Origin of the sequence: Sphingomonas sp. A2-49 (assembly GCF_025548555.1) — a bacterium.
In the GTDB taxonomy this organism is placed as follows: Bacteria; Pseudomonadota; Alphaproteobacteria; order Sphingomonadales; family Sphingomonadaceae; genus Sphingomonas.
In genome coordinates, this window is record NZ_JAJLPA010000001.1 from 57,672 (window position 1) to 282,788 (window position 225,117).

At 69.1% G+C, this 225,117-nt stretch carries 212 protein-coding genes and 6 tRNA genes (2 of these 218 running past the window's edge); 115 read left to right on the forward strand and 103 right to left on the reverse strand.

What is annotated here, in order from left to right; translation table 11 throughout:
• The 5 genes in view from LPN01_RS00250 to LPN01_RS00270 are tightly spaced (at most 41 nt apart) and all read left to right on the forward strand, a layout consistent with a single transcriptional unit that may run on beyond the window.
• On the forward strand, window positions 1-139 hold the 3' portion of the coding sequence (locus LPN01_RS00250; RefSeq protein ID WP_262826358.1) for a Zn-dependent alcohol dehydrogenase. It extends 944 nt beyond the left edge of the window; only the last 139 of its 1,083 coding nucleotides appear in the window; its start codon lies beyond the left edge, outside the window; its stop codon occupies window positions 137-139.
• Window positions 136-1,179: a phosphotransferase family protein gene (locus LPN01_RS00255; protein ID WP_262826359.1), complete on the forward strand. Its 1,044-nt coding sequence runs from the start codon at window positions 136-138 to the stop codon at window positions 1,177-1,179. The genes LPN01_RS00250 and LPN01_RS00255 overlap by 4 nt, the downstream gene beginning before the upstream one ends.
• Window positions 1,180-1,220: 41 nt before the next feature.
• Entirely contained in the window at window positions 1,221-1,985 is a 765-nt protein-coding gene (locus LPN01_RS00260; protein ID WP_262826360.1) for an SDR family oxidoreductase, read from the forward strand.
• The gene (locus LPN01_RS00265; protein ID WP_262826361.1) at window positions 1,985-2,785 is read left to right on the forward strand and encodes an SDR family NAD(P)-dependent oxidoreductase; all 801 of its coding nucleotides are present in this window, start codon (window positions 1,985-1,987) and stop codon (window positions 2,783-2,785) included. Before LPN01_RS00260 ends, LPN01_RS00265 begins: the two co-directional genes overlap by 1 nt.
• A gap of 41 nt (window positions 2,786-2,826) precedes the next feature.
• On the forward strand, window positions 2,827-3,948 hold the full coding sequence (locus LPN01_RS00270) for an energy transducer TonB (RefSeq protein WP_262826362.1): 1,122 nt from the start codon (window positions 2,827-2,829) through the stop codon (window positions 3,946-3,948).
• A gap of 3 nt (window positions 3,949-3,951) precedes the next feature.
• Here the strand turns inward: LPN01_RS00270 and LPN01_RS00275 are convergent, their stop codons facing one another.
• The 5 genes from LPN01_RS00275 to LPN01_RS00295 all read right to left on the reverse strand — a co-directional run bounded on the left by LPN01_RS00275 (window position 3,952) and on the right by LPN01_RS00295 (window position 10,590).
• Window positions 3,952-4,803, reverse strand: coding sequence for an acyl-CoA thioesterase (locus tag LPN01_RS00275; RefSeq protein ID WP_262827026.1), 852 nt, complete (start codon window positions 4,801-4,803; stop codon window positions 3,952-3,954).
• A gap of 32 nt (window positions 4,804-4,835) precedes the next feature.
• Complete coding sequence (locus LPN01_RS00280) at window positions 4,836-5,960, reverse strand: acyl-CoA dehydrogenase family protein (protein WP_262826363.1); 1,125 nt, start codon at window positions 5,958-5,960, stop codon at window positions 4,836-4,838.
• 136 nt (window positions 5,961-6,096) lie between these two features.
• Entirely contained in the window at window positions 6,097-7,281 is a 1,185-nt protein-coding gene (locus LPN01_RS00285; RefSeq protein WP_262826364.1) for an acyl-CoA dehydrogenase family protein, read from the reverse strand.
• A gap of 40 nt (window positions 7,282-7,321) precedes the next feature.
• The gene (locus tag LPN01_RS00290; RefSeq protein ID WP_262826365.1) at window positions 7,322-9,334 is read right to left on the reverse strand and encodes a 3-hydroxyacyl-CoA dehydrogenase NAD-binding domain-containing protein; all 2,013 of its coding nucleotides are present in this window, start codon (window positions 9,332-9,334) and stop codon (window positions 7,322-7,324) included.
• Window positions 9,335-9,357: 23 nt separating this feature from the next.
• On the reverse strand, window positions 9,358-10,590 hold the full coding sequence (locus LPN01_RS00295) for a serine hydrolase domain-containing protein (RefSeq protein WP_262826366.1): 1,233 nt from the start codon (window positions 10,588-10,590) through the stop codon (window positions 9,358-9,360).
• Between the two features lie 169 nt (window positions 10,591-10,759).
• On the opposite strand from LPN01_RS00295, the gene LPN01_RS00300 reads away from it, so the two are divergent.
• The 4 genes from LPN01_RS00300 (at window position 10,760) to LPN01_RS00315 (ending at window position 14,103) form a co-directional block, all read left to right on the forward strand.
• Window positions 10,760-12,484 carry a class I adenylate-forming enzyme family protein gene (locus LPN01_RS00300; RefSeq protein ID WP_262827027.1) on the forward strand — a complete coding sequence of 575 codons (1,725 nt, stop codon included), beginning with the start codon at window positions 10,760-10,762 and terminating at the stop codon, window positions 12,482-12,484.
• A gap of 70 nt (window positions 12,485-12,554) precedes the next feature.
• Entirely contained in the window at window positions 12,555-13,808 is a 1,254-nt protein-coding gene (locus LPN01_RS00305) for an AI-2E family transporter (RefSeq protein ID WP_262826367.1), read from the forward strand.
• Between the two features lie 52 nt (window positions 13,809-13,860).
• A tRNA-Asp gene (locus LPN01_RS00310) sits at window positions 13,861-13,937 on the forward strand.
• Between the two features lie 89 nt (window positions 13,938-14,026).
• Window positions 14,027-14,103, forward strand: a tRNA-Asp gene (locus LPN01_RS00315).
• 37 nt (window positions 14,104-14,140) lie between these two features.
• On the opposite strand, the gene LPN01_RS00320 is transcribed toward LPN01_RS00315, so the two are convergent.
• The 4 genes from LPN01_RS00320 to LPN01_RS00335 form a co-directional block, all read right to left on the reverse strand.
• On the reverse strand, window positions 14,141-14,347 hold the full coding sequence (locus LPN01_RS00320; RefSeq protein ID WP_262826368.1) for a DUF2842 domain-containing protein: 207 nt from the start codon (window positions 14,345-14,347) through the stop codon (window positions 14,141-14,143).
• Window positions 14,344-14,880, reverse strand: coding sequence for a 5-formyltetrahydrofolate cyclo-ligase (locus LPN01_RS00325; protein WP_262826369.1), 537 nt, complete (start codon window positions 14,878-14,880; stop codon window positions 14,344-14,346). Before LPN01_RS00325 ends, LPN01_RS00320 begins: the two co-directional genes overlap by 4 nt.
• A 259-nt stretch (window positions 14,881-15,139) precedes the next feature.
• A complete protein-coding gene (locus LPN01_RS00330; protein WP_262826370.1) occupies window positions 15,140-15,448 on the reverse strand; it encodes a cell division protein ZapA in 309 nt (102 codons plus the stop codon).
• Window positions 15,448-15,630, reverse strand: coding sequence for a hypothetical protein (locus tag LPN01_RS00335; protein WP_262826371.1), 183 nt, complete (start codon window positions 15,628-15,630; stop codon window positions 15,448-15,450). Before LPN01_RS00335 ends, LPN01_RS00330 begins: the two co-directional genes overlap by 1 nt.
• Before the next feature lie 173 nt (window positions 15,631-15,803).
• On the opposite strand from LPN01_RS00335, the gene gap reads away from it, so the two are divergent.
• From gap to LPN01_RS00350, 3 genes are read left to right on the forward strand one after another with little or no spacing between them, the layout of a single operon-like run.
• On the forward strand, window positions 15,804-16,814 hold the full coding sequence (gap, locus tag LPN01_RS00340; protein ID WP_262826372.1) for a type I glyceraldehyde-3-phosphate dehydrogenase: 1,011 nt from the start codon (window positions 15,804-15,806) through the stop codon (window positions 16,812-16,814).
• Window positions 16,815-16,816: 2 nt separating this feature from the next.
• Complete coding sequence (locus tag LPN01_RS00345) at window positions 16,817-17,275, forward strand: MOSC domain-containing protein (RefSeq protein ID WP_262826373.1); 459 nt, start codon at window positions 16,817-16,819, stop codon at window positions 17,273-17,275.
• Window positions 17,276-17,302: 27 nt separating this feature from the next.
• Window positions 17,303-18,493, forward strand: a complete 1,191-nt coding sequence (locus tag LPN01_RS00350; protein ID WP_262826374.1) for a phosphoglycerate kinase — start codon at window positions 17,303-17,305, stop codon at window positions 18,491-18,493.
• Window positions 18,494-18,511: 18 nt separating this feature from the next.
• Here the strand turns inward: LPN01_RS00350 and LPN01_RS00355 are convergent, their stop codons facing one another.
• Window positions 18,512-19,012: a TlpA family protein disulfide reductase gene (locus tag LPN01_RS00355; protein WP_262826375.1), complete on the reverse strand. Its 501-nt coding sequence runs from the start codon at window positions 19,010-19,012 to the stop codon at window positions 18,512-18,514.
• A 120-nt stretch (window positions 19,013-19,132) separates the two neighbouring features.
• On the opposite strand from LPN01_RS00355, the gene LPN01_RS00360 reads away from it, so the two are divergent.
• The 30 genes from LPN01_RS00360 (at window position 19,133) to LPN01_RS00505 (ending at window position 44,758) form a co-directional block, all read left to right on the forward strand.
• Window positions 19,133-19,357 (forward strand): ribbon-helix-helix domain-containing protein, encoded by a 225-nt coding sequence (locus tag LPN01_RS00360; protein WP_262826376.1) that lies wholly within the window; start codon window positions 19,133-19,135, stop codon window positions 19,355-19,357.
• Window positions 19,348-19,674: a type II toxin-antitoxin system PemK/MazF family toxin gene (locus tag LPN01_RS00365; RefSeq protein WP_262826377.1), complete on the forward strand. Its 327-nt coding sequence runs from the start codon at window positions 19,348-19,350 to the stop codon at window positions 19,672-19,674. Before LPN01_RS00360 ends, LPN01_RS00365 begins: the two co-directional genes overlap by 10 nt.
• Before the next feature lie 28 nt (window positions 19,675-19,702).
• Window positions 19,703-20,623, forward strand: a complete 921-nt coding sequence (locus LPN01_RS00370; RefSeq protein WP_262826378.1) for a class I fructose-bisphosphate aldolase — start codon at window positions 19,703-19,705, stop codon at window positions 20,621-20,623.
• A gap of 29 nt (window positions 20,624-20,652) precedes the next feature.
• Complete coding sequence (locus LPN01_RS00375) at window positions 20,653-21,156, forward strand: hypothetical protein (protein ID WP_262826379.1); 504 nt, start codon at window positions 20,653-20,655, stop codon at window positions 21,154-21,156.
• Window positions 21,153-21,836 carry a thiamine phosphate synthase gene (gene thiE / locus LPN01_RS00380; RefSeq protein WP_262826380.1) on the forward strand — a complete coding sequence of 228 codons (684 nt, stop codon included), beginning with the start codon at window positions 21,153-21,155 and terminating at the stop codon, window positions 21,834-21,836. Before LPN01_RS00375 ends, thiE begins: the two co-directional genes overlap by 4 nt.
• Window positions 21,837-21,920: 84 nt before the next feature.
• Window positions 21,921-22,925 (forward strand): L,D-transpeptidase, encoded by a 1,005-nt coding sequence (locus LPN01_RS00385; RefSeq protein WP_262826381.1) that lies wholly within the window; start codon window positions 21,921-21,923, stop codon window positions 22,923-22,925.
• Window positions 22,926-23,040: 115 nt separating this feature from the next.
• Window positions 23,041-23,625 carry a M23 family metallopeptidase gene (locus LPN01_RS00390; RefSeq protein ID WP_262826382.1) on the forward strand — a complete coding sequence of 195 codons (585 nt, stop codon included), beginning with the start codon at window positions 23,041-23,043 and terminating at the stop codon, window positions 23,623-23,625.
• A 62-nt stretch (window positions 23,626-23,687) separates the two neighbouring features.
• Window positions 23,688-24,251, forward strand: a complete 564-nt coding sequence (efp, locus tag LPN01_RS00395) for an elongation factor P (protein ID WP_262826383.1) — start codon at window positions 23,688-23,690, stop codon at window positions 24,249-24,251.
• A 130-nt stretch (window positions 24,252-24,381) separates the two neighbouring features.
• Entirely contained in the window at window positions 24,382-25,194 is an 813-nt protein-coding gene (locus LPN01_RS00400) for an inositol monophosphatase family protein (protein WP_262826384.1), read from the forward strand.
• A 169-nt stretch (window positions 25,195-25,363) separates the two neighbouring features.
• Complete coding sequence (gene ndhC / locus LPN01_RS00405) at window positions 25,364-25,738, forward strand: NADH-quinone oxidoreductase subunit A (RefSeq protein ID WP_262826385.1); 375 nt, start codon at window positions 25,364-25,366, stop codon at window positions 25,736-25,738.
• 5 nt (window positions 25,739-25,743) lie between these two features.
• The gene (locus tag LPN01_RS00410; RefSeq protein ID WP_262826386.1) at window positions 25,744-26,295 is read left to right on the forward strand and encodes a NuoB/complex I 20 kDa subunit family protein; all 552 of its coding nucleotides are present in this window, start codon (window positions 25,744-25,746) and stop codon (window positions 26,293-26,295) included.
• Window positions 26,292-27,146: an NADH-quinone oxidoreductase subunit C gene (locus LPN01_RS00415; protein WP_262826387.1), complete on the forward strand. Its 855-nt coding sequence runs from the start codon at window positions 26,292-26,294 to the stop codon at window positions 27,144-27,146. The genes LPN01_RS00410 and LPN01_RS00415 overlap by 4 nt, the downstream gene beginning before the upstream one ends.
• A 20-nt stretch (window positions 27,147-27,166) precedes the next feature.
• The gene (locus tag LPN01_RS00420; RefSeq protein ID WP_410482782.1) at window positions 27,167-28,378 is read left to right on the forward strand and encodes an NADH-quinone oxidoreductase subunit D; all 1,212 of its coding nucleotides are present in this window, start codon (window positions 27,167-27,169) and stop codon (window positions 28,376-28,378) included.
• A gap of 192 nt (window positions 28,379-28,570) precedes the next feature.
• Window positions 28,571-29,239: a complex I 24 kDa subunit family protein gene (locus tag LPN01_RS00425; RefSeq protein WP_262826389.1), complete on the forward strand. Its 669-nt coding sequence runs from the start codon at window positions 28,571-28,573 to the stop codon at window positions 29,237-29,239.
• Window positions 29,239-30,543: an NADH-quinone oxidoreductase subunit NuoF gene (nuoF, locus tag LPN01_RS00430; RefSeq protein WP_262826390.1), complete on the forward strand. Its 1,305-nt coding sequence runs from the start codon at window positions 29,239-29,241 to the stop codon at window positions 30,541-30,543. Before LPN01_RS00425 ends, nuoF begins: the two co-directional genes overlap by 1 nt.
• Before the next feature lie 11 nt (window positions 30,544-30,554).
• Window positions 30,555-31,250, forward strand: coding sequence for a hypothetical protein (locus LPN01_RS00435; RefSeq protein ID WP_262826391.1), 696 nt, complete (start codon window positions 30,555-30,557; stop codon window positions 31,248-31,250).
• Entirely contained in the window at window positions 31,250-33,250 is a 2,001-nt protein-coding gene (gene nuoG, locus LPN01_RS00440) for an NADH-quinone oxidoreductase subunit NuoG (protein WP_262826392.1), read from the forward strand. Before LPN01_RS00435 ends, nuoG begins: the two co-directional genes overlap by 1 nt.
• Before the next feature lie 26 nt (window positions 33,251-33,276).
• Entirely contained in the window at window positions 33,277-34,302 is a 1,026-nt protein-coding gene (nuoH, locus tag LPN01_RS00445) for an NADH-quinone oxidoreductase subunit NuoH (RefSeq protein ID WP_262827028.1), read from the forward strand.
• A complete protein-coding gene (locus LPN01_RS00450) occupies window positions 34,299-34,430 on the forward strand; it encodes a hypothetical protein (protein ID WP_262826393.1) in 132 nt (43 codons plus the stop codon). The genes nuoH and LPN01_RS00450 overlap by 4 nt, the downstream gene beginning before the upstream one ends.
• On the forward strand, window positions 34,427-34,912 hold the full coding sequence (nuoI, locus tag LPN01_RS00455) for an NADH-quinone oxidoreductase subunit NuoI (RefSeq protein WP_262826394.1): 486 nt from the start codon (window positions 34,427-34,429) through the stop codon (window positions 34,910-34,912). Before LPN01_RS00450 ends, nuoI begins: the two co-directional genes overlap by 4 nt.
• Window positions 34,913-34,955: 43 nt before the next feature.
• A complete protein-coding gene (locus LPN01_RS00460; protein WP_262826395.1) occupies window positions 34,956-35,567 on the forward strand; it encodes an NADH-quinone oxidoreductase subunit J in 612 nt (203 codons plus the stop codon).
• A complete protein-coding gene (nuoK, locus tag LPN01_RS00465; protein ID WP_163959071.1) occupies window positions 35,564-35,869 on the forward strand; it encodes an NADH-quinone oxidoreductase subunit NuoK in 306 nt (101 codons plus the stop codon). Before LPN01_RS00460 ends, nuoK begins: the two co-directional genes overlap by 4 nt.
• A 7-nt stretch (window positions 35,870-35,876) precedes the next feature.
• Complete coding sequence (gene nuoL / locus LPN01_RS00470) at window positions 35,877-38,018, forward strand: NADH-quinone oxidoreductase subunit L (RefSeq protein ID WP_262826396.1); 2,142 nt, start codon at window positions 35,877-35,879, stop codon at window positions 38,016-38,018.
• Complete coding sequence (locus tag LPN01_RS00475; protein ID WP_262826397.1) at window positions 38,015-39,547, forward strand: NADH-quinone oxidoreductase subunit M; 1,533 nt, start codon at window positions 38,015-38,017, stop codon at window positions 39,545-39,547. Before nuoL ends, LPN01_RS00475 begins: the two co-directional genes overlap by 4 nt.
• On the forward strand, window positions 39,547-41,001 hold the full coding sequence (nuoN, locus tag LPN01_RS00480) for an NADH-quinone oxidoreductase subunit NuoN (protein ID WP_262826398.1): 1,455 nt from the start codon (window positions 39,547-39,549) through the stop codon (window positions 40,999-41,001). Before LPN01_RS00475 ends, nuoN begins: the two co-directional genes overlap by 1 nt.
• Window positions 41,002-41,042: 41 nt before the next feature.
• Window positions 41,043-41,702 carry a biotin--[acetyl-CoA-carboxylase] ligase gene (locus LPN01_RS00485; RefSeq protein ID WP_262827029.1) on the forward strand — a complete coding sequence of 220 codons (660 nt, stop codon included), beginning with the start codon at window positions 41,043-41,045 and terminating at the stop codon, window positions 41,700-41,702.
• Between the two features lie 10 nt (window positions 41,703-41,712).
• A complete protein-coding gene (locus LPN01_RS00490; RefSeq protein ID WP_262827030.1) occupies window positions 41,713-42,537 on the forward strand; it encodes a type III pantothenate kinase in 825 nt (274 codons plus the stop codon).
• 9 nt (window positions 42,538-42,546) lie between these two features.
• A complete protein-coding gene (locus tag LPN01_RS00495) occupies window positions 42,547-44,187 on the forward strand; it encodes a ribonuclease J (RefSeq protein ID WP_262826399.1) in 1,641 nt (546 codons plus the stop codon).
• Window positions 44,188-44,194: 7 nt separating this feature from the next.
• Window positions 44,195-44,479, forward strand: a complete 285-nt coding sequence (locus LPN01_RS00500; protein WP_262826400.1) for a DUF1467 family protein — start codon at window positions 44,195-44,197, stop codon at window positions 44,477-44,479.
• A gap of 120 nt (window positions 44,480-44,599) precedes the next feature.
• Window positions 44,600-44,758, forward strand: a complete 159-nt coding sequence (locus LPN01_RS00505) for a hypothetical protein (protein WP_262826401.1) — start codon at window positions 44,600-44,602, stop codon at window positions 44,756-44,758.
• A gap of 5 nt (window positions 44,759-44,763) precedes the next feature.
• On the opposite strand, the gene LPN01_RS00510 is transcribed toward LPN01_RS00505, so the two are convergent.
• Window positions 44,764-47,067 carry a hypothetical protein gene (locus LPN01_RS00510; RefSeq protein ID WP_262826402.1) on the reverse strand — a complete coding sequence of 768 codons (2,304 nt, stop codon included), beginning with the start codon at window positions 47,065-47,067 and terminating at the stop codon, window positions 44,764-44,766.
• A 111-nt stretch (window positions 47,068-47,178) separates the two neighbouring features.
• Between LPN01_RS00510 and LPN01_RS00515 the strand changes: the two genes are divergently transcribed.
• The 4 genes from LPN01_RS00515 to LPN01_RS00530 are packed head-to-tail and all read left to right on the forward strand — an operon-like array spanning window position 47,179 to window position 51,166.
• On the forward strand, window positions 47,179-47,469 hold the full coding sequence (locus LPN01_RS00515; protein WP_262826403.1) for an Hpt domain-containing protein: 291 nt from the start codon (window positions 47,179-47,181) through the stop codon (window positions 47,467-47,469).
• A 60-nt stretch (window positions 47,470-47,529) separates the two neighbouring features.
• Complete coding sequence (locus tag LPN01_RS00520; RefSeq protein ID WP_262826404.1) at window positions 47,530-48,711, forward strand: hypothetical protein; 1,182 nt, start codon at window positions 47,530-47,532, stop codon at window positions 48,709-48,711.
• Between the two features lie 35 nt (window positions 48,712-48,746).
• A complete protein-coding gene (locus LPN01_RS00525) occupies window positions 48,747-49,829 on the forward strand; it encodes a hypothetical protein (protein ID WP_262826405.1) in 1,083 nt (360 codons plus the stop codon).
• On the forward strand, window positions 49,826-51,166 hold the full coding sequence (locus LPN01_RS00530) for a sensor histidine kinase (RefSeq protein WP_262826406.1): 1,341 nt from the start codon (window positions 49,826-49,828) through the stop codon (window positions 51,164-51,166). Before LPN01_RS00525 ends, LPN01_RS00530 begins: the two co-directional genes overlap by 4 nt.
• Window positions 51,167-51,172: 6 nt before the next feature.
• Here the strand turns inward: LPN01_RS00530 and LPN01_RS00535 are convergent, their stop codons facing one another.
• The 4 genes from LPN01_RS00535 to LPN01_RS00550 form a co-directional block, all read right to left on the reverse strand.
• On the reverse strand, window positions 51,173-51,376 hold the full coding sequence (locus tag LPN01_RS00535) for a hypothetical protein (protein WP_262826407.1): 204 nt from the start codon (window positions 51,374-51,376) through the stop codon (window positions 51,173-51,175).
• A complete protein-coding gene (locus LPN01_RS00540) occupies window positions 51,376-52,659 on the reverse strand; it encodes a citrate synthase (RefSeq protein ID WP_262826408.1) in 1,284 nt (427 codons plus the stop codon). Before LPN01_RS00540 ends, LPN01_RS00535 begins: the two co-directional genes overlap by 1 nt.
• 16 nt (window positions 52,660-52,675) lie before the next feature.
• Entirely contained in the window at window positions 52,676-54,106 is a 1,431-nt protein-coding gene (gltX, locus tag LPN01_RS00545) for a glutamate--tRNA ligase (protein ID WP_410482769.1), read from the reverse strand.
• Between the two features lie 76 nt (window positions 54,107-54,182).
• Window positions 54,183-54,335, reverse strand: a complete 153-nt coding sequence (locus LPN01_RS00550) for a hypothetical protein (RefSeq protein WP_262826410.1) — start codon at window positions 54,333-54,335, stop codon at window positions 54,183-54,185.
• Here LPN01_RS00550 and LPN01_RS00555 point away from each other — a divergent pair.
• A complete protein-coding gene (locus LPN01_RS00555) occupies window positions 54,307-56,358 on the forward strand; it encodes a ComEC/Rec2 family competence protein (protein ID WP_410482783.1) in 2,052 nt (683 codons plus the stop codon). The two genes, LPN01_RS00550 and LPN01_RS00555, sit on opposite strands and share 29 nt — an antisense overlap.
• A gap of 870 nt (window positions 56,359-57,228) precedes the next feature.
• Window positions 57,229-58,089, forward strand: coding sequence for a subclass B3 metallo-beta-lactamase (gene bla / locus LPN01_RS00560; protein ID WP_262826411.1), 861 nt, complete (start codon window positions 57,229-57,231; stop codon window positions 58,087-58,089).
• Here the strand turns inward: bla and lexA are convergent.
• The 6 genes from lexA to LPN01_RS00590 are packed head-to-tail and all read right to left on the reverse strand — an operon-like array spanning window position 58,080 to window position 62,822.
• Window positions 58,080-58,760, reverse strand: coding sequence for a transcriptional repressor LexA (gene lexA, locus LPN01_RS00565; protein WP_262826412.1), 681 nt, complete (start codon window positions 58,758-58,760; stop codon window positions 58,080-58,082). The genes bla and lexA overlap by 10 nt on opposite strands.
• Window positions 58,761-58,818: 58 nt before the next feature.
• Window positions 58,819-60,000 carry a gephyrin-like molybdotransferase Glp gene (glp, locus tag LPN01_RS00570; RefSeq protein WP_262826413.1) on the reverse strand — a complete coding sequence of 394 codons (1,182 nt, stop codon included), beginning with the start codon at window positions 59,998-60,000 and terminating at the stop codon, window positions 58,819-58,821.
• Window positions 59,997-60,464, reverse strand: coding sequence for a cyclic pyranopterin monophosphate synthase MoaC (gene moaC, locus LPN01_RS00575; RefSeq protein WP_262826414.1), 468 nt, complete (start codon window positions 60,462-60,464; stop codon window positions 59,997-59,999). Before moaC ends, glp begins: the two co-directional genes overlap by 4 nt.
• Window positions 60,461-61,249 carry an indole-3-glycerol phosphate synthase TrpC gene (trpC, locus tag LPN01_RS00580; RefSeq protein ID WP_262826415.1) on the reverse strand — a complete coding sequence of 263 codons (789 nt, stop codon included), beginning with the start codon at window positions 61,247-61,249 and terminating at the stop codon, window positions 60,461-60,463. The genes moaC and trpC overlap by 4 nt, the downstream gene beginning before the upstream one ends.
• Entirely contained in the window at window positions 61,246-62,241 is a 996-nt protein-coding gene (gene trpD, locus LPN01_RS00585) for an anthranilate phosphoribosyltransferase (RefSeq protein ID WP_262826416.1), read from the reverse strand. The genes trpC and trpD overlap by 4 nt, the downstream gene beginning before the upstream one ends.
• Window positions 62,238-62,822: an anthranilate synthase component II gene (locus tag LPN01_RS00590; RefSeq protein ID WP_262826417.1), complete on the reverse strand. Its 585-nt coding sequence runs from the start codon at window positions 62,820-62,822 to the stop codon at window positions 62,238-62,240. Before LPN01_RS00590 ends, trpD begins: the two co-directional genes overlap by 4 nt.
• A 152-nt stretch (window positions 62,823-62,974) precedes the next feature.
• Here LPN01_RS00590 and LPN01_RS00595 point away from each other — a divergent pair, with 152 nt between their 5' ends.
• Window positions 62,975-63,421 carry a hypothetical protein gene (locus LPN01_RS00595; RefSeq protein ID WP_262826418.1) on the forward strand — a complete coding sequence of 149 codons (447 nt, stop codon included), beginning with the start codon at window positions 62,975-62,977 and terminating at the stop codon, window positions 63,419-63,421.
• Between the two features lie 37 nt (window positions 63,422-63,458).
• Here LPN01_RS00595 and LPN01_RS00600 read toward each other — a convergent pair whose 3' ends face one another.
• Window positions 63,459-64,955: an anthranilate synthase component I family protein gene (locus LPN01_RS00600; RefSeq protein WP_262826419.1), complete on the reverse strand. Its 1,497-nt coding sequence runs from the start codon at window positions 64,953-64,955 to the stop codon at window positions 63,459-63,461.
• A gap of 29 nt (window positions 64,956-64,984) precedes the next feature.
• Window positions 64,985-66,922 carry a peptidylprolyl isomerase gene (locus LPN01_RS00605; protein ID WP_262826420.1) on the reverse strand — a complete coding sequence of 646 codons (1,938 nt, stop codon included), beginning with the start codon at window positions 66,920-66,922 and terminating at the stop codon, window positions 64,985-64,987.
• Between the two features lie 110 nt (window positions 66,923-67,032).
• Between LPN01_RS00605 and tpiA the strand changes: the two genes are divergently transcribed.
• Entirely contained in the window at window positions 67,033-67,779 is a 747-nt protein-coding gene (gene tpiA / locus LPN01_RS00610; RefSeq protein WP_262826421.1) for a triose-phosphate isomerase, read from the forward strand.
• A 41-nt stretch (window positions 67,780-67,820) separates the two neighbouring features.
• Window positions 67,821-68,564, forward strand: coding sequence for an energy transducer TonB (locus tag LPN01_RS00615; RefSeq protein ID WP_262826422.1), 744 nt, complete (start codon window positions 67,821-67,823; stop codon window positions 68,562-68,564).
• 11 nt (window positions 68,565-68,575) lie between these two features.
• On the opposite strand, the gene LPN01_RS00620 is transcribed toward LPN01_RS00615, so the two are convergent.
• Genes LPN01_RS00620 through rimO form a run of 4 tightly spaced genes read right to left on the reverse strand, consistent with a single transcriptional unit; the run spans window position 68,576 to window position 73,905 of the window.
• Window positions 68,576-69,937 (reverse strand): leucyl aminopeptidase family protein, encoded by a 1,362-nt coding sequence (locus tag LPN01_RS00620; protein WP_262826423.1) that lies wholly within the window; start codon window positions 69,935-69,937, stop codon window positions 68,576-68,578.
• Between the two features lies 1 nt (window position 69,938).
• Window positions 69,939-71,339, reverse strand: a complete 1,401-nt coding sequence (locus tag LPN01_RS00625; protein ID WP_262826424.1) for a serine hydrolase domain-containing protein — start codon at window positions 71,337-71,339, stop codon at window positions 69,939-69,941.
• A gap of 48 nt (window positions 71,340-71,387) precedes the next feature.
• Entirely contained in the window at window positions 71,388-72,545 is a 1,158-nt protein-coding gene (locus tag LPN01_RS00630; protein WP_262826425.1) for an AAA family ATPase, read from the reverse strand.
• Window positions 72,546-72,579: 34 nt separating this feature from the next.
• Window positions 72,580-73,905 carry a 30S ribosomal protein S12 methylthiotransferase RimO gene (gene rimO / locus LPN01_RS00635; protein WP_262826426.1) on the reverse strand — a complete coding sequence of 442 codons (1,326 nt, stop codon included), beginning with the start codon at window positions 73,903-73,905 and terminating at the stop codon, window positions 72,580-72,582.
• A gap of 156 nt (window positions 73,906-74,061) precedes the next feature.
• On the opposite strand from rimO, the gene LPN01_RS00640 reads away from it, so the two are divergent.
• Window positions 74,062-75,147 carry an anhydro-N-acetylmuramic acid kinase gene (locus tag LPN01_RS00640; protein WP_262826427.1) on the forward strand — a complete coding sequence of 362 codons (1,086 nt, stop codon included), beginning with the start codon at window positions 74,062-74,064 and terminating at the stop codon, window positions 75,145-75,147.
• On the opposite strand, the gene LPN01_RS00645 is transcribed toward LPN01_RS00640, so the two are convergent.
• The 4 genes from LPN01_RS00645 to LPN01_RS00660 form a co-directional block, all read right to left on the reverse strand.
• Window positions 75,134-75,409, reverse strand: coding sequence for a hypothetical protein (locus LPN01_RS00645; RefSeq protein WP_262826428.1), 276 nt, complete (start codon window positions 75,407-75,409; stop codon window positions 75,134-75,136). The two genes, LPN01_RS00640 and LPN01_RS00645, sit on opposite strands and share 14 nt — an antisense overlap.
• Before the next feature lie 49 nt (window positions 75,410-75,458).
• A complete protein-coding gene (locus LPN01_RS00650) occupies window positions 75,459-76,637 on the reverse strand; it encodes a vWA domain-containing protein (protein ID WP_262826429.1) in 1,179 nt (392 codons plus the stop codon).
• A 95-nt stretch (window positions 76,638-76,732) separates the two neighbouring features.
• Entirely contained in the window at window positions 76,733-78,643 is a 1,911-nt protein-coding gene (locus tag LPN01_RS00655) for a CocE/NonD family hydrolase (RefSeq protein WP_262826430.1), read from the reverse strand.
• Window positions 78,644-78,717: 74 nt separating this feature from the next.
• The gene (locus LPN01_RS00660) at window positions 78,718-79,281 is read right to left on the reverse strand and encodes a CHAP domain-containing protein (RefSeq protein WP_262826431.1); all 564 of its coding nucleotides are present in this window, start codon (window positions 79,279-79,281) and stop codon (window positions 78,718-78,720) included.
• Between the two features lie 198 nt (window positions 79,282-79,479).
• Between LPN01_RS00660 and LPN01_RS00665 the strand changes: the two genes are divergently transcribed.
• Window positions 79,480-79,626 (forward strand): lmo0937 family membrane protein, encoded by a 147-nt coding sequence (locus LPN01_RS00665; RefSeq protein ID WP_262826432.1) that lies wholly within the window; start codon window positions 79,480-79,482, stop codon window positions 79,624-79,626.
• 37 nt (window positions 79,627-79,663) lie between these two features.
• On the opposite strand, the gene LPN01_RS00670 is transcribed toward LPN01_RS00665, so the two are convergent.
• From LPN01_RS00670 to ligA, 4 genes are all read right to left on the reverse strand, one after another.
• The gene (locus tag LPN01_RS00670) at window positions 79,664-80,470 is read right to left on the reverse strand and encodes a LytR/AlgR family response regulator transcription factor (RefSeq protein WP_262826433.1); all 807 of its coding nucleotides are present in this window, start codon (window positions 80,468-80,470) and stop codon (window positions 79,664-79,666) included.
• Window positions 80,467-81,579 carry a sensor histidine kinase gene (locus LPN01_RS00675; protein ID WP_262826434.1) on the reverse strand — a complete coding sequence of 371 codons (1,113 nt, stop codon included), beginning with the start codon at window positions 81,577-81,579 and terminating at the stop codon, window positions 80,467-80,469. The genes LPN01_RS00670 and LPN01_RS00675 overlap by 4 nt, the downstream gene beginning before the upstream one ends.
• Window positions 81,580-81,685: 106 nt before the next feature.
• Complete coding sequence (locus LPN01_RS00680) at window positions 81,686-85,024, reverse strand: TonB-dependent receptor (RefSeq protein WP_262826435.1); 3,339 nt, start codon at window positions 85,022-85,024, stop codon at window positions 81,686-81,688.
• 216 nt (window positions 85,025-85,240) lie between these two features.
• On the reverse strand, window positions 85,241-87,364 hold the full coding sequence (gene ligA, locus LPN01_RS00685) for an NAD-dependent DNA ligase LigA (protein ID WP_262826436.1): 2,124 nt from the start codon (window positions 87,362-87,364) through the stop codon (window positions 85,241-85,243).
• A gap of 157 nt (window positions 87,365-87,521) precedes the next feature.
• Here ligA and LPN01_RS00690 point away from each other — a divergent pair, with 157 nt between their 5' ends.
• Window positions 87,522-88,496, forward strand: coding sequence for an SDR family oxidoreductase (locus LPN01_RS00690; RefSeq protein ID WP_262826437.1), 975 nt, complete (start codon window positions 87,522-87,524; stop codon window positions 88,494-88,496).
• Between the two features lie 6 nt (window positions 88,497-88,502).
• Here LPN01_RS00690 and recN read toward each other — a convergent pair whose 3' ends face one another.
• Together recN and bamD are read right to left on the reverse strand one after the other, a co-directional pair.
• Window positions 88,503-90,161: a DNA repair protein RecN gene (recN, locus tag LPN01_RS00695; protein WP_262827032.1), complete on the reverse strand. Its 1,659-nt coding sequence runs from the start codon at window positions 90,159-90,161 to the stop codon at window positions 88,503-88,505.
• 77 nt (window positions 90,162-90,238) lie between these two features.
• Window positions 90,239-91,207, reverse strand: a complete 969-nt coding sequence (bamD, locus tag LPN01_RS00700; RefSeq protein WP_262826438.1) for an outer membrane protein assembly factor BamD — start codon at window positions 91,205-91,207, stop codon at window positions 90,239-90,241.
• Window positions 91,208-91,298: 91 nt separating this feature from the next.
• On the opposite strand from bamD, the gene LPN01_RS00705 reads away from it, so the two are divergent.
• On the forward strand, window positions 91,299-92,126 hold the full coding sequence (locus LPN01_RS00705) for a class I mannose-6-phosphate isomerase (RefSeq protein ID WP_262826439.1): 828 nt from the start codon (window positions 91,299-91,301) through the stop codon (window positions 92,124-92,126).
• 43 nt (window positions 92,127-92,169) lie between these two features.
• The gene (locus tag LPN01_RS00710) at window positions 92,170-93,375 is read left to right on the forward strand and encodes a glycosyltransferase (RefSeq protein WP_262826440.1); all 1,206 of its coding nucleotides are present in this window, start codon (window positions 92,170-92,172) and stop codon (window positions 93,373-93,375) included.
• Here the strand turns inward: LPN01_RS00710 and LPN01_RS00715 are convergent.
• The 4 genes from LPN01_RS00715 to yajC are packed head-to-tail and all read right to left on the reverse strand — an operon-like array spanning window position 93,357 to window position 96,665.
• The gene (locus LPN01_RS00715) at window positions 93,357-93,725 is read right to left on the reverse strand and encodes an Mth938-like domain-containing protein (protein WP_262826441.1); all 369 of its coding nucleotides are present in this window, start codon (window positions 93,723-93,725) and stop codon (window positions 93,357-93,359) included. The genes LPN01_RS00710 and LPN01_RS00715 overlap by 19 nt on opposite strands.
• 10 nt (window positions 93,726-93,735) lie before the next feature.
• Window positions 93,736-94,710, reverse strand: coding sequence for a protein translocase subunit SecF (secF, locus tag LPN01_RS00720; RefSeq protein ID WP_262826442.1), 975 nt, complete (start codon window positions 94,708-94,710; stop codon window positions 93,736-93,738).
• A gap of 15 nt (window positions 94,711-94,725) precedes the next feature.
• On the reverse strand, window positions 94,726-96,327 hold the full coding sequence (gene secD / locus LPN01_RS00725; RefSeq protein ID WP_262826443.1) for a protein translocase subunit SecD: 1,602 nt from the start codon (window positions 96,325-96,327) through the stop codon (window positions 94,726-94,728).
• Complete coding sequence (gene yajC, locus LPN01_RS00730) at window positions 96,327-96,665, reverse strand: preprotein translocase subunit YajC (protein WP_262826444.1); 339 nt, start codon at window positions 96,663-96,665, stop codon at window positions 96,327-96,329. The genes secD and yajC overlap by 1 nt, the downstream gene beginning before the upstream one ends.
• Window positions 96,666-96,880: 215 nt before the next feature.
• Here yajC and LPN01_RS00735 point away from each other — a divergent pair.
• From LPN01_RS00735 to LPN01_RS00745, 3 genes are all read left to right on the forward strand, one after another.
• A tRNA-Pro gene (locus LPN01_RS00735) sits at window positions 96,881-96,957 on the forward strand.
• A gap of 148 nt (window positions 96,958-97,105) precedes the next feature.
• Window positions 97,106-98,158 carry an SMP-30/gluconolactonase/LRE family protein gene (locus LPN01_RS00740; protein ID WP_262826445.1) on the forward strand — a complete coding sequence of 351 codons (1,053 nt, stop codon included), beginning with the start codon at window positions 97,106-97,108 and terminating at the stop codon, window positions 98,156-98,158.
• An 89-nt stretch (window positions 98,159-98,247) separates the two neighbouring features.
• Window positions 98,248-99,279 (forward strand): spore coat protein U domain-containing protein, encoded by a 1,032-nt coding sequence (locus tag LPN01_RS00745; RefSeq protein WP_262826446.1) that lies wholly within the window; start codon window positions 98,248-98,250, stop codon window positions 99,277-99,279.
• Here the strand turns inward: LPN01_RS00745 and LPN01_RS00750 are convergent.
• Genes LPN01_RS00750 through LPN01_RS00760 form a run of 3 tightly spaced genes read right to left on the reverse strand, consistent with a single transcriptional unit; the run spans window position 99,276 to window position 103,496 of the window.
• Window positions 99,276-100,730 carry an efflux transporter outer membrane subunit gene (locus LPN01_RS00750; RefSeq protein WP_262827033.1) on the reverse strand — a complete coding sequence of 485 codons (1,455 nt, stop codon included), beginning with the start codon at window positions 100,728-100,730 and terminating at the stop codon, window positions 99,276-99,278. The two genes, LPN01_RS00745 and LPN01_RS00750, sit on opposite strands and share 4 nt — an antisense overlap.
• A gap of 7 nt (window positions 100,731-100,737) precedes the next feature.
• Window positions 100,738-102,321, reverse strand: coding sequence for an MDR family MFS transporter (locus LPN01_RS00755; protein WP_262826447.1), 1,584 nt, complete (start codon window positions 102,319-102,321; stop codon window positions 100,738-100,740).
• Window positions 102,318-103,496, reverse strand: coding sequence for an HlyD family secretion protein (locus LPN01_RS00760; protein WP_262826448.1), 1,179 nt, complete (start codon window positions 103,494-103,496; stop codon window positions 102,318-102,320). The genes LPN01_RS00755 and LPN01_RS00760 overlap by 4 nt, the downstream gene beginning before the upstream one ends.
• Window positions 103,497-103,581: 85 nt before the next feature.
• Here LPN01_RS00760 and LPN01_RS00765 point away from each other — a divergent pair, with 85 nt between their 5' ends.
• Window positions 103,582-104,025: a MarR family winged helix-turn-helix transcriptional regulator gene (locus tag LPN01_RS00765; RefSeq protein ID WP_262826449.1), complete on the forward strand. Its 444-nt coding sequence runs from the start codon at window positions 103,582-103,584 to the stop codon at window positions 104,023-104,025.
• 90 nt (window positions 104,026-104,115) lie between these two features.
• On the opposite strand, the gene LPN01_RS00770 is transcribed toward LPN01_RS00765, so the two are convergent.
• From LPN01_RS00770 to LPN01_RS00795, 6 genes are all read right to left on the reverse strand, one after another.
• Window positions 104,116-104,292, reverse strand: a complete 177-nt coding sequence (locus LPN01_RS00770) for a hypothetical protein (protein WP_262826450.1) — start codon at window positions 104,290-104,292, stop codon at window positions 104,116-104,118.
• A gap of 20 nt (window positions 104,293-104,312) precedes the next feature.
• A complete protein-coding gene (locus LPN01_RS00775) occupies window positions 104,313-104,504 on the reverse strand; it encodes a YbdD/YjiX family protein (RefSeq protein WP_262826451.1) in 192 nt (63 codons plus the stop codon).
• Complete coding sequence (locus LPN01_RS00780; RefSeq protein WP_262826452.1) at window positions 104,501-106,558, reverse strand: carbon starvation CstA family protein; 2,058 nt, start codon at window positions 106,556-106,558, stop codon at window positions 104,501-104,503. Before LPN01_RS00780 ends, LPN01_RS00775 begins: the two co-directional genes overlap by 4 nt.
• A 73-nt stretch (window positions 106,559-106,631) precedes the next feature.
• Complete coding sequence (gene acs / locus LPN01_RS00785) at window positions 106,632-108,569, reverse strand: acetate--CoA ligase (RefSeq protein WP_262826453.1); 1,938 nt, start codon at window positions 108,567-108,569, stop codon at window positions 106,632-106,634.
• Window positions 108,570-108,666: 97 nt separating this feature from the next.
• On the reverse strand, window positions 108,667-109,494 hold the full coding sequence (locus LPN01_RS00790; protein ID WP_262826454.1) for an alpha/beta fold hydrolase: 828 nt from the start codon (window positions 109,492-109,494) through the stop codon (window positions 108,667-108,669).
• A gap of 171 nt (window positions 109,495-109,665) precedes the next feature.
• On the reverse strand, window positions 109,666-111,090 hold the full coding sequence (locus tag LPN01_RS00795; protein ID WP_262826455.1) for an MFS transporter: 1,425 nt from the start codon (window positions 111,088-111,090) through the stop codon (window positions 109,666-109,668).
• Between the two features lie 56 nt (window positions 111,091-111,146).
• On the opposite strand from LPN01_RS00795, the gene LPN01_RS00800 reads away from it, so the two are divergent.
• Window positions 111,147-113,297, forward strand: coding sequence for a prolyl oligopeptidase family serine peptidase (locus LPN01_RS00800; protein ID WP_262826456.1), 2,151 nt, complete (start codon window positions 111,147-111,149; stop codon window positions 113,295-113,297).
• A gap of 38 nt (window positions 113,298-113,335) precedes the next feature.
• Here the strand turns inward: LPN01_RS00800 and LPN01_RS00805 are convergent.
• Window positions 113,336-113,425 (reverse strand) — tRNA-Ser (locus LPN01_RS00805).
• A gap of 111 nt (window positions 113,426-113,536) precedes the next feature.
• Here LPN01_RS00805 and LPN01_RS00810 point away from each other — a divergent pair.
• The 8 genes from LPN01_RS00810 to mazG all read left to right on the forward strand — a co-directional run bounded on the left by LPN01_RS00810 (window position 113,537) and on the right by mazG (window position 121,363).
• Window positions 113,537-114,565, forward strand: coding sequence for a lytic transglycosylase domain-containing protein (locus tag LPN01_RS00810; RefSeq protein ID WP_262826457.1), 1,029 nt, complete (start codon window positions 113,537-113,539; stop codon window positions 114,563-114,565).
• A gap of 85 nt (window positions 114,566-114,650) precedes the next feature.
• Window positions 114,651-115,817 carry a D-alanyl-D-alanine carboxypeptidase family protein gene (locus tag LPN01_RS00815; RefSeq protein ID WP_262826458.1) on the forward strand — a complete coding sequence of 389 codons (1,167 nt, stop codon included), beginning with the start codon at window positions 114,651-114,653 and terminating at the stop codon, window positions 115,815-115,817.
• A gap of 25 nt (window positions 115,818-115,842) precedes the next feature.
• Window positions 115,843-116,817 carry an AAA family ATPase gene (locus LPN01_RS00820; RefSeq protein ID WP_262826459.1) on the forward strand — a complete coding sequence of 325 codons (975 nt, stop codon included), beginning with the start codon at window positions 115,843-115,845 and terminating at the stop codon, window positions 116,815-116,817.
• 60 nt (window positions 116,818-116,877) lie between these two features.
• Entirely contained in the window at window positions 116,878-118,437 is a 1,560-nt protein-coding gene (gene metG, locus LPN01_RS00825; protein ID WP_262826460.1) for a methionine--tRNA ligase, read from the forward strand.
• Window positions 118,437-119,213: a TatD family hydrolase gene (locus LPN01_RS00830; protein ID WP_262826462.1), complete on the forward strand. Its 777-nt coding sequence runs from the start codon at window positions 118,437-118,439 to the stop codon at window positions 119,211-119,213. The genes metG and LPN01_RS00830 overlap by 1 nt, the downstream gene beginning before the upstream one ends.
• Complete coding sequence (locus LPN01_RS00835; protein WP_262826463.1) at window positions 119,210-119,974, forward strand: MBL fold metallo-hydrolase; 765 nt, start codon at window positions 119,210-119,212, stop codon at window positions 119,972-119,974. The genes LPN01_RS00830 and LPN01_RS00835 overlap by 4 nt, the downstream gene beginning before the upstream one ends.
• Window positions 119,971-120,588 carry a TIGR02281 family clan AA aspartic protease gene (locus tag LPN01_RS00840; RefSeq protein WP_262826464.1) on the forward strand — a complete coding sequence of 206 codons (618 nt, stop codon included), beginning with the start codon at window positions 119,971-119,973 and terminating at the stop codon, window positions 120,586-120,588. Before LPN01_RS00835 ends, LPN01_RS00840 begins: the two co-directional genes overlap by 4 nt.
• 46 nt (window positions 120,589-120,634) lie before the next feature.
• Window positions 120,635-121,363 carry a nucleoside triphosphate pyrophosphohydrolase gene (gene mazG, locus LPN01_RS00845; protein ID WP_262826465.1) on the forward strand — a complete coding sequence of 243 codons (729 nt, stop codon included), beginning with the start codon at window positions 120,635-120,637 and terminating at the stop codon, window positions 121,361-121,363.
• Window positions 121,364-121,369: 6 nt separating this feature from the next.
• Here the strand turns inward: mazG and hflX are convergent, their stop codons facing one another.
• From hflX to dusB, 7 genes are all read right to left on the reverse strand, one after another.
• Window positions 121,370-122,656, reverse strand: coding sequence for a GTPase HflX (gene hflX, locus LPN01_RS00850; protein ID WP_262826466.1), 1,287 nt, complete (start codon window positions 122,654-122,656; stop codon window positions 121,370-121,372).
• Between the two features lie 3 nt (window positions 122,657-122,659).
• Window positions 122,660-123,145 carry an RNA chaperone Hfq gene (hfq, locus tag LPN01_RS00855; RefSeq protein ID WP_262826467.1) on the reverse strand — a complete coding sequence of 162 codons (486 nt, stop codon included), beginning with the start codon at window positions 123,143-123,145 and terminating at the stop codon, window positions 122,660-122,662.
• A gap of 122 nt (window positions 123,146-123,267) precedes the next feature.
• Complete coding sequence (locus tag LPN01_RS00860) at window positions 123,268-124,644, reverse strand: sigma-54-dependent transcriptional regulator (RefSeq protein ID WP_262826468.1); 1,377 nt, start codon at window positions 124,642-124,644, stop codon at window positions 123,268-123,270.
• Between the two features lie 3 nt (window positions 124,645-124,647).
• Window positions 124,648-126,858 carry an ATP-binding protein gene (locus LPN01_RS00865; RefSeq protein WP_262826469.1) on the reverse strand — a complete coding sequence of 737 codons (2,211 nt, stop codon included), beginning with the start codon at window positions 126,856-126,858 and terminating at the stop codon, window positions 124,648-124,650.
• 144 nt (window positions 126,859-127,002) lie between these two features.
• Entirely contained in the window at window positions 127,003-128,418 is a 1,416-nt protein-coding gene (gene ntrC / locus LPN01_RS00870; RefSeq protein WP_262826470.1) for a nitrogen regulation protein NR(I), read from the reverse strand.
• Window positions 128,415-129,461, reverse strand: a complete 1,047-nt coding sequence (locus LPN01_RS00875) for a two-component system sensor histidine kinase NtrB (RefSeq protein WP_262826471.1) — start codon at window positions 129,459-129,461, stop codon at window positions 128,415-128,417. Before LPN01_RS00875 ends, ntrC begins: the two co-directional genes overlap by 4 nt.
• A gap of 7 nt (window positions 129,462-129,468) precedes the next feature.
• Entirely contained in the window at window positions 129,469-130,482 is a 1,014-nt protein-coding gene (dusB, locus tag LPN01_RS00880) for a tRNA dihydrouridine synthase DusB (RefSeq protein WP_262826472.1), read from the reverse strand.
• 81 nt (window positions 130,483-130,563) lie between these two features.
• Between dusB and LPN01_RS00885 the strand changes: the two genes are divergently transcribed.
• Genes LPN01_RS00885 through LPN01_RS00895 form a run of 3 tightly spaced genes read left to right on the forward strand, consistent with a single transcriptional unit; the run spans window position 130,564 to window position 132,703 of the window.
• A complete protein-coding gene (locus tag LPN01_RS00885; protein WP_262826473.1) occupies window positions 130,564-131,688 on the forward strand; it encodes a bifunctional 2-C-methyl-D-erythritol 4-phosphate cytidylyltransferase/2-C-methyl-D-erythritol 2,4-cyclodiphosphate synthase in 1,125 nt (374 codons plus the stop codon).
• Window positions 131,685-132,203: a hypothetical protein gene (locus LPN01_RS00890; RefSeq protein WP_262826474.1), complete on the forward strand. Its 519-nt coding sequence runs from the start codon at window positions 131,685-131,687 to the stop codon at window positions 132,201-132,203. Before LPN01_RS00885 ends, LPN01_RS00890 begins: the two co-directional genes overlap by 4 nt.
• Window positions 132,203-132,703 (forward strand): CinA family protein, encoded by a 501-nt coding sequence (locus LPN01_RS00895; protein WP_262826475.1) that lies wholly within the window; start codon window positions 132,203-132,205, stop codon window positions 132,701-132,703. Before LPN01_RS00890 ends, LPN01_RS00895 begins: the two co-directional genes overlap by 1 nt.
• Here LPN01_RS00895 and LPN01_RS00900 read toward each other — a convergent pair.
• Both LPN01_RS00900 and lipA read right to left on the reverse strand, forming a co-directional pair.
• Entirely contained in the window at window positions 132,664-133,122 is a 459-nt protein-coding gene (locus LPN01_RS00900) for a type II toxin-antitoxin system RatA family toxin (RefSeq protein ID WP_262826476.1), read from the reverse strand. The genes LPN01_RS00895 and LPN01_RS00900 overlap by 40 nt on opposite strands.
• On the reverse strand, window positions 133,115-134,074 hold the full coding sequence (gene lipA, locus LPN01_RS00905; RefSeq protein ID WP_262826477.1) for a lipoyl synthase: 960 nt from the start codon (window positions 134,072-134,074) through the stop codon (window positions 133,115-133,117). Before lipA ends, LPN01_RS00900 begins: the two co-directional genes overlap by 8 nt.
• Before the next feature lie 168 nt (window positions 134,075-134,242).
• Here lipA and LPN01_RS00910 point away from each other — a divergent pair, with 168 nt between their 5' ends.
• Window positions 134,243-134,872, forward strand: coding sequence for a carbonic anhydrase (locus tag LPN01_RS00910; protein ID WP_262826478.1), 630 nt, complete (start codon window positions 134,243-134,245; stop codon window positions 134,870-134,872).
• Window positions 134,873-134,909: 37 nt separating this feature from the next.
• Here LPN01_RS00910 and LPN01_RS00915 read toward each other — a convergent pair whose 3' ends face one another.
• From LPN01_RS00915 to LPN01_RS00930, 4 genes are all read right to left on the reverse strand, one after another.
• A complete protein-coding gene (locus tag LPN01_RS00915; protein WP_262826479.1) occupies window positions 134,910-135,431 on the reverse strand; it encodes a GNAT family N-acetyltransferase in 522 nt (173 codons plus the stop codon).
• Complete coding sequence (ndk, locus tag LPN01_RS00920) at window positions 135,431-135,853, reverse strand: nucleoside-diphosphate kinase (RefSeq protein ID WP_262827034.1); 423 nt, start codon at window positions 135,851-135,853, stop codon at window positions 135,431-135,433. The genes LPN01_RS00915 and ndk overlap by 1 nt, the downstream gene beginning before the upstream one ends.
• Before the next feature lie 89 nt (window positions 135,854-135,942).
• Entirely contained in the window at window positions 135,943-136,383 is a 441-nt protein-coding gene (locus LPN01_RS00925) for a DNA polymerase III subunit chi (protein ID WP_262826480.1), read from the reverse strand.
• Between the two features lie 61 nt (window positions 136,384-136,444).
• On the reverse strand, window positions 136,445-137,917 hold the full coding sequence (locus LPN01_RS00930; protein WP_262826481.1) for a leucyl aminopeptidase: 1,473 nt from the start codon (window positions 137,915-137,917) through the stop codon (window positions 136,445-136,447).
• 154 nt (window positions 137,918-138,071) lie between these two features.
• Here LPN01_RS00930 and LPN01_RS00935 point away from each other — a divergent pair, with 154 nt between their 5' ends.
• The 4 genes from LPN01_RS00935 to rsmA all read left to right on the forward strand — a co-directional run bounded on the left by LPN01_RS00935 (window position 138,072) and on the right by rsmA (window position 143,612).
• Entirely contained in the window at window positions 138,072-140,324 is a 2,253-nt protein-coding gene (locus LPN01_RS00935) for an LPS-assembly protein LptD (protein WP_410482770.1), read from the forward strand.
• An 84-nt stretch (window positions 140,325-140,408) separates the two neighbouring features.
• A complete protein-coding gene (locus LPN01_RS00940; protein WP_262826483.1) occupies window positions 140,409-141,770 on the forward strand; it encodes a peptidylprolyl isomerase in 1,362 nt (453 codons plus the stop codon).
• Between the two features lies 1 nt (window position 141,771).
• Complete coding sequence (gene pdxA, locus LPN01_RS00945) at window positions 141,772-142,779, forward strand: 4-hydroxythreonine-4-phosphate dehydrogenase PdxA (protein ID WP_262826484.1); 1,008 nt, start codon at window positions 141,772-141,774, stop codon at window positions 142,777-142,779.
• Window positions 142,776-143,612, forward strand: a complete 837-nt coding sequence (gene rsmA / locus LPN01_RS00950; protein WP_262826485.1) for a 16S rRNA (adenine(1518)-N(6)/adenine(1519)-N(6))-dimethyltransferase RsmA — start codon at window positions 142,776-142,778, stop codon at window positions 143,610-143,612. The genes pdxA and rsmA overlap by 4 nt, the downstream gene beginning before the upstream one ends.
• 6 nt (window positions 143,613-143,618) lie before the next feature.
• Here rsmA and LPN01_RS00955 read toward each other — a convergent pair whose 3' ends face one another.
• From LPN01_RS00955 to guaB, 3 genes are all read right to left on the reverse strand, one after another.
• Window positions 143,619-144,119, reverse strand: coding sequence for a tetratricopeptide repeat protein (locus LPN01_RS00955; RefSeq protein ID WP_262826486.1), 501 nt, complete (start codon window positions 144,117-144,119; stop codon window positions 143,619-143,621).
• Window positions 144,120-144,150: 31 nt separating this feature from the next.
• A complete protein-coding gene (locus tag LPN01_RS00960; RefSeq protein WP_262826487.1) occupies window positions 144,151-145,323 on the reverse strand; it encodes an RsmB/NOP family class I SAM-dependent RNA methyltransferase in 1,173 nt (390 codons plus the stop codon).
• A 63-nt stretch (window positions 145,324-145,386) separates the two neighbouring features.
• Window positions 145,387-146,844 (reverse strand): IMP dehydrogenase, encoded by a 1,458-nt coding sequence (gene guaB / locus LPN01_RS00965; RefSeq protein WP_262826488.1) that lies wholly within the window; start codon window positions 146,842-146,844, stop codon window positions 145,387-145,389.
• Between the two features lie 140 nt (window positions 146,845-146,984).
• Between guaB and LPN01_RS00970 the strand changes: the two genes are divergently transcribed.
• The 3 genes from LPN01_RS00970 to LPN01_RS00980 are packed head-to-tail and all read left to right on the forward strand — an operon-like array spanning window position 146,985 to window position 148,904.
• Entirely contained in the window at window positions 146,985-147,956 is a 972-nt protein-coding gene (locus tag LPN01_RS00970) for an SPFH domain-containing protein (protein WP_262826489.1), read from the forward strand.
• Window positions 147,953-148,402, forward strand: a complete 450-nt coding sequence (locus LPN01_RS00975; RefSeq protein WP_262826490.1) for an NfeD family protein — start codon at window positions 147,953-147,955, stop codon at window positions 148,400-148,402. The genes LPN01_RS00970 and LPN01_RS00975 overlap by 4 nt, the downstream gene beginning before the upstream one ends.
• A 49-nt stretch (window positions 148,403-148,451) precedes the next feature.
• Window positions 148,452-148,904, forward strand: coding sequence for an acyl-CoA thioesterase (locus LPN01_RS00980; protein ID WP_410482771.1), 453 nt, complete (start codon window positions 148,452-148,454; stop codon window positions 148,902-148,904).
• Between the two features lie 338 nt (window positions 148,905-149,242).
• On the opposite strand, the gene LPN01_RS00985 is transcribed toward LPN01_RS00980, so the two are convergent.
• Window positions 149,243-150,865 carry a phosphoenolpyruvate carboxykinase gene (locus LPN01_RS00985; protein WP_262826491.1) on the reverse strand — a complete coding sequence of 541 codons (1,623 nt, stop codon included), beginning with the start codon at window positions 150,863-150,865 and terminating at the stop codon, window positions 149,243-149,245.
• A 196-nt stretch (window positions 150,866-151,061) separates the two neighbouring features.
• Between LPN01_RS00985 and LPN01_RS00990 the strand changes: the two genes are divergently transcribed.
• From LPN01_RS00990 to LPN01_RS01020, 7 genes are read left to right on the forward strand one after another with little or no spacing between them, the layout of a single operon-like run.
• Window positions 151,062-151,769 (forward strand): response regulator transcription factor, encoded by a 708-nt coding sequence (locus LPN01_RS00990; RefSeq protein WP_262826492.1) that lies wholly within the window; start codon window positions 151,062-151,064, stop codon window positions 151,767-151,769.
• Window positions 151,738-153,312, forward strand: coding sequence for a sensor histidine kinase (locus LPN01_RS00995; protein WP_262826493.1), 1,575 nt, complete (start codon window positions 151,738-151,740; stop codon window positions 153,310-153,312). Before LPN01_RS00990 ends, LPN01_RS00995 begins: the two co-directional genes overlap by 32 nt.
• Window positions 153,313-153,325: 13 nt before the next feature.
• Complete coding sequence (locus tag LPN01_RS01000) at window positions 153,326-153,760, forward strand: HPr kinase/phosphorylase (protein ID WP_262826494.1); 435 nt, start codon at window positions 153,326-153,328, stop codon at window positions 153,758-153,760.
• A complete protein-coding gene (gene rapZ, locus LPN01_RS01005; RefSeq protein WP_262826495.1) occupies window positions 153,757-154,665 on the forward strand; it encodes an RNase adapter RapZ in 909 nt (302 codons plus the stop codon). Before LPN01_RS01000 ends, rapZ begins: the two co-directional genes overlap by 4 nt.
• A 14-nt stretch (window positions 154,666-154,679) precedes the next feature.
• Window positions 154,680-155,087: a PTS sugar transporter subunit IIA gene (locus tag LPN01_RS01010; RefSeq protein ID WP_262827036.1), complete on the forward strand. Its 408-nt coding sequence runs from the start codon at window positions 154,680-154,682 to the stop codon at window positions 155,085-155,087.
• Entirely contained in the window at window positions 155,084-155,368 is a 285-nt protein-coding gene (locus LPN01_RS01015; RefSeq protein WP_262826496.1) for an HPr family phosphocarrier protein, read from the forward strand. The genes LPN01_RS01010 and LPN01_RS01015 overlap by 4 nt, the downstream gene beginning before the upstream one ends.
• Before the next feature lie 54 nt (window positions 155,369-155,422).
• Window positions 155,423-156,226, forward strand: coding sequence for a TrmH family RNA methyltransferase (locus tag LPN01_RS01020; RefSeq protein WP_262826497.1), 804 nt, complete (start codon window positions 155,423-155,425; stop codon window positions 156,224-156,226).
• Between the two features lie 386 nt (window positions 156,227-156,612).
• Here LPN01_RS01020 and LPN01_RS01025 read toward each other — a convergent pair whose 3' ends face one another.
• The 3 genes from LPN01_RS01025 to recR all read right to left on the reverse strand — a co-directional run bounded on the left by LPN01_RS01025 (window position 156,613) and on the right by recR (window position 159,310).
• A complete protein-coding gene (locus LPN01_RS01025; protein ID WP_262826498.1) occupies window positions 156,613-158,055 on the reverse strand; it encodes a DNA recombination protein RmuC in 1,443 nt (480 codons plus the stop codon).
• Between the two features lie 78 nt (window positions 158,056-158,133).
• Window positions 158,134-158,655, reverse strand: coding sequence for a peptide deformylase (gene def, locus LPN01_RS01030; RefSeq protein ID WP_262826499.1), 522 nt, complete (start codon window positions 158,653-158,655; stop codon window positions 158,134-158,136).
• 58 nt (window positions 158,656-158,713) lie between these two features.
• Complete coding sequence (gene recR / locus LPN01_RS01035) at window positions 158,714-159,310, reverse strand: recombination mediator RecR (protein ID WP_262826500.1); 597 nt, start codon at window positions 159,308-159,310, stop codon at window positions 158,714-158,716.
• 54 nt (window positions 159,311-159,364) lie between these two features.
• Between recR and fmt the strand changes: the two genes are divergently transcribed.
• Window positions 159,365-160,276, forward strand: coding sequence for a methionyl-tRNA formyltransferase (fmt, locus tag LPN01_RS01040; protein WP_262826501.1), 912 nt, complete (start codon window positions 159,365-159,367; stop codon window positions 160,274-160,276).
• The gene (gene truA / locus LPN01_RS01045; RefSeq protein ID WP_262826502.1) at window positions 160,273-161,010 is read left to right on the forward strand and encodes a tRNA pseudouridine(38-40) synthase TruA; all 738 of its coding nucleotides are present in this window, start codon (window positions 160,273-160,275) and stop codon (window positions 161,008-161,010) included. Before fmt ends, truA begins: the two co-directional genes overlap by 4 nt.
• A 109-nt stretch (window positions 161,011-161,119) precedes the next feature.
• On the opposite strand, the gene LPN01_RS01050 is transcribed toward truA, so the two are convergent.
• From LPN01_RS01050 to dapA, 14 genes are all read right to left on the reverse strand, one after another.
• A complete protein-coding gene (locus LPN01_RS01050; protein ID WP_262826503.1) occupies window positions 161,120-162,307 on the reverse strand; it encodes a class I SAM-dependent RNA methyltransferase in 1,188 nt (395 codons plus the stop codon).
• Window positions 162,304-163,689: an NAD(P)H-hydrate dehydratase gene (locus tag LPN01_RS01055; protein WP_262826504.1), complete on the reverse strand. Its 1,386-nt coding sequence runs from the start codon at window positions 163,687-163,689 to the stop codon at window positions 162,304-162,306. Before LPN01_RS01055 ends, LPN01_RS01050 begins: the two co-directional genes overlap by 4 nt.
• The gene (locus LPN01_RS01060) at window positions 163,686-164,018 is read right to left on the reverse strand and encodes a hypothetical protein (RefSeq protein ID WP_262826505.1); all 333 of its coding nucleotides are present in this window, start codon (window positions 164,016-164,018) and stop codon (window positions 163,686-163,688) included. The genes LPN01_RS01055 and LPN01_RS01060 overlap by 4 nt, the downstream gene beginning before the upstream one ends.
• A gap of 22 nt (window positions 164,019-164,040) precedes the next feature.
• Window positions 164,041-165,759 carry a dihydroxy-acid dehydratase gene (gene ilvD / locus LPN01_RS01065; RefSeq protein WP_262826506.1) on the reverse strand — a complete coding sequence of 573 codons (1,719 nt, stop codon included), beginning with the start codon at window positions 165,757-165,759 and terminating at the stop codon, window positions 164,041-164,043.
• Window positions 165,760-165,802: 43 nt separating this feature from the next.
• The gene (locus LPN01_RS01070; protein WP_262826507.1) at window positions 165,803-166,717 is read right to left on the reverse strand and encodes a glycosidase; all 915 of its coding nucleotides are present in this window, start codon (window positions 166,715-166,717) and stop codon (window positions 165,803-165,805) included.
• 10 nt (window positions 166,718-166,727) lie between these two features.
• Complete coding sequence (locus LPN01_RS01075) at window positions 166,728-167,495, reverse strand: SDR family NAD(P)-dependent oxidoreductase (protein ID WP_262826508.1); 768 nt, start codon at window positions 167,493-167,495, stop codon at window positions 166,728-166,730.
• A gap of 129 nt (window positions 167,496-167,624) precedes the next feature.
• Entirely contained in the window at window positions 167,625-167,780 is a 156-nt protein-coding gene (locus tag LPN01_RS01080; RefSeq protein WP_262826509.1) for a hypothetical protein, read from the reverse strand.
• A 58-nt stretch (window positions 167,781-167,838) separates the two neighbouring features.
• Window positions 167,839-168,189: a response regulator gene (locus LPN01_RS01085; RefSeq protein ID WP_262826510.1), complete on the reverse strand. Its 351-nt coding sequence runs from the start codon at window positions 168,187-168,189 to the stop codon at window positions 167,839-167,841.
• A 55-nt stretch (window positions 168,190-168,244) separates the two neighbouring features.
• On the reverse strand, window positions 168,245-170,629 hold the full coding sequence (locus LPN01_RS01090) for a PAS domain-containing sensor histidine kinase (RefSeq protein WP_262826511.1): 2,385 nt from the start codon (window positions 170,627-170,629) through the stop codon (window positions 168,245-168,247).
• 83 nt (window positions 170,630-170,712) lie between these two features.
• On the reverse strand, window positions 170,713-172,743 hold the full coding sequence (locus tag LPN01_RS01095; protein WP_262826512.1) for a M13 family metallopeptidase: 2,031 nt from the start codon (window positions 172,741-172,743) through the stop codon (window positions 170,713-170,715).
• A 162-nt stretch (window positions 172,744-172,905) separates the two neighbouring features.
• On the reverse strand, window positions 172,906-174,969 hold the full coding sequence (locus tag LPN01_RS01100) for a M13 family metallopeptidase (protein WP_262826513.1): 2,064 nt from the start codon (window positions 174,967-174,969) through the stop codon (window positions 172,906-172,908).
• 79 nt (window positions 174,970-175,048) lie between these two features.
• Complete coding sequence (locus LPN01_RS01105) at window positions 175,049-175,603, reverse strand: DUF2062 domain-containing protein (protein ID WP_262826514.1); 555 nt, start codon at window positions 175,601-175,603, stop codon at window positions 175,049-175,051.
• Window positions 175,604-175,615: 12 nt separating this feature from the next.
• Window positions 175,616-176,098 (reverse strand): SsrA-binding protein SmpB, encoded by a 483-nt coding sequence (smpB, locus tag LPN01_RS01110; RefSeq protein WP_262826515.1) that lies wholly within the window; start codon window positions 176,096-176,098, stop codon window positions 175,616-175,618.
• A gap of 57 nt (window positions 176,099-176,155) precedes the next feature.
• A complete protein-coding gene (dapA, locus tag LPN01_RS01115; RefSeq protein WP_262826516.1) occupies window positions 176,156-177,040 on the reverse strand; it encodes a 4-hydroxy-tetrahydrodipicolinate synthase in 885 nt (294 codons plus the stop codon).
• Between the two features lie 78 nt (window positions 177,041-177,118).
• Here dapA and LPN01_RS01120 point away from each other — a divergent pair, with 78 nt between their 5' ends.
• From LPN01_RS01120 to LPN01_RS01130, 3 genes are read left to right on the forward strand one after another with little or no spacing between them, the layout of a single operon-like run.
• The gene (locus LPN01_RS01120; protein WP_262826517.1) at window positions 177,119-179,146 is read left to right on the forward strand and encodes a lytic transglycosylase domain-containing protein; all 2,028 of its coding nucleotides are present in this window, start codon (window positions 177,119-177,121) and stop codon (window positions 179,144-179,146) included.
• 8 nt (window positions 179,147-179,154) lie between these two features.
• Window positions 179,155-179,640, forward strand: coding sequence for a transcription elongation factor GreB (gene greB, locus LPN01_RS01125; protein ID WP_262826518.1), 486 nt, complete (start codon window positions 179,155-179,157; stop codon window positions 179,638-179,640).
• A gap of 58 nt (window positions 179,641-179,698) precedes the next feature.
• A complete protein-coding gene (locus tag LPN01_RS01130) occupies window positions 179,699-180,523 on the forward strand; it encodes an NYN domain-containing protein (protein ID WP_262826519.1) in 825 nt (274 codons plus the stop codon).
• Between the two features lie 7 nt (window positions 180,524-180,530).
• Here the strand turns inward: LPN01_RS01130 and LPN01_RS01135 are convergent, their stop codons facing one another.
• Window positions 180,531-181,712, reverse strand: a complete 1,182-nt coding sequence (locus LPN01_RS01135) for a sensor histidine kinase (RefSeq protein ID WP_262826520.1) — start codon at window positions 181,710-181,712, stop codon at window positions 180,531-180,533.
• A gap of 215 nt (window positions 181,713-181,927) precedes the next feature.
• Here LPN01_RS01135 and LPN01_RS01140 point away from each other — a divergent pair, with 215 nt between their 5' ends.
• Window positions 181,928-182,833 carry a hypothetical protein gene (locus tag LPN01_RS01140; protein WP_262826521.1) on the forward strand — a complete coding sequence of 302 codons (906 nt, stop codon included), beginning with the start codon at window positions 181,928-181,930 and terminating at the stop codon, window positions 182,831-182,833.
• Between the two features lie 3 nt (window positions 182,834-182,836).
• Here the strand turns inward: LPN01_RS01140 and ettA are convergent, their stop codons facing one another.
• Window positions 182,837-184,516, reverse strand: a complete 1,680-nt coding sequence (ettA, locus tag LPN01_RS01145) for an energy-dependent translational throttle protein EttA (protein ID WP_262826522.1) — start codon at window positions 184,514-184,516, stop codon at window positions 182,837-182,839.
• 150 nt (window positions 184,517-184,666) lie between these two features.
• Here ettA and LPN01_RS01150 point away from each other — a divergent pair, with 150 nt between their 5' ends.
• From LPN01_RS01150 to LPN01_RS01165, 4 genes are all read left to right on the forward strand, one after another.
• Window positions 184,667-186,076: a M28 family peptidase gene (locus tag LPN01_RS01150; RefSeq protein WP_262826523.1), complete on the forward strand. Its 1,410-nt coding sequence runs from the start codon at window positions 184,667-184,669 to the stop codon at window positions 186,074-186,076.
• 132 nt (window positions 186,077-186,208) lie between these two features.
• A complete protein-coding gene (locus LPN01_RS01155; protein WP_262826524.1) occupies window positions 186,209-186,472 on the forward strand; it encodes a hypothetical protein in 264 nt (87 codons plus the stop codon).
• 140 nt (window positions 186,473-186,612) lie between these two features.
• A tRNA-Ile gene (locus LPN01_RS01160) sits at window positions 186,613-186,688 on the forward strand.
• Between the two features lie 111 nt (window positions 186,689-186,799).
• Window positions 186,800-186,876, forward strand: a tRNA-Pro gene (locus tag LPN01_RS01165).
• 13 nt (window positions 186,877-186,889) lie between these two features.
• Here the strand turns inward: LPN01_RS01165 and LPN01_RS01170 are convergent.
• Window positions 186,890-187,861: a polysaccharide deacetylase family protein gene (locus LPN01_RS01170; protein ID WP_262826525.1), complete on the reverse strand. Its 972-nt coding sequence runs from the start codon at window positions 187,859-187,861 to the stop codon at window positions 186,890-186,892.
• 32 nt (window positions 187,862-187,893) lie between these two features.
• Window positions 187,894-189,621: a histidine kinase dimerization/phospho-acceptor domain-containing protein gene (locus tag LPN01_RS01175; RefSeq protein WP_316746448.1), complete on the reverse strand. Its 1,728-nt coding sequence runs from the start codon at window positions 189,619-189,621 to the stop codon at window positions 187,894-187,896.
• Window positions 189,622-189,816: 195 nt separating this feature from the next.
• Here LPN01_RS01175 and LPN01_RS01180 point away from each other — a divergent pair, with 195 nt between their 5' ends.
• Window positions 189,817-190,284, forward strand: a complete 468-nt coding sequence (locus tag LPN01_RS01180) for an Lrp/AsnC family transcriptional regulator (RefSeq protein WP_262826527.1) — start codon at window positions 189,817-189,819, stop codon at window positions 190,282-190,284.
• Between the two features lie 81 nt (window positions 190,285-190,365).
• Here the strand turns inward: LPN01_RS01180 and LPN01_RS01185 are convergent, their stop codons facing one another.
• On the reverse strand, window positions 190,366-191,676 hold the full coding sequence (locus tag LPN01_RS01185) for a tetratricopeptide repeat protein (protein WP_262826528.1): 1,311 nt from the start codon (window positions 191,674-191,676) through the stop codon (window positions 190,366-190,368).
• 175 nt (window positions 191,677-191,851) lie between these two features.
• On the opposite strand from LPN01_RS01185, the gene yaaA reads away from it, so the two are divergent.
• From yaaA to LPN01_RS01215, 6 genes are all read left to right on the forward strand, one after another.
• Window positions 191,852-192,592, forward strand: a complete 741-nt coding sequence (gene yaaA, locus LPN01_RS01190; protein WP_262826529.1) for a peroxide stress protein YaaA — start codon at window positions 191,852-191,854, stop codon at window positions 192,590-192,592.
• On the forward strand, window positions 192,589-193,278 hold the full coding sequence (locus LPN01_RS01195; RefSeq protein WP_262826530.1) for an SDR family oxidoreductase: 690 nt from the start codon (window positions 192,589-192,591) through the stop codon (window positions 193,276-193,278). Before yaaA ends, LPN01_RS01195 begins: the two co-directional genes overlap by 4 nt.
• A gap of 112 nt (window positions 193,279-193,390) precedes the next feature.
• Window positions 193,391-193,681 (forward strand): hypothetical protein, encoded by a 291-nt coding sequence (locus LPN01_RS01200; protein ID WP_262826531.1) that lies wholly within the window; start codon window positions 193,391-193,393, stop codon window positions 193,679-193,681.
• Between the two features lie 121 nt (window positions 193,682-193,802).
• Entirely contained in the window at window positions 193,803-196,601 is a 2,799-nt protein-coding gene (gene gyrA, locus LPN01_RS01205) for a DNA gyrase subunit A (RefSeq protein WP_262826532.1), read from the forward strand.
• Complete coding sequence (locus tag LPN01_RS01210; protein WP_262826533.1) at window positions 196,598-196,951, forward strand: DUF952 domain-containing protein; 354 nt, start codon at window positions 196,598-196,600, stop codon at window positions 196,949-196,951. The genes gyrA and LPN01_RS01210 overlap by 4 nt, the downstream gene beginning before the upstream one ends.
• A gap of 97 nt (window positions 196,952-197,048) precedes the next feature.
• Entirely contained in the window at window positions 197,049-197,609 is a 561-nt protein-coding gene (locus LPN01_RS01215; protein WP_262826534.1) for a hypothetical protein, read from the forward strand.
• A 442-nt stretch (window positions 197,610-198,051) separates the two neighbouring features.
• Here the strand turns inward: LPN01_RS01215 and alaS are convergent, their stop codons facing one another.
• From alaS to LPN01_RS01230, 3 genes are read right to left on the reverse strand one after another with little or no spacing between them, the layout of a single operon-like run.
• Window positions 198,052-200,712 carry an alanine--tRNA ligase gene (gene alaS / locus LPN01_RS01220; RefSeq protein ID WP_262826535.1) on the reverse strand — a complete coding sequence of 887 codons (2,661 nt, stop codon included), beginning with the start codon at window positions 200,710-200,712 and terminating at the stop codon, window positions 198,052-198,054.
• Window positions 200,713-200,724: 12 nt separating this feature from the next.
• On the reverse strand, window positions 200,725-201,426 hold the full coding sequence (locus LPN01_RS01225) for a phytanoyl-CoA dioxygenase family protein (RefSeq protein ID WP_262826536.1): 702 nt from the start codon (window positions 201,424-201,426) through the stop codon (window positions 200,725-200,727).
• Window positions 201,423-202,682 (reverse strand): M24 family metallopeptidase, encoded by a 1,260-nt coding sequence (locus LPN01_RS01230; protein WP_262826537.1) that lies wholly within the window; start codon window positions 202,680-202,682, stop codon window positions 201,423-201,425. Before LPN01_RS01230 ends, LPN01_RS01225 begins: the two co-directional genes overlap by 4 nt.
• Before the next feature lie 71 nt (window positions 202,683-202,753).
• Here LPN01_RS01230 and LPN01_RS01235 point away from each other — a divergent pair, with 71 nt between their 5' ends.
• Window positions 202,754-204,046 (forward strand): dicarboxylate/amino acid:cation symporter, encoded by a 1,293-nt coding sequence (locus LPN01_RS01235; RefSeq protein WP_262826538.1) that lies wholly within the window; start codon window positions 202,754-202,756, stop codon window positions 204,044-204,046.
• Window positions 204,047-204,062: 16 nt separating this feature from the next.
• On the opposite strand, the gene LPN01_RS01240 is transcribed toward LPN01_RS01235, so the two are convergent.
• From LPN01_RS01240 to LPN01_RS01265, 6 genes are all read right to left on the reverse strand, one after another.
• Window positions 204,063-204,698, reverse strand: coding sequence for a glutathione S-transferase family protein (locus LPN01_RS01240; RefSeq protein WP_262826539.1), 636 nt, complete (start codon window positions 204,696-204,698; stop codon window positions 204,063-204,065).
• On the reverse strand, window positions 204,695-205,534 hold the full coding sequence (locus LPN01_RS01245) for a class I SAM-dependent methyltransferase (RefSeq protein ID WP_262826540.1): 840 nt from the start codon (window positions 205,532-205,534) through the stop codon (window positions 204,695-204,697). The genes LPN01_RS01240 and LPN01_RS01245 overlap by 4 nt, the downstream gene beginning before the upstream one ends.
• A 196-nt stretch (window positions 205,535-205,730) precedes the next feature.
• Entirely contained in the window at window positions 205,731-206,804 is a 1,074-nt protein-coding gene (recA, locus tag LPN01_RS01250) for a recombinase RecA (RefSeq protein WP_316746455.1), read from the reverse strand.
• A 108-nt stretch (window positions 206,805-206,912) separates the two neighbouring features.
• Window positions 206,913-207,746: a 4-(cytidine 5'-diphospho)-2-C-methyl-D-erythritol kinase gene (locus LPN01_RS01255; RefSeq protein ID WP_262826541.1), complete on the reverse strand. Its 834-nt coding sequence runs from the start codon at window positions 207,744-207,746 to the stop codon at window positions 206,913-206,915.
• On the reverse strand, window positions 207,743-209,353 hold the full coding sequence (locus LPN01_RS01260; protein WP_262826542.1) for a hypothetical protein: 1,611 nt from the start codon (window positions 209,351-209,353) through the stop codon (window positions 207,743-207,745). The genes LPN01_RS01255 and LPN01_RS01260 overlap by 4 nt, the downstream gene beginning before the upstream one ends.
• Window positions 209,354-209,363: 10 nt before the next feature.
• Entirely contained in the window at window positions 209,364-210,998 is a 1,635-nt protein-coding gene (locus LPN01_RS01265) for an electron transfer flavoprotein-ubiquinone oxidoreductase (RefSeq protein WP_262827038.1), read from the reverse strand.
• Between the two features lie 163 nt (window positions 210,999-211,161).
• On the opposite strand from LPN01_RS01265, the gene LPN01_RS01270 reads away from it, so the two are divergent.
• Both LPN01_RS01270 and LPN01_RS01275 read left to right on the forward strand, forming a co-directional pair.
• Window positions 211,162-211,908 (forward strand): uracil-DNA glycosylase, encoded by a 747-nt coding sequence (locus LPN01_RS01270; protein WP_262826543.1) that lies wholly within the window; start codon window positions 211,162-211,164, stop codon window positions 211,906-211,908.
• A 17-nt stretch (window positions 211,909-211,925) separates the two neighbouring features.
• Window positions 211,926-213,776 carry a lytic transglycosylase domain-containing protein gene (locus LPN01_RS01275; RefSeq protein WP_410482784.1) on the forward strand — a complete coding sequence of 617 codons (1,851 nt, stop codon included), beginning with the start codon at window positions 211,926-211,928 and terminating at the stop codon, window positions 213,774-213,776.
• Window positions 213,777-213,881: 105 nt separating this feature from the next.
• Here the strand turns inward: LPN01_RS01275 and LPN01_RS01280 are convergent, their stop codons facing one another.
• Window positions 213,882-214,208: a hypothetical protein gene (locus LPN01_RS01280; RefSeq protein ID WP_262826545.1), complete on the reverse strand. Its 327-nt coding sequence runs from the start codon at window positions 214,206-214,208 to the stop codon at window positions 213,882-213,884.
• Between the two features lie 174 nt (window positions 214,209-214,382).
• On the opposite strand from LPN01_RS01280, the gene LPN01_RS01285 reads away from it, so the two are divergent.
• Both LPN01_RS01285 and LPN01_RS01290 read left to right on the forward strand, forming a co-directional pair.
• Window positions 214,383-215,975 carry a long-chain fatty acid--CoA ligase gene (locus tag LPN01_RS01285; protein WP_262826546.1) on the forward strand — a complete coding sequence of 531 codons (1,593 nt, stop codon included), beginning with the start codon at window positions 214,383-214,385 and terminating at the stop codon, window positions 215,973-215,975.
• A 72-nt stretch (window positions 215,976-216,047) separates the two neighbouring features.
• On the forward strand, window positions 216,048-217,826 hold the full coding sequence (locus tag LPN01_RS01290; protein WP_262826547.1) for a cation:proton antiporter: 1,779 nt from the start codon (window positions 216,048-216,050) through the stop codon (window positions 217,824-217,826).
• Here LPN01_RS01290 and LPN01_RS01295 read toward each other — a convergent pair.
• Window positions 217,823-218,257: a DUF488 family protein gene (locus LPN01_RS01295; protein ID WP_262827039.1), complete on the reverse strand. Its 435-nt coding sequence runs from the start codon at window positions 218,255-218,257 to the stop codon at window positions 217,823-217,825. The genes LPN01_RS01290 and LPN01_RS01295 overlap by 4 nt on opposite strands.
• A gap of 67 nt (window positions 218,258-218,324) precedes the next feature.
• Here LPN01_RS01295 and trmFO point away from each other — a divergent pair, with 67 nt between their 5' ends.
• The gene (trmFO, locus tag LPN01_RS01300) at window positions 218,325-219,689 is read left to right on the forward strand and encodes a methylenetetrahydrofolate--tRNA-(uracil(54)-C(5))-methyltransferase (FADH(2)-oxidizing) TrmFO (protein WP_262826548.1); all 1,365 of its coding nucleotides are present in this window, start codon (window positions 218,325-218,327) and stop codon (window positions 219,687-219,689) included.
• On the opposite strand, the gene LPN01_RS01305 is transcribed toward trmFO, so the two are convergent.
• Together LPN01_RS01305 and LPN01_RS01310 are read right to left on the reverse strand one after the other, a co-directional pair.
• Window positions 219,625-220,086 (reverse strand): EF-hand domain-containing protein, encoded by a 462-nt coding sequence (locus LPN01_RS01305; RefSeq protein ID WP_262826549.1) that lies wholly within the window; start codon window positions 220,084-220,086, stop codon window positions 219,625-219,627. The two genes, trmFO and LPN01_RS01305, sit on opposite strands and share 65 nt — an antisense overlap.
• Before the next feature lie 56 nt (window positions 220,087-220,142).
• Window positions 220,143-220,802: a squalene/phytoene synthase family protein gene (locus tag LPN01_RS01310; RefSeq protein WP_262826550.1), complete on the reverse strand. Its 660-nt coding sequence runs from the start codon at window positions 220,800-220,802 to the stop codon at window positions 220,143-220,145.
• 131 nt (window positions 220,803-220,933) lie between these two features.
• Between LPN01_RS01310 and LPN01_RS01315 the strand changes: the two genes are divergently transcribed.
• The 5 genes from LPN01_RS01315 to LPN01_RS01335 form a co-directional block, all read left to right on the forward strand.
• Window positions 220,934-222,877, forward strand: a complete 1,944-nt coding sequence (locus tag LPN01_RS01315; protein ID WP_262826551.1) for a TadE/TadG family type IV pilus assembly protein — start codon at window positions 220,934-220,936, stop codon at window positions 222,875-222,877.
• Complete coding sequence (locus tag LPN01_RS01320) at window positions 222,874-223,494, forward strand: TadE/TadG family type IV pilus assembly protein (protein WP_262826552.1); 621 nt, start codon at window positions 222,874-222,876, stop codon at window positions 223,492-223,494. The genes LPN01_RS01315 and LPN01_RS01320 overlap by 4 nt, the downstream gene beginning before the upstream one ends.
• Window positions 223,494-224,216: a TadE/TadG family type IV pilus assembly protein gene (locus LPN01_RS01325; protein WP_262826553.1), complete on the forward strand. Its 723-nt coding sequence runs from the start codon at window positions 223,494-223,496 to the stop codon at window positions 224,214-224,216. Before LPN01_RS01320 ends, LPN01_RS01325 begins: the two co-directional genes overlap by 1 nt.
• A gap of 108 nt (window positions 224,217-224,324) precedes the next feature.
• Window positions 224,325-224,876: a TadE/TadG family type IV pilus assembly protein gene (locus LPN01_RS01330; RefSeq protein WP_262826554.1), complete on the forward strand. Its 552-nt coding sequence runs from the start codon at window positions 224,325-224,327 to the stop codon at window positions 224,874-224,876.
• Window positions 224,873-225,117, forward strand: the start of a protein-coding gene (locus tag LPN01_RS01335) for a TadE/TadG family type IV pilus assembly protein (protein ID WP_262826555.1). It continues 289 nt past the right edge of the window; 245 of the gene's 534 nt are visible here — the first part of the coding sequence; the start codon lies at window positions 224,873-224,875; its stop codon lies beyond the right edge, outside the window. Before LPN01_RS01330 ends, LPN01_RS01335 begins: the two co-directional genes overlap by 4 nt.

Here is a 225,117-nt window from a genome sequence, read left to right on the forward strand (position 1 = left end):
GCTGGTCGATTTCTACATGCGCGGGCAGCTCGATCTCGACACGATCATCGCGGAGCGCATGCCGCTGGAACGGATCAACGACGCGTTCGACGAACTGCGCAAGGGCGATGCGACGCGCAGCGTGATTACCTTCGCATGACCGACACCATCCCCGTCACCGGCAAGGACCGCCTCGACGAGGGCGCATTGACCACGTGGATGACGGCGAACGTCGCGGGTTTCCGCGGACCGCTGACCTATGCCAAATTCGCCGGTGGCCAGTCCAACCCGACGTATCGCATCGACAGCCCGTCGGGTTCCTATGTGTTGCGGCGCAAGCCGTTCGGTCCGCTGCTGCCGTCCGCGCATGCCGTCGATCGCGAATACCGGCTGATCGCGGGGCTGCACCCGACCGGTTTCCCCGTCGCAAAACCCTATGGCCTGTGCACCGACGAGGGCGTCATCGGTGCGATGTTCTACGTCATGGGCCTCGTAGAGGGACGCAACCTTTGGGACGGGACGCTGCCCGATTATGCGCCCGCCCAGCGCACCGGCATCTACCACGCGATGGTCGATACGCTCGCCGACCTGCACAATACCTACTTCGCCGCGGCGGGCCTCGGCGAATATGGCAAGCCCGGCAATTATTTCGCGCGTCAGGTCGAACGCTGGACCCGGCAGTATCGCGCGAGCGAGACGGAGCCCATGCCGGAGGTCGAACGCCTGATCGACTTCCTGCCGCGCACCGTTCCCGAACAGACCCGCACCGCCATCGTCCATGGCGATTACCGGATCGACAACATGATCTTCGACGCGACCGAAGCGCGCGTCGTCGCCGTGCTCGACTGGGAATTGTCGACGCTGGGCGATCCGCTCGCCGATTTCAGCTATTTCCTGATGAGCTGGGTCACCGATCCGGAAGGCCGGTCGGGCGTGAAGGGGCGGACGGGCGCCGCGACCGGGATCCCGACGATCGAGGCGATGACGCAGCGCTATTGCGCCCGCACCGGGCGCGACGGCGTCCCCGACCTCGACTGGTATTTCGCCTACAATCTCTTCCGGCTGACCGGCATCGTCCAGGGGATCAAGAAGCGGATCGTGGACGGCACCGCGTCGAGCGCGCAGGCGGAACGCTCCGCGGCACAGGTCCATCGCCTCGCCGCGGCCAGCTGGCATTTCGCCGAGCGCGCAGGCGCTTAGGCCGGATACCTCTCTCCCCATCGTCACGTGATAGGAGTCCCATGTCGCTTTTCGACCTGACCGGAAAGGTCGCCATCGTCACCGGCTCCAGCCGCGGCATCGGCAAGGCCGGCGCGATCGAGCTCGCCCGCCATGGCGCCAAGGTCGTCATCAGCAGCCGCAAGCAGGACGCATGCGATGCCGTGGCGGCCGAGATCGACGCGCAGTTCGGCAGCGGCACCGCGATCGCGGTCGCGGCGAGCATCTCGTCGAAGGAGGCGCTCCAGGCGCTCGTCGACCGCACCCGCGCGCACTTCGGACGGATCGACGTGCTCGTCTGCAATGCCGCATCGAACCCCTATTACGGCCCGATGGAGGGGATCGCCGACGACCAGTTCCGTAAGATCCTCGACAACAACATCCTGTCGAACCACTGGCTGATCCAGATGGTCGTGCCGGACATGCGCGCCCGCCGCGACGGATCGATCGTCATCGTCTCGTCGATCGGGGGGCTGCGCGGATCGCCGATGATCGGCGCCTACAACGTGTCCAAGGCCGCAGACTTCCAGCTCGCGCGCAACTATGCCGTGGAATACGGCCCCGACAACGTGCGGGTGAATTGTATCGCCCCCGGCCTCATCAAGACCGATTTCGCCCGCGCGCTGTGGGACACGCCGGAGGCGGAGACGCGATCGAGCCGGCACACGCCGCTGCGCCGGCTCGGCGACCCCGTCGATATCGCCGGGACGATGGTCTATCTCGCGTCGGACGCCAGCTGCTACATGACGGGCCAGGCGATCGTCGTCGATGGCGGGGTGACGATCTGATGGCGCGCTTCACCGATCGATCGATCGTCGTCACCGGCGCGGGCAGCGGCATCGGCCGCGCCGCCGCGCTTCAGTTCGCCGCCGAGGGCGGGCGCGTCATCGTCGCCGACCTGACGGAGGGCGCCGACGACACCGCCGCCGCGATCATCGCCGCCGGCGGCATCGCGCAGGCGATCCGCATCGATGCCGGCGTCGAGGAGGACGTGGTCCGCGCAGTCGCGCTGGCGTGCGACCGGTTCGGCGGGCTCGACGTCATGTTCGCCAATGCCGGGATCTCGGGCGGCATGGCCAACATCTTCGACACCGACGTCGCGCTCATCACCGACGTGCTGCGCGTCAACCTGATCGGCCCGTTCCTCGCGATCAAGCATGCCGCGCCGCGCATCGCCGAACGGGGCAGGGGGGCGATCGTGCTGACCGCGAGCGTCGCGGGCATTCGCTCGGGCGCCGGCTCGCCCGCCTATTCCGCGTCGAAGGCCGGCGTCATCAACCTTGCCGCTGTGGCCGCGCAGCAGCTGTCCGGCAGCAACGTGCGTGTCAACGCGATCTGTCCCGGCCTGACCGAGACGGGGATGACCAAGCCCGTCTTCGACTATGCCCGCGACGCCGACAAGCTCGACCGCGTCGGTCGCCTCAACCCGCTGCGCCGCGGCGCGCAGCCCGACGAACTGGCCCGGGTCGCGCTGTTCCTCGCCTCCGACGATGCCAGCTACGTCAATGGACAGGCGATCGCGGTCGACGGCGGCCTGTCGTCGAGCCATCCCGTCACGCGGCAGGATTATGGCAAGACGGCCGTGTGAGGTGACTTGATGCGGTCACGCGGCGCGCGCAGGATGCGGCCATGCTCGTGATCGTCGCCGCCGCTCTTGCCGCCCCACAGGCCGTCCCGCCACCGATCATCGCCGTGCCGTCGGTCCCGCGCGCGCCGGTGCCGGGGCAATGGCTGCTCCACTGGACGATGAGCCCGGTGCTGTGCCGCGACAGCCGGGCGCAGCCGTCCGTGATGGCGCCCGAGCCGCGTCGTGCCGTTCTCTATTCCAACGGCAATGGTCGCGCCTCTGCGACGTTCGACTTCCGGATCGACGCCAGCGGCCGGCCGCTGTCGATCAGGCGCCGCAGCAATGCGTACCTTCAGGACAGCGAGGATCTCGCGCCTGCGCTCGCGGCGACGCGCTTCGCGCCGGGGGGAGAGCGAAAGGACTGCGTCGTCACGTTCACGCCGGATGTCAGCCCGGTTGCGGGCGCATCGCTCCACGATGTGATGGCAACGTTCATGACCCCGCGCAGCAACCCGCCGCGCAGCGTCTGGGATCGCATCCACGCCGGCGGGGATTGCGGCGATACCCGGCCGGCGCCGCTACTGCGCGGCTATCCCGATTTCAAGGCGCTGCCCGACCAACCCGGTTACGCCAGCTGGACGCTAATCGGCTTCGACCTGTCAACCGGTGGCAAGCCGCGGGCGATCCGCACGTTGGACGGCAGCGGCACCGCGCCGCTCGACCGCGCCGGCCGCGAAGCCGTGACGCGCTCGCGGTTCGAGAAGGGCGCGCATCGGGGCTGCACCTATGGCTATTTCAAGGCCGCCAGCGTCCTGCCCGCGCCGCCCGCGCCCGACGAAGACGCCTGGCGCCCCACCGCTGCGACCTGCCCGCGCGAGCATGCCTGGGATCGCCGTCCGCGGCTCGTCTATCCGGCCAGTTACACCGCGCGCAGCATCGAAGGCTGGGCGATGGTGACGTTCGACGTCGCCCCCTGGGGGCAGATCGGCAACGTCCATGCCTGGGCCGCGCAACCCACCGCGGATTTCGGCACGGCCGCCGAAATCATGCTGCGCGCCGCGACGTTCAGGCCGGGTCCGGGCTATGTCGGCTGCATCGAACGCGTGCGCTATGTCATCGGCAAGCCGGGCATGCCCAAGCCCGCCGACGATGCGCCGCCGCTGCCGCCGCCCGTCGTCGACTGACGATCAGCCGCTCGGTGCGCGGCGCCGGATCAGCCCCTCCTGCGCGACGCTCGCCACCAGACGGCCGTCGGCGGTGAAGATGCTGCCCCGGTTCATGCCGCGGGCGTGACCCGCCCACGGGCTGTCCGTCGTGTAGAGCAGCCATTCGTCCGCGCGGAACGGTTCGTGGATCCACAAAGCGTGGTCAAGGCTGGCCGTCTGCATTTCGGGCATCAGCCAGTTGACGCCGTGCGGCATCATCGATGTCGCGAGCAATGCCATGTCCGAGGCATAGGCGAGCGCCGCGCGATGCACCGCCGGATCGTCGCCGATCGGCGCGGCGACGCGGAACCAGGCCGCATTGTTCGGCGCGCGCACCTCCGGCGCGAACCAGCTGCGCGGATGGAGCGGCCGCATCTCGATCGCATTCTGGCGCCGCGTGAAGAAGTCGCGGAATTTCTCCGGCACCTGATCCGCGATCGCGAGCCGCAGTTCGCGCTCCGACTTCAGCGTTTCGGGCCCGGGCACGTCGGGCATCGCGCTCTGGTGGTGCAGCCCGTCCTCGGGCAGCTGGAACGATGCCGTCATCGTCAGGATCGGCTGGCCCTGCTGCGACGCGACGACGCGCCGGGTCGCGAAGCTGCGGCCTTCGAAATCGCGCGTCACCCGATAGACGATGGGGAAATTCTCATCCCCCGGCCGCATGAAATAGGCGTGGAGCGAATGCGCGTCCTTGCCCTCCGCCGACCGCTGCGCCGCCTGGAGCGCCTGCGCGATCACCTGTCCGCCGAACACGCGGCCGCGACCGCCCGGCTGGCGCGATCCGCGGTAGAGGTCGGTATCGATCGCCTCGACGTCGAGCAGAGTGACCAGCATCGCCGCCAGCGCCTCCGGCGTACGCTCGCCGCTCAATAGCCCGCCGCCTTCGCCAGCCGGTCGGCGTGGAAGCCCGCATCGCCGAACATCTCGGCGAGGACGCGCGCGCGCTTCATGTAGAAGCCGATGTCATATTCGTCGGTCATGCCGATGCCGCCGTGCATCTGGATCCCCTCCTGCACCGACAGCGTCGTCGCCATGCCGGTCATCGCCTTGGCCACCGACACCGCGTCGTCGGCCTCCGCACCGGTATCGAGCAATTGCTGCGCCTTCAGCACGGCGGCGCGCGCGACCTCCATCTCGGCGTACAGATGCGCGGCGCGGTGCTGGAGCGCCTGGAAACTGCCGATGGCGACGCCGAACTGCTTGCGCTCCTTCAGGTAACCGACCGTCATGTCCATCGCACCGCCACCGACGCCGAGCAATTCCGCCGAGGCGCCGGTCCGCCCGGCCCGCAGCAGGCGCGCGAGCGGATCGCGTCCCGCGTCCACCTCTCCGATCACCGCGTCGGCATCGACCTCGACACCGTCGAAGGCCAGCCGTGCGGCGAGGCTCGAATCGGCCAGCCGCTCGGGCGAGGCGGTCAGATTGGCGGCGTCCTTCGGGACGGCGAACAGCGTCACGCCCTCGGCATCGTCCGCCGCGCCGGCGGTGCGCGCGGCGACGATCAGCAGGTCGGCGACATGCCCGTGCGCGACGAACCGCTTGGCACCGGTCAGGCGAAAGCCGTTGCCGGATCGCTCCGCCCTCAGCCCGATCGTGTCGCGATGCTTGGCGCCCTCGTCGATCGCGAGCGCGGCGACGGTTTCGCCGGCGACGATGCCGGGAAACCAGCGGTCCGCCTGCGCCGATCCCTGCAACGCCGCCACCGCGGCGACCGCCGTCGTCAGGAAGGGGGAGGGGGACAGGTTGCGGCCGATCTCCTCGAGCACCACGCCCGCCTCGACATGGCCGAGGCCCAGTCCGCCCTGATCCTCCGGGATCAGCACGCCGTTGAGGCCCATTTCGGCGAACTGTTTCCACAGGTCGCGGGAAAAGCCGGTCGGGTCGTTCGCATCGCGCAGCGCGCGCAGATGCGACACGGGGGCGTGTTCGGCGATGAACGCCTTCGCGGTGTCGCGAAGCATCGTCTGTTCGTCGTTGAGATAGAGGGGCATCGATCGTCTCCAAAGCCCTCTCCCTTCTGGAGAGGGTCGGGTGAGGGCAGGGGCCGCATCGTGCCCGCGTGTCCTCACCCTTCCGCCACGCTGCGCGCGGCTCCCTCCCTCTCCCGCCGGGAGAGGGATCGACGGCTCAGGCTCCCGGCAGTTCCAGGATGCGCTTGGCGATGATGTTGAGCTGCACTTCCGACGTGCCGCCCTCGATCGAATTGGCCTTGGTGCGCAGCCACGCCCGCGGCGCGGCGCCCGCATTCGAGCGGTCGCTCTCCCATTCCAGCGCGTCGGAACCGCCCGCCGCCATCATCAGCTCGTGGCGATCCTTGTTCAGCTCGGTACCGACATATTTCATCATGCTGGGCTGCGCCGGATGCGCGCGCCCGGCCTTCAGTTCGTCGATGAAGCGTTCGGACATCGCCGCGAACGCCTTCGCCCGCACTTCGAACAGCGCAATCTGCGTCCGCAGCACCGGATCGGCGAGGCGGCCGTCGTGATCGACCCCGACCGTGGCGATCGCGCCCTCGATCAGCGGATTGCCCCCGCCACCGCCCAGGCCCATGCCCGAGATCATCTCGCGCTCGTGACCGAGGAGGTATTTGGCGACATCCCATCCCTTGTTCTCGTCGTGGATGCGATTGGCCTTGGGCACCTTCACATCGTCCATGAAGGTTTCGCAGAAGGGCGAATAGCCGCTGATGAGCAGGATCGGCTTGGTCGACACGCCGGGCGAGGCCATGTCGAACAGCACGAAGCTGATCCCGCCCTGCTTGGACGCCTTGCTCGTCCGCACGAGGCAGAAGATCCAGTCGGCCTTGTCGGCGTAGCTGGTCCAGACCTTCTGGCCGTTGACGATATAATGGTCGCCCGCATCCTCGGCACTGGCGGCGAGCCCGGCGAGGTCGGAGCCCGCGTTGGGTTCGGAATAACCCTGGCACCAGCGGATCTCGCCGCGCGCGATTCTGGGCAGATGCTCCAGCTTCTGCTCCTCGGTGCCATATTTGAGCAGGGCCGGCCCGAGCATCGATATACCGAACGAATTGAGCGGGTTACGGGCGCGAATTGCCGCCATCTCTTCGCGCAGGATCTTGGTTTCCGCCGCCGACAGGCCGCCGCCGCCATAGGCCACCGGCCAGTCCGGCACCGTCCAGCCGCGTTGCGCCATCCGGTCGAGCCACGCCTTCTGTGCCGGGCTGGACGGCGCGAAATTGCGGCCGCCCCAACAGATGTCGGCGTCGGAGCGCACCGGCTCGCGCATTTCGGGCGGGCAATTGTCCGCCAGCCAGGCGCGGGTCTCGTCGCGGAAGGTGTCGAGGTCGGTCATGCGAAGGATCCCTGATAACGGGGGCGGGTGGACGGCGCGGTCACTTGATCGAACCGCGCTTCAGGCTTTCGGCGACAGGGAAGCCGTGCTTCTCGAGCCCCGCGACGACCTTGTCGTAACCCTCTGTCTTCGCCCAGAACATCGGGCCGCCGCGATAGACGGGCCAGCCATAGCCATAGATCCATACGACATCGACGTCGGACGCGCGCTGCGCCATCCCTTCTTCGAGGATCAGCGCGCCTTCGTTGACCATGGTGTAGAGCGTCCGCTCGACGATCTCCTCGTCGGTGACGTCGTGCTGCGGCGTGCCGGTCTTCGCGCGCCATTCGTCGATGATCTCGGCGACGCGGGGGGAGGGGGTGGCGTTCCGCTTTTCGTCATAGTCGTAGAAGCCGGCCTGCTTCTTCTGACCCCAGCGGCTCTCGGCGGCGAGCGCGTCGCGGACGTTCTCGATCCGGGTGGGATCGCGATGCCAGCCGATGTCGACGCCGGCGAGGTCGGCCATCTGGAACGGCCCCATCGGCATGCCGAACGCGACGTGGACACGGTCGATCTGTTCGGGGGTCGCGCCTTCGAGCAGCAGCTTGTTCGCCTCGACCTGCCGCGGCATCAGCATGCGGTTGCCGATGAAGCCGTAGGTGACGCCGGCGACCACCGCGACCTTCCGGATCTTTTTCGCCAGGTCCATGACGGTGGCCAGCACGTCGGGCGCGGTCTTCGCACCGCGGACGACCTCGAGCAGCTTCATGACGTTGGCGGGCGAGAAGAAGTGCATCCCGACCACGTCCTGCGGCCGGCCCGTGACCGCGGCGATCGCATCGATGTCGAGGTAGGAGGTGTTGGAGGCGAGGATCGCGCCGGGTTTTGCGATCGCGTCGAGACGGGTGAAGATCTCCTTCTTCACGTCCATATTCTCGTACACCGCCTCGATGATGAGGTCGCAGTCGGCGAGCGCGTCGAAATCGAGCGTCGGGCGCAGCGCACCCATCGCCGCCTCGACCTGTTCGGGTTTCATCCGGCCCTTGGCGGCGGTCGCCTCGTAATTTTTGCGGATGACCCCGGTACCGCGGTCGAGCGCCTCCTGCTGCATCTCGACGATCGTCACCGGAACGCCGGCGGACAGGAAGTTCATCGCAATGCCCCCGCCCATCGTGCCCGCGCCGATGACGCCGACGCGGCCGATCGGGCGCCTGACGGTATCGGCGGGAACGTCGTCGATCTTGGCGGCCTGGCGTTCGGCGAAGAAGATGTGGCGCTGCGCGGCGGACTGGTTGCCCATCATCAGCTTCATGAATTCCTGCCGTTCGAAGGCGATGCCCTCGGCGAACGGCACTTCGGTCGCCTTGACGACACAGGCGATGTTCGCCGCGGGCGCGTCGAAGCCGCGGAAGCGGCGCGCGTTGTCCCTGGCGAAGGCGGCGACCGCGTCGGGATCGGGCTGCGCCTGCCGTTCCGAGGCGCGCGGGATCGGCCGGATCGCCGCCACCTCGCGCGCGAACGCGATCGCGTCCGCCGCGAGGCTGTCCTCGCCGACGATCCGGTCGATCAGGCCCGCCTGCTGCGCCGTCTTCGCCGGGATCGGATCGCCCTTGGCGGTCATCTCCAGCGCCATGCGGACGCCGGCGATGCGGGGAATTCGCTGCGTCCCGCCCGCACCGGGGAGCAGGCCCAGCTTCACCTCGGGCGTGCCGATCTTCGCCGAGGGTACCGCGACGCGATAATGACAGCCAAGCGCCACCTCGCACCCGCCGCCGAGCGCGGTGCCGTGGATCGCCGCGACGACCGGCTTGGTCGACGCCTCGATCGTGTCGACGACGGTGGGGAGGCCGGGTTCGACCATCGGCTTGCCGAATTCGGTGATGTCGGCGCCGGCGAAGAAGGTGCGCCCGTCGCAGCGGATCACCATCGCGGCGACCGAGGCGTCGGCGATCCCCTCCGCGACCGCCGCCGCCAGCCCGATCCGGACCGCGGCGCCGAGCGCGTTGACGGGCGGGTTGTCGGAGATGATGACGAGCACGTCGTCGTGGCGCTCGGTACGGATCGGCGATGTCATCGGTCGGTATCCCTCTCAATTCGTCAGTTCAGCGCGGCGTAGATCATCGTCTTCAGCTCGCGGCGGATCGGGTAGAGCCCGGACGGGCTGAGCTGGGTCATGAAGACCATGTGCAGCCGCTCGACGGGATCGATGAAGAAGGCGGTCGAGAACATACCGCCCCAATAATATTCGCCCTGCGATCCGGGGATCATCGTGCGGGCGACGTCCTGCGTCACCGCGAAGCCCAGGCCGAAACCGGTGCCGGCATTCTGCGTCTCGCTGAACAGCGACCGCGACAGGCTGGCGAGGTCCTTGCCGCCGGGCAGGTGGTTCATCGTCATCAGGTCGAGCGTCTTGCGCCCGACGATCCGCGCGCCATCCAGCGTCCCGCCATTCTCGCACATCCGGCAGAAGCGGTGATAGTCGAGCGCGGTCGACACCAGCCCGCCGCCGCCCGAAAGCAGCTTCGGCCGCCGGCTCCACGCGCTCGCCGCGCCCCGGTCGTACATCACGCGGCCCCCGGACTCCTGATGGCCCTCGACGCGGGTGTAGCAGTCGGTCAGCCGGTCGATCTTGTCCGGCGGCACCTGGAAGAAGGTGTCGTGCATGCCGAGCGGGGCGAAGATGCGCTCCGCGAAGAACGCGTCGAGCGTCTGGCCGGACACGCGCTCGACCACCGCGCCGAGCACGTCGGTCGACACCGAATAGTTCCAGCCCTCGCCCGGCGAAAACTCGAGGGGCAGCCGGCCGAGCGCCGCGACGAAGCCGTCGAGGTCCAGGTTGCCGTGCCAGCTTTCCATCTTGGACTCGCGGTAGGCGGCATCGATGTTCGAGCGATTCTGGAAGCCGTAGGTCAGTCCCGAAGTGTGGCGCAGCAGGTCGAGCATGCGCATCGGCTCGGTCGTGGGACGCGTGACGAACGGCACCCCGCCGCCGCCGCCGTTATAGACGCCGAGCCCCTTCAGTTCGGGCAGGACGTGGTGGACCGGCGTGTCGACCGCGACCTTGCCGTCCTCGACCAGCATCATGAAGGCGATCGAGGTGATCGGCTTGGTCATCGACGCGATGCGGAACAGCGAGCGGTCGTCGATGTCCGCACCGCCTTCGCGCGCGGCGCCCTGATGCGAGAAATGCGCGATCTCGCCATCCCGCGCGATCAGCAGCTGCGCGTTGGGCAGTCGGCCGGTGTCGAGGTAGCGCGCCTTCAGGAAGGCATCGATCGCCGCCAGCCGTCCCGCATCGAAGCCGTTCGCGCGTGCATGAGTGGCCGTCATCCGGTGCCATACCCCAGTTTCTAACTTATCCCTCCTATTGCCTTGAGTGGTGGCGGAATCAACAGTAACCTTTCATCGAAAGGCAGGAATCATGGCTGCCGGATAGCCGAGAGAGGACACCGACGTGGTTGCCGAGCCGATCGTAGACCTGCCGCCGTCGTGGCCGGCGATGCCGCTGTCGCAGGTGCACGCGCTGCTCACCGCGCCGGGCGCCCGGTTCGAGATGGACGAGGCGGTGATCCAGAATGTGCCGACCCGCGTCTGGAAGAACGCACCGCCATCGATGCGCGCCCTGCTGGAAGCGAGCCGTGCACACGGGGACCGGCCGTTCGTCGTCTACGAGGACGAACGGGTGGGCTATGCGGCGCACTATCGCGCCGCGGCGGCGCTGGCGGCGCACCTCGTCGGGCTCGGGGTGGGGAAGGGGGATCGCGTCGCCCTCGCGATGCGCAATTTGCCCGAATGGCCGGTGGCGTTCTTTGCCGGGGTGGCGATCGGCGCGATCATGGTGCCGCTCAACGCCTGGTGGACGGGGGCGGAGCTCGAATACGGGTTGCGCGATTCGGGGGCGAAGGTGCTCATCGTCGACGGCGAGCGTCACGCCCGGCTCGAGGGGGTGTATGCCTCGCTCCCCGATCTCGCCGACGTCATCGTCGCGCGTGCGACGACGCCCCTCGGCGACGGCGTCGCGCGGCTGGAGACGCTGATCGGCACGCCGCACGACTGGGCAACGCTGCCCGACATCGCGTTGCCCGACGCGGTCGTGGCGCCGGACGACGATGCGACGATCTTCTACACCAGCGGCACCACCGGCGCGCCGAAGGGCGCGCTGGGCACGCACCGCAACTTCATGACCAACATCCTGTCGAGCGGCTACACCGCGGCGCGCGCCTACCTGCGCCGTGGCGAGACGCCGCCCGAGCCGACGCCGCGCGTGACGCTGACGGTGATCCCGATGTTCCACGTCACCGCCTGTTCGGCGGGGATGATGGGGGCGATCGCGACCGGATCGACGATGGTGTTCCTGCGCAAATGGGACGCGACCCGCGCGCTGGAGGTGATCGAGCGCGAACGCGTCAACATGACCGGGGGCGTGCCGACGATCGCATGGCAACTGCTCGAGCATCCGGATCGCGCCAGTTACGATCTCTCGTCGCTCGACACGATCGCCTATGGCGGCGCGCCTTCGGCGCCCGAGCTGGTCCGCCGGATCTACGAGGAATTCGGCGCGCTGCCCGGCAACGGCTGGGGCATGACCGAGACGACGGCGACGGTGACGCAGCATGGCGGCGAGGATTATCTCAACCGCCCGGACAGCGCCGGTGCGCCGGTCGCGGTGGCGGACGTGGAGATTCGCGACGAGGACGGCGTCACGCCATTGCCCGTCGGGACGATCGGCGAACTGTGGGCGCGCGGACCGATGATCGTGAAGGGCTATTGGAACAAGCCGGAGGCGACGGCGGCGACCTTCCTCGACGGCTGGGTACGCACCGGTGACCTCGCCCGCATCGACGACGAGGGATTCCTGTTCATCGCCGACCGGGCGAAGGACATCGTCATCCGGGGGGGCGAGAACATCTATTCGATCGAGGTGGAGAACGTGCTGTACGCGCATCCCGCGGTCACCGATGCGGCGCTGGTCGGCATCCCCCACCGCACGCTGGGCGAGGAGCCGGCGGCGATCGTCCACCTGTGTCCCGGTTGCACCGCGAGCGAGGCGGAGTTGCAGGCCTTCGTCCGCGCGCGACTCGCCGCGTTCAAGGTTCCGGTCGCGGTGCGCTTCCTCGCCGACCCGCTGCCGCGCAATGCCAACGGCAAGATCCTGAAGAAACAGCTGAAGGCCCTGTTCGAGGATCGTGCGGCCGAAACGGCGCCGGCGACGGTCGCGCACTGATCGCCGCAATCGGCCGGCGATCGTGCAAGAAGCAGGGTGGCGGAATACGAAAATACGCTAGAGCAACGTCATGGTCGACGCCCCCGTATCCGCATCCGTTCCCGCTCCGCTGACGCCGGAGGAGCAGGTCGCGCTCGGCGCGCCGCTCTCGCCCGGCAGCCGGTCGGAGATCGGCAGGATCGCGCAGCGCCGCGACCGGCTGCTCGCCGCGCTGACGCTGATCGCGGGGATCGGGCTGACGCTCGGCACGCCGTTCGCGCTGAAGTCCGGCGCCGAATTCTTCATGCCGCTGACCGCCGCGCTGGTCATCGCGATCGCGCTGGTGCCGGTGCTGGAATGGCTGGAGCGGCGGCGCGTGCCGTCCGCGATCGCGGCGCTGTTCTGCGTGCTGGTGTTCCTCATCATCGCCAATATCGCGATCGCGGCGATCGTGGTGCCGGCGACCGACTTTTTCCAGCTGCTGCCCACCCGCATCAGCCGCATCCAGCACAACCTGTCGCCGCTGCTCGACCTCTACTCGACGCTCGAAAAGTCGGTGAACAAGATGTTTCGCCAGATCGCCTCGACGCCCGTCCGCCAGCCGCAGACCGCGGCGGTGGCGCCGCCGAGCTCGATCCTGGAGCTGGCCGCGACGTCGGCGCCGACGGTCATCGTCCAGTTCTTCTTTGGCATCCTGATCGTCTTCTTCTTCCTGTCCGGCTGGACGGGGATGCGCAAGAAGACGATCACCGGGCGGACCAGCTTCGATGGCGCGATGGCGACCGCGCGCGTGATCCAGGACGTCGTCGACGACGTCTCGGCCTATCTGGGCACGATCACGGTCATCAACCTGACGCTGGGCGCGGTGGTGGCGGGCGCGCTCTATTTCATCGGCATGCCGTCGCCGCTGATGTGGGGGGGCATCGTCGCGCTGCTGAACTACATCCCCTATTTCGGGCCGATCATCGCGATGTTCCTGCTGGCGATCGGGGGCATGATGACGTTCAACGACATCTGGGTGGCGATGCTGCCGCCGGCGGTGATGATCGGCTGCCACCTGGTCGAGGCGAATGCGATCACGCCGCTGATCGTCGGGCACCGGCTGACGATCAGCCCGCTGATGATCCTCGTCTCGATCAGCTTCTGGGGATGGGTGTGGGGGACGGCGGGGGCGCTGCTCGCAGTGCCGCTGCTCATCATCATCCAGACCGTTCTGGGCGCGGCGGGCAAGCCCGATATCGCCGGCTTCCTGTTCGAGCACGGCACGCTGGTCCAGCAGGAACGCGAGCGCCGCCGTCGCGGCGAGGACGACGGCGACGCCCCCGGCGAACCGGTGCGCGAATAGGCCGTTGACACCCCCCGGCGCCTCGCCTAGTTGGCGCGCCTCAACGCTTTCAGCGGGTGTAGCTCAGTTGGTTAGAGCGCCGGCCTGTCACGCCGGAGGTCGCGGGTTCGAGCCCCGTCACTCGCGCCATTCCCCGTCGGGGCGTGGGAAATGCTAATCGGAACGTGCGGGATTGCGCCATCGTCGGATCGACGACCGGTGCCGTCCGACCGCTTCAAGCGGGTGTAGCTCAGTTGGTTAGAGCGCCGGCCTGTCACGCCGGAGGTCGCGGGTTCGAGCCCCGTCACTCGCGCCATCCGGTCCATCGGCCGGGGCACCGATCCGGATAGGGCCTAGCGCCAGCGACCCGTCTCCATCCACAGCAGCAGCGGCCGCAGCGGCAGGATCCATACGATTCCCGTCACCAGGTAGAAGGGCAGTTGCAGCCACCACGGCCACGCCCCGACCAGCCCCGATACGCTGACGATGCCCCCGCACCAGATGAGGATCAGCGCCATGATGGCGAAGGTGCCGGCCGGCTTGCGCCAGGTAGGGGTCATGGAACGATCCAGTGCGATTCGGTGGCGATGGCGTGCAGCGGCATATCCCACGGGTCGACGGGGAGCGAATCGACCTGTTGGACCGACCAGGCGACGCCGACCCGCCACGCATGCGGATGGGCGGCGAACGCGCGGTCGTAATGGCCCGCGCCCTGGCCCAGCCGGTTGCCCGCGGCGTCGAAGCCGAGCAGCGGCGTGAGGATGACGTCGGGGCGCACCTCGACCGCGTCGTCGGCGGGCTGGCGCAGCCCGAACGGCCCGTCGACGAGCGGGCCGACCCCGTCCCACGCCAGGAACCGGATCGGTGCGGCGCGCGTGGTGACATGCGGCAGGGCGATGCGGCAGCCGGCGTTCCGGGCGGCTCGGACCAGCGGGGCGGGATCGGCCTCGCCGCCGATCGGACGGTAGCCCGCGACGATCGCGCCGGCATGCAGCCGCCCGGCGAATGCCGCCGGCACCGCAATGGGCGTGGCCGCGACGAACGCGCCACGCAGGGCACGCAGCCGGGCGCGGAGGGCAGGCTTGTCTGTCATCGCTCCGGTGGCCGGTGGGAAGCGGGTGGCGGGACCGCCGTGGCCGTGTGCCAAAGTATCCGCCGACGCCTGGTAACGTCAGGTGGGGACCATGTGCGTCGGACCAGGGTCCGGGCAGGGACAGCCCCCTTGGATGATGAATAGCCTCAGGGATAAAGTAAGGCTCGTACCGGGCAGAACCCGCCTCCGCCAATCTAGGGTGTGCCGCCTGCGCTGTCAATGGGTGATGCGCAGGGTTTCGCCGGCACCGCGCGCGCGGTCAGCGGGGTGCCGGCCCTGCGTCCAGCGCGGCCGCCAGCGCCTCCAGCCGGTCGGCGATCCGTGCCAGCGCCGGCTCGCTCACCACCGCGCCCTCCGGCGGGCGCTGCCGGATCTCGTCCAGCTCGTCCGCGAGCATCAGCGCGACGAACAGCATCGCACGCTCGCCGGGCACCCCGCCGGCGGCCCTGAGCGCGATCGGCCAGTGATCCGCCATCATCCGGCCGAGCTGATGCAGCCGCGCTTCCTCGCCATCGCGACAGGCGACGGTGTGCGGGCGCCCGCCGAGATCGATCGTGACGTTTGCCATCAGGAGGCGGCGCCGCGGGCGATCACGTCGTCGAGCGCGCTCACCGCCTCGGCCATCCGCGCCTTCAGCGCGGCATGCCGGCGGGCGAGCGCATCGCCCGCCTTCGCACGGGCATCGATAGCGGATTCGATCCGTGCGATCGCGGCGTCGATGCGATCGACGGCGGTGGGGTTGTCGGCCATGCCCCGGCAGTTAGGCGCGCCGCCGGTGAGCGACAAGGACCCAAACGCGACACCGCAAACGTCTCGCCGCACCGCACGCGCGGTTGACAGGACGGGCCGCCCCCTCGCAAAGGCTTGCCCGCCCGGCGCGGCCCCTTTTCGTCGCGCAGACATCCCATGCGAGGAGAGACCAGATGACGGTGAAGGTTGCGATCAACGGCTTCGGACGCATCGGCCGCCTGGTGGCGCGCGCGATCATCGAGCGCAATTCGACCGATCTCGAGCTGGTGGCGATCAACGACCTTGCCGATGCCAAGTCGAACGCCTGGCTGTTCAGCCGCGACAGCGTGCATGGCAAATATCCGGGCACGGTCAGCGCCGAGGGCAACGACCTCGTCATCGACGGCAAGCGCATCCGCGTCACCGCCGAGCGCGATCCCGCGAACCTGCCGCACGAGGAGCTGGGCGTCGACCTGGTGCTGGAATGCACCGGATTCTTTACCGACAACGTCGCCTGCCAGAAGCATATCGATGCGGGCGCGAAGAAGGTGCTGATCTCGGCGCCGGGCAAGGGCGTCGACCTCACCGTGGTCTACGGCGTCAACCACGACAAGCTGACCGCCGACCACACGATCGTGTCGAACGCGTCGTGCACGACCAACTGCCTGGCACCGGTCGCCAAGGTACTGAACGATTCGATCGGGATCGAACGCGGCCTGATGACGACGGTCCACGCCTATACCAACGACCAGAAGATCCTCGACCAGATCCATCCCGACCTGCGCCGGGCGCGTGCCGCTGCGATGTCGATGATCCCGACCACGACCGGCGCCGCGCGCGCGGTGGGCGAGGTTCTGCCGGAGCTGAAGGGCAAGCTGGACGGATCGGCGATCCGCGTGCCGGTGCCCGACGTCAGCCTCGTCGACCTGACCTTCCAGCCCAAGCGCGACACGACGCGCGACGAGGTCAACGCGATCCTGAAGGCGGCGGCCGAGGACGGCCCGCTGAAGGGCGTGCTGGTCTATTCGGACGAGCCGCTGGTATCGATCGACCTGATGCACACGCCGCAGTCGTCGACCGTCGACAGCCTGGAAACCGCGGTGCTCGACGGCAAGCTGGTGCGCGTCGTCAGCTGGTACGACAACGAATGGGGCTTCTCGAACCGCATGGTCGATACCGCGACCGTGATGGCGAGCTTCCTCTAGGCATGGGGGTGCTGGCCGGCATCGCCCGGCACGCCTATCCGAAGGCGCCGATGGAAGTGCTCGATGCGGTCGACGTGACCGTCGAGGGCGGCCTCCACGGCGACTTCCGCGGCGCGGTGAAGCCCGGGGGGCGCGGCCGGCGCCAGGTGACGATGATGGAGCGCGGCGACTGGGATGCCGCGATGGCCGAACTGGGCCACTCCATCCCCTGGCAGGAGCGGCGGGTGAACCTGTTGCTCGACGGCATCGACATTCCCCAGGTGCCCGGCACACGGATGCGGATCGGGGCGGTCGAGCTGGAGATCACGGTGGAGTGCGATCCGTGCAGCCGCATGGAGACGATCGCCACCGGACTGAAGGCGGCGCTCAAGACCGACTGGCGCGGCGGCGCGTGCACGCGGGTGAAGGTGGCGGGACGGATCGCGGTCGGCGATCCCGTTGCGGTCCTGCTGCCCGCCTGATCCCTTTTTCTGACGAAGGACCATGATGTGACCAAGCCCTTCAAGACGCTCGACGACATGGGAGACATCGGCGGCCGCCGCGTGCTCGTGCGCGAGGACCTGAACGTGCCGATGGCCGATGGCGCGGTCACCGACGACACGCGGTTGCGCGCGACGTTGGCGACGGTCACCGAACTGGCGGATCGTGGTGCGATCGTGCTGATCCTCGCGCATTTCGGTCGGCCAAAGGGCGTGCCCGACCCCGCCATGTCGCTGGCGATGGTGGTCCGGCCGTATGGCGCGCTGCTCGGCCGCGACGTCCGCTTCATCGACTGGGAGGGCGCGGAAGACGCGGTCGCGACGCTGCAGTCCGGCGACATCGCGGTGCTGGAGAACACCCGCTTCTTCGGCGGCGAGGAAACGAACGATCCGGCGGTAGTCGCCCGGTTCGCGGGCCTCGGCGACCTGTACGTCAACGACGCCTTTTCCGCCGCGCACCGCGCGCATGCCTCGACGGAGGGGATCGCCCGCGCGCTGCCCGCCTATGCCGGGCGTGCGATGGAAGCCGAGCTGGTCGCGCTGGAAAAGGCGCTGGGCAATCCCGAGCATCCCGTCGCCGCGGTCGTCGGCGGCGCCAAGGTGTCGTCCAAGCTCGACGTGCTCAAGCACCTCGTCACGCGTGTCGACCACCTCATCATCGGTGGCGGCATGGCCAACACCTTCCTCGCCGCGCGCGGCGTGGATGTCGGCAAGTCGCTCTGCGAGCACGAGCTGACCGGCACCGCCGACGAGATTCTCGACGCGGCGGACCGCGCGAACTGCACCGTCCACCTGCCGTACGACGTCGTGGTCGCGAAGGAATTCCGGGCCAACCCGCCGGTCCGCACCGTCAACGTCCACGAGGTCGCGGCGGACGAGATGATCCTCGACGTCGGCCCGAGCGCGGTCGAGGCGCTGGGCGACGTGCTCAAGAACTGCCGAACGCTCGTCTGGAACGGCCCGATGGGCGCGTTCGAGACGCCGCCGTTCGACGTCGCCACCGTCAGCTTGGCGCGCACCGCCGCCGCCCTGACCCAGGACGGCAGCCTGGTGTCGGTGGCCGGGGGCGGCGATACCGTCGCGGCGCTCAACCAGGCCGGGGTCGCGGATCGCTTCACCTTCGTCTCGACCGCGGGCGGTGCGTTCCTCGAATGGATGGAGGGCAAGGACCTGCCCGGCGTCGCGGCGCTGATCGGCTGACCCTGCGGCAGGCGCCGGTCAGGACGGCGGCGCCTCGCGCAGCAGCGGGATGATGTTCGCGTTGAGATCGTCGAGGTCCAGCGCCGCCGCCTTCGCGAAGCGTACGGTCCCCGCACGATCGATGATATAGTTGGTCGGCACCGCGTTGCCGATCAGCGGGTACCGGCCACGGATCCGCCGCGCCGGCGTGATCGACAGCGCGGCGAACAGCGGCTTCATCCGGAACGCTGGCAGCGAATCCTCCGTCGCCACCGCGAAGACGCGCAGGCCGTGACGCTGCGTCGCGCGGTAATAACCGTCGAGCAGCGGCAGCTCGGCGCGACAGGGCACGCACCATGTCGCCCAGAAGTTGAGCACGATCACCTGGCCGCGCAGGTCGGCCAGCCTGACCTTGCTGCCGTCGATCAGCGTGATCTCGAAGTCCGGCGCGGGCTTGCCGACGATCGATGCGGTTGGCGGCGTCGATGCCGCGGTAACGGTCAGCAGGGCCGCGGCGATCGCGGCGCGGAACAGGCGCATGTTGGTTCTCCCCCCGCGGCCGTCGAACGCCATCCGGCCTCGTCCGTCAACGATCCGCGCTTATCCGGTTGATCCGCCATGCCCGCGCGCGTATGTTAAACGCGTTAAACAGGAGCCGGCATGCTCGGAGTGCGACTCGATACCGAACTGGAAGAGCGGCTCGCCGCCGTCGCGCGCACGCAGGGTCGCAGCAAGAGCGACATCGCGCGCGAGGCGGTGCGGCGCTACGTCGACCTGCACGACGACGCCTATCGCCGCGAGGCGCGGCGCCAGTCGACGCGCGCCAGCGGACGCGACGCCGCCAGCGATACGACCTTCTGGCAGGATGGCACCGCGTGGAAGTGAAGCACGGCGGCATCGTGCTGGTCGACGGCCCGGACGGCATGGCGGCGCGGCCGTGCGTCGTGGTCCAGTCCGACCTGTTCAACGCCACCCATGCGACGATCACCGTCTGCCCGCTGACCGGCATCATGGGCGGCGAGGCGCTGTTCCGCGTCGCCATGTCGCCGCGCGAACACAATGGCCTCACCGCCGAATGCGAGGTGCAGGTGGACCGCATCACCAGCGTCGCACGCGAACGGATCGTCGCCGTGATCGGCCACGCCAGCCCGACCCGCATGGAGCAGATCGACCAGGCGCTGCGCCGCTGGCTGATGCTTTGACCCGATACGAACCCCAAGGAGCGAACCCATGACCAGCCTCACCCCCGCCGTGAAGACGATCCTCGACAAATATGAAGCGACCAGCCCCGCGGTGAAGGCGAACCTCGCCCGCATCCTGATGCAGGGCAAGCTGGGCGGTACCGGCAAGCTGGTGATACTGCCGGTCGACCAGGGCTTCGAACACGGGCCGGCACGGTCTTTCGCGGTCAATCCGCCCGCCTACGACCCGCATTACCACTACCAGATCGCGATCGACGCCGGCCTGTCGGCCTATGCCGCACCGCTGGGGCCGCTGGAAGCGGGCGCGGACACGTTCGCAGGCCAGATCCCGACGATCCTGAAGCTCAACAGCTCGAACAGCTGGGCGACGACGATCGACCAGGCGGTGACCGCCAGCGTCTCGGACGCGCTGCGCCTCGGCTGCGCGGCGATCGGATTCACCATCTATCCGGGCAGCGACGGCATCTTCGAACAGATGGAGGAAATCCGCGAGCTGAGCGAGGAAGCCAAGTCGGTCGGCATCGCCACCGTCATCTGGAGCTATCCGCGCGGCGGGAAGCTGTCGAAGGACGGCGAGCTGGCGCTCGACGTCGGCGCCTATGCCGCGCACATGGCGGCATTGCTCGGCGCGCACATCATCAAGGTGAAACTGCCGAGCGCGCATATCGAACAGGCCGAGGCGAAGAGCGCGTACGAGGGCACCGACTGGTCGAATCAGGCCGACCGCGTCCGCCACGTCGTGCAGGCGAGTTTCGCGGGTCGCCGGATCGTGGTGTTCTCGGGCGGCGCGGCCAAGGGCGCGGATGCCGTCTACCAGGACGCGCGCGACATCCTGGCGGGCGGCGGCAACGGCTCGATCATCGGTCGCAACACGTTCCAGCGCAGCCGCGAGGACGCGCTCGACATGCTCGGCAAGCTGATCGCGATCTATCGCGGCGAGGCCGCCTGACGCGAACGGGGGGAGGGATGCTACGGGCGATGACCGGCGCCATCGCTCCCCCCGCCGGCGGCGACCTCAGCTTCGGCTATCGGGACGGGGTCGCGCCGATGATGGGGATGCTCGTCGCGATCGGCGTCGTCGAACTGGCGGTGACGCATGTGCTGCTGGCCATCTGGCATCCGTGGATCGCGATCCTGCTGTCGCTCGTCACGCTGATCGGACTGGGCTGGATCGTCCGGGCGATCGTCGCGATGCCGCACCGGCCGGTGCTCCTGAACACGGACCGGCTGGTGATGCGGGTGGGGACGCTGCGCTCGGTCGAGATCCCGCTGGGGCAGATCGCCGGACTGCGCGCGTCGTGGGACGCGGCGGCGATCAAGGACAGGTCGGTCCTGAACCTTGCGCTGCTCGCTTATCCCAACGTTGTCGTCGATCTTCGCGCGCCGCTGCCGGGCCGGCGGGGGATCGTCGCCATCGCGCATCGGCTCGACGATCCGGCGGCTTTCGCTGCGGCGCTGGAGCGGCTAGGCGCTCGCGGATGACTGAAGACGATCCCCTCGGCCCGCTCGATCCCGATTTCGCGCTGCACTTCCAGCGCAACGACCGGCGGCCGCCGTGCCAGCTGTACCTCGTGTCGCCGCTCGACGTCGGCGGCGCCTTCCCGGATCGGCTCGCGCGCGCGCTCGACGCCGGGCCGGTCGCGGCATTCCAGTTCCGCGTCAAGGACATCGACCAGCATGCCGCGGCGGCGCTGGCCGAGCCGTTGCAGCGGATCTGCGCGGATCGCGAGGTCGCCTTCATCGTCAACGACAGCATCGCGCTGGCCAAGCGACTGGGGGCGGACGGCGTGCATCTGGGCCAGCAGGACGGCACCGCGCGCGAGGCGCGCGACGCGCTCGGCCCCGACACCCAGATCGGCGCGACCTGTCACGACAGCCGCCACCTCGCGATGGAGGCGGGCGAGGGGAGCGCCGACTATGTCGCGTTCGGCGCTTTCTATCCGACGTCGACGAAGCCGGTCGAGCATCGGCCCGATCCGTCGATCCTGTCGTGGTGGGCATCGATGTTCGAGATCCCGAGCGTCGCGATCGGCGGAATCACCCCCGCCAATGCGCCGCCGCTGGTGGCGGCGGGCGCCGATTTCCTCGCGACCTGCGGCGCGGTGTGGAACGGCGACGAGGCCGCGGCGGTGAAGGCGTTCGCGGACGTCCTGAAACGCTGACTGGTCGCATCCCGCTTCCGCCGACGAAACCCGATCCGTCGCCAACCGTTTGATGCGGATGCGTAACGGTGAAGGACTGGATCGATGAAGGCGCTTTTCGCAACGGCACTCCTGGCGGGCGCCGCGCTCGTCGCCCCCGCGATCGGCCAGGCGCCCGTCGCCGTGCCGACGCCGCCCGACCGCAACATCCTGCATGTCCAGGTGATCCTCGACGCGCTCGGCTTCGGTCCCGGCGTGCTCGACGGCAAGGGCGGGCAGTCGCTCACCGCCGCGCTCAAGGGGTTTCAGGAGGCCAAGGGCCTGCCGCGGACCGGCAAGCCCGATGCGGCGACGCTCCGCGCGCTCTACCCCTATCGCGCCAAGCGGCCGACCGCGCGCTTCACGCTGACCCGCGAGGCGCTCGCCGGCCCCTATTACAACCCGCTGCCCAAGGATTATGCCGAACAGGCGAAGTTGCCCAGCCTCGGCTATGCGACGCCGATGGAAAAGCTGGCGGAGATGTTCCACACGCAGCCCGCGGTGCTGATCGCGCTCAATTCGCCGACGACGCGGCTGAAGGTCGGCAACACGATCGTCGTGCCCAACGCGCTGCCCGCGTCGCGCGACTATGATGCGAAATTGCCCGACCATTGGCGCCAGACGTTGGGCATGCTCAACGTCGATGCGACCCAGCCGGTCGCCGATCACATCGTCGTCGATAAGTCTGACGGCGTGCTGCGCGTGCTCGACAAGGACGACCGGCTGATCGCGCAGTTCAGCGCCACGATGGGGTCGGAGCACGATCCGCTGCCGCTGGGGACGTGGAAGATCTACGGCGCGGACTACAACCCCAAGTTCCATTACAATCCGGCGCTGTTCTGGGACGCCAAGAAGGGCGACGACAAGGAGCTGCTGCCGCCGGGGCCCAATGGTCCGGTCGGCGTGGTCTGGCTCGACCTGTCGAAGGAGCATTATGGTATCCACGGCACGCCGCACCCCGAACTGATCGGCCGCACGGAGAGCCACGGCTGCATCCGGCTGACCAATTGGGATGTGGCCCGTCTGGCGCAGATGGTCAGGCCGGGGACCAAGGCCGTGTTCCAGGCGTGATGCCGATGCGCGACCGCCGCCCGCCATGCGTCCATGCCGCCGCCGCCCAGTGTCGCTTCTCCCGTCGGGGGCACGCCCGGCCGTATGATCGGCGGGCGGGCACGGGGGCGCGGGCATGACGCGCCTCGGCTGGGGCATTCTCGGCCTGCTGTTGCTCGTCGTCGCGGCCTTTGCGGCGATGACCAGCTTCGGAACAACCGAGCGTCGCGCGGCCCGGGTCGCCGCCGCGATCGCCGACCGGCCGGATGCGGACACGGGGGTGCTGACCGTGCCGGTCGCGGGCGTCCGCCGCGATGCCATCGCCGACAGCTGGGGCGATGCCCGCGGCGGCGGCACGCGCGGCCATCACGGCACCGACATCATGGCGCCGGGCGGCACGCCCGTCATAGCCGCCGCGGCCGGCCGGGTAGAAAAGCTGTTCCGGTCGGCGCTCGGCGGCACGACGGCCTATGTCCGGTCGCCGGACCGGCGCTGGATCTATTATTACGCACATCTGTCCGGATACGCGCCCGGCCTCACCGAGGGGCAGGCGGTTCGTGCGGGCCAGCCGATCGGCTATGTCGGCGATACCGGCGACGCCGGGCCGGGCAATTATCACCTGCATTTCGGCCTGCAACGCATGCGCCCGGAAGAACGCTGGTATCAGGGCGAGGACGTCAATCCCTTCCCCATGCTTGCCGCCCGCGCCCCCGCACGGTAAGGGCGGGCACCGGGCGCGCGCAGGCCGCGTCGCCCATTCGCTCTTTCCAGTAGGTTCAGACCATGAAGATCAGCGGCGTGGACATCCGTCCCGGCAACATCATCGAATATGAGGGCGGCATCTGGCGCGCCGTCAAGATCCAGCATACGCAGCCCGGCAAGGGCGGCGCGTACATGCAGGTCGAGATGAAGAACCTGATCGACGGTCGCAAGAACAACGTCCGCTTCCGTTCGGCCGAGACGGTCGAGCGCGTCCGCCTCGACACCAAGGATTTCCAGTTCCTGTTCCGCGACGGCGAGGCGCTGACCTTCATGGACAAGGACAATTACGAGCAGATCACGCTCGACGCCGGGATCCTGGGCGATGCCGCGGCCTTCCTTCAGGACGGCATGGACGTCGTGCTCGAACTGTACGACGAAAAGCCGATCTCGGTCGAACTGCCGAGCACGATCGAGGCGATGATCGTCGAGGCCGATGCGGTGGTGAAGGGGCAGACCGCCTCGTCGAGCTACAAGCCCGCGATCCTCGACAACGGCGTGCGCGTGATGGTGCCGCCGCATATCGGCGCGGGCACCCGGATCGTCGTCGACGTCTACGAACAGACCTACGTCCGCCGCGCGGATTGATCGTTCGAAAGCCCCTCCCCTTCAGGGGAGGGGTTGGGGTGGGGCGGTGCGGCTTTACGCAGCTCACCTCCTCCAACCCGATTCCCCACCCCAACCCCTCCCCTGAAGGGGAGGGGCTAGAAAGCCCATCATGCCCAGCCATTCCGGCCTCTTCACCGTCATCGAACGTGCCGCCCGCAAGGCCGGCACGGCGCTGCGCCGCGACTTCAACGAGGTGCAGAACCTCCAGGTCAGCCGCAAGGGACCGGCGGATTTCGTCTCGATCGCCGATCGCCGCGCGGAGCAGACGCTGTACGAGGAACTGAGCCGCGCGCGGCCCGACTGGAACTTCCTGATGGAGGAAGGCGGCGAGGTTGCGGGCGATCCGGACAAGCCGCGGTTCATCATCGATCCGCTCGATGGCACCTCGAACTTCCTCCACGGCATACCCCATTTCGCGATCTCGATCGCGGTCGAGGAGCCGACCCCGTCGGGCAAGCGCGAGATCACGACCGCGCTCGTCTATCAGCCGCTGACCGACGAAAGCTTCTGGGCGGAAAAGGGCAGGGGAGCGTGGCTCACCGACCAACGGCTGCGGGTGTCGGGCCGCCGCGACCTGTCCGAAGCGCTGATCGCGACCGGTATCCCGTTCCTGGGGCATGGCGATTTCGTCCAGTGGAGCCGCATCTTCGGTGCGATCGCGCCGGAAGTCGCGGGCATCCGCCGCTTCGGTTCGGCGGCGCTCGACCTCGCCTGGGTCGCGGCGGGCCGATACGACGGCTATTGGGAATCGGGCCTCAAGCCCTGGGACACGGCGGCGGGCATGCTGCTGGTCAAGGAAGCCGGCGGCTACGTCACCGATTTCCGCGGGGCCGACCGGGCGATGGAGCGCAACGAGTTCCTCGCCGCGAACGACGGCCTTCACGTCAAGCTGCACAAGCTGGTGGCCGGCGCGTTGCGGTAAACGCGCGGACCGACAGACCGCCGCGCCTGTGATCCGCACCCGCTTCGTGCGCGGGGCGGGCCGGCGCCGGGGCGCCAGTTGCGAGTGATTCTCATGGCCTCCCGGCCTTGCCCGCCCCTGCCGGCGGGCCTAAAGCGACCCCACACCCTTCGCACCTGCGAGAAGCCCTTTGGTCGATCTGTCGCAATACCTGCCTATCCTTCTGTTTCTGGGCGTCGCCCTGGCGCTCTCGAGCACGTTCGTATTCCTGCCGATGCTGGTTGCGCGCCTGACCGGGGCGGACAAGCCGAACGAGCAGAAGCTGTCGGAATATGAGTGCGGCTTCCCCGCATTCGAGGATCCGCGCAGCCAGTTCGACGTGCGATTCTACCTGATCGCCATCCTGTTCATCATCTTCGATCTCGAAGCCGCTTTCCTGTATCCGTGGGCGGTGTCGGTGTTCAGCATCGGCTGGACCGCGTGGATTTCGATGATGATCTTTATCGGCGAGCTTGCGCTGGGGCTCGTCTACGCGTGGAAAAAGGGAGCGTTGGATTGGGAATGACCCCCATGTCCGGACCCGTCGAACTCAATCGCTCGGCTGCCGCCACCTCGCTGGTCCCCCCCGACCAGGGGTTCTTCGACAGCCTGAACGGCGAACTGACCGACAAGGGCTTCCTCGTCACCTCGACCGAGGATCTGTTCCAATGGGCGCGCACGGGCTCGCTGTGGTGGATGACGTTCGGCCTCGCCTGCTGCGCGGTCGAGATGATCCACGTCAACATGCCGCGCTATGACCTGGAGCGGTTCGGCGCCGCGCCGCGCGCCTCCCCGCGCCAGTCCGACGTGATGATCGTCGCGGGCACCCTGTGCAACAAGATGGCGCCCGCGCTCCGCAAGGTCTACGACCAGATGTCGGAGCCGAAATACGTCATCTCGATGGGCAGCTGTGCGAACGGCGGCGGCTATTACCATTACAGCTACAGCGTCGTGCGCGGCTGCGATCGGGTCGTGCCGGTCGATATCTACGTGCCCGGTTGCCCGCCGACCGCGGAAGCGCTGTTGTACGGCATCATGCAGTTGCAGCGGAAAATCCGGCGCAGCGGGAGCATCGAACGGTGAGGGCGCCGGCTCCCGCCTATGCGGCGCACCTGAACGCCGAGACGATCGAGGCGGTCCGCGGACGGCTCGGGCCGGCGCTGATCGATGCGGTCGACCAGGTCGGCGAGGTCGCGCTCTATGTGGAGCGCGACAGCATCGTGACCGCGCTCATCGCGCTGCGCGACACGCCGGGCCTCGAATACCAGCAGCTGATGGAGATCGCGGGCGTCGACTATCCGGAGCGCCCCGAGCGCTTCGAGGTGGTCTATTGCCTGCTGTCGCTGACGCGCAACCATCGGCTGCACGTCCATGTCGCCACCGACGACGTCAAGCCGGTCCCGTCCGTGACGGGCATCTGGCCGGTCGCGGGCTGGCTGGAGCGCGAAGTGTACGACATGTACGGCGTATTGTTCACCGGTAATGCCGACCTACGCCGCATCCTGACCGATTATGGTTTCCGCGGCCATCCGCAGCGCAAGGACTTCCCGCTCTCGGGCTTCGTCGAGATGCGCTATTCGGAAGAGGCGAAGCGCGTCGTCTATCAGCCGGTGCAACTGGCGCAGGACTTCCGCAATTTCGACTTCCAGAGCCCGTGGGAGGGTGCGCAATACGTCCTTCCCGGCGATGAGAAGGCGATGGTACCGGAGGCCAAGGGCGCGCCGACGCCGTTGGCGGCAGACGCGATCGTCAGGGCCGACGCGCCGGCGAAGCCGCAGGTGGCGAGCCCGGTGAACGAGGCGAAGACGAGCGAGACGACGGCGCAGACGGGCGCGGGCGAGCCCGATCCCGGCAACCAGCCGCAGGACAAGCCCCGCGACGCGGACGTCGTACCGACCGCGGGCAGCGACAAGAGCGGAGGGCAGAACCAGTGAGCGACTATGTCGACGAGCTGATGCACGTGACCGACGCGGGCGACCCGACGACGGGCGACGTCACCATCCAGAACTACACGATCAATTTCGGCCCGCAGCATCCCGCGGCGCACGGCGTGCTGCGGCTGGTGATGGAGCTGGACGGCGAGATCATCGAACGGATCGATCCGCACGTCGGCCTGCTGCATCGCGGCACCGAAAAGCTGATCGAATACAAGACCTATGCACAGGCGATCCCGTATTTCGACCGGCTCGATTATTGCTCGCCGATGTGCATGGAACACACGTTCGTGCTGGCGATCGAGAAGCTGCTCGACATCGAGGTGCCGATCCGCGCCCAGTATCTGCGCGTGTTCTTCGCCGAGCTGACGCGCATCTCGAACCACATGCTGAACCTCGGCAGCCACGTGATGGATGTCGGCGCGATGACGCCGAACCTGTGGATGTTCGAGGTGCGCGAGGATTGCTACAACTTCCTCGAGCGCGCCACCGGCGCGCGCATGCACCACAATTACCTGCGGCCCGGCGGCGTGCATCAGGACGTGCCGCTCAAGCTGCTGACCGACATCGCGGACTGGCTCGACACGCGGCTGCCGCGCCTGTTCGAGGATGCGATCAGCCTGGTCGCGGACAACCGCATCTTCAAGCAGCGCAACGTCGACATCGCGACGGTGAGCCGCGAGGATGCGATCGCCTGGGGCTTCTCCGGGCCGATGATCCGGGCCGCCGGCATCCCCTGGGACCTGCGCAAGTCGCAGCCCTACGATGTGTACGACCGGATGGAATTCGACGTGCCCGTCGGCACGCGCGGCGATTGCTACGACCGGTTTATGGTGCGCGTCGAGGAGGTCCGCCAGTCGGCGCGGATCATGAAACAATGCCTGCGCGACATGCCGGAGGGGCCGATCGCCTCGTCCGACCGCAAGGTCGTGCCGCCCAAGCGCGCCGAAATGAAGCAGTCGATGGAAGCGCTGATCCATCACTTCAAGCTGTATACCGAGGGCTATCACGTGCCCGCGGGCGAGGTGTATGTCGCGACCGAGAGCCCCAAGGGCGAATTCGGCGTTTTCCTGGTCTCCGACGGGTCGAACAAGCCCTATCGCTGCAAGATCCGGCCGACCGCGTTCAGCCACCTTCAGGCGATGGACTTCATGAGCCGTGGCCACATGCTCGCGGATACGACCGCGATCCTTGGTGCGATGGATATCGTGTTCGGGGAGTGCGACCGGTGAGCGAGACTGCGCGAAAGTTTCTCGATCGACTTCTTATGATGTTGATTGGCGCAAACGCGGCTCTCGTACCGGTTGTCGATCACTCATTAGAAGCTCGAACGGTGTCCCATGTCGTGTTGGCACTGATGTGTGTCATGGCAATTGACTATCTGGTGCTCTCGAAGGTCACCTTTATGATGCGGTCTCGTACTCATGGCTGAAGCACCCCAGATCCCCGACGAAGCCGAGACCCGCGCCCGCTGGGGCGGCTTCGCGTGGAACGACGAGAACCAGCGCAAGGCGAACGAGATCCTCGCGCGCTACCCCAAGGGACGCGAACAGTCGGCGTCGATCCCGTTCCTCGATCTCGCCCAGCGGCAGGTCGGGGCGGAAACGGAGACGCAGGGCTGGCTGCCGGTGCCGGTGATCGAATTCGTCGCGAGGGCGATCGGCGTGCCGTACATGCGCGTGTTCGAGGTCGCGACCTTCTACACGATGTTCAACTTGGCGCCGGTCGGCCGCTATCACGTCCAGGTGTGCGGCACGACGCCGTGCATGCTGCGCGGGTCGGACGACGTGCTCGCCGCGTGCAAGAATCGCGGCCTCGTGAAGGGGGGCACGACGCCCGACGGGATGTTCACGCTGACCGAGGTCGAGTGCCTAGGCACCTGCGCCAATGCGCCGATGGTCCAGATCAACGACGACAATTACGAAGACCTCGACTACGATCGCACGGTCGCCGTGCTCGAGGCGCTGGCCAGGGGCGAAAGTCCGAAGACCGGCTCGACGATCGGTCGCCAGACGAGCTGTCCCGAAGGCGGCCCGACGACGCTGACCGCGATGGTCGACGCCAACCACGATTATCGGAGCGAGTGGGCCTGATGCTTGCCGACAAGGATCGCATCTTCACCAACGTCTACGGGTTCCAGCCGTGGAACCTGGAAGCGGCGCTGAAGCGCGGCGACTGGGACAATACCAAGGCGCTGATGGCGCTCGGCCAGGACGCGATCATCGACGTCATCAAGGCGAGCGGGTTGCGCGGTCGTGGCGGCGCGGGCTTCCCGACGGGCACGAAATGGTCGTTCATGCCCAAGGAGCCCAAGCCCGACCGGCCGAACTTCCTCGTCATCAACGCCGACGAATCCGAGCCCGGTTCGTGCAAGGACCGCGAGATCATCCGCCACGATCCGCACAAGCTGATCGAGGGCGCGCTGATCGCGGGCTATGCGATGCGCGCGCGGGCGGCCTATATTTATATCCGCGGCGAATATATCCGCGAGGCGGAGACGCTGTTCGCGGCCGTCGCCGAAGCCTATGACCGTGGCCTGATCGGCAAGAACGCGAGCGGGTCCGGCTACGACTTCGACGTCTTCGTGCATCGGGGTGCCGGCGCGTACATCTGCGGCGAAGAAACCGCGATGCTCGAAAGCCTTGAAGGCAAGAAGGGCCAGCCGCGCCTGAAGCCGCCGTTCCCGGCCGGGGCGGGGCTCTACGGTTGCCCGACGACGGTGAACAATGTCGAATCGATCGCGGTGGCACCCACCATCCTGCGGCGCGGTGCGGCGTGGTTCTCGGGCTTCGGGCGCGAGAACAACAAGGGCACGAAGCTCTACCAGATCAGCGGCCACGTGAATAAGCCGTGCGTCGTCGAGGACGCGATGGGCCTGACCTTCCGCGAGCTGATCGAAACGCATTGCGGTGGCATCCGCGGCGGCTGGGACAATCTGCTCGCGGTGATCCCGGGCGGGTCGTCGGTGCCGCTGGTACCGGCACGCGACATCATCGATGCGCCGATGGACTTCGACGGGCTGAAGGCGGTCGGCTCCGGCCTCGGCACCGCGGCGGTGATCGTGATGGACAAGTCGACCGACATCGTCCGTGCGATCAGCCGTATCTCCTACTTCTACAAGCACGAGAGCTGCGGCCAGTGCACGCCGTGTCGCGAAGGCACCGGCTGGATGTGGCGCGTGATGGAACGGCTGCGCACCGGCGATGCCGACATCGCGGAAATCGACACGCTGCATCAGGTCACCAAGCAGATCGAGGGCCACACCATCTGTGCGCTCGGGGACGCCGCGGCGTGGCCGATCCAGGGTCTCATCAGGCATTTCCGCCCCGAGCTGGAACGCCGGATCACCGAACGTAGCGGCGGCGACATGGCGCCGATGCAGGAGGCGGCGGAGTGAAGGTATCGCTCATGGTGGCGATGCTCGGTCTATCGATCGGATCGCCGGCGGTCGCGCAAAAGCAGACGGAGATGGATACGGGATCCAACATCCCCATCCCGCGTCGCGCGCGCATTGCCGAGGGGGCTGGCCTGTCCGACATCGATCGTGGCCGGATCGCAATGGCGGAATTCGCGCGGTGCACCGTGGACCGTCAATCGGCTCGCGTAACCGGTATCGCGGCGCGGCCCGCGGACAAGATCGACGGGCCTTCGCTGGCGCGGCTGGCGGATGACGAATGTCTGTCGAGTGGCGAGCTGCGGTTCAAGCCGCTGCTGCTGAGAGGGGCGTTGTTCGTCGAGCTCTATCGCCGTCGCAACGATGCACGGGCGCGGAAGGTCGCGTGGCAGATGCCGGCGGTACCGTTCGATCCCGTCGTCAAGACCGATCCGGCCGACGCGACCCTTTCGGTGCAGATGGCCTTGCTGGCCTTCGCGCAATGCGTCGTCACGCGCGACCCGGCGACGGCATCGGCGGTCGTGATGGGACCGACGGCGAGCAAGACGCAGAATGCGGCGTTTGCGGTGCTGGCGCCCAAGCTGGGATCATGCTTGTACGATGGGCAGAAGATCACGCTGAGCAAGCTCATTCTGGAAGGCGCCCTCGGTGAAGTGCTCTATCGCGGAACCGTGCCATCGGTGACGACCGCGTCGCAGGAAACGAGATAATGCCCAAGCTGAAGGTAGACGGGATCGAGGTCGAGGTGCCGCAGGGCGCGACGGTCCTCCAGGCGTGTGAAGCCGCAGGGCGCGAAATCCCGCGCTTCTGCTATCACGAGCGGCTGAGCATCGCCGGCAATTGCCGCATGTGCCTCGTCGAGGTGAAGCCGGGGCCGCCGAAGCCGCAGGCGTCCTGCGCGCTGCCCGCCGCGGACAATCAGGAAGTATTCACCACCACGCCGATGGTGAAGAACGCCCGCGAGGGCGTGATGGAATTCCTGCTCATCAACCATCCGCTCGATTGCCCGATCTGCGATCAGGGCGGCGAGTGCGACCTGCAGGACCAGTCGGTCGCCTATGGCCGCGGCCATTCGCGCTACGACGAGAACAAGCGCGCGGTGACCGAGAAGTATATGGGGCCGATCGTCAAGACGATCATGACCCGTTGCATCCAGTGCACGCGTTGCGTCCGGTTCGCCGAAGAGGTCGCCGGGGTCGAGGAGATCGGGGCGATCTATCGCGGCGAGGACATGCAGATCACCAGCTATCTCGAGCAGGCGGTGACGAGCGAGCTCAGCGGCAACGTCGTCGACCTGTGCCCGGTCGGCGCGCTGACGTCGAAGCCCTATTCCTACGAGGCGCGGCCCTGGGAATTGAAGAAGACGCTGACGATCGACGTGCAGGACGCGGTGGGGACGAACATCCGCCTCGACAGCCGCGGCCGTCAGGTGCTGCGGTGCGTGCCCCGGATCAACGAGGACGTGAACGAGGAATGGGCGCACGACAAGACGCGCCATCATGTCGACGGCCTGGTGCGTCGCCGCCTCGACCGGCCCTATGTCCGCCGCGACGGCACGCTCGTGCCGGTGAGCTGGGACGAGGCGTTCGCGGTCGTGAAGGCGAAGGTCGATGCCGCGGCATCGAACGTCGCCGCGGTGGCGGGGGACCTGGTCGACTGCGAGACGATGTATGCCGCCAAGGCGTTGCTGGGCCAGCTCGGCTCGTCGCTGCTCGAGGGGCGGCAGACGGGGATGGACTATGATACGTCCAGCCTCTCGGCGGTGAACTTCAACACGACGATCGCCGGGGTCGAACGCGCCGACGCGATCCTGCTGGTCGGCACCAACCTGCGCTGGGAAGCGCCGCTGGTGAACACGCGCGTGCGCAAGGCGATCAAGAAGGGCGCGAAGGTCTTCGCGATCGGTCCGGAGACGGAACTGACCTACAAGGTCGAGTGGCTCGGCGCCGACCTGTCGCTGATCGGTGCGCTGCCGGAGGCGGTGGCGAAGACGTTCGCCGACGCCAGGACGCCGATGGTGATCGTCGGTGGCGGTGCGTTGAAGGGCGGCCATGGCGCCGCGCTCGCCTTCGCGAAGCAATACGGCCTCGTCCGCGAGGGCTGGAACGGCTTCAACGTCGTCCATATGGCAGCGAGCCGTATGGGCGGGTTGATGCTCGGCTATGCGCAGGCGGGCGGCATCGGCGACCTTTCGGGCGCGGGCGTCACCTTCTTCCTCGGCGCGGACGAGGTGGACTATTCCCGCTTCGGCGGATTCAAGGTCTATGTCGGCCATCACGGCGATACCGGGGCGCATCATGCCGACGTGATCCTGCCGGGCGCGACCTATGCCGAGAAATCGGGGACGTGGGTTAACCTCGAAGGGCGCGTCCAGCGCGGCGAGCGCGCGGTGTTCCCGCCGGGCGACGCGCGCGAGGACTGGGCGATCTTCCGCGCATTGTCCGACGTGCTGGGCCACACGCTGCCGTTCGACAGCCTCGCCGGCCTGCGCGAGGCGATGGCGAACGATGTGCCGGCGCTCGGCAAGCCGGGGCTGGCGACGTTCGACTGGGCGCCGCCAGCGCTGGATGCGGCTGCGCAGGGCAGCCTGTCCGGCTATCCGATCAAGGATTTCTACCTGACCAACGCGATCTGCCGCGCATCGCCGACGATGCAGCGCTGCTCGGCGGAACTGGTCCATGGCGAAACGTTCGCGGAGGCGGCGGAGTGACCGGTTTCTTCAACACGACCGTCGGCATGTCCTACGACTGGGCATGGTTCGTCGCGACGATCGTCGGCATCCTCGTGATCGCCTTGCCGCTGATGCTGGCGGTGGCGATGATTATCTACGCTGATCGCAAGATCTGGGCGGCGATGGCGCTGCGCCGCGGCCCCAACGTCGTCGGTCCGTTCGGCCTGCTCCAGTCGTTCGCGGACGGACTGAAGGTGTTCCTGCAGGAAACCATCGTCCCCGCCGCGGCGAACCGGGCGCTGTTCCTGCTTGCGCCGATCATCACCTTCACGGTGGCGCTGATCGTCTGGGCGGTCGTGCCGTTCGGGGCCGGCGTGGTGCTCGCCGACATCAACGTCGGGTTGCTGTACGTGCTGGCCGCGTCGAGCCTCGGCGTCTACGGCATCATCCTGTCGGGTTGGGCGTCGAACTCCAAATACCCCTTCTATTCGGCACTGCGTGCCGCGGCGCAGATGGTCAGCTACGAAGTCGCGATCGGCTTCATCCTGATCTCGGTCGTGATGTGGGCGGGGACGTTCAACCTCAGCGGCATCGTCGCCTCGCAGGTGAGCACGCTCAATCTCCACATCAACGCCTTCGGGATCAACCCGCTGCTGTTCCCGATGGCGGTGATGTTCTTCATCTCCAGCCTGGCCGAGACGCAGCGCGCGCCGTTCGACCTGACCGAGGCGGAGAGCGAGCTCGTCGCCGGATACCAGACCGAGTACAGCTCGATGAGCTTCGCGCTCTTCTGGCTCGGCGAATATGCGAACGTGCTGCTGATGTGTGCGCTCAACGCGACGCTGTTCTGGGGCGGGTGGCTGCCGCCGGTCGACTGGGCGCCGCTCTATTACGTCCCGGGGATCATCTGGCTGTTCGCCAAGATCCTGTTTTTCTTCTTCCTGTTCAGCTGGGTGAAGGCGACCGTGCCGCGGTATCGCTACGACCAGCTGATGCGGCTGGGGTGGAAGGTGTTCCTGCCGCTGTCGCTGTTCTGGGTGTTCCTGGTGTCGAGCGTATTGATGCTGCTGCGCGTCGGCGTGCCGGCATGAGCCAGGTGTCGGACTGGATGATCGCGCGTGGCCTGCGGCCTCAGGTGATGCGGGACAAGGCGCTCGCGGGCGTCGGTATCGGATTGTTGGTCGTACTGATCGACCGGATGTTGGGATTGAGCTCTTGAGCGTCGCACAGATCATCAAGTCGTTCACCTTGTGGGAATTCGTGAAGGCGCATGCCCTCACGCTGAAGTATTTCTTCAAGCCCAAGGCGACGATCAACTACCCCTTCGAGCGCAATCCGATCTCGCCGCGGTTCCGCGGCGAACATGCGCTGCGTCGCTATCCGAACGGCGAGGAACGCTGCATCGCGTGCAAGCTGTGCGAGGCGGTATGTCCGGCGCAGGCGATCACGATCGAGGCCGAGCCGCGCGACGACGGCAGCCGCCGCACGACGCGCTACGACATCGACATGACCAAGTGCATCTATTGCGGCCTGTGTCAGGAAGCGTGCCCGGTCGATGCGATCGTCGAGGGGCCGAATTACGAATTCTCGACCGAGACGCGCGAGGAACTGATCTACGACAAGGCCAAGCTGCTCGACAACGGCGACCGCTGGGAAAGCGCGATCGCGGCGAACCTTGCCGCCGACGCGCCGTATCGTTAATGCGCGCCGCACTCGATTCCGGGCTCAGGGGGCCGACCAACTCGTGATCCAGGCCATAGCCTTCTACCTCTTCGCGATCGTCGTGATCGGATCGGCCGCGATGACGATCTCGTCGCGCAACCCGGTCCATTCGGTGATGTGGCTGATCCTCGCCTTCTTCAACGCCGCGGGCCTGATGGTGCTCGTCGGTGCCGAATTCATCGCGATGCTGCTCGTCATCGTCTATGTCGGTGCGGTCGCGGTGCTGTTCCTGTTCGTCGTCATGATGCTGGACATCGAGGTCGCGCAGCTGCGCGCCGGGGTCGCGCGCTATGCGGCGCTGGGGCTGGCGCTGGCGGTGGCGCTCGCCGCCGAGATCCTGATCGGCATCGGTGCGTGGAGCGCGGGCGGCCTGAAGGTCGGCCAGCGCATCGCGCCGGTCGACACGGCGGTGCCGAACATCCAGGCGATGGGGCAGCTGCTCTACACGCGCTATCTGTTCGTGTTCGAGGCGGCGGGCTTCGTCCTGCTCGTCGCGATGATCGGCGCGATCGTGCTGACGCATCGTCAGCGGGGCGGCGTCCGCGGCCAGAACATCGGCCGACAGAACGCGCGCCGTCCGCAGGATGCGACGCGCAACGTCCAGCCGCCGATCGGGCAGGGGGTCCAGCTGTGATTGGGTTGACGCATTATCTGGTCGTGGCGGCGATCCTGTTCACGATGGGCGTGCTGGGCATCTTCCTCAACCGCAAGAACCTGATCGTCATCCTGATGGCGATCGAACTGATCCTGCTCGCGGTGAACCTCAACCTCGTCGCGTTCTCGGCCTATCTGCACGATCTGGTCGGACAGATCTTCGCGATGTTCGTGCTGACCGTCGCGGCGGGCGAGGCGGCGATCGGGCTTGCCATCCTTGTGATCTATTTCCGTGGCCGCGGCACGATCGCGGTCGATGACGTCAACCGGATGAAGGGGTGATCGTTCGGTGACTTCGATTGTACTCATCGTATTCCTGCCGCTGCTTGCCGCGATCGTCGCGGGGCTCGGCAACAGGGCGCTCGGCACGGTGCCGGCGAAGGTCATCACGACCGGCGCGCTGTTCGCCTCGTGCCTGCTGTCCTGGCCGGTGTTCCTCGGCTTCCTCGCCGGCACCAGCGAGGCACACGTCCAGCCGGTGCTGACGTGGATCGTCAGCGGCAACATGGCGGTCGACTGGTCGCTCCGCGTCGACCAGCTGACCGCGATCATGCTGGTCGTCATCACCAGCGTGTCGGCGCTCGTCCACCTCTATAGCTGGGGCTATATGAGCGAGGATCCGGACCAGCCGCGCTTCTTCGCCTATTTGTCGCTGTTCACCTTCGCGATGCTGATGCTGGTCACCGCGGACACGCTGGTGCAGATGTTCTTCGGCTGGGAGGGGGTCGGCCTCGCATCCTACCTGCTGATCGGATTCTGGTTCCGCAAGCCGTCCGCCAATGCCGCCGCGATCAAGGCGTTCGTCGTCAACCGCGTCGGCGACCTGGGCTTCATGCTGGGTATCTTCGGCACCTTCCTCGTATTCGGAACGGTTTCGATCCCGGCGATCCTCGCGGCTGCGCCGGGCATGGCGGGCTCGACGATCGGCTTCCTCGGCATGCGTGCCGACACGATGACGGTGCTGTGCCTGCTCCTGTTCGTCGGCGCGATGGGCAAGTCGGCGCAGCTCGGCCTGCACACCTGGCTTCCCGACGCGATGGAGGGCCCGACCCCGGTGTCGGCGCTGATCCATGCCGCGACGATGGTCACCGCGGGCGTCTTCATGGTGTGCCGCCTGTCGCCGATGTTCGAGACGTCGCCGGCCGCGCTGCACGTCGTCATGTTCGTCGGCGCCGCGACCTGCCTGTTCGCGGCGACGGTCGGGATGGTGCAGACCGACATCAAGCGCGTCATCGCCTATTCGACCTGTTCGCAGCTCGGCTACATGTTCTTCGCGGCGGGCGTCGGCGCCTATGGCGCGGCGATGTTCCACCTGTTCACGCACGCCTTCTTCAAGGCGCTGCTGTTCCTGGGTGCGGGTTCGGTGATCCATGCGATGCACCACGAACAGGACATGCGCTATTACGGCGGCCTGCGCAAAAGCATTCCGGTCACATTCTGGGGCATGATGATGGGGACGCTGGCGATCACCGGTGTCGGCCTGCCGGCGGTGTTCGGCAACCCGCTCGGCATCGGTTTCGCGGGCTTCCATTCGAAGGACGCAATCATCGAGGCGGGCTGGGCCGCGGGCGAGCCCGGCGTCTGGTTCGTCGGCGTGCTCGTCGCGCTCATCACCAGCTTCTATTCGTGGCGGCTGATGTTCCTGACCTTCTGGGGCAAGCCGCGCTGGGCGGCATCGGAGCATATCCAGCACGCGCTGCATGACGCCCATGGTCACGATCATGCCCATGGCCATGATGATGCCCATGCGCACGCCCACGACGCGCATCACGCCGACGAGGCACACGCCACCCCGGCGCAGGCCGAGGACAGCGGCGTCCATCCGTCGACGCACGGTGCGGGGCAGCACGACCTGCCCGCAGGCACGGGCGGCTATCACCCGCACGAGAGCCCGTGGCCGATGCTGGTGCCGCTGGTGCTGCTGTCGATCGGCGCGATCGCCGCCGGGTTCGTCTTCCACGGCTATTTCATCGAGCCTAGCGCGGGCGAGACGTTCTGGAAGGGCGACATCGCGTTCCGCGAACACCTGATGCACGCGATGCATGAGGTGCCGGTGCCGATCAAGCTGTCGGCGACGATCGCCATGCTGCTCGGCCTGTTCACCGCCTGGTACGCCTATATCAAGGCGCCGGCCTTCCCGACGGCGGTCGCGGACCAGTTCCGCATCCTGTACCGCTTCCTCGTCCACAAATATTATTTCGACGAGCTCTATCACCTGCTGTTCGTCCGTCCCGCCTTCGCCATCGGCCGCCTGCTGTGGCATCGCGGCGACGAGCAGACGATCGACCGGTTCGGGCCGAACGGCTCGGCCTGGGTGGTGCAGCTCTCCAGCCGCGTCGCGGGCCGGCTCCAGAACGGATATGTCTATACCTATGCCTTCGTCATGCTGATCGGTCTGACCGCCGTCGTCACCTGGGCGATCGCACAGTGAGCGGGTTGCCCATCCTTTCGATCATGCTGCTGATCCCCGCGCTCGCGGCGATCGCCTGCCTCTTCCTGCCCGCAGCCACCGCCCGTGCGGTGGCGCTGGGCGCGACGTTGGTCGACTTCGTGCTGGGGGCATTGCTCTGGGCGAACTACGACATCGGCGGCGCGCAGTGGCAGTTCGTCGAGCACGGGCCGCGGCTCGGCTTCTTCGCCTGGGATCTCGGCATCGACGGCTTCGCGCTGATGCTCATCATGCTCAGCGTGTTCCTGATGCCGATCTGCATCGGCGCGAGCTGGCGCGCGATCGAGAAGCGCGTGCCGGAATATATGGCGGCGTTCCTGCTGACCGAAACGCTGATGATCGGCACTTTCGCGGCGCAGGATCTGTTCCTGTTCTACCTCTTCTTCGAGGCCGGCCTGATCCCGATGTATCTCATCATCGGCATCTGGGGCGGGGCGAACCGCATCTACGCGTCGTACAAGTTCTTCCTCTACACGCTGCTCGGCTCGCTGCTGATGCTCGTCGCGATGCTGTACATGGCGCAGGTGGCGGGCACGTCGAGCATTCCCGCGCTCCAGGCGTTCGACTTCCCGGCGCATGTGCAGACGTGGCTGTGGCTCGCCTTCTTCGCCTCGTTCGCCGTCAAGATGCCGATGTGGCCCGTCCATACGTGGCTGCCCGATGCGCACGTCCAGGCGCCGACCGCGGGATCGGTGATCCTGGCGGGCGTGCTGCTCAAGCTGGGCGGATACGGCTTTCTGCGGTTCAGCCTGCCCATGTTCCCGGAGGCGAGCGGGCAGCTGACGTGGCTGATCTTCGGCCTGTCCGCGGTCGCGGTCATCTACACCTCGCTTGTCGCGCTGGTGCAGTCGGACATGAAGAAGCTGATCGCCTATTCGTCCGTCGCACACATGGCGATCGTGACGATCGGCCTGTTCGCCTTCAACCCGCAGGGGATCGAGGGCGCGATGATGATGATGCTGAGCCATGGGCTGGTGTCGGGCGCATTGTTCCTGTGCGTCGGCGTGATCTACGACCGGTTGCACACGCGCGAGATCAGCCGTTACGGCGGGCTGGCGATCAACATGCCGCGCTACGCCCTGTTCTTCCTGTTCTTCACCATGGCGTCGATCGGCCTGCCCGGGACGAGCGGCTTCGTCGCCGAATTCCTGGCGCTGATGGGCACCTATCAGGTGTCGACGTGGATCGCGCTGCTCTGCACGACCAGCATCATCCTCGGCGCGGCATACATGCTGTACCTCTACCGGCGCGTGGTGTTCGGCGAGATCAGGTCGGACGACGTCCGCGCGATGGAGGACCTGTCGCATCGCGAGCTGTGGCTGCTCGCGCCGATCGCCGCGGTCGCGCTGTGGATGGGCGTCTATCCCGAAAGCTTCATGGCGCCGATGCGCAAGGACGTCGTGACGCTGCTCGCCCGCATCGATCGTGCGACACCGGCCTCCGATTCCCGGCCGACCGCCGGCAAGCCCCTTCCAGCGGCCCATGCCGCCGCCCACGGAACCGCTCACTGATGGACTACGCCGCCAACATCGCCATGACCCTGCCCGAGGTGATCCTGGGCGCAGGGGCGATCATCCTGATGCTCGTTGCCGCCTGGGGCGGCTCGGCGTCGACCCGTCTCGTGTCGTGGACCGCGGTCGCGATCCTGGGCGGGGCGTGCCTGTCGCTGCTGGGGCCCGCGGGCCACGGCGGCCCCGCCTTCGACGGCCTGTATCGCGCCGACGCGTTCGCGGCGTTCGCCAAGGTGCTGATCTTCATCGCCTCCGCGGTCGCGATCGTGCTGGCGCCGGACTTCTTCGCGCGCACCGCGGGCGACGACCTGCGTCCCGAATATCCCGTGCTGATCCTCCTCTCCGCGGCGGGTATGGGCATGATGGTGTCGGCGAGCGACATGCTGACGCTGTACGTCGGGCTCGAGCTGCAAAGCCTGTCGGCCTATGTCCTCGCCAGCTTCATGCGGCGCGACACGCGATCGGCGGAAGCGGGCCTCAAATATTTCGTGCTCGGCGCGCTGGCGAGCGGCATCCTGCTCTACGGGATCAGCCTGGTCTACGGTTTCTCGGGCACGACGCTGTTCGGCTGGATCGCCGCCGCCTATGCGGAGGGTCATTCGCTCGGGCTCTTGTTCGGGCTTGTCTTCGTCTTCGCGGGCATCGCGTTCAAGATTTCGGCGGTGCCGTTCCACATGTGGACGCCCGACGTCTACGAAGGCGCGCCGACGCCGGTCACCGCCTTCTTCGCCTCGGCGCCCAAGGTCGCGGCGATGGGCCTCGCGGTCCGGGTCGCGGTCGAGGCGATGGGGCCGGCGACGGACCAGTGGCGCCAGATCGTGATCTTCGCCGCGCTCGCCTCGATCCTGCTCGGCGCGGTCGCGGCGATCGGCCAGACCAACATCAAGCGGCTGCTCGCCTATTCGTCGATCAACAACGTGGGCTTCGCGCTCGTCGGCCTCGCCGCGGGCACGCCCGAGGGCGTGTCGGGCGTGCTGATCTATATGACGATCTATATCGCCATGACGCTGGGGTCGTTCCTCGTCGTCCTCCAGATGCGCGACGCCGATGGGCAGCCGGTCGAGGATATCGCCGCGCTGTCGGGCATGTCGCGGACGCGGCCGGGCCTTGCCTGGGCGATGCTGTTCTTCATGTTCTCGCTCGCGGGCATTCCGCCGCTGCTCGGCTTCTATGCGAAGTTCGCGGTGTTCAAGGCGGCGGTCGCGGCGGGCCTGTTCCCGCTGGCGGCGGTCGGCCTCGCGGCCTCGACGATCGGCGCCTATTATTACCTGCGCGTCGTCAAGACGATGTTCTTCGACGAGCCGGCACCGGCGTTCCCGAAGACCGGCAGCCCGGTCGAGGGCGGGCTGATCGCGCTGACCGCCGCATTCGTGTCGCCGCTGGGCTATCTCGCCATCCCGCTGATCGGTGGCTGGGCAATGGCCGCGGCGCGCGCGCTGTTCCCCGCGATGTGACGATCCGGACGGTCGACACGACGGACTCGACCAACGGCGACGTGCTCGCGCTCGCCCGGCAGGGTGAGGCGGAAGGCCTGTGGCTGATGGCACGCCAGCAGTCCGCCGGACGCGGCCGGCAGGGGCGGGCGTGGATCTCGCCGCCCGGCAACCTCTACGCCAGCACGCTCGTGCGGCTGCGGGCGAGCGACCCCGGCGCGGCGACGCTGGCGCTTGTCGCGGCGGTCGCGCTGCACGGCGCGATCGCGACCTTCGTGCCGGCGCCCGGCGTAACCATCAAATGGCCCAACGACCTGCTGATCGACGGGGCCAAGGTCTCGGGCATCCTGCTCGAACGCAGCGGCGATGCCGTGGTGGTCGGCATCGGCGTCAACCTGGCGCATCACCCGGCACTGCCCGACCGGGACACGACCAGCCTCGCCGCGCAGCGCGCGTCCGTGGCGCCGGAGGTGTTCCTCGACGTCCTGGCGGAGGGCTTCGCGCGCTGGCTGGCGCGATGGCGGGGCGAGGGGTTCGCGGTGGTCCGGCGGGCGTGGCTCGCCGCGGCGCACCCGGTCGGCACCGCGCTGGCCAGTCGCGCGGCCGACGGGACGGTGGAACAGGGCCTGTTCGACGGGCTCGACCGCGACGGCGCGCTCATCCTGCGCTTGGCGTCGGGGGACCGGCGTGTCATCCACGCCGCCGACGTGGTTCTGGCTTGAGGGATTGACGATGCTGCTCGCGGTGGATGCCGGCAACACCAATGTCGTGTTCGCGCTGGTCGAGGGCCGGACGGTGAAGGCGCGCTGGCGGATCGCCACCGATCCGCGCCGTACCGCGGACGAATATGCCGTCTGGCTCAGCCAGTTGCTCGCGCTCGAGGGCTACGACCGCGCCGACGTCGATGCGGTCATCATCGCGACCGTCGTGCCGCGCGCGCTCCACAATCTCCAGGTGCTCAGCGCCAAGTATTTCCGGACCGACGCACTGGTCGCGGGCCGCGCGCCCGTCGCCTGGGGGATCGCGATCGATGTCGACGAACCCGCCAGCCTCGGCGCGGATCGCGCGGTCAATACGATCGCGGCCCATGCGCTGCACGCCGGCGACCTGATCGTCATTGACTTCGGCACCGCCACGACGTTCGACGTCAGCGATTACAGCGGCGCCTACAAGGGCGGCATCATCGCGCCCGGGATCAACCTGTCGCTGGACGCGCTGGTCAGCGCGGCGGCGAAACTGCCGCGCATCGCGATCGAGGCGCCGGCCACCGACAGCGTCATCGGGCGCAACACCGTCGACCAGATGGCCATCGGCGTCTATTTCGGCTATATCGCGATGATCGAGGGGCTGGTGGCACGCCTCAAGGCGGAGGTCGGGCGACCGGTGACGGTCATCGCCACCGGGGGCCTTGCCACCCTGTTCGAGCAGCATACCGACGTGTTCGACGTCATCGAGCCGGACCTGACGATCCAGGGACTGGCGATCATGTACCAAAACGCCCATATCGGCTCCGACGCGCTCGCGCCGACAGGCCTGCGGGCGCCAACGGATTTCTGAAAGACCTCAATGACCCCCAAGACCAACGAACTTCTCTTCTGCGCCCTCGGCGGCTCCGGCGAAATCGGCATGAACGTCAACCTCTACGGCCACGCCGGCAAGTGGCTGATGGTCGATTGCGGCGTGACCTTCGCCGATGCCGCCTATCCCGGCATCGACCTCGTCCTGCCGGACCTGTCGTTCATCGAGGACCGGATCGACGATCTGGTCGGGATCGTGCTGACGCACGGCCACGAGGACCATATCGGCGCGTTGCCGTATCTGGCCGAGGATCTGGGCGTGCCGCTGTACGCGACGCCGTTCACCGCGGGGCTGATCCGCGGCAAGCTGGAGGAAGAGGGCAACGCCAACCGCGTCAAGCTGCGCGTCATCCAGTCCGGCAAGGGGGCGCAGATCGGGCCGTTCGGCGTCAGCTTCATCGAACTGTCGCATTCGATCCCCGAACCCAATGCTCTGGTCATCGAGACCAAGGCGGGACGCGTGTTCCACACCGGCGACTGGAAGCTCGATCCGACGCCGGTGATCGGCAAGCCGGTGAGCGCCGAGCAGCTGACCCGCATCGGCGACGCGGGCGTCGACGTGCTCGTCTGCGATTCGACGAACGTCTTCAATGCCGAGGCATCGGGCTCGGAAGCGTCCGTTCGCCGCGGGCTGGCCGAGCAGGTCGCCAAGGCGAAGGGCCGTGTGCTCGTCACCACCTTCGCCTCCAACGCCGCACGGCTGCACACGCTCGGCGAAGTGGCGCGTGAGACGGGGCGCAAATTGTGCGTCACCGGGCGGTCGCTCGACCGCATCCTGAAGGTCGCACGCGCGACCGGCTATCTGACCGATTTCCCCGAGACGGTCGATCCCGACACGGCGATGCGCCTGCCCAAGAACAAGGTGCTGATCGTCGCGACCGGCGGGCAGGGCGAACCGCGCGCGGCGCTGGCGCGGGTCGCCGACGGATCGCACACGATCCGTCTCGATCTGGGCGACACCGTGATCTTTTCGTCGAAGCAGATCCCAGGCAACGAGGTCGCGATCGGCAAGATCCAGAACACGCTGGCGGGCAAGGGCGTGGTGATGATTACCGAGCGTCAGGCGCACGTCCACGTCTCTGGCCACCCCGGCCGGCCGGAACTGGCGCAGATGTACAAATGGATCCGTCCCGAGGTGCTGATCCCGGTGCACGGCGAGATGCGCCACATGATGGAGCATGCCCGTTTTGCGCTCTCCCAAGGCATCCCGCAGTCGCTGGTGCAGAGCGACGGCGACATCGTCCGGCTGCTGCCCGGCAAGGCGGAAAAGATCGGCAATGCGGCGGTCGGGCGACTGGTTCTCGACGGCGACGTGATCCTGCCGGCGGATAGATCGACGATCAACGAGCGTCGCAAGCTTGCGATCAACGGCCAGATCTCGGTCGCGGTGGCGATCGGTCGCGACGGCCGCCCGATCGGCCGGCCGCAGATCCGCGTCAACGGCATCCCGGTCGAGGAAGACCGGATCGCCTTCGTCGAGGACGCGGCCGAGGCCGCAGCCGAGGCGATGAAGAGCAAGCGGGGCGATTTCGATCGCCGTCGCGAGGATATCCGGCTGGCGGTACGCCGCGTCGCGACGCGCTGGACCGGCAAGAAGCCGATCGTCGACGTGCTGATCGTCGAGGGCTGACCGGACCATGAAGTGGACGTCGATGCTGGCGATCTACGTCCTCTTCTGGGCGTTCTCGGTGTTTCTCGTGCTGCCCTGGGGCGTCCGCACCACGCATGAGGCGGGGGGCAGCTTCGTGGCGGGGCAGGCGGAAAGCGCTCCGCACGAATTCCGGCTGGCGCGGCTGGCGGGGCGCGTGACGATCGTCGCGACCCTGCTGTTCGGGCTGTTCGTCGCCAATTACCATTTCGGCTGGGTCACACCGCGGATGCTCGACCTGTTCGACCGCGAAGCCGTCTATAACGCGCAATAGCTGCCGGCCCCGGATGACAGCGGTTTCATCCGGGGATCACCATCGCGGCGGGTGCGCGGGCGTATCGGCGACACCGGCCCCGTCACCGTCGGCGGGGCTCCGGTCAGAGGACGCGCCGCCGTGAACCACGCTACCTTGCAGACCCTCGACCTGCTGTCCCGCGCGCTGCGGCTGATGGATCAGGAGGGCAAGCACCACGTCGCAGCCCGCATCGCGATGGCGATCGACGATCTCCGCCCGCCGACCGTCGTCGGCGGCGCGCCCCCGACGCGGAACTGATCCGGTCAGCGCAGGCGTTCGATCGCCTGCGCCAGCGCCACGTACAATTTGCCCATGTCGGACGACAGCAGCGTGACGCTCAGCGGCGATCCGTCGCGCTGCGCCAGCACGGTGCGCAGCATCCCCTCGAAGTCGTGGATGTAGCGGTTGACCGTCTGGCGGAACGCGCCGTCGTCGTCGTAGAGACGGGCGATGTCGCGGGCATCGCCGGGTTCGAGCACGCGGACCGCACGCCGGGTGAAGACGCCGCGATCCCCCTTCAGATAGGCCGCCCAGGCGCTGTCCGACACTTCCGGTGCGAACGCCTTGGTGATGTCGATCGAGGCGGAATGCAGCGATTCGATCAGCAGCGAGGCACGCCGCGCGAAGGTGTCGTGCTCGGCTTCCTCGCGTTCGTTGCGGGCATCCTCCATCCGCGCCTCGACTACCGCGGTCGAATCGACGATCCGCTGTACCTGTTGGGACAGCTGTTCGGTCGCGCGGGTGGTGGCATTGACCGCGTGGCCGGCCGCATCGGCGATCGCGCGGACCTGCCGCTCGACGGTGTCGCTGGTCGCGCGCCGCATCGCTTCCGCGCTCGCCTGTCCCAGCTGGCCCGCGGCCTCCGGGATCACCGTCGCCAGCGTTTCGCGCGCCTTGTCCGCGGCGACCGCGGCGGTATCGCGCACCCGCAGCAACGCATCGACGAGCCTCGGCGCGGCTTCCTCCGCGAAGCGGTGCGTGCGATCGATGGTCTCGTCGACCATCAGGCCGAGGGCGTCGGCCTTCGTCCGGCCATCGGTCAACGTCTGGAGCAAGGTGCCGGACAGCGTGTCGAGCGTACGGCGCTGTTCGGCGATGACGCCGGCGATCGCCTCGATCGCGTCGTGCGTGCTCTCCGCCGCGGTGACCAGCGCGAGCAGCTCGGGCTTTGCGGCGACGACGACCTGTTTGCTGGCGAGCACCTTGGTATCGAGCCGCGCCAGGGCGTCGGGCAGCGTCTCGTCGATCTCGCGCGCCGCCGCGTCGAGCGCGATCAGCAGCGATTCGGTAGTCCCGATCGTCCGCGTCGCCATGGCGTCGCCGGTGCGGAGCGCCTCGGTCATCGCATCCGCCGATCCGCCCAGCGCGCTGATCGAGGCGGCGAGCAGCTGCGAGCGTTCGAACCCCTGGACGTGGAGCGTCTCCAGCCGCGTCTCGACCTGACCGATCCCGGCGTCGAGCCCGGCGAGCAGCGATTCGCTCGCCGCGCGCTGATCCTGCAGGCGTATCGAGACGCGGTCGATGACGTCCTCGACCGCGGCGATCCGCGCCGCCATCGCGTCGGCGCTGTCGTGTGCGGCGCTGTCGAGCGCGGCCTGGTTCGCGCGCAGCATGGCCAGCATCGCCTCGCCCTGCGCGGCGATGCCCTTGCGCGCCTCGTCCACCGCATCCGCGGTGCGGCCGAGCAGCGCGTCGACCGCATGCGACATGTCGCCGGTCACCGCCTCCAGCCGCGCGCCGGCGGTCTCGCTGGTCGCTTCCATCCGCGCGATATGGGCGGCGAGCTTCTGCGCGGCACTGCCCGTGACGATGTCCGCCTCGCGCCCGCGCTCGACGAGCGCGGCGAGCCGCGCCTCGAGCGCCGCGGCATGTTCGCCTGCGGCAAGGCCGGTATTTTCCAGCAGGCGCTGCGTGTCCGCGATCTCCGCCTGCGCGCGCGGCAGCGAGGCGAGCAGGACGCCGAGCGTCGTCTGCGCATCCGCCGCGGCCTGCGCCAGCGTATGGGCATGGGCATCGGCCTGGCCGATCTCCAGTGCGATGCCGCGGCCGACCGCGGCGAGCCGTTCGTTGGCGCCGTCACCCATCGCCATCAGCGTGGTGACCTGATCCGCCAGCTGGCGGCGATTGGCGTCGAGCGACCGCGACAGGACGGCGACGGTCCGTTCGAGCGCCGCGGCCTCGACCCGCATCGCCTGCGCGGTCGTGCCGAACCGCCGGGCCTCGCGCCGGCTGGTGCGCATCGCGAGGAGATACACGATGCCGATCAGTGCCGGGACCACCGCCAGCGCCGCGACGAACTGGACGAGACCGACGGGATCGAGCGTCGCGAGCTGCGCGCGCGCGATCCACAGCATGCCGCCGAGCCACAGCACGCAGGCGATCGCCGCCGCGATCGCGCGGATCCGGCCGCCGCCGGGCGCGTCGGCTTCGACGACACCATGCGTCCACGCCATGTCGTCGTCGGCGACGCCGTCGTCCGCCGACTGGCCCGCCGGCACATAATCACCCATCGTCTCGTGGTCTCCATGGCCGCGCAGGTCGCTGTTGGGCGCCGCATCAGCCCGCATGTCGATAATCATGGAACCCCCGTTCGTCGGGGCCGAGCTTAACCGCGTTCACCATCGTCATAAAGCGAAACCGCAACGATCGGTTAAGCACCGTCGCGCTACAGCCTCGCTATGGCTTATGATCCGGGTGCGATCGATGCGGCGCTGGCCGCTGCGGTGGGTGACGAGCCCGGTTTGATCGCGGAGCTGCGTCTGGCGTTCGTAGAGAGCGCGCAGCGGGCACTGGCGGCGATGGAGGCGGCGACCGGCCGCGACGAATGGCGCGATGCCGCGGCCCGGCTGAAGGGGCTGGCGGCGAGTTTCGGCGCGGTGCGGCTGATGGCGCTGGCCGGCGAGGCCGCGGACGCGCCGCAGGATGCGCCGACGATCGCGCGGCTGCGGCGATCGGTCGCCCGCCTGTAGGCCCCGTGCCGGATGTCTGGCCCCTAGGCAGCGCCCGCTTCACCCCCTAACAGCCGGGTAATGCTCGCCGGCCTTCTCTTCGCCATCCACGACGCGGACGACAGGCCCGCGATGCTGACCGCGACGCTGCCCTTCGGCGGTGTGACGCTGATCGAATATCAGGCGCGGCTGCTGATCGCCGCGGGCGCGTCGCAGCTCGTCATCATGGTGGCGCGGCTGACCCCCGAGCTGCTCGGCGCGATCAACCGCATCGGCAAGCGCGGCGTGGCGGTCGATACCGTGCGCACCGCGGCCGAAGCGGCGGCGAAGCTGCATCCGCTCGCGCGCGTGTTGATGCTCGCCGATGGCCTGACCTCCACCGCGGACACCGTCGCCGCCCTCGCCGGGGAGGGCGGCGACGCGCTCCTCGTCCTGCCCGAAGACCAGACCGCAGCGCAGTACGAGCGCGTCGGCGGGGGCATGGTCTGGGCAGGTATCGCCCGACTCGATCCGCGCCGGCTGGGCGAGCTGGCGACGATGCCACGCGACTATGACGTGCAATCGACGCTGATCCGGCTCGCGTCGCAGGCGCGCGCCGTCCACGTCCTGTTGCCGAGGGATGCGATCCGCGGCGGCCATGGCGTCGGCCATTCGGGCACCGCGCTCGAGGCGCGCGGCCGAACGGTGATGGCGGCGATGGTGTCCGGGCGCAGTGGCTGGTTCGAGCGGTTCGTCACCGCGCCGCTCGCGCGGCTGGTCATCCCGCTGCTCGTGCCGGGGACGGTGCCGGTCGCCGCGGTCGCCGCGGGCGCCAGTGCGGTCGGCCTGCTCGGGCTGGCGCTGGTCGGTTACGCCCAGCCCGTCGCGGGACTGCTGTTGACGGCGCTCGGCGCGATCGGGCTGTCGCTGGGCGGCGTGCTCGCCGACCTGCGAGACGAATCGGTTGCACAGCGCTGGCTGCATGCCGCCGCGGGGGTGCTGCCGGCGCTTGCCGTGCTGCTTTATGGTCACGCCGCGACGGATGTGCACGGCGATGCCGCGCCGCTGGTGCTGGCGATCGGCCTGGTCCTCCTCGGCGTCCTCGGCGAACGGGCGCGCGGGCTGGCGCCGCGGCGGCTGTGGTGGGGCAGTGCGCCTGCCTATCTGTCGCTGGTCTGGCTGGGGTCGCTGCTGTCGTCGCCGATGGCAGGGCTGTCGCTGGCGACGGTCTATGCCGGTTCCACTCTGGCCGCCGCGATCGAACGATTGCGGCGCCAGCCTTAGCGCGATTTTAATGATGAAAGGCTAGGCGTCAGACCATGTCGGTCGGACAGGATCACGCGGAGCGCTCGTCGCTCGGCACCCGCATCAGCGCTGCTCGCCGCCTCGGCGCGCTGGCGGACCTGCGCCTGTCGGCGGCGATCGACGATCTGTTCCGGTCCGACGCAGGCGCGCTCGACGAGCGGCTGCGGCTGACGCTGCGCACCACGATCGCCGGGATCGTCACGGGCATCGAAACCGATTTGCGCCGGCATGCCGCGCGCGTGCTGGCCGGACGCGGCGCGGATGCGCTGGCGGAGCGGGTGTTGCAGGGGCGGACCGACGTCGTCCTGCGATTGTCGCGCGCGGGGCTGATCCGCGACCGCCTGCTGATGGACGAGCTGATCGCGCAGGTTCGCTGCGACCTGCTGGCCGAGGGACTGCCACCCGCGGTCGCCGGATCGCGGCAGGCGAGCGTGCTGGTCCGGCTGGCCGAGGTCGACGATCCCGTGGTCGCGGCGGCAGCGCGCGCGCTGCTCGCGGCGGACGCGGGCCGGCGCACCGCGAGCGAGGCGGGCGGGATATCGCCCGGCCGGCTGAGCGCGGAACGCCATCACCAGCTGATATGGTGGGTCGCCGCGGCGATCCGCGGGGACGACGACGTCGAGATCGATCATGCGATCGTGCTCGCCGCGCAGCGCAGCCTCGCTGCGCACGACGAGGGGCAGCGGCCCGAAGCGCTGGCGGTACGACTCGCCGCGGCGATCGACGCGCGGCCCGACGAGGTCGGCGACCTGCTGATCGAATCGCTCGGCGACCGGCGGCTGGTGCTGTTCGTCGCGGTGCTCGGCCGGGCGATCGGCCTCGATTTCGACGCGACGCTCGGCATCGTGCTGGAGCCCGAGGGCGACCGGCTGTGGCTAGCGCTGCGTGCGGCGGGGCTCGACCGGCCGTCGATCGCCCGCATCGCGCTGGCGCTCGCCGATGCCGATCCGCGTCGCGACATCGAAACCTTCGCGGACGACCTCGATGACATCGCCACCGTCCCCGACGACGCGGCGCGATCCGCGCTCGCGCCGCTCGCCCTGCACCGCGACCTGCGGCTGGCGATCGACGCGCTCGCGCGCGAGGCCGCGCGATGAGGGGCGACGGCATTCCCGACGTGCCGGTCAGCCATGCGATGCTGGATGCCGAGGGGCGCCTGGTCGCCGCGGACCCGGCGATCATGGCGCTCAACGATCATGCCGGCGGGGCGCTCGGTACGCCGCTGGCGGTGCCGCAGCTGGCGACGGTGGTGCGGCTGGCGCGGCGGCTCGGCGTCCTCGTGTCGCGGGCTGTCACCGTCGGCGACGACGATGCGGACATCGACCTGTGGGTGCGCGTCCAGCCCGACGGCGCGGGCACGCGGCTGACGGTAAGCGGATGGCGCGAGCTGCGCCCGCGGATCGTCGCGACGCCGCGCGCGGCGGTGATCGAGACGGGCGACCTGTGCTGGGAGACGGATGCGGCGCTGCGCCTGACGTTCGTCTCGATCGAGGCCGCGCGGCGCATCGGCGTCGATGCGCTGGCCTTGCTCGGCCGGCCGCTGACCATGCTGTTCGCGCTCGACGAGGCGGGCGAGGGGGCGTTGCCGATCCTGGAAGCGGTCGCGCGCCGCACCCCGCTGCATGACCAGCCGGCGCGGCTGCGCGCCAACGATATGGCGGTGTCGCTGACCGCACGCATCAAGCGCGACGCGGCGGGCGAATTCGCCGGGCTGGACGGTGTCGCACGGGCTGCCGACGCGCCGCCGGCGCCCCGCCCGGTCAGCATGGCGCCGGGCTTCACCGACGGGCTGGACCGGGCCCTGCGCGCCCCGCTCGCCCGTATCATCGCGCATGCCGATACGATCCACGCCGAGGCGGAGGGACCGGTCCAGCGCGATTATATCGACTATGCGTCGGACATCGCCAATGCCGGCCGGCACCTGCTCGGGCTGGTCGACGATCTGGTCGACCTCCAGGCGGTCGAGGGACCCGATTTCGCGGTCGAGGCGGAGCCGATCGATCTCGCCGACGTCGCGCGGCGCGCCGCCGGGCTGCTGTCCGTCCGCGCGGCGAATGCCGGCGTCGCGATCGCACGGCCGCTTCCCGAACTCCGCATTCCGACGACGGGCGATTTCCGCCGCGCGTTGCAGATCATGGTCAATCTGATCGGCAATGCGGTACGCTACACGCCCGAGGGCGGCGTCGTCACCGTGACCGCGGCGCAGGCCGGCGACCGCGTCGTCGCGATCGTCGCCGATCAGGGCAAGGGCATCGCGCCGGCGGATCAGGCGAGGATCTTCGACAAGTTCGAACGGGTCGATCCGTCGGAGGCGGGCGGCAACGGCCTCGGCCTCTACATCGCGCGCCGGCTCGCGGAGGCGATGGGGGGAGCGCTGACGGTCGAGAGCGTGCCGGGCGAGGGCGCGCGCTTCACGCTGACCCTCCCGGCCTGACCGGGATCAGCGCCGGAGGCGGCGCGCGACGAGGATCAGCAACAGGCCGGCGACGGCCAGCGCCGCGCCGCGATCCGCCCACGGCCGCTGGTCGAGCATGAAGCTCGACTGCGGCCAGTGGACGTAGCCCAGGCCCTGGCCGATCCACAACAACCCCATCAGCGTCATCAGGACGCCGACGGCGATCAGGACCGGCCGGGCGCGGCGCATCAGCGCTGGCCCACGGGAACGTAGCTGCGCTGCGTCGGCCCGGTGTAGAGCTGGCGCGGACGGCCGATCTTCTGGTCGGGATCGGTAATCATCTCGTTCCACTGCGCGACCCAGCCGACGGTGCGGGCGAGCGCGAACAGCACCGTGAACATCTCGGTCGGGAAGCCGATCGCCGACAGGATGACGCCCGAATAGAAATCGACGTTCGGGAACAGCTTCTTCTCGATGAAGTACGGATCGCTGAGCGCCAGTTCCTCGAGCCGCAGCGCGGTGTCGAACAGCGGATCGTTCACCTTCAGCGCGTCGAACACCTCGCGCACCGTCTTCTGCATGACGGTCGCGCGCGGATCGTAGTTCTTGTAGACGCGATGGCCGAAGCCCATCAGGCGGAACGGATCGTTCTTGTCCTTCGCGCGGGCGATGAATTCGGGGATCCGCTCGGGCGTGCCGATCTCGCGCAGCATGTTGAGCGCGGCCTCGTTGGCGCCGCCGTGCGCCGGGCCCCACAGGCAGGCGATGCCCGCCGCGATGCAGGCGAACGGGTTCGCTCCCGACGATCCGGCGAGGCGGACGGTCGAGGTCGAGGCGTTCTGCTCGTGATCGGCATGGAGGATGAAGATCCGGTCCATCGCCTTTTCGACCGCCGGGTTCACCTCATATTGCTCGGCCGGCACGCCGAACGTCATGCGCAGGAAGTTGCCGGTGTAGCTCAGCGAATTGTCGGGGTAGAGGAACGGCTGTCCGACGCTGTACTTGTAGGCCATCGCCGCGATCGTCGGGATCTTGGCGATCAGGCGGTGGCTGGCGATGGTGCGCTGCACCGGATCGTGGATGTCGGTCGAATCATGGTAGAAGGCCGACAGCGCGCCGACGACGCCGCACATGATCGCCATCGGATGCGCGTCGCGGCGGAAGCCGCGGAAGAAGGCCGCGAGCTGTTCGTGCACCATCGTGTGGCGGGTGATCGTGGTCGAGAAGCCCTTCAGCTCGTCCGCCGACGGCAGTTCGCCGTTGAGCAACAGATAGGCGACCTCCATGAAGCTCGACTGTTCGGCGAGCTCGCCGATCGGATAGCCCCGGTGTAGCAGGACGCCCTCGTCGCCATCGATATAGGTCAGGGCCGACTGGCACGACGCGGTCGAGGTGAAGCCGGGATCGTAGGTGAAGGCACCGGTCTGCGCATAGAATTTGCGGATGTCGACGACGTCGGGTCCGACCGAACCGGACATCACCGGATAATCGAGGTCCTTGCCGTCCAGGTTCACTTTGGCGGTTGCGGTCATGGGGATGTCCTTCCTGTCAGGCTGCCAGTCGGTCCGCGATCCGGCCGAGGCTTTCCTCTTTGCCGAGCAGCGCGAGCACGTCGAAAATGCCGGGCGACGTCTTGCGCCCGGTGAGAGCGGCGCGGAGCGGCTGGGCGACCTGGCCGAGCTTGACGCCCTGGCCGTCGGCGACCTGCCGTACCGCTGCTTCGATCGTCTCCTGATCCCACTGCTGCACCGCGTCAAGCGCTGCATGCAGTGCGGCGAGAAGCCCCGGCGGCGTCTGGCCGAGGAGGTCGGCCGCCGCTTGATCGAGCGTCAGCGGCCGCGCCGCGAACAGGAAGCCTGCACCCTCGCTCAGTTCGTTGAGGTTGGCGGCACGCGCCTTCAGCACCGGCATCGCGCGGGTCAGCAGGCCGGTGTCGGCATAGCCGCCGATCGTCGCGACCAGCCCGGCGAGCCGCGCATCGTCCGCGGCGCGGATGTAATGGCCGTTCAGATTCTCGAGCTTCTTGAGGTCGAAGCGCGACGGGCTCTTGCCCACCGCGCCCAGATCGAACCATTCGGTCGCCTGTTCGCGGCTGATGATCTCGTCGTCGCCATGCCCCCAGCCGAGGCGCAGCAGGTAATTGTCGAACGCTTCGGGCAGGATGCCGAGGTCGTCGCGATACGCCTCGATCCCCACCGCGCCGTGGCGCTTGGACAGCTTGGCGCCGTCGGTGCCGTGGATCAGCGGGATATGGGCGTAGATTGGCTCCGGCCAGCCGTTCGCGCGATAGATGGGCAGCTGGCGAAAGGCGTTGTTGAGATGGTCGTCGCCGCGAATGACGTGCGTCACGCCCATGTCGTGATCGTCGACGACCACGGCCAGCATGTACGTCGGCGTGCCGTCGGAGCGGAGCAGGATGAGGTCGTCCAGCTCGGCGTTCTGGACCGTCACCGATCCCTGTACCCGATCCTCGATCGTGGTCGCGCCGTCGCGCGGCGCCTTCAGCCGAACGACGAAGGGCTGGCCGGCGGGCGCGGTCGCCGGGTCGGCGTCGCGCCACGGACTGCGGATCCGGAGCGGCTTGCGCGCCGCCTGCGCGGCCTCGCGCTGCGCGGCGATCTCCTCTGCGGTCATGTAGCAGCGATAGGCATGGCCGCTCGCCACCATCTCGTGGGCGACCGCGGCATGCCGGTCGGCGCGCGCGAACTGGAAGACGGCATCGCCGTCCCAGTCGATCCCGAGCCATTGCAGCCCCGACAGGATCGCGTCGATCGCCGGCTGCGTCGAGCGCGCCCGGTCGGTGTCCTCGATCCGCAGCAGGAAACGCCCGCCATGGTGACGCGCATACAGCCAGTTGAACAGCGCGGTGCGCGCGCCGCCCAGATGCAGGTAGCCGGTCGGCGACGGCGCGAAACGCGTCACCACCGGGCTCCTGGAGGAGGACGCCCCGGTGGCGTCGTGATCTGTTGTTGCGCCCAACCGCGGGTGCTCCCAAGCTTCGTGATGTGATGGCCAGTCCAGCCGCCGCGGCCCCTAGCACGCGCTCCCGGCGCCTTCAAATGCCGCGCGTTGCGCGCAGGTTGCGCGATTCCATCGAATGGCGTCTCGAGTCGGAGCGCGACCAGCTGGTGCTCTGAATCCCGGTCGCGTTCGGCGGCGGCATCGCCGCATGGTTCCTGCTGCCCGATCCGCGCAGCTGGATCGCCACGATTCTCGCCTGTCTCGTACTGGCGCTGGGCGCCGCGGCGACCGCCGACGGGGGCCGCGCGCCGCGCGCGATCGTGGTGGGCGCACTGGCAATCGGCTGCGGCTGTGGCGCGATCTGGTGGCGGGCCGAGCGGGCGACCGCGCCGGTGCTGGCGCGCCCCGCGATCGCGACCGTCGCAGGGACCGTCGAGCGGATCGAGCCGCTGCCGGCGCGGGCGCTGGTCCGGGTGACGATCCTGCCCGACGCCGGTGCCGGCCTGCCACCGCGGGTGCGGGTCAATCTCGCGGCGGCGGATGTGACGGCGGGCCTCGGCGAGGGCGCGGTGGTGCGACTGCGCGCGCGATTGATGCCGCCACCCCCGGCGGCGGTGCCGGGGGCCTACGATTTCGCCCGCGTCGCGTGGTTCGCGTCGATCGGTGCGACCGGGCGCGGCTTCGCACCGGTCACCGTCGTGCGGCCGGGAATGCCGGAGGGCGGCATCCGCGCCCGGCTGACCGCACACATCACCGCGCGGCTGGAGGGCAGCCGCGGCGGCATCGCCAGCGCGCTGGCGACGGGGGACGAGGGAGCGATCGCGATCGACGATTCGGACGCGATGCGCCGCGCCGGGCTGGCGCACCTGCTGTCGGTCAGCGGGCTGCACGTCACCGCCGCGGTCGCGGCGACGATGTTCGTCGTCATCCGCATCCTCGCGCTCTGGCCGTGGCTGGCGATCCGCGTGACGCTGCCGCTGGTCGCGGCGGCGGCGGGAGCACTCGCGGCGATCGGTTACACGCTGCTGACCGGGGGGCAGGTGCCGACGATCCGATCGTGCGTCGCGTCGCTGCTGGTGCTGGCGGCGCTGGCGGCCGGGCGCGAGGCGGTGACGCTGCGGCTGGTGGCGGCGGGCGCGATGGTCGTGATGCTGCTCTGGCCGGAAGCGGTGGCGGGGGCGAGCTTCCAGCTGTCGTTCGCGGCGATCGCCGCGATCGTGGCGCTGCACGAGCATCCGCGGGTCGCCGCCTGGTTCGGCCCGCGCGAGGGGCCGCGTTGGCATGCCGTCCTGCGCGGGCTGGGTTCGCTGCTGCTCACCGGGCTGGTGGTCGAAGCGGCGCTGATGCCGATCGCGGTCTACCATTTCCACAAGGCGGGGGTGTACGGCGCGGCGGCCAACATCGTCGCCATCCCGCTGACGACGTTCGTCATCATGCCGCTGGAGGCGATTGCGCTGGCCCTCGATCCGGTCGGGCTGGGGGCGCTGCCGTGGTGGCTCACCGACCTCGCGATCCGTGCGCTGCTGGCACTTGCGCATGCGGTGGCGCGCGCGCCGGGATCGTCGGTCGCGCTGCCGTCGATGCCGACCGGGGCGTTCGCGGCGATGGTGATCGGCGGCCTCTGGTGCGCGCTGTGGCGAACCCGCTGGCGGCGGCTCGGCATCGGGCCGCTTGCGTTCGGCGCCGCATGGGCGATCGCGACGCCCGCCCCCGACCTGCTGGTCACCGGGGACGGACGCCACCTCGTGGTCCGGACGGCGGGTGGCGCGGCGTTGCTGCGCGATCGCGCCGGCGACTATACCCGCGCGATGCTGGCCGAGACCGGCGGCGTCGACGGCGAGCCGCTTCTGCTCGCCGACCAGGCGGATGCGCGATGCTCTGCCGACGCCTGTATCGTCGACGTGCGCGCCGGCGGGCGGGCATGGCGCGTTCTGGCGACCCGCAGCCTCTATCCGGTCGCATGGGATGCGATCGTCGGCGCCTGCCGCGTGGCCGACGTGGTCGTCAGCGAGCGGCGCCTGCCGGTCGCCTGCCGGCCGCGCTGGCTGAAGCTCGACGGGCCGATGCTGCGGCGGACGGGCGGGGTGGCGGTGGTGTTCGCCACCGGCGCGGTCACGACGGTGCGACACGCCGGCGATGCGCATCCCTGGCTCTCGCCGCCGACGATCCGACCGGACGGCGACGGCCCGACCTCACGGTCACGGAACCGGTGGGGCCGTGCCGATTGGCGGCGCGCGACGATCCGGTCAGATAACGGGCGCGCGCGATGACCCTGTCGGCCCCGGGGACGATCGACGATCGCGCCTTCCCCGTCGCGTGTCGGCCCCCGCTGGTGAACGCCTGGCGACCCGATGTTGTGGCGGAAGGGCGGGGTCGCGGCGGTGTTCGCCACCGGAACGGTCATGACGATGCGTCACACCGGCGACGCGCCCCGGCTGCCGCCGCCGACGCTCGAGCCGGCAAGGGCCGCCTGTTCCCGTTTTCAGGGCACGAGCGGGGCCGCGCCGGGTGACGGCACTACGGTGCGGGCCAGATCCATGGTCATCGGCTGTGGCTCTGTCTGTCACGGGGACAATCGTTGGTCGAGCGGCGCCCGCCCGCCGCCTGTCGCCGCGCTGGCCGAAGCTCGACGGCCTAAGGTTGCGGCGGATGGGCGGGGTCGCGGGTGTGTCCGCCACCGGTGGGGTCACGGCTGTGCTACGTGCGGCGATGCGCATCTCCGGCTGTCGCCGACGCCCCGGCTGGAAAGCGACAACCCGTCCCAATGTGCCCGGGGCGGGCGGGGCCGCGGCGGGTGGCGGGTCGCGACGGGTCGGGCCAGATGATGGTCACGCGCCATGAGCAGGTCAGTTCCGGGGACGATCGATGATCGAATGACGCGTTCACCGTCGCCGGTCGTCCGCGCAGGCCGATGCTGCGGCGGAAGCGCGGCGCCGCGGTGAAGTTCGCCATTGGCACCGTCGCGACGGTCCGACCCGCCGGCGACGCGCATCCTGTTGGCGCCGTCGATGCTCCAGCCAGCAGGCAACGGATTGTTGCCGACGTGGCGCGGCTCGCGGCACCGCCGGGTGGCGGTGCGCTGCGGACGGGGCTAGACGATCGTCACGGGCCGCGGTTCGGACCGCCATGGGGATATGAGGATGAAGCGTCTGGCCGTCGCATTGCTGCTGCTCGCGGTACCCGCATCGGCGCAGGATGCCGCGCAGCGGCGGGCGTGGAACGCGCCGAGCGCTCCGTTCCGTATCGTCGGCAATGTCTATTACGTCGGTACGGCGGGCCTGTCGGCTTTTCTGATCGCCGACCCCGCCGGGCTGGTCCTGATCGACGGCGGCCTGCCCGAAAGCGCGCAAGTGATCGCGGCGAACGTGCGACTGCTGGGATTCCGGCTGCGCGACGTGCGCTACATCCTCAACAATCACAGCCATTTGGACCATGCCGGCGGACTGGCGGCGTTGCAGCGGGCGAGCGGTGCACGGATGGTCGCCAGCCGCGGCGATACGCCCGATCTCATCGCGGGGCGTACGATCGAGCGTCCCGAACTGGGACGATTCGCGCCGGTCCGCCCGTCCGTCACGATCGGCGACGGGGGCGTCGTCCGCGTCGGCGACACCGTGCTGACCGCCCACCTGACGCCCGGTCATACCGATGGCGCCACCAGCTGGTCGATGCGGACCATCGACCGGGGCAGGCCGCTCCGGGTGTTCTTCCTGTCGAGCCTCAGCGTCGCCGGGCGCGCCTTGGTCACCGGCCGACCGCCGCGCGATACGTCGGCGGTGGCACAGTTCCGCGCCACGTTCCGCCGCCTCGCCACGTATCGCGCCGACGTCCTGCTGAGCTATCATGCCGAGCAGTTCGACCTCGCGGACAAACGCGCTGCACTGGCCGCGGGCGATCACCGCGCCTTCGTCGATCCCGGCGAGCTCGCCCGCCGCGTGGCGGCGGCGCGACGGGCGTTCGACGCCGACCTCATCCGCCAGCGGCGCGCGGTGCCTCAGTCGTAGCGGCGCAGGATGCCCGACAGCTTGCCCTGAACGCGGACGTGCGCGGGGGCGTAGCGCTGCGGTTCGTAGGCACGATTGGCGGGATCGAGCCGCACCATCGCACCCTCCCGCCGGAAATATTTCAGCGTCGCCTCGGTATCCTCGATCAGCGCCACGACGATCTCGCCGTCGCGCGCGGTATCGGTACGCCGGATGAGCGCATAGTCGCCATCGAGGATGCCGGCATCGACCATCGAGTCGCCCGACACCTCCAGCGCATAATGCTCGCCCGCGCCCAGCAGCGCGGCGGGCACCGCCAGCATCGAACTGCCCTCGAACGCCTCGATCGGCACGCCCGCCGCGATGCGGCCGTGGAGCGGGATCTCGATCACGTCGTTGGCGGGGGACGGCGCGGGGCGGATATTGCCCGCCCTCGGCGTCGGCGCCGGCGCCGCGGCCGGCGTCGTCACCGGCCTGCGCTCGGGCATCCGCAGCACCTCCAGCGCGCGGGCGCGGTTGGGTAGCCGACGGATGAAATGGCGTTCCTCGAGCGCGCTGATGAGCCGGTGGACGCCGGACTTCGACTTGAGGTCGAGCGCCTCCTTCATCTCCTCGAAGGAAGGAGAGATGCCGGTTTCTTCCAGCCGGTCATTGATGAAGCAAACGAGCTCGTGCTGCTTGCGCGTGAGCATGGGCGGTCCTTCCCCGTCAGAACAGACGCGGAACTTCTAGGGAACGAAGTGGCCGGCGTCAAGCGATGACGAGGATTTCCGCCGAGTCGCCCGCGCGCGCCGCCGGGGCGCCGACCGCGCGAACGATCAGGCAGTGCGAGCGCGCCAGCGTCAGCAGCATGGAGCTGTCCTGGATGGTGGAGGCATAGGCGCGGCCGTCGCGCAGTTCGGCGCGCAGATAGTCGGTGCGCGGGCCGTTGGCGGGAAGATCCTCGCCCAGAATGGCGTGCGTCGTCCGGGGCAGCGCGTCGCGCGCGCCGGCAAGGTGCGCGATCATCGGCCGGACGAACAGAATCGCGGTGACGAAGGCGGAAACCGGGTTGCCCGGCAGCCCGAGCACCGTCATCGCGCCCAGCCGCCCGGCCATCATCGGCTTGCCGGGGCGCAACGCGACCCGCCAGAAATCGATGCCGCCGCCCGCCGCCTCCAGCGCGGGCCGGACGAGGTCGTGATCGCCGACCGATGCGCCGCCGGTGGTGACGAGCAGGTCGGCATCGACCCCGGCGAACGCATCGCGCAGCACGTCGCGATCGTCGGGGAGGATCCCCAGATCGATCAGCTCGACCGGCAGGTCGGCGCACAAGGCGGCGAGCATCGCGCGGTTCGATTCGGGCAGTGCGGCGGGATCGTCCGACGCACCGGGGTCGACCAGCTCGTCGCCGGTGGCGCACAGCGCGACGCGTATGCGGCGATGCACCGGCAGGCGCGCGACGCCGCCGGTGGCCGCGACCGCGATCCGCGCGGGGGTCAGGCGGTCGCCGCGGGCGATCAGCCGGTCGCCCGCCGCAAAGTCGAGGCCGCGCCGGCGCGTATTGCGCCCGCGGACCGGCGGCCCTTCGCCGGTCAGGCGGATCGCGTCGCCGGCGGCGCTCGCCTCTTCCTGGATCATCACCGTATCGGCGCCCGCGGGCATCGCCGCGCCGGTGAAGATGCGCGCCGTCTCGCCGACGCCGACGGTGCCCGTGAAGGGGCGCCCGGCGGCGCTCTCGCCGATCAGCCGCCACGGGCCGGGCAAATCGGCGAAGCGGATCGCATAGCCGTCCATCGCCGACAGGTCCGTCACCGGCTGCGTGCGGCGGGCGTGGACGTCGTCGGCGGCCCAGCGGCCGTGCGCCAGCGTGATCGCGACATCCTCCGCCGCGACCGGTGCGGCGAGCGCGAACAGCCGCGCCTGCGCCTCGGCGATCGGCAGCAGCGTCACGCGCGCCAGTCGCCCGATGCGCCGCCGGCCTTTTCGAGCACCCGGATGCCGGAGATCGTCATGCCGCGATCCATCGCCTTCGCCATGTCGTAGATCGTTAGCAGCGCCACCGAAACCGCGGTCAGCGCCTCCATCTCGACCCCGGTCTTGCCATCGGTCGCGGCCAGCGCGGTCGCGGTGATGCCGCTGTCGTCGGGCGACAGGTCGACCGTCACGCGGGTGAGCGGCAGCGGATGGCACAGCGGGATGAGGTCGGCGGTGCGCTTGGCGGCCATGATGCCCGCGATCCGTGCGACGGCGAGCACGTCGCCCTTCTTCGCCGCGCCCGCGCGGATTGCGGCGAGCGCGGCGGGTTCGATCGCGATCCGTCCGGTGGCGACCGCGTGCCGGCGGGTCGCTGCCTTGTCGCCCACGTCGACCATGTGCGCGGCGCCGTCGGCGTCGATGTGCGTCAGTCCGCTCATCGCCGTGCCGGCGCGATCAGGGCACGCGTCGCCGCCTCGATGTCGGGCTGGCGCATCAGCGCCTCGCCGATGAGGAAGCAGCGCACGCCGCGCGCCGCCATCGCGTCGAGGTCGGCGCGCGTCTCCAGCCCGCTTTCGGCGACGAAGGTGCAGCCCGCGGGCGCCCGGTCGACCAGTTCGTAGGTCCGCGCGAAGTCGACGGTGAAGTCGCGCAAATCGCGGTTGTTGACGCCGATCAGCCGCGACTTCAGCCGCAGCGCGCGGTCGAGTTCGTGCGCGTCGTGCACCTCGACCAGAACGTCCATGCCGCAATCCACCGCCGAGGCCTCGATCTCGGCCATCTGGTTGTCGTCGAGCGCGGCGACGATGATGAGGATCGCATCCGCGCCGATCGACCGGCTCTCGGTCGCCTGCCACGGATCGACCATGAAATCCTTGCGGATCACCGGCAGGTCGCAGGCGGCACGCGCGGCCACCAGATAGGCGTCGCTGCCCTGGAACCATTCCTCGTCGGTCAGCACCGACAGGCAGGCCGCACCGCCCGCCTGATAGGCCCGGGCATGCGCGGGCGGATCGAACGATTCGCGGATCAGGCCCTTGGAGGGACTCGCCTTCTTGATCTCGGCGATCAGCGCCGGGCCTTCGGTCGCGTCGAGCGCGGCGCGAAAGCCGCGGGGCCGCGTCACCGCGGCGATCCGGGCGTCGAGGTCGGCGAGGCTGGTCGTCGCCTTGCGGGCGGCGACCTCGGCGCGCTTGGTTTCGATGATGCGGGACAGGATGGTCATCGGTAGGCGATCCAGCGATCGAGAAGCGCGGCGGCGGCGCCGCTGTCGAGGGCGGCGGCGGCGGCACGCGCGCCGGCGGCAAGGTCCGGACCATGCGCGGCGACGACCAGCGCCGCGGCGGCGTTGAGCAGCACGGCGTCGCGGTATGCGCCCCGTTCGCCGTCGAGCAGGCGGCGCAGCGCCGCGGCGTTATAGGCGGGATCGCCGCCGCGGATCGCGGCGAGCGGATGTCGCGGCAACCCCGCATCCTCGGGCAGGATCCGCCGCGGCAGGCGCGCGCTGCCGACGTTCACGGCCAGGCTGGGTCCGGCGGTCGACAGCTCGTCGAGCCCCTCTTCGCCCGAAACGACCGCAGCGCTTTCCGTGCCGAGCTGTTCGAGCGCCTCGGCATAGAGCGTGGCGTAATCGGGGCGGGCGATGCCGATCAGCTGGCGGCCGACCCGCGCCGGATTGGCGAGCGGGCCCATCAGGTTGAAGATCGTGCGGCGACCGATCCGACGGCGGATCGGCGTGATCCGCGCCATCGCGGGATGATGGTTGGCGGCGAACAGGAAAGCGATGCCGAGGTCGGCGAGGCTTCCCTCGGCGGTGGCGCCGGCGATGCTCATGTCGAGGCCGATCGCCTCCAGCGTGTCGGCGGCACCGGCCTTGGACGAGGCGGCGCGGTTGCCGTGCTTGGCGACGGGCACGCCGCAAGCGGCGACCACCAGCGCGACCGCGGTCGAGACGTTGAGCGTGTGATGCCCGTCGCCGCCCGTACCGCAGACGTCGATCGCGCCGGCGGGCGCGGCGATGGGCACGAGCCGCTCGCGCAGGGCGCGCGCGGCTTCCGCGATCTCGATGCTGGTTTCGCCGCGGTCGGACAGCGCGATCAGGAACGCGCCGATCGCCTCTTCCGACGCGCGCGCGTCGAGGATGTCCGCAAACGCCTGCGCCGCGCTTTCGCGCGAAAGCGGCGAAACCGGATCGGGCAGCAGCGTCAGGACGCTCACGCGTGCGCCTTCACCGGGATACCGGCGATCCGCAGGAAATTGGCGAGCATGGCATGGCCGTGTTCGGTGGCGATGCTTTCGGGGTGGAACTGGACGCCGTGGATCGGCAGGCTTTCGTGGCGGAAGCCCATGACGTTGCCGTCCTCCGCGCGGGCGTTGACGACGAGCGGGGCGGGGACGTCGTTGACGATCAGGCTGTGGTAGCGCGTCGCGGTGAACGGCGACGGCAGGTCGTGGAACAGGCCGGTGCCGTCGTGCTCGACGGGCGAGGTCTTGCCGTGCATCAGCCCGCCGCGCTCGACCCGGCCGCCGAAATGGTGGCCGATCGCCTGATGGCCGAGGCACACACCGAGCAGCGGCCGCCCCGCATCCGCGGCGGCGGCGACCAGATCGAGGCTGACGCCCGCCTCCAGCGGGGTGCACGGGCCGGGCGATATCAGGAACGCGCTCGCCCCGGACGACAGCGCCTGTCCGGCGGAAATCGCATCGTTGCGCACCACCTCCACCTCGCTGCCCAGCTCCATCAGGTAATGGACCAGGTTCCAGGTGAAGCTGTCGTAATTGTCGACGACCAGGATCATCGCGCCGCCATAGCCGAAGGCCGCTGCGGTGCAACGCCTGTTGCGTGCCGGCAATCGTGCAGCAATGCGGCGCGCGCTATCGTGCGCATCCAGACGAAGCCGGGAGAAACGGCGTCGCTTGCACGTTGAGCCCGAAGAAGGAGACGCCCGTCATGATCCGTCCGTTGCTTTTCGCCGCCCTGGTCGCCCTGCCCGCGGTCGCGGGTGCACAGACCTCGCCCGCGGTCGCGGATGCACAGGCCAGCCCGCAGGCGGCCGACGGTTCGGGCACCCCGCCGCAGCGGGTGCGCAGCGTCACGCTGTCCGCCGGCCAGAAATGTCCCCAGAGCTCGGGCGAGGAGATCGTCATCTGTTCGACGCTCGACCAGCCCTATCGCATCCCCAAGCAGTTCCGCGACAGCGCCCCGATTCCGGCGCAGAACCAGGCGTGGGGCAACCGCGCCGCGACGGTCGATCAGGTCAGCCGGGTCGCCGGCGGGCTGCCCGATACCTGTTCGCCGGTCGGCACCGGCGGCCAGAGCGGGTGCGCGCTCGCCACCAACCGGCAATGGGCCGCGGAGCGCCGCGCGCAGCGGGATGCAGAGAACCAGACTCCCTGAGCCACGGCGATCGGAGGGCAGGCCGGCGCCGTCCGGCCTATTGGCCGAACCCGCTCTCCGACGCCCGCGTCACGGCGTCCCGCGCGGCGGCGAGGATCGCACCGGCCTTCGCCTCGCACTCGCGCTGTTCGTATGCGGGCACGCTGTCCGCGACGATGCCGGCGCCCGCCTGCGCGTGGATGGTGCCGTCCTTGACCACCGCGGTGCGCAGCACGATGCACGAATCCATCGACCCGTCGGGGGAGAAATAGCCGACGCCACCGGCATAGGCACCGCGGCGTTCGGGCTCCAGCTCGGCGATGATCTGGCAGGCGCGGACCTTGGGCGCGCCGCTGACCGTCCCGGCGGGAAATCCTGCGAACAGGGCGTCGATGGCATCCGCCGCAGGCGACAGGGCGCCGACGACGTTGCTGACGATGTGCATCACATGGCTGTATAATTCGATGCCGTAGCTCGCCGTGACCCGCACCGATCCCGGCGCGGCGGCCCGGCCGACATCGTTGCGGCCGAGGTCGAGCAGCATCAGGTGCTCGGCACGTTCCTTGGGATCGGCGAGCAGGCTCTCGCGATTCGCCTCGTCCTCGGCCGCGGTCTTGCCGCGGGGGCGGGTGCCGGCGATCGGGCGGATCGTGACCTCGCCATCGCGCACCCGGACGAGGATTTCCGGGCTGGAGCCGATCAGCGCGAAGCCGGGCAGGTCGAGGTGGTACAGGAACGGCGACGGATTGATCCGGCGCAGGCTGCGGTACAGTTCGAATGGCGGCAGCGCGAAGGGTGCCGAAAAGCGCTGCGCGAGCACGACCTGAAAGATATCGCCGGCCCGGATATAGGCCTGCGCGCGCGTCATCATCTCGGCGTAGCGCGCCGGCGGGATCGCGGGGGTGTAGGACAGCGCGTCGGGATCGGCCCTGACCGGCGCGGGCAGGGGCGTGTTGGCGAGCCGCGCGGCGGTGACGTCGAGCCGGTCGTGCGCCGCCGCGACCTGCGCAGCGGGATCGCGCGTCGGGTCGGGCCATACCGGCGCGACCAGGTACAGCGCGTCGGCGAGCCGGTCGAAGACGCAGACCACCGTCGGTCGCACGAACAGCATGTCGGGAAGCCCGAGCGGATCGTGCGCCGGACTGTCCAGCCGCTCGACGAGGCCGATCGTCTCATAGCCGAAATAGCCGACGAGGCAGGCGAGCGCGCGCGGCAGCTCGGCGGGCACGTCGGCGCGGCATTCGGCGACCAGCGCGCGCAGCGCGGCCAGCGTCGGTTGCCCGGCGGGGCGGAACGCGTCGCGATCCGTCGCCCAGGCGCGGTTGATCTCCGCATGGTCGCCGTGCGCGCGAAAGACGAGGTCGGGGGCAAGGCCGATCAGGCTGTGACGGCCGCGCGTCGCCCCGCCCTCGACCGATTCGAGCAGATAGTCGCCCCGGCCGGGTTCGATCAGCTTGAGCGCGGCGGCGACGGGTGTCTCGGTATCGGCGACCTGCCGCCGCCAGACGAAGGCCGGCCGACCCTCGGCCAGCGCCGCGACCGCGGCATGCGTCATGCCGTCCGCCCGCGGCGCCCCCGCCACGATCAGTTGCCGGTGCCAGCCAGGTCGGCGCGTACCCGGCCAAGCGCGCCGGCGTCGGTCTTGACGCCGACGACGTTGCGCACCGCGCGCGCGAACTGTTCGGCATATTCGCGGCCGACCAGACGCGCGATGCTGCCGCGCGTGCCGGCGATCGCTGCCGGCGTGCCCGCGGCGTTGCCGGGGACGATCGTGTCGAGCTTGACGATCATCCAGCCCGCCCTGTCGGGCGCCTCGAGCAGCTTGGCATGTCCCTGCGCCATGCTGAACATCAGCGCGAGCGGCGGCTGGACGTTGCCCTGCTGTGCCGCGAGCTGCGCGCGCGATGCCGCCGCCGGCTGCACCGGGGGAAGGCGCCGGCCCGATGCGGCCATCGCCTGCGCCAGCGGCATGCCCTTGTCGACGCGCGCTAGGATAACGGTCGCCAGCTTGCGCGCGGCGGTACGGGCACGATCGGCCGAGACGTCGGCGAGCACCTGCGTCCGGACCTGCGCCAGCGGCCGCGGTGCCGCCGCGACGACGCGGCCGATCGCGACGACCGCGAAGCCGCCGTCGGTGCCGACGGGCACCAGCTGTGCCGGATCGCCCTCGACCATCTGGAACGCGGCGGCGACGACCGGCACGACCGCGGGATCGGGCTTGGCCGGCGCGTCGGGATCGGTGCCGTTGGCGAGCAGCGCCGGGGTGGTCCGCGCGCTCAGTTTCTGGTCGGCGACCGCCTCGTCGAAGGTCGCGTTGCGGGCGAGCGCGTCGTCGAGCTTGTCATGGACGTCCGCCAGCGCCTGCTGCAGCTTCTGCTTCGAGAGGTCGGCGACGAGCTCCGGCCGCGCCTGTTCGAGCGTCTTGCCCGCGGTCTGTTCGATCACGTCGACGCGCGCGACGATCCAGCCGAGGGGCCCGCGGATCGGCCCGACCAGCGCACCCTTGCCGGCGGCGAACGCCGCGTCGGCGATCGCCGGGCTGCTGGTCGCGGCATAGGCGGTCTTGGTGACGCCGGTCTGCACGGCGGGTTCGAGCCCGGCACCGCGCGCGGCATCCGCGATCGCGGCGCCTCCCCGCACCTTGGCGGCGAGCGCATCCGCGCCCGCACGGTCGGCGACGACGACCTGGCTGATCGTGCGCTTTTCGGCGGCGGCGAAGCGGCCGGCCTGTTGCTTGTAGGCGGCGGCGACCTCGGCATCGGTGGGCACCGCGCGTGCCTTCACCTGGTCCGGCGAGACGGTGGCGTAGCGCACGACGCGCCGTTCCGGCACGGTGTAGCGCGCGACGTTGCGGCGATAGAAAGCGGCAAGATCCGCGTCGGTCGGCGCCGGGCCGGCATCCGCGGCGCTCGCCGGGATGATGCCGATCTGGCCGCTGCGCCGCTCCAGCATCAGCGAGGCATAGGGCAACGCGACCTTCATCGGCACCTGCGTCGCGCCCTGCGTCGGCAGCATCAGCTGCTGCGCCATGATGTCGCGGGCGATGTCGGTGCGGATCTGCGCGTCGGTCAGCTTCTGGTCGGCGAGCAGGCGCTGGTACAGGTTGGGATCGAACTGGCCGTTGGGGCCGCGCAGGCCGGGAATGCTGGCGATCACGCCATCGACCGACCGCTTGCTGACGACCATCCCCTGGTCGTGCCCGAAGGCGTCGAGCGCGAGGCTGTTGATCGTACGGTCGAGCGTCGATTGCAGCCCGCCCTGCGCCAGCAGCTGTTCCATCGTCGCGGTCGGGTCCTGCTGGCGCGCGGCCTGCAACTCGGTCTGGACGCGATTGCGCAGTTCGGCGGCGACGACCTTTTGCCCGCCGACCGACGCGACGGCATCGCCCGTCAGCCCCGTCTTGCTGCCGCTCAGCCCGGTGACGTCACCCGCCGCGAACGCCAGTGCGATGACGCCGAGGACGATGAAGGTGACGACGATGCCGGCCTTGGAATTGATGATCCGGCGGAAGAAGCTGAGCATGGAAGGCCGATCGTCCCTTGAATAGTCGCGGGGTGCTTTAGGGGGGCTGCGCCTTGCCTTCAAGCGCGCGAGGGCGCATCGCCTGTTGAACATGTAAAACAGGAGGTCGGATGACGCGGCGCAAGCTCGTGGCGGGCAATTGGAAGATGAACGGATCGCGCGCCAGTCTGGCCGAGCTGGACGGCATCGCCGCGGCCGCCGCCGCCGCACCGGGGGTCGACGTGGCGATCGCGGTGCCCTTCACGCTGATCGCGCCGGCGGCGGAGCGGGTGCCCGCGTTGCAGATCGGTGCCGAGGACGTGCACGAAGCGGAGGCCGGCGCGCATACCGGCTGCGTCTCCGCCGCGATGGTGGTCGAGGCGGGTGCGCGATTCGCGATCGTCGGCCACAGCGAGCGCCGCGCGGACCAGGGCGAAACCAGCCACGACGCCTGGGCGAAGGCCGCCGCGGCGCGCCGGCAGGGGCTGCACGTCATATCGTGTTGCGGCGAGACCGAGGCGGAGCGCGACGCCGACCGCGCCGAGCGCGTCGTCCAGGCGCAGATCGAGAAATCCGTTCCCGACAATGCCGACGGCAGCTGGTTCACGCTCGCCTACGAACCGCGCTGGGCGATCGGCACCGGCCGCACCCCGACGCTCGAACAGATCGCCGCGATCCATTCGATCGCGCGCGCCAAGCTGCGGATGCTGATCGGCGATGCCGCCGACGGCGTACGGATCCTGTACGGCGGGTCGGTCACCGGTGAGAATGCGGCGACAATCCTCGCCTGCGAGAACGTCGATGGCGCGCTCGTCGGCGGTGCCAGCCTGACCGCCGCCAAGTTCGTGCCGATCATCGAGGCGGCGGCGGGCCTGTAGCGGTCAGCGTTGCGAAAGGCGCGCGGGCTTATCATCTGGTGATGGTGATCGCACCCGCTCCCTTGCGCGAACGGCTCGGCGCCGCGGCGCTGACCGCGCTGATCGTCGTGGCGCTCGGCTATGCCCTCGTGCTCGGTCTGGCGTTCGGCGGCACGGCGCAGCCGGTGCAGCAGGCGCTCGCGACGTTCGACCTGGCGGTCCCGCCGCCGCCGCCCGAACGGGTGATCCCGCCGCCGCGCAAAATCAACCGCCCGAGCGGCCGCGCGTCGCCGCCGAACCTGCGATCGAAGGCGACGGAGGTCACCGCACCAGTGCCCGTCATCCAGCTCGCGCCGCCGCCACCGGTCGTCGTCGCGCCGCTCCCCAATATCGGCGTGCAGGCGACCTCAGGCGCGTCGGATCGCGCCGGACCGGGGACGGGCGCCGGCGGCATCGGCGACGGTAACGGGGCGGGTGGCGACGGCGATGGCGACGGCAGCGGGTTCGAACGCGTACCCCGGCTGATCGACGGCCGGATCAAGGGTTCGGATATCCCCGACCCGATCCTCGACATCGGCTTTCGCGGCGTTGTCGGCGTCCGCTATCGCGTCGAGACGAACGGGCGCGTCACCGGTTGCACCGTGGCGCGGTCGAGCGGCAACACGCTGATGGACCAGGCGACGTGCCGCGCGATCGAAAAGCGCTTCCGTTACGTCCCGTGGCGCGATGCGGCCGGCCGGCCGGTGCGGTCGACGGTGCTGCGCGACCAGCAATGGGACATCGATCCGCCGACGATCGACCAATAGGGTAGGGGCCGCTACCGCGGGTAGCGTTGCTTCAGCATCGCGTAGCAGGCGCGCAGCGCAAAGGCGTCGCCGCCCTTGGGACGGCCGGGTCTGGCGGCAGGGCGCCACGCGAAGACGTCCATATGCGCCCATGCCACCCCCTTCGGCACGAACCGGCGCAGGAACAATGCCGCGGTGATCGCACCGGCGAAACCGCCGTCGGGAGCGTTGACCATGTCGGCGATGTCCGACCTCAGCATCTCGTCATACCCGTCCCACAGCGGCATCCGCCACAGCGGGTCGTCGAGCGCCTCGCCAGCTGCCAGCACCGCCTGCGCCAGCGCGTCGTCGTCCGTGAACAGCGGTGGCAGGTCGGGGCCGAGCGCGACCCGTGCCGCCCCGGTCAGGGTGGCGAAATCGAGGATCAGCGCCGGCGCGCCCTCACCGGCCCTGGCAAGGGCGTCCGCGAGGATCAGTCGTCCCTCGGCATCGGTGTTGGTGTTCTCGATCGTCGGGCCGAGCCGGCTGCGCAGCACGTCGCCGGGGCGAAACGCATTGCCGGCGATCGCATTTTCCACCGCGGGGATCAGCAGATGGAGCCGCACCGGCAGCTGCGCCGCCATCACCAGATCGGCAAGCGCGAGCGCGTGTGCCGCGCCGCCCATGTCCTTCTTCATCAGCCGCATGCCCGCCGCCGGCTTGATGTCGAGCCCGCCGGTGTCGAACGTCACGCCCTTGCCGACCAGCGCGACGCGCGGATGCGCGGGATCGCCCCATTCCAGTTCGATGAGCCGCGGCGCGCGCGCCTTTTCGGCGGCCTGTCCGACCGCGTGGATCAGCGGATAACCGGTGGCGAGCGCATCGCCGCGGGTGACGGTCATCGTCGCGCCGTAACGCCGCGCGAGCGCGTCGGCCGCCGCTTCCAGCTCGGCCGGGCCGAGATCGCCGGCTCCGGTGTTGACGAGGTCGCGGACCAGCGCGGTCGCCGCGGCGATGCGCAGCGTCTCGTCGATCGCGGCGACTTCGGTGGTCAGCAGCACGCGCGCGCCCGCATCCTCCACCGTGCGGTAGCGGTCGAAGCGGTACTGGCCGAGCACCCATCCGAGCGCGGCGGGGCCGAGGTCGCCCGCGACGCGATAGGTGCCGGCCGGCAGCGCCTCCACGAGCTTTGCAAGCATCCAGGGGCCGGGGCGGGGCGCGACCACCACCGCCTGCACGTCCTCATCGGCGTAGACCGCGTGGCTGCCGGGCGTGCCGGCGAAGCGCTGTGCCGCCAGAGCGGCGCGCACGCGCGCCGGTTGCACGGCCAGCCAGCCGTCGTGGTCGGCGGGCGCGACGATCGCAATGGTACGCGCGGGCTGGCCGCGATCGGGCTGGAGCAGGGCTTCGACCATCCTAGTTCGCCGGGCTGACGAGGAATTGTTCGTAGCGCTCGCCGCCGTCCGGTTCGGCGAAGGTGCCGATCGACAATTTCTGTTTGGGATAGGTCACCGTGTAGCGGCGCTGGACGAAGCCGCCGCGCAGCCGCTTGGGGGCGGCGAGCTCGAACCCGGTGGGTTCGCCGAGCGGCGACAGGCTGGCCCTGTAGTCGGCGAGCACCTGCGGCGTGAAATAATAGGAGGCATTCGCGGTCAGGCGGGTGCGGTCGAGCGTGCCGTTGCGCAGCGCGTCGAACATCGCGCGTGCGGCCCTGGTCCGGGTCGCCTCGATCGCGTCCGCGCCCGCGGGCAGCACGACCTTGGCAATCCCCTGCGCGATGGTGACGAAGGCGTCGCCGAAATCGGCGTTGGTGAGCACCACGATCGCCGCCTTGCGGTCCGGGAACACGATGTTTTCGGACAGGAAGCCGACCGCCTCGCCGCTATGCTCGACATAGGCCTCGCCCGCACGATTGCCGAGGCTGACGCCGAGGCCGTAATTGGTCGTACTGCCGTCGGCGAGCAGCACGGGCTTTTCCTGCGCCGCCCAGTCGTCGGCGGGCAGCAGGCTGCGGTTCAGCCGCGCGACGTCCCATTTGGCGAGATCGCCCGCGCTCATCGACAGTTCGCCGGCGGCGAACAGCCATCCCTCCGCGGGGGGCGGCGCGGCCCGCACCGGCCCCAGCGCGTTGCGGTGATAGCCGACGGGGAAGCTGCCGCCGACCGCCTTGTCCTGATCGATCGCCGTGATGCCGAGCGGCCGGAAGATGCGCCGCTGGAGAAAGGCCATCAGCGGTTCGCCCGCAGCCTTTTCGGCGATCAGGCCGGCGACGACATAGCCGGTGTTGGAATATTGCCACTGCGTGCCGGGCGCGAAATCGAGCGGCTTCTTCGCCCAGCGATCGACGATCGCCTGCGGCGTCGTCGGTTTCTCCATCGCGGCGAAACTATAATCCTGCGGCCAGTAATCCTGCAATCCGGCGGTGTGGGAAAGCAACTGGCGGATGGTGATGCGGTCGCCGCCGCTGATCCCCGGCAACCATCTGGCGACCGTGTCGTCCATCGACAGCTTGCCGTCATCCTCCAGCAGCAGCAGCGCGGCGGCGGTGAACTGCTTGGAGATCGACGCGATCTGGTACGGCGCCTCCGGCCGCGCGGGCGCCGCGTCCGATTGCCTGCCATAGGCCTTGACCAGCACGATCCTGCCGCCGCGAACCACGGCGACCTGCGCCGATGGCGTGCCGGTGCTGGCGAGGCCGTCGGCCACCACCTTGTCGACCGCGATCCGCTCGGCCGTGGTCAGGTCTTGGGCGGTGGCGGGAAGGGCTGCGACCGACAGGCTGGCGGCAGTCAGGGCGATGAGGGGGCGGCACTGCATCGCGCCTTGCTGCCACACCGGCGTCGGCGGACGATAGTGAAATCGTCGTCAGCGTTTGGGCCATTCCCACCGCGGGCCGATGCGATCGCGCGTGCGCGTTTCCCCCATGTCCTTTTCCAGCTCGATATCGCCGACGTCACCGCCGCCGCGCAGCGCGTCGACGAGCGTGTCGTTGTGCGAGACGACGACGATCTGACAGCGCCGGGCCGCCGCCAGCAACAGGCGGGCGAGCGCGGGCAGCAGCGACGGGTGAAGGCTGGCTTCGGGTTCGTTGAGCACCATCAGCCCGGGCGGTCGCGGCGAGAGCAGCGCGGCGACCAGCATCACGTAGCGCAGCGTGCCGTCCGACAGTTCCGGCGCCCGCATCGGTCTGAGCATGCCGGGCTGGCGCATCGCGAGCACCGCATTCTCCATCCCGCCATCGCCAAGGTCGATTCCCGACCCCGGGAAGGCGTCGTCGATCGCGGCGGCGAGGGCGTCCTCGTCGCCGAAGGCGCGGATCGTCGCGATGGCGGCGACCAGATCGGATCCGTCGCCCGCCATCACCGGCGTATAGGTGACGACCTGCGCCTTGCGGGCGGGCGCATCCTGATCGGTGCGCAATGCGTCGTAGAATCGCCAGTCGCGCATCCGTTCGCGCATCAACAGCAGTTCGAGTCCGTCGACCGGATCCGCGGCGTGGGTCACCATCGATTCGAACCCCGACAGGTCGATCGGACTGCGTCGCCATTCGCCCGTTTCGTTCGAGCGCAGGCTGACGGTCCGGCCGCGCCGCTCGGCGAACGTCGTGGCGCGGCGGCACAGGTCACCGGTCCACATCGCCTCGACCTTGATCTCCGGATCGTGCGCGAAGCCGGTGCCGGGGATCGGCGGTCCGAGATCGATCGCATAGCCGAAATCGGGACCCGAGAATCCTAGCTTAAGGCTGACCGGTCCGCTGCGCACCGTGCCCTGCACAGGCATGCGGCCGGCACGCATGTCGCGGCTGATCCGTTCGGGGCCGGCCCAGAGCACCGATGCCAGCCCGCCGTCGCGCGCGAGCGAGGCGATCAGGCGCCCTTGCGCGACGTCTGCGAGCAACCGCAGCGCGCGATACAGACTCGACTTGCCGGCGCCGTTGGTACCGGTGACGACGGTGAGCGGCGACAGTTCCAGCGTCAGGTCGCGAATCGATCGATAGCCGTGGATCGCCAGCCGCGTCATCATCGTGCCATGGCTCCCCGTGCCGGACGCAGGGCCGCTAGACCGGCACGCCGTACAGGTCGTGGTCGTCGGCATCCTCGATGCTCACGCCGACGATGTCGCCGACCGCCAAGTGCGCGGCATCGCGCAGGAAGACCTGGCCGTCGATCTCCGGCGCGTCGGCCTGGCTGCGGCCGGTCGCGCCTTCGTCGCCGACCTCGTCGATGATGACGGGCAGCGTGCGGCCGACCTTGGCGGCGAGCTTGGCAGCGCTGATCGCGGCGGTCTTCGCCATGATGCGCTGGTAGCGTTCCTCCTTTAGCGCCTCGGGGACGTGGTCGGGCAGGGCGTTGGCGGCGGCACCCTCGACGGGTTCGAAGCGGAACGCGCCGACGCGGTCGAGCTGCGCCTCGTCGAGCCAGTCGAGGAGATATTCGAAATCCGCCTCCGTCTCGCCGGGGAAGCCGACGACGAAGGTCGAGCGGATCGCGATGTCCGGACAGATGTCGCGCCACTGGTGGATGCGGCTCAGGACCTTGGCATCGTTGCCCGGACGCTTCATGCGCTTCAGCACCGACGGCGCGGCATGCTGGAACGGGATGTCGAGATAGGGGAGGACCAGCCCCTCTGCCATCAGCGGAATGACCTGGTCGACGTGCGGATAGGGATAGACGTAGTGCAGGCGGACCCACGGCGCGATCCGGCCGAGTTCGCGCGCGAGATCGGTCATGTGCGGCACGACCTCGCGGCCGTGCCACATCCGCGGCTCCTTGCGGATGTCGATGCCATAGGCCGAGGTGTCCTGACTGATGACGAGCAGCTCGCGCGTGCCGGCCGCGACCAGCTTTTCCGCCTCGCGCAGGATCGCGTCAGGGCGGCGGCTGACGAGGTCGCCGCGCAGCGACGGGATGATGCAGAACGAGCAGCGGTGGTTGCAGCCTTCCGAAATCTTGAGGTAGCTATAGTGCCGCGGCGTCAGCTTGAGGCCGGCGTCGGGGATCAGGTCGATATAGGGCGACAGGTTCGCCGGCGCGGCCGCATGCACCGCCTCCACCACCTGCTCATACTGATGCGCGCCGGTCACAGCGAGCACCTGCGGGAAGCGGGTGCGGATCACCTCCGCCTCCTTGCCCATGCAGCCGGTGACGATGACGCGGCCGTTCTCGGCGATCGCCTCGCCGATTGCCTCGAGGCTTTCCTCCTTCGCGCTGTCGAGGAAGCCGCAGGTGTTGACGAGCACGACGTCGGCGCCGGCATAGTCGGCGGACATTTGATAGCCGTCGGCGCGCAGCTGCGTCAGGATGCGCTCGCTGTCGACGAGGTTCTTGGGACAGCCGAGCGACACCATGCCGACGCGCGGCGGGGAGGGGAGACGAGTTGCCATGAGTGGGGCGCACATAGTCGTTTTCGCCGCGCTTCGCCAGATGGCGCCGCCCGACGCGCGGTTCGCGGCCCGACAGCGCGCGTTCGTCGCATCGCAGGCGGGTGACGCTCGACAGGCCGGCGGCCGGGCGGCAGAGCCGGCCGGGGAGTCGCGAACATGCTGGCAATGGGACTGATGTCGGGAACGTCGCTCGACGGGATCGACGCGGCGCTGATCGAAACCGACGGCGAGGGGCAGGTGCGCGCGATCGCATTTCGCGGCGAACCCTATTCCGACGCCGCGCGCGCGCAGCTGGCGGCGGCGACCGCGCTGGCGCTGACCTTCGACCGGCCGCGCGCCAGCCCGGATCTGGTCGCGGCGGGCGACCTGATCGACCGCACCCACGCGCTGGCGGTGCACAAGCTGCTGCGCGAGGCGGGCGTCGAGCCCGGCGCGGTCGACGTCATCGGCTATCACGGCCAGACGGTCGCGCATCGTCCCGATCGCGGCTGGACATGGCAGATCGGCGACGGCGCCGTGCTGGCGCGCGCCACCGGTATCGCGGTCGTCGCCGACTTCCGCAGCGCCGACGTGGCGGCGGGCGGGCAGGGCGCGCCGCTGCTGCCGGTCTATCACGCCGCGCTGGTCGCGGGACTCGACCTGCCCGTGGCGGTGCTCAACCTGGGGGGAGTCGCGAACGTCACCTTCGTCGGCAGCGACGGCGCGCTGGTCGCGTTCGACACCGGTCCCGCCAACGGGCTGATCGACAGCTGGGTGGAGGCGGAAACCGGCGCGCGCTTTGACGAGGGCGGCAGGCTGGCGGCGGCGGGGCGGGTCGACGAGGCGGTGCTGACCGGCATGCTCGATCATGGCTTTTTCGAGCTGGCGCCACCCAAAAGCCTGGACCGCAACGATTTCACCATCCAGCCGGCGCGCGGACTGGCGGCGGCGGACGGCGCCGCGACGCTGACCGCCTTTACCGCGGCGAGCGTCAACGAGGCGATCGACCGGCTGCCCGAGCGGCCGCGGCGGCTGATCGTCGCGGGTGGGGGACGCCACAATCCGACGATGCTGCGCATGATCGCCGAGCGCACCGGACTGACCCCCGAACCGAGCGATACGCTGGGCTGGAACGGCGATGCGATGGAGGCGGAGGGTTTCGCCTATATGGCGGTCCGTACGCTGCGCGGCCTGCCGATCAGCTTTCCGGGTACGACCGGAGTCGCGCGATCGCTGGTCGGCGGGGTCGTCAGCCGCCCCTGAGCCGCGGGGCGGCGAGCGGCGTGACGACCCTCACCGGTATCGGACAGCCGTCGACCTCGCGCAGCACGGTGTAGAAGGGCTCGGCCGGCGGCATGTCGCCCAGCTTGCGCAACGGCGGCGGCGGCCGGTCGCCGATCCGCTTCGTCGCCTTCGCCGCGCACGCACGCGGGACAGCCCCAAGGACCGGCATGCGCGAACCGGGCAGCGGCCCGGCATGCAGCGCCGTAGGCGTCAGCACTAGCAGCAACGACAAGCAACGCATGGCCCATCTCCCGAACCAGTCAAAGTCTAGCACGAACGGCGATGCCGATCTAGCGCTTGCGCGTCAGTTCCCGCATCGCCTCGTCCAGTCCGGCAAGGGTCAGCGGGTACATGCGGTCCGTCATCAGCTCGCGCAGGATGCGGATCGACTGGCTGTATCCCCATTGCGTGTCGGGCACCGGATTGAGCCACACCGCGGCGGGATAGGTGTTGGTCAGCCGTTGCATCCACACCGCGCCGGCCTCTTCGTTGGCGTGTTCGACCGATCCGCCGGGATGCGTGATCTCATAGGGGCTCATCGACGCATCGCCGACGAAGACGAGCTTGTAGTCGTGACCGAACTTGTGGAGCACGTCCCACATCGGCGTGCGCTCGGCGAAGCGACGGCGGTTGTCCTTCCACACGCCTTCATAGGGACAATTGTGGAAATAGAAGAATTCGAGGTTCTTGAATTCCGCGGTCGCCGCGCTGAACAATTCCTCGCACAGCTTGACCCAGGGGTCCATCGAGCCGCCGACGTCGAGGAACAGCAGCAGCTTCACCGCATTGCGCCGCTCGGGACGCATCCGGACGTCGAGCCACCCCTGGCGCGCGGTGCCGTCGATCGTGCCGTCGATGTCGAGTTCGTCGGCGGCGCCTTCGCGCGCGAAGCGGCGCAGGCGCCGTAACGCGACCTTGATGTTGCGCGTGCCGAGCTCGCGCGTCGAATCGAGGTTGCGGAATTCGCGCTGGTCCCAGACCTTGATCGCGCGCTGGTGCCGGCCTTCGCCGCCGATCCGCACGCCCTCCGGATTGTAGCCGCCGTTGCCATAGGGGCTGGTGCCGCCGGTGCCGATCCACTTGTTGCCACCCTGGTGGCGGCCCTGCTGTTCCTCGAGCCGCTGCTTCAGCGTCGCCATGATCTCGTCCCACGAGCCGAGCGACTCGATCTTCGCCATCTCTTCGGGGGTCAGGTATTTCTCCGCGACCGCCTTCAGCCAGTCGGCGGGAATGTCCTCCGCCTGGGTGCCATAGGTGGTGGCGATGCCGCGGAACACCTTGGCGAAGACCTGGTCGAACCGATCGAGCAGCCCCTCGTCCTTCACATAGGTGGCGCGGGCGAGATAATAAAAGGCCTCGGGCGTCGAATCGATGACCTCGGCATCGAGCGCCTCGAGCAGGACCAGATGCTCCTTCAGGCTGGCGGGGATGCCGGCGGCGCGAAGCTCGTCGAGGAAGTTCAGGAACACCGTTGCGGCCCCCGGTTTTGGCTGTGGATGACGAATGGCGGGCTGGTCATGCCGTGACGCTAGGCGCGAAGCCCCGCGCAGGACAGCCCGGTGCGCTATTTCGCGGGGACCACCGGCAGTTCGACGTAGCTGCCCTGCGCCGCGCCGCGACCGATGGTTATTGTCGCCTTGCGATAATCGGCCGGCCTCGCGTCGAAGATATTGGGGACGTAGGTCTGCGGATTGCGGTCGTAGAGCGGGAACCAGCTCGACTGCACCTGGATCATGATCCGGTGGCCGGGCAGGAAGACGTGGTTGGCGTGCGGCAGCTGGATCTTGTAGCCGGTCATCGCGCCGGGCGTGATCGGTTCGGGCGCCGAGAAGCTGTTGCGATACCGCCCGCGCAGGATGTCCATCGCGACGGGCAATTGATAGCCCGACATCTCCGGCTTTTCGCCGTATTCCGCTGGATAGACGTCGATCAGCTTGGCGACGAAATCGCCATCGGTTCCGGTGGTGCTGGCGACCAGATCGACGATCGCCGCGCCCGAGATGGCGACCGGTTCGGTCAGCGGCTCGGTCTGGTAGACGAGCACGTCGGGCCGGTCCGAAAACGGCCGCTGGTCGTCGACCAGCCACTGCCGCCACGTCGATCCCGAGGCATAGGTCGGGCGGATCGGGCGCAGGCGATAGGGGATCGGCCGCGCCGGGTCGGACACATAGCTGTCGGTGCCGGTGCCGGTCGACACCGTCGACGCGAGGCCGCCGTCGCCGGCGAAATACAGCCGCCGCATCGGTGCGGCGCAGGTCGTGCCGGGGCAGGCCAGCGGCCAGCCCGGCAGGCTCTGCCAGCGGTTGGTGCCGGTCTGGAACGCGACCACGGGGGCGAGCGGCGCAGCGGCCGGTGCGTTCGTCTTCAGATGCGCGTCCCAGAAGGGCAGCAGCACCTCGCGCCGAAACCACAGCGCGGTGTCCGAATCGAACCGCAGCGCCCCCAGCGTCGATCCGTCGCCGTTGGCGCCGCCATGCGCCCAGGGGCCGATCGCGAGATGGTTGACGTGATCGGGGTCGACCTTGCTCACCGCCATATAGGCGGCGATCGCGCCATAGATGTCCTCCTGGTCCCATTGCGACGCGACCCAGAGCGTCGGCACCGTCTGCGGCTGGCGCGGCAGGATCGTCTCGAGCGCCTGCGCCTGCCAATAGGCGTCATAGGTCGGGTGATCGTGCAGCCGCTGCGCCACCGGCAGCTGGAAGAGCCCGCGGCTCCTGGCAAAGCCGCTCGCCGACACCGCCTTCAGGAAGGTGTTGTAATCGTCGTAATCGTCGCGCCACAGGTCGCCTGCGCTGCCCTTGGCGGTGTCCTGGCTGAAATAATAATCATAGCCGACCATGCGATAAGCGCCGCCATGGAAGTCGTCGTCCCCCATCCAGGTGTTGATGACCGGGTTCATCGGCACCGCCGCCTTCAGCGCGGGGTGCGGCTTCACCAGCGCCATCGCCGCCATCATGCCGTCGTAGCTGGTGCCGGTGATGCCGACACGCCCGTTGCTGTTTTTGAGATTTTTCACCAGCCAGTCGATCGTGTCGTAGGCGTCGGTGGAATGGTCGACCTTCGTCCCGTTCAGCGGCCCGATCAGCGGCCGTTCGTTGACATAGGCGCCCTGCGACCCGTGCTTGCCGCGCACGTCCTGCCAGACGCGGATATAGCCCGCGTCGATCAGCATCGCATCGGGCGGGCGCACCACCATGCGGAAGCTGGGGCTGGTGTCGCGACCCGTCGGGCCGTCCGCGCCATAGGGCGTGCGCTGCAGGATGATCGGCGCATCGGTGACGCCACGCTTCTGGAAGATGACGGTGTGCAGCTTGACCCCGTCGCGCATCGGGATCTCGACCACGCGCCGCTCGTAATCGGCCTGCATGTCGACCGGCTTGAACGTCTTGGGGATGTCCGAGGGCAATTGTTGCGCGGCCACGGCGGTGGCGAGCGTCACGGCGATGGCGGAGGCGGTGAAGAGCGCGCGCATGTGAATTCCCCGAGGTGTGTCGGGAATGTGGCACGCCGACGCGGGCAGGTCGAGAGGGCCGGTGGCGGCTTCGCCTAGCGGCCGGCCCCCGGAACATAGGCGTCGATCAGCGCCCCGACATAGTCGGGATTGCGCGCGGTCAGCTGGGGCGATGGACGTCCGCCGTAGATGAAGCCCTTCACCGGATAGATGCCGCCGCCCAGCCCATCGACATCGCGGTACCAGACCTTGACCTCGCTCCAATCGTTGCCGGTCGACACGTCGTACAGCGTCACGTCCTGCTCGGCATGGCCGCGCTCGCCGTTCCGGCGCGACCAATTGGCATGGGTCAGCATCAGCACCCGCCGCTCGACGATCCTGCTGACCACCGCGACATGACCCATCGGCAGCCGCCCGGTGCGCGCGAAGACGATGACCGATCCCGTCCGCGGCGCGTGGCCGCGGTCGTAGCGCCCCTCCGCTTGGTCCCACCACGTCCAGGCATCGCCGAAGATCCGGATGCCCGAGGCCGCCCGCGCGAACGGCACGCACTGGCCGACATAGTCGAGCAGTCCCCCCGATGGCGCCGCCGCCGCGGCGCATGCGCTGCCGATCGACACCGAAAGCAAGACGCCGAACGTGGCAAGGGAACCCCGCATGGCGCCCGTGTATAACCGGCAAATGACCGCAGCGTTGGAAAATATGGTTAACGCACGACGGGCTGCCGGCCGCCCCCACGCAAGGGCGCCTGCTGCCGGATTTGGTCACGGCTACGGAACAGTCGCCGCACACGTAACGTTTTGTTTCCGACGCTGGGCCCTGTCGGTCACGCGTGCGTTTGGAAGGGAAGCCTGACGATGTTGTGGACGATCGCCGTAATCCTGCTGGTCCTCTGGCTGCTGGGCTTTTCGCTCCACATCGCGGGCGGGCTGATCCACATCCTGCTGGTGATCGCGGTCATCGTCGGCCTGATCCAGCTCTTCACCGGCCGCAAGGCGCTCTAGCGTACGGGCGGCCCTCTCCGCGAGGGCCGCACCGCCGTCAGTGGACGAAGCGGGCGACCACGTCGCGATAGCTGCGGCTGACCTTCACGCTGGCGCCCGAATTCAGCACCAGGAAGCATTCGCCGTTGGTGTGCGGCTTCACCTGCTTCACGAGGTCGAGGTTGACGATCGTCGACCGGTGGACGCGCTGGAAGCGCCGCGGGTCGAGCCGCTTTTCCAGATCCTTCATCGTTTCGCGCAGGATCAGCGTATTGTCGCCGGTGTAGATGCACATGTAATCGCCGGCCGCATCGATCCGCTCGATCGTGTCGACGTCGACGCGGAAAATCTGCCCGCGATCCTTGATGTTGATGAGCTTTTCGAAGCGGTTGGCGCTGACTGCGTCGCCCGCGCCGCCATCGGCCATGTCCGCGGCCGCCTCCGGCGCATGCTCGGCAAGCACCTCCTTCAGCTTCTCCACCTCCTCGACGCCGCGCTTTTCGCTAAGCCTTTGCCGCACCCGTTCGATCGTGTCGGCGAGACGCGATTCCTCCACCGGCTTCATCAGATAATCCACCGCCTGCGCCTCGAACGCGCGCAACGCATGGTCGGAATAGGCGGTGACGAAGACGAACAGCGGCGGTTCGACCTCCATCAACCCCTGCACCACCGAAAAGCCGTCGAACCCGGGCATCTGGATGTCGAGGAAGACGAGGTCGGGCTTGTGCGTCTTGATCGCCCGGATCGCCTCGCGGCCGTTGGAGCATTTCTCGATGATCTCGATGTCATCATGCGCCTGGAGCCGAAGCTCCAGCCCCTGGATCGCGAGTGGTTCGTCGTCCACCAGGATGGTTCTGATCGTCATGCGGCCTCTCTACTCAGATCGTCGAGCTGGAAGGGAATCTCGATATCCACCGAAAAGCCTCCAGCCGGCGTGGTACGCGTCTCGAAACGGTGGTCCGGGCCATAGGCCTGGACCAGCCGCTCCCTGATATTGGGGAGACCCACGCCGGTTGAAAGGCTTGGCATCGCGCGTCCGTCCTGCAAACCCGGCCCGGTGTCGGATACGCCGATCTGCACGCGATCCCCGGCGAGCCGCACGCGCACGCAGATTTCGGCACCGTCCTCCTGCGTGCTGACTGCATATTTGATCGCATTCTCGACCAGCGGCTGGAGCAGCAGCGAGGGCAGGCGCGCGCGCTCGGCCGCCTGGTCGATGTCGAATTTGGGGCGCAGCCGCTCCTCGAAGCGCATCTTCTCGATCTCCAGGTACAGCTTCAGCGTCTCGACCTCCTGCGCGACCGTGACGTGCGCGGTCGGTTCGTTGGCGAGCGTGTAACGCAGGAACGACGACAAGCGGCTCAACATGGCGTTCGCCCGCTCGGTCTGCTTCAGCAGCACCAGCGTCGAGATCGAGTTGAGCGTGTTGAACAGGAAGTGCGGATTGAGCTGATAGCGCAGCATCGCCAGCTGCGCCGACGACGCCTGGTTCTCCAGGTGCTGCATCTGGTCGATCTGGTCTTCGACGATCAGGTAGAAGTTGATCCCGAAATACAGCGCCGACCAGCCGAACAGGGCGGTGAAGGTGACGTAGATGGTGACGAGCAGCCGCGGCAGCGTGACCCCGGGCTGGTCGTTCTGGATCAGCGACCACGTAAAGGCGTCGAGGAACGCCCAGAACAGCGTCGCACCCGCAAAGGCGACGATCGTCAGGATCAGCCCCGGCACGCGCGGCAGGCTGCGGAAATAGCCATACAGCGTCGAGAGCAACAGCGTCACGCAATAGCCGACGATCGCCTCGACGATCACCGGGATGATCGCGTCGAGCGACAGGTTGCTGAGCGAAGAGGCGCCGCGCAGCAGCAGGTAGCCGGTCCAGCCGACCGCCTGCAACGTCCAGAACGCGCGGCTCTTGTTCTCGAAGAAGGGGCGCACGTTGAGCGCGGGGCGGGGTGGGGCGGGAAGCGTCGCCATGTCCCGCGCGTCTCTACACGGGCAGGCGCCGGGGTGCAAAAAAGAAGGGCCGCCGCTCCCGGATGGAAACGGCGGCCCGTAGGGCGCGCGTTGCGGGTGCTCGCTGTCAGAAGGAGAAGCGGGCGCCGACGCGGATCAGGTAAAGCGAGTTGGCGATGTTCGGCGCCGCCGTGTTCGGCGTGCGGAAGGAGGTGTAACGGTATTGCGCGCAGCGCTGCGTTGGCGTCGTGTTGACCACGCCGGTCCCAGGAGCGGTACCGGTCGGCGTCGCGACACTCAAACAGGCAACCTGAACCAGCGGAGCGTATTGCGGAAAGCCAAGCTGGCGAAGGCCACCCCAATCCTTGTTCAGCAGATTGGGCAAGTTCTCGATATCACCGAAGATCGACACGCGCGAACCACCGATGAATGTCGGCAGCTCCTGCTCAAGATGGAGATCGATGCGGGTAAAAGCTCTGTTCCGCGCAATGTTACGCGGCGCAATACGCCCGCGGTACTTGTTCAACACGCTGTTGCTAATCAGGTTCTCGACGGCAGTCTGCGTATCCGCGGAATCGTAGCTTACAATCGGATCGGTGGTGCCGGTCGGTACATAGAATAGGAAACGGCTGTCGCCGCTTGTTCCCAGACCCGTGCCGAGGGTGCCGAACACCGGCGAGCGGTTGCCGGTGCTCTGCATCGTGTAGCTAAACGGCCGTCCCGCACGGGTCTCGCCAAACAGTTGGAACGTCGTCTTATAGTCGCCAAAGAATGCATGGTCGAAGCCGAGGTTGTACTTAAACGCCCACTTCGTCTGATCTGCCGAAATGCCGTAGGGAGCATTGTTGGGATCGGACATTGCTGTGTTGGCATAGTTCGACGTCGCGGTGGACGACGATGCAGGACTGACGTCCTTGATATCCTGATAGGTATAGCTGCCGCCGACGGACAGTCCGAAATCGAATGTCTTGTCGAAGCGGATCACGGCGATATGGCTGCGCCCCTTGCCCGTGTTGAAGAGCAGGATGTCGGAATTCGTGTCGGCGGTTTGACCGGTGACGCCCGGCGTCGGCAGGAAGTTATAACGCGGGCGGCCATCCGGCAGTGTGCCGATCTGTACCGATCGTAGATCGGTGAACGTCACCGCATCGTTGGTCATCGTGTAAAGATAGTTGGCACCAACGTTGAAGCCGAACAGCTTGTAATCGGCCGACAGCGTAAGCTTGGTGACCGACGGGAGGCGGAAGTCCTGCGCAATGGCGTTCACCGGTGCGGTGCGAAGCGACGCTGTTGCCGTCGCGAGATAATTGTTCACCGAAGCAGGAATGCTCGTGCCTGTGACGCCATTCAATGCCGCGGTGCAAACACCGTTCAACGCGGTCGTGTTGTAGGGCGAAGCACAAGTGGTGGTGACACCACCAGCGGCAAGCGCCCGGGTGACCGTCGAAATCCGGTTGGTCAGGATGCCGGTATTCGAGAAGCTGTTCGACAGATAAATGTCAGGTGAGCCGCCACCGAAGACCGCCGCGCCAGCACGGAGCCTTAGATCGTGGATCGGCTTCCATTCCGCCTGGATGCGCGGCTGGAAATTGTCGAGGCCCTTATACGTCTTGGTGTTGTAAAACCCGTAACGGTTGAAGAAGCTATCGTTCGGTGCAACCTGACTGCGCATCGCATAGAGATCATAGCGCGCACCATAGGTCAGCGTCAGCGCGTCGCTGATGCTCCACGTATCCTGAAGGCCAAACGTGTATTGCTGATAACGGAAATCAGCAGCGGCATCACGCGAGTTCAATGAAACAGCATTCGAATAGTCGAACTGCGAGGCCGCGCGGTTCTGAAAATCAGCAATGGAGTCGAAGTAATATGCGCCGTTAACACGTTGCAGGAAATAGTTATAGGTTCGGTTGGCGTTTACCTCCGCAAGCGCCTTTACCTCATGTCCCTCGGCAGTATAGCGCGCTTCGAAAGACCCGCCCCACGTATCGAAAAACAGTTCATTTGCCTGACGGCTGATATCCGGGCCGAAGACGACGGTCGGATTGCCGGTTCCGCACGAGTTGACGAGGTTGCCCGTCGCCTGAACCACACTCGTCGGCGATGTGCAGACGGTGAACTGTGCAAAATTGTTGCCCAGCAACGGGGTCGATCCAACCTTGTTGGACTTGTAGATGAAACGCGCTTCCGTCGACAGATTGTCCGTCCAGTCGGAGTTCAACTGGGCGATTCCCGCACGCAACAGAACGCTACGCTGATAGTAATCGGACGCCAAGCCCAGCCCAGGCGTCGAAGTCGAGGTGCTGCTGCCCTGGGCGACCGTGCTCGATTCATATGCATTGATATAAGAAAGCGACAAGCGCTGACCTGTGGTGATGTTCCAATCAATCCGACCGACGATCTTCTCGTCCTTCTGATTGTTGATCGAAACCACACCGCCCGGATCGTAGCTGTAAACCGACTTCGCGATACCGGTAATTTGATCGACCTGAGCTTGGCTAAGTCCCGGGATCTGACCGATGGTGCTAGGCGTCAGCGGTCGCGGGTCCGTGTTGCGCTCGGCCGACACCATGAAGAACAGCTTGTCTGCGATCAGCGGACCGGAGAAGGTGGCGCCATAAGTTTCCGAATTGTACTTCGGCGTTACGAAGACGTTCGATCCGATGCGCTTGCCCTGCAGGGAATCGCGGCTTTGCGAATAGAAGCCGGTGCCGTGGAATTCGTTCGTTCCCGACAGCAGCACCGTGTCGATCGCGCCACCCTGAAAATTTCCCTGACGGATGTCGATAGGAGCGATCGACACGGAGAACTGGCTGATCGCGTCGAACGGGATCGGACCGCGGCCAGTCGGGTTGGCATCGGAATTCAAGCCGAAATTGTCACCCACCTGTACACCATTGATGGTGAAGCGGTTGAAACGCGGGTTGACGCCCGCAAAGCTGACTGCGCGGCTGTTCGACAGGTCCAAGGTCGCCAGGGGGTCTCGACGCTCCAAGTCTCGGATGTCGCGATTGACCGAGGCAACCTTGCGGATGTCTTCCTGCGTCAGCACCGTACGGAGGCCGCTACCAACCGTGCCGGCCCCCGCGATGGACCGCGCCGTGACGACGATATCCTCGCCTGCTCCGCCCGATGCCGTTGCTGCGGCAAGCTCCACCGGCAGTTCGAATGCCTGCTGGGCGACGGTGAAGATGTCCGTAACCGTCGTATTGCCCTGGGGGCTAGTGATCTCCACGGTGAACGGTCCGCCGACGCGCAGACCCGACTGCGTGAACGATCCGTCCGCGCTGGTGGTCGTTTCGGTGCGGGTGTTCGAGGGAACGTTAATGACGGTGACGGTGGCACCCGAAACCGGTGCACCATTCGCGGTGACCGTGCCGCGGATCGTCGACGTCGTCTCCTGCGCCGATGCGGCGGCCGGAACGATCAGCGCGACCGCGGCCACGCCCAGGAAAAGGTTATTACGCATCGCTAGTGTCCCCTTTGAGCAGCACGCTCGAAAATCGCGGCACGTTTCATCGCCGTTGCCGCGGCCCATGTGGGTTGAATATTGCGGGTTTGTGACATTGGCGAGTCGCGAAGGGGGACAGGGCATCTTCCCTTTTTGTGCGTTGCAAAAACGCCACGCTTTCCGGGCTTTGCATGCGGTGCCCGCGCCGTAGGGAACCAGCCGGCGCGGGCGGGTTTACGCAGCGTCGGCGACGATCTGTGCCCATTCCGCCTCGGTGACGACGGCGACGCCGAGGTCGGTCGCCTTCTTCAGCTTGGACCCCGCATCGGCGCCGGCGATCACCATGTCCGTCTTCGCCGACACCGAGGCGGCGACGCGGGCGCCGAGCGCTTCCGCCTGTGCCTTGGCCTCGTCGCGGCTCAGCGTTTCGAGCTTGCCGGTGAAGACCAGGGTCTTGCCGCTAACCGGCGACGCGCGCGTTTCCCAGACGAGGTCGGCTGGGGTGACCTCGGTCAGCAGGTCGTCGACGGCGGCGCGATTGTGCGGCTCGGCGAAGAAATCGACCAGCGCCAGCGCGACTTCGGGCCCGACCTGTTTGGTGTCCACCACCGCGGCGAGCGCCTTGGCCACGCGGGCGAGGTGCCTGTCGTCGCTCTCGCCGATCGCGGGGGCGAGCGCGTCGCGCTCGGCGATCGCGCGGGCGATCATGCCCATCAGCCCGTCCCAGCTGCGCCAGCGACGAGCGAGATCGCGCGCGGTGACCTCGCCGACATGGCGGATGCCGAGTGCGAACAGGAAGCGGTCGAGCGGCGGGGTGCGCTTGGCGTCGATCGCCGCGATCAGGTTGCGCGCCGACACCGTCGCCCAGCGTTCGCGCGCGAGCAGCGCCGCCTCGGTCAGGCGATAGATGTCCGCCGGCGCGTCGATCAGCGAATCGCGGAAGAAGCTCTCGATATTGGTGATCCCCAGCCCGTCGATGTCGAGCGCGTGGCGCGAGGCGAAATGGCGCAGCCGCTCGACCCGTTGCGCCGGACAGATGAGGCCGCCCGAACAGCGGAAATCGACCTCGCCGGGTTCGCGCTCCGCTGCCGATCCACAGTCCGGACACCGGGTGGGGAAGGGCCATGGCGCGCGCGTGTCGTCGCGCGACACATTCTCGACGATCTGCGGAATGACGTCGCCGGCCCGTTGCAGGACGACGCGATCGCCGGGGCGCACCCCCAGCCGGCCGATCTCGTCCGCGTTGTGCAGCGTCGCATTGGTGACGACGACCCCGCCGACGGTGACGGGTTCGAGCCGGGCGACCGGGGTCAGCTTGCCGGTGCGGCCGACCTGGATGTCGATCGCGTTGAGCGTCGTCTGCGCGCGTTCGGCGGGAAACTTGTGCGCGATCGCCCAGCGGGGCGCCTTCGCGACCTGTCCCAGCCGCTGCTGCCAGTCGAGCCGGTCGACCTTGTAGACGACGCCGTCGATGTCGAAGGGGAGGTCGGCGCGCCGCGCCTCGATCGCGCGATAGGCGGCAAGCGCCGCATCGATGCCCGCAGCGCAGGTGAAACCGTCGGCGATCGGCAGTCCCCAGTCGCGGATCGCCGCGATCACCCCGGCCTGCGTATCGGCGGGCAGGTCGGTCGCCTCCCCCCAGCCGTGCGCGAAGAAGCGCAGCGGGCGGCTCGCGGTGACGCCGGCGTCCTTCTGGCGCAGCGATCCCGCCGCCGCGTTGCGCGGATTAGCGAAGCGGCGCGCCTTGGCGGGGTCGGCGGCCTCGGCCAGCAGCCGCGCGTTGAGCGCCGCGAAGTCGGCCTTGGCCATGTAGATCTCGCCGCGGATCTCGAACACCGCGGGCGCGTCGCCGTGCAGGCGCTGCGGAATGTCGCCGATCGTGCGGACGTTGGCGGTCACGTCCTCGCCCGTGGTCCCGTCGCCGCGGGTGAGCGCCTGCACCAGCAGCCCCCGTTCGTAGCGCAGCGAGCAGGACAGGCCGTCGATCTTGGTTTCGGCGGTGAGCGCGACGGGTTCGTCGTCGCCCAGCCGCAGGAAACGGCGCACGCGGGCGACGAATTCGACGACCTCGTCGTCGGCGAAGGCGTTGTCGAGGCTCATCATCGCCCGCGCATGTGCGACCTTGGCAAGGTGCCCGGCCGGCGCCGCGCCGACGGACCGGGCGGGCGAATCCGCGCGAACGAGATCGGGGAAGGCCGCCTCGATCGCGGCGTTGCGGCGGACCAGCGCATCATAGTCGGCGTCCGCGATCTCGGGCGCGTCGAGCGTGTGGTAGAGACGGTTGTGGTGCGCGATCGTGGCGGCGAGCGCCTCCAGCTCGGCGGCGGCCTGATGCGGGGTGTCGGGCAGGTCGGTCATGTCGCGGGGGTAGGGGATCGGGCGCCGATCGGGCAAGTCCCGGCAGCGGCTCGACGTCGGTGACCCTGCCGGACCACCAGGAATAATAGTCGATCCGGTTGAACAAAGCGCCCCGGCGCAGGGTTGGCGCGACAGGGATATCCGGGAGTTTCCAGACATGGCCGACCAGACCAATCGACGCGACCTGTTCAAGGGCGCTGCCGTCGCCGGCGTGGCCGCCGCCGCCAGCCCCGCCTTCGCACAATCGGGCATGCCGCGGTCGGATCCGCAGACCAGATATACCGACACGCCCTTCGCGGAACAGCGCCAGAAATGGCCCGCCCTGCAACGCGACATGAAGCCGGTGCCCGATTCGGGCGAGACGAGCTATCGCGGGTCAGGGCGGCTCGCGGGGCTCAAGGCGCTGGTGACGGGCGGCGATTCCGGGATCGGCCGCGCCGCGGTGATCGGCTTCGCGCGCGAGGGCGCCGATGTAGCGATCAATTATTTTCCCAGCGAAGAACCCGATGCGCAGGATCTCGCCCGGCTGCTGCGCGGCGAGGGGCACAAGGTCGTGCTGATCCCCGGCGACCTGACCGACGAGACATTCTGCCGCGAGCTGATCGCGCGGGCGCACCGCGAACTGGGCGGGCTCGACATCCTCGTCAACAACGCCGCCTATCAGCAGTCGAAGGCGTCGATCGCGGAGATCACGGCGGAACAGTTCGACCGGACGATGAAGACCAACCTCTATGCGATGTTCCACCTGTCGAAGGCGGCGATCCCGCTGATGAAGCCGGGCGCGTCGATCATCAACACCGGATCGGTCAATTCGGTGTCGCCCGAGGAGGAACTGCTCGACTATGCCACGACGAAGGGCGGCATCCTGATCTTCACCAAGGCACTGGCGAAGCAGGTCGCCAAGCAGGGGATACGGGTCAACATGGTCGCGCCCGGCCCGATCTGGACGCCGCTTCAGGTCGCCGGCGGCCAATTGCCGGGCAAGATGGGCGAATTCGGGCAGAACACGCCGCTGGGGCGGGCCGGCCAGCCGGCGGAACTCGCCGGCCTCTACGTGACGCTCGCCGATCCGGCGATGAGCTTCACCACCGGCAGCGCGTTCGGCGCGAACGGGGGCACCGGCGCGATCTGACCGGGGTCAGGCGGTTTCGAGCAGCCGCAGGGCCTGGGCGCGCGCCTCGTCGGTGACGGTGGCGCCCGACAGCATCCGCGCGATCTCCTCGCGCCGCTCCGCCTCGGCCAGCACGCGGACGCCGGTGCGGGCGACGGTGCCGTCATGGCTCTTGGCGATCAGCAGATGCTCCGCGCCGCGGGCGGCCACCTGCGGCGAATGCGTGACGACCAGCAGCTGGGTGTGCTCGGCCAGCCGCGCCAGCCGCTCGCCGATCGCGCTCGCCACCGCGCCACCGACGCCGCGGTCGATCTCGTCGAAGATCATCGTCGCCGCGCCGCCTTCCTCGGCCAGCGCCACCTTCAGTGCGAGGATGAAGCGCGACAGTTCGCCGCCGCTGGCGATCTTGGCGAGCGGCGCGAACGGCGCGCCGGGGTTGGTCGCGATCTCGAACTCGACGCGGTCCTTGCCGTGAGCGGACCAACCTTCGCGGCCCAGCGTCGCCACGACAGTGCGGAACCGCGCCGCGTCGAGTTTCAGCGGCGCCAGTTCGCCCGCCACCGCCACGTCGAGCCGTTCGGCGGCGGCATGACGGCGCTGCGACAGGATGTCGGCGGCGGCGTCGAAATCGGCGCGCGCGGCGGCGACCGCGGTTTCGAGCAGCGCGATGCCGTCCTCGCCCGCCTCGAGCCGATCGAGCTTCGTGCGAAGCTCCCCGGTCAGGGCGGCGAGGTCGTCCGGCTGGACGCGATGCTTGCGCGCCATGCCGCGCAATTCGAACAATCGCGCCTCATCCTCTTCCTGCGCGCGCGGATCGAAGGCGAGATCGCGACGGGCTTCGGCCAGCTGTTCTTCGGCCGCCGAGGCCTCGATCACCGCGCGGTCGATCGCGGCCAGCGCCTCGCCCAGCGCGGGATGGTCCGCCGCGATCCGTTCGAGCACGCGCGCGGCCTGGCGAAGCCGCGCGAGGCCGCCGTCGGAGCCGTCGAGAAAATCGTCGATCGCGGCGAGTTCGTCGGCGATCTTCTCGGCGCGCTGCATGCCGCGCCGCTTGTCCGCCAGCGCCTCTTCCTCGCCCGGTTCGGCGGCGAGCGCGGTCAGTTCGCCGACCGCATGTTCCAGCCATTCGCGGTCGCGCGCCGCGGTCTCGATCTCGGCCTTTGCAGCAGCGAGCGCGGCGTCGGCGGCGCGCAGCGTCGCCCAGGCGCGCGCGGTATCGCCCGGATCGACCCGGCCGAAGGCGTCGAGCAGAGCGCGATGCCCGCGCGCGTTGAGCAGGCCGCGATCGTCGTGCTGGCCGTGGATCTCGACCAGCATCGGCGCCATTTCGCGCAGCAGCGCGGCGCCGGCCGGCTGGTTGTTGACGAACCCGCGGCTGCCGCCGTCGGCCTTGACGATCCGGCGGACGAGCAGGGGCTCGCCCGGCTCGATCTCGACGCCATTGTCGTCCAGCAGCGCGGCCAGCGGGCCGGCGGGGGGATCGAAGGTAGCGGTGACGACCGCCTGCGCGGCGCCGTGGCGGACCAGCCCCGTCTCGCCGCGCCCGCCCAGCGCCAGTCCCAGCGCGTCGAGCAGGATCGACTTGCCCGCGCCGGTTTCACCGGTCAGCACGTCGAGCCCGGCGCCGAATTCCAGGTCGAGTGCCTCGATCAGCACCACATCGCGAATGGACAGCGCGGTCAGCATCGCCGCCGATATAGCGCGGGCGGCGCGGATGTTGATCCCTAAACGTTCTGCGGCGCGCACAATTCGCGCCGCGAGCGTCAAGTCGTCGGCGTTTCCGTGCTGGGCGCCGGCGCGCCGGTGGTGCCGCCGCTCGGCGCGACCGGGGTCGGCGTGCCGGGCGCCTCCGCATTGGGCGTCGCGGTGCCCGATTCGCCGGGCAGCGACAGCGGCTGCGCACCGGGCGTGCCGACGGGCACGATCGGCTGCCCCGCCGCGATCGGCGCCGCGGCGGTGTAGGGATGCTCCTGCATCAGCTTGTAGGCATGGCCGTACCAGTCGGTGCCGGGATAATTGGCGCCGAGCACCGCGGTCGCCTTCTGCGCCTCGCCCGGCAGGCCGAGCGACAGATAGCTTTCGGTCAGCCGCATCAGCGCCTCGGGCGTGTGCGTGGTCTGCTGGTATTTGTCGATGACGGTGCGAAAGCGCAGCGTCGCCGCCAGCCACTGGCCGCGCGTTTCGTAGAAGCGCCCGATCTCCATCTCCTTGCCGGCAAGGTGATCGTTGACGAGATCGATCTTCAGCCGCGCGTCGGACGCATAGCGGGTGTTGGGATAGCGGCGGGTCAGTTCGCCGAGCGCGTTGAGCGCCTGCAGCGTGATCTTCTGGTCGCGCGTCACGTCGCGGATCTGTTCGTAATAGCTGAGCGCGACGAGATAATAGGCGTAGGGCGCATCGCGGTTGCCGGGGTGGACCGACAGGAAGCGCTGCGCCGACTGGATGCTCTCGGTATAGTCGCGATTGAGGTAATAGCTGAACGCGCTCATCAGCTGCGCGCGGCGGGCCCAGATCGAATAGGGATGCTGTCGCTCGACTTCGTCGAACAGCACCGCCGCCTCCTTGTAGCGGCCCTGGTCGAGCCGCTTGCGCGCGGTCGAATAGAGCGTGCCGACATCGCGCGCGACATAGGGCAGGTCGGATTTCGCGCGATTGCGGGCACAGCCCGCGATCGGAAGCGCGAAGACGGCGATCAGCGCTGCGGCAAGCGCCTTGGACTGGGGGGTACGCATCGGCTAAGGTCCTTAGCGTAAGCCCGTGCCTGCGAACAATCCCCTGTCTCGCACGTTGGCGCTCACGAGTTTCGATCACGAAAGGACCCCCATGCCGGCTACGTTGCTCCATACCCATCGCGTCGAAAAGCCATGGGGCCGGCACGATCTGGGCTTCGGGTTCGCGGATGCGCCGGCGGATGGCGCCCCGGTCGGCGAGATCTGGTTTCAGGAGCCCGGCGACACCACCCCCGACCTGCTCATCAAATATCTGTTCACCGGGGAAAAGCTGTCGGTGCAGGTCCATCCCGACGACGACCAGGCGCACGCCCGCGGCCTGCCGCGCGGCAAGGACGAATGCTGGACGATCCTGGCGGCGCGACCCGATTCGACGATCGCGTTGGGACCGAATGCGCCGATGACCGCCGAACAGCTGCGCGCCGACGCACAGGACGGGTCGATCGAGGCGGATCTCGACTGGGTGCCGATCAAGGTCGACGATTTCTATTATGCGCCCTCGGGCACGATCCACGCGATCGGCGCCGGCCTGACGCTGATCGAGGTCCAGCAGAATTCCGAGACGACCTATCGTCTGTACGATTACGGCAGCGACCGCGAGCTGCACCTCGACGACGGCGTCGCGGTGTCGCACCTGACGCCGTACCAGCCGATCGTCTCGCCGGGGCCGGCGGGGGAGGGGCGTGATATCCTCGTCGAGGGGCCGAAATTCGTGCTGGAACGCTGGACCGGCGGCACGCGCCAGGTGTCGCTGGCCGACGGGCAGACCGGATGGCTGGTGCCGATCCGCGGGTCGGGCACGGTTGCGGGCGTCGCCTTCACGGCGGGCGAGTGCGTGACCGTGACGGGCAGCGAGGCGGTGACGGCGAGCGACGATTCCGACCTGCTGTTCGCCTATCCCGGGACGCGGCGTATCGCCTGACATGCGGCAGGAAGCGTTAACCCCGATCGGCTAGCGTCGGCCCATGCTCCGCGTACTGACGCTGTCCACCCTGTTCCCCGATGCGACGCGGCCGAATTTCGGTATCTTCGTCGAACGGCAGACGCGCGGGCTGGCGCAAGCGCCAGGCGTCGCCGTCAAGGTGGTCGCTCCGATCGGGTTGCCGCCGGGGCCGCTCGCGCTGATCCAGCATGGAGACAAGCTGTCGCTGCCGGCACGCGAGACGTGGCGCGGGCTCGACGTGCATCGGCCACGCTTCACGACGATCCCCGGTGTCGGTGGCCGGTGGCATGCGCATCACCTGCAACGTGCACTGGAGCCGGTGCTCGACGCGGTGCGCGCCGATTTTCCGTTCGAAGTGATCGATGCCTCCTTCTTTTTCCCCGATGGGCCCGCGGCGGTCGCGCTCGGGGCGCGCTATGGCGTGCCGGTATCGATCAAGGCGCGCGGCGCCGACATCCATCACTGGGGCCGCGCGGCCCCGACGGAGGCGCAGGTCGTCGCCGCGGGCCTCGCCGCGGACGGCCTGCTGGCGGTAAGCGGCGCGATGCGCGAGGACATGATGGCGCTGGGCCTGCCCGGCGAACGCATCCGGGTCCATCACACCGGCGTCGATCTCGACCGGTTCCGGCCGGTGGACCGGGACGCGGCGAAGGCCGCGCTGGGCATCGCGGGGCCGCTGGTCCTATCGCTCGGCGCGCTGATCCCGCGCAAGCGACATGACCTCGTGCTCCGCGCCGTCGCGGCGCTGCCGGGCGTGACGCTGGCGATCGCCGGCGAGGGGCCGGAGCACGGCCGCCTGCTCGACCTCGCCACGGCATTGGGGATCCGCGACCGCGTGCGCATGCTGGGCGGCGTGGCCCACGACATGCTTCCCGCGATCGTCGGCGCCGCCGACGTCATGGCGCTTGCCTCGGCGTCGGAGGGGCTCGCCAATGCTTGGCTGGAGGCGCTCGCCTGTGGGACGCCGATCGTCATCTGCGACGCTGGTGGCGCGCGCGAGGTGGTGACGAACCGGGATGCGGGACGGATCGTCGCGGACGATCCGGAGGCGCTGACGGCGGCGATCCGCGACCTGCTGGACCACCCGCCGGCGCCGGCAGCGGTCCGGGCGGCGGCCGAGCCGTTCACCTGGGCCGCGAACACCGCCGCGCTGGTCGAGCATCTGGCCGGGCTGGTCGCGCGGGGCCGGCGTCGGACCGTCCGCGTCCGTCAGACGTCGAGAGGGTAGAGCGCCGCCCCGATCATCCGGCCTTCGCCGCGCAGCACGCCCCAGGCGCGCGCGGCGGCACGGCTGTCCATCGCCTCCACCCCGATCCCGCGCGCGTCGAGCGCATGGACCAGCGCGGCGGGCGGGTGGACCAGTGCCGCCCCCGTCCCCAGCAACAGGAATTCCGGTCCGTCGGCGATCAGCGCCCCGAGCGTGTCGAGGGTCAGATCGGCCAACGCCGGCGGGTCCCATGCGCTCGCGGTGTCGGGCGTGAGCAGCACCGCGCGATGGATCACGTCCTCGTCCAGGCGAAAGCCGGTACCCGCGAAACCGCGGACGATCGGTCCGCCCGCGGCGGCCTCGCGATCCATCCGCACCGGCTCAGCGGTCCCGCGGGACCACGCGTTCGGCGTTGTCGATTCCCGTCCGGCCCGGCTTTTCGGGGGCGTTGGGTTCCGCACGCAGGCCGAGCGTGATGAGCAGCGACGACGACACGTAGATCGACGAATAGGTGCCGACGACGATGCCGAGGATCATCGCCGCGGTGAAGCCGCGCAGCACATGGCCGCCGAGCAGCAGCATCGCGACCAGCGCGAGCAGGATCGTGACCGATGTCATCACCGTGCGCGGCAGCGTCTCGTTGACCGACAGGTTGATGATCTCGCGCATCTCCATCTTGCGATAGCGGCGCATGTTCTCGCGGATGCGGTCGTCGATCACGATCTTGTCGTTGATCGAATAGCCGATGATGGTCAGCACCGCGGCGATGATGTTGAGGTCGAATTCGAACCCCGACAGCGCGAAGAAACCGATCGTCATCAACAGATCGTGGACGATCGCGACGATGGTCGAGACGCCGAACTGCCATTCGAAGCGCACGATCGCGAACAGGCCGATGCCCAGCACCGCGAGCACGACCGCGAGCACGCCGTTGCGGATCAGCTCGTTCGACACCTTGCCCGACACGGTCGAATAGCGGCTGAACGTCGCACCGGGGAACGCCTGGCCCAGCGCAGTCTCAACCTTCTTGACCACGGCGTTGGTCGCGCCGTCGTCCGCGCCGGTCTGCACGGGCAGGCGGATGATGAGCGTCTGCGGCCCGCCCTGCTGCTGGAGCGAGGCTTCGCCGACGCCGAGGCCGTCGACGACCGAGCGGACCTTGTTCTGGTCCGGCGGGGTCGCGAAGGTTTCCTCGATCATCAGGCCGCCGGCGAAGTCGACGCCGAAGTTCAGGCCCTTGTAGACCGTCAGGCCGACCGCGAGCGCGCTCAGCAGCAGCGTGAGGCCGAACGCCCAGCCGCGCAGGCGCACGAAGTCGATATTCGTGTTGTCGGGTACGATTTTCAGGAGGCGCATGTCAGGCCTTTCGCCTCAGATGTTGATCGTCTTGGGCTTCTCGCGCCGGATCCACTGCGCGACGAGCATGCGCGTGAAGGTGACGGCGGTGAAGACCGAGGTGACGATGCCGATGAGCAGGACGACGGCGAAACCCTTCACCGGGCCGGAGCCCAGGATGAACATGATGATGCCCGAAATGGCGTGCGTCATGTTCGCCTCGAAGATGGTGCGGCTGGCCTCCTTGTAGCCCAGCTCGACCGCCTGGACGACGCTGCGGCCGCGGCGGCGTTCCTCGCGGATGCGTTCGTTGATGAGCACGTTGGCGTCGACCGCGGTACCGATCGTCAGCACGAAGCCGGCGATGCCCGGCAGCGTCAGCGTGCCCTTCAGCAGTGCGAGCACGCCGAGGATCACGAAGACGTTGATGACGACGGCGAGGTTCGCATAGAGGCCGAAGCGGCCGTACGTCACGAACATGAACGCGACGACGAGCGCGACCGCGACCGCGGAGGCGAGGATGCCGGCGCGGATCGAGTCGGCGCCCAGATCCGGGCCGACGGTCGATTCCTCGATCACCTTCAGATTCACGTCAAGCTTGCCCGAACGCAGTGCGATGGCGAGCTGGTTGGCGCTTTCCACGGTGAACCCCCCGTTGATGACCGCATTGCCGCCGAGGATCGGCTCGTTGATATTCGGTGCCGAGATAACCTGATCATCGACGATCATTGCGAATGGCTTGCCGGTGTTCTGCTGCGTAACCCGCGCGAAGCGGTTGCCGCCAACCGCATTGAACGTAATCTGGACGTTCGGCTGATTGGTCTGCTGATCGAATCCCTGACGCGAATCGGCGAGGTCGTTGCCCGAAATAATGACCGGACGCTTCACCGCGATGAAGGGGATGCCCGAGGGATTCCCAGGATAGGGCAGCACCTGGCTGCCGATCGGGGCGATGCCCTTGGCGAGGTCGGCGGGGTTGTTGGCGGTGGTGTCGACCAGCTTGAACTCCAGCCGCGCGGTCTTGCCGAGCAGGTCCTTCAGCGCCTGCGGATTGCCGAGGCCGGGCACCTGCACCAGGATGCGGTTGTCGCCTTGGCGGACGATGGTCGGTTCGCGCGTGCCGAGTTCGTCGATGCGCTTGCGCACGACGTCGGTCGCGTCCTCCATCGCGGTCTTGATGGCCTGCGTCAGGCCGGCCTGCGTCGGCGACAGCACGAAGCGGCTCGAATCGACGACCTGAATGTCCCATTCGCGCTGGCCCGTCATCCCCGCGCCGCCGCCGGTGATGCCGAGCAGGCGTTCGCGCGCGGCGTCGACCTGACTCGGATCGCGCAGCATGAAGCTGATCTGGTTGTTGCGCGTCGAGATGTCGCCGATCAGGATCCGCGGCGTGCCGTTGCGCATCGTGCCCTGGATCTGCTCGCGCATCGCCTCGATCCGCGTATTTGCAAGATCCTGCGTATCGGCTTCCAGCATCAGGTAGCTGCCGCCCGCCAGATCGAGGCCCTTGTTCACCCGCGGGTGGAACGGCCAGTTCGCGGTGGTGGATTCGGGCAGGAACGTCGGGATCGCCAGCGCGCACAGCACCGCCAGCAACGCCCAGATCGACACCACCTTCCAGCGGGGAAAGTCGAGCATCAGTCGTTCGCCGGTTTCGAATTGAGCCCGGTCACCTCGGCCAGCGTCGCCTTGACCACGCGGATGCGGGTGTTCGGCGCGACCTCGACCTCGACGATCGTGTCTTCCACGCGCGTCACCTTGCCGACGATCCCGCCTGCGGTGACGACGCTGTCGCCCTTCTTCACCGCGGCGACCGCCTGCTGCAACGCCTTCATCCGCGTCTGCTGCGGACGAATCATCAGGAAGTAGAAGACGATGAAGATGAGCAGCAACGGTGCGAAGCTGATGAGCGAGGCGAGCCCGCCCGATTCAGCGGCGCCGCCGGCGGTCTGTGCATAAGCTGGGGAGATGAACATCTGGTCCGTGCATGGCTGATCGGCGGGAGAATCCCCCCCCGCACCTGAAGCGCCGCGCGCTAGCATCGCTTGCGCGCCCACGCAATGTCGCGTCGCGGGCACGGGCCTCGCCCGGCTGCGCGGCTTGCGTGCAAACGCGGCTTGCATCGTCCGACCGACCCGCCTACAGGCCCCGCTCCGGGATCGGTGGCCATCGCGCCGCACGGTCCCTCGGTCGGGGCGTAGCGCAGCCTGGTAGCGCATCACACTGGGGGTGTGGGGGTCGCAGGTTCGAATCCTGTCGCCCCGACCAACATTTCGGCATCGTCGGGAGCGGACAGGGCAGTGGGCGCGGATCGCGCCTGCGACGCTCCGCGTGTCGCACGGCCGATAGCGCTGGCGCGGGCGCCGGCCGCGGCTATGCTCGGCGACGATCGAACAGCGGAAAACCGGACCCCGATATGGCGAAGACCGACAGCGGCATGGATCGCCGCCACCTGATGCTGGGCGGCATGGCGATGATCGGATCGGCCGCGTTCGCGCGCGTGCCCGTGGCGCCGCCGCCGGGCACGCCCGACGCGCCGGCGCTCCTGCGGCTGTCGCCCGCGCTCGACCGGATCGTCGCGCCGGGTACGACAGCGGAGGTGATCGCCACCGGCGTCCGCTGGGCGGAGGGGCCGGTATGGATCGAGGACGGTAATTATCTGCTGTTCTCCGACCCGCCGGCGAACCTGATCCGGCGCTGGCGGCCGGGCCGCGGCGCCGAGCCGTTCCTGACGCCGTCGGGCGCGGGCGGCACCGACCCGAAACGGGTGCGTGAGCCCGGCGCCAACGGGCTGGCCATCGATGCCGGCGGCGCCCTGCTGATCGCGAACAGCGGCGGGCGGACGATCGACCGGTTCGACCTGACGACGCGCCGCCGAACGGTGGTCGCGGACCGCTACCGGGGCAGGCGTTTCAACAGCCCCAACGACCTGCACGTCGCGCGCGGCGGTGCGATCTATTTCACCGATCCGCCCTATGGCCTGACCGACGGCGACACGTCGTCGCTGAAGGAACAGGCGGTCAACGGCGTCTACCGCCATTTGCCGGAAGGGACGGTCGAGCTGCTCGACGGCATGCTGACCCGGCCCAACGGCATCGCCCTGTCGAGCGACGAGCGACGGATGTACGTGTCGGTATCCGATCCCGATGCGCCGCGGATCATGGTCTACAACCTCGATGCGGCGGGGCGGCCGAAGGATGCGCGCGTCTGGCTCGATGCCCGGCCGATGCTGGCGGGTGGCGCGGCGCCGGGGCTGCCCGATGGCATGAAGGCGGCGCGCGACGGCACGATGATCTGTTCGGTGCCGGGCGGCATGATGCTGCTGACCCCGGAGGCGGAGCCGCTCGGCCTGGTATCGACCGGCGCACCGATCGCCAACGTCGCATTCGGTGAGCGGCGGCGCGTCCTCTACATGACCGCGAACGACCGCGTGCTGCGCCTGCCGCTGCGACCGGGATGGGCGGGCTGACCCGCGCCGACGTGCACCCAAAATGACTTCGTAACCGGCCGTTTACCGCGGGTGCGCATGCCGGTGCCCATGGTCGCTGCGGGGTTTCGATGACGCGTCTTCACTGGGTGCAACGGCTTGCCATGGCGGTGCTGCTCGCCACGGCGCTGCCCGGCGTCGCTGCCGCCTGCACGGTGACGTCGAAGGTGACGGCCGCCGCCGGCCCCTATTCGTCCGCGGCGGTGGCGGCGGCGAAGGTGCCGGCGATCGCGACGCAGGCGGGCTTTACCTGCGCGGCCTCGATCCTCAATCTCTTCGGCGGCAATTACCTGAAGGCGACCTTCACCAGCCTCAACGGCCTGACGCTGAAGAACGGCAGCAGGACGCTTCCCTACACCGCCTTCGCCGATTCCGGCTCGACCGTCCAATGGACGCAGGGCAAGCAGGTCGACTATGCGCAGAACAACCTGCTCAACGTGCTGGGGCTGCTTGGCGGAAGCGGCGCAACCCTGCCGCTCTACGTCAAGCCGGGCAGCGCGACGGGGCTGACCGACGGCGATTATGTCGACAAGATCACGATCGCCTGGGACTGGCAGATGTGCAGCGTCGCCTTCGTGCTGGGCAATTGCGCGGGCACGCTCGACAAGGGGACGGGGACGAGCGAGATCACGGTGACGGTGACCGTCGCCAGGCAGGACATGACGATCGCGCTGACGTCGGTGACGACCTGGGATCCGGTCAACGGCGCCGGCCGACCGCTCGCCCTGCCGGGGAGCAAGGGGCGGACCAGCCTGGTGGTGCGCAACCCCGACCTCGTGTCGCTCGACGACGGCTCGATCGCGCTCGTCTATCAGGTGCCGGCGAAGACCAGCGTCGCGCTGGACGGCGACGGCACGGGATCGGCGACGATCGTCGGCTACACCGACGGATCGCCGACGTCGGGCACGACGATGACCTACACCGCCGGCAGCAGCACCGACGACGTCGACTTTTCCGCCGACAATGCCGCGAGCTGGACCTATGCGCCGGTGGCGGGGAACCGCACGTCCGAAGCCGCGGTGACGCATATCCGCTTCCGCCCGCGCGGCGCGATGAGGCCGGGTAGCAGCTTCACGCTCTCCTTCCCCTATCTGGTGCGCTAGCGCCGGGGTGGGGGCGGCGCGGTCCAGCCGAGCCCCAGCGCCTTCTGGAGCGATACGTAGTCGCCGGTCAGGCTCGCGATCCCCGACGACAAATTCTGGTCGGCGGCGACGCGGCTGCGCTCGGCGTCGAGCGAATCGATCAGCGTCGCGGTGCCCGCGCCGAATCGCTGCTGCATCAGCACCGCCGCGCGATCCGCGCTCGCCTTGCTGCGCATCAGGCTGGCGACCGTCTCGCGCCGATGGCCGAAGCGCGACAGCGCACCCTCCGCGTCCTTCAGCGCGGAGAGGACCGCGGCGCGATATTGTGCCTCCGCCTCGTCGCGCTGGCCCTCGGCCTGTTCGATACGGGCGCGATTGCGCCCGAAATCGAGGAAATTCCATTGCAGCATCGGCGCGGCGAGCGCGACGAGCTTGTCCGGGCTGATATCGGACAATTGCGTGCCGCCGAGGCCGATCAGTCCGAGGATGTTCAACCGCGGGAAGCGTGCGGCATCGGCGACGCCGACCTGTGCGGTGCGCTGCGCCAGCGTACGCTCGGCGGCGCGGATGTCGGGCCGGCGCTGCAACAGCGCGGCGGGATCGCCGACCGCGACCCCCGCGGGCGGCAGCGGTACCGGCGCGGTGGTCGCGAGCAACGCGTCGAGCGCGCCCGGCTCCTGACCGGTCAGGACCGCAAGCGCGTCGACATAGCCCTCCATTTCGGCCTGGAGCGGCACGATCTGGCCATTGGTCGTCTCGACCTGACCGCGCAGCCGCTCGACGTCGAGGGCGGACGCCGCGCCGCGATCGAGCCGCTGCTGCGTCAATGCCAGCATCCGCTGCTGCATCTGCGCCGACTGACGCGACAGTGCGATACGGCGCTGGCGATCGCGCAGATTGACATAGGCCTGTGCGACCTCTGCGGTCAGGCTGACCTGCGCATCGGCGACGTTCGCCTCGGCGGCCTGCGCCTGCGCCCGGGCGGCCTCGACCGAGCGGCGGCGGCCGCCGAACAGGTCGACTTCCCAGCTGGCATCGAAACCGAGGTTGTAGAAATCGACCGCGCTCGCGCCGTTGCTGCTGTTGGTCGCGCTCCCGCTGCCGCTGCTGCCGCCCAGGTCGATGCCGGGCACCCGTGCGTGAAGGTAGGTCGCGGACGCATTCGCGCTCGGCGCCTGGTTGGCGCGTTCGAGGCGCAGCGAGGCGCGCGCCTGCCGCAGCCGCGCTTCGGCCACCGCGATGTCGGGATTGGCGGCGAGCGCGCGCGTCTCCAGATCGTCGAGCGTCGGATCGCCGAGCTGCGTCCACCAGCAGGCGACCCCGGGGGCGGCGGGGGACGCGGTCGGGCCGCCGCGGACGAAGCCGGTTTGGCCGGGCTTGCCCGACAACGTCGCGGGCGGGCCGGCGTAATTCGGGCCGACGGTGCAGGCGCCGAGGATCAGCGCGAGGGAGAGGAGGGGGAGGGTACGCATCATCGCCTCAATGCATCGCCGCGACCTTGCCGTGCGGCAGCGGGCGGAGGAACAGGACGAGCGGCACCACGCAGCAGATGCCGACCGAAAGCAGCCAGAACAGGTCGTTGTAGGTCATCACCAGCGCCTCGCGCTGGATCGTGCCGCCGAGCGAACGGATCGCGGTGGCGGTGCCGCCGAGCGACCGGCCCATCCCCGCCAGGTAATCCTGCAGCGCGACCGAATTGGCGTTGAGCGTTTCGTCGATCCGCCGGCTGTGCAGGTAGCTGCGCTGGTCCTGCAACGTCGCGATTCCCGCGAGCGCGAACGATCCGCCGATGTTGCGCGCCGCGCTGAACAGTCCCGCGGCGTCGCCCGCCTCCGACGGCTTCACCGACGCGATCGCCGCCTGGTTGAGGAAGACGAAGCCCAGGATCGTGCCGACGCCGCGCAGCAGCTGCGAATCGGTGAACGCGCTGCCGACCGAATCCGCGGTCAGCGTCGTGTCGAGGTGGCAGCTGAGCGCCATCAGCAACAATCCGGTCGCGACCGCGATCCGGATGTCGAGATGACGGATCATGATCGGCACCAGCGGCATCATCAGCAGGCTGGGGATGCCGCTGAGCAGCACGACCTTGCCCGATTGGAGCGCGTTATAGTCGGCGATCGCGGCGAGGAACTGCGGGATCACGTAGCTGCTGCCGTACAGGACCATGCCGAGCACGAGCCCCATCGTCGCCACGCTGCCGAACTGCCGGTCGAGCAGCAGCCGCAGCTTCACCACCGGGTTGCGCGACACGAACTGGCCCGCGAACAGCATCGCGAGCCCGAGGACGGTCAGCGCGGTCAGCTTCAGGATCAGCGCCGACTGGAACCATTGTTCACGCTGGCCCTCCTCGAGTACCACGGTCAGCCCGCCGAGGCCGAGCGCGAGCCCGGCGATGCCGAGCCAGTCCGCTTTCGCCAGTTCGTTGAGGTGCGCCTTCTGGTGCGGCAGGCCGACGAGCAGCAGCACGAGCAACAGCGCACCGACCGGGATGTTGAGGAAGAAGGCATAATGCCAGCTGACGTTTTCGGTCAGGTAGCCGCCGATCAGCGGGCCGAGCACCGGCCCCAGGATCGCGGTGACGCCGAACAATGCGGTGCCGATCGGCTGCTGCGCGCGGGGCAGGCGGGTGGCGATGATCGTCATCGCGGTCGGGATCAGCGCGCCGCCGGTGATCCCCTGTCCGGCGCGGCCGATAATCATCATCGTCAGCGTCGTCGACAGGCCGCAGACGACGGAAAAGGCGGTGAACAGAACCGATGCGATCAGCAGGAACGTACGCAGTCCCAGCACCCGCTCCAGCCAGGCGGCGAGCGGGATAATGATGATCTCCGCGACGAGGTAGGAGGTCGCGATCCACGTTCCCTCGGTGCCGCTCGCGCCGATCTCGCCCTGGATCACCGGCAGCGCGGAATTGACGATCGAGATGTCGAGCGTCGCCATCAGCGCGCCGAGGCTGCCCGCCGCCACCGCCAGCCACGCGCCGAGGTCGGCGCGATCGGGCGGGGCGGCGCGTTCCGGCAGGCCGCCGGTCGCGCGCCTTGCCGGCGACGCGGCGGCGCTCATCGCGCGCGCGCCTCGTTATGCTGGTCCTGCTCGTCGCGGATCCGCTGCACCGCGCCCTTTGCCGAACGGGTATCGACGGTCACGTCGACAGACATGCCGGGGACGAGCAATTTGCGCGTCTCGGCCCCCGCGTCGAGTGCGATGCGCACCGGCACGCGCTGTACGATCTTGGTGAAATTGCCCGTCGCGTTCTGCGGCGGCAGCAGCGAGAATTGAGCACCGGTGCCGGGCGAGACGCTCTCGACATGGCCGTGAATCTCGACGCCGGGCAGCGCATCGGCCTCCAGCGTCACCGGCTGGCCGACCCGCATCAGCCCGAGTTGCGTTTCCTTGAAGTTGGCGGTCACGTAGATCTGCTCGACCGGGACGACCGACATCAGCCGCGTGCCCGCCTGGACGAACTGGCCGATGCGCACCGTCTTGTCGCCGACGCGCCCGTCGATGCTCGCACGCAGGATCGTCGCGCCGACGTTGACGTTCGCCGCCTGCAACTGCGCACGGCTCGCCTCGCCCTGCGCCTGTGCCTGCTGCACCTGCGCCTGCAACGTGCCGATCCGGCGGGTCGCACTGGTCAGCGCGGCATCGGCGGCCGCGACCTGCGCATCCGCCTGCCGCGCCTGGTTCTGCAATTGCGACAGCTTCTCGCGCGTCTCGGCACCGGACGCCGCGAGCGGCCGGTAGCGGACGACCTCGGCATGCGCGAAGGCGGCGTCGCTGCGCGCGGCGGCGAGGTCCGAGCGCGCCTTCATCACCGCCGCATCCTGTTCGCGAATCTGCGCGCGTACGCCCTGCGCATTGGCGCGGGCGACGTCGATCTGCGCCTCGACCTGCGCCGCCTGCGCACGATAGTCGCGTGCGTCGATCCGCAGCAGCGGGTCGCCGGCCTTCACCCGCTGGTTGTCCGCGACGAACACCGCATCGACATAGCCCGACACCTTGGGCGAGATCGTCACCGCGTCCGCCTGGATATAGGCGTCGTCGGTGCCCTGCATGAACTTGCCGACGCTCTGGTAGCGCACGTACCACAGCACCCCGCCGATCACCGCGAGCGCCAGCACGACGAACAGGACGATCCGCACGCGTGGATTGCGCAGCGGCGACGTCCTTGCCTTCGCGTCATCGGCGTCGACCGCCGTGTCGCCGGGTTCGTCCTGCGGTGTCTCGTGTTCGGCCATGCGTTCGATCTTCGTGGTGCGGGATGCGCGCTAGATGCTCGCACTTGCAGCATAGTGCAAGACCATTTAATGAGGGTCCTCACATATGTCTGCGCCCGATCACCTCGCCTCCAGCCTTTTCAGCGTGTTCCTGCGCATGCACCGGCTGATGAACCGTCGGATGGCGGACCAAGGCGCGTCGCTCGCGCGCACCAAGCTGCTTCTGTTTCTCGAGCGCCGCGGGCCGGCGCGGGCGGCGGATATCGCGGAATTCTTCGACAACGCGCCGCGCACCGTCACCGAGGCGATCGACGGGCTGGAGCGCGACGGCCTCGTCGTCCGCACCGCCGACGCGCGCGACCGGCGCGTCAAGCAGGTGTCGATCACCGACGAGGGACGACGGGTGATCGGCGAGACGGAGCCGCTGCGGCAGGACCTCATCCACGGCGTCTTCGGCGTGCTCGATGCGGAGGAGCGCGTGCGCATGGGCGACATGCTCGGCCGGATGGCGGCGGCGCTGGACGCGCAGGAGGCGCCGCGCCCCGACTGAGCTTTGCTGTTGCATCCGATCCGGCCTGTGTTAGCCTGTCGTCCGTACCACCGACAGAGTGGCGGAGAGGAGAGGTGCTGTGGACCGGTATCAACCGACCTTGTGCCAATGCGGATTCGGCATGCTGTGCTGCGCGAGCGGGGCCGCGCTGTCGATCTGCGCGATGACGTTCATGCTGCTGGGATAAGCCGGCAGCGGTGTCGATCTGGCGGACGGCGGTGGGTCGCTCACGACCGCGCCGCCGGGGCTGCGCGTGTGATCCCTCATCCTCTGCCTGCCGTGCCCCGCTAGCAGCACTTCCCCCCGCCACGGCCGCCGTAGCGCGCCTCCTGCCGGTTCCGGAAGAACGCGGCCTCGCTCATCACCGGTTCGCCGGGGTGCGCCGTCGCCATATGCTCGGCATAGGTGCGGTACGACGGCACGCCGACCATCAGCCGCCCCGTATCGGCGATCGCCCGCCAGGCAGCGGCGGGGCTCATTCCGCGGCCACCGCCACCATCGGCGGGATTTCGCTGGTGCTCGGCCCCGCGATCCGGCGGGCGATCAGGCAGGTCCGGATGCCGTAGCCGATGATCGAGACCACGACGCCGAGGAACAGCGCGCACAGCGCCGCATCGATACGGTCGTTCATGACGATGCGCCCCATTTCGGCGAGCGACTTGGCGGGGGCAAGTACGCGGCCGTCCGCCGCCGCCTCTGCGAAGCGGCCGGCGTGGGCGAGGAAGCCGACGCGCGGATCGGCGGAAAACAGCTTCATCAGGCTCGCGGTGACGGTGCACAGCACCAGCCACGTCGCGGGCAGGATCGTCACCCAGGCGTAGCGTTCGCGCTTCATCCGGAACAGCGCCACCGTCGCCAGCACCAGCGCCACCGCGGCGAGCATCTGGTTCGAGATGCCGAACAGCGGCCACAGCGTGTTGACGCCGCCGAGCGGATCGGTGACGCCCTGATAGAGGAAGAACCCCCAGGCGATCACGCACAGGGCGGTGCCGACCAGACCCGGCACGAACGAGGTGGCGTTGCGGAAGCGCGGGATCGCGAGCCCGATCAGGTCCTGCAGCATGAACCGGCCCGCGCGGGTGCCCGCATCGACCGCGGTGAGGATGAACAAGGCCTCGAACAGGATCGCGAAATGGTACCAGAAGGCCATCATCGCGCGTCCGCCGATCAGGTTGCTGAAGATGTGCGCCATGCCGACCGCCAGCGTCGGCGCGCCGCCGGCACGGCTGATGATCGTCGTCTCGCCGACGTCGCGCGCGGTCGCGGCGATCGTGTCCGCGGTGATCGGGAAGCCCATCGCGGTGACGGCGGCGGCGGCGCTGGCGGCATCGGTGCCGACGATCGCGGCGGGGCTGTTCATCGCGAAATAGACGCCCGGATCGATGATCGACGCCGCCACCAGCGCCATGATCGCGACGAAGCTTTCCATCAGCATCGCGCCATAGCCGATGAAGCGCGCGTCGCCCTCGCTCGCGATCAGCTTGGGCGTGGTACCGCTCGCGATCAGCGCGTGGAACCCCGATACCGCGCCGCAGGCGATGGTGATGAACAGGAACGGAAACAGCGATCCCGACCAGACCGGGCCGCTGCCGTCGACGAAGGCGGTGAGCGCGGGCATGCGCATCAGCGGCGCCACGACGACGATGCCGATCGCCAGCGCGGCGATCGCCCCGATCTTGAGGAAGGTCGACAGATAGTCGCGCGGCGCGAGCAGCAGCCACACCGGCAGCAGCGACGCGACCGCGCCATAGCCGATCAGGATCCAGCACAATTGCACCGGCGTATAGGTGAACCACGGCGCCAGGCTGGCCGACGCGGCGACGTCCTGGCCGTAGACGATGGCGAGGATCAGCCCGACGAGGCCGAGCAGCGACACCTCGCCGATCCGGCCCGGCCGGATCCAGCGGGTGTAGATGCCCATCATCAGCGCAAGCGGGATCGTCGCGACGACGGTGAACATGCCCCATGGGCTGCCCGCCAGCGCCCGCACGACGATCAGCGCCAGCACCGCGAGGATGATGACCATAATCATGAACGCGCCGAACAACGCGATCGTCCCCGGTACCGCGCCCATCTCCATCCGGATCAGCTCGCCCAGCGACCGGCCGTCGCGACGCATCGACAGGAACAGCACCATGAAATCCTGCACCGCGCCCGCCAGCACCACACCGGCAAGGATCCAGAGCATGCCCGGCAGATATCCCATCTGCGCGGCGAGCACCGGGCCGACCAGCGGTCCCGCACCGGCGATGGCGGCGAAATGGTGTCCGAACAGCACGCGGCGGTCGGTCGCGACGAAATCGAGGCCGTCGGGATGGCGCACCGCCGGCGTCGGGCGGTCGGGATCGAGCCCGACGACGACTTTCGCGAGGTACAGCGCGTAGAAGCGATAGGCGATCAGGTAGACCGACACCGCCGCGACGACGATCCATACGGCGTTGACCGCCTCGCCGCGCGCCGTGGCGATGACCGCCAGCGCGGTGGCGCCGACGAGGGCAAGGGCGATCCACCCGATCCTGCCTGCGATGGTCATCCGCTCCGTCTCCCTCGCGCCATGCCTAGTCAGCGCGTGCCGACGGAGCAACAGCGGGGCGGCAGACGGCGGGTCACCCCACCCGGTTGGCGACCAGATCGTCGACCACCGCCGGATCCGCCAGCGTCGACGTATCGCCAAGGCTGCTCACGTCTCCTTCGGCGATCTTGCGCAGGATGCGGCGCATGATCTTGCCCGACCGCGTCTTGGGCAGGGCGGGCGCGAACTGGACCTTGTCGGGCGTCGCGATCGGTCCGATCTCCTGCCGGACCCAGGCGACCAGCGCCTTGTGCAGATCGTGCGAACCTTCGCGCCCCGCATTGAGCGTGACATAGGCATAGATGCCCTGGCCCTTCACGTCGTGCGGCATGCCGACGACGGCGGCCTCGGCGACGGCCTCGTGCAGCACCAGCGCGCTCTCGACCTCGGCGGTGCCCATCCGGTGGCCGGAGACGTTGATGACATCGTCGACGCGGCCGGTGATCCAGTAATAGCCGTCGCCGTCGCGGCGGCAGCCGTCGCCGGTGAAATATGTGCCTTCGTAGGTGGTGAAATAGGTCTGGAAGAACCGCTCGGCGTCGCCCCACACGCCGCGCATCTGGCCGGGCCAGCTCTGCGTGATGCACAGATTGCCCTGCGCCGCGCCGGTCAGCACCGCGCCCTGATCGTCGACCAGCTGCGGCGCGACGCCCGGCAGCGGCTTGGACGCCGAACCGGGTTTCATCGGGATCGCGCCGGGCAGGGGGGCGATCATGATGCCTCCCGTCTCGGTCTGCCACCAGGCATCGACGATCGGCGCGCGGCCTTCGCCAACGACGTCGTGATACCAGCGCCACGCCTCCGGATTGATCGGCTCGCCGACCGATCCCAGCAGCTTCAGCGACGACCGGTCGGTCCGGCGGACATAGTCGTCGCCCTCCTTCATCAGCGCGCGCAGCGCGGTCGGCGCGGTGAACAGCGTGTGGACCTTGTGCCGGTCGACCACCTGCCAGATCCGGCTGGCGTCGGGCCAGGTCGGCAGGCCCTCGAACATCAGCGTCGTCGCGCCGTTGGAAAGCGGGCCGTACAGGATATAGCTGTGGCCGGTGACCCAGCCGATGTCCGCCGCGCACCAGAACACCTGGCCCGGCTTGTAGTCGAAGGCGATCTTGAAGGTGAAATCGGCCCACAGCAGATAGCCGGCCGAGGTGTGCAGCACGCCCTTGGGCTTGCCCGTCGAGCCGCTGGTATAGAGGATGAACAGCGGATCCTCCGCCGCCATCGGTTCGGGCGCGCAGTCGGTGGAAACGCTCGCCGCTGCCTCGTGATACCAGACGTCGCGTTCGGTCATCGCGACGTCGGCGCCGGTCGCCCGGACGACGATCACGCGCTCGAGCCAGGGCGCGCGGGCCGCGGCCTCGTCGACGCAGGCCTTCAGCCTGATCCGCTTGCCGCCGCGCCGGCCCTCGTCCGCGGTGATGACGATGCGCGATCCGCAATCCTCGATCCGGCCGGCGAGCGCGTCGGCGGAAAAGCCGCCGAACACCACCGAATGGATCGCGCCGATTCGCGCGCAGGCGAGCGCGGCATAGGCTGCCTCGGGGATCATGGGCATGTACAGCGTGACGCGGTCGCCCTTCGCCACCCCCTGCGCCTTCAGCACGTTGGCGAAGCGGCAGACTTCGGTGTGCAGCTCGCGATAGGTGATGTGGCGCGCATCCTCGCCCGGTTCGTCCGGTTCCCAGATGATCGCGACCGTGTCGCCCTGCTTCGCCAGATGCCGGTCGAGGCAATTGGCGGCGACGTTGAGGCGACCGTCGGCGAACCATTTGATATGGAAGTCGGCCTTGGCGAACGACCAGTCGCCCGCGATCGTCGGCGGCGTGATCCAGTCGAGCCGCTTGGTCGCCTGGTCGAGCCAGAAGGCGCCCGGATTGCTCGCCGCCGCCTCGTATAATTCCTCATATCCCTTCGGGGACAGGCTGGCATTGGTCCAGTCGCCGGTGATCGGATAGATTTCTGGATCGGTCATCACGCACCCTCTACGAACCGCGGGCGCGCAGCGGCGCCCGCGGCAGTGACTAGCCAAGCGGCCGGCGTCGCGCCAGCCGCCGTGCGCGCCGACGCGATCAGCGACCGAGGAAGGTGAGGAGGTCCGCGGTCAGCCGGTCGCCATGCGTGGCGAACAACCCGTGCGGCGCGCCGTCATATTCGACCAGCTGGCTGTTCGCGATCCCGACCGAGGCGGGGCGCGCCGCCGCATCGATCGGCACGGTCTGGTCCGACGTGCCGTGGATGATGAGCGTCGGCACCCGGAACGCCGCCAGATCGGGCCGGAAGTCGGTATGGCCGAACGCCTGTGCGCACGCGAGCGTCGGCTTCAGCCCCGCCTGTATCGCGGTCGCCGTCGCCCAGTCGAGCACGTCGTCGCTGACCGGATGGCTGATGACGCCGACGCCGAAGAACTGCTTGAAGAACGTGTCGCGGAAGAAATGCGCGCGATCCTTCTGGATGTTCGCGCCGATCCCGGCGAGCGCGTCCTCGGGCGTGCCGTAGGGGTTGTCCTCCGTCTTCAGCATGTACGGGACGACCGAGGCGACGAGGCCTGCGGCGATCACGCCCTTGCCGTCGTGGCGGCTCATGTAGCGCGCGACCTCGCCGCCACCCATCGAGAAGCCGATCACCGCGGCGTCGGTATCGGCCCCCGTCGCCGCCATGACGTCGGCGAGGTCGTCGGCGAGCGTGTCATAGTCATAGCCGTTCCACGGCTGGCCCGACCGCCCGAACCCGCGCCGGTCGTAGGCGATCGCCCGGAAGCCCGCGTCCGCCAGCGCCATCATCTGCGGATCCCAGCTGTCCGCCGACAGCGGCCAGCCGTGCAGCAGCACGACCGGACGGCCCGATCCCCAGTCCTTGACGTAGATGTCGGTGCCGTCGCGCGTTTTGACGTAAGGCATTGGTCGTGCTCCTGTCGGTATGTCCGGCGCGTCAACGACGCCGGCCGGCCACCGTTCCGTCGCCGGGCAAGCCGCCGCGCGGCGCGGCGTCCCGCTCGTCCGCCGGAATTGATGCGGGAAGCCGACGCGGCACCGCTGAAACGGTCGCGGATGCGCCTGCACCACGACCTCCTATCGCGGCACCTGCGTTCCCGGCTGCTCGTCCTCCGCCTCCTCTGCCCTGGGGTTGCGGATCGACGGGCGCAGGCGCGCGACGCTGCACAGCCCGGCGACGAGCGCGAGGCCGGCCGCGACGAGCGGTGGCGTGGAGCCGGCGCCGATGCCCGTCGCCAGCAGCGCCGCGACCAGCGTCGCGCCCGTCGTCTGCCCGACGAGCCGTACCGTGCCGACCAGCCCGCCGGCCGCCGCCGCCCGCTCGCGCGGTGCCGACCCGATGATGAGCCGTGCGTTGGGCGGCAGGAACAGGCCGAAACCCGACCCGCACAGCGCCATCCGCCAAGCGATATCGAGATAGGCGGCATCGGCGGGCAGGGCGGCGATCAGCAGCAGCGCGACGATCGACACCGCCATGCCGATGCCGCCGAGGATGCCGGCGGGCACGCGATCCGACAGCCAGCCCGCCAGCGGCGCGACGATCATGTTGGTGAGCGGCCATGGCGCGATCGCCGCCCCGACCTCCGCCGCGCTGAAGCCATAGCCGTGCTGGAGCCGGAACGGCGTCGACAGCAACAGCGTCATCGACGCGGTGAAGGCGGTATAGGCGCCGACCGCCGACAGTGCGACCACCGGCCGGGCGAGCAGGTCGACGGGCAGGATCGGCTTGGCCTCCCCCCGTTCGCGTCGAACGAAGACCCAGCCGATCGCCGCGCCGACCGCGACGATCGCCGCCGACACCACCGGGCTGTCGCCGTGCACCGCGCTCTCCGCGCCCGAGATGACGAGCCCGATCATCGCGGCACACATCACCGCGCCGAGGACATCGAAGGGTTCGGCACGCGGTTGCGGCGCAGGCAGCGCCCGGCCGAGCACGAGGCTGAGGATCGCGAACGGCACCGCGCTGGCGAACACCCACGGCCAGGGCGCGATGCCGAGCACCAGCCCGCCCAGCGTCGGTGCGAGCGCGGCCGAGCTCGACACCACCACCGAATTGATGCCGAGGCCGCGGCCGAGCTCGCGCGCGGGATAGATCGAGCGGATCAGCGCCGACGAGACGCTGAGCGCCGCCGCCGCGCCGAGCGCCTGCGCCGCGCGCACGACGAGCAGGAACGGCAGGCTCTTGGCGAAGAAGCACAGCATCGTCGCGACGGTGAACACCGCCTGCCCGAACTGATAGGTGCGTTTCAACCCGAAGCGGTCGCCGAGGCCCGCGAACGGCAGGATCATCATCGCCAGGATCAGCTGGTAGACCGTCACCACCGCCACGACGGCGCTGTTGTCGACACGCAGGTCGCGCGCGATCGTCGGCAGCGCGACGGTCGCGATGCCGCCGTCGATGATGACAAGCGCCGTGCCCGCGCAGATCGCGCCGATCGCGACATAGCGGCGGGGAAGGGGCAGGCCGTCGGCGGTTGCCAGATCATTCGGGGAGGTGCGCATTGCGCGGCAACGCTTTGCCCGGCAAGACCGTCGCATCCAAGGGAGATGCACCAAAGATGATCCTGCGCAGCCTGCTGCTCGCCTCGACGCTCCTTGCCGCCACGTCCGCGGCCGCCCAGATGGCGCCGATGACCAACGCCCCCGCCGCCCCCGCTGCTGCCGATGCCGCGACCGACCCGTATCTCTGGCTCGAGGACAAGGACGGCGCCAGGCCGCTCGCCTGGGTCGAGGCGGAGAATGCGCGGACGCTGCCGCGGCTCCAGTCCGATCCACGCTACCGGACTTTCTATGCCGAGGCGCTGGCGATCGCATCCGCCAAGGATCGCATCCCGATGCCGAACCAGCTGTTCGGCCGGATCTACAATTTCTGGCGCGATGCCGATCATCCGCAGGGCGTCTGGCGCTGGACGAGCGAGGCGGGCTACGCCGCGGCGCAACCGCAATGGACGACGGTGCTCGACCTCGACGCCCTGTCGCGGGCGGAAGGCAAGAAATGGGTGTGGAAGGGCGCGACCTGCCTGCAACCCGACGAACGGATGTGCCTCGTCGCGCTGTCCGAAGGGGGCGAGGACGCGGTCAGCTATCGCGAATTCGACCTCCAGACCGGTGCGTTCGTGACCGGCGGCTTCGCGCTCGCCAAGTCCAAGCAAGGCGCGTCCTGGCTCGACCGGGACACGCTGCTCGTCAGCCGCGACTGGGGCGAGGGCAGCATGACCGCATCGGGCTATCCCTTCGTCGTCAAGCTGGTGAAGCGCGGGCAACCGCTCGCCGCCGCCACCGAGATCTTCCGCGGCCAGCCGTCGGACCAGCTCGGCACCTATGCTGGCGTGATGACCGACGGGCAGGGCAACCGGCTGGTGACGATCGTCCGCCGCACGACCTTCTTCGGCGGCGAGACGCACGTTTGGTCGCCGAGCGGCACGCGCAAGCTCGACATCCCGGCGCGCACCTTCCCCGCCGGCATGGTCGCAGGCCAGGTGCTGTTCCAGACGAGCGATCCCTGGGGCGCGGTGCCCGCCGGCGCCGTCGCCGCGGCGCCGCTCGCCGCGGTCCGGAGCGGCTCGATACGCCCCACGGTGCTGTTCGCACCCAATGCGCGCCAGTCGGTCGACGAGGTGGTCGCGACGAAAGACCGCGTCGTGCTGATCTACAACGACAATGTGCGCGGGCGCGCGACCGTGTTCACGCCCGGTGCGGGCGGTTGGACGTCGAAGCCCGTAACCCTACCCGACAACGCCTCGCTCGGCGTGGCGAGTGCCGAGGACAAGAGCGATCGCGCCTACCTGACGGTCACCGGATTCCTGACGCCGACCACGCTGTTGCCGCTCGATGCCGCCACGGCGACCGCCGCGCCACCGGTGAAGACGCTGCCGCCGCGCTTCGACGCCGCCAACCTCGTCGTCGAGCAGCATGAGGCGACCTCGACCGACGGCACGAAGGTTCCGTATTTCGTCGTCCATCGCAAGGGCATCGCCCTGGACGGCAGCACGCCGACGATCATGACCGCCTATGGCGGGTTCGAGGTGTCGATGCTGCCGAGCTATTCGGGCGCGACCGGCAAGCTGTGGCTGGAGCGCGGCGGCGCCTATGTCCTCGCCAACATCCGCGGCGGCGGCGAGTTCGGGCCGGCCTGGCACGACGCCGGGCGCAAGACCAAGCGGCAGGTGATCTACGACGATTTCGCCAGCGTCGCGAAGGACCTGTTCGCCCGCCGGATCACCAGCGCGCAGACGCTGGGCATCTATGGCGGATCGAACGGCGGCCTGCTGATGGGCGTCGAGTTCAACCAGCACCCCGACCTGTGGAAGGCGGTGACGATCCAGGTGCCGCTGCTCGACATGATCCGTTACGAATCGATCGCCGCGGGCGCATCCTGGGTCGACGAATACGGGTCGGTATCGATCCCTGCGGAAAAGGCGTTCCTCGACAAGATCTCGCCCTATCAGAACATCCGCAAGGGCGTCGCCTATCCCGAACCCTATATTTGGACGACGACGAAGGACGATCGCGTCGGCCCGCAGCACGCGCGCAAGTTCGCCGCGCGCCTGAAGGAATATGGCCTGCCGTATCTCTTCTACGAGGATACCGCCGGCGGTCATTCGGGCGATGCCGATATCGAGCAGGGCGCGCGCCTTCAGGCGCTGCAGATGACGTATTTCGCGCAGAAGCTGATGGGACCGGCCAGCCCGCAGACCGCAGCGAAGTGAAGCCCGCCCCTCCTCTCCGCGGCAGGGCGGGGAGGGGGTGGCGGAGAGAGTGGGATTCGAACCCACGGTAGGCTTCCACCTACGGCGGTTTTCAAGACCGCTGCCTTAAACCACTCGGCCATCTCTCCGTGGTCGGCCCCGGATAGTCGCACCGCGGCTGCCCGTGCAAGCCCTGCGACGACAGGAGGTTCCCGTCGTCCGCCCCCTGTGGCACCACGATTCCCATGTGGGGGCAACGAATGACACGCGGGCTGCGCGCCGGGATCCTGGCGACGACACTGGCGCTCGCGGCATCGGCGCCGGCTGCGGCGCAGGACGAGGCCGGGTTCCAGGCGTATCTCGCCACGTTGCGCCAGCAGGCGCAGGCGGAGGGCGTGACGCAGCGGACGATCGATGCGGTCTTCCCGACGCTGACGCTCAGCGACCGGACGATCGAGCTCGATCGCCAGCAGCCGGGCAATCCCGGCAGCACGGCGACGCCGCCCTTCGCCCCCTATCGCGCCAGCCACGTCGATGCGGCGCGGATCGGGCGCGGGCGGACGACCTATCAGGCGCAGCGCGCGCGGCTGGCGCGGGTCGAGCGGGATACGGGCGTGCCCGAATCGATCATGGTCGCGATCTGGGGGCACGAGACGAACTACGGCGCCTATACGGGCAATTTCGATCTTCTGCGCAGCCTCGCCAGCCTCGCGTACGAGGGGCGGCGGCGCAGCCTGTTCGCGGGCGAGTTCATCGCCGGGCTCAAGATCCTCGACCGTGGCATCCCGCGCGAACAGCTGAAGGGCAGCTGGGCGGGCGCGACCGGCAACCCGCAGTTCCTGCCCTCGGTGTACCTGCGGCTGGCGCGCGATGGCGATGGCGACGGCCGCGCCGACATCTGGACCAGCCCCGCCGATACGCTCGCCTCGATCGGCAATTACTTCCAGAACGCCGGCTGGCGGCCGGGTCAGCCGTGGGGGGTCGCGGTCAGCGTGCCCGCTGGACTCGACCGGAGCGGGCTGGCGAGCCGGCTGGTGTCGCCGCGCTGCCCGCGCGTGTTCGAACGGCACAGCCGCTGGCGGACGATCGCCGAATGGCGCGCGCTGGGGCTCGTGCCGCAGGGCAGGGCGTGGCCCGCCGACGGCGTGCAGGCGACGCTGATCGAACCCGATGGCCCCGGCGCCACCGCCTATCTGCTGACCGGCAACTACCGCGTCATCCTCGATTACAATTGTTCGAACTTCTATGCGCTGTCGGTCGGCCTGCTCGCCGATGCGGTAGAGGGCTGACGCCGCGCGGCGGCGGCGCTATGCCTGCCGTCCGATCCTGTATTCCAGATCCCGTATCCGTGCCCGGAAAGTCAAAGACGCCGTCATGAACAAGCTGATTGCCGCTCCCCTCGCCATCGTCGCGCTCGCCGTTCCCTCGGTCGCCGCCGCCCCGCAGTTTCAGGGCAGCGCGCCGATCGCCTATATGGAGGACCTGTCGTCCGGCGCGGTCCTGTACCAGCGCGACGCCGACCGGCGCATGCCGCCGGCGTCGATGGCGAAGATGATGACGGTCTACGTCGCCTTCGACATGATAAAGAAGGGCGAGCTGAAGCTCGACCAGACGTTCCAGGTGCGCCCGGAGACGTGGCAGCGCTGGCACGGACCGCAGGCGGGATCGACGATGTTCCTGTCGACCGGCGAGAGCGTCAGCGTCGAGAACCTGCTGAAGGGCATCGTCACCCTGTCCGGCAACGATGCCTGCGTCGTGCTGGCGGAGGGCATTTCGGGGACCGAACAGACGTTCACCGACCGGATGAACCAGCAGGCGCGCAAGCTCGGCCTGACCAACAGCCACTTCGGCACGTCGAACGGCTGGCCCGACAGCGGCGTCACCTATGTGACGGCGCGCGATCTCGCGCACCTCGCCACCGCGACGATCACCGACTTCCCGGACCTCTACAAGCGCTTCTATTCGCTGCGCAGCTTCACCTGGGGCAAGACGCTGGGCGCCGGCGCCGACATCACCCAGGCGAACCGCGATCCGTTGCTTGGACGCGTCGCGGGCGCCGACGGGCTGAAGACGGGGCATACGGAGGAAGCGGGCTACGGCTTCACCGGCTCGGCCGACCAGAACGGCCGGCGTCTGGTGATGGTCGTCGCCGGACTGACCTCGTCGGGCGCGCGCGCCGAGGAATCGGTACGCTTCATGGACTGGGGCTTCCGGGCCTGGCAGGCGAGGCCCGTCGTCGCGCAGGGCAAGCAGGTGTCGACCGCCGAGGTACAGATGGGCAGCGCAAGCACCGTCGGCCTCGTCGCGCCGCGGCAGCTGACGGTGACGCTGCCCGCCGGCGCAGTGCCCCAGATGAGCGCCAAGGTCGTCTACGAAGGCCCGATCCGCGCGCCGATCAAGGCCGGCCAGCATATCGCCGACCTGATCGTCAAATCGCCCGAGATGCCCGAGCAGCGCCTGCCGCTGGTCGCCGCCGCCGACGTGGGCGAGGCGGGCTTCTTCGGCCGCGCCTGGGCGGGCCTGACGTCGCTGTTCGGTTGATGGCGGCCGCCCGGGCGGCGGGCCGATGACCCGTCTGGTCGGCCACGACGACGCGCAGGCGGCGTTCGCCGCCGCGTTGCGCAGCGGCACGTTGCATCATGCCTGGCTGCTGGTCGGCCCCGAGGGCGTCGGCAAGGCGCAATTCGCCGCCGCTGCCGCGCTGCGCATGCTGGCGGAGGCGAGCGCCACCGGCGTCGACGCGCCCGGCCTCGCCGTGCCGGACGGGCATCCCACCCGCGCCCTCGTCGATCCCGGATCGCATCCCGATCTGCGCGTGATGCGGCGCCTGCCCAAGGATGCCGAGAAGCCCGATCAGGACATCGCGCGCAGCATCACGATCGCGCAGGTGCGCGCCCTGCAACCGATGTTCGCGACGACCCCGTCGATGGGCGCGCGCCGCGTCGTCGTCATCGATGCGGCCGACGATCTGGAGCGCAACGGCGCCAATGCGCTGCTCAAGAACCTGGAAGAGCCGCCGGTCGGCACGATCTTCCTGCTCGTCAGCCACGCGCCCGGCCGGTTGCTGCCGACGATCCGGTCGCGGTGTCGCGTGCTGCGCTTCGCCGCCCTCGACGATGAGGCGATGGCGCGGGCGCTGGGGCAGGCGCTGCCCGACGCCGATCGCGACGAGATCGCCGCGCTGGTCCGCACGGGGGAGGGCGCTCCCGGCCGTGCCATCCGCTACGCCGGGCTGGATATCGAGGCCCTCGACAGCGCGATCGCCCACATCGCACGGGACGGCGATCCGATGAACGCGCACCGTGCCGCGCTGGCCAAATCGCTGGCGGGGAAGGGCAATGCAGCGCGCTACGAGGCGTTCCTCGATCGCGTGCCGGCGATGATCGCGCGCGAGGCGCGCCAACGGTCGGGATCACGGCTGAAGACGGCGCTCGACGCGCAGGCGGCGGCGCGCGACCTCGCCGGCGCGGCGCTCGGCCTGTCGCTCGATGCGCAGGCGACCGTGTTCGAGATGGCGGCGATCGTCGCGACGCTGCGCTGAGGCGTGCCGGGCGTGCGGGTTCGGCTTCAATTCGCCGGATCGATCGACTAGGAGGCGGCCATGGCCGATCCTTATTACATCACGACCGCGATCCACTATCCCAACGGGCGGCCGCATATCGGCCACGCCTATGAAATGATCGCCGCCGACGCGATCGCGCGGTTCCAGCGCCAGGCCGGGCGCGACGTGCGGTTCCAGACCGGGACCGACGAACACGGGCTGAAGATGGCGCAGACCGCCCGCGCCCGCGATTGCGACGTCCGCGCCTTCGCCGACGAAATGTCGGCGCATTTCAGTGGCATGGCAGACACGCTCAACATCTCGTACGATCGCTTCATCCGCACCGTCGAGCCGGCGCATTATACCGCGAGCCAAGCGATCTGGCAGGCGATGCAGGACACGGGCGACCTGTATCTCGACCGCTACGAGGGCTGGTATTCGGTCCGCGACGAGGCCTTCTACGACGAGAAGGAGCTGATCGACGGGGAAGGGGGGCAGCGCCTGTCGCCGCAGGGTACGCCGGTCGAATGGACCGCCGAGGAAACCTGGTTCTTCCGCCTGTCGAAATACCAGCAGCCGCTGCTCGACCTCTATGCCGCCAATCCCGATTTCATCCGGCCCGAGGCGCGTCGGAACGAGGTGATGCGCTTCGTCGAGGGCGGCCTGTCCGATCTGTCCGTGTCGCGGACCAGCTTCGACTGGGGCGTACCGGTGCCGGGCAGCCCCGGCCACGTCATGTACGTCTGGGTTGATGCACTGACCAACTATTTGACCGGCGCCGGCTATCCCGACGATGCCGACACGATGGCGCGGTTCTGGCCGGCGGACCTGCACCTGATCGGCAAGGACATCACGCGCTTTCACACGGTCTATTGGCCCGCCTTCCTGATGTCGGCGGGCCTGCCGCTGCCGAGACAGGTGTTCGCGCACGGTTTCGTCCTCCACCGCGGGGAAAAGATGTCGAAATCGGTCGGCAACGTCGTCAGTCCGGACGAACTGACGGAGGCGTTCGGAGTCGACGCGGTCCGTTATTTCCTGCTGCGCGACGTCAGCTTCGGCCAGGACGGCAGCTATTCCGCCGAGGCGATCGTGACCCGCGTCAATGCCGAGCTCGCCAACAGCTTCGGCAACCTCGCCCAGCGGACGCTGTCGTTCGTGGCCAAGACCCTCGCCGGCGCCTTTCCGGATGCGGGGCGCAGCGACCCGGCGGATGCGATGCTGATCGAGGAGGTCGTCGTCGCTTGCGCCGGCTTCACGACCGCGTTCGGCGACCTGATGCTCAACCAGGGGATCGAGGCGTGGATGCGCGGCGTCTTCGCCTGCAACCAATATATCGACGCGCAGGCGCCATGGGCGTTGCGCAAGACCGATCCCGAGCGGATGCATGCGGTGCTCGGCACGCTGATCCGCGCGATCCGCATGCTTGCGATCACGATCCTGCCGGTCGTGCCGGATGCCGCGGCGAAGGTGCTCGACCAGGTCGGCGCGGCCGAGCGCGACCATGCGGCGGTGGACGACGACGGCTGGTATGCGCGACAGGCGGCGTCGGGCTTCGTCATCGCCCCGCCGTCGCCGGTATTCCCGCGGCTGGAGATGCCGGCTGCGGTGACGGACGCGTGATGTTCGCCGACAGCCACTGCCATCTCAACTACAAGGGCGTATTCGAGCAACAGGCCGACGTGCTCGCGCGCGCCCGCGACCGCGGCGTCGGCGCGATGCTCAACATCTCGACGCGCGAGAGCGAATGGGATGCGGTGGTTGCCACCGCCGAGCGCGAACCCGATGTCTGGGCGTCGATCGGCATCCATCCGCACGAGGCCGACCAGCATCCCCATATCGACACCGCGCGGCTGGTCGCGCGGGCGGCGCATCCGCGGATCGTCGGCATCGGCGAATCCGGGCTCGACTATTTTTACGACCATTCGGATCGCGCGCGGCAGCAGGCGAGCTTTCGCGCGCATATCGCCGCGTGCCGTGCGACCGGCCTGCCGTTGATCGTCCATACCCGGGATGCCGAGGACGATACCCTCGCGATCCTGCGCGACGAGATGGAGCAGGGGGCGTATCGGGGGGTCATCCACTGCTTCACCGCCAGCGGCGCCTTCGCCGACGCGGCGCTCGACCTCGGCTTATACATCTCCATCTCCGGGATCGTGACGTTCAAGAACGCGCGCGATCTTCAGGAGACCGCGGCGCGCCTGCCGATCGAGCGGCTGCTGATCGAGACGGATGCGCCGTTCCTGGCGCCGGTGCCGAACCGCGGCAAGCCGGGTGAGCCCGCGTTCGTCGCCGATACCGCCGCTTTCCTCGCCCGGCTCCGTGGCGAGCCGATCGAAACACTCGCGGAACGGACCGCGGACAATTTCTTCGCCCTGTTCGACAAGGCGAAGCGATGAAGGTCCGCATCCTCGGCTCCGGCACCTCGTCGGGTGTGCCGCGGATCGGCAACGACTGGGGCATGTGCGACCCCGCCGAGCCCCGCAATCGCCGGTCGCGCGCGTCGCTGCTCGTCGAGCATGAGGGGATACGGGTATTGATCGATACCGGTCCCGACATGCGCGAACAATTGCTCGCCGCCGATGTCGCGGCGGTCGATGCGATCATCTGGACCCACGACCACGCCGATCACTGCCACGGCATCGACGACGTGCGCCAGATCTTCCATGCGCTCGGCCGCCCGGTGCGCGGGTTTGCGCGGCCGACGACGCGGGCCGCGCTCGAACAGCGCTTCACCTATGTGTTCGCCGGACGACAGGGCTATCCCCCGACGATCGATGCCGCCGACCTGCCCGACCGGCTGACGATCGGCGGGATCGAGATCGATGTCGTCGACCAGCCGCACGGCAATATCACCACTGCCGGGCTGCGGTTTTCGGCGGGTGGCATGACGGTCGGCTATGCGACCGATTTCCACGCTCTGACCCCGGCGATGCGCGTGCTCTACACCGGGCTGGACGTGTGGATCGTCGATGCGCTGCGTTACGCGCCGCACCCCACGCATCCCGACGTGCCGACGGTGCTCGGCTGGATCGACGCGCTGCGGCCGCGCCGGTCAGCCTTCATACACATGGACCATAGCATGGATTATGCGACACTGGTGGCGACACTGCCGCCGGGAGTCGAACCAGGCTATGACGGGCTCGAATTCACGCCATGACGATCGATGCGGGCGGCCATATGCTGCTCTATCTGCTGTTGCTGGTCCTGCCGGTCTCGGCGCTGATCGCGCGGCGCGTGCCGATCCTGCGTGTGCTGCTGTCGCTGGCAAGCTGGGCGGTGCTCGCCGGTATCCTGCTGGTCGTCTTCAGCCAGCGTGAGAAGTTCGACCCGTATCTGCAACGCGTGGCGAGTCTGTTGAAGCTCGACGACCAGAATGTGGTCGGCCGGGAAACGCACATCCGCATGTCGCCCGACGGCCATTTCTGGGCACGGGTGACGATCGATGGCGTCGCGCGGCGCATGCTGGTCGACAGCGGCGCGACGGTCACCGCCTTGTCGACCGCGACCGCCCAGGCCGCTGCGCTCGATGTCCGCAAGAGCGTCTTTCCGATGATTCTCAACACTGCAAACGGCCGGATCAGTGCGCAGACCGCGGAAGTCCGCGAGCTGCGACTGGGCGACATCGCCGCACGCGATCTGCCCGTCGTGGTATCGCCGGCGTTCGGCGACACCGACGTGCTGGGGATGAATTTCCTGTCGAAGCTGAAGTCGTGGCGGGTCGAAGGCAATATCCTGATCCTCGAACCGCACCGACCACAGGATTTTACATAATGCCTATTATCGATCTTGCCGTGATCGGTGGAGGGGGCCCTTTCCGATGATTGAACGGCTTGTGGCGATCATGGCGCGGCTGCGCGATCCGCAGCATGGGTGCGAATGGGATGTCGCCCAGACCTGGGCGACGATCGCGCCCTATACGATCGAGGAAGCCTATGAGGTCGCCGACGCGATCGAGCGTGGCGATGCGACCGACCTCCGCGACGAGCTCGGCGACCTGCTGCTCCAGGTGGTCTTCCACAGCCGGATCGCCGAGGAAGCCGGCGCGTTCGCGCTGCCCGACGTGGTCGCCGCGATCAGCGACAAGATGGAACGACGCCACCCGCACATCTTCGGCGCCGCAGAGCGCAGTCCCGGCTGGGAGGAATTGAAGGCGGCCGAGCGCGCCGGCAAGGACGACGACAGCGCGCTCGCCGGCGTGGCGGCGGGAATGCCGGCGTTGTTGCGTGCGGTAAAGTTGCAGAAGCGCGCCGCACGCGTCGGTTTCGACTGGCCCGACGCCGGTGGGTCGCTCGCCAAGGTGCACGAGGAGATCGCCGAGGTGGCCGCCGCTCCGGCCGCGGAGATCGCCGAGGAAATCGGTGACCTGCTGTTCGCGGTGGTGAACTGGGCACGCCACCTGGGCGTCGACCCCGAAGCGGCGCTGCGGGCCGGCAACGCCAAGTTCGAACGACGCTTTCGCGGCATGGAGCAGATGGCAGGCGCCGGCTTCGCCGCACTGAGCCTCGCCGACAAGGAAGCGTTGTGGCAGCAGGTTAAGGCGCGTTAACCCCGGTCAGCGTTGCAGGAACCGTTCGTAATCGCGTTCGGCGAGCCGCACTTCATATTGCGTTTCCAGCCCCTCGCTCGACTGGCCGAGCATCTCGCCGTGCGCGTGCAGCCAGGCCGCACCGGCGCCGTCCTCCGCTGCAAGCGTGATCCAGTATCGACGGTGGCCGGCGGTCAGCTTCGCCGCGACCTGCCCGATCAACGCATCGACCCCTTCCCCGCCCAGCGCCGACAGCGCGACGACGTCGTCCCGCCGCTCTGCCTCGGCGAGCACCGCGTCGTGACGGTCGGCGTCGAGCAGGTCGAGCTTGTTCCACGCCTCGAACCGCGGCGTCAGGTCCGATACGCCGATCTCGGTCAGCACCGCCTCGACGTCGGCCCGCTGCGCCTCTGTATCGGGATGCGCGATGTCGCGGACGTGGACGAGCAGGTCGGCCGACACCACCTCCTCCAGCGTCGCCTTGAACGCGGCGACGAGCTGGGTCGGCAGGTCCGACACGAACCCGACGGTGTCGGACAGGATCGCCTTGTCGATTCCCGGCAGCGATACCTGGCGCAGCGTCGGGTCGAGCGTCGCGAACAACAGGTTTTCCGCCATGACGTGCGCACCGGTCAGCCGGTTGAACAGCGTGGATTTGCCGGCGTTGGTATAGCCGACCAGCGCGATCACCGGCCACGGCGCCCGCTGCCGCCGCTCGCGATGCAGGCCGCGGGTCCGACTGACCTGCTCCAGTTCGCGGCGCAGTCGGGCCATGCGGTCGCGGATCAGCCGGCGATCGGCCTCGATCTGCGTTTCGCCGGGCCCGCCGAGGAAGCCGAAGCCGCCCCGCTGGCGTTCGAGGTGGGTCCAGCTGCGTACCAGCCGTCCCGCCTGATAATCCAGATGCGCAAGCTCGACCTGCAACCGCCCCTCGGCGGTCGCGGCGCGCTCGCCGAAGATTTCGAGGATCAGCCCGGTACGGTCGATCACCTTGGCCTCGAGCGCGGTTTCGAGGTTGCGTTGCTGTACCGGGGTCAGGCTCGCGTCGAAGACGACGAGATCCGCCTCGTTCTGGCGGACCTGCACCGCGAGCTGTTCCACCTGACCGCTGCCGATCAGCGTCGCCGGCTTGGGCGCGCGCACCCGCACCGCGACCTTGTCGGTGACGACGAGGCCGATCGCGGCGGCGAGCCCGGCGGCCTCGTCGAGCCGCGCATCGGCGTCGCGATGCGCGTCCCCCTGGTCGGGGAGCACGATCAGCGCACGCCCGCCGCGGGCGAAATCGTCACGGTCGCGGTTGAACCCGGTGGTCATCGACTATTCGTCCGTCTCGCCCTCGTCGGCGAGGTTGAGCGCCCGCGCGGGCTGGATCGTCGACACCGCATGCTTGTAGACCAATTGGGCCATGCCCTCGCGCTGGAGCAGCATGCAGAACAGGTCGAAGCCGGCGATATGGCCCTGAAGCATCACGCCGTTGATGAGGAACATCGTCACCGAATCTTCGGACTTACGCACGGCGTTCAGGAATATTTCCTGCAACAACGGCTGCTTGCGCTGCGCTTCGCCGACGGAGTCGACGATCGCGGCGATATCCATCGGACCCGACGGCATGATCGTCGAGATCGCATGTTTGTAGATCAGCTGCGACTGGCCGTCGCGGCGCAGCAGCACCGAGAAATTGTCGAACCAGGTAACGATACCCTGAAGCTTGACGCCCTTCACGAGGAACATCGTCACCGGCGTCTTCGAGCGACGCAGGGCATTGAGGAACAGGTCCTGGAGGGACCCTTGCTTGTCGGCCATGAGGAGCCTTTCGTATTATTGGCGAGCCGTTAGCCCGCTATCGCGCCGTTTCCCGGCGTCGGATGCCGGTCGGTTCGACCAGCCACATGCATCTATGAACGATGATGCCCCGCGTCCAGCGATCAATCCTCGCGCATGTCGGTGATGCCGAGCAACTTGAGCTTCCGGTGCAGCGCCGATCGCTCCATCCCGATGAAGCTCGCGGTGCGGCTGATGTTGCCCGAAAAGCGGCGGATCTGGACGCGCAGATATTCGCGCTCGAACGTCTCGCGCGCCTCGCGGAGCGGTGCGCCCATGATCGCGCCGCCGCCACCGCCGCCGATATCGCCCTGATCGCCCAGCACTTCCGCGGGCAGCAGGTCGAGGTCGATCCGACCGATGCGGTCGCCCGGCGCGAGGATGATCGTGCGCTCGACCACGTTGCGCAGCTGGCGGACGTTGCCCGGCCAGTCGTAGGACTGGAGCGCGACCATGGCGTCCGACGCGATCTCCGGCGTCGGGACGCGGCGGTCGGCGGCATAATGCGCGATGAAATGCTCGACCAGCGCGGGAATGTCCTCCCGCCGCTCGGCCAGTGCCGGGATCGGCACCGGCACGACGTTGAGCCGGTAATAGAGGTCCTCGCGAAAGCGCCCCTCGGTGATCTCATGCGCGAGGTCGCGCGAGGTGGCGGACACGACGCGGACGTCGACCTTGACGATGCGGGTGCCGCCGATGCGGCTGAAGCTCTGGTCGGTCAGCACGCGCAGGATCCGAGCCTGCGTCGCGATCGGCATGTCGGCGATCTCGTCGAGGAACAGCGTGCCGCCATGCGCCTGTTCGAGCAGTCCCGGGCGGACGAGGTCGCCCCCCTCCTCCACCCCGAACAGTTCCTCCTCGACCCGTTCGGGCGTCATCCGCGCCGCGCTGACGATGACGAACGGCGCCTGGACGCGGTTGCTCCATCCGTGCAGCAGCCGCGCGGCGACCTCCTTGCCGACGCCGGCGGGGCCCATGATGAGCACCCGGCTGCCGGTCGCCGCGACGCGCTTCAGCGTCGCACGAACGGCGTTGATCGCGCCCGAACTGCCCGTCAGGTCGCTTTCGCGACCTGCGGAGACGCGCAGGCTCGCGACTTCCCGACGCAACCGTTCGGTTTCGGTCGCGCGGGCGACCAGCAGCAGCAGGCGCTCCGCCTCGAACGGCTTTTCGATAAAGTCGCTCGCACCGCGCCGGATCGCGGCGACCGCGGTGTCGAGGTTGCCGTGGCCCGAGATGACCAGCACCGGGATCGACGGATCGCGTCGCTTGATCTCGTCGAGCAGTTCCAGCCCGTCGAGCCGCGATCCCTGCAACCAGACGTCGAGCAGCACCAGCGACGGCCGCCGCGTGGCGATCGCCTCCAGCGTCGCGTCGCTGTCGGCCGCGGTCCGGGTTTCGTAGCCTTCGTCCTCAAGGACGCCGGCGACCAGTTCCCGGATATCGTGTTCGTCGTCGACGACGAGGATGTCGAGCGCCATATGCTAATTCCGATTGCGTGTGAGTGCGGCGAGCTGGTCGTCACCGACGGGTTCGGGTGCGCTGGCACCCTGATCGAGCGCGGCGAGGGCATCCGCATCGAAGGCCATGCGGACGACCGTGCCCCCCTTGTCGCGGTCGGCGAAGGTCATGATGCCGTGATGCTCCTCGACGATCTTCTTGACGATCGCGAGGCCGAGGCCGGTGCCGCGGGCGCGGGTGGTCATATAGGGCTCGACGATCCGGTCGCGGTCGGGCGGCAGGCCGACGCCGCTATCGGCGACCTCGACCACCACGGCGCCGTCGTCCGCACGCACGCACATCACCACCGAACCACCGTCTTCGCCTTTCGCCTCGATGGCTTCGACCGCATTCTTGACGATATTCGTGAATGCCTGGCTCAACTGGCGGCGATCGCATACCAAGGTCGGCGCCGGGACGTCATGGTCGAGTTCGAAGCGAACGCCGGGATGCGCGACCTCGTGCAGGAACAAGGCCTGGCGGGCGATGTCGACCAAGGATTCCTCGCGGAACACCGGTTTGGGCATCCGCGCGAAGGACGAGAATTCGTCGACCATCCGGCGCAGGTCGCCGACCTGGCGCACGATCGTCTCGGTCAGCCGCGCGAACGTCGTGTCGTCGGGGTCGATCTTGCTGCCGTAGCGGCGCTGGAGCCGCTCGGCTGCGAGCTGGATCGGGGTCAGCGGGTTCTTGATCTCGTGCGCGATCCGGCGCGCGACGTCGGACCAGGCGGCGCGGCGCTGGTCGAGCAGCTGCTGCGTGATATCGTCGAAGGTCAGGATCGGCCCAGAATCGGTCCGCGCGATCCGCACCGCGAGCGTCCGCGGCTCCCCGCCCCGCGCCACCTGTACGATCGCCTCGCGCTCGCGCCCGGCGACGAGGTCCGCCAGTTCCGGCGCGACCGCGCCCAACGGTCGCCCGACGAGGCCATCGACGCCGGTACCGATCAGCTCGGTCGCGGACCGGTTGGCGATCCGCACCGTCCCGTCCTCCGCCACCGCGATGACGCCGGCGGAGACGCCTGCCATGACCGCCTCGATCAGCGCGCGGCGGTTGTCGAGCTGGTCGTTGGCGGTCACCAGCGCGCTCGTCTGTTCCTGGAGCCGTCCGGTCATCTGGTTGAACGCGTTGGCGAGCGTGCCCACCTCGTCCTTGCGGCGCGGGTCGGGAACCCGCGCGGTCAGGTCGCCGGTCGCGACCTTGCGCGCGGCGTCGACCAGTTCGGCGACCGGCCGCACCAGCCGGTCCGCGACCGCGAGCGCCGCCCAGACGGCGATGCCGACGATGAGCAGCGATACCAGCAACAACGCCGCGTTGAACTTGAGTTGCAGTGCACGCGACCGGCTCTGGAGGGCCTGATAGTCGCGGACGATCGCGTCGCCACGGCGGATCTGGCTGGCGAGCTGAGGATCGAAGATCCGCGCCGAATAGAGATAGGCGCCCTTGCCATAGGATATCGGCACGACCGCCCCGATGCGGTCGTCGCTGCGCACGATCACATAGGGCGCGCCCCGATCAAGCGCCTGCTCCATCGCGGGCGAGACGATGTTCTGCAACGGCCGTTCATAGGGGTTGAGGACGATCAGCGGATCGCCCTCGCCCTTGCGGATAATCATCGCCTCCGACTGTTCGCGGCGATAGGTCTGGACGAGCAGGAGCTGCTGGAAATACGGGCTGTCGACCGCATGGCCCTGCAATTCCGCGGACAGATCGCCGCTCATCGCCTGCACCTGCGCGACGACGCGATCGACCTCGCGCTGGTAGTTCTCGCCGACCAAAGTGCGGGCATTCTCTAGCATGCCGCTGGCGCGGTCGGACGACCAGAATTCGACCCCGATCTGGAACAGGAGCGAGGCGAAGATCGTCACCAGCAGCGCCGGTACCGCGGCGATGATCGAGAAGATCGCGACGAGCCGGACGTGCAGCCGTCCCTCGCCGCCCACCGCGGATGCCGCGGCGCGCCGTCGCGCGATACGGCGGCCGACGAGCATAAGCAGCGCGATGCCGGGCACCAGATTGGCCACCAGCAGCGACGCGATCGTCGGCGGCGACAGGGGCATCTGTGGCGTGCTGCTTGCCGCGATGACGAAGTAGGTGGCGGTGGCGATCGCGATCGCCAGCGCGAGGACCAGCGCCTCCACCGCGGGCGTTATCCGCAGGAGGCGCGCCCGGTCGGTCTCATGTAGATCGGGCATCGGGGCCGCGTTCATCACGGCTCTCGTACAACGGGGATTGTTGCACGGAAACCACATAATTTCGGATTGGCGATGGTTTGTGGTGACACTGCGGCAGATCGCCTGTGCCGGAATGGGACGGGGCTATTGCAGACGGACCTTAGGTCAGTCCTCGCTGCGCACACTGATTCCTAGCGTATCCAGACGCTTACGCAGCGTATTGCGGTTGAGGCCGAGGGCGCGCGCGGCGCGCAATTGATTGCCGCCGTGGCGGGCGAGCATGGTTTCGATCAGCGGACGTTCGACCTCGCCGATGACGCGGTCGTAGAGCGTGCCGTCGTCGAGGGCGTCGGGACGCTCGCGTGCGATACGCTCGACGAGGTGTCGCACCGCCTCGGCGATGCCCGGATCGGCCGCCTCCCCCGTCGCGCCGGGCGCGCCGAGCAGGTCGCGGATCGTCGCCGCGTCGATCAGCTCGTCGCGTGCGAGCACAGCCAGGCGGCGCATCAGGTTTTCGAGCTCGCGGACGTTGCCCGGCCAGTCGTGCGCGGCGAGCGCCGCCTGGGCCGCGTCGCTCAGCTGACGCCGCGGCAATCCCTGTGCTGCCGCGCTTTCGAGGAAATGACGCGCGAGCAACGGAATGTCCTGCCGCCGTTCGCGCAGCGCGGGCAGCGGCACCGGCACGACGTTGAGCCGGTAGAACAGGTCCTCGCGAAACTGGCCGGAGGCGACCTGCTGCGTCAGGTCGCGGTTGGTGGCCGCGACGACCCGGACATCGGCGCGCATCGTCCGTGCACCGCCGACAGTGGTGAACTCGCCCGATTGCAGCACGCGCAGCAGCCGCGTCTGCGCCTCCATCGGCATGTCGCCGATCTCGTCGAGGAACAACGTTCCGCCCGCCGCCTGTTCGAACCGGCCGGCGTTGCGCATCGCCGCGCCGGTGAAGGCGCCGCGTTCGTGCCCGAACAGCTCCGCCTCGATCAATTCGCGCGGGATCGCCGCCATGTTGATCGCCACGAACGGTGCCCCGCGCCGCGCGCCCAGATCGTGGATGGCGCGCGCGACCAGCTCCTTGCCCGTCCCGGACTCGCCCGAAATGAGCACGGTCAGGTCGTTGGACAACACTCTTGCGATGATGCGGTAGACGTCCTGCATCGCGGGCGATCGCCCGATCAGCGGCAGCGCCGGGTCCTCGCCCGCTTCCGGCTGCGGCATCACCGCATTGCGCGCCAGCGCCCCGGCGACCGCGCGGGTCAAATCGTCGAGGTCGAACGGCTTGGGGAGATATTCGTAGGCGCCGACCTCCGCCGCGCGCACTGCGGTGGTCAGCGTGTTCTGCGCCGACAGGATGATGATCGGCAGTTGCGGCAGGCGCTGGCCGACTTCCCGCACCCGTTCGATGCCGTCGCCGTCGGGCAGCACGACGTCGGTGACCAGCACGTCGGGAACCCGCGTCGCCAGCGCGCGGTCGAGTTGCGCGAGCGTTTCGGCGGTCTGCACTTCGTGACCGGCGCGGCGCAAGGCCTGGGCGACCACGGTGCGGATCGCGGCGTCGTCGTCGACGACCAGAATGCGGGTCATGGCCGCGCGGCGCGTGGCAGGAGGAGGCGGAGCGTCGTCATTTCGGGACTTCCTTCGCGGGCGTATTGGACGATGCCGCCCATGTCGCGCATCAGCTTGTCGACCAACGCGAGGCCCAGCCCCTGCCCCTCCGGCCGCCCCGACACGAACGGGTCGAACAGATGATCGGCGATGTCCGCCGGCGCGCCCGGACCGTTGTCGAGCACGCAGATCTCGATCGGCAGCGGCACGCGCGGGCGGCCGGGCGCCGCGGCGACCGACATGCCGTGACGATAGGCGGTGGTGATGACGATCCGGGGGTTGCGCTCCAGCTTCGATGCTTCGCGCGCATTCTTCAGAAGGTTTATCAGGATCTGGAGCGTCGCGTCGCGGTTGATCGCGGCGGGCGGCAGCGACGGATCGAACCGCTCCTCGATCGTGATGCCGCGCGCGAACCCAGCGAGGGCCAGCCGGCGCGCATGACCGATCAGGGGATAGATGTTTTCCGGCGCGATCGGCAGCGGGCGGGTGTCGCTGAAATCCTGCATCCGGTCGATCAGCGCGGCGATCCGATCGACCTCCGTCACGATCAGCGTCGTCAGCTCGCCCGCGCCGATCAGCTGAGCGGCCCCGCGGATCCCCGACAGCGGGTTCTTGATCTCGTGCGCGAGCATCGCCGCGGCACCGCTGGCAGCGCGGGCGCTGGCCCCTCGCCCTGCGGCGTGGCCCAGCCCGCGCGTGCTGGCGGCGCTGTGCAGCGTGATCGTCCGCCAGCCGGGGTGATCGGCGATCGCCGCCTCGACGAAGTCGACGCGGATCTTGGGGCCGTGCGGGATCGCGATCTCGGTATCGTAGAAGGCGACGCCCTGCCCCTCGCGGCGATCGCCGTCGGCGGGTGGCGGCAGGATCGCGGCGAGCGGTTGTCCCCGCATCACCCGTTCGGAAAGGTTGAGCAATTGCTCGGCCAGCGCGTTGGCGTGCGCGATGCGATCGTCCGGATCGACGACGACGACCGCGACGGGCAGCGCGGCGAACAGTTCCGAAAACCCCGGCCGGATCGCCATGGCCGGGTCAGGCGGCCTGCTGCTGCCGGGCGGGCTGGTCGCGATGCGGCGCGTAGAAATCGGCGAGCATGCGCTTGACGGTCGCGGCGTCGGGCTGCTGGTTGACGGCGTTGCGGAACTCCGCCGATCCGGTCAGCCCCTTGGTGTACCAGCCGATATGCTTGCGCGCCATATTGACGCCGGTCACGTCGCCATAATGCGCGAGCATCGTCTCGTAATGCTCGAGGATCACATGGTATTGTTCGTCGAGTGACGGATCGGGCCGGCGCGTGCCCGATGCCAGATACTCCATCACCTGACCCAGCAGCCACGGCCGGCCATAGGCGCCGCGGCCGATCATGATCCCGTCCGCCCCGGACTGGTCGAGCGCGGCGACCGCATCGTCGATGTCGCAGATGTCGCCGTTGGCGATCACCGGGATCGACACCGCCTCCTTGACCGTGCGGATGAAGCGCCAGTCCGCTTCGCCCTTGTACATCTGGTTGCGGGTCCGCCCGTGGACGGTGATGAGCCGCACCCCCAGATCCTCGGCGATGCGCGACAGTTCGGGGGCGTTCAGGCTGTCGTGACACCAGCCCATGCGCATCTTCAGCGTCACCGGCGCCTTTACCGCCTTCACCACGCTGTCGACCAGCGCCGCGGCGAGCGTCAGGTCGCGCATCAGCGCCGAACCGGCGTCGCCATTGGTGACCTTCCGGACCGGACAGCCCATGTTGATGTCGATGATCGCCGCGCCGCGATCCTCGGCGAGCTTCGCGGCTTCCGCCATCTCATAGGGCGTGCAGCCGACCAGTTGCATCGACACCGGCTCCTCGGACAGATGCCACGCCGCCTTCTGGATCGACTGACGCGTTTCGCGGATCGCCGCCTGGCTGGCGATCATCTCCGTGACGTTGAGGCCGGAGCCGTAGCGGCGCACCAGCGTGCGGAACGGCATGTCGGTGACGCCGGTCATCGGCGCCAGCACGACAGGGCTGTCGATCCGCACGGGACCGATCTGGATGGGCGTAAGGTGAGCCATGATCTGCCTGAAAATTGGGCAACGCCTTACCCTGCCCCGCCCGCTCTGGCAAGCTGGCGGGCGTTGCGCTAGGCGGCGGCGATGACGGATCGACCACGCACGGTGGCGCTGATCGTCGCGGCGGGCAGCGGCTCGCGCGCGGGCGGCGCGGTTCCCAAACAATATGCGATGCTGGTTGGCAAGCCGCTGATCGCACACGCATACGCCGCCTTCGCGGGGCATCCGGCGGTGGACGAGGTCGTCGTCGTGATCGCCGCCGGCGCTGAGCGGCAGGCAATCGACGCGCTCGGGCCGGTCCGCACCGTCGTCGGCGGCGCGACACGGCGCGAGTCGGTGGCGCGGGGGCTTGCGGCGGTCACCGGCGCGCGCATCCTCGTGCACGATGCGGCCCGGCCGTTCGTGCCCGCGGCCGTGATCGACCGCGTCCTCGCCGCGCTCGACGAGGCCGATGGCGCGGTCCCCACGCTTGCGGTCGCGGATACGCTGTTGCGCGACGGCGCGCTCGTGCCGCGCGACGGGCTGTCGCGTGTCCAGACGCCGCAGGGGTTTCGCCGCGACGCGCTCGCCCGCGCGCATGCCGGTTGGCCCGCCGGCGAGGACGCGACCGACGACGCGCAGATGGTGCGACGGCTTGGCGGGAGCATCGCTTTGGTGCAGGGCGATGCGATGCTCGACAAGGTCACGCATCCAGAGGATTTCGCCGCCGCCGCAACGCGGGTGGCGTGGGAAACGCGCAGCGCATCCGGTTTCGACGTCCATCGGCTGGAAACGGGCGAAGCGCTGTGGCTCGGCGGCGTGCTGATCCCCCACGACAAGGGGCTGTCGGGGCATAGCGACGCCGATGTCGGCCTGCACGCGCTGACCGACGCGCTGCTCGGCACGATCGCGGCGGGCGACATCGGCACGCATTTTCCCCCCACCGACCCGCAGTGGAAGGGCGCCGACTCGGCCCAATTCCTCCAGCACGCCGCGCGGCTGATCGCCGACAATGGCGGGCGGATCGATTTCATCGACCTCACGCTGATCTGCGAGGCGCCCAAGATCGGTCCGCACCGCGCGGCGATGCAGGCGCGGATCGGTGCGCTGCTGGGGCTCGACATCGATCGGGTGAGCATCAAGGCGACGACGACCGAACGGCTGGGCTTCACCGGCCGCGGCGAGGGGATCGCGGCGCAGGCGATCGCCACCGTGAGCCTGCCGCGATGAGGGCGCTGATCGCCGCCGTGGCGTTGCTCGCCAGCCCGGCCGGGGCGCAGACCCGCTGCATCACCACGCCCGAGGCGGAGGCGATGACGCTGGTCGCGATGCCCGACATCATCCAGCAGACCGGCATCATCTGCGCAGCGCGCCTGCCCGCGAGCAGCCTGCTACGACGGACCGACAGCGACTTCCTCGCCAGATACCAGGTCGCGGCGGATCGGGCATGGTCGAGCGCGCGCGCCGCGATCGTCAAGCTGTCCGACCCGATGATCGATTCGCTGCTCCAGTCCGACTTCGCGCGGCCGTTGCTGACCGCGGCGCTGGCACCGGTGCTGGTCGGGCGGATCAACCCCGCCGACTGCGCGACGATCGATCGCTTCGTGACGCAGCTCGCGCCGCTGCCGCCGCAGAACACGGCCGGCGTGATCGTGACGACGCTGCGCTACTTCAAGGCGGAGAAGGCGAAGGGCAAGGCGATCGCCGTCCCCGACCTGCCGCTTTGCCCGGAAGGCGCGCGGTGATGGATTCGCTGCTGCCCCCCGAACTGCTCGCCGCCGCCGCGCGCGTGGTCGAGGCGAACCGCGCCGCCGGGCGCACCGTCGCGCTGGCGGAAAGCTGCACAGGTGGCCTCGTCGCTGCCGCGATCACCGAGATCCCGGGGTCCTCGGACGTGTTCGGTGCGGGCTTCGTCACCTATTCGAACGATGCCAAGATGAAGCTGCTGCGCGTCAATTCGGACGTGCTCGAAACCTTCGGCGCGGTGTCGATCGCGGTGGCATGGAGCATGGCGCAGGGCGCACTGGCCAACAGCGGCGCCGACGTCGCGGTCGCGATCACCGGCATTGCGGGCCCCGGCGGCGGTTCGGAGAAGAAGCCGGTCGGCACCGTCGTCTTCGCGCGCGCGGAGAAGGGCGGCGATCCGTCCGACGTCCACGCCGATCGCAAGATGTTCGGCGACCTGGGCCGCGGCGGTATCCGGCTTCAGGCGGCGCTGGTCGCGCTCGAACTGCTGCTGCCGTAGAGCACCTTCGCGCGCTCCTCGAAGGCGCCGATCATTCGGCGCAGCGCCACGCCGAACACCTGCCCGGCCAGCATTTCGAACATCCGGTTCTTGAACTGGAAATCGACCGCGAAATCGACCGCACAGCCGCCCTCTTCCGCGCGGAACGTCCAGTCGTTGTGCAGGTATTTCAGCGGGCCTTCGATATATTCGACATGGATCGTGGACGGCCGCGCCTTCTCGACCTTCGACGTGAACGTCTCGCGCAGCCCCTTGAAGCCGACGATCATGTCGGCCAGCGTCGCGGTGGCACTGTCCTGGCGGACGCGCATCGCCGTTACCCAGGGCAGGAATTCGGGGTAGCGCTTCACGTCGGCGACCATGTCGAACATCTGCTCCGGCGTGTAGGGCAGATGCCGCGTCTCGGAATGTTTAGGCACGATCGGGGGCACGATCGGGGGCACGATCGGGGATCCCGGCGGCCAGCTTCGCCTCCCGGTTCGCGCGCATCTTCGCGAAGTCGTCTCCCGCGTGATAGCTCGACCGGGTGAGCGGCGAGGATGCGACGAGCAGGAAGCCCTTGGCGCGCGCGATCGCGGCATAGCTGTCGAACGCCTTGGGCGTGACGAACTCCTCGACCTTCGCATGGCGCGGCGTCGGCTGGAGATACTGGCCCATCGTCAGGAAATCGATGTCGGCGGAGCGCATGTCGTCCATCACCTGATGCACTTCGAGCCGCTGTTCGCCCAGCCCCAGCATCACCCCGGACTTGGTGAAGATCGAGGGATCGAGCTTCTTGACGCTCTCCAGCAACCGTATCGACGCATAATAGCGCGCGCCCGGCCGGATCGTCGGATACAGGCGCGGCACGGTTTCGAGATTGTGGTTGTAGACGTCGGGCCGCGCCGCGACGATCGCCTCGACCGCGGCCTCGTGCTTGTTGCGGAAATCGGGAGTCAGGATCTCGATCGTGGTGCGCGGATTGGAACGGCGGATCGCCTCGATCACCTTGACGAACTGGCGCGCGCCGCCGTCGGGCAGGTCGTCGCGATCGACCGAGGTCACGACGATATGCTCCAGCCCCATCTGCGCCGCGGCGTCGGCGACGTTGTTGGGCTCCATCGGATCGACCGCGCGCGGCATGCCCGTCTTGACGTTGCAGAAGGCGCAGGCGCGCGTGCAGGTGTCGCCCAGGATCATGACGGTCGCATGCTTCTTCGACCAGCATTCGCCGATGTTCGGGCATGCCGCCTCTTCGCAGACCGTCGTCAGGCTTTTCGAGCGCATCAGCTCGCGGGTCGCGGCGAAGCCGGCGCTGGTCGGTGCCTTGACCCGGATCCAGTCGGGCTTGCGCAGGCGTTCCGGACGGGCGAGCGGAGTCATCTCGTTCATGGGCGCGAGATAGCGATCAAGCCGCCCCCCCACAACCTCTGTCCACGGTGTGCCTGCGCCTTGCCCCTTTGTAACGCTTGATGGCTGGGACCGTATTGGCCCTTTCGTGCGGAAACCCAGATGGGATACGGCGTTCTGCACGCAGATCGGACATCAACGGAGGACGCATTGACCGACTTTTCGAACATGATCGAGGGCTATCACCGCTTCCGCAAGGGCGGCTGGACGCAGCAGCGCGAACGCTGGGTCGAGCTGAGCGCCGGGCAAAGCCCCAAGGTCATGGTGATCGCCTGTTCCGACAGCCGGGTCGACCCGTCCCAGATCTTCGACACGTCGCCCGGCGAGATCTTCGCCGTCCGCAACGTCGCCAATCTCGTCCCGCCGTTCGAGACGGGTGGCGGCTATCACGGCGTGTCGGCGGCGGTCGAATTCGCGGTGACGCAGCTGGAGGTGCCGGAGGTCGTCGTGATGGGCCACGCCTCGTGCGGCGGCTGTGCGGCGGCGCTGTCGCACGGCTTCAAGGACAGCAAGGCGGGAGAGGGCAAGTTCATCTCCGACTGGGTCGGCCTGCTCGACGAGGCCCGCGAGCGCGTGATCGCAAAGTTCGGCGACAGCGCCGATGCCAAGCGCGAGATGGAGCATGAGGCGGTTCGCGTCAGCCTCGACAACCTGCGCACCTTCCCTTTCGTCGCCGAGCGCGAGGCGGCCGGCACGCTGAAGCTGCGCGGCGCCTATTTCGCCATCGCCGATGGCGTGTTGCACGTCATGGACGACGACGGCGTGTTCGCGCCGGCCTGACCGGTCCCGCTCCCCCCGCCCGAGGCGGGGGGAGCGGTTAGATGGTGCGGGCGTAGACGACGTCGTCGTACAGCGACGCGCCGACGCGATACTGCCGGCTGCCCGCCATCGCGAAGCCGTTGCGTTCGTAGAATGCCCGCGCCCGCGCGTTCCTGCCGAGCACCCCCAGCAGCAACCGCCGCCGGCCCAGCGCCCGCGCGTCGTCGATCGCCCGGGCAAGCAGCGCCTTGCCCAGTCCCGTCCCTTGCGCGAGCGGCAGCGTATAGATCCGGCGCAACTCGATGTCGTGCGCGTCGCCGGGGATCGGAACGTCGGGCAGGGTGAGCAGCGTGTAGCCGACCGGCGCGGCGCCATCGGCATGTTCGGCAAGCGTCACGATGCTGCCGGACCCTTGCGCCCATGCCTCGAACGCGGCGGGCGAGCTGTTCCGGGTGACGTGCGCGACGATATCGGCGCCGTCGAGGATCCCGGCGAAGGTCGCGAGAAAGCTCGCCCCGGCGACCAGCGCGACGGCGGGCGCGTCCGCAGGGGACGCGCGCCGAAGCCGCCACTGCGTCATCAGCCGACGATTTCGTTCGGCTGGAAGAAATAGGCGATCTCGATCTCGGCGTTCTCGTCCGAATCCGAACCGTGCACGGTGTTCGCCTCGATCGATTCCGCCAGTTCCTTGCGGATCGTGCCGGGCTCCGCGTTCGCCGGGTTGGTTGCGCCCATGATGTCGCGGTTGCGCTGCATGGCGTTCTCGCCCTCCAGCACCTGCACGACCACCGGACCCGAAATCATGAACTCGACCAGGTCGTTGAAGAACGGGCGCGCGCGGTGGACGTCGTAGAAGCCCTCCGCCTGCTCGCGCGTCATCTGGATCCGCTTCGATGCGACGACGCGCAGGCCGGCATCCTCCAGCATCTTGGTGACGGCGCCCGTCAGGTTGCGACGGGTGGCGTCCGGCTTGATGATCGAAAAGGTACGGTTCGCGGCCATGATGGTCACGGGCTCCTGTAATTTGGGGCGGGAAGGAAGTGGCGTCGCCCTAGTCGCGGGTCGGCCGGTTTGCAACCGTCCGCGACGGGTCAGGCCGCCTGCTCCCACCGCCCGCCGTCGTTCTGCTTCCAATAGCGTCGTTCGACGCCGGCACGCTCGCCCAACGCCCGCCAGGCGTCGCGCGCCGGGCGGATCGCGTCGTCCTCGAAGAAATGAAAGGCGCGATCGAAGGCGAGCGCGCCGTCGCGCCATGTGCCGTCGACCAGCGCGACGTGGCGCGCCGCGTTCGTGGCCGCGACGTCCGCCGCGATCAGGATCGGCTGGATCGCGTCGTCACCCGCGCCGGCCTGCGCATGCGGCAGGAAGCTGTCGGCGCGATACGACCAGAGCAGACGGTCGAGCAGCACACGCTGTTCCTCGCGCGCGCTGACGATCAGCAACCGTGCCCCGCTGTCGACGACCTTGGCGGCGATCTGCGGCAGCGCACGGTCGAGCGGCGTGGCGGTGAGATGATAGAAGTCGACCTGCATCGCGCCAGCCTAGCGCAGCACGGCGGGCGCGTCATCATGACCGCGCCCGCCGCCCGCCCCGTCAGCCCTCGAAATGGTCCGCGACGACACGGTCGAGCAGCCTGACGCCATAGCCGGTCGCGCCCTTGTCGTAGGTGGCACTCGCCTTGTCGCTCCACACCATGCCGGCGATGTCGAGGTGCGCCCAGCGCACGCCCTCGTCGACGAAGCGCTGGATGAACTGCGCCGCGGTGATCGAGCCCGCGCCGCGCGGCCCGACGTTCTTCATGTCGGCGATCGGGCTGTCGATCAGCTTGTTGTAGGTGTCCGAAAGCGGGAAGCGCCACAGCTTGTCGCCCGTCGCGAGGCCCGCGGCGAGCAGCCCGTCGGCGAGCGCATCGTCGTTGGCGAACAGGCCGCCATATTCGTTGCCCAGGCTGACGATCATCGCGCCGGTCAGCGTGGCGAGGTCGATGATTGTCTTCGGCCGGAACGTCGCCTGCGTCCAGGTGATGACGTCGGCGAGCACCAGCCGCCCCTCCGCATCGGTATTGAGGATCTCGATCGTCTGGCCCGACATCGACGTCACGACGTCACCCGGGCGCTGCGCATTGCCGTCGGGCATGTTCTCGACCAGCCCCATCACGCCGACGACGTTGACCTTCGCCTTGCGCGCGGCCAGCGCCTTCATCGTACCGGCGACGGCACCGGCACCGCCCATGTCCCACTTCATGTCCTCCATGCCGGGCCCCGGCTTCAGCGAGATGCCGCCGCTGTCGAAGGTCACGCCCTTGCCGACCAGCGCCAGCGCCGGATCGCCCTCGCCCGCGCCGTTCCACTTCAGCGCCAGGATGCGCGCCTCGCGGACCGATCCCTGGCTGACGCCGAGCAGCGCGCCCATGCCGTGCGTCGCCATCTCGGCCTCGTCGATCACGACGATCTCGAGACCGAGCCCTTCCACGTCCTTGCGGACCTGTTCGACGAAGCTTTCGGGGTAGAGGACGTTGGGCGGCGCCGCGACGAGGTTGCGGGTCAGCTCGAGGCCCTGCGTCAGCGCGTCGGCCGCCATCCAGGCCGCGTCGGTGCCGTCGGGCGCCCCCGTGATGGTCAGCGTCGCCAGCGTCGGCTTCTGCTGCTCGGGCAGCTTGGTGCGATACCGGTCGTAGCGCCACGCCCGTTGCGCCGCGGCACCGGCGAACCGCGCCGCGGCCTTCGCCGTCGGCTCCGCCGCGGACAGGTCGACGCTCAGTTCGGTCGCGCCGGACGTGAGCAGCTTCGCGACGATCGCGCCGCCGGCCTTTTCCCACTCCGCCTCGCCACCGGCACCGACACCGACCAGCAGGATGCGGCGCGTGCCCTCCCCTTCCGCGACGAACAGGTCGACGACGGCGCCGGCCTCTCCATCGAAACGGGCGGCCTTCGCCGCCGCCGTCGCCAGCGCCTGGTGCCCGCCGCCGAGCCCCGGCCAGTCGGTCCGACCGGCGAGATCCTTCGCCACCGGCAGCGCGAGGATCGCGGGTGCGGCGGCGGGCGTGGGCGAAAAGGCGATCTTCATGAAAACGGGGCTTCCTGGGTTGCTGGTGCTGCCTGATCTAGGACTGCGATGCGCGAAGCACAACGATTGCGGCGGCGCGCCGGTGATGCGATAGGCGTGGCGAGTGAGGCGCCGTTCAGGGCGGCGTCGACACCGAAAGGGTGTTCGGATCATCGTGTTGCGTTTCGACCTTCTGGCCGGCGGTGCTGCCGTGGCGGCGATCGCCGCGGCCCTGTTCGCGCCGCCCGCTACGGCGCAGGACCTCCAGAACCGCCCCGCGGCCCCGCCGCCCGCCAGCGATCCCGCCGCGCAGGCGCCGGTCGCGGCCGACCAGGTGCAGTTCAGCGCCGGCAGCCTGGAATATGATACCAATGCCGATGTCGTCACCGCGCTCACCGAAGTCCGGATGTTCCGCCAGGGTGACCGGCTGCGCGCCGATAGGGTCGTGTGGAACCGCAAGACGGGCAAGGTGATCGCCACCGGCAATATCGCGGTCACCAATCCGCAGGGGGACGTCGCCTACGGGGATTCGATCGAGCTGACCGATTCGCTGAAGGACGGCGTCGTCGACAACATGCTCGTCGTGCTGGAACAAGGCGGTCGCATGGCCGCCGAACGCGGCACACGGTCCGCCGACGGCACGCTCCAGCTCGACAAGGCCGCCTATACGCCATGCGCGGTCACGACCTCCGCCGGCTGTCCCAAGGAGCCGTCGTGGAAGATCACCGCGGTTCGGCTGACCTATCGCCCGGATCGCCAACGCGTGTATTTCGGCGGCGGGCAGTTCCACCTGTTCGGCCTGCCGGCGCTGCCGCTGCCCGCCTTCTCGATGCCGATGGGCGAAGGGTCGGAGAGTGGCTTTCTGGCGCCCGACCTCCAGCTCGACCGGGTCAACGGGCTCGAACTGGTGATGCCCTATTATTTCCGCCTCGCGCCCAACAGGGGGCTGACGCTGACCCCGCACCTGTTCACCGCGGTGCTGCCGATGATGCAGGCGCAATATGAGGCGCTCGGCACCAGCGGCGCGTTCCGCGTGACCGCCTATGGCACCGAAAGCCGGCGCAGCGACGATCTCAACACGGTCACGCCGACCGATACCGAACGCGCCTTCCGCGGCTATGTCGATGCCATCGCGCGCTACCAGCTGTCGCCCTATTGGAGCGTCAGCGGATCGGCGCGGATCGCGAGCGACCGCACCTTCCTGCGCCGCTACGACATCTCGCGCGACGACCGGCTGCGCACCACCGCGTCGATCGAACGGATCGATCCCAACACCTATTTCGCGTTGACCGGCTGGTACGTGCAGACTCTGCGGGTCAACGATCCGCAGGGCAACCAGCCGATCGCGCTGCCGGAGCTCGATTTCCGCAAGCGGTTCGACCTGGCCGGCGGCAAGCTGCAGTTGCAGGCGAACACGCTGGCGATCACGCGGACCGCGGGGCAGGACACGCAGCGCGCGTTCGTCGCCGGGCAATGGGACCTGCGCCGCCTGACCAATTGGGGCCAGGAGGTGACGCTGACCGCCTATGCCCGCGCCGATGCGTACAACACCGATGATTCGCTGCTGACCTCGGTGGTCAGCTATCGCGGCAACGAGGGGTTCCGGACGCGGGCGATCGGTGCGCTCGCCGCCGACGTCAAATGGCCTTTCGTGGGCGAGCTGTTCGGCGGCACGCAGCGGCTGACACCGCGGGTGCAGATCGTTGCCGCGCCGCGGATCGCCAACCTCGACGTGCCCAACGAGGACGCGCGCGCGGTCGACCTGGAGGATTCCAACCTCTTCGCGCTCAACCGCTTCGCCGGCTATGACCGGTTCGAGGACAGCAGCCGCGTGACCTATGGCGCGGAATGGGCGCTCGCGGTGCCGGGGATGACGCTCGATACCGTGATCGGCCAGAGCTATCGCCTGTCGGCACGCCCGACCATCCTGCCCGACGGCACGGGGCTCAGCGACCGCTTCTCGGACTTCGTCGGGCGCACCACCCTGCGCATCCGGGATTTCGTGTCGATCACGCATCGCTATCGCCTCGACAAGGACGGATTCGCGGTGCGACGGAACGAGGTCGATGCGACGATCGGCTCGCGCTCGACCTATATCCTGGCGGGATACCTGCGGCTCAACCGCAACATCTTTCCGCGGATCGAGGACCTTCAGGACCGCGAGGAGGCGCGCGTCGCCGGCCGCGTGCAGTTCGCGCGCTTCTGGTCGGTGTTCGGGTCCGCCGTGGTCGACCTGACCGATCGCAGCGAGGATCCGCTGTCGCTCGCCAACGGGTTCGATCCGATCCGCCACCGACTGGGCGTCCAGTATGAGGACGACTGCCTGCGGCTCGGCGCGACGTGGCGGCGCGATTATCAGGACACCGGCGACGCCCGCTCGGGCAACAGCTTCCTGTTGACGCTGGCCTTGACCAACCTCGGACGCTAAGCCGCAGTTCAGCTGGATCGGGGCAAGGCCGGCGACAGGGTGCTGCGCCCCCGCGTGCAGCCAGCTTTGGGGTAACGGAACAACGTGACGCACAACAATCGACGGAACGCGCGGATCGCCCGCACCTTGGGCTGGGTCGCGCTGGCGGCGTTCGCAACCGGCGCGGTGGCGCAGACGGTGCAGGACAACCAGGTGCCCGAGACCAACCTCAACATCCCGGCGAACCTCCAGATTTTCGGGAAGCTCGATCCCAACGTCCGCAAGCCGACCGCGATCGTCAACGACACGGTCATCACCGGGACCGACGTCGACCAGCGCCTTGCGCTCACCGTCTTCAACAACGGCGGCCGCGGCCCGGCGCCCGAGCAGGTCGACGAGTTCAAGCTCCAGATCCTGCGTCAGCTGATCGACGAGACGCTGGAGATCCAGGAGGCGAAGACCGCGGAGATCACCGTCACCGCGGCCGAGCTCGACCAGAGCGAGGCGGGCCTTGCCAAGCGGTTCAACATGACCGCCCCGCAGCTGCGCGCCGCCCTGCGCAAGGCAGGGTCGTCGGAGCGCTCGCTGCGCCGCGCGATCGAGGGCGAGCTCGCCTGGAGCCGCTACCTCCGCCGCAAGATCGAACCGTTCGTCAACGTCGGCGACGAGGAAGTGACCGCGATCCAGAAGCGGATCGAGGCGTCGCGCGGGACCGAGGAATATAACCTGCGCGAAATCTACCTGAGCGCCAACGACGCCAACCGCGCCGAGGTCTTCGCCAAGGCCAAGCAGATCATCGCCGAGATCCAGAAGGCGCAGCAGCCCTTCGAACTGTTCGCGCGCAACTATTCCGAAGCGTCGACGCGCGGCGTCGGCGGCGATCTCGGCTGGATCCGCCTCGTCACGCTGCCGCAGCAGCTGGCGGATGCGGCGCAGCAGATGCAGGTCGGCCAGGTCGCCGGCCCGATCGAGACGCCGGGCGGCTATTCGATCCTGTACCTGACTGACAAGCGCACGATCGGTTCGGCCGATCCGCGCGACGCCAAGCTCAGCCTAAAGCAGCTGACGGTTTCCTTCCCCGCCGGCACCACCCAGGCGCAGGCGCAGACGCGCGCCGCCACCTTCGCCAAGACCGTCCAGTCGATCCAGGGCTGCGGCACCGTGGAAAAGGTCGCGGCGACGATCGGCGCCGAGGTCGTCGACAACGATTCGATCCGCATCCGCGACCTGCCCGCCCCGTTGCAGGAGATCATGGTCAAGCTGCAGGTCGGACAGGCGACCCCGCCGTTCGGTTCGCCGACCGAGGGCGTCCGCTCGCTCGTGCTGTGCGGCCGCGACGATCCGCAGCAGTCGGCGGTGCCCGGCGCCGCACAGATCCAGGGCCAGCTGGAGCAGCAGCGCGTCAACCTGCGCGCGCAGAGCAAGCTGCGCGATCTGCGTCGCGATGCGGTGATCGAGTATCGCTGACATGACCGCCCCTGCCCCGCTCGCGATCCCGATGGGCGATCCGGCGGGGATCGGTCCGGAGATCGTCGCCAAGAGCTGGGCGGTGCGGACGTTGCGCAGCCTGCCGCCGTTCGCGCTGGTCGGCGATCCCGCCGCGGTCGCGCGCGTGTGGAGCGGCCCGGTCGAAACGATCGAGCGCCTCGACACGGCCGTGGCCGTGTTCGACCGCGCCTTGCCGGTGCTGCGCGTCGCGGATGCGGGCGCGGTGACGCCGGGGATCCCCGCGATCGACGGCACACGCGCGGCGTTACTGGCGCTGGAACGATCGATCGCGCTCGTCCGATCGGGCGACGCCCGAGCGCTGGTGACCGGTCCCGTCTCCAAGGCGCAGCTGTATGGCATCGGCTTCGACTGGCCGGGCCAGACCGAATTCGTCGCCCACCGCTGCGGCGTCGCCGCCGAGGATGCGGTGATGATGCTCGCCGGCCCGACGCTGCGGGTGGTGCCGATCACCGCGCATGTGCCGCTCGCGGAGGTCGCGGCGCTGCTGTCGGTCGATCTCGTCGTCGCCAAGGCAAGGGCGACCGCGTCCGGACTGACCCGCGACTTCGGCATTGCCGCCCCACGCCTCGCCTTCGCCGGCTTCAATCCGCATGCGGGCGAGAGCGGCACGATCGGACGCGAGGAGATCGACATCCTCGAACCGGCGATCGCCCAGTTGCGCGCGGAGGGGATCGACGCCACCGGGCCGTTCGCCGCCGACACGCTGTTCCATGCCCGCGCCCGCGCGCGCTACGACGCGGTGCTGTGCTGCTATCACGACCAGGCGCTGGTCCCGATCAAGACGCTGCATTTCGACGAGGGCGTCAACATCACGCTCGGCCTGCCGATCGTGCGCACCTCGCCCGACCACGGCACCGCATTCGGCATCGCGGGCACCGATCAGGCGCATCCCGGCGCGATGATCGCGGCGATCGCGATGGCAGGGCACGCGGCCGATCGCCGCGCGCGCGCACGAGCGGGGCGGTGACCGACGCCAAACTGCCGCCGCTGCGCGAGGTGATCGCGCGCTACGGGCTCAACGCCAGCAAGGCGCTCGGCCAGAACTTCCTGTTCGACGGGCAATTGCTCGCGCGGATCGCGGCGGTGCCGGGCGACCTGTCCGATGAGGAGGTGCTGGAGGTCGGCCCGGGTCCCGGCGGCCTGACGCGCGCCTTGCTCGCGGCGGGCGCACGCGTCACGGCGATCGAACGCGACCATCGCTGCATCCCCGCGCTGGCGGAATTGGGCGACCATTATCCCGGCAGGCTTCGCGTCATCGAGGGCGACGCGCTGGCGGTCGACGCGCCGTCGCTGTTCGCCGGCCGGCCGCACATCGTCTCCAACCTGCCCTATAATGTCGGGACCGCGCTGCTGGTCGGCTGGCTGACCGCATCGTGGCAGCCGTGGTGGGCATCGTGCACGCTGATGTTCCAGAAGGAAGTCGCGGATCGCATCGTCGCGTCGGCCGGCGACGACGCTTATGGGCGCCTGGCGGTGCTCAGCCAGTGGCGCTCGACCGCGCGGATCGCGATGCCGGTGCACCGGTCCGCGTTCACGCCGCCGCCCAAGGTCATGTCCGCAGTCGTCCATATCGTGCCCGCCGCGGCGCCCGACGGGGTCGAGGTGCGCGTGCTGGAGAGACTGACCGCCGCCGCCTTCGGCCAACGCCGCAAGATGCTGCGGCAAAGCCTGAAGGGCGTGCCGGGCGCGCTGGCGGCATTGGAGCGGATCGGTATCGACCCGACGCGACGGGCCGAGACGGTGAGCGTCGCGGAGTTCGTCGCGCTGGCCCGGGCGGTAGGTATCGCGCCCGACGGCTGACCGCCGCTATTCCTTGGCGACGGGCGGCTTGGTTTCGACCTGCGCGGTGGTAACCGGCGGGCCCTTGGCGATCGCCGCGGCGAGCTGGTTCGCTTCCGGACAGCCCGCCTTGCACAGCGTGCGTATCCTGGCGAGATTGCCGCGCGCCACCGACACCGCGCCCTTGGCGATCAGGGCCTCGCCCTGCCCGCGCAGCGCGGCGACGTCGTTGGGCTCCAGCGTCAGCGCCTCGCGGTACAGGCGGATCGCCTTGCCCGGCAGGCCGCGCGTCTCCGCGACCTCGGCGAGGACGACGAAGGCGGCCCGGTTGCGCGGATCGACCGCCACCGCGGTTTCGAGCAGGTCCGTCGCGCCGTCGAGATTGCCGGCGCTGCGCGCGGCGCGCCCCTCGGCGAGCAATTGCAGCGAACGCGCGTCGATCTGGTCGTCCGGGCGCTGGCCGCTCAGCGCGGTCGATACGCAGACCAGGGTGAGCGCGGCGGCAATGGCGACGGACGTAACGCGCATGAAGGTCTCCACCGGGGGCATCCCCCGACGATTAGCAGGGGCGGATCAGCCGCGCGACAAAAAAGCCGTCGGTGCCGTGGCGTAGCGGGTCGAGCCGGATGCCCGCACCGTGCGCGCTGCCGGCGGGCAGGTCGAGCGGCGCGGCGACCCAGCCGGGCCGCTCGGCCATGAACGCCGCGACCCGGTCCGCTCCTTCCGCATCGAGCAGCGAACAGACGATGTAGACGAGCGCCCCGCCGGGCCGCACCAGCCCGGCGCCGACGTCGAGGACGTGGCGCTGCTGTGCGGCGAACCGGTCGAGCCGGTCCGGGGTCAGCCGCCAGCGGGCCTCCGGATTGCGTCGCCACGTTCCCGTGCCCGAACAGGGCGCGTCGATCAGCACGCAATCGGCGGCCTCCGCCCAGTCGGCCAGCGCCTCCGCCTCGCGTCGAGGATCGAGCAACCGCGTCTCGACGATCGTCACGCCGGCGCGGTTCGCGCGCGGCGACAGGCGCGACAGACGCCCGCGATCGACGTCCGCGGCGAGGATGCGGCCGGTGTTCGCCATCGCCGCGGCCAGCGCCAGCGTCTTGCCGCCACCGCCGGCACACAGATCGACGACCGACTGCCCCGGCGTCGCCTGCGCCGCCAGGCTGACGATCTGGCTGCCGGCGTCCTGCACCTCGACCTGTCCGCCGAGGCCATCGACGTTCGTTCCGGCCGGCAGGCGCAACGCGCCGGGCAGGCCGGCGATCGGTTCGCCGCCAAGCTGGGCGGCAAGCGCGGCGGGATCGGCGAGCAGCCGGTTGACCCGCACGTCTAGCGGCGCGCGGTCGATCAGCGCCGCCTGCTGCTCCGTCGAAACCCCCGACGCGGCGAGCGCATCCGCGAGCCATGCGGGCATGATCCCGCCCGGAGCGGCGCGTTCGGCGTCGCCGACCGGTGCCGGACCGTGGACGGATCCGTCGAACGTCGCCGCGAGCGCAGGATCGTCCGCCGCCACCGCCAGCAGCGCCGCGCGTCCGGACGCCGGCACCTCGCCGGCGCGGCGGATAGCGGCATAGACCAGCTCGCGCACCGCGCGCCGGTCCTTCGACCCGGCATAGCGGCGGGTGGCGAAGTAGCGCGCGATCAGCGTGTCGGCCGCGGCGCCGTTGCCACGCGCGGCGGCGATCACCGCGTCGAGCAGTTCGATCGCGGCCTGGGTGCGGGCGCCGGGGGTCATGTCATCGGATCCAGTCGCAACGGGCCGGCGCGCATGCCGGTGGGAAACGGGCGGCGCGGGCGATCAGCGCGTCGGATAATTAGGCGCCTCGCGGGTGATCGTCACGTCGTGGACGTGGCTTTCCTTCAGCCCCGCGCCGGTGATCTGGACAAATTGCGCACGGCGCTGAAGGTCGGGGATCGTCGCCGACCCGGTATAGCCCATCGCCGCCTTGATACCGCCGACCAGCTGGTGGATCACGTCCTTCGCCGGTCCCTTGTAGGCGACCTGGCCCTCGATCCCCTCGGGCACCAGCTTCATCTGGTCCTTGATGTCGCCCTGGAAATAGCGGTCGGCGGAGCCGCGGCCCATCGCGCCGACCGACCCCATGCCGCGATACGATTTGTAGGCGCGGCCCTGATACAGGAACGTCTCGCCCGGTGCTTCCTCGGTACCGGCGAGCAGCGATCCGACCATGCAGGTCGATGCACCGGCGGCGAGCGCCTTGGCGAGGTCGCCCGAGGTGCGCAGCCCGCCATCGGCGATCACCGGCACGCCGGCGGCGGCGGCCGCCTTCGCGCAGTCCATCACCGCGGTCAGCTGCGGCACGCCGACGCCCGCGACGACGCGGGTGGTGCAGATCGATCCGGGGCCGATGCCGACCTTGATCCCGTCCGCACCCGCATCGATCAGCGCGCGCGTCGCCTCGCCGGTCGCGACGTTGCCGGCGACGACCTGCACCGAATTCGACAGCTTCTTGACCCGCTCCACCGCCCGCGCAACATCGCGGTTATGGCCATGCGCGGTGTCGATGACGATCAGGTCGCATTCGGCATCGACCAGCGCCTCGGTCCGCTCGAACCCCTTGTCGCCGACGGTCGTCGCCGACGCGACGCGCAGCCGGCCCGCCGCGTCCTTGGTCGCGGTGGGATAGGTCACCGCCTTCTCGATGTCCTTGACGGTGATGAGGCCGACGCAGCGATACGCCTCGTCGACCACCAGCAGCTTCTCGATCCGCCGCTGGTGGAGCAGCACCCGCGCCTCTTCCTGCCCGACGTCGGTCGACACGGTGGCGAGGTTGTCGTGCGTCATCAGCTCGGCGACCGGCTGCTTGGGGTTCCCGGCGAAACGGACATCGCGGTTGGTCAGGATGCCGACCAGCTTGCCGTCTCGCTCGACCACCGGGATGCCGCTGATCCGGTGATGCGCCATCAGCGCCTGCGCCTCGGCCAGCGTTGCGGTCGGCGCGATCGTGATCGGGTTGACCACCATGCCCGATTCGAACCGTTTGACCTGACGGACCGCGGCGACCTGTTCCTCGACCGACAGGTTGCGGTGGAGCACGCCGATGCCGCCTAGCTGCGCCATGACGATCGCCATGTCGGCCTCGGTCACCGTGTCCATCGCCGACGACAGGATGGGGATGTTCAGCGCGATGCCGCGCGTCAGCTGCGTGCGGGTATCGGCGGTGCTCGGCAGGATGTCCGACTCGCCGGGCACGAGCAGCACGTCGTCGAAGGTGAGGCCGAGCCGGATATCCAAAATGCCGTTCCTCGCGGGAGGGGAGAAGTGGCGGGCCATGTAACCGTACCCGCCGATCTGCGCTAGAGGCGCTGTGACGCCACCGCAGCTGTGCTATCGATCCGCGTCGGCACGCCGGAATCGTGCCCCCGGGAGGACCTATGGGTATCACGATCGCCGCCTTCGCCCTCGTGCTGGTGCTCTTCTACCTGTTCACCAGCATCAAGATCGTGCGGCAGGGCTATCAATACACGATCGAGCATTTCGGCCGCTACACCAACACCGCCTCGCCCGGCTTCAACTTCTATCCCGCCTTCTTCTATCGCGTCGGCCGCAAGGTGAACATGATGGAGCAGGTGATCGAGATTCCGGGGCAGGAGATCATCACCAAGGACAATGCGATCGTCTCGACCGACGGCGTCGTGTTCTTCCAGGTGCTCGACGCGCCCAAGGCGGCCTATGAGGTGTCCGACCTCTACGTGGCGCTGCTCCAGCTGACGACGACCAACCTGCGCACCGTGATGGGGTCGATGGACCTCGACGAAACGCTGTCGAAGCGCGACGAGATCAACGCGCGGCTGCTGTCGGTGGTCGATCATGCGACCGTGCCATGGGGCGTCAAGATCACCCGCGTCGAGATCAAGGACATCCGCCCGCCCGCCGACATCGTCACCGCGATGGGCCGCCAGATGAAGGCGGAGCGCGAGAAGCGGGCCAACATCCTCGAGGCCGAGGGCACGCGCGCGTCCGAAATCCTGCGTGCCGAGGGGCAGAAGCAGGCGCGCATCCTCGAATCCGAAGGCCGCAAGGAATCGGCCTATCGCGATTCGGAAGCGCGCGAACGCGCGGCCGAGGCGGAAGCGAAGGCGACCCGCGTCGTGTCCGAGGCGATCGAGCAGGGCGGGACGCAGGCGATCAACTATTTCGTCGCGCAGAAATACGTCGAGGCGATCGGCAAGTTCGCGACCAGCCCGAATGCCAAGACCATCCTGTTCCCGGTCGAGGCGACGCAGCTGATGGGCACGCTCGGCGGGATCGGCGAGCTCGCCAAGGACGCGCTGGCCGCGCATCCGCCGGCCGCCGCCGCGCCCAGGGAGCCGCGGCGCGGCCCGTTCGACCTGCCCAAGCCGTGACGCTGGACGCGATCGGCGGCGCGGGGGCGGCGTGGCTGATCGCCGCGCTGGCGCTCGGCGTGGCGGAGCTGGCGATCCCGGGCGTCTTCGCGATCTTCCTCGCCATCGCCGCCGCAGTGGTCGGTATCGCCACCTTGGTCGTGCCTGTGCCGGTCGAGGCGCAGATCGGCGCCTTCGCGGTCTGGAGCGTGGTCACCGTGCTCGTCGGCAAGCGCTGGTACCGCGATTTTCCCGTGGCGAGCAGCGATCCGCAGCTGAACGACCGGTCCGCGCGGATGGTCGGCGAGACGGTGGTGGTCGAGGTCGGAATCGACGCAGACGGTGGCCGGGTGCGGATCGGCGATGGCTCGTGGCCCGCGCGCGGTCCGATCGCGGCAGCCGGCACCCGCGTGCGGATCGTAGAGGTCCGCGGCGGGCTGGTGATCGTCGAACCGGTCGACGCATAATCGGCAATCGCGTACCGGTTGGTAGCTGTCAGTTCATCCTCGATCTGCTATGACCGTCGGTGTGACGCACAGCATCCCCCATTCCTACCCGATCGGCATCGATCCTGCCGACATCGACTTCATGGGCCACGTGAACAACGCGAGCTATCTGAAGTGGGTGCAGGACGCGGTGGTGAGCCACTGGCAGAAGCTCGCGCCCGCGGAAGCGGTCGCGACGCATCTGTGGGTCGCGCTGAAGCACGAGATCACCTATCGCAAGCCGACGTTCCTCGGCGACGATGTGATCGCCACCGTCCTGCTCGAAAAGGTGCAGGGCGCACGCGCGTTCTACGAAACCGTCATCCGCCGCGGCGAGGACGTGCTCGCCGAGGTGAAGTCGAGCTGGTGCTGCCTGGATGCGGAAACGCTGCGCCCGGCGCGGCTGGCGCGCGAGATCGTCGAACAGTTCTTCCAGCGCGGCGACGCCCCCCTGCCGGCAACGGGTCCGGTCGAGCCGCGCTGAGGCGCCCGTCGGCGGCGTCGGTGGTGGCAGGCGACCTGCCCAAAGAGCGCGGCACGGCTGGAAAAATCGAGACTTCCTCGACCACACCGTCGTCCCGGACCGGTTCCGCGATCCACGATGTCAGCTTGGCGGCTGGTGCCGTCCCCGCGTGGCGCCATCAAACCGGGAGCCGGTCCGCGGTGACGTTCGGGACGGGCTAGACCGCTCCGATCATACGGGCCGCCCGGTTCCAGAGCGCGCGCGTTCCATAGTCCGCCTCGCCAGAACGCGTCATCGGCCGTGACCGCCAGGTCCTACGGCAGGCAGGTCGGGGCGGCGCCACACCGCCCCTCCCCCCGTCAGACCGCTTCGGTCGCCCGCGCGACCTTCGGGGCCGACTGCCTCACCCCGTCGTCGACATGCTCCGCGAACTGCGCGAAGTTCTCGACGAACAGGTCGACCAGCCGCGCCGCGGTCGCGTCATACTCGGCCTTGTCGGCCCAGGTTTCGCGCGGGTCGAGGATCCCCGCGTCGACGCCCGGAACGTTCACCGGCACCTGGAAGCCGAAATTCGGATCGGTGCGGAATTCGGCGTCGCGCAGGCTGCCGTCGAGCGCGGCGTTGAGCAGCGCGCGGGTCGCCTTGATCGGCATGCGGTTGCCGGTGCCGTACTTGCCGCCGGTCCAGCCGGTGTTGACCAGCCAGCAATCGACGCCGCCGCGCGCGATCCGCTCCTTCAGCAGATTGCCGTAGATCGACGGATGCCGCGGCATGAACGGCGCCCCGAAACAGGTCGAGAAGGTCGCATCGGGCTCGGTCACGCCGATTTCCGTGCCGGCGACCCGCGCCGTGTAGCCGGACAGGAAATGGTACATCGCCTGGTCCGGCGTCAGCTTCGCGATCGGCGGCAGCACGCCATAAGCGTCCGCGGTCAGCATCACGATGTTGCGCGGCACGCCGCCCATATTGTCCGCCGACGCATTGGGGATGAAGTCGATCGGATAGGCGCCGCGGCTGTTCTCGGCGAGGCTGTTGTCGTCGAGGTCGAGCTGGCGGGTGACGGGGTCCATCACGACGTTCTCGAGCACGGTCCCGAACCTCTTGGTGGTCGCGAAGATCTCCGGCTCGGCGTCGGACGACAGGCGGATCATCTTGGCATAGCAGCCGCCTTCGAAGTTGAAGACCGCGGTGTCGGACCAGCCATGTTCGTCGTCGCCGATCAGCGTGCGGCTGGCATCGGCGCTGAGCGTCGTCTTGCCCGTGCCCGACAGGCCGAAGAACACCGCGGTCGACCCGTCCGCACCCATGTTCGCCGAACAGTGCATCGGCATCACGCCGGTCGTCGGCAACAGGTAGTTGAGCAGGCCGAACACGGATTTCTTCATCTCGCCGGCATAGCGCGTGCCGCCGATCAGGATCAGCTTCTCGGTGAAATTGACCGCGATCACGGTTTCGCTGCGGGTACCGTGCCGGGCGGGGTCGGCGCGGAAGCTCGGCAGGTCGATGATCGTATATTCGGCCTCGAACCCGCGCAGTTCATGCTCCTGCGGCCGCACCAGCATCGTCCGGATGAACAGATTGTGCCAGGCGAGCTCGTTGACGACGCGCACGCGCACCCGGTTCTCCGGCTGCGAACCGCCGTACAGGTCCTGGACGAACAGATGCTCCTTGTCGCGAAGCGCGGACAGGAAATCCGCCTTCAATGCGGCGAAATGTTCGGGGCTCATGCCCTTGTTGGACTTGCCCCACCAGACGCTGCTCTCGGTCTCGGCATCGCGGACGATGAACTTGTCCTGCGCCGATCGCCCGGTGTGCTGCCCGGTTTCCACCACCAGCGGCCCGTCGGCGCTGAGCTTGCCCTCGCCGCGGGCGACCGCGGCCTCGACCAGTCGCGCCGTGACCAGGTTCCAGTGCAGATCGGCACGGGTTTCGATTCCCTGACTCGCAAGGCCCGCATGCGGAATACGCTCGTTCACTGACATCCTCCCAATGTACCTGCCTGACGCGCGCATCCTGGGGAGGGTCTGCACGCACGCCGGCTATGGCGACGGGCATAAGCGGGGCGCCGGGGATCGTCAAACACCGCGCGCCGCCGGCGTGGTTCCATGCCGGGACGGTTGAGCCGGTGGCGGCTTTGCCCTACCGCGGTGCGACCATGGGCGACAGGCTTCCCTCCGCATGACGGCGACGATCGCGCTGGTCGACGACGACCGCAACATCCTGACCTCGGTTTCGATCGCGCTCCAGACCGAAGGGTTCGTGACCCGCGTCTATTCCGACGGCGAAACCGCGCTGAAGGCGCTCACCGACAACCCGCCCGACCTCGCGATCTTCGATATCAAGATGCCGCGGATGGACGGGCTGGAGCTGCTGCGCCGGCTGCGCGAGAAGAGCCAGATCCCGGTGATATTCCTCACCAGCAAGGACGACGAGCTCGACGAGGCGCTCGGCCTCGCGATGGGCGCGGACGATTATATCGCCAAGCCGTTCAGCCAGCGCCTGCTGATCGCACGGATCCGCGCGATCCTGCGCCGCACCGAACTCGTCGCCTCGCCCGCGGGGGACGACGACGCGACGGCGGCCGGCCCGCTGGTCCGCGGGCGGCTGTCGATGGATCCGGCGCGGCACCGGACGTTCTGGGGCGGCGAGCCGGTAACGCTGACCGTCACCGAATTCCTGATCCTCGAGACGCTGGCGCAGCGGCCGGGCATCGTGAAGACGCGCAACCAGCTGATGGATGCCGCCTATCACGACGACATCTACGTCGACGATCGGACGATCGACAGCCACATCAAGCGCCTGCGCCGCAAGTTCCGGGGCGTGGACCCGACCTTCGACGCGATCGAGACCCTGTATGGCGCCGGATACCGATTCTCCGAGGAATGATCGCTGGCCGGAGGGGGGCGATCTCGCGCTCCGCTGGTCGGGACAGATCTCGCTCACGCGGCGCATCCTCGCGGTCAACATCTTCGCGCTGCTGTTGCTCGCGGGCGGCTTCTTCTACCTCGATTCGTATCGCAGCCGGATCGTCGACGGGCGCGTCGCGCAGGCAGGCCGCGAAGTCCGGCTGATCGGCGAGGCGCTGGCCACGGTGCCTCCCGACCGGCGCGATACGCGCGTCGCGCGGCTCGCGCGCGACACCGGCGCGCGGCTGCGCGTGTTCGACGACGACGGCCGCACGATCGTCGACAGCCGAGCGCTGGGCATCCGCAACGCGACGCTGCTCGACCCCGACAAACAGGCGTGGGACCAGACCGTCGCGCGGTTCCTCGATGCCGGTATCGACACCGTCGTCGGCGCCGCGCGCCCGCCGCTGTATCGCGAGCGTGCCGACGGCCGGCAATGGCCCGACGTCGCCGCCGCGGCCCGGCGGCGCCAGGTGTCGGCCAGCGTCTGGCGCGCGCCCGACCGGACGCCGGTCGTCACCGCCGCCGCGCCGATCCCCGGCGGCGTGGTGATGACCACGGTCAATGCGCGCGACATCACGCAGACGGTGCGGATCGAGCGGTTCCGGCTCAGCCTGGTGCTGCTGGTCGTCACGATCGTGTCGGTGCTGCTCTCGCTGTTCCTCGCGCGGACGATCGTCCGGCCGCTGCGGCGGCTGGCGCGCGCCGCGGTCCGCGTCCGGCTGGGCCGCGCGCGTGAGGTCGTGGTCCCGCGCCTGCCCTCGCGACGCGACGAGATCGGCAGCCTCGCCCGCGCGCTGTCCGACATGAGCCTCGCGCTGCGCGCCCGGATCGACGCGACCGAGGCGTTCGCGGCCGATGTCACGCACGAGATGAAGAACCCGCTCGCCTCGCTCCGCTCCGCGGTCGAGGGGCTGGGCGCGGTGAAGGATCCCGACCTGCAGGCGCGGCTGCTCGCGATCGTGCGCGACGACGTCCACCGGCTCGACCGGCTCATCACCGACATTTCCGAAGCCTCGCGGCTCGATGCGCAGCTCAGCCGTGCGAAGTTCGAACCCGTCGACATCGCCGCGTTGCTCGGCGCGCTCGTCGAGCAGCGTATCGCGCGCGAGGTCGAGCGCGGCGTGCGGCTGCGCTTCGACCATCGCGGCGGCGCGATGACGGTGATCGGCGACGGGGCGCGGCTGGAACGGGTGTTCGAGAACCTGATCGACAATGCATTGTCCTTTTCGCCCGACGAGGGGTTGATCGCGATCGCGGTGGTGCGCGAGGGCGACGACGTGCTCGTCCGCGTCGAGGACGAGGGCCCGGGCGTGCCCGAAGAGGCGCGCGAGGGCATCTTCCGCCGTTTCCAGTCGATCCGGCCGGAGACGGAGGCGTTCGGCCAGCATTCGGGCCTCGGCCTCGCCATTGCGCGAACCATCGTCGAGGCGCATCAGGGCGGCATCGGCGTCGAATCGCGCGAGGATCGGCTGGGCGGCGCGCGGTTCGCGGTCCGCCTGCCCCTCGCCGATGGCCAATAGACGTAACGGAGCCATGGCGATCCTGTCCTCGGAAATGCTGCATGCGACGGCTGTCGCGATCGACGGCCGCGCCGTCCTGCTCGAAGGCGTGTCGGGGACGGGCAAGTCCGACCTCGCGCTCCGCCTGATCGACCGCGGGGCGATGCTGGTCAGCGACGACCAGACGCTGCTGATGCGGCAGGGCGAGCGGCTGGTCGCCCGCCCGCCCGACACGATCCGGGGACGGATCGAGGTGCGCGGGATCGGCATCGTCGCGATGCCGCACGTCGAGGACGTGCCGGTCGCGCTGATCGTCCGGCTGGGCGCCGAACCGATGCGCATGCCCGAGCGGCGGCAGCGCCGGCTGGCGGGCGTCGTCGTCCGCGAGGTCGCGTTCGACGCCTTTCACGCCTCCACCCCGGTCAAGATCGAATGGGCGCTGCGCCAGCCGGAGGCGACGCCGGCATGACGACTGACATCCTGCTCGTCACCGGCCTGTCCGGCGCCGGCAAGTCGACCGTGCTGAAGACGCTCGAGGACCTGGGCTGGGAGGTCGTCGACAACCTGCCGCTGGTGTTGCTCGACCGGTTGCTGGAGGCGCCGCTGTCGGCGGGACGGGCCGACGACAGCCAGCCGCTGGCGATCGGAATCGGCACCCAGACGCGCGATTTCGATCCCGAACGGATCGTCGAGCGCATCCGCTCGCTGCGCGACGAGCACGGGCTCGACGTCGGGATGCTGTTCCTGGACTGTTCGGGGGCGGAACTGGAGCGGCGCTATTCCGAGACGCGGCGCCGCCATCCACTGGCGCCCGACCGGCCCGCGCACGACGGCATCGCGCGCGAACGCGAACTGTTGCGCCCCTTGCGCGACTGGGCCAACCGCCTGATCGACACCACCGACCTCAACGCGCATGCGCTCGCGTCGCAGGTGCGCGCGACGTTCGGCGGGCATGGCGGGGACGCCCCGGTGCTCTCGATCCAGTCGTTCGGTTTCGCGCGCGGCCTGCCGCGCAACGCCGACCTGGTGTTCGACATGCGCTTCCTGCGCAATCCGCACTGGCAACCCGCGCTGCGGCCGGGCACCGGCCTCGACCCCGACGTCGCCGCCTATGTCGCCGCCGATCCCGCCTATCCCGCCGCGATGGAGCGGATCGGCGAGCTGCTCGAACTCCTGATCCCCCGCTACCGGGCGGAGGGCAAGTCTTACGTCAGCGTCGCGATCGGGTGTACCGGAGGGAGACACCGGTCGGTCCACGTCGCCGAACACCTCGCTGCCCGGTTGCGCGGCGCGGGTTTTTCCCCCACCATCACGCACCGCGACCTCGGGGCCGCACCGCAGGACTCGCTCGAGGGGCCGCCGGCCAGCACATGAGTAACGTAATTGAGATGATTGGCCTCGTTCTGGTGACGCACGGCAGGCTCGCCGAGGAATTCGTGACCGCGATGATTCACGTCGTCGGCCCGCAGGAACGGGTCGCGACGATCGCGATCGGGCCCGACGACGACATGGAGGAACGCCGCGCCGATATCGCCGCGGCGATCGCCGCCGTCGATACGGGGCGCGGCGTCATCGTGCTGACGGACCTGTTCGGGGGCACGCCCTCCAACCTCGCCATTTCGTTGATGGAGCGCGGGCGGGTCGAGGTGATCGCGGGGATGAACCTGCCGATGCTGATCCGGCTGGGGTCGGCACGCAAGTCGATGAAGGTGGTCGAGGCGGTCGCCGCGGCGCGCGAGGCGGGGCGCAAATACATTTCGGTCGCGTCCGAAGTGCTGGGCGAGGCCGCGGCATGAGCGAGGTCGCGCGGACCGTCCTCATCACCAACAAGCGCGGGTTGCATGCGCGCGCCAGCGCCAAGTTCGTGACGCTCGCCTCGACCCAGCCGGTCGAGGTCAAGGTCTGCAAGGACGACAGCGGCGCCGGCGGATCGGTGACGGGCACGTCGATCATGGGGCTGATGATGCTCGGTGCCGCCAAGGGCGACGAGATCACGATCAGCGCGGTCGGCGACGGTGCCGAGGCGGCGGTCGGCGCGCTGTGCGAACTGGTCGAGGCCAAGTTCGGCGAAGACTGACGTTTCCTCAGTTTCCGCTTGCACGGACCCGCCGGTGTGCCGGACAGGGGAACGATGCCCCGTGAGATCACCGCCTTCTCGAACCCGCTGGTCAAATATGCCCGCGAGCTGCGCGACAAGAAGCACCGCCGCGGCGCGCGCCAGTTCATGGCGGAGGGGCTGCGCATCCTCACCGAGGCGCGCGACACCGGTCGCCTGCCCCGTACCCTGTTCTATGCCGCCGCCAATGCCGACCACCCGCTGGTCCATGCGCTGTCGATCGACGTCGAGATGGCCGGGGGCGAATCGATCCAGACGACGCCCGACATCCTGTCCAAGCTGTCGGGCAAGGACAATCCGCAGGCGGTCGTCGGCGTCTTCGACGAATTCGACCGGACGCTGGCGGACCTCGACCGGTCGACCGCAGGCATCTGGCTGGTCGCCGAACGGCTGCGCGATCCGGGCAACCTCGGCACGATCCTGCGCACCGCGGATGCGGTCGGTGCCGGCGGGCTGATCCTGATCGGCGAGTGCGTCGATCCCTTTTCGGTCGAGGCGGTTCGCGCGAGCATGGGGGCGCTGTTCACGATCCCCGTCGTCAGGAGCGACTGGCAGCCGTTCCTCGACTGGCTGCGCCAAGGGCCGGGGCAGCTCGTCGGACTGAGCCTCGACACGGATCACGATTATCGGGCGGTGCGCTATGCCTCGCCGACCTTCCTGCTGACCGGCAACGAGGCGCAGGGCATGCCGGCGGATTACGCCGACGCATGCGACCTGCTGGTCAAGATTCCGATGCTCGGCAAGGCCGACAGCCTCAACGCCGCGGTCGCCACCGCGGTGATGGCCTATGAGGTCCTGGCGCAGCAGCGGGGCGCATAACGGGGATTCGAAATTGCTGGTTCGCGCGGAGGCGCGGAGTGCGCAAGGGCAGCCCAGGATGCGCCGGGGGTGCTTTACGTCAGACGCTCCAAGGACACGCGCGGCGTCCCACCGAATTGCCTCTCTGCGTCCTCCGCGCCTCGGCGCGGATCATTTCGACGGTGCCTTTTGGACGATGTCCCCGTGTCCGAAGACCGGCGTTGCTCCATAGCATCCGTCACCCCGGACCGGTTCCGGAGCCCATTGTCCCCACGGCACCCGCGGGAGGCTCCAGCCTGACGCCTCGCCGCAGGGTGGATCCCGGAACACGTCCGGGACGACGGCCAGTAACCAGAGGGCTGTTGCGTCCTGAATACCGAAGACCGCACGGGTACGCCCCGGCAGCGTCACTCTGCCGCGTCGGGCAGTCGCAGCGCCTCGTCGCCGTAGCGCGCCATCGCCTCTACGGGCTCCACCACCGATATCTCGCGCGCGCCGGGTTCGATGTTGAGGTCGCGGAACTTGCGCGCCGACACGAGCGCGCGACTTTCGAAGCTGGAGACGAAGTTGTTGTAATTGTTCACTGCGGTGGTGAGGCCGCTGCCGACCTTGCGCAGGTCTTCGCCGGCCTTCGCCAGCCGGTCGTACAGTTCCTTGCCGAGGCTCCCGATCGCGCGCGCCTCGGTCGCAAGCTTTTCCTGCCGCCAGACCGCCGCCACCGTCCGCGCGATCGCGACGAGATTGGTCGGCGTCGCCAGCAGGACGCGCTTGTCGAACGCGAACTGCCAGATGTCGTTGTCGTGCTCGAGCGCAGCAGACAGGAAATGTTCGCCGGGAATGAACATGATGACATAGTCGGGGGTGTCGGCGAACTGCGACCAGTAGCTCTTGGCCGACAGGCCGTTGATATGCGCGCGGATCGACGCCGCATGGGCGGCAAGCCCGGTGCGGCGATCACCGTCGTCCACCGCACCGAACGCATCCTGATAGGCGTTGAGCGAAACCTTGGCGTCGATGATGAGCGACTTGCCGCCGGGGATGTTGACGATCGCGTCGGGACGCAACCGCCCGCCCTCCCCGTCCGCGACGCTGACCTCCATCGCGAAATCGGTGTGTTCGGCAAGGCCGCAGCTTTCGAGGACGTTGCGCAGCTGCTGCTCGCCCCAGCGGCCGCGCGCCTTGGGCGCGTTGCGCAGCGCGTTGACCAGCTTGGCCGCCTCTCCCGACACGCGCTCCTGCCCCAGCCGCATCTGCTCGATCTGTCCCTTGAGGTCGCCGAACGCGTCGCGGCGTTCCGCCTCGACCCTGGCGACGCCCTCCTCGTAGCGCAGCAGGCGGTCGTTGACCGGCTGGAGCAGCGATTTCAGATTGGTGCCGGCGATTTCCTCGGACTGGCGGAAGCGCGCTTCGGCACGATCGAGGAACGCCTTCTGCGCATCGGTCAGCGCCTTGTTGGCGAGGTCGTTGAACTGCGTCGCCATCAGCACCTTGGCATCGCGCATGTCGGCAAGACGCGCCTCGAACGCCTCGTGCTGGGCGCGCATCGTGGCGAGATCGGCACGCGCGGCGTCGCGATCGGCGCGGATATGCGCCAGTTCGATGCGGAGCGTGTCGGCGGCGGCGGTGCGATCCTCATGCTGCGCACGCAGCGCGGCGAGGTCGCGAAGCGCCTCGTTGCGCTCGCGCTCGACCGCATCGCGCGTCTGGCGGACCAGATCCGCATCCGCAGCCCTGCTTTGCGCGACGGCGAGATCGGCGGCGAGCGTCCCCGCCTTGCGGCCGGCGATCAGCCAGCCGACGACGAGGCCGACGACGAGCGCCAGGATGGCGATGATGAGCGACTGATCCAAACCATTATACCCCTAGACCGGCGGGGAACATAGGTCGAACGCCGGCACCGGCGCAACGCTAAATCGGCGACCTCGGGGTCAGCCGCGGCGCAGCTTGTTCAGCTTCTTCATCACCATGTCGCGCTTCAGCCGGCTGATATGGTCGATGAACAGCACGCCGTTGAGGTGATCGATCTCGTGCTGCATGCAGGTCGCGAGCAGGCCGGTAAGGTCCTCCTCGTGGGTCGCGCCCGTCTCGTCCTGCCAGCGCACGCGGCATGCGGCGGGGCGCTGGACGTCGGCATATTGCTCGGGGATCGACAGGCAGCCTTCGTTGTAGGTGCTCGTCTCCTCGCTCACCGAGAGGATCTCGGGATTGATATAGGCTTGCGGCGCCTTGACCGGCTTGTCCTCCTCGTCGCGTCCCTCCTGCAGGTCGATGACGAGGATCCGCTCGGCGACGCCGACCTGGATCGCGGCGAGGCCGATGCCGTTGGCGGCATACATCGTGTCGATCAGGTCGGCGACGAAGGCCCGCGTCGCATCGGTGATCGCATCGACCGGGCTGGAAATGACGCGCAGGCGGGCGTCGGGGACTTCGACGATCGGAAGGACTGACATGGCGTGCGCGCTAGGGTTTGGCCGGGTTTGCGTCAAGTTTCGAAGGGCGAAGCCGGGTTCACGCCATCGGCCGCCTGGCGCGCAGCGCCTGTGCCAGCGTGCCCTCGTCGAGATAGTCGAGCTCGCCTCCCACGGGCAGGCCGTGCGCCAGCTGCGTGACCCGGACCGGGAACCGCTCGATCCGCTCCGCCAGATAATGCGCCGTCGTCTGCCCCTCCAGCGTGGCGTTCATCGCCAGCACGATCTCGTCGATCCCGCCCGCCTCGATGCGCGCGACCAGCGCGTCGATCGAAAGGTCCTCGGGGCGGATGCCCTCCAACGCGGACAGCCGGCCGCCCAGGACGTGGAACCGGCCCGGGAACAGCCGCGAGCGTTCGAGCGCCCAGAGGTCGGCGACCTCCTCGACCACGCAGAGCGATCGCGGGTCGCGCCGCGGGTCGGCGCAGATCGAACAGGGGTTGGCGGTATCGACGTTGCCGCAGGTCGCGCAGGTTTCGAGCCGTTCGTCGACCGCCTCCAGCGCCGCACGCAGGGGACCGAGCGCGGCCTCGCGCTTCTTGAGCAGGTGGAGCACCGCGCGGCGCGCCGATCGCGGGCCGAGGCCGGGGAGACGCGACAGCGCCTGGGTCAGGGCTTCGATTTCGGGAGACGCCATGACGGGAACAGATAGGGGGTTGCGCGCCCGGCCGCCAGCGCGTTGAAGGCGGCGATGCGGATCATCTTCATGGGAACTCCCGACTTCGCCGTGCCGACGCTGGAGGCGCTGGTGGCGGCCGGGCACGATGTCGTCGCGGCGTACAGCCAGCCGCCGCGGCCGGGCGGCCGACGCGGGCGCGAAACCGTCCCCTCGCCCGTACAGCAGCGCGCCGAGGCATTGGGGATCGCGGTCCGCCATCCGGTGAGCCTGAAGGACGTCGATGCGCAGGCCGCCTTCGCGACGCTCGGCGCGGAGGTCGCGGTGGTCGCCGCCTACGGGCTTATCCTGCCTCGGGCGGTGCTCGATGCGCCGGTGCACGGCTGCCTCAACGTCCATGGTTCACTGTTGCCGCGCTGGCGCGGCGCGGCGCCGGTGCAGCGCGCGATCCTCGCCGGCGATGCGGAAACCGGGGTCGGCATCATGCAGATGGAAGCGGGGCTCGACACCGGCCCGGTGCGTCTCGAAGGGCGGGTCGCGATCGGGCGCAAGACCGCGGGCGCGCTCACCGCGGAGATCGCCGCGCTGGGTGCGCGGCTGATGGTCGAGGTGCTGGGCGACCTGCCCGCGCACCCGCCGGTCGCGCAGATCGCGGATCGCGTGACCTATGCGAACAAGATCGACAAGGCGGAGGCGCGGATCGACTTCACGCGCAGCGCGGTGGAGGTCGAGCGGCTGGTCCGCGCGATGAACCCGGCGCCGGGCGCCTGGTTCGAGGTGGCGGGCGAACGGGTGAAGCTGCTCGCCGCGGACGTCCTGCCCTTCACCTTTCCGGGGGGCGAGGGCACGACGGTCGACGACGCGCTGACGATCGCGTGCGGCGACGGCGCGATCCGCCCGACGCTGGTGCAGCGTGCGGGACGTGGCGTGACGACAGCGGCCGAACTGCTGCGCGGCTTTCCGGTGGCGACGGGCGTGCAGCTTTGACGCGCTACGCGCTCACGATCGAATATGACGGCCGGCCGTTCATGGGCTGGCAGCGCCAGAAGCACGGCCCGAGCGTGCAGGCGGCGTTGGAAGAGGCGGTGTTTGCGGTGACCGGCGAGCGGACCGCGGTGCACGCCGCCGGGCGGACCGATGCGGGGGTGCACGGGCTCGGGATGCGCGCGCACGTCGATATCGACAAGGCGATCGCGCCGTTTCGCCTGATGGAAGCGCTCAACGCGCGCGTGCGGCCGGCACCGGTCGCGGTGCTGGACTGCGTCGCGGTGGCGGACGACTGGCATGCGCGCTTCTCGTGCCTCGGCCGATCCTACGAATACCGGATCGTCAACCGCCGCGCGCCGTTGACCTGGGAAGCGGGGCTGGCGTGGCAGGTGCCGCAGGTGCTCGACACCGGGGCGATGGCGGCGGCGGCGGCGGTGCTGGTCGGCCGTCATGACTTCACCACGTTCCGCTCGGCGCATTGCCAGGCGGATTCGCCGGTGCGGACGCTCGACGTGCTGTCGGTGGAGCGGAGCGGCGACCGCATCGCGATCCGCGCGGCGGCGCGGTCGTTCCTGCACCATCAGGTGCGCTCGATGGTCGGATGTCTCGCGCTGGTCGGCATGGGGCGGTGGTCCGTCGACGATGTCGCCGCGGCGCTGGGGGCACGGGATCGCGCGCGGCTGGGGCTCAATGCACCGCCCGACGGACTGTTCTTCGTGACCGCCGTCTACTGACGCATAAGGCCGTGGTGCGGCTGCCGTGGGGGTGCAGCGACCGGAGAGACGAGACGCCGTTACGAACGCAGCCGCGTGGTCGAACCCGTTCGCGTTTCCGCGCGCGATCCTACCGCACGAAGCGCGCCGCCAGCTCGACATGGGTGGACCAGCGGAACTGGCCGACCGGCTGGATCCAGTCGATCCGCCAGCCGCCATCGATCAGCAGCCTCGCGTCGCGCGCGAAGCTCGACGGGTTGCACGAGACATAGCCGATGACCTTCGAGCGGCAGGCGGCGAGCGCGTCGGCCTGATCGCGGGCGCCGGCGCGGGGCGGATCTATGACGATCGCATCGAAGCGGTCCAGTTCGGCGACGGTCAGCGGGCGGCGGTAGAGGTCGCGATGCTCGGTGAACACCTGCAATTGGCGGCTGCCCGCCGCGGCCTTGAGCGCATAGATCGCGTCGCGGCCGCCCTCCGCCGCATAGACGCGGCCGGGCAGTGCCAGCGTGAAGGTGCCGAGGCCGGCGAACAGGTCCGCGATCGTGCCCGCACCCCGGGTGGCCTCGCGCATCGCGGCGACGAGCGCATCCTCGCCCTCCTGCGTCGCCTGCAGGAACGATGCCGGCGGCAGCGGCACCGGGTGCCCGCCCAGCGTGATCGTCACCGGCCGGGGCTCCCAGCGCGTTTCGGGCCCGTCGCCGCTGTCGAGCGTGAAGCGGGCGATGCCGTGGCGTTCGCAAAAGCCGGTGATCGCCTCCGCCGCCACGAGCCCGTCGGCCGTCAGGTTGGTGACCATCACGTCCGGCCCCTGATCCGACAGCGTCAGGTGGACGTCGCCGCGGCGCCTGAAGCCGAGCTTCTGGAGCAGCGTCTGCAATGGCGCGACGACGGCGAACAGCGCGGGTACCAGGACGTGGCATTCGCGCATGTCGACGATGTCGTGACTCTTTTCCGCGGTGAAGCCCAACGTGACGCGCCCGCCCTTCCCCTCCGCATGCAGCGTCGCGCGACGGCGCGTCCGCGGCGGCGAGACGAGCGGCGCGCGCAGCGGCGCGGCGAGGTCCTGTGCGTCGAGGGCGCTGGCGACGCGGTCTGTGACGAACGCGGCATAGGCCTCGTCGTCGAGATGCTGGAGCTGGCAGCCGCCGCATTCGGGAAAGTGACGGCACGGCGCGACCTGATGATGCGGGCCATGGGTGAGCGTGCCGTCGGCGTCGAGGGTGTCGCCGGGCGCGGCGAAGGCGGCATGGCGGCCATCGCCGGTGACGCCATCGCCGCGGGCGGCGACGCGCAGGATCGTGTTTTCGGAAGTCATGCGCCGGCTCTGGCCGGGGTCAGCGCATTTGCCAAGTCGTCGGCGACGAAGCTGCGTCCGGCGAGCCGTGCCGCCCGCGCGTGCAGCCAGACGCCCGCGTTCGCCGCGGCGAACGGATCGCTGCCGGGATGCGCCAGCTGCGCCGCGATCGCGCCGGCGAGGACGTCGCCGGTGCCTGCCGTCGACAGCCACGGATTGCCGCCGGGATGCACCGACGTGCGGATGGCGTCGGCGACGATCGTGGTCGCTCCCTTCAGCACCACCACCGCGCCCGTGCGCACCGCCGCGGCGCGCGCGCGGTCCAGCGGCGATCCGGCCGACGCCCCGAACAGCGCGGCGAATTCGCCCGCGTGCGGGGTGAGGATGACGGGATGGCGTCGCCGCAGCGCATCGGCGTCGATCAGGTGGAGCGCATCGCCGTCGATGACCATCGGGTGCGTATCCGCCTCGATCAGCGCCTGCACGCGAGCGCGGGCGACGGCGTCGCGGCCGAGGCCGGGTCCGATCAGGATCGCCCCGATCCGCGGGTCGGCCAGCGCCGCAGGATCGAACGCGCGATGCACGATCGCATCGGGTCCACCCCGTCCGCTGCCGCCGTAGAGCGCGACATAGCCGGCGCCGCTGCGCAGTGCGGCGACCGCGGCTAGCCGCGCGGCCCCCTCCATCGCGCCGGTAACGACGGCGACCATGCCGCGACTGTACTTGTGCGACTCCGCGCCGGGCTCGGGTAGCTGCGGGCGCTGCGCGACGGCGACCGCCCCCGGACAGGCAAGGCCGAGGTCGACCAGCCGCACCGCGCCGCAGGCCGCCGCCGCAGGATACAGGACATGCGCGGGCTTGAGGGCGCCGAGCGCCAGCGTCAGCGTCGCCGGCCGCCGGCGTGCCCAGCCGGGCGCCGCCGCGGTGTCGGCCTGCGTTCCGCTCGGCAGGTCGGCGGCGACGACGATACCCGCCGCCAGCGCCAGCCGTTCGAGGCCGGCGTCGACCTCGCCGGACAGCGGCCAGTCGACCCCGGTGCCGAACAGGCAGTCGAGCATCACCGGCGCGGGCGGGGCCTCCGCGAAGGGCGCCACCGGCCCGCTCCAGCGTACGCGCGCGCGCCGCGCGGCATCGGTGCGCGGCGCACCGCTCGCGGCGACGCGGACGCGATGGCCGGCGGCCTGCAATATCGCCGCCGCGACATAGCCGTCACCGCCGTTGTTGCCCGGCCCGCAGACGACGAGCACCTCCGCTCCGGCCGTCAGGCGGCGCACGGCCGCGGCGAGACCCTGTCCCGCGCGTGCCATCAGCGCATCGACCGTCGCACCTCCGGCGATCGCCGCATCCTCGGCGGCGCGCATAGCCGCGGTGGTCAGGATCGCGCGGCCCTCGATGCCGATCATCGCGCTGCGCCGATCGTGGCGGGCAGGCGATAGCGGTCGCCGCCGATCGCGACTTCGATGGACGTTCGGTCCCGCACGGCGACCCGCGCCGGCTCGGCGCCATCCGCGGCGACGACGCCGCGGCCGTCGTGCGTCACGCGCAAGCGGTGAAAGCCCCCGTCGGGATTGCGGACGGTCAGGATCAGGCCGTCGGCATCGTGGCAGCGTTCGACGGTGCAGCCCTCACGGAGCGGCGCCGCGCCGCGGGCGCAGGCGAGCGGTTCGCCCGCGAGGACGGTCGCGGCGGTCGCACCCGCATCGCGATCGCCACACGCGGCGAGGAGCAGCATCGCCCCCGCCGCGTATCGCGGATCAGATATCGGCATAGACGTGGGTTTCGGCCTTCGCGCCGGGGTGCGTCACGGCGCCCTGCCACGCCGGACCGACGGTCTGCGCATAGCGCCACAAGGCGCCCGACCCGTAGTCGGTGACGCGGGGGCGCCATGCCGCGCGGCGGTCGGCGAGCGTCGCCTCGTCGACCAGCAGGTCGATCGTCCCCGCCTCCGCATCGATGCGGATCGGATCGCCGTCCGAGACCAGCGCGATCGGGCCGCCCTCCGCCGCCTCAGGCCCGACGTGGCCGATGCAGAAGCCGCGCGTTGCGCCCGAAAAGCGGCCATCGGTGATGAGCGCGACCTTTTCGCCCATGCCGAGGCCATAGAGCGCCGCGGTGGTCGACAGCATCTCGCGCATCCCCGGCCCGCCCCTGGGGCCTTCGTAGCGGATCACCAGCACCTCGCCCTCGTTGATCGCCCGTGCCTCGACCGCGGCGAAGCAATCCTCCTCGCAATCGAAGACGCGCGCCGGCCCTTCGAACTGGAGGCGGTGCATGCCCGCCACCTTGACGATCGCACCATCCGGGGCGAGCGAGCCGCGCAGGCCGACGACACCGCCGGTCGGGCTGAGCGGCGTCGCCACGTCGTAGATGACCTTCTGGTCCGGATTCCACGTCACCTGGTCGATATTCTCCGCCAGCGTCCGGCCGGTGACGGTCATGCAGTCGCCATCGAGCAGACCGCCCGCCAGCATCGTCTTCATCAGCATGTAGACGCCGCCCGCCTCGTACATGTCCTTGGCCACGTAGCGGCCGCCGGGCTTCAGGTCGGCGATGTACGGCGTCGACCTGAACGCCTCTGCGACGTCGAACAGGTCGAAATCGATCCCCGCCTCGCTCGCCATCGCGGGCAGGTGGAGCGCGGCATTGGTCGATCCGCCGGTGGCGGCGACGACCCGCGCGGCGTTGACGAAGGCGGCGCGGGTGCAGATGTCGCGCGGGCGCAGCTGGCGACCGACCAGTTCCATCACCTGCGCACCCGCGGCGACTGCAATCTGCTCGCGCGTGCTGTACGGCGCGGGCACCATGTTGCTGTTGGGCAGGCTGAGCCCGATCGCCTCGCCGACGCAGGCCATGGTGTTCGCGGTGAACTGGCCGCCGCAGGCGCCGTGGCCGGGACAGGCGACCTTTTCGAGTTCGTGCACTTCCGACAACGGGCATGCACCCGCGGCATATTTGCCGACGACCTCGAACACGTCGACGACCGTCACGTCGCGATTCTGGAAGCGGCCGGGCAGGATCGATCCGCCATAGACGAAGATCGAGGGTATATTGAGCCGCAGCATGGCCATCATCATGCCGGGCAGCGACTTGTCGCAGCCCGCGAAGCCGACGAGCGCGTCGTAGCAATGGCCGCGGACCGACAGCTCGACCGAATCGGCGATCACCTCGCGGCTGACCAGCGATGCCTTCATGCCCTGATGGCCCATCGCGATGCCATCGGTCACGGTGATGGTGTTGAAGCGGCGCGGCATGCCGCCACCCTGGATCACCCCGGCCTGTGCCGCGTCCGCCTGGCCGTCAAGCGTGGTGTTGCACGGCGCCGAATTGTTGCCCGCGCTGGCGAGCGCGACGAAGGGCTTGGCGATATCCTCCTCGCCGATGCCCATGGCGTAATAATAGCTGCGGTGCGGGGCGCGCTCGGGGCCGACCGAGACGTGGCGGCTCGGCAGGCGGGTCTTGTCGAACTGGGTCATGGCGATGCCCTATGTCGTCAAACGCCCCGCCGACGCAAGCATGTTACGCGTAATACCGGATGCGTGCGCGTCGCAGGATGCGATCCTCCAGCGAGAAGTAGAGCGAGATCATGCCGTCCTCGACGACGGTCGACGCCGCGAAGGCGATATCGGTCTTGCTCCGATCCTCGGGCGGCGGCGGCAGGATCAGCGGTTCCAGCCCACGGCCCGTGACGGTGGCGAATCGCGCATCGAAGCTGATCCAGCCGATCCGCCAGCGCGCATCGAGCGTCGCCCCATTGTAGAACATAACCGGGTCGGCGCCGGGCAGGCAGCAGATCGGGCCGGTCGACAGGTGCCAATTGTCCCAGGAATCACCGCGGATCGGGAATGGGTCGGCCAGCGCCGTCCACGGGTCGCCAAGCGTCGCGGCGCGTGCGACGCCGACGCGGGATGCGCCGACGCCATGATCCTCCGCGGCGGCATATTCGTAGAACAGGCGCCAGTCGCCCGCGGGGGTGCGGGCGAAGGTCGCTTCCTTGATATTGCCCTCGCCTTCCGGTGCCGCGAGTTCGACCCGGCGCTTGACCAGCGCATCGAGCGACGGGCCGGTGGCGGAGATCATGACGCCGCGCGAGCGGGCGGCGTCGACGCCCGTGTAATAGACCACGTAGCTGCCGTCGTCGGCGCGCAGCACGGTCGGGTCCTCGCATCCGCCAGCATCCGCGTCGGCGGGATCGGTGCCGGGCGCGATCGCAAGTCGCTGGTCGAGCGTGAAGGCCAGCCCGTCGTCGCTCCAGCCGCTGGCGATCAGCCCGGTCGGGTCGCGGGGTCCCATCGGGTCGGGAACGCCGCGCACCAGCATGCGGTAACGGTCGCCCTCGCGCCACACGAAGGGGCTCATCAGGTCCATGCCGTCGAGCGGCGAGCCCGGCGCGATGGTGACGGTGTCGAGCTGTTCGACGGCATAGGTCGGCATCAGGCGTTCCTCACGCGCCCTGCGCGATGACGAGCGACAAAGCGCCGTCGATCGTGACGGTGGTTCCCGTGATATAGTCCGCGGCAGGCGAGAGGAGGAAGGCGACCAGCGTCGCCACTTCGCCCGCCGCACCGGCGCGACCCCAGGGAATGTTCGCTTCCAGCTTGGCGCGATAGGCGTCGTCCGCCATGGCTTTCGCATTCATCGGCGTCAGGATCATGCCCGGCGCGACCCCGTTCACCGCGATCCGCCTGGGTGCGAGTTCCAGCGCCAGCGTCGCGGTCAGCTGCGCGAGGCCACCCTTCGCGGAATCGTAATCGGCGCCGCCGGGACGCGGGGCGCGTTCGTGGATCGAGGATATGTTGACGATCCGCCCACCGACGCCCTTCGCCTCGGCAGCGCGGACGAACCTGCGACAGGTCAGGAACGGTCCGTACAGGTCGGATCGGATGACGCGGTCGAACTGCGCCAGTTCCATGTCGACCAGCTTGGTGCCCGTCATGTTGAGCCCGGCGGAATTGACCAGCCACGTCGCGGTGCCGAACGCCTGCTCGGCGGCGGCGAACAGCGCATCGACCGCACCCTCGTCCGCGACGTCGCATTGCACGGCGCGGACCCGCGCTTCGCCGCCGCTCGCGGCGACGATCGCCCGCGCGGCATCGGCATCGCGGAAATAGGTGAAGACGACGCGCGCACCTGACTTGGCGAGTGCCTCGACGCAGGCCGCGCCGATCCCGCTTTCTCCGCCCGTCACCACCGCGATCGGTCCGTCCGTCATCCACCCGCTTCCTTCGCTGTCCGCCGAGACAATGCGACCGGATCGTCATCGTTCCGGTGACAAATCCGTCATGCGGCAGCAGGTGCGATCAGCGGCCGTGCACGACGGCGACCAAGCCCATGAGAACGATCAGGATCGCCACGGCGAGAACGAACAGCAAGCGAGCGGAAAAAACGCGCTGGTACGGTTGTCGTAACGCCATGCGATGATCGGCAGGGCGAGCACGCAAACGAGCAAGGCCGCGATGCTGCCGACGAATCCGCCGGCGAGGATCGCAATCGCCATGGTGAGGATCGGAATGCCGTGACGCCGCGCCGTCGCCGGCAGGGATGTCACGGGGGCGTCACAGGGCGGCGAGCGCCTTTGCCACGCCGTCCATCGTGAACGGCTTCTGCAGCACCGGACGATCGCGAAACTGCGCATCGACGCTTTCGTCGCTGCCGCCGGTCGCGAAGACGAACGGGATGTCGCGCGCGGCCAGCGCTTCGGCGACGGGCGTGCTCTTCTCGCCGCCACGCAGGTTGACGTCGAGGATCGCAGCGTCGATGCCGCCGCCCTCGACACGCGCAAGCGCACCGGCGACGCTGTCGACGGTGCCGACCGCGGTCTTGTCCAGCACTTCGAGGAAATCCTCGAGCATCATCGCGATCAGCGGTTCATCCTCGACGATGAGGATCTGCGTGGGTGAAGGCATAGCTGCCCTTACCCGCGGTTGTTGCGCGATGACAACATGTTGTTTTGTTGCTTGCTCAGCGGGTCGCCAATACGTCGCGCGCCGCTTCGGCCAGCTGCTGGACGCTGAACGGTTTGGGCAGGAACGCGACGTTGTCGAGATCGATCGATTTGCGCAGCTGTTCCTCGGCATAGCCCGACATGAAGATGATCGGCAGGTCGGGATAGCGTTCGCGGACGTGGCGGACCATCGTCGGCCCGTCCATCGTCGGCATCACCACGTCGCTGATGAGCAGGTCGGGCCGCCCGTTGCGGTCGAGCAGGTCGAGCGCCGCCTCGCCGTTTTCCGCGGTCATCACCGTATAGCCCTGGCGCGTCAGCGCGCGCTCGGCGACCGCGCGGACCATGTCCTCGTCCTCGACGAGCAGGATCGTGCCGGTGCCCCATACCTCGACCGGCTTCGCCGGCGCGCGCGCCGGGGTGGGCAGCTTGGTGACCGTCCCCGCGGCGTGGACCGGCAGGTACATGGTGAAGGTCGCGCCCTGCCCCGGCTTCGAGTCGGCGAAGATCCAGCCGCCCGATTGCTTGACGATGCCATAGACGGTGGACAGCCCGAGGCCGGTGCCCTTGCCCACTTCCTTCGTCGTGAAGAAGGGTTCGAAGATCTTGGGCAGCACTTCGGGCGGGATGCCGCCGCCGGTGTCGGTGACCACCAGCGCCGTATAGTCGGCGACCGGCAGGATGTCCGATCCCAGCGCGCGCACTTCGGCCGGGGTGATCGACTTGGTCTGGATCGTCAGCGTGCCGCCGCCGCGCGGGTTGTGCGCGAGCATCGCGTCGCGCGCGTTGACGGCCAGGTTGACGACGACCTGTTCGAGCTGCCCCGGATCGGCGCGCACCGCGCCGAGGTTGCGGCCGTGCGTCACGTCGAGCCGGATCTGTTCGCCCATCAGCCGCTTGAGCAGGTTCGACACCTCCGCGACGACGTCGGGCAGTTGCAGCGTCTGCGGCCGCAGCGTCTGCTGACGGCTGAACGCGAGCAGCTGGCGGGTCAGGCTGGCGGCGCGGTTCGAATTGGTGCGGATCTGCTGGATGTCGTCGTAATCGCTGTCGCCGGGCGAATGGCGCATCATCATCAGGTCGCAATGGCCGATGATCGCGGTCAGGATATTGTTGAAATCGTGGGCGACGCCGCCTGCCAGCTGGCCGACCGCCTGCATCTTGGTCGCCTGCGCCACCTCGCGCTTCAGCCGCGATTCCTCGCTGTTGTCCTTGAGGCTGAGCAGCACCGCCGCATCCCCCAGCCCGCGCGCGCCGGCGATGGTCAGCGCGACCGGCTCGTCGGGATGGCCCTTCAGCCGGACGGCCATGTCCGACGAATGGGTCGCGCCGCCCGCGAACCGGCGGATCGCATCGGCGACCGCGGCCTTGTCTTCGCGGACCACCAGATCGCCCGGATAGAGCGGCGGCGCCTGCGGATCGACGCTGGCGGCGCGCAGGAAGGCATCGTTCATCTGGAGGAACCGGCCCTCCCGATCGACTAGCGCCATGCCGAACGGCATCAGGCTGACGAGGCTGCGGACGTGCGCCGACGCGCTGGCACCGATGGCGGGCGCATTGTCCTCGTCGTCCAGCAGCGCGACCAGAACCGGCGCGTGCTCCGAATCCATGAACGGGATCTGGAGGACGCGCAGCGGCGTGCCGTCCAGCCCCTCGCGCTCGAAGCGGACCAGCCCGCGACTGTCGGTGATGAGCAGCCGGGCGAAATCGCGTCCCTCGATCCCGCTGTTGCCGCCGAGCGCCCGCTGCATCAGGACGCGGTTCGCCGCGCGGATGCGGCCATCGGGCGCGATCAGCGCGGCCATCACCCCCGCCTGTCCCAGCCGGTCGCCGGTGGCGCCGCCGATCAGTTCCTCGGTATTCGCGGCAAGGTCGTGCTGCTGGAGCACGGTGAAGCGCCAGACGAGCATGTCGCCGTCGTCGCCCGACCGCGTGATCCGCGCGGCGACGTGCAGGTGGCGGATGCGCAGGTCGCCGACCTCGCCGATGCCGTCGCGCCACGCGATGCGGCCCGCATTGCCGAGCAGCGCCACGCCGTCGCCGTCGAGCGGCAGGCCGGGCGGCGTCGGAAAGCCGGAAAACAGCGATTCATAGGCGTCGTTGGCGCAGACCAGCCGCCCGGCGCGATCGGTGATCGCCACCGGATCGCTGCTCGCCTGTGCGACCGCGCGGGTGAACTCCCAGTCGAGCGCGCGCGCCGGCGCGTCCGTGCGCGGTGCGATCAGGCGCCAGGCGACGAGCATCCCCGCCGCGACGAGGCCGAGCGCGAGGAATCCCGCCGCCGCCACCAGGCTGCCGACGATCGCGAGGATCAGCACGGCCGCGGTCAGCGTCGCGCCGCCCGCGACCAGCGCCGCGGCGCGGGTGGGGCTCATGCCCGCGGGGATCGGAAGGGACGCCATCTCAATGCGTCATCGCGGGATCGGACGGGTGACGTCAAGCGATTGGTGGTCGCGGCGTCCCCCGTCCCGCATCGGTCCCGACGCTACCAGATCCGCACCCGCTGCTCGGGCGCCAGCACCAGCCTGCCCGACGGCGCCGGCTTGAACGCGGCATACCAGGGATCGAGGTTGCGGACGACCCAGGTCCGCTGCTGCGACGGGCTGTGCGGATCGGTCATCAGCCGCTGCTTCAGGTTCGCCTCGCGATAGTTGCGGCGCCACACCTGCGCCCAGCCGAGGTAGAAGCGCTGGTCGCCGGTCATGCCGTCGATCACCGGCGCCTCGCGACCGCCCAGCGCCTTGCGATAGGCGTCGTAGGCGACCGACAGGCCGGCGAGGTCCGCCGTATTCTCGCCCAGCGTGAGCGCACCCTTGACGTGCAGGCCGGGCAGCGGTTCGTAGGCGTCGTATTCGGCGACCAGCTTCGCGGTAAGCGCCTTGAACCGGGAGACGTCCTGCGGCGTCCACCAGTCGGTCAGCTGGCCCTTAGCATCGTATTTCGATCCCTGATCGTCGAAATGGTGCGACAGTTCGTGACCGATCACCGCGCCGATGCCGCCGTAATTGACCGCCGGGTCGGCGGCGGGATCGAAGAACGGCGGTTGCAGGATCGCGGCGGGAAACACGATCTCCACCATGCCGAAATTGGCATAGGCGTTCACCGTCATCGGCGTCATGCCCCATTCCCAGCGCTGGAGCGGCTTGCCGAGATGCCCGACATTATAGGCATAGCGCCATTCCGCCGCGCGCCGTTCGTTGCCGAACGCGTCGCCGGCGACGATCTTCAGCGCCGAATAATCGCGCCACCGGTCGGGATAGCCGATCTTGGGCGTAAACGCGGCGAGCTTCGCATGCGCCTTCACCTTGGTTTCGGGCGCCATCCAGTCGAGCCGGTCGATGCGCGTGCCCATCGCGGCGAGGACGTTTTTGACCAGCTGATCCGCCGCCGCCTTCGTCTCGGGCGGGAAATATTGCGAGACATAGGGCTTGCTGACCTCGTCCGACAGCGCGCCGCTGGTGAAGGCGACCGCCCGCTTCCACCGCTCCTCCTGCTCGGGCGTGCCGGATAGCATCGTGCCGTAGAAGGCGAATTGCTCGCGATCGAATGCGGCGGGCAGGACGTCGGCGTACGTGTCGAGGCTGCGGATCAGCAGCTGGTCCTGCAACACGCCGATCGGCGCCGCCGCGATCAGCGCGGCGATGCCCGTGATCGCCGACGGCTGGCTGACGTTCAGCGTGTCGACGGGCGTGCCGAGCGCCTTCAGATAGGTCGCGAAATCGAACCCCGGCGCCTGCCGCATCAGGTCGGCGACGCTGGTCTTGTTATAGGTCTTGCTGGCGTCGCGGCTGTCGATGCGGCTCCAGCTGACCTGCGCGATGCGCGTCTCGAAATCGACCAGCGCCTTCGCGCGCGCCGCCGCGTCCGCTTCGCCGGCGAGCGTGAACATCGCCGCGACATGCGCTTCGTAGCCCGCTTTCTCCTTGGCGTTCTTTGCTTCCAGATAATAGTCGCGGTCCGGCAGGCCGAGGCCGGACTGGCGCACGCCGACGATATAGACCTCGGGGTTCTTCGCGTCCTGGCCGACGCCGGTGCCGAACGGCGTCCCGACACCCTGGCGGGCGGCCCGGGCGATCAGCGCCGGATAGTCCGCCCTGGTCGCGCGCCGAATCTCCCCAAGCCACGGCTTGATCGGCGCGAGCCCCTTCTTCTCGATCGTCGCGGTGTCGAGATAGGTCGCATAGGCGGTGCCGATCTTCGAACCCGACGTCCGCGACGCGGCTTCGAGGATGCCGCGCGTGCGGTCGCGCGACCGGTCGGCGAGGACATCGAACGCGCCGAAGCTCGGCCGGTCGGCGGGGATCGCGGTGGTCTTCGCCCAGGTGCCGTTGGCATAGCCGTAGAAATCGTCGCCGGGCGCGACCGAACGGTCCATGCCCGCCGTGTCGAAGCCGTAGCTGCCGAGTTCCGGCTTGCCCGCCGCGCGCGCGGCCGGCGGCGTCGTGGCGGTCTGCGCGTGGACGATGCCGGCCATGGCGGATGCGCCGAGCAGGGCGGTGATGAGGATGGCTTTCATGACGACTCCGAAGCGAAACGGACACCGCCGCGCGCCCGATCGGGACGCGCGGCGGTGGAAGGAACGATCACGCTCGACGCGCGCCCGGCCGGTGCCCCGCCGCCGGACCGGCGTCCGGCGAGCGGTCGGCGCGGGACGGCGCGCGAGGGATCGCGACCGGGATCACCAGATCTTGATGCGGTCGGCAGGGGCCAGATAGTATTTCTGGCCCGGCTTGACCGCAAAGGCAGGATACCAGGCGTCGAGATTGCGGACGACATAGGCACGCCACTGGCCCGGCGTATGCGGATCGGTGGTCAGCTGGTTCTTGATCGCCGCCTCGCGCGCCTTGGTCTGCCAGACCTGGCCGAAGCCCATGAAGAAGCGCTGGTCGCCGGTATAGCCGTCGATCACCGGCGCCTTCTTGCCCTTCAGCGAGAGCTTGTAGGCGTCATAGGCGACGTTGATCCCGGCAAGATCGGCCATGTTCTCGCCCAGCGTCAGCTTGCCGTTGACCTTGCTGCCCGGGATCGGTTCGTAGGCACCGTATTGCGCGACGACCTTGTCGGTCAGCGCGGTGAAGCGCTGGACGTCGGCGGGGGTCCACCAGTCGGCGAAATTGCCCTTGGGATCGAACTTGCGGCCCTGGTCGTCGAAGTGATGGCTCAGCTCATGGCCGATCACCGCGCCGATCGCGCCGTAATTGACCGCCGGATCGGCATTCGGATCGAAGAACGGCGGTTGCAGGATCGCCGCCGGGAACACCACCTCGTTCATCAAGGGATTGGCATAGGCATTGACCGTCTGCGGCGTCATGAACCACTCGCTGCGATCGACCGGCTTGCCGATCTTGTCGAGCTGGCGCTTGTATTCGAACGCCGCGACGCGATCGGCGTTGCCCAGCACGTCGCCCTTCACGACGCGCAGGTTGGTATAGTCGCGGAACTTGTCGGGATAGCCGATCTTGGGCGTGAACGCGGCGAGCTTGGCCCGCGCCTTCACCTTCGTCTCGGGCGCCATCCATTCGAGCTTGGCAAGGCGCGCATCCATCGCGACGATCAGGTTGTGGACCAGCTCGTCGGCCTTCGCCTTCGCCTCGGGCGGGAAATACTTCTGGACGTAGACCTGCCCGACCGCCTCGCCGAGGCTGCCGTTGACGAGGTCGACGCCGCGCTTCCAGCGCTCCTTCAGCTGCGGCGTGCCCGACAGGGTCGTGCCGTAGAACGCGAACTGGGTGTTGACGAAGTTCGACGAGAGCAGCGGCGCGGCGTTCGAGATCGTGTGGAACGCCAGATATTCCTTCCACGTCGACAGCGGCGTCGCCGCGACGATCTTCGCGGTGCCGGTCAGCGCCGACGGCTGGCCGACGATCACGCGCGTCTGGCTGCCCAGCCCCTGCGCGGCGAGCATCGCCTTCCAGTCGAATCCGGGCATCGCGGTCGCGAGCTGGTCGACCGGCATCGGGTTATAGCCCTTTTCGACCTGGCGCAGCTCGGCGCGCTCCCAATGGACCTGCGCGATGCTCTTTTCGAGGTCGAAGATTCGCTGTGCCGCGCCCTGCGGATCGGGCTGGCCCGCCATCCGCAGCATGTCGGCGATATAGGCGACGTACTTCGTGCGCGCCTCGGCGAACTTGGGATCGTCCTTCAGGAAGTAATCCCGGTCGGGCAGGCCGAGGCCACCCTGGCCGAGGTACACCGCATAGACGGTGTTGTCCTTCAGGTCCTGCTGCACCCCCGCGCCGATCGGCACGTCGATGCCGTGCATCGTCGCCTCGCCGAAGGCCGTGGCGAGCGCGGCGGGTGAGTTGATCGCCGCGATCTTCGCCAGATAGGGCTTGAGCGGCGCGGCACCGGCCGCCTCGATCGCCGCGGCGTCCATGAAGGTCGCATAGGTGTCGCCGATCTTGGTCGAGACCGGATCAGCGCCCGGGTTGGCCGCCGCGCCCTCGATCACCGCACGCGTGCGCTCGTCGGACAGGTTGCGCAGGATCGCGAAGCCGCCCCAGCTCGACCTGTCCGCCGGGATTTCGGTGCGCGCCATCCATGCGCCGTTGACGTAATTGTAGAAGTCGTCGCCCGGCGCGACGGCCTTGTCCATCGCGGTCAGGTCGACGCCGAAGTCGCCGAGCTGCGGCTTGCCCGGCGCGGTCGCCGTCGCGGCGGCGGGACGGGTCGCGGTCTGGGCGTAGACGACGCCCGACGCCGCGGAGGCGAGCAGAAGGGCGGCAAGAACCGTATTGCGCATCGAAGGTCCCTTAAGATGAGGATTATCAGGGGAAAGAAGACTCGTGATGCGCGGTGTTGTAATCAGTTAAAACGCCTCGTCAAACCCGCTTCGACATATGGCGATGCCGCCATTTGCGCGCGATCCACAGCCGCCAGCCGAGCGCCGATCCGGCATAGCCGAGGATCGCACACGCACTCGTCAGCACGATCAGCCCCAGGCCGAACGCCGGCCCCTGTGCCCACAGCCAGTCGAGCGCGCCGGTCAGCCATTGCAGCCAGCCCGTCGCTGCCTCCGTCACCGGCTGGGTGATCGCGGGCGCGTCGCTGCGCAGCATCCAGCTGCCGATCCGGTAGGCGACGTACCACAGGAACGGGGTGGTGAACGGATTGGTGATGAAGGTCGTCAGCGCCGCCACCGGCACGTTGGCGCGGAACGGCAGCGCGAACAGCGCGGCGATCGCGATCTGCGCGACCGGGAACAGGAAGCCCGCGACCATCCCCAGCGCGACGCCGCGCGGCACTGACCGGCGGTTGAAGCGCCACAGGCCCGGCTCCATCACCCGATGCGCGACCGGACGCAGCAGCCGGTTCGTTTCCACCGATTCGCGCGTCGGCATGTTGCGACGGCACCAGCCGATGCTCTTCTGGAACATGGCCCGCGTCGCTCAGCCGCGGTCGCGCATGATGCGGCCAGCTTCCCGCTTCCACTCGCGCTCCTTGATCGCGGCGCGCTTGTCGTGGTCCTTGCGGCCCTTGGCCAGCGCGAGCTCCACCTTCGCGCGGCCACGGCCGTTGAAATAGACGCTGAGCGGGACGAGCGTCATGCCCTCGCGCGCGACCGCGCCGTGCAGCTTGTTGATCTCGCGCTCGTGCAGCAGCAGCTTGCGCGGCCGTTTCGCCTCGTGGTTGAACCGGTTGCCATGGCTGAATTCGGGCACGTTGGCGTTGACCAGCCAGACCGCGCCGTCACGCACCTCGGCATAGCTTTCGGCGATGCTGCCCTCGCCGAAGCGCAGGCTCTTCACCTCGGTGCCGGTCAGCGCGATCCCCGCCTCGTAGACGGTGTCGATGGTATATTCGAACCGCGCCTTGCGATTCTCGGCGACGATCTTCTTCTTGTCGAAGGTGGCGGGTTTGGGACGCGACATGTGAGGGGCGATGTAGTGGCTGTTACGGCGCAGGGGAAGCGGCGCCGTCCCGGGCGCTCAGATTAGCCGCGCATGCGCCAGCGCCGCATCGACCGCGGCGCGCGATTCGGCCGACGGCCACGTCATGGGCAGGCGGATGCCCGCGGGAAAGCCCGGCCGGACGCGCGTCATCGCATACTTCACCGGGCCCGGCGAAGCGTCGGTGAACAGCGCGTCGTGGAGCGGATAAAGGCGATCCTGCAACGCCAGCGCCGCCGCATAGTCGCCGGCCGCGCACGCCGCCTGGAAGTCCGCACACAGGCGCGGCGCGACGTTGGCGGAGACGGAGATGCAGCCCCTGCCCCCCATCGCGTTGAAGGCGAGCGCCATGTCGTCGTTGCCCGACAGCTGGACGAAATCCGGCCCGCACGCCGCGCGGTGGGCGGAGACGCGCGCGATCGCGCCGCTGGCGTCCTTCACCGCGACGAACACCGTCGGGAACGCATTGACGATCCGCGCCATCGTCGCGGGCTGGATGTCCGTCACCGTCCGTGCGGGCACGTTGTAGAGGACGATCGGCAAGTCGGCGGTTTCGGCCAGCGCCGCGAAATGCCGGTAGATCCCCTCCTGGCTAGGGCGGTTGTAATAGGGCGGAACCATCAGCGCGGCATCGGCGCCGGCAGCGCGCGCGCGGGCGATGTTGGCGGCGGCGACGGCCGTATCGTTGGATCCGGCGCCGGCGATCACGGGCACGCGGCCCGCCGCCTGATCGACGCAGATGCGCACGATGCCGAAATGTTCGTCGGCGGTCAGCGTCGCCGCCTCGCCCGTCGTGCCGCAGGGGACGAGTGCGGCGGAGCCTTCGGCGATCTGCCAGTCGACCAGCGCGCGATACGCGGCCTCGTCGAAGCGGCCATCGTCGTCGAAGGGCGTGACCAGCGCGGGAATGGAACCTGAGAACATACGGTAATTCGCGCTCCTGCTGCGCCGGGACGGGTTTTCGTTCAGGACAGATACGGGTGGAGGCCGTATGATGTCCACATGCACCCAGCCACGCTTCCGATCGGACTTCTTCTCGCGACCTTTGCCGGCGTCACCGCCGCGCCCCTTCAGACGATCACCCAGCCCGCCACGCCGGCGGCGACCGGGGACGCATTCGACCGCTATCGCACGCAAATGGCGAATATGTCGCCGCAGGCACCGCAAAACCCGCAGGACGGCGCGATCGCCGCGGCGCTCGCCCAGTGGAAGGCGGTGCAGCAGACCGACGCGCTGCCGTTCGACAGCTATGCGGGCTTCCTGATGGCCCACCCCGGCTGGCCGGGCGAGGCGTCGAACCGGCGCGCGGCGGAGCGCCAGGCGGCCACCGCCGCACCGGGCAGCGCGATCGCCTATTTCACCCGCTTCCCGCCGCAGTCGGGCGCCGGCCTCGTCGCGCAGGCGCGCGCATTGCAGGCGGTGGGCCGCACGGCCGAGGCGCAGGCCGCGGCGCGGGCGGCGTGGCGCAAGGGCGGGCTGGCGGCGAACGACGAGGCCGCGGTGCTGACCGGCTTCGGATCGGCGCTGACCGCCGACGACCATGACGCGCGGATGGATGCGCTGCTGTGGCAGAATGCGACGGGCGTCGCGGCGCGGCAGCTCGCCTGGACCAGCCCGGCCCGGCGACCGGTGTTCGAGGCACGGCTCGCCTTCCGGACCAATGCCGCCAACGCGGCCGAGCTGTCGACGCGGACGCAGGACCAGTTCGCCGACGATCCGGGCTATATCGCCGATCGGGCGACATGGCTGCGCAACACCAACGCCTTTCCAACCCCGCGCAGCTGGCTCGCCCGGACGCGCACGCTCGCGACCCGGCCCGGCGACGTCGAGAAATGGTACGAGGTGCTGCTCGTCAATGCGCGCGGCGCGCTGGCGGACAGCCAGTATCAGCTCGCCTATGACATCGCGCGGCAGGTCGACGACGCCTATCCCGCGGGGACGGACGTGTCGGCCAAGCCCTATGGCGAGCGCGACGACTATACCAGCCTCGTCTGGCTCGCGGGCCAGGTCGCGATGAAGCAGCTCGGCCGGCCGGCGGACGCGATGGTCATGTTCGAACGCTACGGCCGCGGCAGCCAGTCGCCGCAGACGCGCGCCAAGGGCTTCTATTGGGCGGGCCGCGCCGCGGAGGCGGCGGGCAAGACGGTCGAGGCGGCGGCGTATTATGCGCAGGCGGCTGGCTATCGCGACCAATTCTATGGCCAGCTCGCGCTCGAGCGGACCGGGCGGCCGCTCGTCGCGCCGCCGGCGATCGGCACGCCGACGATCGCCCCTGCCGTCCGCCAGGCGTTCGCGAACCGCGAAACCGTACGCGCCGCGCGTTTCCTTGGCCAGATCGGCAGCTGGCAGGACCAGACCGCCTTCGTCCGCCAGATCGCGGCGCAGGCGAGCACCGATACCGATCACCTGCTCGCCGCCGAACTGTCGCGCGAGATCAACCGCCCCGACCTTGGTGTGATGGTCGGCCGCAGCGCGATGCAGAACGGCCTCAGCGACTATAGCGCGACGGGCTTTCCGACGGTGTCGGTTCCGGCGGGCTACGAGGACAATTGGACGCTGATCCACGCGATCGCACGGCAGGAGAGCCAGTTCGACAAGACCGCGGTCAGCCATGCCGGCGCGCGCGGACTGATGCAGCTGATGCCCGCCACCGCGCGCGAACAGTCCGGCAAGATCGGCCTCGCCTACAACCCCGCCGCGCTGACCAGCGATCCCAGCGTCTCGATCATGATCGGGTCGAGCTATTTCCAGCGCGTCTACGCCAATTACGGCAGCTACCCGCTCGCCGTTGCCGCCTATAATGCGGGCGGCGGCAACGTGAACAAATGGTTGCGCGCCAATGGCGACCCGCGCACCGGCACCGTCGACATGGTCGACTGGATCGAGGCGATCCCGTACCAGGAAACGCGCAACTACGTGCAGCGCGTATTGGAGAATGCGGTCGTCTACGACCTCATCAACCCCGCCCGCGCGAAGAGCCGGGGACCGGCGAACCTCAGCTGGTATCTGGGCAAGGGTCGCCCGGGCTGATCCGCGCGATGGAACAGCGACCCAATTACATCACGCCCGCCGGCTATGCCGCGCTGCGATCGGAATATGAGCAGCTGTTCGCGCGCGAACGCCCGGCGCTGGTCGACACGATCGCCTGGGCCGCGGGCAACGGCGACCGGTCGGAGAACGGCGATTACATCTACGGCCGCAAGCGGCTGCGCGAGATCGACCGGAGGCTCGGCTGGCTGTCGAAGCGGATGAAGGCGGCGAAGGTCGTCGATCCCACCGCGGCCGAAGACAGGGAACGCGTCTGGTTCGGGGCGACGGTGACGATCGCCGACGAGGACGACGGCCGGCGCGTGCTGACGCTGGTCGGCGACGACGAGGCGGAGGCGGGCGCCGGGCGGATCGGCTGGCACGCCCCGATCGCGCGCGCGCTGCGCGGCGCGGCGGTCGGCGACGTGCGGCGCGTCGTGCTGCCAGCCGGCGAGAAGGAATATGAGGTGCTGGCGATCACCTATCCGGCGGCATGAGCGCGCGGGCGCGGCGTTAGCGGTTGACCTCGCCCGCCGCCCCGGCGACGGTCGCTGCATGGCTGACGAAACCTCCCGCAACATCGCCCTGCTGATCGATGCCGACAATGCGTCCTGGCATGCGATCGATCCCGTCCTGACGGTGCTCGCCGAACTCGGCACGGTCAACATACGGCGCGTCTACGGCAACTGGTCGAAGCCGGCGCTGAAGGGCTGGCGCGACATGACGGTCAAGCACGGCATCGAACCGCAGCAGCAGTTCGACCTGACAAAGGGCAAGAACGCGACCGACATGAAGATGACGATCGACGCGATGGACCTGCTGTTCCGCGGGCGGGTCGACGGGTTCGGCATCATGTCGTCGGACAGCGACTTCATGCCGCTGGCGATGCGCATCCGCCAGGACGGCATCCCCGTCTACGGCTTCGGCAACGCCAAGACGCCCGAGGCGTTCAAACAGGCATGCACGCGCTTCATCGACGTCGGCGCGCTCGTCAGCGAAGCCAAGGCCGATGCGGCACCGCTCGCCGCCGCGCCGGCCACCGCCAACACCACCGCCACGAAGCCGGCCGCGAGCAAGCCGACCAGCATCGACGTGCCGATCGGCGATTCGCTGCCCCCCGCGCTCAGCGGCACGACCAAGGTCAAGAAGCCGATCGATCCCGAACTGATCGCGCTGCTGATCGACGCGTACCAGTCGGTCAAGCGCGACGAAAAGGGTTATGTCAGCCTGTCGGCGATGGGCCAGCTCGCGGGCAACCGATCGAGCTTCGACGCGCGCAACTACGGCTATCAGCGCCTGTCCGACCTGATCCAGGCGGTGCCCAATTTCCAGAGCGAGACGCGCGCCGACGGACGGATGTTCGTCAAGCGCGTGCGCTGACGGCGCTTCACGCGCGGCGCGGGTCCGGCATCGCTAGCACCGCCCGCGTGCCGGGCCCGGCGTCCTCATAAAGCAGCTCGCCGCGCAGCTGGCGCGCGAGGCTGACGATCATGCGCATGCCGAGGCTGCGCGACGAGGCCGATTTCGGATCGAATCCCTCGGGCAGCCCGACGCCATGGTCGCGCACCGCGAGGTGCAGGCCGTCGTCGCCTTCCGCGATCCGCACCTCGATATCGCCGCCGTCGTCATAGGCGTATTTGATCGCATTGGTGACGAGCTCGGTCACCAGCAGCCCGATCGGGATCGCGGTATCGGCGCTGATCTGCACCCGCGCGACGTCGCAATGGATCGAATGACCCGGCGCCTGTTCGCGCATCTGTTCGACGATACCGCCGATCAGGTCGTCGAGCGCCACGATGCCGACCTGATCGCCGCGCCACAACCGGTCGTGCGCCAGCGCGATCGCGGTGATCCGCGCCTGCGCATCGCCCAGCAGCCGGGTGATCCGCTCGTCCGGATCCGCCTGCATCTGGAGGTTGAGCAGCCCCGACACCATCGCCAGGCTGTTCTTGACGCGGTGGCTCGCCTCGCGCGTCAGCAGCTCCTGGTGTTGCAGCGCGTCGTTGAGCCGGCGCTCCGCCTCCTGCCGCTCGATCGCGACGCCGATCAGGTTCGCGAACCCCTGCATGAAAGCAAGGTCGGACGCCTCGAACTTGCCCTCGTCGGGGCTGTCGACCTCGAGCACGCCGAAGCGGCGGCCGCCGGCTTCGACCAGCACGTTGATCGCACGGCGGATCTGGTGATCGGCCATGAACGCGGGGGTCCGGAAACGCGTCTCGTTGCCGAGGTGGTTGGAAATGACCGCCTCGCCGGTGTGATAGGCATAGCCCGCCGGCGAGCCGAGATCCGCCCGCATCTCGACGCTGCCGACGACGCCGTCGCGCCAGCCGACGCCGCTGCGCACCAGCAAGGCGTCCTTGTGCTGGCAATGTTCGAGCAGCTTGCAATAGCGCGAGCGCATCCCTTGCGCGCACAATTCCACCGCCCGCTGGAGCATCGGTTGCAGGTCGCGCGCGCGCAGCGCCTCGATCCCGAACTTCGCGAGCACGGACTGCTGTTGCAGACGATATTGAAGCTCATCGGAACCGGGCGTTTCGCTGTCGCCCGGCGCCTGCTCGACGACCGCCAATCCCTGATCTTCCCCATCCCCGCGGGCGTCCGCCCGCTGCCTCATCCACGCAAGTAGAACGGTTCCAGCGGTTTACAAGCCACCGTGGGCCGACCCGTGCGCGACCCGCCGTCCGGCGACCGCCGACCGCACCGTTTCGGAGGTATCTGCGGCTCCACTGCCGTCGCGCACGCGCCATAGCGTCCCCCTGCGCTGCAACGGCGAACGGGGGAACGATGAAACTGAAGATCGAGGATATCGTCATCTGTCTGGCGCTGATGCTCAGCTTCTCGACGACGCTGCTGATGTCGATCGCCAACGAATCGTGGGGCACGCATTTCCCGTCGAGCCTGATCGCCTTCTTCGCCGCCGTCTGCGTCGCGGCGCTGCTGTACCGCTTCCTGGGGGGATCGGAGGGGTCGGAGTTCCGCATGGGGGTGTTGAAGGTCACCGGCTCGGGGGCGATCCTGCTCGGCGCGACGTGGTTCCTGGGCGATCGTATCCGGGCGGAAACCGCGATATACCGGACCGAGGCCGAATACCGGCCGGCGCTGGAGGCGAAGCAGGCGGCGGTGACGCGCCTGACCGAAACCAACCTGGCGCTCGACGAAAAGGTGCAGCGGCTGGAAACGCGGGTCGCCGAACTGAGCGCCGGGCACAGCGGCTACACGATCGAACAGATCCGCCGGATGCAGCCCGACGATGCGTTCGTGTCGGCGATCCGGCGGATGGTTGCGAACGAGGACATGCCGTTCCGCCTGACGCTGCGCGAGATGCCGGTCCGGGTCACGCTGAACGATGCGATGACCGACGCCAACGTCTATCGCATCTGCGTCGATACGCAGGAGGCACTGTTCCGGGATCTGGAGACGCAGAAGGACCGGCTGCGCATCCGCCGCAATACCGGCGACGGCGACACGCATGTGGTCGATGTCGTCCGCGGCGGCACGATCACCGGCGATGCGGCGGTCTGTCCGGCGAGCGGGCCGCGGACGTTCGACATCCAGATCACCTGCGCGGATGCCGCCACGCTGTTCCCCGACCGGATCGCGCGGTGTGCGGGGCTGAAACCGGTCTATCAGCCCAACGTCACGACGATCCGCGGCGAGAGGGTGACGCTGGGCGCCCTCCCGCCGCGGTGACCGTCAGCGGGTGAGCTTCTTGTACGCAAGCCGCGTCGGGCGATCGGCGGCGTCGCCCATCCGGCGGCGCTTGTCCTCTTCATAGCTTTCGTAATTGCCCTCGAACCATTCGACATGGCTGTCGCCCTCGAACGCCAGGATGTGCGTGCACAGGCGATCGAGGAAGAAGCGATCGTGGCTGATGACCACCGCGCAGCCCGCGAACGTCTCCAGCGCCTCCTCGAGCGCGCGCAGCGTCTCGACGTCGAGGTCGTTGGTCGGCTCGTCGAGCAGCAGGACGTTGCCGCCCTCCTTCAGCATCTTGGCCATGTGGACGCGGTTGCGCTCGCCACCCGACAGCTGGCCGACCTTCTTCTGCTGGTCGGGTCCGCGGAAGTTGAACGCGCCGACATAGGCGCGCGTGCCCAGCTCCTGCTTGCCGAAGCGGAAGACCTCCAGCTCGTCGGAGATTTCCTGCCACACGTTCTTGTTGGGATCGAGATCGTCGCGGCTCTGATCGACATAGCCGAGCTTCACCGTCGAGCCGACCTCGATCGTCCCGCTGTCGGGCTGTTCCTGTCCGGTGATGAGCTTGAACAGCGTCGACTTGCCCGCGCCGTTCGGGCCGATCACGCCGACGATACCGCCGGGCGGCAGCGTGAAGTCGAGGCCGTCGAACAGCAATTTGTCGCCATAGGCCTTGGTCAGCCCCTTCGCCTCGATCACCTTGCCACCGAGCCGTTCGGGCAGCTGGATCAGGATCTGCGCCTTGCCGGCGACGCGGTTCTCCTGCTTCGCCATCAGCTCGTCGAAGGCGCGGATGCGCGCCTTCGACTTGGTCTGGCGCGCCTTGGGGGTCTGGCGCATCCAGGCCAGTTCGTCGGCGATCGCCTTCTGCTTGCCCGCCTCCTCGCGCTCTTCCTGCTCGAGGCGCTTCGCCTTCTTTTCCAGATAGCCCGAATAGTTGCTCTCGTAGGTGTAATAGCGGCCGCGATCGAGTTCGAGCACCCAGTTGACGACATTGTCGAGGAAGTAGCGGTCGTGCGTCACGAGGATGACGTTGCCGGTATATTCCTTCAGGTAATTTTCCAGCCACGACACGCTTTCGGCGTCGAGGTGGTTGGTCGGTTCGTCGAGCAGCAGGATATCGGGCTTTTCGAGCAACAGCTTGCACAGCGCGACGCGGCGCTTCTCGCCGCCCGACAGCTTGCTGACGTCGGCGTCGCCCGGCGGGCAGCGCAACGCCTCCATCGCGACCTCCAACTGGTTGTCGAGCGTCCAGCCGTCGACCGCGTCGATCTTGCCCTGAAGCTCGCCCATCTCTTCCATCAGGGCGTCGAAGTCGGTGTCGTCCTTGGGATCGCCCATCTCCGCCGAAATGGCGTTGAAGCGGTCGACGAGGTCGGCGACCGGGCGCACGCCGTCCTTCACGTTGCCCATGACGTCCTTGGTCGGATCGAGCTGCGGCTCCTGCGCCAGATAGCCGACGCGCACGCCCTCGGCCGCCCAGGCCTCGCCGGTGAAGTCGGGGTCCATCCCCGCCATGATCTTCATCAGCGTCGACTTGCCAGCACCGTTCGGGCCGATGATCGCGATCTTCGCCGAGGGAATGAACTGGAGGTGGATGTTGTTGAGCACGGGCTTGTTGGCGCCCGGGAAGGTCTTGGTGAGGCCCTTCATGACGTAGGTATACTGGACGGCCATGGTCGGCGCGCGCTCCTGATCGATAAGTGCGGGAATTCTGCGTTGCGCATGTAGCGAGCGCGGGGGCCGGGTGCAAATGGCCGGCGCTTGTGCTCGGCGCCGCCATCGCTCACACCGCCGCCATCCGTATCAGACAAGGGGATTGACCGAATGACCCGCCTCGCCCTCGCCCTGCTGGCGCTCGCCTCGTCGAGCGCGCTCTCCGCCCCCGTCGCGGCGCAACGTACGGCGCCCCCTGCCCCCGCCCCGGTCGATCCGAAGGTCGCCGCGCTTCGCGATGCCGCGCTGAAGGACGACCTCGCCTATGACATCGTCGAGGGACTGACGACCGAGGTCGGACAGCGGCTGGCGGCGACCGATGCGGAGGCGCGGGCGCGGACCTGGGCGGTGGCGCGGCTGAAGGCGCTCGGTTTCCGGAACGTCCATGTCGAGACCTACCAGATGCCGGTCTGGCTGCGCGGCGCCGAGACCGCGGAGATCGTCGCGCCGTTTCCGCAGGCGTTGAAGCTGGTCGCGCTCGGCAATTCGGGCGCCACGCCCGCCGCGGGCCTGACCGCGCCGGTGGCCGTGTTCCGCACCTATGGCGACCTCGCCAACGCGCCGGCGGACAGCGTGCGCGGCAAGATCGTCTACATCGGCAATGCGATGCGCCCGACGCAGGACGGATCGAGCTACGGCGCCTACGGTCCGGCGCGCTTCGTCGGCCCTGCGCTCGCGGCGAGCAAGGGTGCGGCGGCGGTCGTCATCAAGTCGATCGGCACCGATCACCACCGCAACCCGCACACCGGCGGCACCAACTGGCCGGCCGGCGTGACGCCGATCCCGGCCGCGGCGCTGTCGGTGCCGGACGCCGAACTGATCGAGCGGATGGCCGACCGCGGCAAGCCGATCAGCCTCAAGCTGGTGCTGACGCCGCGCTTCGCGGGCACCGGCACGTCGGGCAACGTCATCGCCGAGGTGCCGGGCAGCGACCCCAAGGCGGGGATCGTGCTGGTCGGCGGCCACCTCGACAGCTGGGACCTCGGCACCGGCGCGATCGACGATGCGTCAGGCGTCGCGATCACGACCGCGGCGGCCAAGCGGTTGCTCGACGGCCCGCGCCCGCGCCGCACGATCCGCGTCGTCTGGTTCGGCGCGGAGGAGCCGGGCGGCTATGGCGGCAAGGACTATGCGCGCATCCATGGCGGTGAACGCCACGCGACGGCGGGGGAAAGCGATTTCGGCGCCGACCGCGTCTGGCGGTTCGAGGTGAACCTGCCCGACAGCGCCAAGGCCTTCGGCGACCGGCTCCAGTCGGCGCTGGCTCCGCTCGGCATCAGCCGCGGCGCCGGGCTCGGCGGCGACGGGACCGACGTCGGCCCGACGATGGCGCTCGGCGTCGCGGCGATCGACCTCAACCAGGACGGCACTCGTTACTTCGACACGCATCACACGCCCGACGATACGCTCGACCGGATCGACCCCGAACAGCTGCGCCAGAACGTCGCCGCGTGGACGGCGATGCTCGCCGTGGTGGCCAATGCGCCGGAGGATATCGGCCCCGTGACGCCGCGGCGCTGACCCGCGGAGGAGCACCGCAGCTGTCGCCCCGATGAATTTGGTGATTGACCGGGGGGAGTCGTGCGGTATTTGGGCTGTCTCGCGACGGCGATCGGGCCGGCCGCGATTTTTGCTTTGCTTGGGAGCATTCGAATGAAGAAGATCGCTTTCGTTCTCGCTGCCGCCGGCCTGATGTCCGTCGCTGCCTGCTCGAAGTCGCCTGAAGCCGCCGCCGTTGAGAACAACGCGGACATGCTGGCGGACAACATGGAAATGCAGGCGGACAACATGGACGCCATGGCTGACAACACCTCGAACGCGACGGCCGAAGCCGTGCTCGAGAACGCGGCCGACAACATCAACTCGGCGGCGGACAACGTCCGTGACGCAGCCGAGGAGAAGGCCGACAACATGTAATCGCGCTGCGCCGGGTTCGCCCGGCGCGCCGATCATGCTGTTGCACGATCTCGAAAGGGCGCTTTCCCGTGGGGAGGCGCCCTTTTTCGTTGTCCGTCTTTTTCTTTGGGCAGCGTTGCGCTAGCGAGCGCAGCACGGTGGGGCCTGTAGCTCAATGGTTAGAGCTGGCCGCTCATAACGGCTAGGTTGCGGGTTCGAGTCCTGCCGGGCCCACCAATTCCCCGATCCTCCGTCGCAGCGGGTTGCCACGACGCGACGACGCCTCTACAGCCGCCGACGTCCGTACGATCGGGGCACCCGGGCGGTGCCGTCCGTCGCCGGACATGTCGGGGAGTGGCGCAGGCTGGTAGCGCACCTGGTTTGGGACCAGGGGGTCGCAGGTTCGAATCCTGTCTCCCCGACCATCGTCGGTTCCGGTCAGCCGGCAGCGCGGAGTAGGTCTTCGAGGCTAGCGGCGGTCATGCCGAGCCGGGCGAGCAGGTCGAACATCCGATCCCACCATTGCCAGAAGCGCGACAGGTCGGCCGCGTCCCTGACATAGGGCGTGTGCCCGGGCACCAGCGACGGCGAGTGGAACGAGAAGGCGAGCAGCCGCAGGTCCTCCTCCCCCACCGCGATCCGGACCGCCTCGAGCGCGTCGGCGATCGGCATGTCCTCGGGCGTCAGCGCGATGCGACGCAACAGGCCGCTGCGGGCGAGCAGGCCGGGCGTGCGCGGAACGCGCGCCGCCACGGGGTACAACGCCGATCCATGCCGCCGCAGCCGCCCTGCGAAAACCGTCGTCAGCGGAATTTCCAGCAGCCCGCCCGTGCGATAGGCGGCATTGCCGATCGCGGAGAAATCGGGACCGCCATCGGCGCGATAGTCGTAGCGGGCGCGGACCGACGTATCGATCCGGTAGCCGCGGTCGACCAACAGGTCGCGCGTCGCCGCCCCGATGCCGTAGCGTCCGGCGCGATAGGCGACCGGCGTGCGTCCGAACGCCACGCGCAACAGGTCGGTCAGCGTGTCGAGCTTCGCGGCTTCCAGTCCGCGGGGCAGGTTGCCGGCGTAGCTGTCGCCCGGCGCCGCCGCGGCATAGGGCGGCGTTACCCACGGGTGCAGCTGTGCCCCCAGGGTCGAGCGGCCGTCGGCCAGCACCGCGCGCAGGATGTCGACGGCCGCGGCGTCGCTCGCGACGGGATGATCGATCATGCAGGCAAGCCCGACGCCATGCGCCGCGAAGCGGGCGTGAGCGGAGGGCAAGGCGGCGATCGTCGACACCGAGCGGTGGCGCCGGTCGAGCGGCGCCGACCAGTCGAATTCCTCCTCCACGTCCATGAAGACGACGAAGCGGCGTCCGAACGATGCCGGCCATCGCACGATGTCGCCGGACGGGGGCACGGGCATCCGATAGGGTTCGATGCCGTCGCGCCGCACGTTCAGTTGGTCGCCTGCCCCACCCTGTCATCTAGCGCGGCGGGCAGCCGCAGTGTCAAGAGATGCTCGCCGAACAGCAATTCCCCGCCCAGTTCGGCCGCGAGATTGCGTGCCAGCCGCAGCGCGAAGCCGGTGCCGAGCAGCGGCGCGCCCTCGGCATCGACGACGTCGCTGTCGATGCTCAGCAGCGCCTCCTCGCCCCCCGTACCGAGCGCGGACGGTCGTGCGAAGCACAAGGCGACCTGTCCGTCCGGCGCGGGCGCCTCGGCGATGTCGATCCGCTCGCCCGATGCCGCGGCGGCGGTCAGCGCCGCGAGCAGTCGCGACAGCAGGCGCTCCAGCGTGCGATCGTCGGTGAAGGCGGCGTGGTCCCCCATCGGGTGGATATCGAGCGCCGTGCCACGCAACGCGGCCAGCGGCGCGAGATCCTGCGCGATCCGTTCGAGCATCGGCTGGATGGCGACCGGTGTCGGGCGCAGGTCGAGCGCCTTGCCCTCGATCCGCGCCGCGGTGTCGAGATCATCGATCGCGCCGAGCAGCTTCAGTGCGGAATCGCGGATCGTCAGCGCGTGGTCGCGATAGACGGGCGCGACCGGGCCGAGCAGCTGCGCCTCGATCAGCTCGGCGAACCCGGCGATCGCATTGGTCGGGGTGCGCAGTTCGTGGACGAGCTGGCGCAGCGAATCGGGCGCGACGCGGCCCGGCACCGGGGTCGCCTCCTCGTCGCTCCGCGGGCGGCGCGCGGTCGCGGCATAGCCGGTGAAGCGGCCGGTGGCCGGATCGAACTGCGGCGTGCCGGCGACCCGCCACGCCCCCGCGGCGTCGGACTGGCCGCCGATGTCGAGCCGCGCACCCGCAAAGCGCTGCCGCTGGCGCAGCGCGCCGGTCATGACCGCGTCGACGCGGACCGCGCCCTGCGGTGCGCCGAGTGCCAGCGATGCGCCGATCAGTGCGCCGCGCGATACGCCGTCGACCGCGCAGATCACGCCGCGGCTGTCCGTGTCGAACCGGAAGCTGCCGACCGGCTCGGCGGGCGTGCGGGCGGTCCGCGGCGCCGCGTCCGCCGGACCGCGCTGCCGCTGGAAGGCGTCGATACGCGCGACGAGGTCGGCGATCTGGAACCCGCCTTCGGCACCGGCGACGGGCTCGGGCGGCGCCTCGTCGGGGAAGACGCGCGGGGCGGGCATGTCGGCCGTCGCAAGCGGCGGCGGCGGCGCCATGAACGGGACGGGGCTTGCAGGAGCGGCCACGACGGGAGGCGCCGCATCGTTCGCCGCCAGCGGCGCATCCGCAACGGGTGCGTCGTAGGGCAGGACGAAATCGGACGGGCCGAAGCTCGCCAGTCCGCGCTCGACATCGGCCGGAAGGTCGCGTCGATGGCGCAGCACGGCGCGGCTTTCGGGCTTCAGGCGCGGCAGCAGCGCGGTCCATTCCGCCCCGGTCAGCCGCGCGGTGCGGAGCACCGGCGCGGACACGGCCAGATCGTCCTCGGCGAACAGCCCGACGAGCGCGGCGGGTGGGCTTGCGAAGGCGAGCGCGCGCGCGCTTGCGGCGCGCACCTCGACCGGCACCGCCTGGCGGAGCAGGCGCAGCCGCGCCAGCGAGGGTTCGTCGTCGCCGATCCGCCCGCGTCCCATCAGGTCGACGAGCTGACGCCAGGCCGACTGCGCGCCGAACCCGGAGTTCATGTCGGCCGACAGGACCGTCTTCAGGCTATCATCGAAACGCACGGTCACTCCAGGACAGCGCCCGCTACCGAAGCGGCGCGAGGATTCCTTACCGGTGGCGACTCCCGCGGGGAACAGGCGATTTCGGGACACATTCCCGATCGTCGCATTGTGGGACAATTGCGTTGCACCGCAATTTTCTTATGAGTAGGACGGAGGTGCCACGCTGAACGGCCTGTTTTCGGAGAGCTTTACGCAATGTCTTTCGACCGGATCGACCGCCAGATCCTCGCCCACCTGCAGCAGGACGGCCGGATGACCAACGTCGAACTCGCCGAGCGGGTCGGCCTGACCGCGCCGCCGTGCCTGCGCCGCGTGCGCGCGCTGGAAGAGGCTGGCGTCATCCGCGGCTATCACGCCGATCTCGACGCCGCCAGCCTGGGCTTTCCGATCACCGTGTTCGCGATGGTTTCGTTGCGCAGCCAGGCCGAACACGATCTCGCCGCGTTCGAGGCGCATGTCGCCGGTATCGCCGAAATCCGCGAATGTCACATGCTGAACGGCGAGATCGACTTCATCCTCAAGATCGTCGCCAGCGACCTCAAGAGCTTCCAGGAAATCCTGACGACGCATCTGACCCCCGCGCCGAACGTCGCGAGCGTCAAGACGTCGCTGACGATCCGGACTGCGAAGGCCACGTCCGGGATTCCGGTCACGATCGACTGATCCCCAGGCGCACGTCGGGGATCCCGAACGGAACAGGGCGGCCCCTCGCGGGACCGGCCTGTTCGCGCTTCGGAAGTGGGCTCAGGCCGCGGGTGCGGCGTTCGAACCGACCTGGGTCCAGGTGGTCCACAGTGCCGCGATGCCTGCGCGGGGGTTGCCCGTCACGGCGCCGAATGCGGCCTGCGCCCCGGCCTTGTCGCCCGACCGCGCGAGCGCGATGCCGAGGCGCGTGTTCACCTCGTTCGCATCGACGCCGCCCTTGCTCAGCGCCGCGCGATACAGTTCGGCGGCCTTGGCATAGTTGTTCTGGCCGAGATACGCATCGCCGGTCGATGCGGCGATCTTGCCGTCCTTGGCGGCAAGCGCCTGCTTCTCGCTGCCCGCAAGCGATCCTTCGGTCTTGATCGCGCCGTTCGCCGCGGTCAGCAGCCCCTTCGAAAAGGTGCTCGACGCCGGGATCCTGCCGGACGCCATGCCTTCCTTCAGCACCGCCGCCGCCTCGTACGGGTTGCCGCGGTCGTAGACGCTCTTGGCGTAATCCTCGTACATCGCCTGGTCGGGCATCGCGCCCGCCGCCCGCATCAGGCGGTACAGATCAACGTTCTGCGCCTTGTCGGGCGTCGCGAGGCTGTTCTGCGCGAAGGCGAACTGCAGGATCACGTCACGCCACACCTTGGGCGTCGGATAGGCGGCGACGTACTTCTGCATCCACGCCAGCGTTTCGGGCGCCATCTTCTTGTTGTTCGCGGTCGCGATGCCGAAGCGGTAATAGGCCTCCGGCACCGGCTGGCCCGCCGCCTTCTGCGCGGTGATGTAGCGGTCGAGATCGGCCAGGCCGCCGGCGGTGTCGCCCGCCTGCACCTTCACCTTGGCGAGTTGGAGGTCGAAATCGGGGCTGTTGTAGCCGGCCTGCTTCGCCTGCGTGAAATATTGCGTCGCGACCGGATACTGGCCGCCGTTATAGGCGAGCTGGCCACGGCGAAACAGGTATTTGCCGCGGTCCGCCGCGGGTGTGTTCTTGGCCGCGAGCAATGCGTCGAGCGGCTTCGCCAGCACCGTCTCGTCGAGCGGCGCCTTGGGGTTGGCGGCCTGCGCGATCGCCAGCTTGGTGTTTTCCAGGTCGTAGCGGAGCGCGGCGGCGATATATTTGTCGTCGTCGGTCGTCGCCTGCGCCTCGATCTGCGCGACCAGCGGCTCGGCGGTGGCGGGGGTGCGGGCGGTGATCGCCTGCTGCGCCTGATAGGCGATCGCCTGCACGGGCTTGCTGAGCTTGAAGCCCGGCGCCGCCTGCTCTTCCTTCTTGTCCTTGGCGGCCGCGGGGGCGACGATCGCCAGGCCGCTCACGCCGGTGGCGAGCACGGCGGCGAGCGCAAGCTTCGAAAGGGTCTTCATGCTAACTCTCTCTCCAACAAGTTGGGGGCATCGCTGCCGCTAACGTTCGCGGCGCTCTAACGGTCCGTCCCCGACCGTACAAGCGACGCCGGCGGCAAACGACGGCGGTGGCGATGCCGATCCGCCGCTGAACGGCGATTGAACGCGGGCCGCCGGACCGCTACCGGCGGCGACGATGATCGCCGTTATCTCCCCCGCCAAGACGCTGGACTATGAGTCCCCCCTGCCCGCGCTCACCGCCACCGCGCCGCGGTTCGCGGACGAGGCCGCGACGCTCGCCGCCGCGGCGTCGCACCTGACGCAGCAAAGGCTGTCGGAGCTGATGCATATCTCGCCCGCGCTGGCCAAGCTGAACGCCGACCGGTTCCGCGACTTCGCGGATGCGCCGGAACGCCCGGCGCTGTTCGCCTTCGCGGGCGACGTCTACACCGGCCTCGATGCCGCGACGCTGGAGGCGGAGGCGCTGCCCTTCGCGCAGGACCATCTGCGCATGCTGTCGGGCCTCTACGGCCTGTTGCGGCCGTTCGACCGGATGCGACCCTATCGGCTGGAAATGGGCACGCGCTGGGCGCCGCGGCGCAAGGCGCTGACCGACTGGTGGGGCGACCGGATCGCGGCGGCGCTGACGCAGGACGTCGTCGCGGACGGCAGCGGCGTGGTCCTGAACCTCGCCAGCCAGGAATATTGGGCCGCGGTCGCCGGTCGCCTGCCGGCGGACATCCGCGTCGTCGCGGTCGATTTCCGCGACGGCGACCGCTTCGTCAGCTTTCACGCGAAGAAGGCGCGCGGCATGATGGCCCGCTGGATGATCGAGCATCGCATCACCGACATCGCCGCGATGCAGGGGTTCGACAGCGCCGGTTACGCCTTCGACGCCGATGCCAGCACCGACGACCAGTGGCGGTTCAGCCGATGACCGCCGCGGTCATCATCGGCAGCTCGGGCGGGATCGGTGCGGCGCTCGCGGACGCGATCGAGGACGAGGGCACGTTCGACATGGTCCACCGCCTGTCGCGGGCGGGCACGGACCGGATCGATATCGAGGACGAGGCGAGCATCGCCGCCGCGGCGGCACGGATCGCCGCCGGCCCGCCGCCCGCGCTGGTGATCGTGGCGACGGGCATGCTGCACGATGCGACGCACGGCCCCGAAAAGAGCCATCGCGAGCTCGACGCGGCATGGCTCGCCCGGACGATGGCGGTCAATGCGATCGGACCGGCGATGGTCGCCCGCCACCTGCTCCCGCTGATGCCGCGGCAGGGGCGGACGGTGTTCGCGGTCCTGTCGGCACGGATCGGCAGCATCTCGGACAACCGGCTGGGTGGCTGGTACGGCTATCGCATGGCGAAGGCGGCGCTCAACCAGCTGGTGCGGACGCTGAGCATCGAGGAGCGGCGGCGGAACGACCGGTCGATCGTCGTCGGCCTGCACCCCGGCACCGTCGATACCGCCCTGTCGCGGCCGTTCCAGGGCAACGTGCGTCCCGGCACGCTGTTCACGCCCGACCGCGCGGCGTCGCAGCTGCTCGACGTACTCGACGGTCTGGGCGCGCCGGACAGCGGCAAGCTGTTCGATTTCGAGGGGAAAGAGGTCGCTCCCTGACCGAAGATGACGGAAACGTCATGATCCGGCCATTGCGGCGTCAGCGATCCGCGCGCATTTTCCCGACACGACGACGACGCGGTTCCACGCGTCCGCCGGTGGAGACGATGCCATGACCCGATCCCTGCCCCTCGCCCTGTTCGCCGCCGCCACGCTGTGCTGCGGATCCGCCGCGCTCGCCACCGGCGGGCAGGCGACGTCCGCCAAGGTGACCGCGACCAGCCGCACGACGACGACGACCAGGCCGGCGATCGGCAAGCCGACCACGGCGACGCGGACGACGACGCGCACCACCACCGCCGCCAAGGGGCGGATGGTGACCACCAAGACGAGCACCGGCAAGACCGTCACCTACGATTGCGGCAAGGCGGGCAACGCCGCCAAGGCCGCCTGCAAGAAGTGACGCCGCCGGGCGTCTGAACGCGCCGCGCGCGTGCGCTCACGGGTGCACGCGCGCGTGACTTTCGGTGCGGACGTGCCTACAAGATCGGCACACATCTGTAACAATCCGAAAGCGTATAGCCTTGGCCGACGAGACCACCCTCGCCGAACCCTCTCCCCATACCGACGGCGGGGCGACGATCTCGATCGTCGACGAGATGAAGTCGAGCTATCTCGACTATGCGATGAGCGTGATCGTCGCCCGGGCGCTGCCCGACGTGCGCGACGGGCTGAAGCCGGTGCATCGCCGCATCCTGTTTTCCGCGCAGGAAAACGGTTTCCTGTTCAACCGGCCGTATCGCAAGTCCGCGCGCATCGTCGGTGACGTGATCGGTAAGTACCACCCGCACGGCGACACCGCGATCTACGACGCCCTCGCGCGGATGACGCAGGACTGGTCGATGCGGCTGCCGCTGATCGACGGCCAGGGCAACTTCGGCTCGATGGATCCCGATCCGCCCGCGGCGATGCGCTACACCGAGGCGCGCCTCGCCCGCGCCGCCAATTACCTGATGGAGGATCTCGACAAGGACACGGTCGATTTCCAGCCGAATTACGACGCCAGCGAGCGCGAGCCGCAGGTGCTGCCGGCGCGATTCCCCAACCTGCTGGTCAACGGTGCGGGCGGCATCGCGGTGGGCATGGCGACCAACATTCCGCCGCACAATCTGGGCGAGGTCGTCGACGCCTGCCTCGCCTATATCGACAACGCCGAGATCACGCTCGACGAACTGATCGAGATCGTGCCCGGTCCCGATTTCCCGACCGGCGCGATCATCCTCGGCAAGGCGGGCGCGCGGTCCGCCTATCACACCGGCCGCGGCTCGATCATCGTGCGATCGCGACACATCGTCGAGGAAAGCCGCGGCGATCGCCGCTCGATCGTGCTGACCGCGATCCCGTTCCAGCAGGGCAAGAACGCGCTGGTCGAGAAGATCGCCGAGGCGGCGAAGGACAAGCGGATCGAGGGCGTCAGCGACATCCGCGACGAATCGAACCGCGAAGGCGTGCGGATCGTCATCGACCTGAAGCGCGATGCGACGCCGGAGGTGGTGCTCAACCAGCTGTGGCGGCACACGCCGGCGCAGGGGTCCTTCCCGGCCAACATGCTGGCGATCCGTGGCGGCCGGCCCGAGACGCTGAACCTCAAGGACATCATCCAGGCGTTCGTCCAGTTCCGCGAACAGGTCATCACCCGCCGGTCGAAGTTCGAACTCAACAAGGCGCGCGACCGTGCCCATATCCTGCTCGGGCTGGTGATCGCGGTCACCAATCTCGACGAGGTGGTGCGGATCATCCGCGGATCGGGCAGCCCGGCCGAGGCGCGTGCCGCCCTGCTGTCTCGCGAATGGCCGATCGCCGAGATCGCGCCCTATCTGAGCCTCGTCGAGGCGGTCGAGGGCACGCAGGCCGGCGACGGCTATCGCCTGTCGGACACGCAGGTCCGCGCGATCCTCGACCTGCGCCTCCATCGGCTGACCGCGCTCGGCCGCGACGAGATCGGCGACGAGCTGAAGGGCCTTGCCGATTCGATCGCCGCGTTGCTGGAGATCCTGGGCAATCGCGCGCGACTGTACGAGGTGATGCGCGAGGAACTGGTCGACGTCCGCGCGATCTTCGCCACGCCGCGCCGGACCGAAATCGCCGCGGCCGCGGACGGCATCGACGACGAGGACCTGATCGAGCGCGAGGAGATGGTCGTCACCGTCACCGTGCAGGGCTATATCAAGCGGACGCCGCTGGACGCCTTCCGCGCGCAGAAGCGCGGCGGCAAGGGCCGCGCGGGCATGGCGACGAAGGAAGAGGATGCGATCACCTCGCTCTTCGTCACCTCGACCCACACGCCGGTGCTGTTCTTCAGCAACCACGGCAAGGTCTATCGCAAGAAGGTCTGGCGCCTGCCCGAAGGTGGCCCGGCGACACGCGGGCGGCCGATGATAAACCTGCTGCCGCTGGCGGAGGGGGAGACGATCTCCACCGTCCTGCCGCTGCCCGAGGACGAGACGCGCTGGGGCGACCTGCACGTCATGTTCGCGACCGCGAACGGCACGGTGCGCCGCAACGCGATGGACGCCTTCGCCAACATTCCCACCAACGGCAAGCTGGCGATGCGCTTCGACGAGGGCAGCGACGACAAATTGATCGGCGTCGCGGTGCTGACCGAAACCGACGACGTGCTGCTCGCGACGCGCAACGGCAAGGCGATCCGCTTCGCCGCGACCGACGTGCGCGAATTCCAGAGCCGGACCTCGACCGGGGTCCGCGGCGTTAGCCTGATCGGCGACGACGAGGTCATCAGCCTGTCGATCCTGCGCGGTTTCGCGGCGACGACCGACGAGCGCGAGCAGTATCTCAAGGCCGCCGCCTGGAAGGAAGGCGAACGCGAGGCGGCGCTCGCCCCCGAACGGATGGCGGAATTCGAGGCGGCGGAGGAGTTCATCCTCACCGTCACCCAGAACGGTTATGGCAAGCGCACCTCCGCCTATGAATATCGCCGCACCAATCGCGGCGGCCAGGGGATCACCAACATCGTCTCGGCCGGTCGCAACGGCCCGGTCGTGGCGAGCTTCCCGGCGCATTCGGGAGAGCAGCTGATGCTCGTCACCGACCAGGCGAAACTGATCCGCATGTCGGTCGGCGACGTCCGCGTCACCGGCCGCAACACGCAGGGCGTCACGCTGTTCAGCGTCGCGAAGGACGAGCACGTCGTCTCCGCGGCGCGGATCGACGAGGAGGAGGAACCCGAGAACGCGGCGGAAGCGATCGTCGCGGACGAGCTGGACGCCACCCCCGACGCACCGGCGGAGGACCAGCTGATCGTCGACGACGGCACCGGCCCGCAGACGATGGACGGGCCGGCGGATGGCGAGGACGACGCATGACCGGCCGTCCGACGACCGCCTACAAGGTGCTGACCGCAGACCAGATGGCGATGCTGGAGCGCGACGGCAGTTTCGCGGGCGCCCCCGTCGACCTGGCGGATGGCTATATCCATCTGTCGACTGCGGCGCAGTTGACCGAAACGGTAGACAAGCATTTTGCGGGACAGGACGGGCTTTACGTCGCCGCGGTCGACCTCGGCAGCTTCGATGCGTCGGTGAAATGGGAAGAGTCGCGCGGTGGACAGCTGTTCCCGCACCTCTATGGCCCATTGCCGCTGGAAACGCTCGTCGCCTATTCTCCGCTGGAGCGTGGCGAGGACGGGACGGTCCGTTTACCCGTCACCGGTTGATCCCGGCGGGGGCTCCGCTCGCCGAGAATGGCGGGCGGAACCGCATCGCAAACCCCATCGTTACTATGTCACAACGACAGAAGATGGAGAAGTTTCGATGCGTACCCTGGCCCTGACGATCGGCAGCCTGATGATGGCGCCCGCCGCGGCTCTGGCACAGCAAGCCCAGCCTGCCGCCCCCGCCGGCGCGACCGCAACGGCCGCCGCCCCGACGGTCGGCGCGACGATCTACGACAGCGCGGGCGTCGCGCTCGGCACCGTCGCCAGCATCACGCCGCAGGCGGTGATCCTCAACACCGGCACCGCGCAGGTTCCGCTGCCCCCCACCTCGATCGGCAAGACCGACAAGGGCTTCGCGATGGCGATGACCAAGGCCGACCTCGACGCCGCAGTTGCCCGGTCGCAGGCCGATGCGCAGGCCGCGGTGAAGGCGAAGCTGACCCCCGGGACGGCGGTGAGCGGGCTGAACGGCGCCGCGCTCGGAACGATCAAGTCGGCCGACGCGCAGTTCGTGACGCTGACCACCGCCAAGGGCGATGTGAAGCTGCCCATCGCGGGCTTCAGCGCGGACGCCAGCGGCAAGGTGATCGTCGGCATCACCGCCGACCAGCTCGCCGCCGCGACCGCCGGGGCCGCAGCGAGCGCCCCCGCGAAGTGAGGTCATGGGGGGAGGTCGGTCGCCTCCCCCCAAACGGTTTGAATGAAGGCGCGCGGGGCTGATATGGCGCGTGCAATGGGCGTGACGCCGCCCCGGGCTGGAATGATCGGGGCATGATCGGGCGAACGTGACGTGCGCGGTGAGGCCCGGCACCGTTTACCGCCAGATGCGGCGCTCCGATCCGGGCGTGTATGATTATTCATCGTCGCCAAGGATGACCGAGCCGTCCGTCGTTGCGAGCGTAGCGAAGCTACCCAGGGCGTCGTGGTCCGACTCGGGGTAGCTTCGCTACGCTCGCAATGACGGATCGACGGGTCTTGCCAGCTCCAGATCGTATCGCGGGCACCGTCGCCGATTGGATCCCAAGCGCGGGCACAGCTTCACCGCCCCCGTGTGTGGCAACCCGACATGACGACCCCGGCCTTACAAACCGCGCCGTAGATCACGCCCCGGCGTCGGCACCCGCCAGCGCCGAGCGGATCGCGTCGACGGCGTCCGCCGCCCTTGCGCCATCCGGGCCGCCGCCCTGTGCCATATCGGGACGACCGCCGCCGCCCTGCCCGCCCAGTACCGCAACCGCCTTGCGCAGCAGGTCCACCGCGTTGACGCGCCCCACCAGATCGTCGGTTACGCCGACCGCGACGGACGCGCGCCCGTCATTGACCGCCACCATCACCGCGACGCCCGAACCGCCGAGGCGCTGCTTGGCGTCGTCGACCGCGCCGCGCAGGCCCTTGGCCTCGAATCCGTCGAGCACCTGGCCGATGAAGGCGACGCCGCCGACCTGTTCCGGACCCGCTGCCGGACCGCCGGCGCCGCCGCCCATCGCCAGCGCCTTCTTCGCCTCGGCCAGCTCGCGTTCGAGCCGCCGCCGGTCGTCGAGCAGGGCGGCGACCCGCGCCGGCACCTCGTCCGGCGTCGTCTTCAGCGCCGTGGCGGCCTCGCGCAGCCGCTCGTCGCGGCCGTTGAGATAGGCACGCGCCGCCTCGCCGGTCAGCGCCTCGACCCGGCGGACGCCCGATGACACGGCGCCCTCACCGACGACCTTGAACAGGCCGATGTCGCCGAGCGCATCGACGTGCGTGCCGCCGCACAGCTCGACCGAATAGGTCTTGCCGCCATCCCCGGTCCCCATCGACACCACGCGGACCTCGTCGCCGTATTTCTCGCCGAACAGCGCCATCGCGCCCTCCGCGATCGCCTCGTCGGGGGTCATCAGCCGCGTCGTCACACGGCCGTTGCCGCGGATCTGCGCATTGACCGCCGCCTCGGCATGCGCGAGTTCCTCCGCGGTCATCGCCACCGGGTGCGATACGTCGAAGCGGAGCCGCTCGGGCGCGACCAGCGACCCCTTCTGCGCGACATGCGTGCCGAGCCGCTCGCGCAGTGCCTCGTGCAGCAGGTGAGTTGCGGAATGATTGGCGCGGATCTGGCCACGACGGGCGACATCGATCCGCAGCTTCACCGCATCGCCGACCGTCAGCGCGCCGGTGTCGATCGTCGCATGATGGACGAACACCCGGCCCAGCTGCTTCGACGTCTCCGTCACCGTCGCGCGCAGGCCGGCATCGGTCGCGATCGTGCCGGTATCGCCGACCTGGCCGCCGCTTTCCCCGTAAAACGGCGTCTGGTTGACGATCACCGCCACGCTATCGCCCGCCACGGCCTGATCGACCCGCACGCCGTCCCTGACCAGCGCGACCACCTCGGCCTCGCCGGTGTCGGCGCCATAGCCGATGAATTCGGTCGAGCCCGTCTCCTCGGCGATGTCGAACCACAGGTCGTCCGATGCTTTCGCACCCGATCCCTTCCACGCCGCCCGTGCCGCGCGCTTCTGTTCGGCCATCGCCGCGTCGAAGCCGGCGCGATCGACGGTCAGTCCGCGCTCGCGCAGCGCATCCTCGGTCAGGTCGTAGGGAAAGCCGAACGTGTCGTAGAGGCGGAACGCGGTCTCACCCGCCAGCGTCGCACCGTCCGCCATGCCGGCGGTCGCCTCGTCGAGCAGCTTCAGCCCCTTGTCGAGCGTCTTGCGGAACTGCGTCTCTTCCTGGCGCAGCGTCGCCTCGATCAGCGGCTGGGCACGCACCAGCTCGGGATAGGCCGCGCCCATCTCGGCGACCAGCGCCGGCACCAGCCGATGCATCAACGGCTCCTTCGCGCCCAGCAGGTGCGCGTGGCGCATCGCGCGCCGCATGATCCGGCGCAGCACATAGCCGCGGCCTTCGTTGGCCGGCAGCACGCCGTCCGCGACGAGGAACCCCGACGACCGCAGGTGGTCCGCGATGACGCGGTGCGACGCGCGCCGCGGCCCCTCGGCATCGGTGCCGGTCAGCGAGGTCGAGGCGGCGATCAGCGCCTTGAACGTGTCGGTGTCGTAATTGTCGTGGACGCCCTGCAGCACCGCGGCGATCCGCTCCAGCCCCATGCCGGTGTCGATCGACTTCTTGGGCAGCTCGCCGACGATCTCATTGGCGTCTTGCTCATATTGCATGAAGACGAGATTCCAGATCTCGACGAAGCGGTCGCCGTCCTCGTCGGGGCTGCCCGGCGGGCCGCCCGGGATATGGTCGCCATGGTCGTAGAAGATCTCGGAACACGGCCCGCACGGGCCGCTGTCGCCCATCGCCCAGAAATTGTCCTTGGTGGGGATGCGGATGATCCGCTCTTCGGGCAGGTATTGCGTCCACAGCCCGAACGCCTCGTCGTCGGTATGGTAGACGGTCGCGGTCAGCCTGTCCGCCGAAATGCCCCAGACGTCGGTCAGCAGCGTCCACGCATGGTGGATCGCCTGTTCCTTGAAATAGTCGCCGAACGAGAAATTGCCGAGCATCTCGAAGAAGGTGTGGTGCCGCGCCGTATAGCCGACATTGTCGAGATCGTTGTGCTTGCCACCAGCGCGAACCGACTTCTGGCTGCTGGTCGCGGTGACATAGGGACGGCTTTCCAGCCCGGTGAAGACGTTCTTGAACGGCACCATGCCGGCGTTGACGAACATCAGCGTCGGGTCGTTCTGCGGCACCAGCGGCGCCGACGGGACGATGGCATGGCCCTGCGAGGCGAAATAGTCGAGGAAGCCGCGGCGGATGTCGTTGGTCGAGGTCATAGGCGTAGCGACTTAGGCGGAAGCGGGCCTACCCTCAAGCGCCCTTTCCCGCGCATCCGCCGCCCAGCGCAACCCGCCCGGCAGATCGCAGGCGGCGACGTCGAACTGCAATACGCGCCGCCGCCCTCCCGACGTAGAACGCGCGGAAGCGTGCAGGATCGGCGTCGCATAGATCCACGCCTGTCCCGCCTCCGCCAGACAGGTCGCGGTGCCGCAGCGCGCCACGACGGCATCGATCGCGTTTTCGGCGACGAGGCCCAGCCGGTGCGATCCAGGCGCCACCAGCAGCGGTGCATTGTCGCAGGGCACGGGATCGAGGTGGAGGCGCACGGTCAGCATCGCGGCCAGCAGGCCGATCGGCGGCGCGACATGGATGCGCCCCTGCTTTACCGTCCACGGACCATAATCGGGAACGTCGACCCGCTCCACCACCTCGATCGTGCGATCCTGATGCCAGCCGAGCGCCCAGTTGATGCCGTCCCGCTTCTCGAACAGCAGCGCCCGCACCGGTCGCGCCCGCGGCCCCAGCAACGCCCGCAATGTCGGCGCGACCGCGCGATACGCGGCAAGGGTGGCGCAGTCGGCGGGGTCGATCCGCACGCCCGGCCGGTCGTTCGCGTGCGAATCGAACAGCGCGCGCAGATCGTCGCACGCCTCGGCGTCCAGCACGCCCGGCCAGCGCACGAAGCCGGCTTCGGCGAGCGCGGCCTTCATCCCAGCGGCGCGTCGATCGACACCGGCGGCGTGCTGAACCAACGCGGGCCGTCGGCGGTCACGTGGAAGCAATCCTCCAGCCGCACGCCGAACCGGCCGGGCAGGTACAGTCCCGGTTCGTCGGAAAAGCACATGCCGGGCGCCAGTCGCGTCGTCTCGCCGCGGACGAGGTTGACGGGCTCGTGGCCGTCGAGGCCGATGCCATGGCCGGTACGGTGCGACAGGCCGGGCAGGCGATAGTCGGGACCATAGCCGAGCCCGGTATAGAAGGCGCGGACGGCATCGTCGACGCTGCCGGCGGTCGCGCCGGCGCGCGCGGCGGAAAAGGCCAGCTGCTGCCCCCGCGCGACCTGGTCCCAGACGCGGCGCTGTTCGGCGGTCGCCGCGCCCTTCGGCACCCAGGTGCGCGAGACGTCGGACTGATAGCCCTGCACCGCGCAGCCGCAATCCATCAGCAGGATCTGGCCCGCCGCGATTCGCTGCACCTCGCGGCTGCCGTGCGGCAGCGCGGCGGCGGGGCCGACCAGCGCGAGCGCGAATTCGGGATCGCCGCCCAGTTTGCGGGTAGCGGCGTTCATCAGCGCGCCGATTTCCGCTCCGGTCATGCCCCCCTCGATCCGCGACGCGAGCCAGCGATAGGCGGCGATCGTCACGTCGGTCGCGACCTGCATCAGCGCCAGCTCAGCAGGCGTCTTTATCATCCGGCAGCCGCGGACGACGGGATTGGCGCTCACCTGTCGCGCGTCGGGCGCGACGCGGGCGAGGTCGGCGGGGATGAACACCCGGGTCGTTTCCTCGATACCGATCGGCAACGTCGCGAGCCGGCGTTCCTTCAGCCAGTCGGCGACCCGCGCCAGCGCGTTGCCGTCCTCCTGCCACACGCGCACCTCGGCGGGGATCGCGAGCGTCTGGCGCACCGAGGGTTCCTCGAAGAACGGCGTGACGATCAGCGGCGCGCCCTCGCGCGGCAGGACCGCGAGCGTCGGGCGCTCGCTGCGGCTCCAGGCGACGCCGGTGAAATAGCGCATCGACGACCCCGGTTCGATCAGCACCGCGCCGAGGCCCGCGGCCCGCATCAGCTCCTGCGCGCGCGCCAGCCGCCGGGCCCGTTCGTCCGGCCCGATCGGCGCCGTCCCGCCGGTCATGTCGCGCAGCGCGGACAGGTCCGGTTCGGCGGCGCGCAGCACCCCCGCGGACAGCAGCGGCACGGTGGCGAGGCCTGCGAGCACCGCACGGCGGGAGGGGAAGGCGACCATCGGTTTGCGATACGGCGCTTGACCCGGCGCCCGCAATCCCCTTCCCTTGGCGGACTTCTGGGAGTGCGTGCATGGCCAAGCGGCTGACTGTGTATATCGTGATCGGCCTGTTGCTCGGCATCGTCACGGGACTGGCGATCAACGGTTGGCTGGACGACGGCACGCCCGCCGCCGCGGCGCGGCTGAAGGGGATCGCCGGCTATTTCTCGATCGGCACGACGATCTTCCTGCGCCTCATCAAGATGATTATCGCACCGCTCGTCTTCGCGACGCTGGTCAGCGGGATCGCGCAGATGGGCGACACCGCCGCGCTGGGCCGCGTCGGGGCGAAGGCGATCGGCTGGTTCGTCTGCGCGAGCCTCCTGTCGCTGGGGCTTGGGCTGGTCCTGGTCAACGCGATCCAGCCCGGCGTCGGCATCGGCCTCGCGCTGCCGCCGGTAACCGCGGATGCGGGCGTCGCGACCAATGCGTTCAGCCTCAACACCTTCATCACGCATATCGTCCCGGCATCGATGGTCGAGGCGATGGCGACCAACGAGATCCTCCAGATCGTCGTCTTTTCGATCTTCGTCGGCGTGGCGATCACCGCGGTGGGCGATCGCGCCGCCCCGATCGTCCGCGCGGTCGACGGCCTCGTCGCGATCATGCTCCAGATCACCGATTACGTCATGCGCGTCGCACCGATCGCGGTGTTCTGCGCGGTGACCGCGACGCTCGCCGAACGCGGCGCGGGCGTGATCGGCCAGCTCGCCTTCTTCATGGGCAGCTTCTACCTCGCGCTCATGATCCTGTGGGCGATCCTGCTCGGGATCGGCTTCCTCTTCATCGGGCCGCGCATCCGCGAGCTCGTTCGCTACGTGCGCGAGCCGCTGTTGGTGGCGTTCACCACCGCCTCGTCGGAGGCCGCCTATCCGCGCATGCTGGAGGCGCTCGACCGGTTCGGCGTCCCACCCAAGATCGCCAGCTTCGTGCTGCCGCTCGGTTATTCGTTCAACCTCGACGGATCGATGATGTACATGACGTTCGCGTCGGTGTTCATCGCCCAGGCCTATGGCATCCACATGCCGCTCGGCACGCAGATCGCGATGCTGCTGTTCCTGATGATCTCGTCGAAGGGCATCGCCGCGGTGCCGCGTGCCAGCCTGGTCGTGATCGCCGCGGTGCTGCCGGTCTTCGACATCCCGGAAGCCGGGCTGCTGCTGATCCTGGCGATCGACCATTTCCTCGACATGGGCCGTACCGCCACCAACGTCATCGGCAATGCGGTGGCGAGCGCGGTGGTCGCGAAATGGGAGGGCGGGTTCGAACCGCGCGAGCCCGCCGAGATCGAACCGCCACACGCCCCCGCCCACCGCCTGCACTGACGGTGAAGCCCGTTATTCAGGCGTAGGCGTAGGGTCCGCCCTTCGCCAGCGCCGCCTGATAGGCGGGGCGGGCGTGCACCGTGTCCAGCCAGGCGATCGTCGCCGGGCGCGACGCGTCGAGGCCGGCGCGGCTGCGCGCGGCCTCCAGCGGAAAGCTCATCATGACGTCCGCGGCGGTCATGTCGTTGCCGGCGAACCACGGCCGCTGCGCGAGCTGCGATTCGACATAGTCGAGGTGGACGTCGATCATCGGCTGGATGCGCTTCATCGCCGGCTTGCCCATCAACGGAATGCGGCCGAGCACGAGCTTGAGCAGCAGCGGCGGCATCATCGAGCCCTCGGCATAGTGCAGCCAGAAGCGATAGCAGAGCGCGGCGTCGCGATGCGCGGGCGGCCCGAGCCGGCCGTCCGCCTTCTCGACCAGATATTCGACGATCGCGCCCGTCTCCGCGACGATCTGGCCGCCGTTGCCGTCGAGGTCCTCGATGACCGGCGCCTTGCCCAGGGGATGGATCCGCTTCAGCTCCGGCGGGGCCAGCATCGTCTTGCGATCGCGCTCGTAGCGCTTGATCTGGTATTCGAGGCCGAGCTCCTCGAGCATCCACAGCATGCGCTGGGACCGGCTGTTCTCGAGGTGATGGACGATAATCATGGCTTGTCCCCCCTGGCGTGTGCCCGCCATATCCAGGCCGCCGCCGGAAAGGCGACGGTCCCGCCGCTGCAATAACGCGCGAGAACGGTTTTGAGCCGGTCGATCGACAGGACGGGATCGGGTGCGTCGCGCAGCGCCCCGGCGAGCGGCCCGATCCGGCGGAAGAAGCCGACCGCATCGGCCACCGGATCCGCACCCGCCCCCACCACGTAGCGGAAGTCGACACGGGTCCGCCCGGCGATGCGCCAGCCCGCATCGTGCAGGATCGGCGTGGCGACCGCCGGATCGGCAAGGCCGAACGGACCCGGCGCATATCCCGGCGCGCGCGTCGGACGCGTGCCGGTGACCTCCTCCACCAGCGCGCTCGACCAGGGGTTGTCGGCGGGGTCGCCGAAACACGAAAAGACCAGCGCGGCCCCGGGAGCCGCGGCATCGCGCAGCCGTCCGAACGCCGCGACCGGATCGGCGAAGAACATCACCCCGTGGCGGGAGACGAACAGATCGACCGGTGACAGGTCGCCCGCCATCGCGGTTGCGTCGCCGGTGACGAAGCGGAGATTGCCCCGCTCCCCACCACGGCGCAGCGCGACGGCGATCAGCTCGGACGACAGGTCGACCCCGGTGACGTCGCCATCTGGCCGCGCCTGCGCCAGCGCCAGCGCGGTCGCCCCGGCGCCGCACCCTATGTCCAGCGCCCGGAACGCACCGGTCGGCGCCGCGGCGGCGATTGCGGCATCGAGATGCGGCGTCAGCGCGGCGAACGAGCGATCGGTCCGCGCCCATTCCGCCGCCCAGGTCCGTCCGACCCGCCCGGTCCAGTCCGATGCGGATGTCATCGCACCGCCCGCTGTCCGCGCCGCCCGATCACGCAGGGCCTTATCGCCATGCGCTGGTTACCGCGTGGCGCATGGCGGCGGTCGCGATCGCGCGTTCGGGGCACCGGAGCGCGCCCATCGCGATGCGGCCAACCGAAAAGGGCCCGCCGTTGCCGGCGAGCCCCTCGATCCATCCTGCCGGCCGGACGCTGCGTCGTCACAGGTCGTCGTCCGCCTCCGGACCGGTCATCATTTCCTCGGCGACCTTCTCCGTGCGCTGGCGGATCGCCTTTTCGAGGCGGTCGGCCATCTCGGGATGCTCGCGCAGATAGGTCTTCGAATTCTCGCGCCCCTGGCCGATCCGGACGCTGTCGTAGCTGAACCACGCGCCCGATTTCTCGACGAGGCCCGCCTTGACGCCGAGATCGAGGATCTCGCCGATCTTCGAAATGCCCTCGCCGTACATGATGTCGAACTCGACCTGCTTGAACGGCGGCGCGACCTTGTTCTTGACGACCTTCACGCGCGTCGCGTTGCCGGTCACCTCTTCCTTGTCCTTGATCGCGCCGGTGCGACGGATGTCGAGGCGGACGCTGGCGTAGAACTTCAGCGCATTGCCGCCCGTCGTCGTCTCCGGGTTGCCGTACATCACACCGATCTTCATGCGCAGCTGGTTGATGAAGATCACCATGCACCGCGACCGGCTGATCGAACCGGTCAGCTTGCGCAGGCTCTGCGACATCAGCCGGGCCTGGAGACCGACATGGCTGTCGCCCATCTCGCCCTCGATCTCGGCGCGCGGGACGAGCGCGGCGACCGAATCGACCACGAGCACGTCGATCGCATTGGACCGCACCAGCGTGTCGACGATCTCCAGCGCCTGCTCGCCCGTATCGGGCTGCGACACGATCAGCTCGTCGATATTGACGCCCAGCTTCTTGGCATAGACGGGGTCGAGCGCATGCTCGGCGTCGACGAACGCGGCGGTGCCGCCGCCCTTCTGCGCCTCGGCGATCACATGCAGCGCGAGCGTGGTCTTGCCCGACGATTCGGGCCCGTAGACCTCGATCACGCGGCCGCGCGGCAGGCCGCCGACGCCGAGCGCGATGTCGAGCCCCAGCGAGCCGGTCGAGATCGTCTCGACCTCCATCGACTGCTTGGCGCCGAGCTTCATCGCCGACCCCTTGCCGAAGGCACGGTCGATCTGGGCCAAAGCGGCGTCGAGCGCCTTCTGACGGTCGGTGGTAGCGGTTGCCATGCCGGTATCGATCACTTTCAGACTGGCGGCCATCGGGAGGTTCCTCGCTAGAGCAAGCGCGTGTGCGGGGCAACGCGTCTGTTCTGCATGTACGACCTTTGTTCTACGGGAACAAGAGGGGAACCGTCGCTTTTCGGTCGATCAGGTCAATACCGTCGGCAGCGCCCACCACCCGTGTTCCCGCGCCCGGACGGCGGCGGCGTCGCGGGCGACGAGGTCGCGGAACAGCGCGAAACAGGTCGCACCGCTGCCGGACATGCGGGACAGGATCGCGCCGCCCGCAAGCGTTTCGAGGACCTTGGCGATGATCGGGGCGATGGCCAGTGCGGCGGGTTGCAGGTCGTTGCGTCCTGCGATCGCGCGCGCGATCAGGTCGCCCCCTGCGACGATGCCGCCGCGATCGACGCCGTCCCAGCGCGCGAACACCGCCCCCGTCGCCACGGCCACGCCGGGATTGACCAGCAGCAGCGGCGTGCCGGCGAGCCCGTCCACCGGGACGAGCGATTCGCCCTTGCCCGTGCCCAGCGTGGTGCGCCCGAGGAGGCAGGCCGGCACGTCCGCGCCGAGCGCCGCGGCGATGACGAACAGCCGCGGATCGTCTGTCGCGATCCCGTGCAGCCGCGCGAGCGCGCGCAGCGTCGCGGCGGCATCCGCGGATCCGCCGCCGATCCCGGACGCGACCGGCAGGTGCTTGTCGAGCGTGATCGCATGGCGGCGTTCGACGGCGAAGGCGTCGCGGAAGGCATCCGCCGCGCGCTCGACCAGATTGCCGCCCGGCCCCGCCGGCCCGGCGACCAGCGTCGCGGCGAAGGGCCCCGTCACGGCGAACGCGTCACGCCCGGCCGGCACCACGGTGACGGTGTCGCCGTCGGCGGCGAAGGCGAACAGCGTCTCCAGTTCGTGATAGCCATCGGGGCGGCGATGGCGGACGTGGAGTGCCAGGTTGATCTTGGCGGGTGCGCGCTCGACGATCATCGGCGGGGCAACCCCGTGGCGATCTTGGCCGCGAGCCGCGGCGCGTCGGCGGGTGCGGCGGTCAGCGCGGCGGCGCGCCACGCATAGCGCGCCTCGTAGCGGCGGCCGACCGCCCAGTAGATGTCGCCGAGATGCTCGCCGATTTCCGCATTGACCGGGTCGCCCGCTGCGGCGGATTCGATCAGCGGCAGCGCGCGCGCGGTCTCGCGACGCATATAATAGGCCCAGCCGAGCGAATCCGCGATCGAATGATCCTCGGGACTGAGTGCGTGCGCGCGTTCCAGCATCGTCGTCGCGGCGGCGACGTTCTCGCCGCGTTCGGCCTGGGCATAGCCCAGATAATTGAGCGCCAGCGGTTCGCGCGGCGCCAGCACCACCGCGCGTCGCAGCGCGTCGCGGGCGGCGGGCCACGCCCCCGCCTGTTCGAGCGCCCCGCCATAATGCAGCCACGCGCTCCAGCCCGCGGCGTCCGGTGCGGCATCGACGATGCGGCGATACCATGCCGCGGCATCGGCAAAGCGGTTCGCGAGCATCAGCCGGTCGGCGTAGCGCTGCCAGTCGGCGGGCGTGGCACCGGTACGTTCGGCGCGGCCGCGGGCAAGCGCCAGCGCGGCATCCCCGCGTCCGGCGCCGGACAGGATGGTGATGCGGGCGTCCACGGCGGCGGCGGCGAACGGGCTGTCGGGTGACATCGCGTCGAGTGCCGCGAGCGCGGGTCCGGTCGCCTTGTCCTGCGCCAGCGCGCCGGCGAGCAGCAGGCGGATACGATCGTTGTCGGGATAGGCGACGAGGGCGGTGCGCGCGAGTGCGATCGACAGCGGCGCCGCGTCCTGGTCGGCAAGATCGCCGGCGACGCGGCCGAGCAGGCGCGCGACGCCATAGCCGAGCGTCGGCCGCGCCGCCACACCGCTGCGCAGGGCCGCGAACACCGGATCGCTGCCGGTCAGCAACGCCCGCGCCTGTTGGGCATGGCCGGTCCCGAACAGCAATTGCCCCGCCGCGAGGCGCAGGTCGATCGGCGAACCCGCCTCGCGCAGCGCCTGCACCGCGGCGATCCCGCCGTCGGCATCGCCCTGCGCGATCCGCAGCAGGGCCGCGGTTTCCGCGGCGAGCCGCTGGGTGACCGGGCTCTTCCCCGCGGCGGCAAGCGCAGGCGCCGGATCGCGCCCGCGCGAAACCGCAAGCCACGCGCGCAGCGACGGCGCGAGAACGCCGAGCGGGGTGCGCGCGAGATCGGCGACGGCGGCCTCGACGCCCGCCGGATCGTTGCGCGCGGCGGCCTGCGCCAGCGGCAGCAACGGCAGGTCGGCGGGCGCGTCCGGCGTGCCGCGCAAGATCGCCGCGGCGCGGGTCGCGAGCGCGATGTCGCCCGCCGCCAGGGCCTCGCGATACGCGCGCGCGGCGACGACGGTGCTCGCCGGGGCGGCGGCGAGCACCCGCGCGTACCCGGCGACGGCCAGATCGGCGCGCCCGTCCCCGTCCGCCGCCCGCGCCTTCAGATAGGTCGCGACGCCGCCCGTATCGGCCTGCGCCGGCATCGCCGCGGCGAAAAGGAACGCGGCGGGCATGGCCGCGAACAGACGACCGGGGACCGCACCGCGCGCCACGTCGAAAACGTTACATGTTGGGATAGTTGGGGCCTCCACCGCCCTCGGGTACGACCCAGTTGATGTTCTGGGTCGGGTCCTTGATGTCGCAGGTCTTGCAGTGGACGCAATTCTGCGCGTTGATGACGAACTTGGGATCGCCGGTGTCCTGTCCGACGATCTCGTAGACGCCCGCCGGGCAGTAGCGCTGAGCGGGCTCGTCGTACATCGGCAGGTCGTATTCGACCGGCACGTCGGGATCGCGCAGCGTCAGGTGGACCGGCTGATCCTCCTCGTGATTGGTGTTCGACAGGAACACCGACGACAGGCGGTCGAACGTCAGCACCCCGTCGGGCTTCGGATAGACCGGCGGCTTGACCATGTCCTTGCGCCACAGCGTCTCGTGGTCGGGATGATGCTTCATCGTGAACGGCATACGGATACCGAAATGCTCGAGCCACATCGTCACGCCCGACAGCCCCGATCCGAGGAAGTCGCCGAACTTCTTGACCAGCGGCACGACGTTGCGGACGATCGACAGCTCCTTCTTCACCCACGACCGTTCGAACGCCTCGGGATAGGCGGCCAGTTCGTCGTGCGCACGCTGCGACAGGATCGCCTCGGTGGCGGCCTCGGCGGCCATCATCCCGCTCTTCATCGCCGTGTGCGTGCCCTTGATCCGCGGCACGTTGAGGAAGCCTGCCGAACAGCCGATCAGTGCGCCGCCCGGAAAGACCAGCTTCGGGATCGACTGCAGCCCGCCGTCGCTGATCGCGCGCGCGCCATAGGACACGCGCCTGGCGCCCTTCAGGATCGCCGCGATCTCGGGATGCGTCTTCCACTTCTGCATCTCCTGGAACGGAGACAGATAGGGATTGCTGTAGTTGAGCCACGTCACGAAGCCGAGGCTGACCTGGCCGTTCGCCTGATGGTACAGCCAGCCGCCGCCGTTGGCATCGTCGCCCAATGGCCACCCCTGCGTATGGATGACGCGACCCGGCGAATGGAGCGCGGGATCGATGTCCCACAATTCCTTCACCCCCAGGCCATAGACCTGCGGCTGCGCGTCCTTCGCCAGGTCGAAGATGCGGATGACCTCCTTCGACAGATGGCCGCGCACCCCCTCGGCGAAGAAGGTGTATTTCGCGTGGAGTTCGAGGCCGGGCTGATAGTCGCCCTTGTGCGTGCCATCGCGGGCGACCCCCATGTCGCCGGTGGCGACGCCCTTCACCCGGCCCTGCTCGTCGAACAGGATCTCCGCCGCCGCGAAGCCGGGGAAGATCTCGACGCCCAGCTCCTCGGCCTTGCCCGCCAGCCAGCGGCACAGGTTGCCGAGGCTGCCGGTATAGGTGCCCTTGTTGTGCAGGAACGGCGGCGTCCACAGGTGCGGCAGCGTCACCTTCTTCTTCGCCGACATTACCCAATGCAGGTTCTCGGTCACCGGCACCTCGGCGAGCGGACAGTCGTCGCGCCAGTCGGGCAGCAGTTCGTCGAGGCTGCGCGGATCGATGACCGCGCCCGACAGGATGTGGGCGCCGACCTCCGACCCCTTTTCGAGCACGCAGACCGAAAGGTCCGCGCCCTGTTCGGCCGCGACCTGTTTGAAGCGGATCGCCGCCGACAGGCCGGCCGGCCCGGCACCGACGATCACCACGTCGTAAGGCATCGATTCGCGGTCTGTCTCGCGTGTCGTCATCATGTCCACTCCCGGATACGGTTGCGGTTGTCGGCGCCGGGGGATAGCGGTCAGGCGCAGGCCGACAACGTCTCGTCTCCGGACCGCGATCGGGCAAGTTGACGAAAACGTCAACCTACAGAAAAGGGAATGCGTGGGGGCCGATCAGCATCTCGACTGGATGGACAGCGCGGCGAGCGCGCTCGACTGGTGGCAGGAGGCGGGCGTCGACATGCTCGTCGACGATGCGCCGCGAGACTGGCTGAACGCGCCGACTGTTTCGCCGATGGCGGTGGCCGTGGCGCACGCCGCGACCGCCGCCACGCCAGTCCCGCCCGCCGCGGCGACGATGCCCGATGCCCTCGCCGATTTCATCGCGTGGCGGATCGGCGATGCCGTGCCCGAGGTCGAATGGCGCGGCGTATCGATCGCCGCGACCGGCCCGGCCGATGCGGCGATCATGATTTTGGTCGATTGCCCCGACAAGGACGACGGCGAGGCGGGCACGTTGCTGACCGGCGCTCCCGGCGCGCTGTTCGACCGCATGCTCGCCGCGATCGGGCTCGACCGGGGTCGGGTCCACCTCGCCGCGGTGTGTGCGAAGCGGCCGGTGGCGGGGCGGATGCCGCGCGAGGTCGAGGGGCGGCTCGCCGCGATATCGCAGCATCATGTCGGTCTGGTCGCGCCGAAACGGCTGCTGTGCCTCGGCAATGCGGCGAGCCGTGCGATTCTGGGGGCGGAGATGCCGGGGACGCGAGGGTCTTTACACCGGTTTGACCATAAGATGGGGCAGACGGGGGTGGTCGCCAGCTTCCACCCGCGTTTCCTGCTGGAAAAGCCCGCGGCGAAGGCGGAGGCGTGGCGGGACCTGCAATTGCTGATGGGGGGATTGTCCGGGTGATCGCAAAGCATCTGCTGATGGTCGGGGCCGCCGCCGTGCTAGCGAGCGCCGCACCGGCCCTCGCCGACCCGAACGCACCCGCGGGCGCCGCGCCGGCTTTGGCCGATCCCAACGCACCCGCGGGCGACGCCCGGCTCGCCGCCGCGGGCACCGTCGACCGGATTCCCGACCAGCTCGATGCCGGCCAGCGCGACGGCTATCGCGCGGTGTTCCAGGCGATCCGCGACGGCCAGTGGCAGAACGCGCAGATCGGGCTCGACGCGATGAAGCCCGGCCCGCTCCACGCGATCGCCCGCGCCGAGCTGTTCACCGCCAAGGGTTCGCCCCGGGTGGAGCTCGAGCCGCTGGTCGCGCTGCTCAACGAGGCGCCGGAACTGCCCGAAGCCGCCGATCTCGCGCGGATCGCGCGCACGCGCGGCGCGGTGGAACTGCCCCCCCTGCCCCAGGCGCAGCGGCTGATCTGGCAGGACGGTGCGCCCCGCCGGGTCCGCGCGAAAAGCAGCCGGAGCGACGAGATCGCCGCCGACCTCGCGATCCGGATGCAGCCGTTCGTGAAGGCGGACCTCGCGCCCGATGCGCAGGCGCTGCTGGACGCGACGCAGGGCCTGACGCCGGAGGCGCAGACCGAATGGCAGGCGAAGGTCGCGTGGATGTATTTCCTCACCGGCGACGACGCCAATGCGCGCGTCATGGCGACCCGGGCCGGCGACGGCGCGGGCGACTGGGCGGTGCAGGGACGCTGGATGGGCGCACTCGCCGCCTGGCGACAGTCCGATTGCGCCGCCGCCGGAACCGGGTTCGAGGGCGTGGCCGCGCGCGCGAGCGACGTCGACCTGCGTGCCGCGGCGCTCTATTGGGCGGCGCGCGCGGACATGGTGTGCGGACGGCCCGACAAGGTTCAGGCGCGGCTGCGCTCGGCCGCGCAATTCTCGGAGAGCTTCTACGGTCAGCTCTCGCGGCAGGCGCTGCTCATCAAGGACAAGGGACGACCGTCGACGCAGGTCGTCGCGGCGGACTGGGCCCGGCTCGACAAGCGGCCCAACATCCGCGTCGCCGCGGCACTGGCCGAGATCGGCGAAACCGACCTTGCCGATAGCGTCGTGCGCCAGCAGGCCCGGATCGGCGACCCCGCCGAATTCGGCAGCCTCGTCCGCGTGGCCGAGGCGCTGAGCCTGCCCGCCACCACGGTCTGGCTCGCGCACAATTGCCCGCAGGGCGTCGTCGCGACCGCGGAGGCGCGCTACCCCACCCCCAATTGGACCCCGGCGAGCGGATGGCGCGTCGACAGGGCGCTGGTCTATGCCCACACGCTCGAGGAAAGCGGCTTCCGCAACAAGGTGGTCAGCCCCGCCGGCGCCTATGGCCTGATGCAGATCATGCCCGCCGCCGCAACCGACTATTCGCGCGAGCAGGGGTTGAGCCTCGACAAGGCGGCGCTGACCCGGCCGGCGACGAACATGGATATCGGCCAGCGTCATCTCGAGCGGCTGCGCGACATGGCGGGCGTGACCGGCGGGCTGCTGCCGAAGGTCATCGCCGCCTACAATGCCGGCCCGCGTCCGGTCGGCGACTGGAATGCGATCGTGCGGGATGGCGGCGACCCGCTGCTGTACATCGAGAGCATCCCCTATTGGGAGACGCGCGGCTATGTGACGACGGTGCTGCGCAACTATTGGATGTACGAGGCGCAGGCGGGGCGGAAGGCGTCGACCAGCCGGTCGGCGCTGGCACAGGGCCTGTGGCCACGCTTCCCCGGACTGCCCGGAGCCGCCGCGGTGCGGATGAACGCGCGCCCCAATGCGACCGCGACCGCGATCGCGGTCAACGGCCGGGTCTCGCCGCAGTCCACGACCGTCTCGAAGGATTGACGACGGCCGGTCGCGCGTCCGTCGTCCACTCCGTCGAGGGATCGTATGACAGCGGTTCGCCCCGACCTCGCGCGGCAGCCGCCTGCGTGCGGGCCATCGCTTTCGCTATCGTGTGACCGTCAGCACCCCCGTCGAGCCCGGCCCGCGCGGTTGGAGGACGAGGCGGAAGCCGCCGCCGCCGGTTCGCCTGCCGACGACGATCCGCGCGCTCGACGTGGTTTCGTAGCCCGCGCGGCGCGCCGCCGCGGCATAGGCGGCGCTGAACGCCCTCGGCGGCAGCGGGCTCGCGATGCGATAGACGTCCGCCGCGGCACGGCCCTGCGCCCCCGACGCGATATCCATCGCGATCAGCGCCGTTCCGTCCGGCGCTACGATACCACCGATCGTTGGCAGCAGCGCACTTGCGAGCAGCAGCAGGCATGCAGGGATCATCGTCGACTCCGGGGCGGGTGCGTGCGGACATCAGGCTAGGCGCGGCCCCGCCCCGTCGCAATGCCGCCGGCCGGCAATCATTCCTGACACCCGCGGGATTGCCCTTGCTGCTTGGTCGGGTATGGTCGGGGCAATGCCGAGGCGCGACCGGCGCACGGCCGACAGGAGCAGGCGATGCTGGGCGGGATGCAGGATTTCGAACTTCGGGTATCGACGCTGCTCGATCATGCGGCGCGCGAGCACGGCGCGCGCGAGATCGTCACCCGCTGGGCCGACGGAAGCGAGACGCGCAGCGACTGGCGCGGCCTCGCGCACGATGCCCGCCGGCTGGCGCAGGCGCTGGAGCGGATGGGCATCCGTCGCGGCGACCGGGTGGCGACGCTCGCGATGAACCACGGCCATCACCTTGCCGCCTGGTACGGGACGATCGGGATGGGCGGGGTGATCCACACGATCAACCCGCGGCTGTTCGACGACCAGCTCGTCTACATCGCCAACCATGCCGAGGATCGCGTGCTGTTCTACGACCGCGCGTTCCAGCCGATCGTCGACCGGCTGCGCGGCCAGTGGACCAGCATCGAACGCTATGTCGTCATGGACGGCGACGGGCCCGGCACGCTGCACGCGCTGCTGGAAGCCGAGGACGGCGACTATGCCTGGGCCGAAGGATCGGAGCGCGACCCGTGCATGCTCTGCTATACCAGCGGCACGACCGGCCACCCGAAGGGCGTGCTGTACGAACATCGATCCACCCTGCTGCACGCGATGCTGGTCGTGTCGCCGGCGGTGCTGGCGCTGTCGTCCGCCTCGGTATTGCTGCCGGTGGTGCCGCTGTTCCACGCCGCCGCCTGGGGCACGCCGTTCGCGGCGCCGCTCGCCGGGGCGAAGCTGGTCTTTTCGGCGGTGAACGATGCCGCGGTGCTGTGCGGACTGATGAACCGCGAGGGCGTGACGATATCCTCGGGCGTGCCGACCGTCTGGCTGGCGATGTTCGCGCATCTCGACGCCGCCGGCACCGCCCTGCCCCATCTGAGGATGGCGACGATCGGCGGGTCCGCCGCGCCGCGGGCGATGATCGAGCGGCTGATGGACATGGGGGTGGAGGTCAAGCACCTGTGGGGCATGACCGAAACCTCTCCGGTCGCGACCGCGGGCGCGCCGCCGGTCGGCTGGGCCGACTGGCCGAAGGATCGCAAGCTGGATTTCCTGACCAAGCAGGGCCAGATCCCGTTCGGGGTCGAGCTGACGGTGATCGACGATGCCGGCGCGCACCTGCCGCGCGACGGCGCCAGCGCGGGGCGGCTGCACATCCGGGGCCCCTGGGTGGTCAAACGCTATTTCGGGGCGGAGGCGGACGCGATCGACGCGGACGGCTGGTTCGACACCGGCGACGTCGCGGTGATCCACCCCGACGGCACGATGCAGATCACCGACCGGTCGAAGGACGTCATCAAGTCGGGCGGCGAATGGATCAGCTCGGTCGAGCTGGAGAATGCGGCGGTCGGCTGCCCCGGCGTCGCGGAGGCCGCGGCGATCGGCATCGCGCACCCGCGCTGGGACGAGCGGCCACTGCTCGTCGTCGTGCGCAAGCCCGACAGCGACGTCGACGAAGGCGCGATCGTGGCGCATCTGTCGGGTGTGGTCGCGAAATGGTGGCTGCCCGATGCGGTGGTGTTCGTCGACAGCCTGCCGCACACCGCCACCGGTAAGCTGCTCAAGACCGCGCTGCGCGAACAGTTCAGGGACTATCGGCTGGTCGCGGCCTGACCGTAGCGTCGATCCTGCACGAGAGGGCGATCAAGGGCTGACATTTCGCCGCCCTCCCCTACAGTCGCGGTCATGGCGATCGGACTGGACAATGCGGGCTTCAGCGACACGCTGGTGATCCTGGGGGCGGCGGGGCTCGTGATCCCCGCCTTCGCGCGGTTCCGCGTCAGCCCGGTGATCGGCTTCATCCTCGTCGGCATGCTCGTCGGCCCGTTCGGGCTGGGGCAGCTGACCGACCGGGCGCCGTGGCTCTATTACCTGACCATATCCAACCCGCATTCGATCGAGCCGTTCGCCGAGTTCGGCATCATCCTGCTGCTGTTCTCGATCGGCCTGGAACTGTCGTTCAAGCGGTTGTGGGCGATGCGCGCGCAGGTGTTCGGCACCGGGCCCGCGGAGCTGATCGGATCGGCGGCGCTGATCGCCATCGCGGTCCACCTGCTCGGGCAGGACTGGGCGGGGGCCGCCGGCCTCGGCTTCGCGCTCGCTTTGTCGTCGACCGCGCTGGTGCTGCCGCTGGTCGGCACCACCAGCCCGGTCGGGCGCGGCGCGTTCGCGATGCTGCTGTTCGAGGATCTGGCGCTGGTGCCGATCATCTTCGCGCTCGGTGCGATGGCGCCGACCGCCAGCGACGAAGGCTGGGTCGGCATCGCCGGCGTCGCGCTGCGCGGCGCGGCGACGGTGGTCGTGATGTATCTCGGCGGCCGCCTCGTCCTGCCGCGCCTGTTCGCGCAGGCGGCGCGCACCAAGAGCCCGGAGCTGTTCCTCGCCGCCTCGCTGCTGGTGGTGATCGTCGCGAGCGTCGCGACCACCGCGGCGGGCCTGTCGCCCATCGTCGGCGCGCTGCTCGCCGGACTGCTGATCGCCGAAACCGAATATCATACCGAGGTCGAAGTGATGACCGCGCCGTTCAAGGGGCTGGCGCTGGGCGTGTTCCTCATCACCGTCGGCATGAGCGTCAATCTGGCGGAGGTGCTGGCCAACTGGTCGTCGCTGCTGGTGGCGGTGGTAGCGGTCGTCGGGGTAAAGGCGATCGTCACCTTCCTGCTGCTGCGCGTCGCGCAGACCGGGCGTGGCACGGCGGCCGAAACCGGGCTGCTGATGGGCAGCCCGTCGGAAACGACGCTGATCGTGCTGGCGACCGCCGCGCAGGCGCAGCTGATCCTGCCGTCCACCGCCGCCTTCTGGCAGACGGTGACCGCGATCGGGCTGACCATCACGCCGCTGCTGGCAAAGGCGGGCAACCTGCTGTCGCGCGGGATCGAGCGGCGTTCGGTCGACGACGACCCTCCCGTCGCGGTGGACGGCGCCGGGCCGGGCGCCGTAGTGATCGGCTTCGGCCGCGTCGGACAGATGGTCGCGGACCTGCTCGCGGTCCACGGCCAGCGCTACCTCGCGGTCGAGGCGGACGTCGACACCGTCGCCGCCGCGCGGCGCGACGGCTATCCGGTGCTGTTCGGCGACATCGCCCGTGCCGAACTGGTCGACCGGCTCGATCTTGCCCATGCGCGCGCGTTGATCCTGACGATGGACGACCCCGTGCTCACCGTGCGGCTGGCGCGGCGGATGCGCGCGCTGGCGCCGGCGCTGCCGATCATCGCGCGCGCCCGCGATCCCGGCCACGCGGCGGAGCTGTACCGCGCCGGGGTGACCGACGCGGTGCCGGAAACGCTCGAGAGCTCGCTGCAATTGTCCGAGGCGGTGCTGGTGGACCTGGGCGTCGCGATGGGTCCGGTGATCGCGTCGATCCACGAGAAGCGCGACGCGCTGCGCCGCTCGATCCGCGCCGAGGCGGAGCTGGACCGCGAACCGCGGATCCGGCGCGTCCGGCGGCTGCGCGACGCGGTCTAGGCGTACAGATCGACGACCGTGGCCCCCTCGCCCACCGCGTCGAGCAGCAGCGTGCGGTGGCAATGCGCGGGGTCGCGCTCGTAACAGAGCAACGCGCTCGGCCGTTCCGCGGCAAGGTCGAGCATGATCGCCGCGGCGGCCTGCGCCTCCGGCAACGCGAGCTGCTCGTCGTACACCGCCTCCAGCGTCGCGACGTCGCCCTTCTTGGCGGCGTCGCGCCCCCGCTTCGGCGTGCCGAGCGACTTCAGGTGGACGTAGTCGATGCCGACCTCCGCCAGCTGCGCGGCGAGCGAGGACTTGGAAAAGCCCGGCCGGCGCGACAGCGGGAGCGCGCGCACGTCGATCACGCGCGCCACGCCGGCGGTTCGCAGGGCGGCGAGGAAATCGGCCATCGTCGTGGCCTCGTAACCGATGGTATAGATCGTCGTCATGCCGTCCCGAACGCACCAGCGCGGCGGTGCGTTGCCCGCGGCGGCGGCGGCGCCTAATGCCGACGCCATGACCCATGACATCCATATCGTCGGCGGCGGCCTCGCCGGATCGGAAGCCGCGTGGCAGCTGGCGGAGGCGGGGTTCCGCGTTCGCCTGTCCGAAATGCGCGGCTCGGGCGAGCGCACGCCCGCGCACCAGACCGACCACCTCGCCGAACTCGTGTGTTCGAACAGCTTCCGGTCGGACGATGCCGAATCGAACGCCGTCGGCCTCTTGCACCAGGAAATGCGCGCGCTCGGCTCGCTCATCATGCGCCAGGCGGACGCGCACCGCGTCCCCGCCGGGTCGGCGCTGGCGGTCGATCGCGACGGCTATTCCGCCGGCGTCACCGCCGCGCTGGCCGACCACCCCAACGTGACGCTGGTGCGCGAACGCGTCGATACGCTGCCCGACGGGCCCGCGATCCTCGCCACCGGGCCGCTGACCGCGCCCGCGCTGGCCACGGCGATCGGCGGTGCGACCGGCGCGGAGGCGCTCGCCTTCTTCGACGCGCTCGCCCCGATCGTCCATTTCGACACGATCGACATGGACATCGCGTGGAAGGCCTCGCGCTGGGACAAGGGCGAGGCGGACTATATCAACTGCCCGATGACGAAGGACGAATATCTCGCCTTCCACGCCGGCCTGATCGCCGGCGAAAAGACCGAATTCAAGGAATGGGAAAAGGACACGCCCTATTTCGAGGGGTGCATGCCGATCGAGGTGATGGCGGGGCGCGGGATCGACACGCTGCGCTACGGGCCGATGAAGCCCGTCGGCCTCGACGATCCGCGCACCGGCCGCTGGCCCTATGCCGTGGTGCAGCTGCGCCAGGACAATGCGCAGGGCACGCTGTGGAACATCGTCGGCTTCCAGACCAAGCTGAAGCACGCCGAGCAGGTGCGGCTGTTCCGCACCATCCCCGCCCTGCGCGATGCGGAGTTCGCGCGGCTGGGCGGGCTGCATCGCAACACCTTCATCCGCGCGCCCGAGTTGCTCGATTCGACGCTGCGGCTCAGGACCCGGCCCAACCTGCGCTTCGCCGGCCAGATCACCGGCTGCGAAGGCTATATCGAGAGCGCGGCGGTCGGGCTGATGGCGGGCCGCTTCGCCGCGGCGGAGCTGTCCGGCGCGACGCTGGCGCCGCCGCCGGTCGAAACGGCGCTCGGCGCGCTGCTCAACCACATCACCGGTGCCGCGGTCGCGGAGACGTACCAGCCGATGAACGTCAACTTCGGCCTGATGCCGCCGATCGAGGGGCGGACGAAGAAGGCGGATCGCAAGCGCATGTATACCGATCGCGCGCGCACCGCCTTCGCCGCGTGGGTCAGCCCTCCTCCGCCGGCGGCCGATCGGGCGGGCATTTCGTACGGGATGCCGGCTTCCGCTTGACCGCGGTGGTGGCGAATTCGGCGGCATCCATCGACCCCGACCTGTCGCGGTCGGCGGCGGCGAACTTGGTCGTCGCCTTCACCGCCCATTCGTCGAAATCGAGCCGCCCGTCGCCGTTGACGTCGAGCTTGGCGAACGCCTTGCGCCGCGCGGCGAGATATTCGTCGCGCGTCACCGCGCCGTCGCGGTCCTTGTCGTAGCGGCCGAAGCGGCGCGCCTCCCGCGTCGCCGGCGCCGCCTCGGGCACGGGATCGTCGGGCGTGCCCGCGCTGGCAGCCGCCTGACGCAAGGGTGCCGGAGGAAGCGGCGACGAGGGCCGCGCCGCGCCGCCCGACATCATCACCCCCGCGGCTACCGCCGCCAGTAACGCCCCACCCCCCGCCAGATATCGCCACATCGCCCTGCCCTCCCGTACAAGTCGACGCTAGCGATCCTATCGATCAGGGCAAGAGTTCAGCGACCGTCGATCCGAAATCGCGTCGTCCGGAGTGCATTGGCAAACGGCGAACCGCCGCGATCGTCGAGGTACGACACCAGGCTCAACAGCCCGATCACCCGCAACGGGCGTGGCCAACGCTTTGAGAAGGCTTGCGACCACTGCGCCCGTGCCAGCGCGGCAGCATCCGCCGCGGCGCGTTCGACGGACAGATGCCCCGCCAGATCCGCGAACGCCCAGCCGCGCCCCGCCGGCGCGAGCAGCGGCGAATCGGTGCCGAGCACACGGCCGAGCAGCACGAACAGGCCCGCCCCCCGCGATTCGGCGTGTCGCATCAGCGCCGCATCGTCGAGCGTGTCGGCGGCGATCAGCGCCTCCCACCCGTCGATCAGCGCGGCCAGTGCATCGCCGCGGATGCCGGCGGGCACCAGATGCGCCTGCACCGCCTGCAACAGCGGTTCGGCGGGTGCGTCGGCACCGTCGAGCCGGCCCAGGGCGTCATGCCACCAGGCGAGCCGCATCTGGCCGATCATCGGCTCCCGCGCCGCCCGGACGATCGCCGCGAGCCGCAGGTCGAGCGCGAACAGCGTGTGCAGCGCGTCGCGGGCAACGGCGGGCGCGGTGGCGACGACGAGCGCGCGATCGGCGGGCAGCGCATCGGGGTTCGGATCGGTCATGCGCGGGACGCTTGCCCCGTGCCGGTCCGCCGGACAAGCGCCCCGCCGCAGCGGCGTGGCCGCCAGCATGGATACGAATTGTTGAGATATAATGGGTTACGGCGATTTTGAACTCATCGGACGGGGCAGGCGTGACACATTCACACGGGATGACAGCGGGCAGGACGCCGACGCCGTGCTTCCTGACGCGACTGATGCGGGCGACCGGCGGCAATACGCTGGCGATGCTCGCCGCCTTCCTGATTCCGCTGTCGGCGCTGACCGGATCGGCGGTCGACATCGGCCGGCTGTACATGGTCAAGGTGCGATTGCAGCAGGCGTGCGACGCGGGCGCGCTCGCCGGCCGCAAGTTCATGATCGACAGCACCGCCACCACGCTCGACACGAACGCCGCTGCGCAGGCCAAGCTGTTCTTCGCCAACAATTTCCCAAGCGCGATGATGGGGACGCCCGCCTATACCACGGCCAACGTTCCGTTCACGCCGACCAAGACCGCCGACAATCAGGTCGCGGGTACCGCCACCACCCAGGTGCCGATGACGGTGATGAAGATGTTCGGCCAGCCGGTCCGGTCGATCACCGTCACCTGCGAAGCGCGTTTCGACATCGCCGACACCGACGTGATGTTCGTGCTCGACACGACCGGATCGATGACCTGCGCGCCGCAGGAAACCGGCGGCTGCACGATGACGAGCGAAACCTACACGCGCCCCGACGGGACCAAGGGGTACAGCTACACGGAGAAGTCGACCTCCAAGATCGTCGCGCTCCGCGGCGCGGTCATGGACTTCTACGACACCGTCGCGTCCAACGCCGATCCGTCGACGCACCTGCGCTATGGTGTCGTCACCTATACCTCGACGGTGAACGCCGGCGCCGCGGTGCCGACGCAATACATGCTCAACACCGACTGGACCTACCAGACGCGTCGCGCGGTCGGCGACCAGAACTACGGGGCGACGACGACGACGACCTACAACAACATCACGCAGGCGGCGTGCAACGGCTACGTCAACCGCACGCCGGCGCTGTTCACCAACAAATATGGCGCGACCGCCTATACGTACGACACGACGGGCGTGGCGCAATGGAAGCTGGTCGACAGCTGGACCGCGAACAGTGGCAACCCCAGCAAGGGTACATGCGTCATCCGAAACCAGCCTGTGGTGCCGCTGTGGCGCTACACGCAATGGCCGGCCGATATCTCCGGCTACGTCGCCAGCATCTCCAACGGCACCGGCGTGCCGGATCCCAGCAAATACAACGGATCGCTCAACATCTGGCAGGGGTGTCTTGAGGAGCGTCAGACGACGGCCAGCACGACGTTCGACGTCAACAACCTGCCGCCGGACCTCGATCCCGACCTGATCCCGAACAGCGACGCCACCAAGTGGAAGCCGATGTGGCCGGAGCAGACGTACGACCGGTCGGGAACCGACACCTATGACATCAGCGAGGAACTGTTCCCGCCCCGCTACGGCAACAACAATTACTACAATTACTTCGTCAACACCGGCGGCGACGTCGGGCGGTTGCAGGGCGGCTTCGTCAGCTGCGGCAAGCCGGTGCAGCGGCTTGCGACGCTGACCCGCTCGCAACTGTCGAACTACGTCAATGCGGTCGATTTCCGCGCTATCGGCGGCACCTATCACGATACGGGGATGATCTGGGGCACGCGGATGCTGTCGCCCAACGGCATCTTCGCGGCGGATACCGCGCCGTGGCCGGGCCGCCAGTCGGTCAACCGCAGCATCGTGTTCATGACCGACGGCGACATGGCGCCCAATGCGGACATCTATGGCATGTACGGGCTCGAACGCTACGACAAGCGCGTGTCGGCGGGCGATTTCACTTCGCTGACCGATCGCCACAATGCCCGCTTCCTCGCCGAATGCGCCGCCGCGAAGGCACGCAAGATCACGGTCTACGTCATCGGGTTCGGCCAGACGCTGACGCCGCAGCTGACGCAATGCGCCTCGCCCGGCCAGGCCTATTATGCCGGCGACAGCGCCGCGCTGAAGGCGGCGTTCGTCAAGATCGCCAACCAGGTCGCATTGCTGCGGGTGTCGAAATGATCCGCGCGCTGCGGCGGCTTCGCCGGGACCGGCGCGGCGTGACGATCGTCGAGTTCGCGCTGGTGATCCCGGTCATGTCGCTGATGATGATGGGCCTCGGCGACCTGTTGTACCAGATGTACGCCAAGGAGCTGCTGACCGGCGCGCTGCAAAAGGCCGCGCGCGATTCGGCGATCCAGGGCGGCTCCGATCAGGCCGCGACGATCGACGGCAAGGTGCTCGCGATGGTCAGCAACATCATGCGCCAGCCGACCCCGTCGTGCGTCGCCTCGCCCGCCGCCGGGACCTATTGCACGTCGCGCCTCAGCTACGCGACCTTCGCCGCGGTCGGCCCCGAGCGCTTCGACGACAACAACGGCAACAACCAGCGCGATCCGGGCGAATGCTACACCGACGTCAACGGCAACGGCCAGTGGGATGCGGAACCGGGCAACGTCGGCCAGGGCGGTGCCAACGACGTGACGTTGTACAGCATGACGATCACCTATGCGCGGCTGTTCCCGGTCGCCCGGTTGCTGGGCGCCAGCCCCAACCAGACCATCGCCGTCCAGACGCTGCTCAAGAACCAGCCCTATGCGACGCAGGCGGCGCCGACGGCAACGCGGCTGTGCAACTGATGCCCGGCCCCGCCCGGCGCACCGTCGCGCTGCTCCGTCGGCTGGGTGCGGATCGCAGCGGCCTCGCGCTGCTCGAATTCGCCTTCGCCGGCCCGCTGGTTCTCGCGCTCGGGCTCTACGGGGTCGAGATGGGCAACCAGGCGCTGACCCACATGCGCGTCAGCCAGATCGCGCTGTCGATCGCGGACAATGCGTCGCGGATGGGCGCGTTGCAGTCGGGCAATATCGAACAGATGCGCGAAGGCGACATGAACGACGTGCTGCAGGCGGCGCGACTCCAGGGTGCCGGGATCAAGCTCGGCACCTATGGCCGCATTATCATCTCCAGCCTGGAAAACGTCCAGCAGAGCTACGATCTGGTTCCGGTCCAGCGGATCCACTGGCAACGCTGCATGGGCCTCAAGAGCGCGACCGGCTATCCGTCGAGCTACGGCACGACCACCACCACCGCCGGCACGACCGCTACGGTCAGCGATGCGGGAACGACCGCGCTGCTGGGCATGGGCGATACCGGGCGCAAGGTCAGCGCGCCGTCGGGATCGGGGCTGATCTTCGTCGAGGTCAATTACGAATATCAGCCGATCGTCAGCGGATGGTTGGCGAAGCCGTTCCGCATGCATTACGTCGCCTCCATGATCGTGCGCAACAACCGCGATTTCAAACAGATATACAATCCGTTGAATTCGGCGACGCCGTCCACCTGCAACCTGTACGCGGCCTGATCGGTCCGCCGTCCGCAGCGGCGCCTTAGCGCGGAACCCGTCCGGACCGCCTGACCATTTCTGACATTAACCGGCCGTAAACGGATCGGACCGCATGTTAGGTCCATTATGATCCCGAATCCCCGCATCATGCCCCGGTTGCCGACGCACGACGCGCTGGCATCCGACCGCCGTGGTTCGGCGATCGTGCAGTTCGCGATCATCTCGATCCCGTTCTTCGCGCTCATCATCGCTGTCTTTCAGATCACCACGACCTTCCTCGCCCAGCTGGCGTTGGAAACGGCCGGGGACAAAGCGGTACGACAGTTGCTGACCGGCGAGGGGCAGCAGGCGGGAACGAGCCAGGAGCAATTCCAGACCCTCGTCTGTTCGAAGCTGCCCGGCTTGATGACCTGCCGGAATGTCTACATCGACGTGCGCAACGCGAGTTCGTTCGCTGCCGCAAGCACGGCGAGGCTGCCCTTCACCGTGGGAGCCGACGGCCGGCCTATCCAGACGCTGTCCTTTGCCCCTGCCCCGCCGGGGCAGATCACGATCGCGCGCGTCATGTACGTCTGGTCGGTGCAGGCCGGCCCCCTGGGACTCGACCTTGCCAATCTGGGCAGCAACCGTCGGCTGTTGACGGCGACTTCGGTCTTCAAGACGGAGCCGTACGCATGACCGGCCCGTCGGGGATGGCAGCGTTCCATCGCGATCAACGCGGCGCCGCGCTGATCGAGTTCGCCTTCCTGCTCCCGTTCCTCGCCTTGCTCTTCGTCGGCGGGTACCAGATCAGCGACGCCGTCTTCGTCCACCGGAAGGTGACGATGACGGCGCGGACGCTGGCCGACGTCACCAGCCAATATACCACGGTGAGCACCAGCGATCTGGATACGATCCTCGGCTCCGCACAACAGGTTCT

Excerpts from the sequence above, each read along its gene's own strand:
- lexA (WP_262826412.1), bottom strand. The coding sequence starts at position 58,760 with ATGCTCACGCGCAAGCAGCACGAGCTCGTTTGCTTCATCAATGACCGG.
- LPN01_RS01320 (WP_262826552.1), top strand. The coding sequence starts at position 222,874 with ATGATCCGCGCGCTGCGGCGGCTTCGCCGGGACCGGCGCGGCGTGACG.
- LPN01_RS00710 (WP_262826440.1), top strand. The coding sequence starts at position 92,170 with ATGCTCCGCGTACTGACGCTGTCCACCCTGTTCCCCGATGCGACGCGG.
- LPN01_RS00305 (WP_262826367.1), top strand. The coding sequence starts at position 12,555 with ATGGTCGACGCCCCCGTATCCGCATCCGTTCCCGCTCCGCTGACGCCG.
- def (WP_262826499.1), bottom strand. The coding sequence starts at position 158,655 with ATGTCAGTCCTTCCGATCGTCGAAGTCCCCGACGCCCGCCTGCGCGTC.
- LPN01_RS00500 (WP_262826400.1), top strand. The coding sequence starts at position 44,195 with ATGAAGTGGACGTCGATGCTGGCGATCTACGTCCTCTTCTGGGCGTTC.
- LPN01_RS00690 (WP_262826437.1), top strand. The coding sequence starts at position 87,522 with ATGGCCGACCAGACCAATCGACGCGACCTGTTCAAGGGCGCTGCCGTC.
- LPN01_RS00790 (WP_262826454.1), bottom strand. The coding sequence starts at position 109,494 with ATGCCTTACGTCAAAACGCGCGACGGCACCGACATCTACGTCAAGGAC.
- LPN01_RS01140 (WP_262826521.1), top strand. The coding sequence starts at position 181,928 with ATGAAACTGAAGATCGAGGATATCGTCATCTGTCTGGCGCTGATGCTC.
- LPN01_RS00355 (WP_262826375.1), bottom strand. The coding sequence starts at position 19,012 with ATGCGCCTGTTCCGCGCCGCGATCGCCGCGGCCCTGCTGACCGTTACC.
- LPN01_RS00775 (WP_262826451.1), bottom strand. The coding sequence starts at position 104,504 with ATGAGCCCCGCCGCTGCCTGGCGGGCGATCGCCGATACGGGGCGGCTG.
- LPN01_RS00390 (WP_262826382.1), top strand. The coding sequence starts at position 23,041 with ATGACGCGCCTCGGCTGGGGCATTCTCGGCCTGCTGTTGCTCGTCGTC.
- LPN01_RS00495 (WP_262826399.1), top strand. The coding sequence starts at position 42,547 with ATGACCCCCAAGACCAACGAACTTCTCTTCTGCGCCCTCGGCGGCTCC.
- LPN01_RS00295 (WP_262826366.1), bottom strand. The coding sequence starts at position 10,590 with ATGACGGCCACTCATGCACGCGCGAACGGCTTCGATGCGGGACGGCTG.
- LPN01_RS01150 (WP_262826523.1), top strand. The coding sequence starts at position 184,667 with ATGACCCGCCTCGCCCTCGCCCTGCTGGCGCTCGCCTCGTCGAGCGCG.
- rimO (WP_262826426.1), bottom strand. The coding sequence starts at position 73,905 with ATGGCAACTCGTCTCCCCTCCCCGCCGCGCGTCGGCATGGTGTCGCTC.
- LPN01_RS00520 (WP_262826404.1), top strand. The coding sequence starts at position 47,530 with ATGCTCGCCGGCCTTCTCTTCGCCATCCACGACGCGGACGACAGGCCC.
- LPN01_RS00890 (WP_262826474.1), top strand. The coding sequence starts at position 131,685 with ATGAGGGCGCTGATCGCCGCCGTGGCGTTGCTCGCCAGCCCGGCCGGG.
- LPN01_RS00450 (WP_262826393.1), top strand. The coding sequence starts at position 34,299 with ATGAGCCAGGTGTCGGACTGGATGATCGCGCGTGGCCTGCGGCCTCAG.
- LPN01_RS00255 (WP_262826359.1), top strand. The coding sequence starts at position 136 with ATGACCGACACCATCCCCGTCACCGGCAAGGACCGCCTCGACGAGGGC.
- LPN01_RS00525 (WP_262826405.1), top strand. The coding sequence starts at position 48,747 with ATGTCGGTCGGACAGGATCACGCGGAGCGCTCGTCGCTCGGCACCCGC.
- efp (WP_262826383.1), top strand. The coding sequence starts at position 23,688 with ATGAAGATCAGCGGCGTGGACATCCGTCCCGGCAACATCATCGAATAT.
- LPN01_RS01330 (WP_262826554.1), top strand. The coding sequence starts at position 224,325 with ATGATCCCGAATCCCCGCATCATGCCCCGGTTGCCGACGCACGACGCG.
- LPN01_RS01090 (WP_262826511.1), bottom strand. The coding sequence starts at position 170,629 with ATGGCGTCCCTTCCGATCCCCGCGGGCATGAGCCCCACCCGCGCCGCG.
- LPN01_RS01280 (WP_262826545.1), bottom strand. The coding sequence starts at position 214,208 with ATGATCCCTGCATGCCTGCTGCTGCTCGCAAGTGCGCTGCTGCCAACG.
- LPN01_RS00530 (WP_262826406.1), top strand. The coding sequence starts at position 49,826 with ATGAGGGGCGACGGCATTCCCGACGTGCCGGTCAGCCATGCGATGCTG.
- lipA (WP_262826477.1), bottom strand. The coding sequence starts at position 134,074 with ATGAACGAGATGACTCCGCTCGCCCGTCCGGAACGCCTGCGCAAGCCC.
- LPN01_RS01245 (WP_262826540.1), bottom strand. The coding sequence starts at position 205,534 with ATGACATCCGCATCGGACTGGACCGGGCGGGTCGGACGGACCTGGGCG.
- LPN01_RS00540 (WP_262826408.1), bottom strand. The coding sequence starts at position 52,659 with ATGACCGCAACCGCCAAAGTGAACCTGGACGGCAAGGACCTCGATTAT.
- LPN01_RS01100 (WP_262826513.1), bottom strand. The coding sequence starts at position 174,969 with ATGCGCAATACGGTTCTTGCCGCCCTTCTGCTCGCCTCCGCGGCGTCG.
- LPN01_RS01285 (WP_262826546.1), top strand. The coding sequence starts at position 214,383 with ATGCTGGGCGGGATGCAGGATTTCGAACTTCGGGTATCGACGCTGCTC.
- LPN01_RS00330 (WP_262826370.1), bottom strand. The coding sequence starts at position 15,448 with ATGGCAAACGTCACGATCGATCTCGGCGGGCGCCCGCACACCGTCGCC.
- LPN01_RS01075 (WP_262826508.1), bottom strand. The coding sequence starts at position 167,495 with ATGACGGACGGACCGATCGCGGTGGTGACGGGCGGAGAAAGCGGGATC.
- LPN01_RS01080 (WP_262826509.1), bottom strand. The coding sequence starts at position 167,780 with ATGGCGATTGCGATCCTCGCCGGCGGATTCGTCGGCAGCATCGCGGCC.
- mazG (WP_262826465.1), top strand. The coding sequence starts at position 120,635 with ATGATTGAACGGCTTGTGGCGATCATGGCGCGGCTGCGCGATCCGCAG.
- LPN01_RS00980 (WP_410482771.1), top strand. The coding sequence starts at position 148,452 with ATGACCGTCGGTGTGACGCACAGCATCCCCCATTCCTACCCGATCGGC.
- LPN01_RS00325 (WP_262826369.1), bottom strand. The coding sequence starts at position 14,880 with ATGACAGACAAGCCTGCCCTCCGCGCCCGGCTGCGTGCCCTGCGTGGC.
- greB (WP_262826518.1), top strand. The coding sequence starts at position 179,155 with ATGGAACAGCGACCCAATTACATCACGCCCGCCGGCTATGCCGCGCTG.
- LPN01_RS00595 (WP_262826418.1), top strand. The coding sequence starts at position 62,975 with ATGATCCGTCCGTTGCTTTTCGCCGCCCTGGTCGCCCTGCCCGCGGTC.
- LPN01_RS01255 (WP_262826541.1), bottom strand. The coding sequence starts at position 207,746 with ATGATCGTCGAGCGCGCACCCGCCAAGATCAACCTGGCACTCCACGTC.
- LPN01_RS01200 (WP_262826531.1), top strand. The coding sequence starts at position 193,391 with ATGACCCGATCCCTGCCCCTCGCCCTGTTCGCCGCCGCCACGCTGTGC.
- LPN01_RS00490 (WP_262827030.1), top strand. The coding sequence starts at position 41,713 with ATGCTGCTCGCGGTGGATGCCGGCAACACCAATGTCGTGTTCGCGCTG.
- LPN01_RS00590 (WP_262826417.1), bottom strand. The coding sequence starts at position 62,822 with ATGATCCTGGTCGTCGACAATTACGACAGCTTCACCTGGAACCTGGTC.
- LPN01_RS00960 (WP_262826487.1), bottom strand. The coding sequence starts at position 145,323 with ATGACCCCCGGCGCCCGCACCCAGGCCGCGATCGAACTGCTCGACGCG.
- LPN01_RS00815 (WP_262826458.1), top strand. The coding sequence starts at position 114,651 with ATGAACAAGCTGATTGCCGCTCCCCTCGCCATCGTCGCGCTCGCCGTT.
- ilvD (WP_262826506.1), bottom strand. The coding sequence starts at position 165,759 with ATGACCCAGTTCGACAAGACCCGCCTGCCGAGCCGCCACGTCTCGGTC.
- ndk (WP_262827034.1), bottom strand. The coding sequence starts at position 135,853 with ATGGCCGCGAACCGTACCTTTTCGATCATCAAGCCGGACGCCACCCGT.
- LPN01_RS00385 (WP_262826381.1), top strand. The coding sequence starts at position 21,921 with ATGAAGGCGCTTTTCGCAACGGCACTCCTGGCGGGCGCCGCGCTCGTC.
- ettA (WP_262826522.1), bottom strand. The coding sequence starts at position 184,516 with ATGGCCGTCCAGTATACCTACGTCATGAAGGGCCTCACCAAGACCTTC.
- LPN01_RS00760 (WP_262826448.1), bottom strand. The coding sequence starts at position 103,496 with ATGGCCGAACACGAGACACCGCAGGACGAACCCGGCGACACGGCGGTC.
- LPN01_RS00640 (WP_262826427.1), top strand. The coding sequence starts at position 74,062 with ATGCTGGCAATGGGACTGATGTCGGGAACGTCGCTCGACGGGATCGAC.
- LPN01_RS01235 (WP_262826538.1), top strand. The coding sequence starts at position 202,754 with ATGGCCAAGCGGCTGACTGTGTATATCGTGATCGGCCTGTTGCTCGGC.
- LPN01_RS01155 (WP_262826524.1), top strand. The coding sequence starts at position 186,209 with ATGAAGAAGATCGCTTTCGTTCTCGCTGCCGCCGGCCTGATGTCCGTC.
- LPN01_RS00800 (WP_262826456.1), top strand. The coding sequence starts at position 111,147 with ATGATCCTGCGCAGCCTGCTGCTCGCCTCGACGCTCCTTGCCGCCACG.
- LPN01_RS01085 (WP_262826510.1), bottom strand. The coding sequence starts at position 168,189 with ATGCCTTCACCCACGCAGATCCTCATCGTCGAGGATGAACCGCTGATC.
- LPN01_RS00300 (WP_262827027.1), top strand. The coding sequence starts at position 10,760 with ATGCCGCTGTCGCAGGTGCACGCGCTGCTCACCGCGCCGGGCGCCCGG.
- LPN01_RS00750 (WP_262827033.1), bottom strand. The coding sequence starts at position 100,730 with ATGCGTACCCTCCCCCTCCTCTCCCTCGCGCTGATCCTCGGCGCCTGC.
- yajC (WP_262826444.1), bottom strand. The coding sequence starts at position 96,665 with ATGTTCATCTCCCCAGCTTATGCACAGACCGCCGGCGGCGCCGCTGAA.
- recA (WP_316746455.1), bottom strand. The coding sequence starts at position 206,804 with ATGGCCGCCAGTCTGAAAGTGATCGATACCGGCATGGCAACCGCTACC.
- hflX (WP_262826466.1), bottom strand. The coding sequence starts at position 122,656 with ATGACCACCGGGTTCAACCGCGACCGTGACGATTTCGCCCGCGGCGGG.
- LPN01_RS00515 (WP_262826403.1), top strand. The coding sequence starts at position 47,179 with ATGGCTTATGATCCGGGTGCGATCGATGCGGCGCTGGCCGCTGCGGTG.
- LPN01_RS01170 (WP_262826525.1), bottom strand. The coding sequence starts at position 187,861 with ATGCCCGTGCCCCCGTCCGGCGACATCGTGCGATGGCCGGCATCGTTC.
- LPN01_RS00510 (WP_262826402.1), bottom strand. The coding sequence starts at position 47,067 with ATGCGGGCTGATGCGGCGCCCAACAGCGACCTGCGCGGCCATGGAGAC.
- LPN01_RS00375 (WP_262826379.1), top strand. The coding sequence starts at position 20,653 with ATGACCGGCGCCATCGCTCCCCCCGCCGGCGGCGACCTCAGCTTCGGC.
- LPN01_RS00670 (WP_262826433.1), bottom strand. The coding sequence starts at position 80,470 with ATGACGATCAGAACCATCCTGGTGGACGACGAACCACTCGCGATCCAG.
- LPN01_RS00320 (WP_262826368.1), bottom strand. The coding sequence starts at position 14,347 with ATGACCCCTACCTGGCGCAAGCCGGCCGGCACCTTCGCCATCATGGCG.
- fmt (WP_262826501.1), top strand. The coding sequence starts at position 159,365 with ATGCGGATCATCTTCATGGGAACTCCCGACTTCGCCGTGCCGACGCTG.
- metG (WP_262826460.1), top strand. The coding sequence starts at position 116,878 with ATGGCCGATCCTTATTACATCACGACCGCGATCCACTATCCCAACGGG.
- LPN01_RS01225 (WP_262826536.1), bottom strand. The coding sequence starts at position 201,426 with ATGAAGGCCGCGCTCGCCGAAGCCGGCTTCGTGCGCTGGCCGGGCGTG.
- LPN01_RS00260 (WP_262826360.1), top strand. The coding sequence starts at position 1,221 with ATGTCGCTTTTCGACCTGACCGGAAAGGTCGCCATCGTCACCGGCTCC.
- LPN01_RS00410 (WP_262826386.1), top strand. The coding sequence starts at position 25,744 with ATGTCCGGACCCGTCGAACTCAATCGCTCGGCTGCCGCCACCTCGCTG.
- trmFO (WP_262826548.1), top strand. The coding sequence starts at position 218,325 with ATGACCCATGACATCCATATCGTCGGCGGCGGCCTCGCCGGATCGGAA.
- LPN01_RS00985 (WP_262826491.1), bottom strand. The coding sequence starts at position 150,865 with ATGTCAGTGAACGAGCGTATTCCGCATGCGGGCCTTGCGAGTCAGGGA.
- LPN01_RS00740 (WP_262826445.1), top strand. The coding sequence starts at position 97,106 with ATGGCGAAGACCGACAGCGGCATGGATCGCCGCCACCTGATGCTGGGC.
- LPN01_RS01130 (WP_262826519.1), top strand. The coding sequence starts at position 179,699 with ATGGCTGACGAAACCTCCCGCAACATCGCCCTGCTGATCGATGCCGAC.
- nuoH (WP_262827028.1), top strand. The coding sequence starts at position 33,277 with ATGTCCTACGACTGGGCATGGTTCGTCGCGACGATCGTCGGCATCCTC.
- LPN01_RS00425 (WP_262826389.1), top strand. The coding sequence starts at position 28,571 with ATGGCTGAAGCACCCCAGATCCCCGACGAAGCCGAGACCCGCGCCCGC.
- LPN01_RS00345 (WP_262826373.1), top strand. The coding sequence starts at position 16,817 with ATGGGGGTGCTGGCCGGCATCGCCCGGCACGCCTATCCGAAGGCGCCG.
- LPN01_RS00680 (WP_262826435.1), bottom strand. The coding sequence starts at position 85,024 with ATGCGTAATAACCTTTTCCTGGGCGTGGCCGCGGTCGCGCTGATCGTT.
- LPN01_RS01000 (WP_262826494.1), top strand. The coding sequence starts at position 153,326 with ATGGCGATCCTGTCCTCGGAAATGCTGCATGCGACGGCTGTCGCGATC.
- LPN01_RS01210 (WP_262826533.1), top strand. The coding sequence starts at position 196,598 with ATGACCGGCCGTCCGACGACCGCCTACAAGGTGCTGACCGCAGACCAG.
- LPN01_RS01230 (WP_262826537.1), bottom strand. The coding sequence starts at position 202,682 with ATGGTCGCCTTCCCCTCCCGCCGTGCGGTGCTCGCAGGCCTCGCCACC.
- LPN01_RS00755 (WP_262826447.1), bottom strand. The coding sequence starts at position 102,321 with ATGAGCGCCGCCGCGTCGCCGGCAAGGCGCGCGACCGGCGGCCTGCCG.
- LPN01_RS00705 (WP_262826439.1), top strand. The coding sequence starts at position 91,299 with ATGCCGGCTACGTTGCTCCATACCCATCGCGTCGAAAAGCCATGGGGC.
- LPN01_RS00285 (WP_262826364.1), bottom strand. The coding sequence starts at position 7,281 with ATGACCGACCTCGACACCTTCCGCGACGAGACCCGCGCCTGGCTGGCG.
- LPN01_RS00865 (WP_262826469.1), bottom strand. The coding sequence starts at position 126,858 with ATGCCCGATCTACATGAGACCGACCGGGCGCGCCTCCTGCGGATAACG.
- LPN01_RS00275 (WP_262827026.1), bottom strand. The coding sequence starts at position 4,803 with ATGCTGGTCACTCTGCTCGACGTCGAGGCGATCGATACCGACCTCTAC.
- LPN01_RS01295 (WP_262827039.1), bottom strand. The coding sequence starts at position 218,257 with ATGACGACGATCTATACCATCGGTTACGAGGCCACGACGATGGCCGAT.
- moaC (WP_262826414.1), bottom strand. The coding sequence starts at position 60,464 with ATGAGCGGACTGACGCACATCGACGCCGACGGCGCCGCGCACATGGTC.
- LPN01_RS01310 (WP_262826550.1), bottom strand. The coding sequence starts at position 220,802 with ATGACCGATCCGAACCCCGATGCGCTGCCCGCCGATCGCGCGCTCGTC.
- ligA (WP_262826436.1), bottom strand. The coding sequence starts at position 87,364 with ATGACCGACCTGCCCGACACCCCGCATCAGGCCGCCGCCGAGCTGGAG.
- LPN01_RS01010 (WP_262827036.1), top strand. The coding sequence starts at position 154,680 with ATGATTGGCCTCGTTCTGGTGACGCACGGCAGGCTCGCCGAGGAATTC.
- LPN01_RS01055 (WP_262826504.1), bottom strand. The coding sequence starts at position 163,689 with ATGATCGGCATCGAGGGCCGCGCGATCCTGACCACCGCGGCTATGCGC.
- LPN01_RS00270 (WP_262826362.1), top strand. The coding sequence starts at position 2,827 with ATGCTCGTGATCGTCGCCGCCGCTCTTGCCGCCCCACAGGCCGTCCCG.
- LPN01_RS01015 (WP_262826496.1), top strand. The coding sequence starts at position 155,084 with ATGAGCGAGGTCGCGCGGACCGTCCTCATCACCAACAAGCGCGGGTTG.
- hfq (WP_262826467.1), bottom strand. The coding sequence starts at position 123,145 with ATGGCCGACAAGCAAGGGTCCCTCCAGGACCTGTTCCTCAATGCCCTG.
- LPN01_RS00830 (WP_262826462.1), top strand. The coding sequence starts at position 118,437 with ATGTTCGCCGACAGCCACTGCCATCTCAACTACAAGGGCGTATTCGAG.
- LPN01_RS01325 (WP_262826553.1), top strand. The coding sequence starts at position 223,494 with ATGCCCGGCCCCGCCCGGCGCACCGTCGCGCTGCTCCGTCGGCTGGGT.
- tpiA (WP_262826421.1), top strand. The coding sequence starts at position 67,033 with ATGACGCGGCGCAAGCTCGTGGCGGGCAATTGGAAGATGAACGGATCG.
- LPN01_RS01265 (WP_262827038.1), bottom strand. The coding sequence starts at position 210,998 with ATGCCTTACGACGTGGTGATCGTCGGTGCCGGGCCGGCCGGCCTGTCG.
- recN (WP_262827032.1), bottom strand. The coding sequence starts at position 90,161 with ATGCTGACCGCGCTGTCCATTCGCGATGTGGTGCTGATCGAGGCACTC.
- pdxA (WP_262826484.1), top strand. The coding sequence starts at position 141,772 with ATGACCGCCCCTGCCCCGCTCGCGATCCCGATGGGCGATCCGGCGGGG.
- LPN01_RS00420 (WP_410482782.1), top strand. The coding sequence starts at position 27,167 with ATGCACGTGACCGACGCGGGCGACCCGACGACGGGCGACGTCACCATC.
- dusB (WP_262826472.1), bottom strand. The coding sequence starts at position 130,482 with ATGGCTCACCTTACGCCCATCCAGATCGGTCCCGTGCGGATCGACAGC.
- LPN01_RS00280 (WP_262826363.1), bottom strand. The coding sequence starts at position 5,960 with ATGCCCCTCTATCTCAACGACGAACAGACGATGCTTCGCGACACCGCG.
- LPN01_RS01070 (WP_262826507.1), bottom strand. The coding sequence starts at position 166,717 with ATGCCGACCTATGCCGTCGAACAGCTCGACACCGTCACCATCGCGCCG.
- LPN01_RS00665 (WP_262826432.1), top strand. The coding sequence starts at position 79,480 with ATGTTGTGGACGATCGCCGTAATCCTGCTGGTCCTCTGGCTGCTGGGC.
- thiE (WP_262826380.1), top strand. The coding sequence starts at position 21,153 with ATGACTGAAGACGATCCCCTCGGCCCGCTCGATCCCGATTTCGCGCTG.
- LPN01_RS00655 (WP_262826430.1), bottom strand. The coding sequence starts at position 78,643 with ATGCGCGCGCTCTTCACCGCCTCCGCCATCGCCGTGACGCTCGCCACC.
- LPN01_RS00370 (WP_262826378.1), top strand. The coding sequence starts at position 19,703 with ATGACCAGCCTCACCCCCGCCGTGAAGACGATCCTCGACAAATATGAA.
- LPN01_RS00885 (WP_262826473.1), top strand. The coding sequence starts at position 130,564 with ATGACGGATCGACCACGCACGGTGGCGCTGATCGTCGCGGCGGGCAGC.
- dapA (WP_262826516.1), bottom strand. The coding sequence starts at position 177,040 with ATGTTCTCAGGTTCCATTCCCGCGCTGGTCACGCCCTTCGACGACGAT.
- LPN01_RS00810 (WP_262826457.1), top strand. The coding sequence starts at position 113,537 with ATGACACGCGGGCTGCGCGCCGGGATCCTGGCGACGACACTGGCGCTC.
- LPN01_RS00435 (WP_262826391.1), top strand. The coding sequence starts at position 30,555 with ATGGTGGCGATGCTCGGTCTATCGATCGGATCGCCGGCGGTCGCGCAA.
- smpB (WP_262826515.1), bottom strand. The coding sequence starts at position 176,098 with ATGTCGCGTCCCAAACCCGCCACCTTCGACAAGAAGAAGATCGTCGCC.
- LPN01_RS00630 (WP_262826425.1), bottom strand. The coding sequence starts at position 72,545 with ATGATGACGCGGCTGGCGATCCACGGCTATCGATCGATTCGCGACCTG.
- LPN01_RS00840 (WP_262826464.1), top strand. The coding sequence starts at position 119,971 with ATGACGATCGATGCGGGCGGCCATATGCTGCTCTATCTGCTGTTGCTG.
- LPN01_RS01305 (WP_262826549.1), bottom strand. The coding sequence starts at position 220,086 with ATGTGGCGATATCTGGCGGGGGGTGGGGCGTTACTGGCGGCGGTAGCC.
- secF (WP_262826442.1), bottom strand. The coding sequence starts at position 94,710 with ATGCGCCTCCTGAAAATCGTACCCGACAACACGAATATCGACTTCGTG.
- LPN01_RS01275 (WP_410482784.1), top strand. The coding sequence starts at position 211,926 with ATGGTCGGGGCCGCCGCCGTGCTAGCGAGCGCCGCACCGGCCCTCGCC.
- ntrC (WP_262826470.1), bottom strand. The coding sequence starts at position 128,418 with ATGACCCGCATTCTGGTCGTCGACGACGACGCCGCGATCCGCACCGTG.
- LPN01_RS00675 (WP_262826434.1), bottom strand. The coding sequence starts at position 81,579 with ATGGCGACGCTTCCCGCCCCACCCCGCCCCGCGCTCAACGTGCGCCCC.
- LPN01_RS00615 (WP_262826422.1), top strand. The coding sequence starts at position 67,821 with ATGGTGATCGCACCCGCTCCCTTGCGCGAACGGCTCGGCGCCGCGGCG.
- bla (WP_262826411.1), top strand. The coding sequence starts at position 57,229 with ATGAAGCGTCTGGCCGTCGCATTGCTGCTGCTCGCGGTACCCGCATCG.
- nuoF (WP_262826390.1), top strand. The coding sequence starts at position 29,239 with ATGCTTGCCGACAAGGATCGCATCTTCACCAACGTCTACGGGTTCCAG.
- LPN01_RS01180 (WP_262826527.1), top strand. The coding sequence starts at position 189,817 with ATGTCTTTCGACCGGATCGACCGCCAGATCCTCGCCCACCTGCAGCAG.
- recR (WP_262826500.1), bottom strand. The coding sequence starts at position 159,310 with ATGGCGTCTCCCGAAATCGAAGCCCTGACCCAGGCGCTGTCGCGTCTC.
- nuoN (WP_262826398.1), top strand. The coding sequence starts at position 39,547 with ATGGACTACGCCGCCAACATCGCCATGACCCTGCCCGAGGTGATCCTG.
- LPN01_RS00400 (WP_262826384.1), top strand. The coding sequence starts at position 24,382 with ATGCCCAGCCATTCCGGCCTCTTCACCGTCATCGAACGTGCCGCCCGC.
- LPN01_RS00895 (WP_262826475.1), top strand. The coding sequence starts at position 132,203 with ATGGATTCGCTGCTGCCCCCCGAACTGCTCGCCGCCGCCGCGCGCGTG.
- yaaA (WP_262826529.1), top strand. The coding sequence starts at position 191,852 with ATGATCGCCGTTATCTCCCCCGCCAAGACGCTGGACTATGAGTCCCCC.
- LPN01_RS00925 (WP_262826480.1), bottom strand. The coding sequence starts at position 136,383 with ATGCAGGTCGACTTCTATCATCTCACCGCCACGCCGCTCGACCGTGCG.
- secD (WP_262826443.1), bottom strand. The coding sequence starts at position 96,327 with ATGCTCGACTTTCCCCGCTGGAAGGTGGTGTCGATCTGGGCGTTGCTG.
- LPN01_RS01020 (WP_262826497.1), top strand. The coding sequence starts at position 155,423 with ATGCCCCGTGAGATCACCGCCTTCTCGAACCCGCTGGTCAAATATGCC.
- gap (WP_262826372.1), top strand. The coding sequence starts at position 15,804 with ATGACGGTGAAGGTTGCGATCAACGGCTTCGGACGCATCGGCCGCCTG.
- LPN01_RS01290 (WP_262826547.1), top strand. The coding sequence starts at position 216,048 with ATGGCGATCGGACTGGACAATGCGGGCTTCAGCGACACGCTGGTGATC.
- LPN01_RS01120 (WP_262826517.1), top strand. The coding sequence starts at position 177,119 with ATGCACCCAGCCACGCTTCCGATCGGACTTCTTCTCGCGACCTTTGCC.
- rapZ (WP_262826495.1), top strand. The coding sequence starts at position 153,757 with ATGACGACTGACATCCTGCTCGTCACCGGCCTGTCCGGCGCCGGCAAG.
- LPN01_RS00745 (WP_262826446.1), top strand. The coding sequence starts at position 98,248 with ATGACGCGTCTTCACTGGGTGCAACGGCTTGCCATGGCGGTGCTGCTC.
- LPN01_RS00970 (WP_262826489.1), top strand. The coding sequence starts at position 146,985 with ATGGGTATCACGATCGCCGCCTTCGCCCTCGTGCTGGTGCTCTTCTAC.
- LPN01_RS01050 (WP_262826503.1), bottom strand. The coding sequence starts at position 162,307 with ATGACTTCCGAAAACACGATCCTGCGCGTCGCCGCCCGCGGCGATGGC.
- LPN01_RS00875 (WP_262826471.1), bottom strand. The coding sequence starts at position 129,461 with ATGGCGATCCGGCCGGGGTTTTCGGAACTGTTCGCCGCGCTGCCCGTC.
- LPN01_RS00990 (WP_262826492.1), top strand. The coding sequence starts at position 151,062 with ATGACGGCGACGATCGCGCTGGTCGACGACGACCGCAACATCCTGACC.
- LPN01_RS00620 (WP_262826423.1), bottom strand. The coding sequence starts at position 69,937 with ATGGTCGAAGCCCTGCTCCAGCCCGATCGCGGCCAGCCCGCGCGTACC.
- LPN01_RS01185 (WP_262826528.1), bottom strand. The coding sequence starts at position 191,676 with ATGAAGACCCTTTCGAAGCTTGCGCTCGCCGCCGTGCTCGCCACCGGC.
- LPN01_RS01240 (WP_262826539.1), bottom strand. The coding sequence starts at position 204,698 with ATGATTATCGTCCATCACCTCGAGAACAGCCGGTCCCAGCGCATGCTG.
- LPN01_RS00795 (WP_262826455.1), bottom strand. The coding sequence starts at position 111,090 with ATGCGCACCTCCCCGAATGATCTGGCAACCGCCGACGGCCTGCCCCTT.
- LPN01_RS00265 (WP_262826361.1), top strand. The coding sequence starts at position 1,985 with ATGGCGCGCTTCACCGATCGATCGATCGTCGTCACCGGCGCGGGCAGC.
- LPN01_RS00995 (WP_262826493.1), top strand. The coding sequence starts at position 151,738 with ATGGCGCCGGATACCGATTCTCCGAGGAATGATCGCTGGCCGGAGGGG.
- LPN01_RS00770 (WP_262826450.1), bottom strand. The coding sequence starts at position 104,292 with ATGAGGGATCACACGCGCAGCCCCGGCGGCGCGGTCGTGAGCGACCCA.
- LPN01_RS00860 (WP_262826468.1), bottom strand. The coding sequence starts at position 124,644 with ATGGCGCTCGACATCCTCGTCGTCGACGACGAACACGATATCCGGGAA.
- LPN01_RS00955 (WP_262826486.1), bottom strand. The coding sequence starts at position 144,119 with ATGCGCGTTACGTCCGTCGCCATTGCCGCCGCGCTCACCCTGGTCTGC.
- LPN01_RS01195 (WP_262826530.1), top strand. The coding sequence starts at position 192,589 with ATGACCGCCGCGGTCATCATCGGCAGCTCGGGCGGGATCGGTGCGGCG.
- LPN01_RS00930 (WP_262826481.1), bottom strand. The coding sequence starts at position 137,917 with ATGAAGATCGCCTTTTCGCCCACGCCCGCCGCCGCACCCGCGATCCTC.
- LPN01_RS00645 (WP_262826428.1), bottom strand. The coding sequence starts at position 75,409 with ATGCGTTGCTTGTCGTTGCTGCTAGTGCTGACGCCTACGGCGCTGCAT.
- alaS (WP_262826535.1), bottom strand. The coding sequence starts at position 200,712 with ATGACCTCGACCAACGACATCCGCCGCGGCTTCCTCGACTATTTCGCC.
- LPN01_RS00600 (WP_262826419.1), bottom strand. The coding sequence starts at position 64,955 with ATGACGCATGCCGCGGTCGCGGCGCTGGCCGAGGGTCGGCCGGCCTTC.
- LPN01_RS00535 (WP_262826407.1), bottom strand. The coding sequence starts at position 51,376 with ATGCGCCGCGCCCGGCCGGTCCTGATCGCCGTCGGCGTCCTGATGACG.
- LPN01_RS00715 (WP_262826441.1), bottom strand. The coding sequence starts at position 93,725 with ATGGATCGCGAGGCCGCCGCGGGCGGACCGATCGTCCGCGGTTTCGCG.
- bamD (WP_262826438.1), bottom strand. The coding sequence starts at position 91,207 with ATGCGTACCCCCCAGTCCAAGGCGCTTGCCGCAGCGCTGATCGCCGTC.
- LPN01_RS00605 (WP_262826420.1), bottom strand. The coding sequence starts at position 66,922 with ATGCTCAGCTTCTTCCGCCGGATCATCAATTCCAAGGCCGGCATCGTC.
- LPN01_RS01095 (WP_262826512.1), bottom strand. The coding sequence starts at position 172,743 with ATGAAAGCCATCCTCATCACCGCCCTGCTCGGCGCATCCGCCATGGCC.
- LPN01_RS00780 (WP_262826452.1), bottom strand. The coding sequence starts at position 106,558 with ATGACCATCGCAGGCAGGATCGGGTGGATCGCCCTTGCCCTCGTCGGC.
- nuoG (WP_262826392.1), top strand. The coding sequence starts at position 31,250 with ATGCCCAAGCTGAAGGTAGACGGGATCGAGGTCGAGGTGCCGCAGGGC.
- LPN01_RS00335 (WP_262826371.1), bottom strand. The coding sequence starts at position 15,630 with ATGGCCGACAACCCCACCGCCGTCGATCGCATCGACGCCGCGATCGCA.
- acs (WP_262826453.1), bottom strand. The coding sequence starts at position 108,569 with ATGACCGATCCAGAAATCTATCCGATCACCGGCGACTGGACCAATGCC.
- trpC (WP_262826415.1), bottom strand. The coding sequence starts at position 61,249 with ATGACCATCCTGTCCCGCATCATCGAAACCAAGCGCGCCGAGGTCGCC.
- LPN01_RS00765 (WP_262826449.1), top strand. The coding sequence starts at position 103,582 with ATGTCTGCGCCCGATCACCTCGCCTCCAGCCTTTTCAGCGTGTTCCTG.
- LPN01_RS00660 (WP_262826431.1), bottom strand. The coding sequence starts at position 79,281 with ATGCGGGGTTCCCTTGCCACGTTCGGCGTCTTGCTTTCGGTGTCGATC.
- LPN01_RS01215 (WP_262826534.1), top strand. The coding sequence starts at position 197,049 with ATGCGTACCCTGGCCCTGACGATCGGCAGCCTGATGATGGCGCCCGCC.
- LPN01_RS00290 (WP_262826365.1), bottom strand. The coding sequence starts at position 9,334 with ATGACATCGCCGATCCGTACCGAGCGCCACGACGACGTGCTCGTCATC.
- LPN01_RS00625 (WP_262826424.1), bottom strand. The coding sequence starts at position 71,339 with ATGCAGTGCCGCCCCCTCATCGCCCTGACTGCCGCCAGCCTGTCGGTC.
- LPN01_RS01060 (WP_262826505.1), bottom strand. The coding sequence starts at position 164,018 with ATGCTGCTCCTCGCCGCGTGTGGCGATCGCGATGCGGGTGCGACCGCC.
- LPN01_RS01105 (WP_262826514.1), bottom strand. The coding sequence starts at position 175,603 with ATGTTCCAGAAGAGCATCGGCTGGTGCCGTCGCAACATGCCGACGCGC.
- LPN01_RS00820 (WP_262826459.1), top strand. The coding sequence starts at position 115,843 with ATGACCCGTCTGGTCGGCCACGACGACGCGCAGGCGGCGTTCGCCGCC.
- LPN01_RS00360 (WP_262826376.1), top strand. The coding sequence starts at position 19,133 with ATGCTCGGAGTGCGACTCGATACCGAACTGGAAGAGCGGCTCGCCGCC.
- LPN01_RS00835 (WP_262826463.1), top strand. The coding sequence starts at position 119,210 with ATGAAGGTCCGCATCCTCGGCTCCGGCACCTCGTCGGGTGTGCCGCGG.
- LPN01_RS00915 (WP_262826479.1), bottom strand. The coding sequence starts at position 135,431 with ATGACGCAGTGGCGGCTTCGGCGCGCGTCCCCTGCGGACGCGCCCGCC.